Origin of the sequence: Pseudomonas sp. Marseille-Q1929 (assembly GCF_017316265.1) — a bacterium.
Taxonomy (GTDB): domain Bacteria; phylum Pseudomonadota; class Gammaproteobacteria; order Pseudomonadales; family Pseudomonadaceae; genus Aquipseudomonas.
The window spans coordinates 1-226722 of record NZ_JAFLWU010000001.1 but is presented as its reverse complement, the minus strand read 5'-3'; the positions used below and the strand labels follow the sequence as shown (position 1 = coordinate 226722).

General features: G+C 61.1%; 216 protein-coding genes and 1 pseudogene (1 of these 217 only partly in view). 123 read left to right on the top strand and 94 right to left on the bottom strand.

Annotated features, from left to right (window positions below; translation table 11 throughout):
• The 20 genes from J1G37_RS01080 to recX form a co-directional block, all read left to right on the top strand.
• On the top strand, nucleotides 1–52 hold the 3' end of the coding sequence (locus J1G37_RS01080; RefSeq protein WP_207039879.1) for a phage holin family protein. Its footprint begins 278 nt before the window's first position; the window shows 52 of its 330 coding nt (coding positions 279–330); its start codon lies beyond the left edge, outside the window; its stop codon occupies nucleotides 50–52.
• A 21-nt stretch (nucleotides 53–73) separates the two neighbouring features.
• Nucleotides 74–589 (top strand): hypothetical protein, encoded by a 516-nt coding sequence (locus J1G37_RS01075; protein ID WP_207039878.1) that lies wholly within the window; start codon nucleotides 74–76, stop codon nucleotides 587–589.
• A gap of 3 nt (nucleotides 590–592) precedes the next feature.
• Nucleotides 593–1204 carry a phage baseplate assembly protein V gene (locus J1G37_RS01070; RefSeq protein WP_207039877.1) on the top strand — a complete coding sequence of 204 codons (612 nt, stop codon included), beginning with the start codon at nucleotides 593–595 and terminating at the stop codon, nucleotides 1202–1204.
• 9 nt (nucleotides 1205–1213) lie between these two features.
• A complete protein-coding gene (locus tag J1G37_RS01065) occupies nucleotides 1214–1546 on the top strand; it encodes a phage baseplate protein (protein ID WP_017738269.1) in 333 nt (110 codons plus the stop codon).
• Nucleotides 1543–2538: a baseplate J/gp47 family protein gene (locus tag J1G37_RS01060; protein ID WP_207039876.1), complete on the top strand. Its 996-nt coding sequence runs from the start codon at nucleotides 1543–1545 to the stop codon at nucleotides 2536–2538. The genes J1G37_RS01065 and J1G37_RS01060 overlap by 4 nt, the downstream gene beginning before the upstream one ends.
• On the top strand, nucleotides 2535–3164 hold the full coding sequence (locus tag J1G37_RS01055) for a phage tail protein I (RefSeq protein ID WP_207039875.1): 630 nt from the start codon (nucleotides 2535–2537) through the stop codon (nucleotides 3162–3164). Before J1G37_RS01060 ends, J1G37_RS01055 begins: the two co-directional genes overlap by 4 nt.
• Complete coding sequence (locus J1G37_RS01050; RefSeq protein WP_207039874.1) at nucleotides 3165–4607, top strand: phage tail protein; 1443 nt, start codon at nucleotides 3165–3167, stop codon at nucleotides 4605–4607.
• Between the two features lie 9 nt (nucleotides 4608–4616).
• A complete protein-coding gene (locus tag J1G37_RS01045; protein WP_242551371.1) occupies nucleotides 4617–5009 on the top strand; it encodes a phage tail assembly chaperone in 393 nt (130 codons plus the stop codon).
• 81 nt (nucleotides 5010–5090) lie between these two features.
• On the top strand, nucleotides 5091–5282 hold the full coding sequence (locus J1G37_RS01040; protein WP_207039873.1) for a hypothetical protein: 192 nt from the start codon (nucleotides 5091–5093) through the stop codon (nucleotides 5280–5282).
• Between the two features lie 2 nt (nucleotides 5283–5284).
• On the top strand, nucleotides 5285–6451 hold the full coding sequence (locus J1G37_RS01035; RefSeq protein WP_207039872.1) for a phage tail protein: 1167 nt from the start codon (nucleotides 5285–5287) through the stop codon (nucleotides 6449–6451).
• Complete coding sequence (locus J1G37_RS01030) at nucleotides 6451–6957, top strand: phage major tail tube protein (protein WP_207039871.1); 507 nt, start codon at nucleotides 6451–6453, stop codon at nucleotides 6955–6957. The genes J1G37_RS01035 and J1G37_RS01030 overlap by 1 nt, the downstream gene beginning before the upstream one ends.
• 152 nt (nucleotides 6958–7109) lie before the next feature.
• Nucleotides 7110–7682 (top strand): phage tail assembly protein, encoded by a 573-nt coding sequence (locus J1G37_RS01025; RefSeq protein WP_207039870.1) that lies wholly within the window; start codon nucleotides 7110–7112, stop codon nucleotides 7680–7682.
• Between the two features lie 128 nt (nucleotides 7683–7810).
• Nucleotides 7811–8917 carry a hypothetical protein gene (locus J1G37_RS01020; protein WP_207039869.1) on the top strand — a complete coding sequence of 369 codons (1107 nt, stop codon included), beginning with the start codon at nucleotides 7811–7813 and terminating at the stop codon, nucleotides 8915–8917.
• Nucleotides 8917–9300 carry a phage tail protein gene (locus J1G37_RS01015; protein WP_207039868.1) on the top strand — a complete coding sequence of 128 codons (384 nt, stop codon included), beginning with the start codon at nucleotides 8917–8919 and terminating at the stop codon, nucleotides 9298–9300. Before J1G37_RS01020 ends, J1G37_RS01015 begins: the two co-directional genes overlap by 1 nt.
• Nucleotides 9293–9505 (top strand): tail protein X, encoded by a 213-nt coding sequence (locus tag J1G37_RS01010; protein ID WP_207039867.1) that lies wholly within the window; start codon nucleotides 9293–9295, stop codon nucleotides 9503–9505. The genes J1G37_RS01015 and J1G37_RS01010 overlap by 8 nt, the downstream gene beginning before the upstream one ends.
• A gap of 9 nt (nucleotides 9506–9514) precedes the next feature.
• Nucleotides 9515–10525: a contractile injection system protein, VgrG/Pvc8 family gene (locus J1G37_RS01005; RefSeq protein ID WP_207039866.1), complete on the top strand. Its 1011-nt coding sequence runs from the start codon at nucleotides 9515–9517 to the stop codon at nucleotides 10523–10525.
• A gap of 24 nt (nucleotides 10526–10549) precedes the next feature.
• Entirely contained in the window at nucleotides 10550–11107 is a 558-nt protein-coding gene (locus tag J1G37_RS01000; RefSeq protein WP_207039865.1) for a glycoside hydrolase family 19 protein, read from the top strand.
• Between the two features lie 93 nt (nucleotides 11108–11200).
• Entirely contained in the window at nucleotides 11201–11701 is a 501-nt protein-coding gene (locus tag J1G37_RS00995) for a nicotinamide-nucleotide amidohydrolase family protein (protein ID WP_207039864.1), read from the top strand.
• Between the two features lie 84 nt (nucleotides 11702–11785).
• Complete coding sequence (recA, locus tag J1G37_RS00990; protein WP_017738252.1) at nucleotides 11786–12844, top strand: recombinase RecA; 1059 nt, start codon at nucleotides 11786–11788, stop codon at nucleotides 12842–12844.
• Between the two features lie 8 nt (nucleotides 12845–12852).
• Entirely contained in the window at nucleotides 12853–13320 is a 468-nt protein-coding gene (gene recX / locus J1G37_RS00985) for a recombination regulator RecX (protein ID WP_026136987.1), read from the top strand.
• Nucleotides 13321–13381: 61 nt separating this feature from the next.
• Here recX and J1G37_RS00980 read toward each other — a convergent pair whose 3' ends face one another.
• Together J1G37_RS00980 and J1G37_RS00975 are read right to left on the bottom strand one after the other, a co-directional pair.
• On the bottom strand, nucleotides 13382–14494 hold the full coding sequence (locus J1G37_RS00980) for a TIGR00730 family Rossman fold protein (RefSeq protein WP_207039863.1): 1113 nt from the start codon (nucleotides 14492–14494) through the stop codon (nucleotides 13382–13384).
• A gap of 288 nt (nucleotides 14495–14782) precedes the next feature.
• Complete coding sequence (locus J1G37_RS00975; protein ID WP_207039862.1) at nucleotides 14783–15217, bottom strand: PA3611 family quorum-sensing-regulated virulence factor; 435 nt, start codon at nucleotides 15215–15217, stop codon at nucleotides 14783–14785.
• Nucleotides 15218–15397: 180 nt separating this feature from the next.
• On the opposite strand from J1G37_RS00975, the gene J1G37_RS00970 reads away from it, so the two are divergent.
• The 3 genes from J1G37_RS00970 (at nucleotide 15398) to J1G37_RS00960 (ending at nucleotide 17457) form a co-directional block, all read left to right on the top strand.
• On the top strand, nucleotides 15398–16117 hold the full coding sequence (locus J1G37_RS00970; protein ID WP_207039861.1) for a tRNA-uridine aminocarboxypropyltransferase: 720 nt from the start codon (nucleotides 15398–15400) through the stop codon (nucleotides 16115–16117).
• A 251-nt stretch (nucleotides 16118–16368) separates the two neighbouring features.
• Nucleotides 16369–17019, top strand: coding sequence for a response regulator transcription factor ErdR (gene erdR, locus J1G37_RS00965; RefSeq protein WP_017738247.1), 651 nt, complete (start codon nucleotides 16369–16371; stop codon nucleotides 17017–17019).
• 75 nt (nucleotides 17020–17094) lie between these two features.
• Entirely contained in the window at nucleotides 17095–17457 is a 363-nt protein-coding gene (locus J1G37_RS00960; RefSeq protein ID WP_017137081.1) for a diacylglycerol kinase, read from the top strand.
• A 3-nt stretch (nucleotides 17458–17460) separates the two neighbouring features.
• Here J1G37_RS00960 and J1G37_RS00955 read toward each other — a convergent pair whose 3' ends face one another.
• Nucleotides 17461–18387 (bottom strand): LysR family transcriptional regulator, encoded by a 927-nt coding sequence (locus J1G37_RS00955; protein WP_017738246.1) that lies wholly within the window; start codon nucleotides 18385–18387, stop codon nucleotides 17461–17463.
• A 125-nt stretch (nucleotides 18388–18512) separates the two neighbouring features.
• Here J1G37_RS00955 and fpr point away from each other — a divergent pair, with 125 nt between their 5' ends.
• Nucleotides 18513–19292, top strand: a complete 780-nt coding sequence (fpr, locus tag J1G37_RS00950) for a ferredoxin-NADP reductase (RefSeq protein ID WP_124526086.1) — start codon at nucleotides 18513–18515, stop codon at nucleotides 19290–19292.
• 147 nt (nucleotides 19293–19439) lie between these two features.
• Here fpr and tsaA read toward each other — a convergent pair whose 3' ends face one another.
• From tsaA to J1G37_RS00915, 7 genes are all read right to left on the bottom strand, one after another.
• The gene (gene tsaA, locus J1G37_RS00945) at nucleotides 19440–20135 is read right to left on the bottom strand and encodes a tRNA (N6-threonylcarbamoyladenosine(37)-N6)-methyltransferase TrmO (RefSeq protein ID WP_207039860.1); all 696 of its coding nucleotides are present in this window, start codon (nucleotides 20133–20135) and stop codon (nucleotides 19440–19442) included.
• A 3-nt stretch (nucleotides 20136–20138) separates the two neighbouring features.
• Nucleotides 20139–20600, bottom strand: a complete 462-nt coding sequence (locus tag J1G37_RS00940) for a DUF1456 family protein (RefSeq protein ID WP_017529765.1) — start codon at nucleotides 20598–20600, stop codon at nucleotides 20139–20141.
• A 69-nt stretch (nucleotides 20601–20669) separates the two neighbouring features.
• Entirely contained in the window at nucleotides 20670–21380 is a 711-nt protein-coding gene (locus tag J1G37_RS00935) for an rRNA pseudouridine synthase (RefSeq protein WP_017738244.1), read from the bottom strand.
• A gap of 50 nt (nucleotides 21381–21430) precedes the next feature.
• The gene (locus J1G37_RS00930) at nucleotides 21431–21967 is read right to left on the bottom strand and encodes a GNAT family N-acetyltransferase (protein ID WP_242551370.1); all 537 of its coding nucleotides are present in this window, start codon (nucleotides 21965–21967) and stop codon (nucleotides 21431–21433) included.
• A gap of 97 nt (nucleotides 21968–22064) precedes the next feature.
• The gene (gene rimO / locus J1G37_RS00925) at nucleotides 22065–23393 is read right to left on the bottom strand and encodes a 30S ribosomal protein S12 methylthiotransferase RimO (protein WP_169855583.1); all 1329 of its coding nucleotides are present in this window, start codon (nucleotides 23391–23393) and stop codon (nucleotides 22065–22067) included.
• A 191-nt stretch (nucleotides 23394–23584) separates the two neighbouring features.
• The gene (locus J1G37_RS00920) at nucleotides 23585–23920 is read right to left on the bottom strand and encodes an addiction module antidote protein (protein ID WP_207039859.1); all 336 of its coding nucleotides are present in this window, start codon (nucleotides 23918–23920) and stop codon (nucleotides 23585–23587) included.
• Nucleotides 23917–24240: a type II toxin-antitoxin system RelE/ParE family toxin gene (locus tag J1G37_RS00915; protein WP_207039858.1), complete on the bottom strand. Its 324-nt coding sequence runs from the start codon at nucleotides 24238–24240 to the stop codon at nucleotides 23917–23919. The genes J1G37_RS00920 and J1G37_RS00915 overlap by 4 nt, the downstream gene beginning before the upstream one ends.
• Before the next feature lie 390 nt (nucleotides 24241–24630).
• On the opposite strand from J1G37_RS00915, the gene J1G37_RS00910 reads away from it, so the two are divergent.
• Both J1G37_RS00910 and J1G37_RS00905 read left to right on the top strand, forming a co-directional pair.
• Nucleotides 24631–26532: a potassium transporter Kup gene (locus J1G37_RS00910; protein ID WP_124526080.1), complete on the top strand. Its 1902-nt coding sequence runs from the start codon at nucleotides 24631–24633 to the stop codon at nucleotides 26530–26532.
• A 125-nt stretch (nucleotides 26533–26657) separates the two neighbouring features.
• Entirely contained in the window at nucleotides 26658–27764 is a 1107-nt protein-coding gene (locus J1G37_RS00905) for an NADH:flavin oxidoreductase/NADH oxidase (protein WP_207039857.1), read from the top strand.
• Between the two features lie 41 nt (nucleotides 27765–27805).
• Here the strand turns inward: J1G37_RS00905 and J1G37_RS00900 are convergent, their stop codons facing one another.
• Complete coding sequence (locus tag J1G37_RS00900; protein WP_207039856.1) at nucleotides 27806–28975, bottom strand: DUF418 domain-containing protein; 1170 nt, start codon at nucleotides 28973–28975, stop codon at nucleotides 27806–27808.
• A 2-nt stretch (nucleotides 28976–28977) separates the two neighbouring features.
• On the bottom strand, nucleotides 28978–29574 hold the full coding sequence (locus J1G37_RS00895) for a TetR/AcrR family transcriptional regulator (RefSeq protein ID WP_207039855.1): 597 nt from the start codon (nucleotides 29572–29574) through the stop codon (nucleotides 28978–28980).
• 257 nt (nucleotides 29575–29831) lie between these two features.
• On the opposite strand from J1G37_RS00895, the gene J1G37_RS00890 reads away from it, so the two are divergent.
• Nucleotides 29832–30017: a hypothetical protein gene (locus J1G37_RS00890; protein ID WP_017738236.1), complete on the top strand. Its 186-nt coding sequence runs from the start codon at nucleotides 29832–29834 to the stop codon at nucleotides 30015–30017.
• 52 nt (nucleotides 30018–30069) lie between these two features.
• Here J1G37_RS00890 and J1G37_RS00885 read toward each other — a convergent pair whose 3' ends face one another.
• From J1G37_RS00885 to J1G37_RS00845, 9 genes are all read right to left on the bottom strand, one after another.
• Nucleotides 30070–31695, bottom strand: a complete 1626-nt coding sequence (locus J1G37_RS00885; protein WP_207039854.1) for a glucan biosynthesis protein D — start codon at nucleotides 31693–31695, stop codon at nucleotides 30070–30072.
• Between the two features lie 285 nt (nucleotides 31696–31980).
• The gene (locus J1G37_RS00880) at nucleotides 31981–33843 is read right to left on the bottom strand and encodes an FAD/NAD(P)-binding protein (protein WP_207039853.1); all 1863 of its coding nucleotides are present in this window, start codon (nucleotides 33841–33843) and stop codon (nucleotides 31981–31983) included.
• 173 nt (nucleotides 33844–34016) lie between these two features.
• Nucleotides 34017–35441 carry a gamma-aminobutyraldehyde dehydrogenase gene (locus tag J1G37_RS00875; RefSeq protein ID WP_207039852.1) on the bottom strand — a complete coding sequence of 475 codons (1425 nt, stop codon included), beginning with the start codon at nucleotides 35439–35441 and terminating at the stop codon, nucleotides 34017–34019.
• Nucleotides 35442–35556: 115 nt separating this feature from the next.
• Nucleotides 35557–36366, bottom strand: coding sequence for an ABC transporter permease (locus J1G37_RS00870; protein WP_025856826.1), 810 nt, complete (start codon nucleotides 36364–36366; stop codon nucleotides 35557–35559).
• On the bottom strand, nucleotides 36356–37285 hold the full coding sequence (locus J1G37_RS00865; protein WP_207039851.1) for an ABC transporter permease: 930 nt from the start codon (nucleotides 37283–37285) through the stop codon (nucleotides 36356–36358). The genes J1G37_RS00870 and J1G37_RS00865 overlap by 11 nt, the downstream gene beginning before the upstream one ends.
• A 1-nt stretch (nucleotide 37286) precedes the next feature.
• Complete coding sequence (locus J1G37_RS00860; protein ID WP_207039850.1) at nucleotides 37287–38321, bottom strand: ABC transporter ATP-binding protein; 1035 nt, start codon at nucleotides 38319–38321, stop codon at nucleotides 37287–37289.
• A 150-nt stretch (nucleotides 38322–38471) separates the two neighbouring features.
• On the bottom strand, nucleotides 38472–39623 hold the full coding sequence (ydcS, locus tag J1G37_RS00855) for a putative ABC transporter substrate-binding protein YdcS (RefSeq protein WP_207039849.1): 1152 nt from the start codon (nucleotides 39621–39623) through the stop codon (nucleotides 38472–38474).
• 74 nt (nucleotides 39624–39697) lie between these two features.
• Complete coding sequence (locus tag J1G37_RS00850) at nucleotides 39698–41155, bottom strand: gamma-aminobutyraldehyde dehydrogenase (RefSeq protein WP_207039848.1); 1458 nt, start codon at nucleotides 41153–41155, stop codon at nucleotides 39698–39700.
• 132 nt (nucleotides 41156–41287) lie between these two features.
• Complete coding sequence (locus tag J1G37_RS00845; protein WP_071488759.1) at nucleotides 41288–42199, bottom strand: LysR family transcriptional regulator; 912 nt, start codon at nucleotides 42197–42199, stop codon at nucleotides 41288–41290.
• 168 nt (nucleotides 42200–42367) lie between these two features.
• Between J1G37_RS00845 and J1G37_RS00840 the strand changes: the two genes are divergently transcribed.
• The 15 genes from J1G37_RS00840 (at nucleotide 42368) to J1G37_RS00770 (ending at nucleotide 59312) form a co-directional block, all read left to right on the top strand.
• Nucleotides 42368–43075, top strand: a complete 708-nt coding sequence (locus tag J1G37_RS00840) for a tellurite resistance TerB family protein (RefSeq protein ID WP_207039847.1) — start codon at nucleotides 42368–42370, stop codon at nucleotides 43073–43075.
• A gap of 281 nt (nucleotides 43076–43356) precedes the next feature.
• Nucleotides 43357–44979 carry a methyl-accepting chemotaxis protein gene (locus tag J1G37_RS00835; protein WP_207039846.1) on the top strand — a complete coding sequence of 541 codons (1623 nt, stop codon included), beginning with the start codon at nucleotides 43357–43359 and terminating at the stop codon, nucleotides 44977–44979.
• A complete protein-coding gene (locus J1G37_RS00830; RefSeq protein ID WP_207039845.1) occupies nucleotides 44979–45491 on the top strand; it encodes a chemotaxis protein CheW in 513 nt (170 codons plus the stop codon). The genes J1G37_RS00835 and J1G37_RS00830 overlap by 1 nt, the downstream gene beginning before the upstream one ends.
• Complete coding sequence (locus tag J1G37_RS00825) at nucleotides 45488–46747, top strand: CheR family methyltransferase (protein ID WP_207039844.1); 1260 nt, start codon at nucleotides 45488–45490, stop codon at nucleotides 46745–46747. The genes J1G37_RS00830 and J1G37_RS00825 overlap by 4 nt, the downstream gene beginning before the upstream one ends.
• Nucleotides 46744–47445, top strand: coding sequence for a chemotaxis protein CheW (locus J1G37_RS00820; RefSeq protein ID WP_207039843.1), 702 nt, complete (start codon nucleotides 46744–46746; stop codon nucleotides 47443–47445). Before J1G37_RS00825 ends, J1G37_RS00820 begins: the two co-directional genes overlap by 4 nt.
• Nucleotides 47442–49730 carry a hybrid sensor histidine kinase/response regulator gene (locus tag J1G37_RS00815; RefSeq protein WP_207039842.1) on the top strand — a complete coding sequence of 763 codons (2289 nt, stop codon included), beginning with the start codon at nucleotides 47442–47444 and terminating at the stop codon, nucleotides 49728–49730. The genes J1G37_RS00820 and J1G37_RS00815 overlap by 4 nt, the downstream gene beginning before the upstream one ends.
• Complete coding sequence (locus tag J1G37_RS00810) at nucleotides 49727–50737, top strand: chemotaxis response regulator protein-glutamate methylesterase (protein ID WP_207039841.1); 1011 nt, start codon at nucleotides 49727–49729, stop codon at nucleotides 50735–50737. Before J1G37_RS00815 ends, J1G37_RS00810 begins: the two co-directional genes overlap by 4 nt.
• 51 nt (nucleotides 50738–50788) lie before the next feature.
• Nucleotides 50789–51790, top strand: coding sequence for a diguanylate cyclase (locus J1G37_RS00805; protein WP_017738220.1), 1002 nt, complete (start codon nucleotides 50789–50791; stop codon nucleotides 51788–51790).
• Between the two features lie 901 nt (nucleotides 51791–52691).
• A protein-coding gene (prfB, locus tag J1G37_RS00800) for a peptide chain release factor 2 (RefSeq protein WP_102591687.1) occupies nucleotides 52692–53787 on the top strand; the annotation gives its coding sequence in 2 pieces (ribosomal slippage) (nucleotides 52692–52763 and nucleotides 52765–53787; 1095 coding nt in all).
• Between the two features lie 32 nt (nucleotides 53788–53819).
• Nucleotides 53820–55322, top strand: coding sequence for a lysine--tRNA ligase (lysS, locus tag J1G37_RS00795; protein WP_207039840.1), 1503 nt, complete (start codon nucleotides 53820–53822; stop codon nucleotides 55320–55322).
• Between the two features lie 178 nt (nucleotides 55323–55500).
• On the top strand, nucleotides 55501–56217 hold the full coding sequence (locus J1G37_RS00790) for a TetR family transcriptional regulator (protein ID WP_026136994.1): 717 nt from the start codon (nucleotides 55501–55503) through the stop codon (nucleotides 56215–56217).
• Nucleotides 56218–56260: 43 nt separating this feature from the next.
• On the top strand, nucleotides 56261–57538 hold the full coding sequence (locus tag J1G37_RS00785) for a flavohemoglobin expression-modulating QEGLA motif protein (RefSeq protein ID WP_017738326.1): 1278 nt from the start codon (nucleotides 56261–56263) through the stop codon (nucleotides 57536–57538).
• A 170-nt stretch (nucleotides 57539–57708) separates the two neighbouring features.
• Nucleotides 57709–58614, top strand: a complete 906-nt coding sequence (locus J1G37_RS00780; protein WP_207039839.1) for an alpha/beta hydrolase — start codon at nucleotides 57709–57711, stop codon at nucleotides 58612–58614.
• Nucleotides 58611–58937 (top strand): hypothetical protein, encoded by a 327-nt coding sequence (locus J1G37_RS00775; protein WP_017738324.1) that lies wholly within the window; start codon nucleotides 58611–58613, stop codon nucleotides 58935–58937. The genes J1G37_RS00780 and J1G37_RS00775 overlap by 4 nt, the downstream gene beginning before the upstream one ends.
• Nucleotides 58938–59036: 99 nt before the next feature.
• On the top strand, nucleotides 59037–59312 hold the full coding sequence (locus J1G37_RS00770; RefSeq protein WP_207039838.1) for a hypothetical protein: 276 nt from the start codon (nucleotides 59037–59039) through the stop codon (nucleotides 59310–59312).
• A gap of 45 nt (nucleotides 59313–59357) precedes the next feature.
• On the opposite strand, the gene J1G37_RS00765 is transcribed toward J1G37_RS00770, so the two are convergent.
• The 3 genes from J1G37_RS00765 to J1G37_RS00755 all read right to left on the bottom strand — a co-directional run bounded on the left by J1G37_RS00765 (nucleotide 59358) and on the right by J1G37_RS00755 (nucleotide 61240).
• Nucleotides 59358–60143 carry an OmpA family protein gene (locus J1G37_RS00765; RefSeq protein WP_207039837.1) on the bottom strand — a complete coding sequence of 262 codons (786 nt, stop codon included), beginning with the start codon at nucleotides 60141–60143 and terminating at the stop codon, nucleotides 59358–59360.
• A 56-nt stretch (nucleotides 60144–60199) separates the two neighbouring features.
• On the bottom strand, nucleotides 60200–60610 hold the full coding sequence (locus tag J1G37_RS00760) for a DUF4398 domain-containing protein (RefSeq protein ID WP_177343934.1): 411 nt from the start codon (nucleotides 60608–60610) through the stop codon (nucleotides 60200–60202).
• Nucleotides 60611–60895: 285 nt separating this feature from the next.
• Entirely contained in the window at nucleotides 60896–61240 is a 345-nt protein-coding gene (locus J1G37_RS00755; protein WP_207039836.1) for a pilin assembly protein, read from the bottom strand.
• Nucleotides 61241–61423: 183 nt separating this feature from the next.
• Here J1G37_RS00755 and ppc point away from each other — a divergent pair, with 183 nt between their 5' ends.
• The 6 genes from ppc to J1G37_RS00725 all read left to right on the top strand — a co-directional run bounded on the left by ppc (nucleotide 61424) and on the right by J1G37_RS00725 (nucleotide 67921).
• Entirely contained in the window at nucleotides 61424–64051 is a 2628-nt protein-coding gene (gene ppc / locus J1G37_RS00750) for a phosphoenolpyruvate carboxylase (protein ID WP_207039835.1), read from the top strand.
• Between the two features lie 279 nt (nucleotides 64052–64330).
• Nucleotides 64331–64978, top strand: coding sequence for an adenylate kinase (gene adk, locus J1G37_RS00745; RefSeq protein WP_017738318.1), 648 nt, complete (start codon nucleotides 64331–64333; stop codon nucleotides 64976–64978).
• 90 nt (nucleotides 64979–65068) lie between these two features.
• Nucleotides 65069–65755 (top strand): tRNA (adenosine(37)-N6)-threonylcarbamoyltransferase complex dimerization subunit type 1 TsaB, encoded by a 687-nt coding sequence (tsaB, locus tag J1G37_RS00740; protein WP_207039834.1) that lies wholly within the window; start codon nucleotides 65069–65071, stop codon nucleotides 65753–65755.
• Nucleotides 65756–65915: 160 nt separating this feature from the next.
• Nucleotides 65916–66206 (top strand): hypothetical protein, encoded by a 291-nt coding sequence (locus J1G37_RS00735; RefSeq protein WP_017738316.1) that lies wholly within the window; start codon nucleotides 65916–65918, stop codon nucleotides 66204–66206.
• Entirely contained in the window at nucleotides 66206–67066 is an 861-nt protein-coding gene (locus J1G37_RS00730; protein ID WP_207039833.1) for a DUF72 domain-containing protein, read from the top strand. Before J1G37_RS00735 ends, J1G37_RS00730 begins: the two co-directional genes overlap by 1 nt.
• 27 nt (nucleotides 67067–67093) lie before the next feature.
• Complete coding sequence (locus J1G37_RS00725; RefSeq protein WP_207039832.1) at nucleotides 67094–67921, top strand: isocitrate lyase/phosphoenolpyruvate mutase family protein; 828 nt, start codon at nucleotides 67094–67096, stop codon at nucleotides 67919–67921.
• Nucleotide 67922: 1 nt separating this feature from the next.
• Here J1G37_RS00725 and J1G37_RS00720 read toward each other — a convergent pair whose 3' ends face one another.
• Complete coding sequence (locus tag J1G37_RS00720; RefSeq protein WP_207039831.1) at nucleotides 67923–68543, bottom strand: energy transducer TonB; 621 nt, start codon at nucleotides 68541–68543, stop codon at nucleotides 67923–67925.
• A 96-nt stretch (nucleotides 68544–68639) separates the two neighbouring features.
• Here J1G37_RS00720 and J1G37_RS00715 point away from each other — a divergent pair, with 96 nt between their 5' ends.
• Nucleotides 68640–69422 carry a class I SAM-dependent methyltransferase gene (locus J1G37_RS00715; RefSeq protein WP_207039830.1) on the top strand — a complete coding sequence of 261 codons (783 nt, stop codon included), beginning with the start codon at nucleotides 68640–68642 and terminating at the stop codon, nucleotides 69420–69422.
• A 122-nt stretch (nucleotides 69423–69544) separates the two neighbouring features.
• On the opposite strand, the gene J1G37_RS00710 is transcribed toward J1G37_RS00715, so the two are convergent.
• Entirely contained in the window at nucleotides 69545–70180 is a 636-nt protein-coding gene (locus J1G37_RS00710; RefSeq protein WP_207039829.1) for a TetR/AcrR family transcriptional regulator, read from the bottom strand.
• Nucleotides 70181–70273: 93 nt separating this feature from the next.
• On the opposite strand from J1G37_RS00710, the gene J1G37_RS00705 reads away from it, so the two are divergent.
• Together J1G37_RS00705 and J1G37_RS00700 are read left to right on the top strand one after the other, a co-directional pair.
• Nucleotides 70274–71374 (top strand): efflux RND transporter periplasmic adaptor subunit, encoded by a 1101-nt coding sequence (locus tag J1G37_RS00705; RefSeq protein ID WP_207039828.1) that lies wholly within the window; start codon nucleotides 70274–70276, stop codon nucleotides 71372–71374.
• A 6-nt stretch (nucleotides 71375–71380) separates the two neighbouring features.
• Nucleotides 71381–74446, top strand: coding sequence for an efflux RND transporter permease subunit (locus J1G37_RS00700; protein WP_207039827.1), 3066 nt, complete (start codon nucleotides 71381–71383; stop codon nucleotides 74444–74446).
• 117 nt (nucleotides 74447–74563) lie between these two features.
• Here J1G37_RS00700 and J1G37_RS00695 read toward each other — a convergent pair whose 3' ends face one another.
• A complete protein-coding gene (locus J1G37_RS00695) occupies nucleotides 74564–75019 on the bottom strand; it encodes an Lrp/AsnC family transcriptional regulator (protein ID WP_207039826.1) in 456 nt (151 codons plus the stop codon).
• 166 nt (nucleotides 75020–75185) lie between these two features.
• Here J1G37_RS00695 and J1G37_RS00690 point away from each other — a divergent pair, with 166 nt between their 5' ends.
• From J1G37_RS00690 to J1G37_RS00670, 5 genes are all read left to right on the top strand, one after another.
• Nucleotides 75186–75950, top strand: a complete 765-nt coding sequence (locus J1G37_RS00690) for an ArpA protein (protein WP_207039825.1) — start codon at nucleotides 75186–75188, stop codon at nucleotides 75948–75950.
• Between the two features lie 33 nt (nucleotides 75951–75983).
• On the top strand, nucleotides 75984–77300 hold the full coding sequence (locus J1G37_RS00685) for a serine hydroxymethyltransferase (RefSeq protein ID WP_242551369.1): 1317 nt from the start codon (nucleotides 75984–75986) through the stop codon (nucleotides 77298–77300).
• Between the two features lie 33 nt (nucleotides 77301–77333).
• On the top strand, nucleotides 77334–77951 hold the full coding sequence (locus tag J1G37_RS00680) for a LysE family translocator (RefSeq protein ID WP_207039823.1): 618 nt from the start codon (nucleotides 77334–77336) through the stop codon (nucleotides 77949–77951).
• 48 nt (nucleotides 77952–77999) lie between these two features.
• On the top strand, nucleotides 78000–78593 hold the full coding sequence (locus tag J1G37_RS00675) for a threonine transporter RhtB (protein ID WP_207039822.1): 594 nt from the start codon (nucleotides 78000–78002) through the stop codon (nucleotides 78591–78593).
• Nucleotides 78594–78763: 170 nt separating this feature from the next.
• Complete coding sequence (locus J1G37_RS00670) at nucleotides 78764–78967, top strand: hypothetical protein (protein ID WP_207039821.1); 204 nt, start codon at nucleotides 78764–78766, stop codon at nucleotides 78965–78967.
• Between the two features lie 80 nt (nucleotides 78968–79047).
• Here the strand turns inward: J1G37_RS00670 and J1G37_RS00665 are convergent, their stop codons facing one another.
• Genes J1G37_RS00665 through plsB form a run of 3 tightly spaced genes read right to left on the bottom strand, consistent with a single transcriptional unit; the run spans nucleotide 79048 to nucleotide 82723 of the window.
• Nucleotides 79048–79737, bottom strand: coding sequence for a DUF4197 domain-containing protein (locus J1G37_RS00665; protein WP_017738305.1), 690 nt, complete (start codon nucleotides 79735–79737; stop codon nucleotides 79048–79050).
• 22 nt (nucleotides 79738–79759) lie between these two features.
• Nucleotides 79760–80161 (bottom strand): YbaY family lipoprotein, encoded by a 402-nt coding sequence (locus tag J1G37_RS00660; protein ID WP_207039820.1) that lies wholly within the window; start codon nucleotides 80159–80161, stop codon nucleotides 79760–79762.
• Between the two features lie 51 nt (nucleotides 80162–80212).
• Nucleotides 80213–82723 carry a glycerol-3-phosphate 1-O-acyltransferase PlsB gene (gene plsB, locus J1G37_RS00655; protein WP_207039819.1) on the bottom strand — a complete coding sequence of 837 codons (2511 nt, stop codon included), beginning with the start codon at nucleotides 82721–82723 and terminating at the stop codon, nucleotides 80213–80215.
• A 181-nt stretch (nucleotides 82724–82904) separates the two neighbouring features.
• Here plsB and J1G37_RS00650 point away from each other — a divergent pair, with 181 nt between their 5' ends.
• Complete coding sequence (locus tag J1G37_RS00650) at nucleotides 82905–83114, top strand: cold-shock protein (RefSeq protein WP_017738302.1); 210 nt, start codon at nucleotides 82905–82907, stop codon at nucleotides 83112–83114.
• 132 nt (nucleotides 83115–83246) lie between these two features.
• Here J1G37_RS00650 and J1G37_RS00645 read toward each other — a convergent pair whose 3' ends face one another.
• From J1G37_RS00645 to J1G37_RS00630, 4 genes are all read right to left on the bottom strand, one after another.
• On the bottom strand, nucleotides 83247–83624 hold the full coding sequence (locus tag J1G37_RS00645; RefSeq protein WP_124526044.1) for a hypothetical protein: 378 nt from the start codon (nucleotides 83622–83624) through the stop codon (nucleotides 83247–83249).
• A gap of 48 nt (nucleotides 83625–83672) precedes the next feature.
• On the bottom strand, nucleotides 83673–84482 hold the full coding sequence (locus tag J1G37_RS00640; RefSeq protein WP_207039818.1) for a putative RNA methyltransferase: 810 nt from the start codon (nucleotides 84480–84482) through the stop codon (nucleotides 83673–83675).
• Complete coding sequence (gene dapE / locus J1G37_RS00635; RefSeq protein ID WP_207039817.1) at nucleotides 84482–85633, bottom strand: succinyl-diaminopimelate desuccinylase; 1152 nt, start codon at nucleotides 85631–85633, stop codon at nucleotides 84482–84484. Before dapE ends, J1G37_RS00640 begins: the two co-directional genes overlap by 1 nt.
• 254 nt (nucleotides 85634–85887) lie before the next feature.
• Nucleotides 85888–88479 (bottom strand): glycosyltransferase, encoded by a 2592-nt coding sequence (locus J1G37_RS00630; protein ID WP_207039816.1) that lies wholly within the window; start codon nucleotides 88477–88479, stop codon nucleotides 85888–85890.
• A 211-nt stretch (nucleotides 88480–88690) separates the two neighbouring features.
• On the opposite strand from J1G37_RS00630, the gene tcdA reads away from it, so the two are divergent.
• Nucleotides 88691–89506, top strand: coding sequence for a tRNA cyclic N6-threonylcarbamoyladenosine(37) synthase TcdA (tcdA, locus tag J1G37_RS00625; RefSeq protein WP_207039815.1), 816 nt, complete (start codon nucleotides 88691–88693; stop codon nucleotides 89504–89506).
• A 117-nt stretch (nucleotides 89507–89623) separates the two neighbouring features.
• Here tcdA and J1G37_RS00620 read toward each other — a convergent pair whose 3' ends face one another.
• From J1G37_RS00620 to J1G37_RS00605, 4 genes are all read right to left on the bottom strand, one after another.
• On the bottom strand, nucleotides 89624–90037 hold the full coding sequence (locus J1G37_RS00620; protein ID WP_207039814.1) for a SufE family protein: 414 nt from the start codon (nucleotides 90035–90037) through the stop codon (nucleotides 89624–89626).
• Nucleotides 90034–91239, bottom strand: coding sequence for a cysteine desulfurase (locus tag J1G37_RS00615; protein ID WP_207039813.1), 1206 nt, complete (start codon nucleotides 91237–91239; stop codon nucleotides 90034–90036). The genes J1G37_RS00620 and J1G37_RS00615 overlap by 4 nt, the downstream gene beginning before the upstream one ends.
• Nucleotides 91240–91303: 64 nt before the next feature.
• Nucleotides 91304–92338, bottom strand: coding sequence for a 2,3,4,5-tetrahydropyridine-2,6-dicarboxylate N-succinyltransferase (gene dapD / locus J1G37_RS00610; protein ID WP_124526038.1), 1035 nt, complete (start codon nucleotides 92336–92338; stop codon nucleotides 91304–91306).
• 33 nt (nucleotides 92339–92371) lie between these two features.
• Nucleotides 92372–92734: an ArsC family reductase gene (locus tag J1G37_RS00605; protein ID WP_207039812.1), complete on the bottom strand. Its 363-nt coding sequence runs from the start codon at nucleotides 92732–92734 to the stop codon at nucleotides 92372–92374.
• A 214-nt stretch (nucleotides 92735–92948) separates the two neighbouring features.
• Here J1G37_RS00605 and J1G37_RS00600 point away from each other — a divergent pair, with 214 nt between their 5' ends.
• Nucleotides 92949–94592: a Na+/H+ antiporter gene (locus J1G37_RS00600; protein WP_207039811.1), complete on the top strand. Its 1644-nt coding sequence runs from the start codon at nucleotides 92949–92951 to the stop codon at nucleotides 94590–94592.
• A 15-nt stretch (nucleotides 94593–94607) separates the two neighbouring features.
• On the opposite strand, the gene J1G37_RS00595 is transcribed toward J1G37_RS00600, so the two are convergent.
• From J1G37_RS00595 to map, 4 genes are all read right to left on the bottom strand, one after another.
• Nucleotides 94608–95318, bottom strand: a complete 711-nt coding sequence (locus J1G37_RS00595; protein ID WP_157356565.1) for a M12 family metallopeptidase — start codon at nucleotides 95316–95318, stop codon at nucleotides 94608–94610.
• 150 nt (nucleotides 95319–95468) lie between these two features.
• Nucleotides 95469–96668, bottom strand: coding sequence for a succinyldiaminopimelate transaminase (dapC, locus tag J1G37_RS00590; RefSeq protein ID WP_207039810.1), 1200 nt, complete (start codon nucleotides 96666–96668; stop codon nucleotides 95469–95471).
• 143 nt (nucleotides 96669–96811) lie between these two features.
• Nucleotides 96812–99514, bottom strand: a complete 2703-nt coding sequence (locus J1G37_RS00585; protein ID WP_207039809.1) for a [protein-PII] uridylyltransferase — start codon at nucleotides 99512–99514, stop codon at nucleotides 96812–96814.
• 68 nt (nucleotides 99515–99582) lie between these two features.
• Nucleotides 99583–100377 carry a type I methionyl aminopeptidase gene (gene map / locus J1G37_RS00580; RefSeq protein WP_207039808.1) on the bottom strand — a complete coding sequence of 265 codons (795 nt, stop codon included), beginning with the start codon at nucleotides 100375–100377 and terminating at the stop codon, nucleotides 99583–99585.
• A 387-nt stretch (nucleotides 100378–100764) separates the two neighbouring features.
• Here map and rpsB point away from each other — a divergent pair, with 387 nt between their 5' ends.
• From rpsB to ispD, 23 genes are all read left to right on the top strand, one after another.
• Nucleotides 100765–101502: a 30S ribosomal protein S2 gene (gene rpsB, locus J1G37_RS00575; RefSeq protein WP_003189158.1), complete on the top strand. Its 738-nt coding sequence runs from the start codon at nucleotides 100765–100767 to the stop codon at nucleotides 101500–101502.
• 191 nt (nucleotides 101503–101693) lie between these two features.
• Nucleotides 101694–102557 carry a translation elongation factor Ts gene (gene tsf, locus J1G37_RS00570; protein ID WP_017739118.1) on the top strand — a complete coding sequence of 288 codons (864 nt, stop codon included), beginning with the start codon at nucleotides 101694–101696 and terminating at the stop codon, nucleotides 102555–102557.
• A 209-nt stretch (nucleotides 102558–102766) separates the two neighbouring features.
• Nucleotides 102767–103510: a UMP kinase gene (pyrH, locus tag J1G37_RS00565; RefSeq protein ID WP_003189161.1), complete on the top strand. Its 744-nt coding sequence runs from the start codon at nucleotides 102767–102769 to the stop codon at nucleotides 103508–103510.
• The gene (gene frr / locus J1G37_RS00560) at nucleotides 103507–104064 is read left to right on the top strand and encodes a ribosome recycling factor (RefSeq protein ID WP_207039807.1); all 558 of its coding nucleotides are present in this window, start codon (nucleotides 103507–103509) and stop codon (nucleotides 104062–104064) included. The genes pyrH and frr overlap by 4 nt, the downstream gene beginning before the upstream one ends.
• A gap of 17 nt (nucleotides 104065–104081) precedes the next feature.
• Nucleotides 104082–104837 carry a polyprenyl diphosphate synthase gene (gene uppS, locus J1G37_RS00555; protein WP_016974405.1) on the top strand — a complete coding sequence of 252 codons (756 nt, stop codon included), beginning with the start codon at nucleotides 104082–104084 and terminating at the stop codon, nucleotides 104835–104837.
• Nucleotides 104838–105644, top strand: a complete 807-nt coding sequence (locus tag J1G37_RS00550) for a phosphatidate cytidylyltransferase (protein WP_207039806.1) — start codon at nucleotides 104838–104840, stop codon at nucleotides 105642–105644.
• Complete coding sequence (ispC, locus tag J1G37_RS00545; protein WP_207039805.1) at nucleotides 105641–106831, top strand: 1-deoxy-D-xylulose-5-phosphate reductoisomerase; 1191 nt, start codon at nucleotides 105641–105643, stop codon at nucleotides 106829–106831. Before J1G37_RS00550 ends, ispC begins: the two co-directional genes overlap by 4 nt.
• 53 nt (nucleotides 106832–106884) lie before the next feature.
• Nucleotides 106885–108237 (top strand): sigma E protease regulator RseP, encoded by a 1353-nt coding sequence (gene rseP / locus J1G37_RS00540; protein ID WP_017739114.1) that lies wholly within the window; start codon nucleotides 106885–106887, stop codon nucleotides 108235–108237.
• 74 nt (nucleotides 108238–108311) lie between these two features.
• Nucleotides 108312–110699 (top strand): outer membrane protein assembly factor BamA, encoded by a 2388-nt coding sequence (gene bamA / locus J1G37_RS00535; protein ID WP_207039804.1) that lies wholly within the window; start codon nucleotides 108312–108314, stop codon nucleotides 110697–110699.
• Between the two features lie 45 nt (nucleotides 110700–110744).
• Nucleotides 110745–111248: an OmpH family outer membrane protein gene (locus J1G37_RS00530; protein ID WP_003172279.1), complete on the top strand. Its 504-nt coding sequence runs from the start codon at nucleotides 110745–110747 to the stop codon at nucleotides 111246–111248.
• A gap of 3 nt (nucleotides 111249–111251) precedes the next feature.
• Nucleotides 111252–112307 carry a UDP-3-O-(3-hydroxymyristoyl)glucosamine N-acyltransferase gene (gene lpxD, locus J1G37_RS00525; RefSeq protein WP_207039803.1) on the top strand — a complete coding sequence of 352 codons (1056 nt, stop codon included), beginning with the start codon at nucleotides 111252–111254 and terminating at the stop codon, nucleotides 112305–112307.
• Nucleotides 112308–112415: 108 nt separating this feature from the next.
• Nucleotides 112416–112856 (top strand): 3-hydroxyacyl-ACP dehydratase FabZ, encoded by a 441-nt coding sequence (fabZ, locus tag J1G37_RS00520; RefSeq protein WP_003172281.1) that lies wholly within the window; start codon nucleotides 112416–112418, stop codon nucleotides 112854–112856.
• Nucleotides 112853–113629: an acyl-ACP--UDP-N-acetylglucosamine O-acyltransferase gene (gene lpxA, locus J1G37_RS00515; protein ID WP_124526026.1), complete on the top strand. Its 777-nt coding sequence runs from the start codon at nucleotides 112853–112855 to the stop codon at nucleotides 113627–113629. Before fabZ ends, lpxA begins: the two co-directional genes overlap by 4 nt.
• A 2-nt stretch (nucleotides 113630–113631) precedes the next feature.
• Entirely contained in the window at nucleotides 113632–114771 is a 1140-nt protein-coding gene (gene lpxB / locus J1G37_RS00510) for a lipid-A-disaccharide synthase (RefSeq protein ID WP_207039802.1), read from the top strand.
• Nucleotides 114768–115400: a ribonuclease HII gene (gene rnhB, locus J1G37_RS00505; protein WP_207039801.1), complete on the top strand. Its 633-nt coding sequence runs from the start codon at nucleotides 114768–114770 to the stop codon at nucleotides 115398–115400. The genes lpxB and rnhB overlap by 4 nt, the downstream gene beginning before the upstream one ends.
• Nucleotides 115401–115477: 77 nt before the next feature.
• Nucleotides 115478–118999: a DNA polymerase III subunit alpha gene (gene dnaE, locus J1G37_RS00500; RefSeq protein ID WP_207039800.1), complete on the top strand. Its 3522-nt coding sequence runs from the start codon at nucleotides 115478–115480 to the stop codon at nucleotides 118997–118999.
• A 138-nt stretch (nucleotides 119000–119137) separates the two neighbouring features.
• Nucleotides 119138–120085, top strand: a complete 948-nt coding sequence (locus tag J1G37_RS00495) for an acetyl-CoA carboxylase carboxyltransferase subunit alpha (RefSeq protein WP_017137153.1) — start codon at nucleotides 119138–119140, stop codon at nucleotides 120083–120085.
• 175 nt (nucleotides 120086–120260) lie between these two features.
• Nucleotides 120261–121571: a tRNA lysidine(34) synthetase TilS gene (tilS, locus tag J1G37_RS00490; protein WP_207039799.1), complete on the top strand. Its 1311-nt coding sequence runs from the start codon at nucleotides 120261–120263 to the stop codon at nucleotides 121569–121571.
• Nucleotides 121572–121844: 273 nt separating this feature from the next.
• Nucleotides 121845–123476: a CTP synthase gene (locus J1G37_RS00485; RefSeq protein ID WP_010212443.1), complete on the top strand. Its 1632-nt coding sequence runs from the start codon at nucleotides 121845–121847 to the stop codon at nucleotides 123474–123476.
• 5 nt (nucleotides 123477–123481) lie between these two features.
• On the top strand, nucleotides 123482–124327 hold the full coding sequence (gene kdsA / locus J1G37_RS00480) for a 3-deoxy-8-phosphooctulonate synthase (RefSeq protein ID WP_010212442.1): 846 nt from the start codon (nucleotides 123482–123484) through the stop codon (nucleotides 124325–124327).
• Nucleotides 124328–124484: 157 nt separating this feature from the next.
• The gene (eno, locus tag J1G37_RS00475) at nucleotides 124485–125774 is read left to right on the top strand and encodes a phosphopyruvate hydratase (protein ID WP_207039798.1); all 1290 of its coding nucleotides are present in this window, start codon (nucleotides 124485–124487) and stop codon (nucleotides 125772–125774) included.
• Between the two features lie 171 nt (nucleotides 125775–125945).
• A complete protein-coding gene (gene ftsB / locus J1G37_RS00470; RefSeq protein ID WP_003172294.1) occupies nucleotides 125946–126224 on the top strand; it encodes a cell division protein FtsB in 279 nt (92 codons plus the stop codon).
• Nucleotides 126221–126928 (top strand): 2-C-methyl-D-erythritol 4-phosphate cytidylyltransferase, encoded by a 708-nt coding sequence (gene ispD / locus J1G37_RS00465; protein ID WP_207039797.1) that lies wholly within the window; start codon nucleotides 126221–126223, stop codon nucleotides 126926–126928. The genes ftsB and ispD overlap by 4 nt, the downstream gene beginning before the upstream one ends.
• A gap of 129 nt (nucleotides 126929–127057) precedes the next feature.
• Here ispD and J1G37_RS00460 read toward each other — a convergent pair whose 3' ends face one another.
• Nucleotides 127058–127954 (bottom strand): LysR substrate-binding domain-containing protein, encoded by an 897-nt coding sequence (locus J1G37_RS00460; protein ID WP_207039796.1) that lies wholly within the window; start codon nucleotides 127952–127954, stop codon nucleotides 127058–127060.
• Nucleotides 127955–128063: 109 nt separating this feature from the next.
• Here J1G37_RS00460 and J1G37_RS00455 point away from each other — a divergent pair, with 109 nt between their 5' ends.
• The 8 genes from J1G37_RS00455 to rpoS all read left to right on the top strand — a co-directional run bounded on the left by J1G37_RS00455 (nucleotide 128064) and on the right by rpoS (nucleotide 135183).
• Nucleotides 128064–129176 (top strand): S-(hydroxymethyl)glutathione dehydrogenase/class III alcohol dehydrogenase, encoded by a 1113-nt coding sequence (locus J1G37_RS00455; protein ID WP_017137160.1) that lies wholly within the window; start codon nucleotides 128064–128066, stop codon nucleotides 129174–129176.
• A gap of 8 nt (nucleotides 129177–129184) precedes the next feature.
• Nucleotides 129185–130030: an S-formylglutathione hydrolase gene (gene fghA / locus J1G37_RS00450; protein ID WP_124526018.1), complete on the top strand. Its 846-nt coding sequence runs from the start codon at nucleotides 129185–129187 to the stop codon at nucleotides 130028–130030.
• A 54-nt stretch (nucleotides 130031–130084) separates the two neighbouring features.
• A complete protein-coding gene (ispF, locus tag J1G37_RS00445) occupies nucleotides 130085–130558 on the top strand; it encodes a 2-C-methyl-D-erythritol 2,4-cyclodiphosphate synthase (protein WP_012722614.1) in 474 nt (157 codons plus the stop codon).
• Nucleotides 130555–131613, top strand: coding sequence for a tRNA pseudouridine(13) synthase TruD (gene truD / locus J1G37_RS00440; protein ID WP_124526017.1), 1059 nt, complete (start codon nucleotides 130555–130557; stop codon nucleotides 131611–131613). The genes ispF and truD overlap by 4 nt, the downstream gene beginning before the upstream one ends.
• A complete protein-coding gene (gene surE / locus J1G37_RS00435) occupies nucleotides 131601–132350 on the top strand; it encodes a 5'/3'-nucleotidase SurE (RefSeq protein WP_124526016.1) in 750 nt (249 codons plus the stop codon). Before truD ends, surE begins: the two co-directional genes overlap by 13 nt.
• A gap of 41 nt (nucleotides 132351–132391) precedes the next feature.
• Nucleotides 132392–133027 (top strand): protein-L-isoaspartate(D-aspartate) O-methyltransferase, encoded by a 636-nt coding sequence (locus J1G37_RS00430; protein ID WP_177325361.1) that lies wholly within the window; start codon nucleotides 132392–132394, stop codon nucleotides 133025–133027.
• 209 nt (nucleotides 133028–133236) lie between these two features.
• Nucleotides 133237–134073 carry a peptidoglycan DD-metalloendopeptidase family protein gene (locus J1G37_RS00425; RefSeq protein WP_207039795.1) on the top strand — a complete coding sequence of 279 codons (837 nt, stop codon included), beginning with the start codon at nucleotides 133237–133239 and terminating at the stop codon, nucleotides 134071–134073.
• 105 nt (nucleotides 134074–134178) lie between these two features.
• On the top strand, nucleotides 134179–135183 hold the full coding sequence (gene rpoS / locus J1G37_RS00420; RefSeq protein WP_017739096.1) for an RNA polymerase sigma factor RpoS: 1005 nt from the start codon (nucleotides 134179–134181) through the stop codon (nucleotides 135181–135183).
• A 222-nt stretch (nucleotides 135184–135405) separates the two neighbouring features.
• On the opposite strand, the gene J1G37_RS00415 is transcribed toward rpoS, so the two are convergent.
• Nucleotides 135406–135615, bottom strand: coding sequence for a cold-shock protein (locus tag J1G37_RS00415; protein WP_002554837.1), 210 nt, complete (start codon nucleotides 135613–135615; stop codon nucleotides 135406–135408).
• Between the two features lie 389 nt (nucleotides 135616–136004).
• Between J1G37_RS00415 and dcd the strand changes: the two genes are divergently transcribed.
• Both dcd and J1G37_RS00405 read left to right on the top strand, forming a co-directional pair.
• Nucleotides 136005–136571, top strand: coding sequence for a dCTP deaminase (gene dcd / locus J1G37_RS00410; RefSeq protein ID WP_207039794.1), 567 nt, complete (start codon nucleotides 136005–136007; stop codon nucleotides 136569–136571).
• 107 nt (nucleotides 136572–136678) lie between these two features.
• Nucleotides 136679–136876, top strand: coding sequence for a hypothetical protein (locus tag J1G37_RS00405; protein WP_207039793.1), 198 nt, complete (start codon nucleotides 136679–136681; stop codon nucleotides 136874–136876).
• A 3-nt stretch (nucleotides 136877–136879) separates the two neighbouring features.
• Here J1G37_RS00405 and pdeM read toward each other — a convergent pair whose 3' ends face one another.
• The 5 genes from pdeM to J1G37_RS00380 all read right to left on the bottom strand — a co-directional run bounded on the left by pdeM (nucleotide 136880) and on the right by J1G37_RS00380 (nucleotide 142771).
• A complete protein-coding gene (gene pdeM, locus J1G37_RS00400; protein WP_207039792.1) occupies nucleotides 136880–137530 on the bottom strand; it encodes a ligase-associated DNA damage response endonuclease PdeM in 651 nt (216 codons plus the stop codon).
• Nucleotides 137530–140010 (bottom strand): ligase-associated DNA damage response DEXH box helicase, encoded by a 2481-nt coding sequence (locus tag J1G37_RS00395; RefSeq protein ID WP_207039791.1) that lies wholly within the window; start codon nucleotides 140008–140010, stop codon nucleotides 137530–137532. The genes pdeM and J1G37_RS00395 overlap by 1 nt, the downstream gene beginning before the upstream one ends.
• A 61-nt stretch (nucleotides 140011–140071) precedes the next feature.
• Nucleotides 140072–141481, bottom strand: coding sequence for a phospholipid carrier-dependent glycosyltransferase (locus J1G37_RS00390; protein WP_242551367.1), 1410 nt, complete (start codon nucleotides 141479–141481; stop codon nucleotides 140072–140074).
• Complete coding sequence (locus J1G37_RS00385) at nucleotides 141478–142413, bottom strand: glycosyltransferase family 2 protein (protein ID WP_242551366.1); 936 nt, start codon at nucleotides 142411–142413, stop codon at nucleotides 141478–141480. The genes J1G37_RS00390 and J1G37_RS00385 overlap by 4 nt, the downstream gene beginning before the upstream one ends.
• Nucleotides 142385–142771 carry a GtrA family protein gene (locus J1G37_RS00380; protein ID WP_207039789.1) on the bottom strand — a complete coding sequence of 129 codons (387 nt, stop codon included), beginning with the start codon at nucleotides 142769–142771 and terminating at the stop codon, nucleotides 142385–142387. Before J1G37_RS00380 ends, J1G37_RS00385 begins: the two co-directional genes overlap by 29 nt.
• Before the next feature lie 128 nt (nucleotides 142772–142899).
• Between J1G37_RS00380 and J1G37_RS00375 the strand changes: the two genes are divergently transcribed.
• Both J1G37_RS00375 and J1G37_RS00370 read left to right on the top strand, forming a co-directional pair.
• The gene (locus J1G37_RS00375) at nucleotides 142900–143577 is read left to right on the top strand and encodes a response regulator transcription factor (protein ID WP_207039788.1); all 678 of its coding nucleotides are present in this window, start codon (nucleotides 142900–142902) and stop codon (nucleotides 143575–143577) included.
• On the top strand, nucleotides 143561–144766 hold the full coding sequence (locus J1G37_RS00370) for a HAMP domain-containing sensor histidine kinase (protein WP_207039787.1): 1206 nt from the start codon (nucleotides 143561–143563) through the stop codon (nucleotides 144764–144766). The genes J1G37_RS00375 and J1G37_RS00370 overlap by 17 nt, the downstream gene beginning before the upstream one ends.
• Here J1G37_RS00370 and J1G37_RS00365 read toward each other — a convergent pair.
• From J1G37_RS00365 to J1G37_RS00325, 9 genes are all read right to left on the bottom strand, one after another.
• Nucleotides 144759–145523: an ATP-binding cassette domain-containing protein gene (locus tag J1G37_RS00365; RefSeq protein ID WP_207039786.1), complete on the bottom strand. Its 765-nt coding sequence runs from the start codon at nucleotides 145521–145523 to the stop codon at nucleotides 144759–144761. The genes J1G37_RS00370 and J1G37_RS00365 overlap by 8 nt on opposite strands.
• Before the next feature lie 13 nt (nucleotides 145524–145536).
• Nucleotides 145537–146655 (bottom strand): succinylglutamate desuccinylase/aspartoacylase family protein, encoded by a 1119-nt coding sequence (locus J1G37_RS00360; protein ID WP_207039785.1) that lies wholly within the window; start codon nucleotides 146653–146655, stop codon nucleotides 145537–145539.
• Nucleotides 146656–146664: 9 nt separating this feature from the next.
• Nucleotides 146665–147375, bottom strand: a complete 711-nt coding sequence (locus tag J1G37_RS00355) for an ABC transporter permease (RefSeq protein ID WP_207039784.1) — start codon at nucleotides 147373–147375, stop codon at nucleotides 146665–146667.
• A complete protein-coding gene (locus J1G37_RS00350) occupies nucleotides 147372–148100 on the bottom strand; it encodes an ABC transporter permease (RefSeq protein WP_207039783.1) in 729 nt (242 codons plus the stop codon). Before J1G37_RS00350 ends, J1G37_RS00355 begins: the two co-directional genes overlap by 4 nt.
• Before the next feature lie 58 nt (nucleotides 148101–148158).
• Nucleotides 148159–148938 carry a transporter substrate-binding domain-containing protein gene (locus tag J1G37_RS00345; protein ID WP_017739082.1) on the bottom strand — a complete coding sequence of 260 codons (780 nt, stop codon included), beginning with the start codon at nucleotides 148936–148938 and terminating at the stop codon, nucleotides 148159–148161.
• A gap of 325 nt (nucleotides 148939–149263) precedes the next feature.
• Complete coding sequence (locus J1G37_RS00340; protein ID WP_207039782.1) at nucleotides 149264–150898, bottom strand: ATP-dependent DNA ligase; 1635 nt, start codon at nucleotides 150896–150898, stop codon at nucleotides 149264–149266.
• Entirely contained in the window at nucleotides 150895–151899 is a 1005-nt protein-coding gene (locus J1G37_RS00335; RefSeq protein WP_207039781.1) for a ligase-associated DNA damage response exonuclease, read from the bottom strand. The genes J1G37_RS00340 and J1G37_RS00335 overlap by 4 nt, the downstream gene beginning before the upstream one ends.
• Before the next feature lie 208 nt (nucleotides 151900–152107).
• Nucleotides 152108–154549 carry a penicillin acylase family protein gene (locus J1G37_RS00330; protein ID WP_207039780.1) on the bottom strand — a complete coding sequence of 814 codons (2442 nt, stop codon included), beginning with the start codon at nucleotides 154547–154549 and terminating at the stop codon, nucleotides 152108–152110.
• A gap of 184 nt (nucleotides 154550–154733) precedes the next feature.
• Nucleotides 154734–155378 (bottom strand): glutathione S-transferase N-terminal domain-containing protein, encoded by a 645-nt coding sequence (locus J1G37_RS00325; protein ID WP_207039779.1) that lies wholly within the window; start codon nucleotides 155376–155378, stop codon nucleotides 154734–154736.
• Nucleotides 155379–155462: 84 nt separating this feature from the next.
• Between J1G37_RS00325 and J1G37_RS00320 the strand changes: the two genes are divergently transcribed.
• The gene (locus J1G37_RS00320) at nucleotides 155463–156014 is read left to right on the top strand and encodes a cysteine hydrolase family protein (RefSeq protein WP_207039778.1); all 552 of its coding nucleotides are present in this window, start codon (nucleotides 155463–155465) and stop codon (nucleotides 156012–156014) included.
• Here J1G37_RS00320 and J1G37_RS00315 read toward each other — a convergent pair.
• The 4 genes from J1G37_RS00315 to J1G37_RS00300 form a co-directional block, all read right to left on the bottom strand.
• A complete protein-coding gene (locus J1G37_RS00315) occupies nucleotides 156011–156799 on the bottom strand; it encodes an ABC transporter ATP-binding protein (protein WP_207039777.1) in 789 nt (262 codons plus the stop codon). The two genes, J1G37_RS00320 and J1G37_RS00315, sit on opposite strands and share 4 nt — an antisense overlap.
• Nucleotides 156796–157854, bottom strand: a complete 1059-nt coding sequence (locus J1G37_RS00310; RefSeq protein ID WP_207039776.1) for an iron ABC transporter permease — start codon at nucleotides 157852–157854, stop codon at nucleotides 156796–156798. The genes J1G37_RS00315 and J1G37_RS00310 overlap by 4 nt, the downstream gene beginning before the upstream one ends.
• A gap of 132 nt (nucleotides 157855–157986) precedes the next feature.
• On the bottom strand, nucleotides 157987–159114 hold the full coding sequence (locus tag J1G37_RS00305) for an ABC transporter substrate-binding protein (protein ID WP_207039775.1): 1128 nt from the start codon (nucleotides 159112–159114) through the stop codon (nucleotides 157987–157989).
• Between the two features lie 25 nt (nucleotides 159115–159139).
• A complete protein-coding gene (locus J1G37_RS00300) occupies nucleotides 159140–161521 on the bottom strand; it encodes a TonB-dependent receptor (protein WP_207039774.1) in 2382 nt (793 codons plus the stop codon).
• 198 nt (nucleotides 161522–161719) lie between these two features.
• Between J1G37_RS00300 and J1G37_RS00295 the strand changes: the two genes are divergently transcribed.
• Complete coding sequence (locus J1G37_RS00295) at nucleotides 161720–162430, top strand: response regulator (RefSeq protein ID WP_207039773.1); 711 nt, start codon at nucleotides 161720–161722, stop codon at nucleotides 162428–162430.
• Nucleotides 162427–163812 (top strand): ATP-binding protein, encoded by a 1386-nt coding sequence (locus J1G37_RS00290; RefSeq protein WP_207039772.1) that lies wholly within the window; start codon nucleotides 162427–162429, stop codon nucleotides 163810–163812. The genes J1G37_RS00295 and J1G37_RS00290 overlap by 4 nt, the downstream gene beginning before the upstream one ends.
• Nucleotides 163813–163971: 159 nt before the next feature.
• Here the strand turns inward: J1G37_RS00290 and J1G37_RS00285 are convergent, their stop codons facing one another.
• From J1G37_RS00285 to J1G37_RS00270, 4 genes are read right to left on the bottom strand one after another with little or no spacing between them, the layout of a single operon-like run.
• On the bottom strand, nucleotides 163972–164172 hold the full coding sequence (locus J1G37_RS00285; RefSeq protein WP_026136698.1) for an SEC-C metal-binding domain-containing protein: 201 nt from the start codon (nucleotides 164170–164172) through the stop codon (nucleotides 163972–163974).
• Nucleotides 164169–164651, bottom strand: a complete 483-nt coding sequence (locus J1G37_RS00280) for an LEA type 2 family protein (RefSeq protein WP_207039771.1) — start codon at nucleotides 164649–164651, stop codon at nucleotides 164169–164171. The genes J1G37_RS00285 and J1G37_RS00280 overlap by 4 nt, the downstream gene beginning before the upstream one ends.
• A gap of 19 nt (nucleotides 164652–164670) precedes the next feature.
• Nucleotides 164671–165141, bottom strand: a complete 471-nt coding sequence (locus tag J1G37_RS00275) for a YchJ family protein (RefSeq protein ID WP_135310924.1) — start codon at nucleotides 165139–165141, stop codon at nucleotides 164671–164673.
• A 4-nt stretch (nucleotides 165142–165145) separates the two neighbouring features.
• On the bottom strand, nucleotides 165146–165643 hold the full coding sequence (locus J1G37_RS00270) for a DUF6231 family protein (RefSeq protein ID WP_207039770.1): 498 nt from the start codon (nucleotides 165641–165643) through the stop codon (nucleotides 165146–165148).
• Nucleotides 165644–165833: 190 nt separating this feature from the next.
• Between J1G37_RS00270 and J1G37_RS00265 the strand changes: the two genes are divergently transcribed.
• Both J1G37_RS00265 and J1G37_RS00260 read left to right on the top strand, forming a co-directional pair.
• On the top strand, nucleotides 165834–166526 hold the full coding sequence (locus J1G37_RS00265) for an OmpA family protein (RefSeq protein WP_207039769.1): 693 nt from the start codon (nucleotides 165834–165836) through the stop codon (nucleotides 166524–166526).
• A gap of 171 nt (nucleotides 166527–166697) precedes the next feature.
• Complete coding sequence (locus J1G37_RS00260) at nucleotides 166698–167456, top strand: collagen-like protein (protein WP_207039768.1); 759 nt, start codon at nucleotides 166698–166700, stop codon at nucleotides 167454–167456.
• A gap of 118 nt (nucleotides 167457–167574) precedes the next feature.
• Here J1G37_RS00260 and J1G37_RS00255 read toward each other — a convergent pair whose 3' ends face one another.
• Nucleotides 167575–168039, bottom strand: a complete 465-nt coding sequence (locus J1G37_RS00255; protein WP_207039767.1) for a CopD family protein — start codon at nucleotides 168037–168039, stop codon at nucleotides 167575–167577.
• Nucleotides 168040–168138: 99 nt separating this feature from the next.
• Here J1G37_RS00255 and dinG point away from each other — a divergent pair, with 99 nt between their 5' ends.
• The 6 genes from dinG (at nucleotide 168139) to J1G37_RS00225 (ending at nucleotide 176462) form a co-directional block, all read left to right on the top strand.
• The gene (dinG, locus tag J1G37_RS00250) at nucleotides 168139–170283 is read left to right on the top strand and encodes an ATP-dependent DNA helicase DinG (RefSeq protein WP_207039766.1); all 2145 of its coding nucleotides are present in this window, start codon (nucleotides 168139–168141) and stop codon (nucleotides 170281–170283) included.
• An 89-nt stretch (nucleotides 170284–170372) separates the two neighbouring features.
• On the top strand, nucleotides 170373–172658 hold the full coding sequence (locus tag J1G37_RS00245) for a beta-galactosidase (RefSeq protein ID WP_207039765.1): 2286 nt from the start codon (nucleotides 170373–170375) through the stop codon (nucleotides 172656–172658).
• 82 nt (nucleotides 172659–172740) lie between these two features.
• Complete coding sequence (locus J1G37_RS00240; RefSeq protein ID WP_207039764.1) at nucleotides 172741–173886, top strand: serine hydrolase domain-containing protein; 1146 nt, start codon at nucleotides 172741–172743, stop codon at nucleotides 173884–173886.
• A gap of 143 nt (nucleotides 173887–174029) precedes the next feature.
• Nucleotides 174030–175058, top strand: a complete 1029-nt coding sequence (locus J1G37_RS00235; RefSeq protein WP_207039763.1) for an OmpA family protein — start codon at nucleotides 174030–174032, stop codon at nucleotides 175056–175058.
• A 27-nt stretch (nucleotides 175059–175085) separates the two neighbouring features.
• Nucleotides 175086–175733, top strand: coding sequence for a pyridoxamine 5'-phosphate oxidase (pdxH, locus tag J1G37_RS00230; protein ID WP_207039762.1), 648 nt, complete (start codon nucleotides 175086–175088; stop codon nucleotides 175731–175733).
• Between the two features lie 264 nt (nucleotides 175734–175997).
• Nucleotides 175998–176462 carry a glycine zipper 2TM domain-containing protein gene (locus J1G37_RS00225; protein ID WP_026136695.1) on the top strand — a complete coding sequence of 155 codons (465 nt, stop codon included), beginning with the start codon at nucleotides 175998–176000 and terminating at the stop codon, nucleotides 176460–176462.
• A 606-nt stretch (nucleotides 176463–177068) separates the two neighbouring features.
• On the opposite strand, the gene nhaA is transcribed toward J1G37_RS00225, so the two are convergent.
• The gene (gene nhaA / locus J1G37_RS00220) at nucleotides 177069–178250 is read right to left on the bottom strand and encodes a Na+/H+ antiporter NhaA (RefSeq protein WP_207039761.1); all 1182 of its coding nucleotides are present in this window, start codon (nucleotides 178248–178250) and stop codon (nucleotides 177069–177071) included.
• A gap of 216 nt (nucleotides 178251–178466) precedes the next feature.
• Between nhaA and J1G37_RS00215 the strand changes: the two genes are divergently transcribed.
• The gene (locus J1G37_RS00215; RefSeq protein ID WP_207039760.1) at nucleotides 178467–179561 is read left to right on the top strand and encodes a PLP-dependent cysteine synthase family protein; all 1095 of its coding nucleotides are present in this window, start codon (nucleotides 178467–178469) and stop codon (nucleotides 179559–179561) included.
• A 49-nt stretch (nucleotides 179562–179610) separates the two neighbouring features.
• Here the strand turns inward: J1G37_RS00215 and J1G37_RS00210 are convergent, their stop codons facing one another.
• From J1G37_RS00210 to J1G37_RS00200, 3 genes are all read right to left on the bottom strand, one after another.
• Nucleotides 179611–181224 carry an NAD(P)/FAD-dependent oxidoreductase gene (locus J1G37_RS00210; RefSeq protein WP_207039759.1) on the bottom strand — a complete coding sequence of 538 codons (1614 nt, stop codon included), beginning with the start codon at nucleotides 181222–181224 and terminating at the stop codon, nucleotides 179611–179613.
• Between the two features lie 106 nt (nucleotides 181225–181330).
• The gene (locus tag J1G37_RS00205; RefSeq protein ID WP_207039758.1) at nucleotides 181331–182002 is read right to left on the bottom strand and encodes a hypothetical protein; all 672 of its coding nucleotides are present in this window, start codon (nucleotides 182000–182002) and stop codon (nucleotides 181331–181333) included.
• Nucleotides 182003–182097: 95 nt separating this feature from the next.
• Entirely contained in the window at nucleotides 182098–182697 is a 600-nt protein-coding gene (locus tag J1G37_RS00200) for a short chain dehydrogenase (protein ID WP_207039757.1), read from the bottom strand.
• 103 nt (nucleotides 182698–182800) lie between these two features.
• On the opposite strand from J1G37_RS00200, the gene J1G37_RS00195 reads away from it, so the two are divergent.
• A complete protein-coding gene (locus tag J1G37_RS00195; protein ID WP_207039756.1) occupies nucleotides 182801–183709 on the top strand; it encodes a LysR family transcriptional regulator in 909 nt (302 codons plus the stop codon).
• Here the strand turns inward: J1G37_RS00195 and J1G37_RS00190 are convergent.
• From J1G37_RS00190 to J1G37_RS00150, 9 genes are all read right to left on the bottom strand, one after another.
• A complete protein-coding gene (locus J1G37_RS00190; RefSeq protein WP_207039755.1) occupies nucleotides 183706–184191 on the bottom strand; it encodes a DoxX family protein in 486 nt (161 codons plus the stop codon). The two genes, J1G37_RS00195 and J1G37_RS00190, sit on opposite strands and share 4 nt — an antisense overlap.
• Nucleotides 184188–184964, bottom strand: a complete 777-nt coding sequence (locus tag J1G37_RS00185; RefSeq protein WP_207039754.1) for a DNA-binding domain-containing protein — start codon at nucleotides 184962–184964, stop codon at nucleotides 184188–184190. Before J1G37_RS00185 ends, J1G37_RS00190 begins: the two co-directional genes overlap by 4 nt.
• On the bottom strand, nucleotides 184961–185839 hold the full coding sequence (locus J1G37_RS00180) for a DUF692 domain-containing protein (RefSeq protein WP_207039753.1): 879 nt from the start codon (nucleotides 185837–185839) through the stop codon (nucleotides 184961–184963). Before J1G37_RS00180 ends, J1G37_RS00185 begins: the two co-directional genes overlap by 4 nt.
• Before the next feature lie 23 nt (nucleotides 185840–185862).
• Nucleotides 185863–186159, bottom strand: coding sequence for a DUF2282 domain-containing protein (locus tag J1G37_RS00175; RefSeq protein ID WP_207039752.1), 297 nt, complete (start codon nucleotides 186157–186159; stop codon nucleotides 185863–185865).
• 258 nt (nucleotides 186160–186417) lie between these two features.
• Nucleotides 186418–187119 carry an ABC transporter ATP-binding protein gene (locus J1G37_RS00170; RefSeq protein WP_017735935.1) on the bottom strand — a complete coding sequence of 234 codons (702 nt, stop codon included), beginning with the start codon at nucleotides 187117–187119 and terminating at the stop codon, nucleotides 186418–186420.
• Between the two features lies 1 nt (nucleotide 187120).
• On the bottom strand, nucleotides 187121–187888 hold the full coding sequence (gene livG, locus J1G37_RS00165) for a high-affinity branched-chain amino acid ABC transporter ATP-binding protein LivG (RefSeq protein WP_017735934.1): 768 nt from the start codon (nucleotides 187886–187888) through the stop codon (nucleotides 187121–187123).
• On the bottom strand, nucleotides 187885–189138 hold the full coding sequence (locus J1G37_RS00160) for a high-affinity branched-chain amino acid ABC transporter permease LivM (RefSeq protein ID WP_017735933.1): 1254 nt from the start codon (nucleotides 189136–189138) through the stop codon (nucleotides 187885–187887). The genes livG and J1G37_RS00160 overlap by 4 nt, the downstream gene beginning before the upstream one ends.
• Complete coding sequence (livH, locus tag J1G37_RS00155) at nucleotides 189135–190058, bottom strand: high-affinity branched-chain amino acid ABC transporter permease LivH (protein ID WP_017735932.1); 924 nt, start codon at nucleotides 190056–190058, stop codon at nucleotides 189135–189137. Before livH ends, J1G37_RS00160 begins: the two co-directional genes overlap by 4 nt.
• 229 nt (nucleotides 190059–190287) lie before the next feature.
• Nucleotides 190288–191415 carry a branched-chain amino acid ABC transporter substrate-binding protein gene (locus tag J1G37_RS00150; RefSeq protein WP_207039751.1) on the bottom strand — a complete coding sequence of 376 codons (1128 nt, stop codon included), beginning with the start codon at nucleotides 191413–191415 and terminating at the stop codon, nucleotides 190288–190290.
• A gap of 341 nt (nucleotides 191416–191756) precedes the next feature.
• Between J1G37_RS00150 and J1G37_RS00145 the strand changes: the two genes are divergently transcribed.
• Entirely contained in the window at nucleotides 191757–192059 is a 303-nt protein-coding gene (locus J1G37_RS00145; protein ID WP_017735930.1) for a DUF2288 domain-containing protein, read from the top strand.
• Nucleotides 192060–192367: 308 nt separating this feature from the next.
• Here the strand turns inward: J1G37_RS00145 and J1G37_RS00140 are convergent.
• The 3 genes and pseudogenes from J1G37_RS00140 to J1G37_RS00130 all read right to left on the bottom strand — a co-directional run bounded on the left by J1G37_RS00140 (nucleotide 192368) and on the right by J1G37_RS00130 (nucleotide 197512).
• Nucleotides 192368–194538 (bottom strand): annotated as a pseudogene (locus J1G37_RS00140) (hypothetical protein).
• 204 nt (nucleotides 194539–194742) lie between these two features.
• Nucleotides 194743–197007: a bifunctional diguanylate cyclase/phosphodiesterase gene (locus J1G37_RS00135; protein WP_207039750.1), complete on the bottom strand. Its 2265-nt coding sequence runs from the start codon at nucleotides 197005–197007 to the stop codon at nucleotides 194743–194745.
• Nucleotides 197008–197146: 139 nt separating this feature from the next.
• Nucleotides 197147–197512: a YkgJ family cysteine cluster protein gene (locus J1G37_RS00130; RefSeq protein WP_207039749.1), complete on the bottom strand. Its 366-nt coding sequence runs from the start codon at nucleotides 197510–197512 to the stop codon at nucleotides 197147–197149.
• A 251-nt stretch (nucleotides 197513–197763) separates the two neighbouring features.
• On the opposite strand from J1G37_RS00130, the gene J1G37_RS00125 reads away from it, so the two are divergent.
• Complete coding sequence (locus J1G37_RS00125; RefSeq protein ID WP_207039748.1) at nucleotides 197764–199110, top strand: MFS transporter; 1347 nt, start codon at nucleotides 197764–197766, stop codon at nucleotides 199108–199110.
• A 147-nt stretch (nucleotides 199111–199257) separates the two neighbouring features.
• Here J1G37_RS00125 and rapA read toward each other — a convergent pair whose 3' ends face one another.
• On the bottom strand, nucleotides 199258–202104 hold the full coding sequence (gene rapA, locus J1G37_RS00120) for an RNA polymerase-associated protein RapA (protein ID WP_207039747.1): 2847 nt from the start codon (nucleotides 202102–202104) through the stop codon (nucleotides 199258–199260).
• Nucleotides 202105–202324: 220 nt separating this feature from the next.
• On the opposite strand from rapA, the gene J1G37_RS00115 reads away from it, so the two are divergent.
• Nucleotides 202325–202666, top strand: a complete 342-nt coding sequence (locus J1G37_RS00115; protein WP_017735922.1) for a hypothetical protein — start codon at nucleotides 202325–202327, stop codon at nucleotides 202664–202666.
• On the opposite strand, the gene J1G37_RS00110 is transcribed toward J1G37_RS00115, so the two are convergent.
• The 3 genes from J1G37_RS00110 to J1G37_RS00100 all read right to left on the bottom strand — a co-directional run bounded on the left by J1G37_RS00110 (nucleotide 202663) and on the right by J1G37_RS00100 (nucleotide 205269).
• On the bottom strand, nucleotides 202663–203844 hold the full coding sequence (locus tag J1G37_RS00110; protein ID WP_207039746.1) for an aminotransferase class V-fold PLP-dependent enzyme: 1182 nt from the start codon (nucleotides 203842–203844) through the stop codon (nucleotides 202663–202665). The two genes, J1G37_RS00115 and J1G37_RS00110, sit on opposite strands and share 4 nt — an antisense overlap.
• Nucleotides 203841–204311, bottom strand: coding sequence for a RidA family protein (locus J1G37_RS00105; protein ID WP_207039745.1), 471 nt, complete (start codon nucleotides 204309–204311; stop codon nucleotides 203841–203843). The genes J1G37_RS00110 and J1G37_RS00105 overlap by 4 nt, the downstream gene beginning before the upstream one ends.
• A 91-nt stretch (nucleotides 204312–204402) precedes the next feature.
• On the bottom strand, nucleotides 204403–205269 hold the full coding sequence (locus J1G37_RS00100) for a LysR substrate-binding domain-containing protein (protein ID WP_207039744.1): 867 nt from the start codon (nucleotides 205267–205269) through the stop codon (nucleotides 204403–204405).
• A 131-nt stretch (nucleotides 205270–205400) separates the two neighbouring features.
• Between J1G37_RS00100 and J1G37_RS00095 the strand changes: the two genes are divergently transcribed.
• Both J1G37_RS00095 and ccoM read left to right on the top strand, forming a co-directional pair.
• Nucleotides 205401–205562 (top strand): hypothetical protein, encoded by a 162-nt coding sequence (locus J1G37_RS00095; protein ID WP_207039743.1) that lies wholly within the window; start codon nucleotides 205401–205403, stop codon nucleotides 205560–205562.
• A 143-nt stretch (nucleotides 205563–205705) separates the two neighbouring features.
• Nucleotides 205706–205819 carry a cytochrome c oxidase subunit CcoM gene (ccoM, locus tag J1G37_RS29120; protein ID WP_017735918.1) on the top strand — a complete coding sequence of 38 codons (114 nt, stop codon included), beginning with the start codon at nucleotides 205706–205708 and terminating at the stop codon, nucleotides 205817–205819.
• Nucleotides 205820–205979: 160 nt separating this feature from the next.
• Here the strand turns inward: ccoM and J1G37_RS00090 are convergent, their stop codons facing one another.
• Nucleotides 205980–207455, bottom strand: a complete 1476-nt coding sequence (locus J1G37_RS00090; RefSeq protein ID WP_207039742.1) for an inorganic phosphate transporter — start codon at nucleotides 207453–207455, stop codon at nucleotides 205980–205982.
• Between the two features lie 323 nt (nucleotides 207456–207778).
• Nucleotides 207779–207979: a hypothetical protein gene (locus J1G37_RS00085; protein ID WP_003172389.1), complete on the bottom strand. Its 201-nt coding sequence runs from the start codon at nucleotides 207977–207979 to the stop codon at nucleotides 207779–207781.
• A 502-nt stretch (nucleotides 207980–208481) separates the two neighbouring features.
• Here J1G37_RS00085 and pcaR point away from each other — a divergent pair.
• From pcaR to pcaC, 11 genes are all read left to right on the top strand, one after another.
• A complete protein-coding gene (gene pcaR / locus J1G37_RS00080; protein ID WP_017735916.1) occupies nucleotides 208482–209324 on the top strand; it encodes a pca regulon transcriptional regulator PcaR in 843 nt (280 codons plus the stop codon).
• Between the two features lie 152 nt (nucleotides 209325–209476).
• Nucleotides 209477–210817: an MFS transporter gene (locus J1G37_RS00075; RefSeq protein WP_207039741.1), complete on the top strand. Its 1341-nt coding sequence runs from the start codon at nucleotides 209477–209479 to the stop codon at nucleotides 210815–210817.
• Nucleotides 210818–211120: 303 nt separating this feature from the next.
• On the top strand, nucleotides 211121–211978 hold the full coding sequence (locus J1G37_RS00070; protein WP_207039740.1) for a CoA transferase subunit A: 858 nt from the start codon (nucleotides 211121–211123) through the stop codon (nucleotides 211976–211978).
• The gene (locus J1G37_RS00065) at nucleotides 211978–212757 is read left to right on the top strand and encodes a CoA-transferase subunit beta (RefSeq protein WP_207039739.1); all 780 of its coding nucleotides are present in this window, start codon (nucleotides 211978–211980) and stop codon (nucleotides 212755–212757) included. The genes J1G37_RS00070 and J1G37_RS00065 overlap by 1 nt, the downstream gene beginning before the upstream one ends.
• A complete protein-coding gene (gene pcaF / locus J1G37_RS00060; protein WP_277990631.1) occupies nucleotides 212754–213956 on the top strand; it encodes a 3-oxoadipyl-CoA thiolase in 1203 nt (400 codons plus the stop codon). Before J1G37_RS00065 ends, pcaF begins: the two co-directional genes overlap by 4 nt.
• A 17-nt stretch (nucleotides 213957–213973) precedes the next feature.
• Nucleotides 213974–214678, top strand: a complete 705-nt coding sequence (pcaH, locus tag J1G37_RS00055) for a protocatechuate 3,4-dioxygenase subunit beta (RefSeq protein ID WP_124525957.1) — start codon at nucleotides 213974–213976, stop codon at nucleotides 214676–214678.
• Nucleotide 214679: 1 nt separating this feature from the next.
• Complete coding sequence (gene pcaG / locus J1G37_RS00050; RefSeq protein WP_207039737.1) at nucleotides 214680–215246, top strand: protocatechuate 3,4-dioxygenase subunit alpha; 567 nt, start codon at nucleotides 214680–214682, stop codon at nucleotides 215244–215246.
• Nucleotides 215247–215436: 190 nt separating this feature from the next.
• Nucleotides 215437–216732 (top strand): MFS family transporter, encoded by a 1296-nt coding sequence (locus J1G37_RS00045; protein WP_124525955.1) that lies wholly within the window; start codon nucleotides 215437–215439, stop codon nucleotides 216730–216732.
• 10 nt (nucleotides 216733–216742) lie between these two features.
• Nucleotides 216743–218098 carry a 3-carboxy-cis,cis-muconate cycloisomerase gene (locus J1G37_RS00040; protein WP_207039736.1) on the top strand — a complete coding sequence of 452 codons (1356 nt, stop codon included), beginning with the start codon at nucleotides 216743–216745 and terminating at the stop codon, nucleotides 218096–218098.
• 10 nt (nucleotides 218099–218108) lie between these two features.
• The gene (pcaD, locus tag J1G37_RS00035) at nucleotides 218109–218900 is read left to right on the top strand and encodes a 3-oxoadipate enol-lactonase (protein ID WP_207039735.1); all 792 of its coding nucleotides are present in this window, start codon (nucleotides 218109–218111) and stop codon (nucleotides 218898–218900) included.
• An 11-nt stretch (nucleotides 218901–218911) separates the two neighbouring features.
• Complete coding sequence (gene pcaC, locus J1G37_RS00030; RefSeq protein WP_207039734.1) at nucleotides 218912–219304, top strand: 4-carboxymuconolactone decarboxylase; 393 nt, start codon at nucleotides 218912–218914, stop codon at nucleotides 219302–219304.
• A gap of 75 nt (nucleotides 219305–219379) precedes the next feature.
• Here the strand turns inward: pcaC and J1G37_RS00025 are convergent, their stop codons facing one another.
• From J1G37_RS00025 to J1G37_RS00005, 5 genes are all read right to left on the bottom strand, one after another.
• Nucleotides 219380–220978: a M91 family zinc metallopeptidase gene (locus J1G37_RS00025; RefSeq protein ID WP_207039733.1), complete on the bottom strand. Its 1599-nt coding sequence runs from the start codon at nucleotides 220976–220978 to the stop codon at nucleotides 219380–219382.
• A gap of 111 nt (nucleotides 220979–221089) precedes the next feature.
• Nucleotides 221090–221989, bottom strand: coding sequence for a polysaccharide deacetylase family protein (locus J1G37_RS00020; RefSeq protein WP_207039732.1), 900 nt, complete (start codon nucleotides 221987–221989; stop codon nucleotides 221090–221092).
• A 117-nt stretch (nucleotides 221990–222106) separates the two neighbouring features.
• On the bottom strand, nucleotides 222107–223564 hold the full coding sequence (locus J1G37_RS00015) for a M91 family zinc metallopeptidase (RefSeq protein WP_242551363.1): 1458 nt from the start codon (nucleotides 223562–223564) through the stop codon (nucleotides 222107–222109).
• Between the two features lie 171 nt (nucleotides 223565–223735).
• On the bottom strand, nucleotides 223736–224935 hold the full coding sequence (locus tag J1G37_RS00010; RefSeq protein ID WP_242551362.1) for a M91 family zinc metallopeptidase: 1200 nt from the start codon (nucleotides 224933–224935) through the stop codon (nucleotides 223736–223738).
• 454 nt (nucleotides 224936–225389) lie between these two features.
• On the bottom strand, nucleotides 225390–226640 hold the full coding sequence (locus J1G37_RS00005) for an OprD family porin (protein ID WP_207039731.1): 1251 nt from the start codon (nucleotides 226638–226640) through the stop codon (nucleotides 225390–225392).
• Nucleotides 226641–226722 lie beyond the last annotated feature (82 nt).

Below are 226722 nucleotides of genomic sequence, written 5' to 3'. Positions count from 1 at the left end.
CGAACGTTGGGCGGCCAAGCGTATCGGCATCAACCGCCCGGATCAGCAGTAACCGCTGCAAGGACGCAACAAGATGACCTCTATCGAAAAAATCTCCCAACTGCCCATGGCGATTGAGGACGCGCTGAAGAGCGCCTTCCCACAATTGCGTGTAGGTAATTATCAAGACTTCAGCGGTTCCGGCGATAAGACCGGTGTGCTTGTCAGCATGGAGCGTAATGGCCCTGGCGTGCGCTCCCTTGAGGGGCGCAAGGCGCATGTGCTGGCGGTTTCCCTCAAGGTCGCTGTCGCCAGCGGGGCCGCCGCGTTTGATGCGTGCGACCTGGCCAGTCAACTGATGGACCTGGCCCTGGACAACCGCTGGGGCCTGCCGCCGGATCAGTGCGATTTGCCCACGGCCATCGTCGCTGCACCTTCTGCGCTGAACGGCGTGGAAACGGACTACGACACCTGGATCGTTTCCTTCAGCCAAACCCTCTACCTCGGCCCGTTACTGCTCGAAGATCCTACCGGCAAGCCTCTGTTTGCCCGCACCTGGGAAGTCTCCGACATCAACGACCCGGACCAATATCGCCCACTCCAGGAGTAGTCCATGTTCGACGCATTGCTGCGCATGCAACTCGGGCCGATCGTCGAGCGCCTGGTGGACATGGAAGCCCAGCTCGAAGACCTGTACCGACGTGCGGAAAGTTTCTGCCGGATTGGCGTGTGCCAGGAGGTCGACGCCGCCAGCAACACCTGCAAGGTCAGCCATGGGGATTTGCTCAGCCCGGCGATCCGTTTTTTCAACCCCAGCGCTGGTTCGCAGACTGAAACCCGCATTCCCACGGTGGGTGAGCAATGCCTGTTGCTCAACTACGGCGGCGGCGAAGGCGGAGCACAGTCCGTGGCCTTGTTCGGCCTCAACAGTAGTCTGTTTCCGCCGGTTTCCGGCGTGGCCTCGCTGACCCGGCGTCGGTATCAGGACGGCACCCAAAGCGACTACGACGATGCCAGCCATACGTTCAACTGGAGCAACGGACCGACCGCTGTCAGCGGTTCCCGTGAACAGCTGAACGTGACTGTCGGCGCCGCCACACTGGCGCTGACCAAAGACAGCATCACCCTGCAACTCGGCGCCAGCGGCTTGCTGCTGGATGCCGCCGGCGTGCATTTGAGCGGCCCAGTGGTGGACCACAACGGCCGTGTGATCAGCAGCGCATAAGGATTTGCCATGATCGGAATCGATAGGAACAGCGGGGCAGCGGTCGATGACTGGCTGCAATTCGTCCAGCGTGCCACCCGAGCGCTGACCACCCCCGTGGGCACTCGCCAGAAGCGCCCGTTGTACGGCTCGAAGATCCCGCAACTGCTCGGCCAGAACCTCGGCGACGACCTGTTGATCCTCGCCCAGAGCCATGCCGCCGACGCGTTCTACAACGCGCAGAACGGCATCACCGACTTTCAACCCCAGGTCATCGTCGCGACCCGTCAGGGCGCCGGCTTGTTACTGCGTTTTGCCGGCACCTGGAAAAACCGCCAACAATCCTTCGAGGTCGTCACATGAGCATGCTGATCCCTGGCCAGAACCAACTGGCGGAACCGGCGATTATCGCAGTCGACGCCTTCGAGCCGTTGCTGGCGGAATTCAAGGCGTTCGTCGTCGACTATGTGGCCACCCGCGCGCCGCAAAGTGCGGCCAAGCTCAAGCTCAGCCTCGACAATGAAAGCGAGCTGCTGACCCTGGCCCTGGAAGCGTTTTGTGTACGCCTGCAAACCCACGAACGCCAATACAATGCGCGCATCAAGCAGATGCTGGCGTGGTGGGCTACCGGCAGCAACCTGGATGCGCGCCTCGCGGACATGGGCCTGGAGCGCCAGGTGCTCGACCCCGGCGATCCGGCCGCGTTCCCGCCTGTGCCGCCGACGCTGGAAAGCGACGACGATGCTCGCCTGCGCTATTACCTGGCACCCCACGCCCCAGCGGCGGGCTCGCGCATGCAATATCGCCGCGAAGTGTTCACCTTGGGCGAGCGGCCAGCGGTCAAGGTGCAAAGCGCCGCGCCGGGCGTGGTGACGGTCAGCTACACCTTCAACCCGGACGGCTATGCCGCGCGCATCAAGGATGGCAACGGTCGGCGTACGGCGCCTGGCGAGGTGATGGTCACCGTGCTCTCCCGGGACGGCGATGGCAGTGCCTCTGCCGATTTGCTTGACGGTGTGCGGCGACATTTCGCACGGCCCGATGTACGACCGGAAACCGATCTGGTCACGGTCCAGGGCGCGCAGATCCAACGCTACAAGATCCGTGTGGTCGCCAAGATCAACGCGGGCCCCGATTCGGGATTGACCCAGGTTGCCGCGCAACAGTTGCTGCAAACCTACGCCGATTCCTGCCATCGCCTGGAAGGTCGGGTCGATCCGAGCTGGATCGACTACGCCATCCACAGTGCTGGCGCTGCGCAACTGCAGATCCTCGAACCGCTGGCGCCGATCATCAGTTCGGCGTTCCAGGCCCCGTACTGCACGGGTGTCGAGGTGGAGGTGCGCACGCTATGAGTGAGCCCAAGACGAGCCTGTTGCCCGCCAACAGCTCACCCCTGGAAAAGGCCCTGGACCTGGGCTTCGGCTACTTGCTGGAACGGGTCACGCCGCCGTTTCCCCAACTGATGGACCCGGATCGTACACCGGCAGCGTTTTTGCCCTACCTGGCAGCGGACCGCGCGGTGAACGAATGGAGCACCACCGCCCCCGAGGCGGAAAAGCGCCTGACCGTCAAACTCGCCTGGCCCACCGCTCGCCAGGCCGGTACTCGCCAAGCCCTGGAAAACGCCGTCAAAGGCCTGCGACTACGCCCCGAGATGCGCGCCTGGTACGAGCAGAAACCGCGAGGTGTGCCCTACAGCTTTGCCGTCCGAGTCTGGACCGATTTGCCCTACAGCGAAGCCACTGACCTGCGACTTGATCGACGTCTAGCCGATGCCAAAAGCGAGCGCGACATCGTCTCGGTCTCCATCGGCCTGAGTGCGTCGGGCCGCCACAGTATTGGCGCTGCCACGCTGTGCGGCGAACTCACCACGATCTACCCAAACGTGCTGGCCGGCGTTGAGGCCACGGGCCGCGCCTGTTTGGCGGCCGGGCTCTACACCGTTGAAACCACCACGCTTTATCCACAGGAGCACTAAATGGCTGACTATTACACCCTGCTCACCAACGCGGGGATCGCCTACGAAACCGCCTGCAAGGCTGCCGGCGTGCCGATCAAACTGGCGCAGATTTCCGTCGGCGACGGCAACGGCGCTGTCTATAACCCAGACGCCAGCGCAAAAGCGCTGAAACGCGAAGTCTGGCGCGGGCCGCTGAACGCGCTGTTTCAAGATGAAAAAAACGCCAACTGGCTGATGGCCGAAGTCACCATCCCGTCGAATGTCGGCGGCTGGTATGTGCGGGAAGCCGGGCTGTGGACGGATAGCGGGATCTTGTACGCCATCGTGAAATATCCGGAGTCGTATAAGCCGGTGTTGACGACGTCGGGGGCCGGCAAAGAGTTTTACATCCGCTCGATTTTCGAGACGACCAATGCCGCCAATGTGACGTTGTTGATTGACGACACGGTGGTGAAGGCGACTCGGGCGTGGGTAGTGGACTACCTCGCGCAGCAGTTGGCGAAGGGGTCGTATACCAAGGCAGAGGTCGAGGCGTTGATCGCCAAGGCGTCGGCGTTGCCGGTCGGGGCGATGGTGCCGTTTCCGCTTGGAATCGTGCCGTCGGGGTATCTGGAGGTGGATAACAGCCTGTTCAAGGACTCTGTTTATCCAGACTTGGCGGCGTATCTGGCGAAGAAGTTCAACGTTGCGGGCGATGCGGCTGGGTTCACCCGGTTGCCGGAGTCGCGAGGGGAGTTTTTCAGGGGTTGGGATCATGGGCGTGGCGTGGATGCTGGGCGTGCGATTGCCAGTTTCCAGGCGGATGCGTTCAAGAGCCACACCCATACACCGCCCTATCAGACCGGTATCAATTCAGAAATCACTCCCGGTGGTGCTAAAGCGCTCGGCGGCACCACTTTTGATGTCCTCAAGGACGTAGGTTTCACCGGCGGCAATGAAACACGCCCACGCAACGTGGCGGTGATGTGGTGCATCAAGACCTGGAGCGCGCCGATCAATCAGGGAACTATTGATGTTTCGGCGTTGGCGCCTTTGGCGGTTCAGGCGACGGAAATCAATCAAGGCACTGCGAAAGTTGCAACTCAGGCACAAGTGAATGCCGGGGTGGATGATGCAGTTGTTGTGACCCCCAAAAAACTGCGTGCAGGGTTTTCCATTTCACTCGGCATGCCTGGGCATATCGCATTTCCTTCCTGGCTGGGCGGGTTGGTTATCCAGTGGTTTAAAGGGCCCGTCAGCGGTCTTGAATCAGTCGCTTATCCCGCGGTCAGTTTTCCTCTCGCATTTCCCAATGCGTGTCTGATCTCTTCTGTCTCGACCATGGGAAATGACACGGTGTTTTCTGACCAGATGTTCCAAGTAAGTAGCTGGAACAAAGAGACCGTCAAACTATTTCCTCAGTGGTTCGGTACCGCGAACCAAGGGCTTGTCTTTCCGCTGGTCATTGCAATCGGTTATTGAGGAGGTTCCATGTTTTATTCACCGTCCACCCACGGGCTTTACTCGTTGTCGCTGCATGGCAAAAACATGCCGGCCGATGTGATTGAAATGTCGGAAAAGGAGTATGCGGATCTCAGCGAACGGGGTTTCGCAATTTCGGATCCTGGTGTTTCTCCAACCGCTGAAGATGTTGTCGCTCGGGAACAAGCTTGGCGTGGTTATGCGTTGTCGTCAGTGAAGTGGTTGCGCGAACGCCATCGCGATCAGCTTGAAATTGAAGTTGATCCCACGCTCTCCGAGGCGCAGTTCAAAGCGCTGCTGGTTTATATGCAGGCGTTGCGTGACTGGCCTCAGTCATCCGACTTTCCGAATAGTGAACATCGGCCTGTTGCACCGTCGTGGCTCGCCAACCAAACCGAATAAACGCCCCGCACTGACGGGGCGTTTTCTTTCCTGATCCAAAACCCCGCCGCCTTGAGCGGCTTTTTTGTGCATGGAGTGCATATGCCCACCCGCCAAACCTACACCGTCCTCATCCCATTCCCCACCCACGCCGGCCATTGGTCTGTCGTCGGCGAGGAACTCGACCTGCTGGACGTCGAAGCAACCGCTTTGCGCACCGCTGGCCGCCTGGAACTGACCAGCGTCCTCACCACCACCCCGGCCCCAAAGGCCACCTCCCAGAAGGCTGACTAATCATGGCTGAGGTTTTGAACTTCGAGCACAACGGCATCACCGTCAACGCGACCGAATCCCCCGAGGCCATGGGGGGGCTGGGCGATAACGTGATCGGCCTGGTCGGCACCGCACCGAAAGCCCACGCGTCTATCCCGAAAAATTCGCCGTTCCGTATCAACAGTTTCACCGCCCAGGCGCTGCTGGATCCTACCGGCAGCGAGTCGGGCACGTTGTTTCATGCGGTGTACCAGATCCTCAAGGTGGTGAAGGTGCCGGTCTACGTAGTGATCGTGGAGGAGGGCGCCACCCCGGCCGATACCCAGAACAATGTGATCGGCGGCGACGAGCCGGTTACCGGTCGCAAGCTGGGCCTGGCGGCACTGGCCAGCGTGCCGGAAGACCTGACCATCATCGGTGCCCCGGGCTTCACCGGCGCCAAGGCGGTGGCCGGTGAGTTCGCGGCCTTCGGCAAGCGCATCAAGGCCCGTGTGGTGCTGGATGGCAAGGACGTGGCGGTCGCCGGCCAAGTGACCTACAGCGGCGAACTGGGCGGTGCCGACCTTGGCTTCGACCGTTGCCTGCTGGTGCACAACATGCCGTCGGTGTACTCCAAGGCGGCGAAGAAGAACGTGTTCCTGGCGCCGTCGTCCCTGGCTATCGCCGCATTGGCCAAGGTCAAGCAGTGGGAAAGCCCGGGTAATCAGGTGACGTTCGCCGAGGATGTTTCCCGCGTGGTCGAGTACAACATCCTCGACACCTCCACCGAAGGCGACCTGCTCAACCGCTACGGCGTGAGCTACTACGCGCGCACCATCCTCGGCGGTTTTTCGCTGCTGGGTAACCGCTCCATCACCGGCAAGTTCATCAGCTATGTCGGCCTGGAAGATGCCATCAGCCGCAAGCTGGTCAAGGCCGGCCAGAAAGCCATGGCCAAGAACCTCACCAAGTCCTTCATGGACCAGGAGGTCAAGCGCATCAACGACTGGCTGCAAACCCTGGTCGCCGACGAAACCATCCCCGGCGGCAGCGTATACCTGCACCCGGAACTGAACAGTGTCGAGAAATACAAGAACGGCACCTGGTTCATCGTCATCGACTACGGCCGCTACGCGCCGAACGAACACATGATTTATCAACTCAATGCCCGCGATGAAATCATCGAGCAGTTCCTGGAGGACGTTCTCTAATGTTTACCAACCGAGTCAGACAGGCCATTGCGGCCACCCTTCAAGGCCTGCCGTTGTCCGCGACGGTGGAGGAATTCACCCCGCCGACGATCGAGTTCGAGATGGAGCCCATGTCCGGCGGGCGCTTTATCGCCGAGGAAATGGCCAAGAGCGGCAAGGTGCTCAATGCCACATTGATGCTGCAAGGCGCCGGCCCCGAAATCATGCTGGCCCTGGGTGTGCGCCTGGGTGACGACATCCTGCTGAACGTGCGCGAAGCCGGCCAGGACCAGGACGGCAAGACCTATTTCACCTACCACACGGTCGGCGGCAAGCTTAAATCCCTGGCGGAAGCCAAGCTGAAAATGGGCGAAAAGGCCCTCACCACCCTGGAGCTGTCCTGCCGCACCTACAGCCGCCTGGAAAACGGCATCCCGGTGATCGACATCGACGTACGCACCCAGAAGTTCGTGCTCAACGGCGTTGATATCCTCGGCGATGCACGCCGCGCCGTGCTGATGCCCTAAGAATGATCGCGGTCCCTGTGGGAGCTGGCTTGCCTGCGATGCAGGCGACTCGGTCCTTCAGGTCGACCGAGGTGATGCTATCGCGGGCAAGCCCGGCTCCCACAGGAATCGGCGCTCGCCCTTTTTTACAACGTTACCCAAGGAATTGCCCCATGGCCTGGATGCCACCGCTGCACCGCCTGCTCTCGCCGATCACCGCCGACACTGGCGCGACGATCGAGCAGGTCCAACTCAAGCCGCTGTACTACGCCGCGCAAAAAGACGCGCTGGCCCGGGCCGGTGATGATGAGGACGATCAGTTCTTCGAACTGGCGAAACTCGCCACCGGCCTGTCGGAAAAAGAGCTCGACCAACTCAAGCGCCCGGATTACGTGACCATCGCCCAATTCGTGCATGAGATGTCGACCCGTCCTGCGTCGTTCTTCCTCGGCGAACCGGCGCCATCGAGCCACGAACAACCGGTGCAACTGCTGCTGCCGGTGGATGCCGGCGGTCGCACCCATGCCGAACTCGAGCTGGAAATGCCCGCCCTGCGCGCGACCAAGGTGATGAAAAAACTCGCCACCGCCAAGGACCGCGCCGAATTCATTACCGCCCATTGCACCGGGCTGATGATCCCCGATCTCGCCGGCCTGACCGTGCCCGACTGGACGGGGTTGCAGGAGCGCATTGACGATTTTTTAAATCAACCGGCGGCCTTCTTTCGCAACGGGACATTGACGTAATCCTCGACGTGGTGCCGCTGGTTTACTCGGTCAATGAAGCGGAGATCCTGGAATGGGACGCCGCCAAAGCCATGCGCCGCTACGACATCGCGATCACTCGCCTTGGCGTCAAACAGGAGTAGAGCGGGATGCAAGACACTAAATATGGGATGAGGCTCGCCCAGGAGGACTTGCGCTGGATGATCGGCGACGCCGACCTTGGCAATGTGCTGGCGCCGTTTTCCGCCAGTGCTGCGGCACCTGTCAGCCTGGTTGGGGCCGGGCAGCCGCAGTTGGAGCTGCGCTCGACGTTGGTCACGCTGAGTGTGGATATCAACGCCTTGACCCAGGAAAACGTGCGGCTGCGCGAGACGTTGGAGACGCTCAACAGCACGCTGTTCATCAACGGCGATGCACTGCTGCCCAAGTCTGCCGATGTGGCCGCGAGCGCGCCGAAGGACCAGCCCGAGGCTGCCGGCGCTGGCTTGTTGGACACGATCAAAGACAAGGTCATAGAAAAAGCGGTTGATCTGGTCATGGACGCGGCCGTCAATCAAGTCAAAGAGCTCAAAAAAAACGGTGGGCACAGCGCAGGGTGGCGCGCTCTGTACGAGCGAGCCCGCCAGGCCTTGCGGGGCTTGTCAAACGGCTTTCAACCGGGGGCGGGCTCGCAACGTTTTCAGTCCTTTGCCGGGGCCAGCGTTGCAGCTAGCGCACCCAACCTAAGCGCAGGTGCCTTGGCCGATGCTGTCGGCACACTGCAATCCGTCGGCATTCGCCGGCTTGGGCCATTGAGAACCGCCGCAGCTGCCGTGGATGTGATCCAGGGCGTACGCAACGGCGATGCCAACGCCATCGGCTCCGGCCTGAGCACGGCGGGTGGAGCGTGGGCGGGCGCCTCTGCGGGGGCGGCCCTCGGTACTCTGGTTCTTCCCGGTATCGGTACAGCGGTCGGCGGCGCCATCGGTGGTTTGCTGGGCAGCGAAGCGGGCGGCTGGCTGGGCGACAAACTGTTCGGCCCCAGTGATCGCCTGCCGGCGCCCGATGCCGTGAGCAAAGAGCTCAACAGTGCCCGCGCGGATAACGTGCAGGTGTCCATTGCGCCAAGTATCCAGATCACCGGTGTGAACCCTGCCGATGCCCAACAGGTGGTCAGCCAGGTGATCCACGCCCTGCAATTTCAATGCATGCCGATGGTCACGGACGCGCTGGGAGTCCGCCGCAATGCGGCTCTCGCCGATCCAGGAGGTGATTGATGCGACAACAGATGGTTTTGGGCGATTTCATTTTTGGTTTGTCCCGGGGCTTTGCCTATGCCTCGCTGATCCGCAACAGCGACGGCGGCTGGAGCGACCTGGCGATTATTGCCAGCAAGCCGCAGTCGCGACAGAGCGGCCAGAAGCTGGAAAAACTCACCTTCAGCGGCAAGGCCATGTACGGCATCGGCATGCAACGCCTGGATGAGTTGCGTGCCTTGCAAGGCTTGCGCACACCGTTGCCGCTGGTGGATGGCATCGGCCGTAACTGGGGCCTGTGGCGTATCAATTCGATTAAGGAAACCCAGAGCAATGTGATCGATGACGGTACGGCGATGCTGATGATCTGGACCCTTGTGCTGGAGGAATTCGTCAATGCGTAGAGTACGAAGTATCGCCGGTGACTCGGTCAACCTGCTGCTCTACCGCGAGCTGGGGCGTTGCGATGATGCGGCCGAAGAAACCCTGTGGCGCCTGAACCCCACGCTTGCCGAGCACGGCCCTGTTTTGCCGGCGGGTGTGTGGGTGATCGTGCCGGAAATGCAAACGCGGCCGGCGGCGCTGCGCCCCGTTCTGGCGTGGGATTAAGGAGGCTGCATGACACAGGGATTTACACCAATCGTGGAGTTTTACGGCGCCAATGCGGCATTGCTCAACCAACGCGTCATGCGCTGGAGCCATACCGATGGGGTCGGCATCCAGTCTGACCGGCTGGAACTGACCCTCAATATTGAAGGGCTGGAAGGCCTGCCGAGCATGAGTGGCAAGATTGGCTTACGCGTGGGTTACAAAGAGACGGGGCTGGTGGAAAAAGGCCAGTTTCTGATCAGTCAGCGCACCCCCGTGCTGTTTCCCATGCGCTTGCTGATTGTCGCGACAGCGGCGCCCTTCAGCGAACAGGACGCGAGCGGCTATCGCCAGCGTCGATCCGCCAGCTATGGGCCCACCACGCTGGGTGTGCTGTTTCGCCAGTTGGTCAGCCGGCATGGGTTTTCGCCGCGTGTGGCGCCGTCGCTGGAAAGCGTGCCGGTGCCGCATATCGACCAGTCCAATGAAAGCGACATGGCGTTCATTACCCGGCTGGCCAAACGTTATTGCGCGATCACCAAGCCGTTCAACGAACTGTATGTCCTCGCCGAAGCCGGGAAAACCCGCACATTGACCCTGCAGCAGTTGCCGGAGGTGAAGTTGTCCGTGACCCAGGACAATCGCCCTGGTGATCAGGCCTTTATCACCGCCACGCTCAACGACAAGACGCGCGCGAAATACCAGGGCAGCCGTGTCACCTGGTGGGATGCGGCGGGGGGCAAGCAGCATGTGGTTGAAGTGGGCATTGCGCCGTTCAAGGCCGTGCGCCAGCGTTGTCAAAACGCGGCGGAAGCCCGCGCCGTCGCTGAGGCCGAGCTGCGCAGGGCCGGGCGCGAAGGGTTGGAGTTGCTGATCGATTGCCCTGGCAATCCGTTACTGGCCGCCGAAGGGCTGTTGCGGCTCGATGAGACCTGGCCGGCTTACATGCAGGGGCGGTGGTCGATCACCCAGGTGGTGAATGCGAACGATCCGGTGGCGGGGTATCGCAGCTCCATCACCGCGGGCGGTTTGTCGGAATAGTCACTTTTCAGGGGACGATTATTGATGCAGATCACACTGGCGCAACTGATGCAAATCCTGCCGGGAACCCGCCTTGTCGCGGGCGTTTTTTTGCCTGGGTTCAATGCCGCGTTTGCCCTGTATGGGATCGACAGTGCCCGACGCGTCGCTGCGTTTATCGCGCAAATCGGCCATGAGTCCGGTGAATTGCGCTATGTACGCGAACTCGGGAGCGAGCAGTATCTGAGCAAGTACGACACGGGGTTGCTGGCCGCGCGCCTGGGCAATACGCCGGAACAGGACGGCGATGGCCAGCGGTACCGCGGCCGTGGCCTGATCCAGATCACTGGCCGGCGCAACTACCTGGCCTGTAGCCAGGCGTTGTTCGGTGACGATCGTTTGTTGCGGGAACCGGCGCTGCTGGAGCAGCCGCAATGGGCCGTCGCGTCGGCCGCCTGGTTCTGGCAGAGCAACGGCCTGAATGAACTGGCCGACAAGGATCAGTTCACCACGATCACGCGACGTATCAATGGCGGGCTCAATGGGCTGGAAGACCGCTTGCGCTTGTGGGCGCGGGCGAAGACGGTGCTGTGGGTTTCTTAGGTGCGTGCCAGCTTCTTGAGACAGTCCGTCACTTGCGTGTGCGATTGGCTCCTGTAGGGTAGGCGAACCCCCGCCCAAGACTGGAGACAAGCCGTGAAGGAAATCACTCAACTGGCTGCTGAACTGGGTCGCCGTTTACAGGTGCTCAACGCCCACGTCACCACCGCCGAATCCTGCACTGGCGGCGGTATTGCTGAGGCGATCACGCGGATTCCGGGAAGTTCGGCCTGGTTCGAGGCGGGCTATGTCACTTATTCCAATCGCCAGAAGACCCGGCAATTGAATGTGCCGGAAGCCTTGTTCACAAAAGTGGGCGCCGTCAGCCAGGAGGTGGTGGAGGCGATGGTGCGTGGCGCCCAGGAAAAAAGCCTGGCGCGCTTTGCCGTGGCGGTCAGCGGTGTCGCCGGGCCGGATGGCGGTTCGCCGGACAAACCGGTGGGCACTGTATGGCTCGCCTTTGGTGTCGGCGATGACGTCACGGCTGAGCTTGAGCACTTCACCGGCAACCGCGATGAGGTCCGCCGACAAACGGTAAAGGCCGCGCTAGAGGGCTTGTTGCGACGAGCTGCAGCAGAAATAGAAAATCAGGGGTAGGCGATCTCCGATCTTTGTGGAACAATACTGTCTACTTATACAGGTGTTGGCCGCCCCGGCCTTATTGATTACGTGAGGACTTTAATGGACGACAACAAGAAGAAAGCCTTGGCTGCGGCCCTGGGTCAGATCGAACGTCAATTCGGCAAGGGTGCCGTAATGCGTATGGGCGATCACGACCGTCAGGCGATCCCGGCTATTTCCACTGGCTCTCTGGGTCTGGACATCGCGCTCGGCATTGGCGGGTTGCCAAAAGGCCGTATCGTTGAAATCTACGGTCCTGAATCTTCCGGTAAAACCACCCTGACCCTGTCGGTGATTGCCCAGGCACAAAAAATGGGCGCCACCTGCGCGTTCGTCGATGCCGAGCACGCCCTCGACCCTGAATACGCTGGCAAGCTGGGCGTCAATGTTGACGACCTGCTGGTTTCCCAACCGGATACCGGTGAGCAAGCCCTGGAAATCACCGACATGCTGGTGCGTTCCAACGCCATCGACGTGATCGTGGTCGACTCCGTGGCTGCCCTGGTACCCAAGGCTGAAATCGAAGGCGAAATGGGTGACATGCACGTGGGCCTGCAAGCCCGTCTGATGTCCCAGGCGCTGCGTAAAATCACCGGTAACATCAAGAACGCCAACTGCCTGGTGATCTTCATCAACCAGATCCGTATGAAGATCGGCGTGATGTTCGGCAGTCCGGAAACCACCACCGGTGGTAACGCGCTGAAGTTCTACGCTTCGGTCCGTCTGGACATCCGCCGTACTGGCGCGGTGAAAGAAGGCGACGAAGTTGTTGGTAGCGAAACCCGCGTCAAAGTCGTGAAGAACAAAGTGGCCCCGCCTTTCCGCCAGGCTGAGTTCCAGATTCTCTACGGCAAGGGTATCTACCTGAACGGCGAGATGATCGACCTGGGCGTGCTGCACGGTTTTGTTGAGAAGTCCGGCGCCTGGTATGCCTACAACGGCAGCAAGATCGGCCAGGGCAAGGCCAACTCGGCCAAGTTCCTTGCAGAAAACCCGGATATCGCCGCCACGCTTGAGAAGCAGATCCGCGACAAGCTGCTGACCGCCGCGCCGGACGTGAAGGCTGCCGCCAACCGCGAGCCGGTTGCAGAAGTAGAAGAAGCCGACACTGATATCTGAAGCAAACGATGACAGTTGTACTGGATACACTCGTCGCCGTTCGGCGCACTGCAATGGACCTGCTCGCTCGCCGCGAGCATGGTCGAGTCGAGCTGACGCGTAAGCTGCGTCAGCGCGGCGCGGAGCCCGAGATGATCGACACCGCTCTCGACCGTTTGACGGAAGAAGGGCTGCTGTCGGAAGCCCGTTACCTCGAAAGTTTTGTGTCCTACCGGGCCCGCTCCGGCTACGGCCCGGCGCGGATTCGTGAAGAGTTGAGCCAGCGGGGCCTGCAACGTGCTGATATCGACCTTGCCTTGCGTGAGTGTGGAATCAGCTGGCAGTCGCAGCTGGAAGAGACCTGGCGGCGCAAGTTTTCTGGCCATCTGCCCATCGATGCCAGGGAGCGTGCAAAACAAGGCCGCTTCCTGAGTTATCGCGGTTTCTCGATGGAAATGATCAGCCGCCTACTCAGCGGCCGAGACATGGACGACTGAGTTGTTATCTTGCAAAAAGGCCCACTATGAAAATAGTGGGCCTTTTTTTTTGCTCAAAAAATCACGCCGGCTCCGGCGCCACCCGCTGCTGCGTCTTGCCCTGAGCCTGTGCCCAGTTCTCCGGCAAGTTGATGAAATCCACCAGCTCGCGCAAGCGGCCCTGGTCGCGACCATTAAAGTTGAACACCAGTCGCGTCAGATGGCTGAACCTCGGCTCGTCATGTTCCTCGCCGGTATAAGCGAGTTGCTGGAATTCCCCGCTCAACCGCAGGCTGGCAAATTCGCTTTGCAAATGGGCCAGTGCCCGATCGCTGAGAGGGTGATGCATGCGCATCACGAATTCGCGTTTCAACCAGCGCGTGGAGTGGAAGTTGGCGTAGAACTGATTGATCTCCGCCACCGCTTCCTCCGCGCTGTACACCAGGCGTACCAGCTTGAGGTCGGTGGGCAGGATATAGCGATTGGCTTCCAGCTGGCTGCGGATAAAGTCCAGGGCGCCTTGCCAGAAGCCACCACCGGGAGCGTCCAGCAATACGACGGGCACCAATGGGCTTTTGCCGGTCTGGATCAATGTCAGCACTTCCAGCGCTTCATCCAGTGTGCCGAAACCGCCTGGACACAACACCAATGCATCGGCTTCCTTGACGAAGAACAGCTTGCGGGTGAAGAAGAAGTGAAACGACAGCAGGTTTTCGGTGCCGTCGATGGTCGGGTTGGCATGCTGTTCAAACGGCAGGGTGATGTTAAAACCCAGGCTATGTTCCAGGCCGGCGCCTTCATGGGCGGCGGCCATGATGCCGCCGCCGCCGCCGGTGATCACCATGAGGTCCGATTTCGCGAGCATTGCACCGACTTCACGGGCCAAGGCATACAAAGGGCTTTCGACGGGCGTGCGCGCCGAGCCAAACACCGTGACTTTGCGCCGCCCCTTGAACTGTTCCAGCACGCGGAAGGCGTTGTCCAGTTCGCGGATGGCTTGCAAGGTGATTTTCGCGTTCCAGCGGTCGCCGTTGTCCTGGGCCATGCGCAGCACGGTGAGGATCATGTCGCGATAAAGAGGGATGTTCGGGCTATTGGGGGCAATCAGCTGGAGTTGCGCTTCGACCTGCTGCGTGAGGTCGGCTCCGTTTTGTTCAAAATGGCGGAGCAGGCGGTCATTCGGTTCGTAAGGCATTCAACTTCTCCTTCTTGCAGGGCCCGGGTGCCCGACGAGCCATTCGCCGGAGGCGACGACACTGCATGTGTCGCTGCTTGCCGCTGGGGGCAACCTTCTTTTGCCCTGAAAATGTTACAGAACAGCAGGGGAAATGCTGCGAATGAAAGGTTGGGATGGCTTGATCATGGGCCGGAAAACCCTTGGCTGGCAACCACTTATTGGTTGCTTGAGAGAGTCTAGCTGTCCGAAAGGACTTGAAGCGGGGGAGCGCGCACCACCGGACGGCGGTGCGCGAAGGTTATGCCGTTACTTTTTCTTCTTCGCCGGGGCAGGGCAATCGGCTTCGACGAACTTCACCGACGCGACAGGACGGTTGGTCTTGTTCTCGGTAATCTCATAACGCATCACGGCGCCCTTGGCCATCAACTCGCGGTAGCCCTTGTTCAGGCACACGCTCTGGCCGAGCTGGAAATACACCGCCTTGGGGTTGGCGCGCATCTGTTCGGCGCGGTCGGGCAGTACGCTGAGGTGATCGATCAGTTGCATGCCTTCAACGGTGTAGGCCACTTCCAGGGTCTTTTCGTCGATTTCCCGGGGCAGGTCCTTGTTGCTTTCAGCTGCGACGCTTTGCAGCTTGCGGTTCATTTGGGCCTCCAGCAGCGAGGCCGCCTGGGCGCCCACAGGCAATACCAGCGCGAGGGCGATGGATGGGGCGGCAAGGCGCAGCATGGAACGCAACATGAAACTCTCCTGATTCGGGTACTGGTGCATAGACCAGCCACTGCGCTGTGCGTTCAGTGGCGCGCAATTATAGGTGAGCCGTTGCCACTACAGCCAGGCGTATCGCTGGTAAACTGCCGGCACTTAAAGCCTTCCACGAGTTTTCACCGTGTCGATTTACCCGTCCCAACGGCGCATCCGATGAGCCACGCCGTCTCCCGCCTGCGCACCCAGCGTCTGGCTCGCGCCGTGAGGCCGTTCCTCAATCGTGGTTCCCGCGCCGAGCGCTGCCCTGGCTGCCGAGTCATTCCCGAGTACTGCCTGTGCGCCTGGCGGCCAAAAGTCGCGGCCAGGTCCGCGATGTGCCTGCTGATGCATGACGTTGAACCGATGAAACCCAGCAACACCGGCTGGCTGATCGCCGATGTGATCGACGACACCACCGCGTTCGCCTGGTCGCGCACCGAGGTTGACCCCGACTTGCTGACTTTGCTGGCCGACCCGCAATGGCAGCCCTATATCGTATTCCCCGGTGAATTCGTGGTGCCCGAGCGGGTTGTCAGCCAAGTACAGGTGGAAGAGGGCAAGCGCCCATTGTTTATCCTGCTGGACGGCACTTGGAGCGAAGCGCGCAAGATGTTCCGCAAAAGCCCGTACCTGGAGCATTTGCCGGTACTGAGCCTGGCGCCTGAGCAACTGTCGCGCTACAAGTTGCGCCGTTCCAAGCGCGATGATCATTTCTGCACGGCCGAGGTCGCAGCGCTGTGCCTGGAACTGGCCGACGACGGCGCCGCCAGTGAAGTGCTGGACGCCTATCTCGACGTCTTCAGCACCCATTACCTGGCGGCAAAATTCCAGTTACCCCTGGACCCCACCGACATCGTCCATACTCGTCTTGCACCCTATATCCCAGCGGTATAGCCAGACGACGTTTGCATGATGGCACCGTAAACCCGCCGCCGCTAAAATGCCCAAGGGCGTAGTGCTTGACCCTCCAGGCTACGCTGGGCATGCTGAGCGCCGATTGGGGCACAACCGTGAATTTTCGACGTCGTTCCACGTGCTTTTGACGTCGAACTTGCCCTGTGGCGACGGCTGCCTGGCCGTCGCCTAGTGTATTGGCGAACCCTGAACCCATCAGGGCTCCCATAAAAAACAGGATCATTTAATCAATGGCCACATACGAAATCCTGATAGCCGATGACCATCCGCTGTTTCGCAGCGCCCTGCACCAAGCAGTGACCCTGGGCCTTGGCCCGGACGTGCGCCTGGTCGAAGTGGCTAGCATTGCCGAACTGGAAGCCCGCCTCACCGAAAAATCCGACTGGGACCTGGTGCTGCTCGACCTGAACATGCCGGGCGCCTACGGGTTCTCGGGGTTGGTGCTGTTGCGTGGGCAATATCCGCAGATCCCCGTGGTGATGGTCTCGGCGCAAGAAGAAGCCGATGTCGTGGTGCGCTCCAAGGAGTTCGGTGCCAGCGGCTTCATTCCAAAATCCAGCGCCATGGAAGATATTCAGAACGCCGTGCGCAGTGTGCTGGATGGCGACGTGTCCTGGCCGCCGCAAGCGTTTGAAGAAATCAATGTGTCTGACGAAGCCAAGGCCGCGCGGGATGGCTTGGCCAGCCTGACGCCCCAGCAGTTTCGTGTGCTGACCATGGTCTGCGAAGGGTTGCTCAACAAGCAGATCGCCTACGAGCTGAGCGTGTCGGAAGCGACCATCAAGGCCCATGTCACGGCGATTTTCCGCAAGCTGGGGGTGCGTACGCGGACCCAGGCGGCGCTGCTCTTGCAACAACTTGAGTCAATTTCGCAGCATTAAGTTGTTACCGATTCACGCTTTTTTGACTTTGCGTGATCTAGTTTCCCCACTTCTTTGGTTCAGTTGCCTACGTCTATGTCGCCTTTCAAGGGTCAAACCGGTATCAAACGTATCTTCAATGCAGGGGGCTATTCCCTGGATGGCCTGCGTGCAGCTTTCACCGGCGAGGCGGCCTTCCGCCAACTGGTGTTGCTCAACGTGATCCTGATCCCGTTGAGCTTCTTCCTGCATGTCAGCCGGGTCGAGCGTGCCTTGCTCATCGCTGTGTGCCTGCTGGCCCTGATCGTCGAGTTGCTCAACTCGGCGGTGGAAGCGGCGATCGACCGGATCTCCCTGGACCGTCATCCCTTGTCGAAAAACGCCAAGGACATGGGCAGCGCCGCGCAATTCGTCGCGCTGACCATGATCACCCTGGTGTGGGCCGTGATCCTGATCTAACGATCAGGCAATGCTCGGCAGCACGATCTCGTCGCTGCGCTGAACTCCGGCGGTGAAGGCGCGGCACAGCTCCAGGAACTCGCGCATGGCCGAGGTCTGGTACTTCTGTTTATGCCAGATGAAGTAGAACTGCCGGGCCAGGTCCAGGTCCGGGGTTTCCACCGGCACCAGGCTGCCACGGCGGAATGCATCGCGTAGCGCGAGCCGGGATATGCAACCAATACCCAGTCCTGACTCCACGGCGCGCTTGATTGCCTCGGTGTGCTCCAGCTCCAGGCGGATGTTCAGCGCGCTGCGGTGATGGCGCATGGCTTGGTCAAATGTCAGGCGCGTGCCCGAACCTTGCTCCCGCAGGATCCACGCCTCACGGGTCAGCTCATCCATGCTCGCCACGCCACGCTTGGCCAGGTGATGCTGGGGCGCGCAAAACACCACCAGTTCATCCTCGACCCAGGTTTGCACCTCGATATCCGGGTGGCTGCAGTCGCCTTCGATTAGACCCAGGTCAATTTCGTAGTGCGCGACCTGGTGCACGATATGCGCAGTGTTCTGCACATGCAGCTTCACCTGGCTCTCGGGGTGTTGCTGCATAAAGCTGCCAATCAGCAGGGTGGCCAGGTAATTGCCGATGGTCAGCGTGGCGCCGACCGCCAGGGAGCCGAAGCCGGACTTGCCGTTGAGCAGGTCCTCGATCTCCTTGGCCTGGTCCAGCAGCGCCACGGCCTGGGGCAATAGCTGATGACCGAGGGCGTTCAAGCTCAGCCGCTTGCCCGCGCGGTCGAATAATTGGCAGCTGGATTGGCGCTCCAGCTCGGTGATCGAGGTGCTGGCGGCGGATTGAGATAAGGCCAGAAGGCCAGCAGCGCGGGAGACGCTTTCCTGCTGGGCGACGGCGACGAAGACTTGCAGTTGACGGAGAGTAAATCGCATATCGATATAACCGATAACCCTTATCTTAATAATCCAGTTAACAGATATTGTCGCCGCCATTAGAATGCTGTGCAATTGCGCATCTATCTCTTTGGCGCAGACCTATTTCCAGGAGTTCCCCGTACATGAGCAACATGAACCACGAGCGTGTCCTCAGTGTTCATCACTGGAACGACACTCTGTTCAGCTTCAAGTGCACCCGCGACCCGGGCCTGCGCTTCGAGAACGGTCAGTTCGTGATGATCGGCCTGCAACAACCCAACGGCCGCCCGCTCATGCGCGCTTACTCCATTGCCAGCCCGAACTGGGAAGAGCATCTGGAGTTCTTCAGCATCAAGGTGCCGGATGGCCCGCTGACTTCCCAATTGCAGCACTTGAAGGAAGGCGACGAGATCATCATCAGCAAAAAACCGACAGGCACCCTGGTGCTTGACGATTTGAAGCCGGGCAAACACCTGTACCTGCTCAGCACCGGCACTGGCCTCGCTCCATTCATGAGCGTGATCCAGGACCCGGAAACCTACGAGCGTTTCGAAAAAGTGATCCTGTGCCACGGCGTGCGTTACGTCAACGAAGTCGCTTACCGCGAGTTCATCACCGAGCACCTGCCGCAGAACGAATTCTTCGGCGAGGCCCTGCGTGAGAAGTTGATCTACTACCCAACCGTGACCCGCGAGCCGTTCGAAAACGAAGGCCGCCTGACCGACCTGATGCGTAGCGGCAAGCTGTTCACCGACATCGGCCTGCCGCCGATCAATCCCGAGGACGACCGCGCCATGCTGTGCGGCAGCCCAAGCATGTTGGACGAGACCAGCGAAGTGTTGAACAGCTTCGGCCTGAAAGTTTCGCCACGCATGCGTGAGCCGGGTGATTACCTGATTGAGCGTGCGTTCGTCGAGAAGTAAGCACCGCTCAAAAAATGTGGGAGCCGGCTTGTGTGGGAGCTGGCTTGCCTGCGATAGCATCACCTTGGTTCAACTGAATGACCGAGGCGTCTGCATCGCAGGCAAGCCAGCTCCCACATAAGCGGCTCCCACAGTTGTTTCCGGCGTTTATTCAGCGGGCAGCACTTCCAGCACACATATCGTCCCAGCCTCGGGATAGTGCCAGCGCACATCCACATCCCAGAACTGCGCACCATACTCGCGCTCAGGCCCAGGCGTCTGATACGCCGGCCGCGGATCCTGCGCCAAACACTGCTCAATCAACGCCACCAACGGCTCATCCAGCCGCTGGGCGTGGCTTTGTGCTTGGTGCAGCGCGGTCTTCAGCCACTGCACGGGAATCAGCGAGGGTGCGCCGCTGGCCATGTCATTGGTGGCCGTGTCGATGATGTCCGCATAGGGCACATACGGCTTGATATCCAGCACCGGCGTGCCGTCGAGCAGGTCGATCCCGGAAATCCACAGCCGCCCCGGCTCCACCTTGTCCAGCTTGACCACCGACTGGCCGATGCCATTGGGCCGGTGCGTCGCACGGGTCGCAAACACGCCCATGGAGGTGTTGCCACCCAGGCGCGGCGGGCGCACCTTCAGGCGGGGTTTGTCTTCCAGAGCCTGGTGGAACAGAAACAGCAGCCACACATGGCTGACCTGTTCCAGCCCCTGCACCGCCTCGCCGCCGTCGAACGGCGCCACCAGCTCCAGCACGCCACGGGCGGCAGGCGCCAGTTGCGGTTGGCGCGGGATGGCGAACTTCTCCTTGAAACAGGAGCGCACGAAGCCGACGGGCGAGACGTTGTAGCTCATGGCTTACGCACGCACCCGCAGGGTCAGGCCCTTGAGGAAGTTGCGCAGCAACTGGTCGCCGCAGGTGCGGTAGTTGGTGTGGCCGAACTTGCGGAACAACGCGCTCAGCTCAGGCTTGGACACCGGGAACTCGGCGGCCTTGAGGATGGCGTGCATGTCGTCTTCTTTCAGTTCGAAGGCCACGCGCAGCTTCTTGAGGATGATGTTGTTGGTCACCGGGGTTTCAATCGGCTGCGGCGGACGGCTTTCGTCCTTGCCACGCTTGAAGATCACCAGGCCATCAAGGAAATGCGCCATGACGTCGTCCGGGCAGAACACGAAGCCTTCTTCCTCGTCTTTCTTGAGGTAGGTCAGCAGGTCGTCCTTGGTCACGTCCATGCCGCCGAGCTTGATGATCTCGACCATCTTGTTGTCGCTGATGTCGAGCATGTAGCGCACGCTACGCAGTACGTCGTTGTGAATCATGGTGGGTAATCCTGGTATTCAACTGAGGACACCGCGCAAATCCGGCGGTGTCGAGAAAGGGGTAGCGGCTTAGAACTTCTCTTTGGCCGACAGGTAGCGCCACTGGCCGACCGGCACCTTGCCGATGGACACGCCGCCGATGCGGATGCGACGGATGGCGATGACCTTGAGGCCCACCGCTTCGCAAAACAGCGCGATCACGCCCGGCTGCGGGTTTTTCATCGCAAAACGCAGGCGGTTTTCGTTCTGCCAGCTGGCTTTGACCGCCGGCAGCTCCTTGCCTTTGTAGGTCAAGCCGTGGTTCAAGCGGTTGAGACCGTGGGCAACCATGTCGCCTTCGACTTCCACCACGTATTCCTGCTCGATCTTGGCGGCATCGGCGGTCAACTTGCGCAGAATCTTCCAGTCCTGGGTAAACACCAGCAGGCCGCTGGCCTTGGCTTGCAGGTCGGCGCTGGCGGTCAGGCGCAGGAAGTGGCCCTTGAGCGGGCGCTTGCTGAAGCGGTGTTCTTCGGACAGGGTGTCGGCGCTGATCGAGGCCATCGCCGTTTCTGCGTCCACGCCAACCGGCGCGTGCAGCAGGATGGTCACCGGCTCTGGCACGGTGGCCTTGGCGTCCGGGTCGAGCTCGACCTTTTGGGTGGTGACCTTGAACTGCGGCTCGTCGATCACTTCACCGTCCACCGAGACCCAGCCGCCTTCGATAAACAGCTCAGCCTCCCGACGGGAGCAACCGACCAGTTCGATAAGGCGTTTGGAGAGGCGTATGGGGTCAGTCATGACAGGGGCCGTAACAAAAGGGGGCGGCTATTGTACCTGCCTGGCGCCGGTTAATCCCGGCCCCATTTCAGTGCCGGCGTTTTTTGTGGAAGCTCTGGTTTTGCTGGGACCTGGCTTGTGTGGGAGCCAGCTCCCACAGAAGAGCGTAAACGCAGGTGCAGCAACGGATAAGGTTGGCCCAAACCATCATGCTCCGTCCGTCCGATCACCTCAAAGCCCTGTTTTAAGTAAAAACCCAGCGCCTGCGGGTTCTGTTCGTTGACGTCCAGCTCATCGGCGTTCATGTGTTCAATGGCATAACCCAGCAATTGCTGGCCAAGCCCCTGGCCACGGTACTGTGGGTCGATGAACAACATCTCGACCTTGCCCGCGGCGACCCCGGCAAACCCGGTGATGCGTTGATGCGGATCCTTGGTGCAAATCAGCATCACCGTATCCAGGTAATGGGTCAGCACCAGGTTGCGCAGCAGTTCGATGTAGCTGTCCGGCAAAAAATCGTGGGTAGCCCGCACCGAGGACTCCCAGATTTCAGTCAGTTTTTGATAGTCGCTGGTTTTAGGTGTGTGGATAACCGAATGCCGACGCATGCCCGCTGCCCCTGCCGATGATTGGCGATGAGCAAACGATAGACCTAAAAAAGCCCCACATCTTGATCAGATGCAGGGCTTTTTAGTGTGTACTGGATCAGTCGCGCTTTTCAGCCCACAGGTCGTACTCGTCGGCGTCGGTCACGGTGCACCAGACCTTGTCGCCCGGCTTCAAACCGCTGGCATCGTCGATAAACACGTTACCGTCGATCTCCGGCGCGTCGAAGAAGCAGCGGCCTACGGCGCCTTGCTCATCGACTTCGTCGATCAATACTTCGATTTCCTTGCCGATGCGCAGTTGCAGGCGCGCCGAGCTGATGGCCTGCTGGTGCGCCATGAAACGCTCCCAACGGTCTTGCTTGACGTCGTCCGGCACCACGGCCAGGTCCAGCAAGTTCGCCGGTGCGCCTTCCACTGGCGAATACTGGAAGCAACCGACGCGGTCGAGTTGCGCTTCGGTCAGCCAGTCCAGCAGGTACTGGAAGTCTTCTTCGGTTTCGCCGGGGAAGCCGACGATGAAGGTCGAACGGATGATCAGTTCCGGGCAGATCTCGCGCCAGTTCTTGATGCGCGCCAGGGTCTTGTCTTCGAAGGCCGGGCGTTTCATGGCCTTGAGCACTTTCGGGCTGGCGTGCTGGAACGGGATGTCCAGGTACGGCAGGATCTTGCCGGCGGCCATCAGCGGGATCAGCTCGTCGACGTGCGGGTATGGGTAAACGTAGTGCAGGCGCACCCACACACCCAGGCTGCTCAAGGCTTCGCACAGTTCGGTCATGCGGGTTTTCACCGGCGCGCCGTTCCAGAAACCGGTGCGATATTTCACGTCGACACCGTAGGCGCTGGTGTCCTGGGAGATCACCAACAGCTCTTTCACCCCGGATTTGACCAGGCGCTGGGCCTCGTCCAGCACATCACCGACCGGACGGCTGACCAACTTGCCGCGCATCGACGGGATGATGCAGAAACTGCAACTGTGGTTGCAGCCTTCGGAAATCTTCAGGTACGCGTAGTGACGCGGGGTCAGCTTGATGCCTTGCGGCGGCACCAGGTCGATCAGCGGGTTGTGATCCTGGCGCGGCGGCACTACTTCGTGCACGGCGTTGACCACCTGCTCGTACTGCTGCGGGCCGGTCACCGCCAACACGCTCGGGTGCACGTTGCGGATATTGCCTTCTTCCACACCCATGCAGCCGGTCACGATGACCTTGCCGTTTTCCTTGATCGCTTCGCCGATCACTTCCAGGGACTCAGCCTTGGCCGAATCGATGAAACCGCAGGTGTTGACCACCACCACATCGGCGTCCTGGTAAGTGGACACGACGTCATAGCCTTCCATACGCAGTTGCGTAAGGATGCGCTCGGAATCGACAAGCGCCTTCGGGCAACCCAGGGAAACAAAGCCAACCTTGGGGTTGGCTTTTGCGATGGTGGTGGACATGTCTAACCTCGGTATTGAATGACGCCGCCGCCGTGAAGGGCAGGCAGCGGACGGGCACTTGGTGTGCCTCTGATCAAAAAGTGCGCAATTCTATCGATGGGCAACGCGCTTGACCAGCTTTATGCGGGGAAATGCGACGAGTGCGGTGTTGGTCGATTCACCGCTCCCTGACCATGCTCTCAAGCCCGGACGTCTTGCTCTGTGCGGTGCGATACAACTTTAGACATTCCCACACCTAACGCCTGGAGTACTTTCAGGAGCGTGGAGAGCTTAGGGTCGCCGCCGACGGCGATGGATCGGTAAAGATTCGCTCTATTGAGCCCTGTGTTCTGCGACAAACTCAGCATTCCACCGCGAGCTTCCGCCACCCGGCGAACAGCGACAAGGAAGGCGTCTTCACCGCCCGCTTCATCGATCTCCTCAAGGGCGACAGAAAGATAGTCAAGGGCAAATGCTTCGTCGTCACGGAGCATTTCAAGGACGCTATCTTCATGAGAGCGAGTATGAATGGTCATTTTTGCTGCACCTTGTAGGACTTCCAAAGAGCCTTGGCCTGATCGATATCGTTTTGCTGTCTGGCCTTTGAGCCTCCGCCCAACAGAAAAACAATCTGCCGATCCTGAATTGCGTAATACACGCGAAACCCGGGGCCGAAATCGAGTTTCATCTCAAAGACCCCATCTCCCACCGGCTCGGTAACGCCAAAGTGACCAAGGGACGCTCGGTCCACTCTGGTCGTGATTCTTGCTTTTGAACGCGTGTCTTGCACGGTGTCCAGCCAGGCTTGGTAGATATCCACGCCATTGACTGACAATACGTGTTTCACCTCATACATGAGAAATGTACCTTAAAAGAGACAGATCGGTGATTGAGTTTCTATATCGACTGAACCTGCCCTATGGGGGCTCGATTTATTGATGGGGGGCGTCAAGCGAGGACGCGCTATTGAGCCGGGCCAGAAATATACGGTTGGCTGTAAGTGTGTTCAATGCAGGCTAAAAGGCTCCAAAGTGCCGCGTCATTTAGTGGCCACGCTCTAAAAGGGCTCCGAACACACGCGAACCGCGAAATCCCCCAACCGCTGCGCTATGCTTCGCGCCGTTGCCCACAGGTAAAACGCCAAGGTCAATAAAACGTCTGTTACGAGAAGTAAAACAGCGCATGCTACGGTCAGCTGAGACGCGCTGTTTATAAAAGACCTCAGGTCAAAGGGCAGGAGTGGTTGATGGGTCAGGCAAGTAGTCCGGCGGCAGGCGCCGCGCATTCCACCACGAAGCCGATTGGCATGCTGGTGGCCGCGGTCGGGGTGGTTTACGGCGATATCGGGACCAGCCCGCTCTACACCCTTAAAGAGGTGTTCAACGGCGGTTATGGGGTGCAGGTCAACCATGACGGCGTGCTGGGGATCCTGGCGCTGATCTTCTGGTCGCTGATCTGGGTGGTGTCGATCAAGTACATGCTGTTTGTGCTGCGCGCCGATAACCAAGGCGAAGGCGGCATCATGGCCCTGACTGCGCTGGCGCGGCGGGCGGCGGGGGAGCGCAAGAAACTGCGCAGTTTCCTCGTGGTGTGTGGCCTGTGCGGCGCGGCGCTGTTCTATGGCGACAGCATGATCACCCCGGCGATTTCCGTGTTGTCGGCCGTGGAAGGCCTGGAGTTGGCGTTTGACGGCCTGGAGAAATGGGTCGTGCCCATCGCCCTGGTCGTACTCGTGGCGCTGTTCCTGATCCAGAAACACGGCACCGATCATATCGGCAAGCTGTTCGGCCCGGTGATGGTGACCTGGTTCCTGGTGCTGGGCGGCCTTGGTGTGTATGGCATCACCCTGCACCCGGAAGTGCTCAGTGCGATGAACCCGATGTGGGCCGTGCGCTTCTTCGAGGCGCACCCGGGCATTGGCGTGGCGATTCTCGGCGCGGTGGTGCTGGCACTGACCGGCGCCGAAGCGCTGTACGCCGACATGGGCCACTTCGGCCGCAAGCCCATCGCCCGCGCCTGGTTCATCCTGGTGTTGCCGGCGCTGGTGCTCAACTATTTCGGCCAGGGCGCGATGCTGCTGGGCGACCCGGAAGCCGCGCGCAACCCGTTCTACTTGCTGGCGCCGAGCTGGGCGCTGATCCCGCTGGTGGTGTTGTCCACCCTGGCCACGGTGATCGCATCCCAGGCGGTGATCTCTGGCGCGTTCTCCCTGACCCGCCAGGCGATCCAGTTGGGTTACATCCCGCGCATGCACATCCAGCACACCTCCAGTGCCGAGCAAGGCCAGATCTACATCGGCGCGGTGAACTGGTCGCTGATGGTCGGCGTGATCCTGCTGGTGCTGGGTTTCGAGTCCTCCAACGCCCTGGCCTCGGCCTACGGCGTGGCGGTGACCGGCACAATGCTGATGACCACCATCCTGGTGTCGGCGGTGATGCTGCTGCTGTGGAAGTGGCCGCCGATCCTGGCGGTGCCGGTACTGGTCTGCTGCCTGTTGGTGGATGGGCTGTACTTCGCCGCCAACGTGCCGAAGATCATCCAGGGCGGCGCCTTCCCGGTGCTGGCGGGGATCGTGTTGTTTGTTTTGATGACGACATGGAAGCGCGGCAAGCAATTGCTGGTGGAACGCCTCGACGAAGGCGGCCTGCCGCTGCCGATCTTCATCAGCAGCATCCGCGTGCAGCCGCCCCATCGCGTGCAGGGCACGGCGGTGTTCCTCACCGCGCGCCCCGACGCCGTGCCCCACGCTTTGTTGCACAACCTGCTGCATAACCAGGTGTTGCATGAGCAAGTGGTGCTGCTGACGGTGGTCTACGAAGATATTCCACGGGTGCCGGTAGAGCGGCGCTTCGAGGTGGACGCCTTTGGCGACGGCTTCTTCCGTGTGATCCTGCACTTCGGCTTTACCGATGAGCCGGATGTGCCCGAAGCGCTGAAGCTGTGCCATCTGGAGGATCTGGATTTCAGCCCGATGCGCACCACCTACTTCCTCAGTCGTGAGACGGTGATCGCGTCGAAGATCGAAGGCATGGCGCGTTGGCGCGAAAGCCTGTTCGCCTTCATGTTGAAGAACGCCAACGGCAACCTGCGCTTCTTCAAGCTCCCGGTAAACCGGGTGATCGAGCTGGGTACCCAGGTCGAAATGTAAGCTGTTGCAGTACGGGAGCCGGCAATCGGCTCCCGGTTTCCTTCTGAACCCTGTGCAATCCACCGTTGTCGACTAGGCTCTAAGCACTGTTGAACAGTGCCCATAGAACCCAGAAGAGGTGCGCCATGAGCCAGCTGCTCGAACCCTATACCCTCCGTCAATTGACCCTGCTCAACCGCATCGCGGTGTCGCCGATGTGCCAATACTCCGCTGAAGACGGCCTGGCCAATGACTGGCACTTGGTGCACCTCGGCAGCCGCGCCGTGGGGGGCGCCGGCCTGATCTTCACCGAAGCTACCGCTGTGACTGCCGACGGTCGCATCACTGCCCAGGACCTGGGACTGTGGCACGACGCACAGATCGAACCGCTGCAACGCATCACGCGTTTTATCGCCGCCCAAGGCGCGGTGGCCGGGATTCAACTGGCCCACGCCGGGCGCAAGGCCAGCACCCATCGGCCGTGGATCGGCAAGCATGGCAGCGTCAAGCCGGACGACGGTGGCTGGGTGCCGGTAGGCCCATCGCCGATTGCCTTCGACCCGCAGCATACCCAGCCCAAACAGCTCGACGAAGGGCAGATCCAGCAAGTGATCGCAGACTTTGTCGCCGCCGCCAAACGCGCACTCACCGCAGGTTTTGAAGTGGTGGAAATTCACGCCGCCCACGGTTACCTGTTGCATCAGTTTCTCTCGCCGATCAGTAATCAGCGCCAGGACCAGTACGGCGGATCATTTGAAAACCGCATTCGCCTGGTGTTGCAGGTGACAGAGGCCGTGCGCCAAGTCTGGCCCGTGGAGCTGCCGTTGTTTGTGCGGGTATCGGCCACCGACTGGGTAGAAGACGGCTGGAACCCTGATGAAACCGTGGAACTGGCGCTCCGCCTCAAGGCACTCGGCGTGGACCTGATCGATGTGTCATCCGGTGGCACCGCCGCCAATGCCGAGATCCCCATCGGCCCCGGTTACCAGACGCGCTTCGCCGAGCGTGTGCGCAAGGAGGCGGGCATCGCCACCGGCACCGTCGGGATGATTACGGAACCGGCCCAGGCCGAGCACATCCTGCGCACGTGCCAGGCCGATATCATCTTTCTCGCCCGCGAACTGCTGCGCGATCCGTATTGGCCGTTGCATGCCGACGATGACCTGGGCGGGCGCAAGGCCATTTGGCCGGCGCAGTACCAGCGTGCAACCCATCGGGACCAGCCGATCCACGAGTCCGATCTGCGCGACTGACCTGCGCGCCTTGGCAGAACCCACCGATGACGGTGGGTTATTTATAGGGTGCGCCGCCAGCTTGGCCACGCCCATAACGTGGCTGCCCGCAGCAGCCACTCCATCGGTCCATAGGGATGAGTGCGCAGCCAGCGCGCGCTCAGCCACAGTTGCAAGACAAAGATCCCAAGTACCACCGGCAACATCAGCCAGGGTTGCAGCTGGTTGATCAAGCCTGCGCCATAGCCGCTGAACAGCAGCCCCAACAGGGCCGATTGCAACAGGTAGTTACTCAGGGCCATCTTGCCTACGGGCGCCAGCCACTGACACAGCCAAGACCCGACGGCAGAGCCGAACAGTTTCAGCATCAACAGGGCATACGCCGCGCTCAACAACGGTGCCGTGAGTTGCCCGACGCCAAAGGCGACGGTTTCCAGGCCACCGCCGGGCGCGTAGGCAGCGCTCAACGCATAGATCAGCGCGCCCAGCAGGCCCACGGGGAGGGTGAGGCACAGCAAGCGACGCAAGTGGGGTGCCCAGGGATACGGCGCCACCAGCCATTGGCGCCGCCCGGCGGCATAGCCGAAGAAGAACATCGCCAGGGCGCTCGGCCCTTGCAGCAGCCAAAGTGCCTGCACGGTGTTCCACAGGTGGCCGCTGTGAAAGTGCAACGTGTCCAGGGCACTGCCGCTGAAGGCCGCGAGTTTTGTTGCGGGTTCGCTGCTGGCGGCACCGCTGGCATCGCCCTCGAGGATTTGCAGCGCACCGAGCAACATCCACCCCGAGCAGGCAACGACGACAAGGCCGATTCCCCACCTACACGCCTTGGCCGGCGCCAGGCTGCGCGCTGCCAGCAGCACCAGGCCGAGCAAGGCGTAGGTGGACAGGATTTCGCCGTAATACAACAAGGCGCCGTGGACCACTCCTACGATCAGCAAGGCCAATTGCCTACGTACCATGCGTGGTGCAAACGCCGCATCGGCGCGTTCGGCGGCGGCCATCTGCAAGGTAAAGCTGTAGCCGAACAGAAAGGAAAACAGCAGGTAGAACTTGGTTTCGAACAGCAGCGAAATCACCAGGCGCATCAGGTGGTCGCCGGTGCCGGCGTAGTCGGGGTTGCTGAGGGGCGACGCGTAGTAGGGGTCGGCGAATGCACAGATGTTCACCACCAGAATGCCCAGCAAGGCAAAACCGCGCAGCGCGTCCACGTGGACCAGGCGTGTCGGCGTCATGTTCAGTGGCCTTGCAGCAGGTGGGTCACCAGGCCGCGCAGCACATCAATCTGCTGGTTCGGGTGGAAGTCCGCGTCGGCCGCCACTCGCGCGAACATGCCGTCGATCAGGGTGGCCAGCCAATTGGCCGCCTCGGGCACGGTCAAGGTCGTGTGCAATTGCCCGGCCTTGCCGGCAGCCTCGATCAGCGCCTCCAGGCCTTCGCGCAAGTAGCGGTCGTTGGCTTTCATCAGGTAAGCGACGGATTCATCACGGTGGCCCAAGGCGGAAATTTCCAATGCCAGGCCCGCGTAATGGCGGTCACACGCCAATTCACAGGTGTGGTCCACGAACGCCAGCAGCGCGGCCATCGGGTCTTCTGCAGCGGCCAATGGTGCCATGGCTTGTTGGATCTGCTCACCTTCGCGGGCCACCAGCGCCAGTAACACTTCATGTTTGCTGGCGAAGTAGTGGAACAGGTTACCGGCGCTCATCCCGGCAGCGGTGCAGATATCGGCCGTGCGGGTGGCGACGAAACCCGCTTCGGCAAAACACCGGGAAGCGGCGTCGAGCAATGCCATGCGTTTGCTTTCACGTTGTTGCGGATCAACGGTGCGCATCGTCGCCTCATTTATTAATTGAGTGGTCACTTAATTAAATGCCAGGTAAGAAACTTCTGCAAGATTTTTGCTCAATACCAATTATTTAAGTGATTACTCTAAAAAAATCGCACGGTTGGCAAGATCGTTTCTACGCTTAGGGTAAGTCTGGTTTCTGGCCCAGGGAGTCAGTCTGTTTGTCCGCTGAGGCATTGCGCTTCACGGGAGGCGGTTAATGGGCATCAGGAACAGTTGATTGAATTCAGGAGTAGTAGTCCATGGCCAAGTCCTATGGTGTTGTGGGTGCAGTGGCGTTTTTTCTGACCCGCAGAATGTCTTTATGGGGTCGAAGATTGAGTTCGGATGAGGCCGAATTGCTGGCGCAGTACCGCGCCCTGACCGAGAACGATCAGGTGGCGATGCGGTATCTGATTGGGGCGATGAAGAGTGTGTCGCGGTTCTGAATACGCAACTGAACCCATGTGGGAGCTGGCAAGCCAGCTCCCACATTTTGCATCAGGTGTACTTACGCTGGTCCGGCGCCGGCGGGAAGTACTGGTACAGCCAGGTTTCACTCAAAGTGCGGTCCTGGGTACGGATAAACAGGCGCAGTTCTACCGGCTCCACGCTGTCGCTGGTGGGGTACCAGTCGAACAGGATGCGGTAGCCCTTGATGTTATCGAGTACCAGAATGCTGAAATCCTTCACCTCGCCATGGGAGCAGGTCACCACCGGTTCGATCCCGGTGCCGGCCGGCAGGCGATCCAGGCCGCCGCCCTTGAAGTCCACGGCAAAACGACGGGCCCACACCGGTGGGTAGTGCTCGCCCGGGGCCCAGCCTTCGGTAAAGCCGCCCATGCCTGAGCGGGTGGCGTCGACTTGTGCCAACGGCGTGCTCACCGGCGGCAGGGCGCTCCAGTACAGCTTGTAGCCGTAGTTGAGTGAGTCGCCGGCAGCGACCGGTTTTTTCGGCGTCCAGAAGGCCACGATGTTGTCCATGGTCTCGCCGGTGGTAGGGATTTCCAGCAGGTCGATGGAGCCTTCGCCCCACGCCGTGGTCGGTTCGACCCACAGGCTTGGGCGCTTGCTGTACCAGTCCACGGTGTCCTGGTAGCTGGCGAATTCATGGTCGGTCTGCACCAGGCCGAACCCTTTCGGGTCTTTGTCGGCGAACGCGTTGAACTGCAGCTTGGCCGGGTTGTTCAGCGGGCGGCAGATCCACTCGCCGTTGCCGCGCCACATCGCCAGGCGATCCGAGTCGTGGATCTGCGGGTGGATGGTGTCGCACATGCGGCGTTCATGGGTGCCGCAGCTGAACATGCTGGTCATCGGCGCAATGCCCAGTTGGTCGATGGCGGTGCGCGCATTGATATGGGCGTCGATGGCCATCACCACCTGGGTGGCCTGGCAGTCGATGTCGAAACGATAGGCGCCGGTGGCACTCGGCGAGTCGAGCAAGGCGTAGACCACAAAACGCGTGGCGTCCTTGTCTGGGGTTTCGAACCAGAACTGCGTGAAATCCGGGAATTCTTCGCGCTTTTTCGCGTAGGTATCAATCGCCAGGCCGCGTGCGGAAAGTCCGTATTGGCCGGTGTTGTCCACCGCACGGAAGTAGCTGGCGCCGAGGAACGACAACACATCATGGCGATCCAGTTCCGGTGCCTTGAACAGCTTGAAGCCGGAGAAGCCCAGGTCGCCTTTCAGTTGTTTTGTATCGACGGTGGTTTTTTCGTAGTTGAACAGCGAAGGGCGGAAATGCACCTCGCGGGCCTCACGGGTCTTGGGATCGACACTGTGCATGCGCACCGGCGTCTTGAAACCCATGCCGACGTGGAAGAACTGCACGTCCAGTTGGCCGTTCAAGTCCTTCCACAGCGAATGGTTGCCGTCATAGCCGATGGCGTTGAAATTCTGCGGGCTCATGGTCGCCAGGGTCGGCGGCAGCACCTGCTTGGTGTCTTTATACGCAGTGCCGGCGAGTTGCTTGGCCTGGGCCTTGAGTGTTTCAAAATCGAATGTCACAGCCTTGCCGTCGGCGGCACGGTTCCCGGCCCAGGCCTGCGCGGCGAGCAGGCCGCTGGCCGACAACCCGGTGTAGGCCGCGATGGCCATGGACGCTTTGAGCAAATTCCTGCGGTGCATAGAGACAACCTGTCGTGAGCAAATCCCGCGCCGTTCCTGGCACGTGCTGGATCAGAAATTACGGTTCGGACATGCCTTCGGCCAAACGCAACGGACAATAAACAGACGCCGGATAGCTTAAGCGGTTCGATGGTGTAGGAAAAATGATTGATAGCGGGGTGATGGCATTGCAAGTGCGACAAGACATTTCCGGGGGCCGCAGCCGGGCACATTACTCAGGAAAGATGAAGGTTCAATGTGAAAGCCAGCTCCCACACAAGCCAGCTCCCACATTCAGAATGTATTTCAGCCTACTTCACCGACGGCCCTATACGCCTCATCAATCGCCGCATGGGCATACGCACTCCACGCCGCATCCGAATTGGCGATGCTCACATGTCCCACCGGCTTGCGCGCCAGGCTCATCCACGCCTCGCTCTCATCGGCGTCGTCAAACAGGCTGTTGGAGAAGCTCGCATAACCATGTGACCAGCGGTTGACCGTGATCGCCAGGATGTCCGTTTCATGCTGGAAACCACCCGGCCCGAGCATGCGTTGTAACTGGTCACGCAATTGCGCTTCCAGTTGTTCGAACGTCTGCCCATACAACCTGCCGCGCCCGGCGCGGGCCTGGTCGCGGGCGTTCATGCCGCTGTTGGGGCTGGTCGGCACGTAGACCATGTGCAAGCCAATCGGCTGCGTCGGGTCGCGCGGGTGGTCGTAGCCGCCCATGCTCACCGGGTAGTCCAGCTTGATCCGGCTGTAAGGCTGGGTCGCCGCGTAGATTTCATGCACCCCCAGCTTCTGGAACGACTGCCAATTGCGGATCACCACCTTGGTGTACACCAGCGGGTATTTCACGTTCTGGCTCAAGGCGTGGGCCTGGGTTGCCGGCAGGTCTTTCAACAGGTACGGAATCATCATGTTGTAGCAGGCCAGGATGCAGCGCTTGCCACGCACCTGTGCGAGTTGCCCACCACGGCTGTAGCCGATATGCACGCCATCGCCGACGTTACGCACGCTGACCGCCGTGCTGTTCAGGCGCAGCCGCACGGCGGACGTCGGCTGGTCGAGCCGGGCGTAGTCAAACGGCGCCAGCACGATATCGTCCATGGTGTGCCCCGGCGCCACACCCGGGATCAGGCTGCGCACCAGCAAGCGCGCCACCGACGCGTTGCCATCGGGGAAGTGGTAGATGTAAGGCTCTTCCATCTCTGCCGCCGCTTCTTCGCTGATCGGCGCCAGGTTCATTCCGGCAAAGCCTGGGAAACCCACGCTATAGGCGTCAGCTGAAGCCACGGCATCAATGCTCAACGCCATGAAGTCATTGGTGCGGCTCTGGAAGTACTTCACCGCACCTTCCGATAAACCTACGTTCTTCAGGAGGAAATCGCGGTAGCTGGTGGCAGCCAGGTAGTCGGCCTTTTCTTTGGCGGTCTTGCCCGGCAGGTAATCCTTGGGCGCGGTGTGCAATTCGATCAAGGCCAGACGATCCGCCTCGGGCAGCGGAAAGTCATGGATGAAGTCGCTGATGGCGCGCGCATTCAGCTGGTCTGGCGCAATATCGTCGGCCACCATCGGTGTCGGGTCGCCGGTTACCAGTTTGTCTTCGCCGAAGTTTTCCTTGTCGAAAAACACCCCGCGCGACAGGCCCAGACCTGGGTAGAACTGGCGGTCGAAGGCGGTTTCGAAGCGCTTGATATTCACCCCGAGTTTCCTCAACAGCCCGTTGACCTCTTTGCTATAGAGGTGGTTGGGCGACTGAAACGCCTCGCTGCCGCCATACCCGATAATCATGCGGCCACCGGCCTGGAACTCGTTGCGCTTGGCGTGGCCGCCAAAGTCGTCGTGGTTTTCCAGGATCAGGATCTTGGCCTTGGGATGCTTCTCGCGGTAGAACCACGCTGCCGACAAACCGCTCAAGCCGCCGCCGACCACCACCAGGTCATAGGTCTCGTTGATCGGCAGCTTTTCGGTGTTGAACACCTTCTTTTCCCAGCCCATCTGGTGCGCCACTTCGAACGAGCCAACATGGCTGCCGCGCAGGCCGGTGAGGGCGGGCGGGTAGTAGCGACCGTCGGGGGCGGCTTGCAGGATTTGCAGCGGGGTCATGCCAGCAGCCAGGGTGATGGCGACGCCGTTGAGGAAGTCGCGGCGGGTGATGTCCATGGGGAAAACCTACGAATATTTATTGTTATGAGAAGGCCCATGTGGGAGCCGCTTTATGTGGGAGCGGGCTTGCCCGCGATAGCGGTGGTTCAGTTATAGCCTCTTCGACTGACACACCGTCATCGCGGGCAAGCCCGCTCCCACATTTGCCTGCGTTCACAAGGGAAAGCGCGTCAGTGCTTGAACATCACATGCCGCACGGTGGTGTAGTCCTCCAGCCCATACATGGACATGTCCTTGCCATACCCCGACAGTTTCTGACCGCCGTGGGGCATTTCGCTGACCAACATGAAGTGGGTATTCACCCAGGTGCAGCCGTACTGCAAACGCGCGGCCAAACGGTGGGCGCGGCCTACGTCGGCGGTCCACACGGATGACGCCAAGCCGTAGTCCGAATCGTTGGCCCAACCCAATACCTGGGCTTCATCGCTGAACTTGGTCACCGACACTACCGGGCCGAACACCTCGCGGCGCACGATTTCATCGTCCTGTTGTGCGTCGGCCAGTACGGTTGGTTCAAAGAAGAAACCATTGCCTTCCACGGCCTTGCCACCGGTGATCAGGCGGATATGCGACTGCGCCACGGCGCGCTCGACAAACCCTGCCACTCGGTCGCGGTGTTGCGCGGTGATCAGCGGCCCCAACTCGGTGCTGGGGTCATCCTGCAAACCATGCTTGATGCTCGCGACTGCCGCGCCGAGCTTCTCGACAAACGCGTCGTAGATATCCGCCTGGGCGTAGATCCGGCAGGCGGCCGTGCAATCCTGGCCGGCGTTGTAGAAACCGAAGGTACGAATGCCTTCTACGGCGGCATCGATATCCGCGTCATTGAAGATGATCACCGGCGCCTTGCCACCCAGCTCCATGTGCATGCGCTTCACGCTGTCGGCGGTGCTGGAGATGATGTTCGCGCCGGTGGCGATGGAGCCGGTCAGCGACACCATGCGCACTTTCGGATGGTTCACCAGTGGGCTGCCCACCGTTGGCCCACGGCCGAATACCAGGTTGAGTACACCCGCCGGGAAAATTTCCGCCGCCAGTTCGACCATGCGCAGCGCGGTCAGCGGGGTTTGTTCCGACGGCTTGAGCACCACGGTATTACCGGCAGCGAGGGCGGGGGCGATTTTCCACGCGACCATCATCAGCGGGTAGTTCCACGGCGCGATGGAGGCGATTACGCCGACCGGGTCGCGACGGATCATCGACGTGTGCCCCGGCAAGTACTCACCACCGGCCGAACCGCTCATGCAGCGGCTGGCGCCGGCGAAGAAGCGGAACACGTCGGCAATCGCCGGGATCTCGTCGTTCAGCGCGGCGCTGTAGGGTTTGCCGCAGTTGTCCGACTCCAGCTTGGCCAGCTCTTCACCGTGGGCTTCGATGGCGTCCGCGAGTTTCAGCAGCAGCAGGGAACGGTCCTTCGGCGGGGTTTGCGACCAGCTTTCGAAGGCCGCATCGGCGGCGCGCACGGCGGCGTCTACCTGGGCTTCGCTGGCTTCGTTGATTTCCACCAGCACGCGGCCGAGTGCCGGGTTGAAGATGGCTTGTGCCGGGCCTTCGCCTGCGACCAGGTGGCCGTTGATCAGTAATTTGGTTTGCATGATTCAGCTCTCCACAAACTATTGTTATCTCCCTGAAGAAACCCGATTCAACTGTGGGAGCAGGCAAGCCAGCTCCCACATTGATCGTGTTTCCACAGTGGCAATGTGTTGTCAGTTATTTACCGCCACTCCCCGCCACGCTTTCACCGCCGCGCGTCAGGTAATAGGCACCGAGAATCGGGAACATCGTCACCAGCATCACCAGCATCGCGACCACGTTGGTCACCGGCACATCCCGTGGCCGGCTCAACTGGTTGAGCAGCCACAACGGCAAGGTGCGCTCGTGGCCGGCGGTGAAGGTGGTGACGATGATTTCGTCGAACGACAGCGCAAACGCGAGCATTCCGCCAGCCAGCAGCGCCGAGCCGAGGTTGGGCATGATGATGTAGCGGAAGGTCTGCCAGCCGTCGGCGCCGAGGTCCATCGAGGCTTCGATCAGGCTGTGGGAAGTGCGGCGCAAACGGGCGATCACGTTGTTGTAGACGATCACCACGCAGAAGGTCGCGTGGCCGACGATGATGGTGAACATCCCCGGCTCGATGCCCAGGGTCTTGAACGTCGCCAGCAAGGCGATACCGGTGATGATCCCCGGCAGCGCAATCGGCAGGATCAACATCAGCGACACACCCTGCTTGCCGAAGAACTCGCGGCGATACAAGGCCGCCGAGGCCAGCGTGCCGAGCACCATGGCAATCAGCGTGGCGATGGCCGCGATCTGCAATGACAGCTTGATCGCTTCCAGCACGTCCGGCCGGGCGAAGGCCACGCTGAACCACTTCAAGGTAAAACCCTGGGGTGGAAAGCTGAACGCCGCTTCTTCGGTGTTGAAGGCGTAGAGGAAGATGATCAGGATCGGGAAGTGTAAAAACACCAGGCCGCCCCAGGCTGCGATCTTCAAGCCTAATGATGATTTCTCAGAGTGCATCGAAGGCCCCCAGGCGTTTGACGATGGACAGGTAAACCGCGATCAGCACGATCGGCACCAGGGTGAACGCCGCCGCCATGGGCATATTGCCGATGGCGCCTTGCTGGGCGTAGACCATGCCGCCGACGAAGTACCCCGGCGGGCCTACCAGCTGCGGCACGATGAAGTCGCCCAATGTCAGCGAGAAGGTGAAGATCGAACCGGCAGCAATCCCCGGAATCGACAGCGGCAGAATCACCTGCATAAACGTCTGACGCGGCTTGGCGCCCAGGTCGGCCGAGGCTTGCAGCAACGACGGCGGCAAACGCTCCAGCGAGGCCTGGATCGGCAGGATCATGAACGGCAGCCAGATGTAGACAAACACCATGAACCGCCCCAGGTGCGAGGTGCTCAAGGTGCTGCCGCCCACGCCGGGAATGCCCAGCACGAACTGCAACACCGGCTCCAGGCCCAGGTGCTGCACAAACCACTGCGCCACGCCGCCCTTGGCCAGCAGCAGGGTCCAGGCATAGGCCTTGACGATGTAGCTGGCCCACATCGGCATCATCACCGCGATGTAGAAAAACGCCTTGGTCTTGCCGGTGGTGTAGCGCGCCATGTAGTAGGCGATGGGGAAGGCCACCACGGCGCTGGCGATGGACACCACGATCGCCATGCTCAGGGTGCGCAGGATGATGTCGAAGTTCGACGGCTGGAACAGCGCGGCGAAGTTGGCCAGGGTCAGGTCCGGCGTGACCGCCATGGTGAAGTCGTCAAAGGTGTAGAACCCTTGCCAGAGCAAGGTCAGCAGCGAGCCGAGGTAGATCGCGCCGAACCAGATCAGCGGCGGGATCAACAACATCGCCAGGTACAGGTTGGGTTTGCGGTACAGCAGGTTGGAAAACCTGCGCATCGGCGGTTGGGAAAGGGCCAGACTCATGTCACACCTCGCCTGCGATGTCGGTCAATGGCGTCATGGCTTCACGGGCCCAACGGGCGGTGATCGACTGGCCGACCTGATGACCGCTGCTGATGTCCAGCCACTGGTTGTTGGCCTGGCTGATGTTCAAGGCCTGGCCGTTTTCCAGTTTCAGCTCATAGCGCGTGGCGCTGCCCTGGTATTGGATGTCGTGCAACAGGCCGCTGACTTCCACTTCGCCGGCCGCCAGTGGGCCTTCGGCAAAACGCACGTGCTCCGGGCGGATCGAAAACGGCTGAGGGTTGCCGCTGAGGCGCTGGGCCAGCTCGCCGCGAATCACGTTGGAGGTGCCGACGAACTCGGCGACAAAGGTGGTGGCCGGCTTCATGTACAGGTTGCGTGGGGTGTCGACCTGTTCGATGCGGCCTTTGTTGAACACCGCCACCCGGTCGGACATCGACAGCGCTTCGGTCTGGTCGTGGGTCACGAAGATAAAGGTGATGCCGAGCTGGCGTTGCAGCTTTTTCAGCTCGCTTTGCATCTGCTCGCGCAGCTTGAGGTCGAGGGCGCCCAGCGGCTCATCCAGCAGCAATACGCGCGGGCGATTGACCAGGGCGCGGGCCAGGGCCACACGCTGGCGCTGGCCGCCGGACAGTTGCACCGGCTTGCGCTCGCCGTAGCCGCCGAGGGCGACCATCCCCAGGGCTTCCTCGGCACGATTCAGGCGCTCGACCTTGCCGACGCCCTTGACCTTGAGGCCATAGGCCACGTTATCGCGCACATTCATATGGGGGAACAGCGCGTAATCCTGGAACACGGTGTTTACGTCGCGCTGATACGGCGGCAAGCCCGCGGCTTCCTCGCCATGAATCCGGATCGAGCCTGCGCTCGGTTGCTCGAACCCGGCGATCAGGCGCAGGCACGTGGTCTTGCCCGAGCCGGAAGGGCCGAGCATGGAAAAGAACTCGCCGTCCTGGATATCGATGGAAACCCGGTCAACGGCTTTCACTTCGCCGAACTGACGGGAAACGTGGGTGAATTGGACTGCAAGCGTCATGGTGCGGTGCTCCGAAAAGTCTCAGGCAGAGGTGATCGTTCCCACGCTCCGCGTGGGAATGCCTCCTGTGACGCTCTGCGTCACGACGTTAAAAGCGGACGCAAAGCGTCCTGGGCTGCATTCCCACGCAGAGCGTGGGAACGATCAGGTTTAGCGGCCGCCCATGATCGCAATGTAATCCTGGGTCCAGCGGCTATACGGCACGAACTTGCCACCTTCAGCCTGCGGGGTTTTCCAGAAGGCGATCTTGTCGAACTGGTCGAAACCATTGGTCTTGCAACCCTCGGCGCCGAGCAGTTCGCTTTCCTTGCACGCCGCTGGCACCGCCGGCAGCGAGCCGAACCAGGCCGCCACATCGCCCTGCACCTTGGGTTGCAGTGACCAATCCATCCACTTGTAGGCGCAGTTCGGGTGCTTGGCCTCGCTGTGCAACATGGTGGTGTCGGCCCAGCCGGTGGCGCCTTCCTTGGGGATGGTCGACGCAATCGGCTGCTTCTCGTTGACCAGGCCGTTGACCTGGTACGGCCACGCGCTGGAGGCCACCACGCCTTCGTTCTTGAAGTCACTCATTTGCACGGTGGTGTCGTGCCAGTAGCGGTGGATCAACGGTTGCTGGGCGCGCAACAGGTCAAGCACGGCCTTGTACTGGGTTTCGGTCAGTTCATACGGGTTCTGGATGCCCAGTTCCGGTTGGGTCGACTTGAGGTACAGCGCCGCGTCGGCGATGTAGATCGGGCCGTCATAGGCCTGCACGCGGCCCTTGTTCGGCTTGCCGTCCGGCAGGTTCTGCGCCTCGAACAGCACGTTCCAGCTGGTGGGCGCGGTCTTGAACACGTTTGTGTTGTACATCAACACGTTCGGGCCCCACTGGTAGGGGGTGCCGTAGGTTTGCTGGCCGACCACGTACCACGGCGCATCCTTGAGGCGCGGGTCAATGTTCTTCCAGTTCGGGATCAGCGCCGTGTTGATCGGCTGCACGCGCTTGCCGCCGATCAAACGCAGCGAAGCGTCGCCCGAGGCAGTGACCAGGTCATAGCCGCCCTTGGCCATCAGGCTGACCATTTCGTCAGAGGTGGCGGCGGTTTTTACGTTGACCTTGCAGCCGGTTTCCTTCTCGAAACCGGTGACCCAGTCGTAGGCCTTGTCGCTTTCGCCACGTTCGATATAGCCGGGCCAGGCGACGATATCCAGCTGGCCTTCACCAGCGCCAACGGCCTTGAGCGGTTCGGCGGCCTGCAGGCTGGCGCTGGCCAGCAGCGCGGTGGCCAGGGCACTGAGCAGTGCGGTCTTGTGCGCGGACATGGGGGTTCCCTCTTCTTTAATTATGGTCGGGGCAGTTTTTCGCAAACCGGTGACGCATGAGCTTAGTTGTTGTTTTAGAGATGCTGGCCGTGGCGCGCCATGATGTGGCGCACCACGCTGTAGTCCTGTAGCGAATCGCTGGACAGATCTTTGCCATACCCCGAGCGCTTCAAGCCGCCATGGGGCATTTCGCTGACCAGCATGAAGTGGCTGTTGATCCAGGTGCAGCCGTATTGCAGACGGGCGGCGACCTGCATGGCCTTGTCCAGATTCTGGGTCCACACCGAGGAAGCCAGGCCGTATTCGGAGTCGTTGGCCCAGTCCACCGCTTGTTCCAGTTCATCGAAGCGGGTCACGGTGACCACCGGGCCGAACACTTCGCGCTGGACGATTTCATCACTTTGTTTACAGCCGGCCAGCAGGGTCGGCTGGTAATAGAAGCCCGCGCCGGAATGCACGGCGGCGCCGGTCACGCGTTCGATATGTGGCTGGCCGAGGGCGCGTTCGACAAAACTGGCCACGCGGTCGCGCTGGCGCGTGCTGATCAGCGGGCCGAGTTCGTTGTCGGCGTCGCGTTTGCCGGCAAAGCGCAGGCTGCTGACCGCGGCGCCCAGCTCGGCGACCAATTTGTCGTGAATCCCGGCCTGGGCATAGATGCGGCAGGCGGCGGTGCAGTCCTGGCCGGCGTTGTAGTAGCCATAGGCGCGTACGCCCTCGACCACGGCTTGCAGGTCGGCGTCGTTGCACACGATCACCGGCGCTTTGCCGCCGAGTTCCAGGTGCGTGCGTTTCAGGGTTTTCGACGCGGCTTGTAGGATTTTCTGCCCGGTGACGATATCGCCGGTCAGCGAGACCATGCGCACTTTCGCGTGGCTGACCAAATGGCTGCCGACGCCTTCGCCGCCGCCACACAGAATGTTGATCACCCCGCGTGGCAGCAATTGGCTGAGGGCTGGCGCCAGGGCCAGGATCGACAGCGGCGTGTGCTCCGATGGCTTGAACACCAGGGTATTGCCGGCGGCCAGGGCCGGGGCGATTTTCCACGCGGCCATCATCAGCGGGTAGTTCCACGGCGCAATCGAGGCCACCACACCAATCGGGTCGCGGCGCACCATGCTGGTGTAGCCCGGCAGGTATTCGCCGCTGAGCTGGCCGGTCTGGCAGCGCACGGCGCCGGCGAAGAAGCGGAACACATCCACCGTTGCGCTCAAGTCATCCTGGCGCGCCAGGTGCAACGGCTTGCCGCAGTTCAGGGATTCCAGGCGGGCCAGGTAATCGGCTTGCTTTTCGATGGCGTCGGCGATGCCGAGCAAGATGTTCGAGCGTTGTTGCGGCGTGGTCCGCGACCAACCGGCAAAGGCGCGGTGGGCGGCGAGGATCGCGCTTTCGACTTGCTCGGTGCTGGCTTCGGCGATCTGGGTGAGGACTTCACCGGTGGCCGGGTTGAGGATCGGTTCGGCAAAACCCTGGCCCTGGACCAGTTCGCCGTCGATCAGCAACGCAGTGAGCAGCGGGGTGGGCGCGCCGGACATTTTTCGCGATCTCTTTTCTTGTGTGGCCATGGGCGTTCTCTTACGAGGGCCTGACCTTTCTCTTATGGATGCACAGAGACTAGAGGTCAGGCGCGAGGTCAACAAATACTAAATACTGAATGCAGCATTCGATTAAATAGATGGCTTGCGCGGGTGCGGCTGTTCGCGGGCGACCGTCAGGAACGGGTCGACCAAGGCCGGCCGCGCGGTGCCACGGCGCCAGGCCAGGCCGACGTCGAGGGTCTGGCTGAGGTCGGCAATCGGCCGCGCTTCAATAATGTCGCCCTCCAGTGACCAGGGGCGGTAGGTCATGTCGGGCTGGATCGACACGCCCAGGCCTGCCGCCACCAGGCTGCGCACGGCTTCGGTGGACGCGGTGCGTAGGGTCACGCGCGGTTGCAGGCCGGCGCTGGTCCACAGGCGCTGGGCGTTGTGGCCCATTTCATCGACGTTCAACTGGATCAGCGGCTCGCGCGCCACGTCGGCGAGGTTGATGCTGTCGTGCTCCAGCAGCGGGTGTTGCGCCGGCAGCCACAGGCGGTGCGGGGAGTGGGTGAGCACTTCGGTTTGCAGGGCGTGGCGGTCTTCGAGGTTGGAGAGGATCAGCACGCCTACGTCGATTTCGCCGCTGACCAGCAAGTGCTCGATATACGGGCGCTCGTCCTCCATCACGCGGATTTCCACATTTGGATAGGCGCGCTGGAAACGCGTGAGCAGATCCGCCAGGTAATAGCCGGCCACCAGGCTGGTCACGCCGATGATCAACTGCCCGGCCACTTGGTCGGTGCTCTGTTGCAGGCTGCGCTTGGCGTTGTCGACGGTGGCGAGAATCAGGTGGGCTTGGCGTAGGAATTGATGACCCTGGTGGGTCAGGGTCATGCCCTTGGCGTGACGGTTGAACAGGTTGACGCCGATTTCCTGCTCCAGTTGCTGGATCGCCAGGGTCAGGGTCGATTGGGAAATGAAGGCGGTCTGCGCAGCGGCGGAGATCGAACCTGTCTCGGCCACGGCGATAAAGTGCCGGATTTGACGCAAGGTCATCATGCTGGAATTACCAGTGGGGTGTTTTTATAGATTTGTTCGAGTGTATATCGGTTTTAGCGAAGGGTCGCCGCGTTACATCTGGAAGCACTCTAGATCGGGGCTTTTTGGCACTTAGTTTTACGCTGGGGGCCTATTGGTCCTATGAACCTAAGTGTCTGGAGGCTACGAATGAATACCCGTGGATTGCTCGATCAACTGCTCAAATCTGGCCAGGACATGTTGCAAAACAAGGCTGGCGGCCAGCGTAAGCAGGAAGACAAAGGTGCCCTCGGTGGTCTGCTTGGCGGCGGCGGCCTGGGCAGCCTGCTCGGCGGCGCGGGCGGTGGCGCACTCGCGGCGGGGGCCATGGGCCTGCTGCTGGGCAATAAAAAGGCGCGCAAGTTCGGCGGCAAGGCCCTGACCTACGGCGGCCTGGCCGCGTTGGGCGTGATTGCCTACAAAGCCTATGGCAACTGGCAGGCGCAACAGGCCAATGCGCCCAAGGGCGAGCCGCAGACTATCGACCGCCTGCCGCCGGCCCAGGTCGAGCAGCACAGCCAGGCCATCCTCAAGGCGCTGGTCGCCGCCGCCAAGGCTGACGGCCATGTTGATGAGCGTGAACGCACATTGATCGAAGGCGAATTCACCAAGCTGGACAACGATCGCGAGCTGCAAAGCTGGCTGCACGCCGAACTCAACAAACCCCTGGACCCGGCCGATGTGGCCCGCGCGGCAGGCACTCCGGAAATGGCCGCCGAGATGTACATCGCCAGCGTGATGCTGGTGGACGAGGAAAACTTTATGGAAAAGGCCTACCTCGATGAGTTGGCGCGCCAGCTCAAGCTTGAGCCGGGGCTGAAGGCCGAGCTGGAAAAACAGGTGCGCCTGAACCAATAAACACCTGCAATACACCGATCAAACTGTGGGAGCGGGCTTGCCCGCGATGAGGGCGTGTCAGTCGATGCATTTGTTGGCTGGCATACCGCCATCGCGGGCAAGCCCGCTCCCACAGTTTTTTACCGAGTCGGGCTTTGTTCCGGAGGAGGGCGGCTCCCGCCTTTATGGGTTGCCCGGGTTGTTTTTGGATTATGTGAACATTCCATCAAAACCCGTTGATTAATGAGGGCTTCTGCTCAGCTATACTCCCCTCCATTTGAATGGCCCTGCGAGGAATTACTGTGAAGAACTGGACCCTGCGCCAACGGATCTTGGCAAGTTTTGCGGTCATTATCGCCATCATGCTGTTAATGGTTGTGGTCTCTTATTCACGGTTGTTGAAGATCGAAGCCAGCGAAGTTGCCGTGCGCGACGACGCGGTGCCGGGGGTTTACCTCAGTTCGATGATCCGCAGCGCCTGGGTTGACAGCTACCTGCAAACCCTCGAATTGCTGGGCCTGCGCGAAGACAAGAAGCTCAGCGACGCCGACAAGGCCGAGTTCAAGTCCTTCGAAGCGCGCATCCTGCAGCAGATGAGCAACTACGAACAAACCATCGCCGGCAGCGAGGACCGTTCCGAGTTCGACCGATTCGAGGCGCTGCACCAGGTCTACAACAAGAGCCTGTCCACGGTGCTCGACAGCCTGCAACGCGGCGACCTGGTGGCCGCGCGCAAGGAGTTCGACACCCAGCTCACGCCGACCTGGACCGCAGGCCGCATGAAGCTCAATGACATCATTACCGAAAACAAGAACGTCGCCGATCGTGCGACCAACGCCATCGATGATGCCGTCTCTGCCGCCAAACTGAGCATGTTCCTGTCCCTCGCGGTGGCGATCCTGGCCGCCGGCCTGTGCGGCCTGCTGCTGATGCGCGCGATCATGGCGCCGATGCAGCGCATCGTCGAAATCCTCGGCACCATGCGCGACGGCGACCTGAGCAAACGCTTGAACCTGGAGCGCAAGGACGAATTCAACGCGGTCGAGACCGGCTTCAACGACATGATGACCGAGCTTACGGCCCTGGTATCCCAGGCCCAGCGCTCGTCGGTGCAGGTGACCACCTCGGTCACCGAGATTGCCGCCACCTCCAAGCAGCAACAGGCCACCGCCACTGAAACAGCGGCCACCACCACCGAGATCGGCGCAACATCGCGTGAGATCGCCGCCACTTCCAAGGATCTGGTCCGCACCATGACCGAAGTTTCCACCGCTGCCGACCAGGCGTCGGTGGCTGCGGGCTCCGGCCAGCAAGGGCTGGCGCGCATGGAAGAAACCATGCACTCGGTGATGGGCGCCGCCGACCTGGTCAACGCCAAGCTCGCGATCCTCAATGAGAAGGCCGGCAACATCAACCAGGTGGTGGTGACCATCGTCAAGGTCGCCGACCAGACCAACCTGCTGTCCCTCAACGCCGCCATCGAGGCCGAGAAGGCCGGTGAATACGGGCGCGGTTTCGCCGTGGTCGCCACCGAGGTGCGCCGCCTGGCCGACCAGACCGCCGTGGCCACTTACGATATCGAACAGATGGTGCGTGAGATCCAGTCGGCGGTGTCCGCCGGCGTGATGGGCATGGACAAATTCTCCGAAGAAGTACGCCGCGGCATGTTTGAAGTGCAGCAGGTCGGCGAGCAGCTGTCGCAGATCATCCATCAGGTACAGGCCCTGGCGCCGCGGGTGCTGATGGTCAACGAAGGCATGCAGGCCCAGGCCACCGGCGCCGAGCAGATCAACCATGCGTTGGTGCAGTTGGGCGATGCCAGCAGCCAGACCGTCGAGTCCCTGCGCCAGGCCAGCTTTGCGATCGATGAACTGAGCCAGGTTGCGGTGGGTCTGCGCAGCGGCGTGTCGCGTTTCAAAGTCTGATGAGCGACCTCGCGGCTAAACGCGGCGCCGTCCCGGCAGCGAAAAAGGCGTTGTTCCTGGTGTTCCATATCGGCAGCGAACGCTACGCCCTCAAGGCCACGGAAGTGGCCGAGGTGTTGCCGCGCCTGCCACTCAAGCCCATCGCCCATGCGCCGGCGTGGGTCGCCGGGATCTTTGCCCATCGCGGCGCGCTGGTACCGGTGATCGACCTCAGCGCGCTGACCTTTGGCGCCCCGGCCCAGGCGCGCACCAGCACGCGGCTGGTGCTGGTCAATTACCAGCCGAACGACGAGGTTGAACCGCGCTGGCTGGGGCTGATCCTCGAACAGGCCACCGACACCCTGCGCTGCGACCCCGCGGAGTTCCAGCCCTATGGCCTGGACAACCGCCAGGCGCCGTACCTGGGGCCGGTGCGTGAAGATGCACTGGGCCTGATGCAATGGATTGGCGTCAGCGACTTGCTCACCGACGATGTGCGCGCCTTGCTGTTCTCTGCCGAGTTGAGCGTATGAGCAGCGACCCGCGCGTCTTCAACTTCCTCAAGGAACGCATCGGCCTCGACGTCGCCTCCGTCGGCGAGGCGATCATCGAGCGCGCCGTGCGCCAGCGCAGCCAGGCCGTGCAGGCGCAGACGGCCGATGAATACTGGCAGCAACTGCAACGCTCCCATGACGAGCAACAGGCGCTGATCGAGGCGGTGATCGTCCCCGAGACCTGGTTTTTCCGTTATCCCGAATCCTTTGCGACGCTGGCCCGCCTGGCCAAGGCGCGCCTGGCCGAGATCAAGCAGATGCGTGCGCTGCGCATCCTCAGCCTGCCGTGTTCCACCGGTGAAGAACCCTATTCGATTGCCATGGCCTTGCTGGATGCTGGCCTGGCGCCGCACCAGTTCAAGGTGCTGGGCCTGGACGTCAGCCCGTTGTCGGTGGAGCGCGCGCGGCGCGGGGTGTATGGCAAGAACTCGTTTCGCGGTGCCGACATCGAGTTTCGCGACCGCCATTTCAACGAGTCCGCCGACGGCTTCCACATCAGCGAGCGCGTGCGCGAGCAAGTGCGCCTGCAAGTCGGCAACCTGCTCGACCCGACGCTGTTGGCGAACGAGGCGAGCTATGACTTTGTGTTCTGTCGCAACCTGCTGATCTACTTCGACCAGCCGACCCAGAAGCAAGTGTTTGATGTGCTCAAGGGCCTGACCCACGAGGACGGCGTGCTGTTTATCGGCCCGGCCGAGGGTAGCCTGCTGGGGCGCCATGGCATGAAGTCGATTGGTGTGCCGCAGTCGTTTGCGTTCAGCCGGCATGTCGAGCCGGTCAAGCCGGAGCCGGTGTTTGTACCGATTCCCGCGCCGCCGCCCCCGCGCAGTGCGGCGGCGTTGCCGGTCAAGCCGCGCCCGTTCAGCACGTTCAGTGCCCAAGTGGTGCCGATCAAGGCGCCGCCGTCCGATGCGGCGGATCTGCTCAGCCAGATCGCCACCCTGGCCAACGAAGGCAAAAGCGCCGAGGCCCGCGCCGCGTGTGAACGCTATTTGAGCAACCACCCGCCGGCCGCCCAGGTGTTTTACTGGCTGGGGCTGCTTAGCGATGTGGCGGGCAGTGCCCTGGAAGCCCAGGGGTTTTACCGCAAAGCCTTGTACCTGGAACCCCAGCACCCGCAGGCCTTGATGCACCTGGCCGCGTTGCTTGAATCCCAGGGCGACAGTGCGGGGGCGCGCCGTTTGCAGGCGCGTGCCGCGCGTAGCGAGCGAGCTGACAGTGAGTCCAAACGATGAGTAGCACCGAGGCGCTCGACACCGCCGGCCTGGACCTGACCCTGGCCGACACCCAAGCCATCGACGACTGCTGGAACCGCATCGGCATCCATGGCGACAAGTCCTGCCCGTTGCTGGCGGAGCATATCCATTGCCGCAATTGCGCGGTGTACTCCGCCGCCGCCACCCGACTGCTGGACCGCTACGCCTTGCAGCAGGACGACCATCGCCCGCACGCCGCTGTCGAAATCGGCGAAGACGTGGTCACGCGTTCGCTGTTGATGTTCCGTCTCGGCGAGGAATGGCTGGGCATCGCCACCCGTTGCCTGGTGGAAGTGGCGCCGTTGCAACCGATTCACTCCCTGCCGCACCAGCGCTCCCGCGCCTTGCTCGGCGTGGCAAATGTGCGCGGCGCGCTGGTGGCGTGCCTGTCGCTGGTGGAACTGCTGGGGCTGGACGCCACCAGCAATGGCGCCAGCGGCGGGCGGATCATGCCGCGCATGTTGATCATCGCTGCGCAGGACGGCCCGGTGGTGGTGCCGGTGGATGAAGTGGATGGCATCCATGCCATCGACGAGCGCACCTTGAAGGCCGCGTCGGCCTCCGGCACCCAGGCCAGCGCGCGCTTCACCCAGGGCGTGTTGCAGTGGAAAGGCCGCAGCCTGCGTTGGCTGGACGAGGCGCAATTGTTGTCTGCCGTGACCCGGAGCCTCACATGACCCCCGACCAGATGCGCGACGCCTCGCTGCTGGAACTGTTCAGCCTGGAAGCCGACGCCCAGACCCAGGTGCTCAGTGCCGGCCTGCTGGCCCTGGAACGCAACCCGACCCAGGCCGACCAGCTCGAAGCCTGCATGCGCGCGGCCCACTCGCTCAAGGGCGCGGCGCGGATTGTCGGGGTGGATGCCGGGGTCAGCGTGTCCCACGTGATGGAGGATTGCCTGGTCAGCGCCCAGGAAAGCCGGCTGTACCTGCAACCCGAACATATCGACGCGTTGCTGCAAGGCACCGACCTGCTGATGCGCATCGCCACGCCGGGCAACACCGTGGGCCCGGCGGATATCGAAGCCTATGTGGCGTTGATGGAGCGCTTGCTCGATCCGTCCCAGGCGCCGGTCAAAGCCGTGTCGCCGCCAGTGCCGCCTGTGCCCGAACCCGAACCCGCACCCATCGTTGAAGAGCTGCCACCCGAGCCCGAACCCGCGCCGCCGGTCACCGCTGAGCCGCCACGCTTGAATCGACGCATGACCGAAGGCGGCGAGCGCGTATTGCGCGTGACCGCCGAGCGGCTGAACAGCCTGTTGGACCTGTCCAGCAAATCCCTAGTGGAAACCCAGCGGCTCAAGCCTTACCTGTCCAGCATGCAACGCCTCAAGCGTATCCAAAGCCAGAGCGCCCGCGCCCTGGACACGCTGGACGGGCAACTCAAGACCCTGGACCTGAACCTCGAAGCCCAGGAAGCCCTGGCCGATACCCGCCGCCTGCTCAGCGAAGCCCAGGCCCTGTTGGCGGAAAAGACCGCCGAGCTGGACGAGTTCGGCTGGCAGGCCGGGCAGCGCGCCCAAGTGCTCTACGACACCGCACTGGCCTGCCGCATGCGCCCGTTTGCCGACGTACTGGCCGGGCAAGTGCGCATGGTCCGCGACCTTGGCCGCAGCCTGGGCAAACAGGTGCGCCTGGAAATCGAGGGCGAAAAGACCCAGGTCGACCGCGACGTGCTGGAAAAGCTCGAAGCGCCGCTGACCCATTTATTGCGCAATGCCGTCGATCACGGCATCGAAATGCCCGAGCAGCGCTTGCTGGCGGGCAAGCCGGCGGAAGGTTTGATTCGCCTGCGCGCGTCCCACCAGGCCGGTCTGCTGGTACTGGAATTGAGCGATGACGGCAATGGTGTGGACCTGGAACGCCTGCGCGGCACCATCGTCGATCGGCACTTGTCGCCGCTGGAAACCGCGCTGCGCTTGAGCGAAGAGGAGCTGCTGACGTTCCTGTTCCTGCCGGGTTTCAGCCTGCGCGACAAGGTCACCGAGGTGTCCGGGCGCGGCGTTGGCCTGGATGCGGTGCAACACATGGTGCGCCAACTGCGCGGCGCAGTGGTGCTGGAGCAGACCGCGGGGCAGGGCAGCCGTTTCCATCTGGAAGTGCCGCTGACCTTGTCGGTGGTGCGCAGCCTGGTGGTGGAAGTCGGCGAAGAAGCCTATGCGTTCCCGCTGGCGCATATCGAGCGCATGTGCGACCTGGCGCCCGACGACATCGTGCAACTGGAAGGCCGCCAGCATTTCTGGCACGAGGGCCGGCATGTCGGCCTGGTTGCCGCCAGCCAGTTGTTGCAGCGCCCAGCGGGCCAGAACCCGTCGGATACCTTGAAAGTGGTGGTGATCCGCGAGCGCGATGCGGTGTACGGGATTGCCGTGGAACGGTTTATCGGCGAGCGCACCTTGGTGGTATTGCCACTGGATGATCGCCTGGGCAAGGTCCAGGATATTTCCGCTGGCGCCTTGCTCGACGACGGCTCGGTGGTGTTGATCGTCGATGTCGAAGACATGCTGCGTTCGGTGGACAAGCTGCTCAACACCGGCCGCCTGGAACGTATCGCCCGGCGCAGCCAGCAGGCCACCGAAGCGCCGCGCAAACGCGTGCTGGTGGTGGATGACTCGCTCACCGTGCGGGAACTGCAACGCAAATTGCTGCTCAATCGTGGCTATGAAGTCGCGGTGGCAGTGGATGGCATGGATGGTTGGAACGCCTTGCGCTCCGAGGATTTCGACCTGTTGATCACTGATATTGATATGCCTCGCATGGACGGTATTGAATTGGTCACATTGTTGCGTCGTGATAGTCGCCTGCAATCGCTGCCGGTGATGGTGGTGTCGTACAAGGATCGCGAAGAAGACCGGCGTCGTGGCCTCGACGCCGGCGCAGACTATTATTTAGCCAAGGCCAGTTTCCACGACGATGCCCTGCTCGACGCGGTGATGGAGCTGATCGGAGGTGCACGGGGATGAGGATTGCGATCGTCAATGACATGCCCCTGGCCGTGGAGGCTTTGCGTCGTGCCTTGAGTTTTGAGCCTGCCCATCAAGTGGTGTGGGTGGCGAGCAATGGCTTGGAAGCGGTGCAGCGTTGCGCTGAAGTGACCCCGGACCTGATCCTGATGGACCTGATCATGCCGGTGATGGACGGCGTGGAGGCGACTCGCCAGATCATGGCCGAGACGCCGTGCGCTATCGTGATTGTCACCGTAGACCGTCAGGCCAACGTCAGCCGTGTCTTCGAAGCCATGGGCCACGGCGCGCTGGATGTGGTGGACACGCCGGCGCTCGGCGTGGGCAACCCCAAGGACGCGGCGGCGCCGTTGCTGCGCAAGATCCTCAATATTGGCTGGTTGATCGGCCAGCGCGGCAGCCGCGTGCGGGCCGAGACGTCGCCGCAACGCGCGACCGGCAAACGCGAGAGCCTGGTGGCGATCGGTTCGTCGGCGGGCGGCCCGGCCGCCCTGGAAATCCTGCTCAAGGGCTTGCCCCGGGACTTTTCCGCGGCCATCGTACTGGTGCAGCATGTGGACCAGGTGTTTGCCGCCGGCATGGCTGAATGGCTGAGCAGCGCCTCCGGCCTGCCGGTGCGCCTGGCTCGCGAAGGCGAGCCGCCGCAAAGTGGCGTGGTGTTGCTGGCCGGCACCAACCACCATATCCGGCTCCTGAAAAATGGCACCCTGGCCTACACCGCCGAGCCGGTGAACGAGATTTACCGGCCGTCCATCGACGTGTTTTTCGAGAGCGTCGCCAGCCACTGGAATGGCGACGCGGTCGGTGTATTGCTGACCGGCATGGGGCGCGACGGCGCCCAGGGGCTCAAGCTCATGCGTGAACAAGGATATTTGACCATCGCCCAGGATCAGCAGAGCTGCGCGGTGTATGGCATGCCCAAAGCGGCGGCGGCGATTGATGCCGCTGTTGAAATTCGCCCATTGGATAGAATTGCGCCCCGATTGCTGGAGGTCTTTGCAAAATGAACAAGACCCCCGGCGGTGCTGGCTTGCAGGTAGTAATTCAGGTGACTGCACATGAATGATTTACAGATCGACGACATCAAGACCGACGAAAACGCCGCCATGGTGTTGCTGGTCGATGACCAGGCCATGATCGGTGAAGCCGTACGGCGTGGCTTGTCCCATGAAGAAAACATCGACTTCCATTTCTGCGCCGACCCGCACCAGGCGATTGCCCAGGCGATCCGCATCAAGCCGACGGTGATCCTGCAAGACCTGGTCATGCCCGGCCTTGACGGCCTGACCCTGGTGCGCGAATACCGCAACCACCCGGCCACGGCGAATATCCCGATCATCGTGCTCTCCACCAAGGAGGACCCGCTGATCAAGAGCGCGGCGTTCTCTGCGGGGGCCAACGATTACCTGGTCAAGCTGCCGGACAATATCGAGTTGGTGGCGCGTATCCGCTATCACTCGCGCTCCTACATGACCCTGTTGCAGCGGGATGCGGCGTATCGCGCGCTGCGGGTTAGCCAGCAGCAGTTGCTGGACACCAATCTGGTTTTACAGCGCCTGATGAACTCCGATGGGCTGACCGGGCTGTCCAATCGTCGGCACTTCGACGAATACCTGGAGCTGGAATGGCGCCGGGCCATGCGTGATCAGACGCAGTTGTCGTTGTTGATGATTGATGTGGATTTTTTCAAGACCTACAACGATAGCTTTGGTCACGTTGAAGGGGATGAAGCCTTGCGCAAAGTGGCGGCGACTATCCGTGACGCCAGTAGCCGGCCTTCGGATTTGCCAGCGCGTTATGGCGGTGAGGAGTTTGCGCTGGTGTTGCCGAATACGTCGCCGGGTGGAGCGCGGTTGGTGGCGGAGAAGCTGCGTATGGCGGTGGCGGCGTTGAAGATTCCGCATATTGCGCCGGCTGAGGGGGCTAGCCTGACGATCAGTATTGGTTTGTCTACGGTGACGCCGCAGCAGGGGACGGATTGTCGGCAGCTGATATTGGCGGCGGATAAGGGGCTTTACACCGCCAAGCATAATGGGCGGAATCAAGTTGGGATTGAGTAGGGCTGGGTTTCGTTTTGTTGTGTTGTGTTGTGTACATATCCGTTTCTTCGGTAACGGCTACTTATGGTTCCGCTCTTACAGCGGCTCACTTTTGGAAAGGCCCAAAAGTAAGCAAAAGGCCTTCGCCCCAACACTCGGCACCTCGCCTAGGCTCGGTGTGCCCTCACTCCGGCTTGAATCCGTGGGCCGCCGCCACGCGCCATCCATGGCGCGGGGCGGCTAACCCGGCGTCCTGCCGGGTTGCCCACGGATTCAAGCCTGCGTTCGGCCAGCGTGTTTGACGGGGCGACCCCAGATCAAAAGCCAGAGCGCGGCGGCCTTAAAGCCGACCGGTATTTTTCCTGGTGTTCACTCTTCAACTGTGGGAACCGGCACCTGTGGGAGCTGGCTTGCCTGCGATGCAGACACCTCGGTACATCAGGCACACCTAGTTGATGCCATCGCAGGCAAGCCAGCTCCCACAGGGAAACGCGCACGCTTCATCGATCAGGTCGGCTGTCAGGCCGCCTCGCTTTGTTTTTGATTTTGATCTTAGGCGCCCCGTTAAACACGCTGGCCGGAATTCGGCATGGATTTGGGGGGTAAACCGGCAGGGATGCCGGTTTAGCCGCCCCGCGCCATGGATGGCGCGTGGCGGCGGCCCCCCAAATCCATGTCGAATTACGGGCACACCGAGCCTAGGCGAGGTGCCGAGTGTTGGGGCAAGAGCCCTTTTGGTTACTTTTGGGGCTCTTTTCCAAAAGTGACCCGCCGTAAGGGCGGAACCAATAGTGGCCGTTACCTAAATAACGGATATACACACCACCAACCCCGAGCCTTTTCGCCAAGCGGGCTGCCGCTCCCCCCCATTACCCGTTATACTCGCCGGCTTTCAAAAGTTCGCCAACGAGTGCTGCCCGCCATGGAAATCAACCCGATCCTTAACACCATCAAGGACCTGTCCGAGCGCTCCGAAACTATTCGGGGGTATCTTTGACTACGATCAAAAGCATGAGCGTCTGACCGAAGTCAATCGCGAGCTTGAAGATCCTGCTGTCTGGAACAAACCTGAATACGCCCAGGAACTGGGCCGCGAGCGCGCTGCGCTGGCGCAGATCGTCGATACCCTCGACGAGCTGAACACCGGTCTGGCCGATTGCCGTGACCTGCTGGACATGGCCGTCGAAGAAAACGACGAAGGCGCAGTGGGCGATGTCGTCGCCGAGCTGGCCCGTCTCGAGGAAAACCTCGCCAAACTCGAATTCCGCCGCATGTTCAGCCACGAGATGGACCCGAACAACGCCTACCTGGATATCCAGGCCGGTTCCGGTGGCACCGAGGCCCAGGACTGGGCCAACATCCTGCTGCGCATGTACCTGCGCTGGGCCGACAAGCGCGGTTTCGAAGCGACCATCATGGAACTGTCCGCCGGTGAAGTTGCCGGTATCAAGGGCGCGACCGTGCATATCAAGGGTGAATACGCCTTTGGCTGGTTGCGGACCGAGATCGGCGTACACCGTCTGGTGCGCAAGAGCCCGTTCGACTCCGGCAACCGTCGCCACACCTCGTTCTGTGCGGTGTTCGTCTCGCCAGAGATCGACGACAAGGTCGAGATCGAGATCAACCCGGCCGACCTGCGCATCGACACCTACCGCTCCTCCGGTGCCGGTGGCCAGCACGTAAACACCACCGACTCGGCCGTACGTATCACCCACGTACCGACCAACACCGTGGTCAGCTGCCAGAACGAACGTTCCCAGCACGCCAACAAAGACACCGCCATGAAAATGCTGCGGGCCAAGTTGTACGAGCAGGAAATGCAGAAGCGCAACGCCGCTTCCCAGGCGCTGGAAGACACCAAGTCGGACATCGGCTGGGGTCACCAGATCCGTTCCTATGTGCTCGATGCGTCGCGGATCAAGGATCTGCGCACCAACATCGAACGCAGCGACTGCGACAAGGTGCTCGATGGCGACATCGACGAGTATCTGGAAGCGAGCCTGAAATCAGGCCTGTAACACCCTAATTCTGTGATGGAAGATTTAAAGACATGAGCGACCAACAACTCGACCCGCAAGCCCTGCAACAGGAAGAAAACTCCCTGATCGCCCTGCGCAAGGAAAAGCTTGCTGCCGAGCGCGCCAAGGGCAATGCCTTCCCCAACGACTTCCGTCGCGAAAACTACTGCGATGCGTTGCAGAAGCAATACGCCGACAAGACCAAGGAAGAGCTGGCAGAGGCTGCGATCCCGGTCAAGGTGGCAGGTCGCATCATGCTCAACCGTGGCTCGTTCATGGTGATCCAGGACATGACCGGGCGCATCCAGGTCTACGTCAACCGTAAAACCCTGTCGGAAGAAACCCTGGCCGCGGTGAAAACCTGGGACATGGGCGACATCATCGCGGCAGAAGGCACCCTGGCCCGTTCGGGCAAGGGCGACCTGTACGTTGAAATGACCAATGTGCGCCTGCTGACCAAATCCCTGCGCCCGCTGCCGGACAAGCACCACGGCCTGACCGACACCGAGCAGCGCTACCGCCAGCGCTACGTTGACCTTATCGTCAACGAAGACGTGCGCCACACCTTCCGTGTGCGTTCGCAAGTGATCGCGCATATCCGCAGTTTCCTGATGCAGCGTGACTTCCTTGAAGTCGAAACGCCGATGCTGCAAACCATCCCTGGTGGTGCCGCGGCCAAGCCGTTCGAAACCCACCACAATGCGCTGGACATGGAAATGTTCCTGCGTATCGCGCCGGAGCTGTACCTCAAGCGCCTGGTGGTGGGTGGCTTTGAAAAAGTGTTCGAGATCAACCGCAACTTCCGTAACGAAGGCGTCTCGACCCGTCACAACCCAGAATTCACCATGTTGGAGTTCTACCAGGCTTACGCCGACTACGAAGACAACATGGACCTGACCGAAGAGCTGTTCCGCGAGCTGGCGCAGCTGGTCCTGGGCAGCACCGACGTGCCTTATGGCGACAAAGTGTTCCACTTCGGCGAGCCGTTCGTGCGTCTGTCGGTGTTCGATTCGATCCTCAAGTACAACCCTGAGCTGACCGCTGACGACCTGACCGACATCGACAAGGCCCGTGCTATCGCCAAGAAAGCTGGCGCCAAGGTGCTGGGCTTTGAAGGCCTGGGCAAGCTGCAGGTGATGATTTTCGAAGAACTGGTGGAGCACAAGCTGGAACAGCCGCACTTCATTACCCAGTACCCGTTCGAAGTGTCGCCGCTGGCCCGTCGCAACGATGACAACCCGAACGTCACTGACCGTTTCGAACTGTTCATCGGCGGCCGTGAAATCGCCAACGCCTACTCCGAGTTGAACGACGCGGAAGACCAGGCCGAGCGCTTCATGGCCCAGGTGGCCGACAAGGACGCCGGCGACGACGAAGCCATGCACTACGACGCCGACTTCGTCCGCGCCCTGGAATACGGCATGCCGCCGACCGCTGGTGAAGGTATCGGCATCGACCGCCTGGTGATGTTGTTGACAGACTCGCCGTCGATCCGCGACGTGATCTTGTTCCCGCACATGCGGCCACAAGCGTAAGCGAAGCGAAACCCGAAGCCGCCTTTTATAAGGCGGCTTTTTTATGTGGCGTATTTAAGCGTCAAGCAAACAGCGCCAAGGGATCGTTCCCACGCTCTGCATGGGATGATCGTTCCCACGCTCCGCGTGGGAATGCCTCCCCTGACGCTCTGCGTCACCTTTCAAAGGAAGATCTGTGGTGAACCGCGTTATGGCTCAAGAAGGCGCCGCCGGCATTGCTGCTGCCGTGGCTGAAAGTGTCCAGTACCAAGGCCGCAAGGCCAGTCGCCGGGGCAGCGAGCAGCGCCGGCAAGACATTCTCGATGCGGCCATGCGCATCGTCGTGCGCGACGGCGTACGTGGCGTTCGCCATCGCGCCGTGGCGGCGGAGGCCGGCGTGCCGTTGTCGGCCACCACCTACTATTTCAAGGATATCGATGATCTGCTCACCGATACCTTCGCCCAATACGTCGAACGCAGCGCCGCGTTCATGGGCAAGCTGTGGGTGCGCAACGAAGGCTTGCTGCGGGAGATGGTCGCCTACGGTGATGGCAGCCCGCAGTCGCGCTCGCAACTGGCCGATGACATCGCGCGGCTGACGGCCGACTACGTGATGCGCCAACTGACCAACCGTCGTGAACACCTGATGGCCGAGCAGGCGTTTCGCCAAGAAGCCCTGCTGAACCCGCGCCTGGCCGAGTTGGTGCGCTCCCACCAGCAGATCCTGTTGCAGGGCACCGGGCAGTTTTTCCAGGTATTGGGTTCGCGCGAGCCGCAGCAGGATGCCAAGGTGTTGACGGCTATAATCGGTCGGATGGAGTATCAGGGCCTGCTCGGCAGCGCAGACAGCCTGACCGGTGAAGAGATGCTTGAAATCCTCAAGCGCTACATGCATTTGGTGTTGGCGTCGGTCTGACGTAGGCTGCTTGGGCACATAACGTTTAAAGAGGAAGTTCCAGGTGGACGATTACCAGCAGACGATACGCACCTTGTCTGATCGCATTGTGCTGGCGCAAACACCGATTCGCGTCCTCGACGCCGTGAAGTGGGACGACAGCATTCGCCAGGGCTTCCTCAAGGCCAAGGGCAAGGAAATGCCGGCCGTGAGCCGTGACTATTACCTCAACCGGCCGTTGTCGTTCGATTCCAGTGCGGTGAAGCTGGAGTTCCAGAACATCGAGCGCGACATCACCCGTCGCCTCGGCCAGTTCAGCCCGGTGGGGCAGATCATGCGCCGCATGTGCCGCGAATACCGCATGGTAGTGCGCATGCTCGAAGCGCGTGGCACCGAAGACTTCGGCCTGATCTCCCAGGAACTCTACGGCGCCGCCTCCGATGCGTTCCACGCCGGCGACCCGACCCTGGCCGACCTCGGCCTGATGCTCTCCGACTACCTGAACAACATCGACGGCCGTGGCGATTTGAAGGATGAGGCCAAGACCCTCACCGCCAAGGACGCCGTTGCCTTGCTGCAAACCCGCCTGAACAAGGTGTTTGGCGAGGCCGAGGAAACCATCCGCGTGTTCGAGTCCGACGGCATTGTCGCCGACGCGGCGGCGGGCGCCGACTACATCAAGATCCGCGCCGACGCAATGTTCAACGACCGCGACGTGCGCGCCCTGGAAGTGCACGAAGGCCTGGTGCACGTCGGCACCACCCTCAACGGGCAGAACCAGCCGATCTGCACCTTCCTGTCCAAGGGCCCGCCGTCGTCCACCGTGACCCAGGAAGGCCTGGCGATCCTGATGGAGATCATCACCTTCGCCTCCTACCCGAGCCGCCTGCGCAAGCTGACCAACCGCACCCGCGCGATCCATATGGTGGAAGAGGGCGCCGACTTCCTGCAGGTGTTCGAGTTCTTCCGTGAGCAAGGCTTTGAAATGGCCGAAAGCTACGGCAACGCCAGTCGCGTATTCCGTGGCTCGGTGCCGACGGGTCTGCCGTTTACCAAGGATTTGTCCTACCTCAAGGGCTTTATCATGGTCTACAACTACATCCAGTTGGCGGTGCGCAAAGGCAAGTTGGAACAAGTGCCGCTGCTGTTTTGCGGCAAGACCACCCTGGAAGACATGCGCACCCTGCGCCAATTGGTGGACGAAGGCCTGGTGGTGCCGCCCAAATACCTGCCGGAGCAGTTCCGCGACATGAACGCGCTGGCGGCGTGGATGTGCTTCTCCAACTTCCTCAACCACTTGAGCCTGGATCGGATTGAGGCGGATTACTCCAACATCCTATAAAGGATCTGCCTGACAAAAACCGGATCAAAATGTGGGAGCTGGCTTGCCTGCGATAGCGGTCTATCAGTTGAAACAGTGGTGACTGATACACCGCTATCGCAGGCAAGCCAGCTCCCACAATAGAATCCCACTGAGTCTGAAAATTTCGAATATCAGCGAGGCTTCAACGGATGAGAATCCTCGGCATTCTGTGCCTGCTACTCACTTTAAACGGCTGCAGCTCCCTGCTGTTCTACCCCGAACCCGACCTACCGTTCACACCGGAAAAAGCCCACCTGGCCTACCGTGACATCACCCTCACCACCGCCGACGGGGTAAAACTCCACGCCTGGTGGCTGCCCGCCAAACCCGGCGTGCCGCTCAAGGGCACGGTGCTGCACCTGCATGGCAACGGCGGCAACCTGGCCTGGCACCTGGGCGGTAGCTGGTGGTTGCCGGAGCAGGGCTATCAGGTGTTGCTGCTGGACTATCGAGGTTATGGCCTGTCCGAAGGCAAGCCGTCATTGCCGGCGGTTTATCAAGACATCGACGCGGCGTTCAGTTGGATCGACAAGGCCCCCGAAACGCAAAACCAGCCTTTGATCGTCCTCGGCCAAAGCCTGGGCGGTGCGCTGGCGGTGCATTACCTGGCGGCCCATCCGGAGCGTCAGCCGCAACTCAAGGCGCTGGTCTTGGACGGCGTGCCCGCCAGTTACCGTGACGTAGGACAATTCGCCCTGAGCACCTCCTGGTTAACATGGCCGTTGCAAGTGCCCTTGTCCTGGCTGGTGCCGGACGCCGACAGCGCGATCCATGCCATGCCAAAGTTGACCGGCGTGCCGAAACTGCTGTTCCACAGCCTGGATGACCCGATTGTGCCGGTGGCCAACGTTATCCGCCTGTATCAAGCCGCGCCACCGCCGAGAGTGCTGCAATTGACCCGTGGCGGCCATGTGCAGACTTTTGCCGACAAGACCTGGCAAACCGTGATGCTGCGCTATCTGGACGATCCCCAGCACTTCAACGGCCTACGCCGCCTGGGCGAAATTCCGAATTATCCCATTCCCAACATTGATTCATCAGAGAGCCCGCAATGAGCGAAGAACGCAACATGATCCCGCTGATCCTCACCGGCATCGGCACCATTATCGGCACCGTCGGCTGCCTGTGGTTCTACGGCTACCTGCACTTCGCCAAGCCCGAAGATGCGCTGCTGCTCAGTGACTTCACCATGCTCAAGACCGTGCCGGGCGAGGATTACAAGATTTCCCTGACGCCGGCCGCGCAAGTGGCGCAGTGCGTCGATGGCGTGCTGGTGATGTTCGACACCGAGCAGAAAGGTCTCAGCGGCGTGCTGGTAAACAACAAGAAGCAGGCAGTGCGCTGCATGGGTCAGGAGACGCCGCAGTTGCAGCAGTAACCTGACCGGAAGGAACCATATTCCGTACGAGACCACTGATGGGAGTGTCGGCAAAGTTGAGACACAACTTACCCAATTGTGAACGTATGGAGTATGAATATGATTTCAGGTATCGGCGGCATGGGCGGCAATATGGTCGGCAGCATGGACCAGATGGGTCAAGTGGGTGGCCAGCAAGGGCAAATGGACGTCGAGAAGTTGAAGAAGCTTCTGGAAGAGTTGATGGCCAGCGTGGGTGGCGCCCAGGGCGGTAGCGGTGCGGGTGGTGCAGGTGGTGGTTCGGCAGGTGGTAACGGGGGAGACCCTCAGGCCCAGATGCAAGGCCCGCAAATCCAAATGCCTGAGTCAAACACTGGCCCTGTCAACTTCAGCTAAACAAAAAAACCCCGCTAATTAGCGGGGTTTTTTTATGACGTTCGATCAGTTGGCGACGGAAGACCGTGGCTTGACCGGTTGGTTGTCGTTGGAAATGGTCACTTCAACCCGGCGATTCATGGCACGGCCCGACACGCTGCCATTGTCGGCAACCGGGTATTCCTTGCCGTAGCCCTGAGTCACGATGCGCGAAATATCCACGCCTTGCTGTGCCAGTGCACGTTGTACCGAAGCGGCACGGCGCTCGGACAGGCTCTGGTTGTACGCATCGGAACCGGTGCTGTCGGTGTAGCCTTCGACGATCACTTTACGGTCCGGGTTGTCGCGCAGGAACTGCGCCAGCTTGGTGATATTCACCAGGCCGCTGGATTTCAGGTCGGACTTGTTGGTAGCGAACAGCACGTCACCAAAGGTCACCAGCGTACCGCGATCCGTCTGCTTGGCGTTCAAGCTGTCTTGCAACTGCTTGATCTGTGCGTCACGGGCTTCCAGCAGGGCGCGGGCACGGTCGTCGCCGGCGTTTTTCAGCTTGGCTTCGGATTCGCGCAGGACGATGGTGTCCTTGGCCACTTCAACGCGCTGGTTGGTCAGGTAGGCCAGTTGGTCGACCTTCTTCTGGTCTTCCTTGTCGCGATAGGCTTTGTCGGCCTTGTCCAGCCATTCGCTGGCGTCCTTGGTTTCCAGCGCCGCCAGCTTGGTGGCCTGCGGGTTGGTTTGCAGGGCCGAGTAGTTGGTCCGTGCGTTTTCCAGGTTCGCGTTCGGCGGGGTGGAGCAGGCCGCCAGGGCAACGCTCATCGCCAGCAGGGCAGGGATCATCAATTGTTTACGCATAGTCGTGTCGTCCTTTCAATTCGATATCGGGTGCAATGCAATCGGGTGGCGGCGGCTTATTGCTGTTTGATCACAGCCGGGCGCATGCCTTCCTGACGCAGCTCCTGCACAGCTTTCTGGGAGTCCTTCACAGCCTGCTCTGCCTTGGCGGCCTGGGCTTTGCGCTCGGCCACGCGAGCGTCCCATTCGGCTTGCTCGGCCAGGCGACGGGCTTCGTCGTAGTTCTTGTCGTGCATGGCAATTTCGGCTTGCTTGAGCTTGTCCTGGGCCGACTTCATTTCCACGGCGGCGTACTCGGTACCGCCAGCGCTGACTGCGCTGTTCACGGCAGACTGGGTCACCGCGTATTGCTCGGTCGGCGGGTTGCCGGCGCAGCCCGCGAGAACGAAGCTGGTGCCGATTGCCAGCGCGGCCAATTTAAGCCCGCGCAGGTGGTTAAACGAGGATTTGGCAGTGCTGGTCTTCATCGTCTTCAACTCCATTGGATAACTCCTGAAAAACTTCAAATCCATCCTCAGAGGTCGCTTGCGGGTCCGGCGGATAAGGCACATGACGCCAGTTCAAACGGCCGTTCCAAGTGATGGCTTACTGGGTGTGACCGGAGGCTTTTTTGAATAGTTCAGAGAAGATGGCGATTTGCCTAAAAAAATATCTGACTGATCGGTCAGCGAAAAAACTTGGAACTTCTGCGTTGCGCAGGGGTACGCCGGGCCTGCGGGAGGCCCGGAATACAAGGGGTTTACCGCAAGGTGTCAGTGTTTCTGTTCGTCGGCACTCGCTGACAAATCATGCAGATAGCGACGCGACAGCGTAAGGAAGCGTGGGGTAGGGCCGACGTCTTCGTACAGCGGGTCACCCTCTTCATCGGTGGCAATCACCTGCTGGCCCTTGATGTAGGGAAAGCTGGCTTCCAGCTCTTCAAGGGCGGCGCCGATCAGTTCGCCCAGCAATTCTTCAGGGTGGCGCTTGGGGTACATTTCGGCGATGGCCGCCAGCCGTGCAGCGGACTCCATATCCAGATGGATCGCGTACTCGGTTTTGGTCAGGCGACCCTTGGCGTTCTCTTCCCAATGTTGGGCCAGTTCTCGAATTTTCATGGCAACCTCAATAAAGCCCGCGATAGCAGGCGGTGATGAGTGACCAGCCGCGCGCGTGGATAAACGCGGCGACTCAGTGTTGAGACTAGCTGCATCCCACAAGGTTTAAAGTCTTGTCAGAAATGGATGCTGGCGGCACTCTGGCAGACCTGCGCGTCCCGGATTCCTGCTGGAGATTGGCTGATGAGTGATATCGATGCACGCTTGCGTGAGGACGTTCACCTGCTGGGTGAACTGTTGGGCAATACCATTCGAGAGCAGTACGGCGACGGTTTTCTCGACAAGATCGAGCAGATCCGCAAAGGCGCCAAGGCCGACCGGCGTGGCGCCGGCGATGAACTGAGTGCCAGCCTCAACCAACTGCAGGAAGACGAACTGCTGCCGGTAGCCCGGGCGTTTAACCAGTTCCTCAACCTGGCCAATATCGCCGAGCAGTACCAACTGATTCACCGGCGCGATGAGTCGCAGCCGGCGCCGTTCGAAGCCCGCGTGCTGCCCGAGCTGCTGGCGCGCCTGCAAAGCGAAGGCCACAGCAATGAATCCCTGGCCCGCCAGCTGGCGCGGCTGGAGATCGAGCTGGTCCTCACCGCCCACCCCACCGAAGTGGCGCGCCGCACCCTGATCCAGAAATACGATGCGATTGCCGCTCAACTGGCGTTGCAGGATCACCGCGACCTCACCACGGCCGAGCGCCAGCAGATCCGCGAGCGCCTGCAACGGCTGATCGCCGAGGCCTGGCACACCGAAGAAATCCGCCGCGTACGCCCTACGCCGGTGGACGAAGCCAAGTGGGGCTTCGCGGTGATTGAACATTCGCTGTGGCACGCCATCCCCAATTACCTGCGCAAGGCCGACCAGGCCCTGCACGCCGCTACCGGCCTGCGCCTGCCCTTGGAAGCTGCGCCGATTCGCTTCGCGTCCTGGATGGGCGGCGACCGCGACGGCAACCCGAACGTCACCGCGCCGGTGACCCGCGAAGTGCTGTTGCTGGCACGCTGGATGGCGGCGGATCTGTACCTGCGCGACATCGACCACCTGGCTTCGGAGCTGTCGATGCAGCAGGCCAGCCCGGCGTTGCAGGCCAAGGTTGGCGACAGCGTCGAGCCGTATCGCGCGTTGCTTAAACAGTTGCGCGAACGCCTGCGTGCGACGCGGCAATGGGCCCACACGGCGCTGACCGCGCCGACCCCCGCACCGGCCGAGGTCCTGCAAAACAACCGTGACCTGCTCGATCCGCTGGAGCTGTGCTATCAGTCGCTGCACGAATGCGGCATGGGCGTGATTGCCGACGGCCCGCTCCTCGATTGCCTGCGCCGCGCCGTGACCTTTGGCTTGTTCCTGGTGCGCCTGGATGTGCGCCAGGACTCCAGCCGGCATTCGGCGGCCATGACCGAAATCACCGATTACCTCGGCCTGGGCCGTTATGAGGACTGGGACGAAGACGCACGCATCAGCTTCCTGACGAAAGAATTGAGCAACCGTCGGCCGCTGCTGCCGGGTTATTTCAAGCCGTCGGCGGACACTGCCGAAGTCTTGAATACCTGTAAGGAAATTGCCGCCGCACCGGCTGCATCCCTCGGTTCGTATGTCATCTCGATGGCCGGCGCTGCGTCGGACGTGCTCGCCGTGCAACTGCTGCTCAAAGAGTCGGGCGTGCAGCGGCCGATGCGCGTGGTGCCGCTGTTCGAAACCCTGGCCGACCTGGACAACGCCGGCCCGGTGATCGAGCGCCTGTTGCTGCTGCCGGGCTATCGCGCGCGGCTGCAAGGCCCGCAGGAAGTGATGATCGGCTACTCCGACTCGGCCAAGGACGCCGGCACCACCGCCGCCGCCTGGGCGCAATACCGCGCACAGGAGCGTTTGGTGGACATCTGCCGCGAGCAGCAGGTGGAACTGCTGTTGTTCCACGGTCGCGGTGGCACCGTGGGGCGTGGCGGCGGCCCGGCCCACGCGGCGATCCTGTCACAGCCTCCAGGCTCGGTGGCGGGGCGCTTCCGCACCACCGAACAAGGCGAAATGATCCGCTTCAAGTTCGGCCTGCCGGACATCGCCGAGCAAAACCTCAATCTCTATCTGGCAGCGGTGCTGGAAGCGACCTTGCTGCCACCGCCGCCACCGGAGCCGGCCTGGCGCTATTTGATGGACGAATTGGCGGCAGATGGTGTCAGCGCCTACCGCGCCGTGGTGCGGGAAAATCCGCAGTTCGTCGAGTACTTCCGCCAGTCCACCCCGGAGCAGGAACTCGGCCGCTTGCCCCTGGGCAGTCGCCCGGCCAAGCGCCGTGCGGGGGGCATTGAAAGCCTGCGCGCGATCCCGTGGATCTTCGGCTGGACCCAAACCCGCCTGATGCTGCCCGCCTGGCTCGGCTGGGAAGCCGCGTTGAGCAAGGCGCTGGAGCGTGGCGAAGGTGAGCTGCTGGGGCAGATGCGTGAACAGTGGCCGTTCTTCCGCACCCGCATCGACATGCTGGAAATGGTGTTGGCCAAGGCCGATGCGGACATCGCCCGGCTGTATGACGAGCGCCTGGTGCAGCCAGACCTGTTGCCATTGGGTGCGCACTTACGCGACCTATTGTCGCAGGCGTGCAGTGTGGTGCTTGGCCTGACTGGCCAGTCGCAACTGCTGGCCCATAGCCCTGACACCCTGGAGTTTATCCGCCTGCGCAACACCTACCTCGACCCCTTGCACCTGTTGCAGGCCGAGTTGCTGGCCCGCTCGCGCCAACAGGAGGCGGCGCAGGACAGCCCTCTGGAACAGGCGCTGCTGGTGTCCGTGGCCGGTATTGCCGCTGGTTTGCGCAACACCGGCTAAGGTTTTCCAAGTGTTCTCAACGGCTTGCAGATAAACCACGGCGGCCGCCCGCAAATGGGCGGCCGGCGTTTGTGGCGGCGGGTTGCACCCGGGCACACCCTACCTATGACGCATGCCCTGCGCGGGTTCCTGCGACTTTTGGCGGCTTGTATGGTGACGGCCCGCTGTGTATCTTGATCAGCCTTTGGCCGTTTGGGCGGCCCGAATCCTATTTTTACGCGATTGGCCCCACGCGGCGAATCCGAGCATCATCTCTATAAAAAATTGAGGAGCACATCAATGCGCGTCATTCTGCTGGGAGCTCCCGGGGCCGGTAAAGGTACTCAGGCAAAGTTCATCACTGAAAAATTCGGCATTCCACAAATCTCCACCGGCGACATGCTGCGTGCAGCGGTCAAGGCCGGCACCGAGCTGGGCCTGATCGCCAAGAGCGTGATGGACAGCGGTGGCCTGGTGTCCGATGACTTGATCATCAACCTGGTCAAGGAACGCATCAGCCAGGAAGACTGCAAGAACGGCTTCCTGTTCGACGGCTTCCCACGCACCATTCCCCAGGCTGAAGCCCTGGTGAAGGCAGGCGTCGAGCTGGACGCAGTGGTCGAAATCGCGGTTGAAGACGAAGAAATCGTCCAGCGTATTGCCGGTCGTCGCGTTCACGAAGCCTCGGGCCGCGTGTACCACACCATCTACAACCCGCCAAAGGTTGAAGGCAAGGACGATGTGACCGGCGAAGAGCTGGTGCAGCGCAAAGACGACACCGAAGAAACCGTGCGTCATCGCCTGTCGGTCTACCACTCCCAGACCAAGCCGCTGGTGGATTTCTACCAGAAGCTGTCGGCTGCCCAAGGCAAGCCGAAGTACAGCCACATCCCAGGTGTTGGCTCGGTCGAGGCGATCACTGCCAAAGTGCTGCAAGCACTGAGCTGATCACTCGATTTGCTTCACCTATAACGGCCCGCTTGCGGGCCGTTGTTGTTTATACTGGCGCACTTTTTTTCGACTTGGACACCCACACCAATGAGCACCCTGCTGGCCCTGGACACCGCGACTGAAGCTTGCTCCGTTGCCCTGCTGCACGATGGCAAGGTTACGAGCCACTACGAGGTGATCCCGCGCCTGCATGCGCAGAAGCTGTTGCCGATGATCAAGCAACTGCTTGAAGACGCCGGCACCACCTTGGCGGCCGTCGATGCCATCGCCTTCGGCCGTGGCCCCGGCGCGTTTACCGGTGTGCGTATTGCCATTGGCGTGGTGCAGGGCCTGGCGTTTGCGCTGGAGCGTCCGGTGCTGCCGGTGTCCAACCTCGCCGTGCTGGCCCAGCGTGCCTTGCGCGAGCACGGCGCCCAGCAGGTGGCAGCGGCCATCGATGCACGCATGGATGAAGTCTATTGGGGCTGCTACCGCGAGACGGCGGGGGAGATGCGCCTGGTGGGCGTCGAAGCCGTGCAGCCGCCAGAGGCGTCGGTATTGCCGCAGGGTGCCAGCGGTGACTGGTTCGGTGCTGGCACCGGCTGGGGTTATGGCGAGCGCATCGGTGTGCAGTTGGTGGGCCAGGACGCCGCGATGTTGCCACACGCCGAAGACCTGCTGACCTTGGCACGCTTCGCTTTCGAGCGTGGCGAAGGGATTCCCGCCGACCAGGCGGCGCCGGTTTACCTGCGCGATAAAGTTGCGCAGACCAAGGCCGAGCGCGGGATTATTTGACGTCAAAAGTGTGGGCATTTTCCGGCGAAAATCGCCAATCGTCAGAATTTGCCCCAGCTTTTAAACCTTTTGCAAATTATGTGTTCTAGTTATCACCAGAGCATTTGCGCGCTACGGATTGCGCCACTAAAATGCCATTACTGATAGCGAGTTCGCGCCCATGCGTATTGATGGCTTTTCCTCACAGTCCTACCCAATCAAGCGCAAGCCGCGTAAGGCAAATGCGACGGTGGATGACGCTGTCGAGGATTCGCCGGACTTCATCGAAGTCCAAGCCGATGCGCAGGCCAATGCCCAAGCCCGTATCAGCGGTCTTCCCGCCCGTCAGCAAGACATGGTCTTCCCCCGCTCCATGAGCAAAAGCGTTGCCACCGCCCTGGCCAGCTACCTGACCACCGCCGGCTTTGTCGAATGGGATATGGAAGTGCTGGGTCTCGACATCCACATCTGATGCGCCTGCCTTATTTCATCGGTTGCCCGTCCTGGAGTGAAAACGCCTGGCGCGAGTACCTGTACCCGGCCGATGCGCGTTCCAGCGATTACCTTGCCCTCTATTCCCAGGTCTTCAACGCCGTTGAAGGCAACACCACGTTTTATGCGCGACCTTCAGCGGCTACGGTGCAGCGCTGGGCCGAGATCATGCCCGAGGATTTTCGCTTCACCGCGAAATTCCCGGGTGATATCAGCCATGGCGGCGACTTGCGCGAGCAGTTGCCGGCCGCGGAAAGTTTTGTCGGCTTGATGAGCCCGCTGGGCGAGCGTGTGTCGCCGATGTGGCTGCAATTGTCGGCGACTTTCTCACCGCAGCGGCTCGCCGAGTTGGCTGGGTTTATCGACGGCCTGGAGCGCCCGCTGGCGGTGGAAGTGCGCCACCCCGAGTTCTTCGCCAAGGGCGATGCCGAGCGCATGCTCAACCGGCTATTGCGGGATCGGGGTGTTGAGCGCATCTGCCTGGACCCGCGTGCGCTGTTCAGTTGCACGTCCACTTCGGCGGCGGTGCTGCATGCCCAATCAAAAAAGCCCAAGGTGCCGCCGCGTCCGGCCGCGCTGACGCTGTTCCCCCAAGTGCGGTTTATCGGCCATCCCGAGCTGGAGGCCAACGATCCGTTCCTGGTCCCGTGGGTCGCCAAAGTCGCCGACTGGATCGAAGAGGGCCGCACGCCCTACGTGTTCCTGCACACCTCGGACAACCGCCTGGCGGCGCAACTAGCGCTGCGTTTTCATGAGCAGTTGATGGCGCGCCTGCCCGGCCTGCCGCCGCTGCCGACCCTGAATCGAACGCCTGCTGTGGAGCAACTGGGGTTACTCTAAGGCTCCTTTTTTCGCCAGGAGCCAGACATGGATGCCCAAACCCTTCGCGCCGAAACCTTCAAGGCCTTGCATGAGCGTGATCGTGCCTTTGTGATGCCCAACCCGTGGGATGCCGGCTCCGCGATCATGCTCGCCAGCCTCGGCTTTGAAGCCCTGGCCACCACCAGTGCCGGCTATGCATTCAGCCTCGGACGGCCGGATGCGGAAGGCGCGTTGTCCCTGGACGACACCTTGAGCAATGCCAGCGCCATCGTGCAGGCGACGCCGTTGCCGGTGGCGGCGGACCTGGAAAACGGCTTCAGCGACACCCCCGAAGGCTGCGCCCAGACCATCCTGCGCGCGGCGGCCAGCGGTATCGTCGGTGGCTCCATTGAAGATGCCACGGGCATCGCGGTTGACCCGATCTATCCCTTTGACCTGTCCGTGGGGCGCGTGGAAGCCGCCGTTGCCGCTGCCCGCAGCCTGCCATTCCCCTTTACCCTGACCGCCCGCGCAGAAAACCTCCTGCATGGCCGCCTGGATTTGCCTGACACCATCCGCCGCCTGCAAGCCTACGCCGAAGCCGGCGCCGACGTGCTCTACGCGCCGGCCCTGCGCAGTGCCGAGGAAGTGCTGGCGGTGGTCAAGGCCGTCGCGCCCAAGCCGGTGAATGTGTTGATGTCCGGCGGTCTGAACTTGAGCGTCGCGCAGTTGAACGAGATGGGCGTGCGGCGTATCAGCGTCGGCTCGGCCCTGGCCTTGGCGGCGTATGGCGAGTTCTATCGGGCGGCGCAGGAGGTGTATGAGTTGGGCACATTTACCTTCACCGAACGCAAGATGCCGTTCAGCCAGGCCAACGCGTTCTTCAAGGGCTGAGTCAGGCGGCCAGGCGCAGGTTCTGCGTGACCAGCGGGCGGGCCCAGTAGTAGTCGAAGTCCAGGGCCTTCTGTTGCTCCACCAGCTCTTCGTCCGGGTACGGCGTGGCGGCCGGTGGCAGCAGGTCCAGTTCGAACTCGGCGATGGGCAGGTGCAGCGGGCGCGGTTCGGGGGCCGGGCCGGGCTCCGGCAATGGTTGGCCGGCAGTGAGTACGATGGGGCGGACCCAGCCGCTGTCGAAATTCTGCTGGCGCTGTTGGGCGACGATTTCGTCGTCCGGGAAAGGGGTGGCCGCCGGTGGCAGCAGTTCGGTCTCGAACTCGGCGATCGGCAGGAACAGCGGCTCAGGCGGGGCGATCTCGGTGTCTTTCACGTCGCACTCACGCTGGGTGAGGATCTGTGATAGCAGGTCGGCGCCAGCGCGCGGTTCAACTTCCGGGTCCAGCGGTGCCGGCGCCTGGGCGGCGAGCGCGTCCGGCGTGCCGCCGAGCTGCTCGGCCAACGCCCGGGCGAAGAAGTCCTGCCACACATGACTCACCCCGGCCAGCGCTTGGGTATTGCGCAGGCCGTAGTGGTTGTGGGTCGGCAGTACACCGATGGTTTGGGGAAGAATGTCTGACATTTTTCTCGGTCGACGCTCAGCTCTGGCAAAATACCTGACTGTTGGTTTTATCGGCCGTTGTTTGCCGATCCTTAATATTTTTGAGCGTAGCGATTGATGAGCGAACAACCAGCGGCCAGCCGCATCCGGGTCGAGGCCTTGGCCGAGGGTTTCCAGGCCCTGGCCGAACAATGGGCGGCCCGGCTTGACCTGCCTTTGCAACTGGCGGATGCGGATTTTTCCCTGCAAGTCGGCGAGCAAGGCCTACAGCTGCAACAGCTCGGGCCTGACGCGCCAGGGGCCGTGCGGGTGGACTTCGTCGAGGGCGGCGCCGCGCACCGACGTTTATACGGCGGCGGCAGCGGGCAGATGATTGCCAAGGCCGTGGGCATCGCCCAAGGCGTGCGGCCACGGGTGCTGGACGCGACGGCGGGGCTGGGCAAGGATGCGTTCGTGTTGGCCAGCCTGGGCTGCGACATGAGCCTGATCGAGCGCCAGCCGCTGATCGGCGCCTTGCTCGAAGACGGCCTGGCACGCGGTGCGGATGATTTTGAAGTGGCGCCGATTGTGGCGCGCATGAAGCTGCTCAAGGGCAATTCCATCGAGGTGATGCGCAACTGGGAAGGCGAGCCGCCGCAGGTGATCTACCTCGATCCGATGTTCCCGCACCGTGAGAAAACCGCCCTGGTGAAGAAGGAAATGCGCCTGTTCCGGCCGTTGGTGGGCGATGACCCGGATGCCCCAGCCTTGCTCGCCGCGGCGTTGGCCCTGGCCAGCCACCGGGTGGTGGTGAAGCGGCCGCGCAAGGCGCCGTGCATTGAGGGGCCAAAGCCCAGCCATGCGTTGGATGGCAAGTCCAGCCGGTATGATATTTATCCGAAGAAGGCGCTCAAGGGCTGAATCTTTATTGGCCTTTAGGGCCTCATCGCAGGCAAGCCAGCTCCCACATTTTGATGTGTGAATACGTTCAAGTGTGGGAGCTGGCTTGCCTGCGATAGCGCCAGCCCAGACAACACAAGGCCTCAGGCCCGATAAGCGCGCATAAACAACCCCACCACATCCCGCACATGCGCCTCGGCGGCTTCCTCGCTCAACTGCCCGCCACAGCCATACAGCAAGCAAAAATTCGCCGTGCCCTTGAGCAGGCAAAAGAAGTGCTCGGCCGCCGTAAACGGCTTGTCGATGCTCAGCGCACCGCTCTGGTCGATCTTGCTCAACAGGCGTTCCATGCCCAGCAACATGCGCATCGGCCCGGCTTCGAAGAAGATCTGGGAGAGTTTCACGTCCTGATTGCCCGTGGTCATCATCAGGCGATGCAGGTTTACCGATTCCTCGCTGTTGATCAGCCGATGGAACCCCCGCGCGATATTCAGCAACACCGTCTCCACAGGCATGCCTGCGGGCAGCTCGAAGTACATCACCGGCAGTTGTTCCTCGCACGTGGCCACCACGGCGGCGGTGAACAAGGTCTCTTTGTCGGTGAAGTGGCTGTAGACGGTCAGCTTCGACACGCCGGCTTCCAGTGCCACCGCGTCCATGCTGGTACTGGCGTAACCATTGCTCAAAAACAGGATTTTCGCCGCTTCGAGGATAGCCTGGCGTTTTGCCATGTCCTTGGGACGCCCGGGGCTATTGGTGTTGATAGGATTGTCGGACATTTCCACCTTTAATACTGGACTGGCGAGTTTGGTATTAATAACATACCGGCCAGTATAATTATTCCTAGCTCCATTTGCGAAAGGTCCTTCAGCATGCGCAGCACTTTCCTGCCCCTTGCGTTGCCTGTCAGTTTGGCTTTCCTGCTGGCCGCCTGCGGTCACGAGGAAGCGCCCCAGAGCGTTATCCGCCCGGCCATGGTGGTGCAACCGCAGCCGTCGGCGCAGGCGAGTGACAGCTACCCCGGCGAAGTGCGTGCGCGCTATGAGCCGGACCTGGCCTTTCGCATTGGCGGCAAAGTCAGCAAGCGCCTGGTGGAGGAGGGCGAGCGGGTCAAGGCCAACCAGCCGCTGGCCGAGCTGGACCCGCAAGACGTGCGCCTGCAACTGGAAGCCACCCGCGCCCAAGTGGCCGCCGCCGAGGCCAACCTGAGCCTGGTGCGTGCCGAGCGTGACCGCTACAAGACCCTGATGGACCGTCAGATGGTCAGCCGTTCGCAGTACGACAATTCGGAAAACCTCTACCGATCCGGTGAAGCACGCCTCAAGCAGATCAAGGCCGAGTTCGACGTGTCGAGCAACCAGGCCGGTTATGCCACGTTGCGCGCACCGCAGGACGGCGTCGTCGCCAAGCGTGCGGTGGAAGTCGGGCAAGTGGTGTCTGCCGGCCAGACGGTGTTCACCCTGGCCACCGATGGCGAGCGCGAAGTGTTGATCAGCCTGCCGGAGCAAGGTTTCGGTCGGTTCAAGATCGGCCAGCCGGTGTCCGTTGAGTTGTGGAGCCAGCCCGACCAGCGTTTTGCCGGGCGTATTCGTGAGCTGTCGCCAGCCGCTGATCCAAAATCACGCACCTTTGCCGCTCGTGTAGCATTCTCCGGTGGCAAGGTTCCCGCTGAATTGGGGCAAAGTGCCCGTGTTTTCATACAAGCCGATGGCGTGATTCCCTTGTCGGTGCCGCTGTCTGCCCTCAGTGCAGAAAATGGCGATTCCTACGTATGGCGTGTACAGGCGGACAACACCCTTAAACGCACGCCGGTACGCATCGGCGCCTTCGGCGAGAAAAGCGTGCCGGTGCTCGAAGGTTTGAGCCCCACGGACTGGGTGGTCGCAGCGGGTGTGCATGTGCTCCATGAGGGCCAGCAAGTGCGCCCGGTGGATCGCTCCAATCGGGTGGTGAATCTGGCGGCCAAGGAGTAGTCCCCGATGGGTTTCAATCTTTCCGAATGGGCGCTGCGTAATCGCCAGATCGTACTGTTCCTGATGATCCTACTGGCGGTGGTCGGCACCCTGTCCTACACCAAGCTGGGACAAAGCGAAGACCCGCCGTTCACCTTCAAGGCCATGGTGATCAAGACCAACTGGCCAGGCGCCACGGCCCAGGAAGTCTCGCGCCAGGTCACCGAGCGCATCGAGAAAAAGCTGATGGAGACCGGCGAGTACGAGCGCATCGTGTCCTTCTCGCGCCCTGGCGAATCCCAGGTCACCTTCATGGCCCGCGACTCCATGCACTCGGCGCAGATCCCCGAGCTGTGGTACCAGGTGCGCAAGAAGATCAGCGACATCCGCCAGACCTTGCCACCGGATATCCAGGGGCCGTTTTTCAACGATGAATTCGGCACCACCTTTGGCAATATCTACGCCCTGACCGGCGACGGTTTCGACTACGCCGTGCTCAAGGACTACGCCGACCGCATCCAGATTCAACTGCAGCGGGTGCCGGATGTGGGCAAGGTCGAGTTGCTTGGCCTACAGGACGAGAAGATCTGGATCGAACTGTCCAACCTCAAGCTGGCCACCCTCGGCTTGCCATTGGCCGCCGTACAACAGGCCTTGCAGGAGCAGAACGCGGTCTCCACTGCCGGCTTCTTCGAAACCCCGAGCGAGCGCGTGCAGCTGCGGGTGTCGGGCAACTTCAAGACGGTGGACGAGATTCGCAACTTCCCGATCCGCGTCGGTGACCGCACCTTCCGCATCGGCGACGTGGCGGACATCCACCGAGGCTTCAACGACCCACCGGCACCGCGCATGCGCTACATGGGCGCGGACGCCATCGGCCTGGCCGTGGCCATGCGCGACGGTGGCGACATCCTGGTGCTGGGCAAGGCCCTGGAAGGCGAGTTCGCACGCCTGCAGAAGAATCTTCCGGCAGGTATGGAACTGCGCAAGGTGTCGGACCAACCGGCTGCGGTGAAAACCAGCGTCGGCGAATTCGTCCAGGTCCTGGCCGAAGCCTTGGCCATCGTGTTGCTGGTGAGCTTTTTCTCCCTTGGTGTGCGCACCGGCATGGTGGTGGCCCTGGCGATTCCGCTGGTGCTGGCAATGACCTTTGCCAGCATGTATTACCTCGGCATTGGCCTGCACAAGATCTCCCTGGGCGCGCTGGTACTGGCCCTGGGCTTGCTGGTGGACGACGCGATTATCGCTGTGGAAATGATGGCGATCAAAATGGAACAGGGCTACGACCGGCTGAAGGCCGCGAGTTTCGCCTGGACCAGCACCGCGTTCCCGATGCTCACCGGCACGCTGATCACCGCCGCCGGCTTCCTGCCGATTGCCACCGCGCAATCGAGTACCGGCGAATACACCCGCTCGATCTTCCAGGTGGTGACCATCGCCCTGCTGGCCTCGTGGGTCGCCGCGGTGGTGTTCGTGCCGTACCTGGGGGAAAAACTCCTGCCGGACCTGGCGAAGATTCACGCGGCCAAGCACGGTACTGACGGGCCTGATCCCTACGGCACACCCTTCTACCAGCGTGTCAGGCGTTTGGTGGAATGGTGCGTGCGCCGGCGCAAAACCGTGATCGTCCTGACCTTGCTGCTGTTTATCGGCTCGGTGGCGCTGTTTCGTTTTGTGCCGCAACAGTTCTTCCCTGCCTCCGGTCGCCTGGAGCTGATGGTCGACCTGAAACTGGCCGAAGGTACTTCCCTGAGCAACACCGCCGATCAGGTCAAACGCCTGGAAGCGCTGCTCAAGGAACACGCTGGCATCGATAACTACGTGGCGTATGTTGGCACCGGCTCGCCGCGCTTCTATCTGCCGTTGGACCAGCAATTACCCGCTGCGAGTTTTGCGCAGTTCGTGGTGTTGGCCAAAACCATCGAAGAGCGCGAAAGCCTGCGCACGTGGCTGATCGAAACCCTCAACGAACAGTTCCCGGCGCTGCGCTCGCGGGTCACGCGCCTGGAAAACGGCCCGCCCGTGGGGTATCCGGTGCAGTTCCGTGTAACGGGCGAGCACATCGAAGAAGTCCGCGCCCTGGCGCGGAAAGTGGCGGCCAAGGTTCGCGAAAACACCCACGTGGTCAACGTGCATCTGGACTGGGAAGAACCGAGCAAGATCGTCTACCTCAATATCGACCAGGACCGTGCGCGTGCCCTTGGCGTCAGCACCGCCAACCTGTCGAAGTTCCTGCAAAGCTCGCTCACCGGTTCCAGCGTCAGCCAGTACCGGGAGGACAACGAGTTGATCGAAATCCTCCTGCGCGGCACCGTGCATGAACGCACCGAGCTGTCGTTGCTGCCAAGCCTGGCGGTGCCTACCGACAACGGCAAAAGCGTGGCGTTGTCGCAGATCGCCACTCTGGAGTACGGCTTCGAAGAAGGCATCATCTGGCACCGCAACCGCCTGCCAACGGTGACCGTGCGCGCCGATATCTACGGCAAGGAACAACCGGCGACCCTCGTCCAGCAAATCCTGCCGACCCTGGAAGGCGTGCGCGCCGAGTTGCCGGATGGCTACCTGCTGGACGTCGGCGGCACGGTCGAAGACTCCGCCCGTGGGCAGAACTCGGTGAAAGCCGGCGTGCCGTTGTTCATCGTGGTGGTGCTGACCTTGCTGATGCTGCAACTGCGCAGCTTCTCACGCACGGCGATGGTGTTTCTGACGGCGCCGCTGGGCCTGATCGGCGTGACGTTGTTCCTGCTGGTATTCCGCCAGCCCTTCGGCTTTGTGGCCATGCTCGGCACCATCGCCTTGTCGGGGATGATCATGCGCAACTCGGTGATCCTGGTGGACCAGATCGAACAGGACATCAAGGCGGGCCTGGCGCCGTGGCAGGCGATTATCGAAGCCACCGTCCGACGCTTTCGTCCGATTGTGCTCACGGCTCTCGCTGCCGTGTTGGCGATGATCCCGCTGTCGCGCAGCGTGTTCTTCGGGCCGATGGCCGTGGCGATCATGGGCGGGTTGATTGTGGCGACGGCGTTGACCCTATTGTTCCTGCCGGCACTTTATGCGGCATGGTTTCGCGTCAAGCAAAACGCTCAATAGTATTTAATAGGGAAGGGCGTGTGTAACTGTGCAGGCGCCCGGTAACTAAGAGAGCAGTGGGAAATACCCGACACCTAATGACTGTTGCGACAGTCAGTGTGTCTCCCACAGGTTTAATTAGAGTGTGGGAAGTTTCTTTTCTACAGTTTTTATAATTGAAGTGTTGGTGTCAGCCAAGGGGGTAATGCGTTGCAGTGTGTGGTCCAGATGAGGGACGGAGTTTGTATACAGGTGGCACACAAAGCTGTCCTCTCCGGTGATTTTGTAACACACAATACACTCCGTCATTTGTGCGAGTAATTGTTCCACCGCTTGAAAGTTCCCCGCCAACGGTTTAACCCTCACCAGCGCCTGCAGTGCAAAGCCAAGCGCCTGGGCATCCAGCTCGACGCTGAAGCCGCTTATGACTCCCGCAACCTCCAAACGCTTGAGACGCTCGCTGCAGCCTGGCGCTGACAGCCCGACCTGACGGCTCAGTGCGCGAATGGATGCGCGGGCGTTTTGGTGCAGGGCAGTAATCAGGGCGCGATCAATCGGGTCTAATTTGTGATCGCTCTTTGTAAGCTTTTTCATTAGATGGACCTTACGAACATTGATGAAACAGCATGAAAATCTTACATACCACGAATCCATAAAAAAACAATGGCTTTTTTGAAAGCCGCTGCCTATTGTTTTTGCCAGCAGTCGTAGGCAGTACTGTGTCGCTCTTTCAACTTGATCTATTTATCGAGGGATTGAAATGAACTACGTACTTGATGAGGCTCGCCTGCAATACCATCACGATACTAACTTTCCTGAGAAAGGCGTATTTGCACAGCGTCATGAGTTTGCCCGCAACGGGTTTATAAAAGTGCGAAATATTGTCGACGACGACCTGCGCGAAAAGATAACGCGTGAGGTCAACAGCCTGATCGACCGCCAGCTTGAACGTCGCGACTTGCACCTGGCAACCACCGACAATACGCCACGCTACATGAGTGTAGTGCGCAGCGAGTTCATTGCTGAAAACAGCCCGCTGATCAACACGCTGTCCAAGTCCAAAGGACTGCTGGATACCTTGTCCCAGATCGCGGGAACTCAACTTATCGCGTCTGTTTCCAAGGATGAGGAATACTTGATCACCAAGCAGGAGCGCAAAGGCGATACCCACGGTTGGCACTGGGGGGATTACAGCTTTGCACTGATCTGGATTATTGAAACACCCCCGATCGCCAAGGGCGGGATGTTGCAATGCGTACCCCATACCTCATGGGATAAGTCCAACCCGAGAATTCATGAGCTGCTGTGCAGCAACCCGATTGCGACATACGGCTTCGTGACGGGGGATATTTACTTCCTGCGCACCGACACCACCCTGCACCGCACCATCCCGCTAAACGAAGATGCAACGCGGATCATCCTCAACATGACGTATGCCGCTAAAAAAGACGACGAACAGAAGCTGCACGGCAATGATCGCTGGTGGGAAGACCAGCACGTCGAAGCAGCCAAGAGCGTGACCTGAAGCGCATCTGTCGAAACCCACGGGATGATGATCATGCATGACATTCAATGTCTCCAGCGCGCCAGTGCCTTGCTGAAACAAGCGCAATCACACGCCGCCATGGCCGACTTGGTCAGGGCGGCTGTCGCTCGCAATGAACAATGGCGCGGGCAGCAGTGCATCAATCTCGTGGCCGCCGAGTCACCCACCAGCCCATCGGTGCGCGCGTTGCTGTCCAGTGAGGTCGGCACGCGTGCATCGGGTGGGCATATCGGGCGGGACAACCGTTTTTTCTCGGGGATGAAAAATATCGACGAACTGGAATCGCTCTGCGTGGAACTGTTGAAAACCACTCTGCGCGCCCGGCACGCCGATCACCGTCTGATGGGCGGAATGGCGGCAGTGCTCGCCGCGTACACGGCGCTGGCCCGGCCCGAAGACAATGTCATGACGGTGCCGGTGATCCGGGGGGGCGATACCAGTAACCGCACCAATGGGCCTCCCGGTGTCCGTGGGCTTAAGGTGTGGGACATTCCCTTCGTGCACAAGACCGCAGACATTGACCTCACGCGTTTCAGCGAAATTGCGCGTGACTTGAAGCCTGCGGTGATTGGGCTGGGCATGACCTTGACCCTCTTCCCTTTGCCGGTGGCCGATATCAAGGGCATCGTTGCGCCATGGGGTGGGAAGGTGTATTTCGACGCCGCTCACCAACTGGGATTGATCAGCGCCGGGATGTTTCAGGACCCGCTAGCGGAAGGGGCGGATTTGATGACGGGCTCTTCCGGCAAGACCTTCAGTGGCCCCCAGGGCGGTGTGATCGTGTGGAACGACGAGGCGTTGACCCCCGCAGTGCACGAGGCCATTTTCCCCACCCTGACCGGTAGCCATCAGATCAACCGGGTCGCGGCACTCGCCGTGGCGGCCACCGAGATGCTGGAGTACGGGCAGGCTTATATGCAGCAGGTGGTGAGCAATGCCCAGACGCTGGCCACCCACCTGGACCGCAGAGGCGTCACCGCGTTTTATCGGGACCAGGGTTACACAAGGACGCACCAGATCGTAATCGACTCGAAACCCTTCGCCAGCGGGCGCGATGCGGTGCAGCGCCTGGAGGCCGCCAATCTCATCGCCAATGAAATGCCATTGCCTTGGGACACAGATCCCTACAAGGAAACGGGCATTCGACTGGGGACCGTCGAGGTCACCCGGCTGGGCATGAAAGAGTCAGAGATGGCGTGGATTGCCGAGCAGATTGCCAAGGTATTGCTACACAAGGCGGACCCGATGGCCGTTGCCAATGGTGTGATCGACTTTATGAAGAACCATCGAACGGTCTATTACTGCCACGAAAATGGACTGCCCCGCTAAGTCGTCACGCGCGCTGACGCGAAGGAGCGTTGTATGCCCGATACCCTGCTGCCCATTTACCAAGCCGTACTGGCTTTCGCTCTCGCCGCCATCGCTTTGCTCGCCAGCCCAGGCCCCGCCACGCTGGCATTGGCGGCAAGCGGGGCGGCCTATGGCATGCGGCGTTCGACGCGTTTTTTTGTCGGGATCACGCTAGGACTGGTGATCGCCATGACCTTGGTCGCTACGGGCCTGTATGTGGTACTGCAGCGTTTTCCGATGCTGGCGACAGCGCTGACGGTCATCTCCATCGCTTATATCTTTTGGCTGGCCTACCGCATTGGCACTGCGCCGCCGATCGAGGAGGTGCCGTCCGCCGTCACACCGGGTTGGGGCGCCGGGTTTGTGCTGGGTGTTGCGAATATCAAGGCGTATGCGGCATTTGCGGCCTTGTTGGGCAGTTTCACCTTAGGGACGGCGCCTGCGTGGGAGCAGGGTACAAAGGCGTTGATCTGCCTGTTGGTGTGTGTGGTGTTCGACTTTCTGTGGTTGTTTGCCGGCAGCCGGATGCGCACGTTGTTCATCCATCCGACCTGGAGCCGGCGACTTAACGTAAGCTTCGCGATTTTGATGGTAGCGACGGTTGCCTGGTCGTTGACGCTGGCGCAATAGCGCTATCGGTGCAAAGGCGTTTGATCATTTCGCCCGAGGATAATCTTCATGTTTGGGACCGTTTCTGCACTGGTATTGTTACTGGTCGTGCCTGGGCCGACCAACACCTTGTTAATGCGTGCAGGGGTGCTTTTTGGCTTCTGGGCTTCATGGCGCATGGCTTTTATCGAATGCCTGGCTTATTTGCTTCAGGTGTCTGTCTGGGGCGTGGCGTTGTTCTATCTGTCGGCCTGGTCACCGTGGACGGTGAAGGTCGCGCAGTTGGCTGCAGTCTGCTATCTGCTGCGACTTGCCTACAATTTGTGGCAGCACAAGAACAGCACGGACGGCCCGACCCGCGATCGTTTCTCCGGGCTGTATTTTTTCTGGCTGACGGTCATGAACCCCAAGGGCTTGTTGATCGCGTCGTTCATTGCACCGGCCAGCGCATTTGCCACGTTGCCCGGTTATGCCGGATTCATGACCACGCTGGCACTGGTGGTGGTTCCGGTGGGGGCGGCGTGGATTGTGCTGGGCAGTCGTTTCGAAGGGGTTCAGAAAGCCTGGCTGACACCGCTCAGAATCAATCGCGCAACGTCCGTAGCCATCTGTTTTTTTGCCACGATCATGATGGGGCGACTGGCTGATTCGGTCATCCATTGACGCTGGTTTACATTTCCATACAAACGGAATTCGGGCCGCTGGAACGTTTGTTTTGGCTGACGGGGAACTGCTGCGCCGCAAGTGCCACATAGAGTTACCTGTTAAGCAGGTAACTATTCTTGCGGTCAAACGCGCAGGAACGTTTCTACGGTGATGCTTAAGGAGTGCGTATGTTGCTACCGTTATTAGTTCTACCGCTGCAAATAATGGGCGCGGCGATGGGGATGGGGAATGGCTTCGGTCAGTTCAACGGCAATCGTCAACCCGATGTGAATATCCATATTCACAACGATAACAACAACCAAAACAGCAGTACCAGTAGCAGCAGTGCGGCCGCGTCGGCATCCGCACGCAGCAGTTCCATTACCTGGTAGCTAAAACCAAAACGCCCTGAGTCGATCAGGGCGTTTTCACCGGCAAGGATTTTCCCGGCTCGGTGACATGCAGTGTGCTGTTACAGCGCGCCAAACACCTTCTTCGCCAAACTGGTGGCCGCCGCCGCCGGGTTCTTGCGAATGGTCTCTTCCTGCTGCGCAATCATCTTGAACAACCCATCCAGCGCCTGTTCGGTCACATAGTTCTCGACGTTGGCGCTCTTGGCATCCACCGCGCCAAAGGCTGCGGCCTTGCCGGCCAGGGCGTTGTACTGCTGGGCCACGCCAACCTTGTCGGTGGCGGCCTTGACGATCGGCAGGAACTTGGCGCGAATCTGTTCGCGACTGCTTTTGTTCAGGTACTGGGTGGCCGAGTCCTGGCCGCCACTGAGGATGCCCTTGGCATCGGTCACGCTCATGTTTTTCACGGCATTCACCAGGATCGGCTGGGCCTGGGTCACGGCGGATTCAGCGGCCTTGTTCATGCTGGTTTCCAGTTGCGTGACCTGGTCACCCATGCCGAACATCTTCAGCTTGTCGGCCACTTTGCCCAACTTGCCCGGCAGGCCGATCTTCACTTCGGGGTTGTTGCTGAAACCACCCGGCACCCCAAGCTGTTTCACAGCGATCTGCGCGCCTTGGGTCAGGGCGTCCTTGAGGCCGCCGGAAGCGTCGCCTTGGGACAGGCTGGAGAGGTCCAGCGCCATGGCGTTGGCCCCCAGCAGCAGGCCGGCACACAGGGCAGTAAAGCGAAGGGAGTTACGGAGCATGGGCGCTTCCTTTTGATCGAGTTCAGTGGGCCACAGCATCGACGCGCAGGCGCAACGGTTGTGGATCCTGGCCGTTGAGTTGCACAGCGTGCCGTTCGGTGGTGATAAACATTAGCTTGCCATCCACTTCGATGCGAGCGCTGACCGAGTAGCTGTGACCGGGCTTGACCTGGGCCGGGTCGTAGTTCAGGTGAAACGGCAGCGGCACCTGGCCTTTGACCGGGCCTTTCTGTTCGGCGAGGGTCACCGCCGGTGCGTCGGCCAGGGACACGTCTTGCAGGCTGACGCTCAAGGTGGCGGTCGGCGGCAGGGCGATGCGTTGCAGGTAGAACACTTCGCCATCGAGGCTGGCCTCTGGTGCGGGCGTCATGGATTGGCAGGCTCCGAGCAGGGCGGTGAGGCCCAGGAGGATGATCTTTTTCATGGTGCAGCTCCTTGTCAGCGGCGCCGGAAACAGCCCGGCGCCTTATTCAATTTAGCGGTTTTCTTCGGAATTGAGAGGCTCGGATTCGACCGGAGTGTCATCCACGCGGTGCAGCGCCACCTGGCGGATCGACAGGCGAATCTCCGCCGGCAACACGCGCTTGGCTGCGCCTTCGGCCAGTTCGCCGAGCAGGTCGTGGTAGCTCAACTTACCGGCTTCATCGCGGCGCAGCACATCTTGCTCCAGCAACGTCTGGATAAAATGTCGGAAAAGGCTCTTGTCGAAGAACTCCGGGGCGTTGAGGCCGTGCAGGATCGACAGGCGCTGAGCCATCACTGTGCACAGATCTTCCAGTTCTTCGGCGCTGATGCTGTTCTGGCCGCTGTTGAGCAGCAGCGAGATCGCCATGTAGAAGCGTTGCAGGGTTTGGGCGATGCTCTTGGACAGCAGCGTCAGCAACACAAAGTGCCGCGAGCTGGGCGCCGGGCGCAGGAACACATTGTTTTCGAAGCGCAGCAGGCCCTGTTCGACAAAGGCGTCCAGCCATTGATCGACCACGGTGTCCAGCTCCTCCAACGACCAGCGGATAAACAGCTCTGATTGCAGGTACGGGTACAGCGCGTGGGTGTAGCGCAGGATCTGTTCGCGGCTCATGCGCGAGCTGCTCTGGAAGAAACTCGCCAGCAACGCCGGCAACGCGAAGATGTGCAATACGTTGTTGCGGTAGTAGGTCATCAGGACAGCGTTCTGCTCGTCCAGGTACAGAATCTTGCCGAGGGCGTCGCTCTGTTCCGACAGCAGGTCCATGTCCTTGACGTGTTTTATCAGTGCCAGCCCATCACCTTCGGGCACGGTGGTGTGGGGCGAGTAGGGCACGCGGCGCAACAGCGCCAGGTACAGGTCCAGTTGGCGTGCCATGGCCTGTTCGTCCAGGGCCAGGCGCGTCGTGGACAGCAGCGCCAGGGCCACCAGGTTCACCGGGTTCACCGCGGCGGCTTCGTTCAAGTGGCGGGCCACCTGTTCGCCAAGACGGTTCGTGGTTTCGTTGAGCCAGGCCGGCTTGTAGTTCGGGCCCAGTTCCTGGCTGCGCCAGTCCGGTTGTTCACTGTCGAGGAACTCGGCCAGCTTGATCGGCTCGCCGAAGTTGACCGCGACTTGGCCAAAACGCTGCTTGAGCGCGCCGACCACTTTGAAAATATCGAAGATCGATTCTTTCTTCTTGCTCGCGCCGCGCAGTTCGCCGAGGTAGGTACGGCCTTCGAGCACGCGCTCGTAGCCGATGTACACGGGTACGAACACGATGGGCATGCGCGAGGAACGCAGGAAGCTGCGCAGGGTAATCGCCAGCATGCCGGTCTTCGGTTGCAGCATGCGCCCGGTGCGCGAGCGCCCGCCCTCGACGAAGTACTCCACCGGGAAGCCTTTGGTGAACAAGGTGTGCAGGTATTCGTTGAACACCGAGGTGTACAGCGGGTTGCCCTTGAACGTGCGGCGCATGAAAAACGCACCGCCTCGGCGCAGCAGGCTGCCGATCACCGGCATGTTCAGGTTGATGCCCGCAGCGATGTGCGGCGGGGTCAGGCCGTTCTTGAACAGCAGGTAGGAGAGCAACAGGTAATCGATATGGCTGCGGTGGCACGGAACGTAGATCACCTCGTAGCCCTGGGCAACCTTTTGCACACCTTCGATGTTATTGACCTTGATGCCGTCGTAGATCTTGTTCCAGAACCAGCTCAGCACCACTTCGAGGAAGCGGATCGCGGTGTAGGTGTAGTCCGAGGCGATCTCGTTGCCATAGCGCAGGGCCTGGGCCTTGGCTTTTTCCGGGCTGATTTTTTCGCGTTCGGCCTCGTCCAGGATGGCCTGGCGTACCAGCGGCATGTTGACCAGGCCTTTGACCAGGTTGCGCCGGTGGGACAGGTCGGGGCCGATCACGGCGGTCTTCAGGTTGCGAAAGTGCACCCGCAGGATCCGTTGGGCCATGCGCACCGTGCGTTCGTGACCTTTATTGTGCTCGATCAATTCACGCAAGTTGATAGGCGCGGAGAATTGCACACGGGTCTTGCGACCGAGGATCAGGATGCTCAGCAAACGCCGCAGGCGCCCGGTGACCGCCCAACTGTCGGCAAACAGCAGCTTCCACGGGCTGGACTCGCTCTCGGGCGACTGCCCCCAGAACACGCTGACCGGAATGATTTGTGCATTCTCTTCGGCGTGTTCGGTGAGGGTGTTGACCAGGCGGGTCAGGGTTGGCGGCGCGCCGCGCTTGTCCTGGCGGCCAAGCCAGTCCGGCTCGGGCGTGAGGTAGAAGAACGCCGCAGGCTCCATCAGCGGTCCCACCGCTACCGGCAGTACCGGGCGCGGCAGGCCCGCCTTGGTGCACTCGGCATCGACCACGGCCAATTCGGTGAGGGAGGGCGATTGCAGGACGTAGAACACCGGCCGGCTGCGGTCCAGGTTGAGGGTAAGGGACGACTGGTTGATCGTCTCCGAGCGAACCCAGAGGTACAACAGCCGGCGCAAGGTGCCAAACACCAGACGGCGGAACGGGGAGCGGGTCATAGGCGTGCTGCTTCAAGTGGGAAAAACCGAGCAGGCGCTCGGGCGGGTAGTGTGCCGTATTCGCCGAAAATCGGCAAAAAAGCAGCGATGTAAACTTGAGTTGATCGTTTTGGAGCCTGTCTTATACTCGGCAGTTCAATGCGAGCGACCCAACAATAAAAAGCATGTGGGAGTTAAACAGATGGCAACGCGCGAAACCGGCAATGTGAAGTGGTTCAACGATGCAAAGGGTTATGGGTTTATTCAGCGCGATGATGGCAAGGATGTGTTTGTGCACTACCGCGCCATTCGCGGTGACGGCCACCGCTCATTGGCCGAAGGCCAGCAGGTGGAATACGCCGTGGTGACCGGCGAGAAGGGGTTGCAGGCGGAGGATGTGGTGGGTCTCTAAGACCACCGCTGAACCCATGTGGGAGCGGGCTTGCTCGCGAAGACGGTGTGTCAGTCACACTAGATGTTGACTGATCCACCGTCTTCGCGAGCAAGCCCGCTCCCACAGTTGATTGGGTTCACAATTCAGGGGTTATGCAGTTTTCCAGGTGATTTCTTCTTCACCATCCGCGCTGATGCGCATCCAGCGATCGGCGCTTTCTTCACCTTCCTCTTCCACCCAAGTCCCCGGCGCGCAGCGCACTTCGACGTTCAGCGCAGCAAACGCGGCGCGGGCGCAGGCGATGTCGTCGTCCCACGGGGTCTGGTCGCTTTCCAGGTACAGGCTGTTCCATTTGCCTACAGCCTTGGGCAGCCAGGTGACGGGCACGTTGCCGGCCTTGCACTTGTAGGTCTGGCCTTTCTGGACCCAGTCGGTGCACGGGCCCAGGGCGGCGCCCAGCCAAGCGGCGACGGCTTTGTAGTCGACGTCGGCGTCCTTCAGGTAAATCTCGATATCGGGTTGGCGCATGGATGTTCCTCGTTGCGGGATTCGAAAATCCATTCGCGGAAAAGTCGGTTATTGAAGCACGAAATAGTCGTAGCGCATCGACACGGTGACAGACAGCGGCTCGGCCGCCTCGATCACTTCGCTGCGCCGCTCGGCGCTGGCGCGCCAGCCGTGGGGGGTCATGGCCAGCAGGTTGGCGCGGTCTTTGGGCTCGGCCAGGCTCAGGGTGAACGCCAGGGTTTCACTGTGCGCCAAACTCATGCCGTCCGGCACCAGGGCCAGGTGCTTGTCGTCGGTGTACTCGCGCACTTCGTCGTACAGGCGTTCGCGCAGTTCCATCAGGTGGCCGCTGGTCGGGCCGACTTTCATCAAGCCGCCGCCAGGGCTGAGCAGGCGCTTGGCCTCTTCCCAATCCAAGGGGCTGAACACGCTGGCGAGAAACTGGCAGCTGCCTGAGGCCAACGGCACGCGGGCCATGCTGGCGATCAACCAGGTCAGCGCCGGGTTGCGCTTGCACGCACGCTTGACGGCTTCCTTGGAGATGTCCAGCGCGTAGCCGTCCGCCTCGGGCAGGGCGTCGGCGATTTGCGCGGTGTAGTAACCCTCGCCACAACCGATGTCCACCCAACGCGCCGGGGCACGTTCGGCGGCCAGTTCGGCCAGGCGCTTGGCCACCGGGGCGTAGTGCCCGGCGTTGAGAAAGTCGCGGCGCGCCTCGACCATCGCCAGGTTGTCGCCCGGGTCGCGGCTGTTTTTGTGCTGCACCGGCAACAGGTTCAGGTAACCCTGGCGCGCGCGGTCGAAACGGTGCCCGGCGGGGCACGCGACGCCATTGTCCACCGCGTTGAGCGGGGCGCTGCAAATGGGGCAAGCGAGCATCAGGCGAGCAACTTGATCAGGGTCTGGTAGTAGATTTCGGTCAGCACATCGAGGTCGCTGGCCAGAATGCGTTCGTTGACCTGGTGGATCGTCGCATTGACCGGGCCCAGCTCAACCACCTGGGTGCCGAGGGTGGCGATGAAACGCCCATCCGAGGTACCGCCGCTGGTGGACGCCTTGGTTTCACGCCCGGTGATCGCCTTGATGCTGGCCGAGACCGCATCCAGCAACGCGCCCGGTTCGGTGAGAAACGGCAGGCCCGACAGTGCCCACTCCACGTGCCAGTCCAGGCCGTGCTTGTCGAGGATCGCCGCGACGCGCTGTTGCAGGCCTTCGACGGTGGACTCGGTGGAGAAGCGGAAGTTGAACACCGCCGTCAGGTCACCGGGAATCACGTTGGTGGCGCCGGTGCCGGAGTTCAGGTTGGAGATCTGGAAGCTGGTCGGCGGGAAAAAGGTGTTGCCGTCGTCCCAATGCTCGGCAGCCAGTTCGGCCAGGGCCGGTGCGGCCAGGTGGATTGGGTTCTTCGCCAGGTGCGGGTAGGCCACGTGGCCTTGCACGCCGCGCACGGTCAGGGTGGCGCCGAGGGAGCCACGACGGCCGTTCTTGACCACATCGCCCACCAGCGTGGTGCTCGACGGTTCGCCGACGATGCACCAGTCCAGGCGCTCCTTGCGCGCGGCCAGGCGTTCGATCACGGCCTTGGTGCCGTGGTGCGCCGGGCCTTCTTCATCGCTGGTGATCAGGAAGGCCACCGAGCCCTTGTGGTCGGGGTAGTCGGCGACGAAACGCTCGGCCGCCACCAGCATGGCGGCCAGGCTGCCTTTCATGTCCGCCGCGCCACGCCCGCAAAGCATGCCGTTGTCGTCGATCAACGCGTCGAACGGGTCGTTCTGCCAGGCCTGCACCGGGCCGGTGGGGACCACGTCGGTGTGGCCGGCGAAGCACAGCACCGGACCTTCGTGCTTGCCGTGGGTGGCCCAGAAATTGTCCACGTCCTCGATGCGCATCGGCTCAAGCGCAAAACCGGCGTCGCCCAGGCGCTGCATCATCAGCTTCTGGCAATCGGCGTCGATCGGCGTCACCGAGGGGCGACGGATCAGGTCGATGGCAAGTTGAAGGGTCGGCGAAAGGTCGGCATGGGCCGTCATGGGAAAACTCCGGGAAGCGTGTAATGGGCGCAGGACGTATGTGGAATACAGAGCTCGGGGCGACGCAGAGCCCCTGTGGGAGCTGGCTTGCCTGCGATAGCATCGCCGCGGTGTGCCAGCCAGACCACGGCGTCTGCATCGCAGGCAAGCCAGCTCCCACAGAGAGCAAAGGCAGGGCCAAGTCTTGCAAAACGGCCGTTATCTTATAGCAAAACGGCGGCCAGAGGCCGCCGTTTAGTGCATTGCGCAAGTTTTTACGCAGCAGGTGCGGGCTCCGCGGCTACCGAAGGTTTCGGCAGCGAAGACAGGAACGCCATGATCAGCGCCGCCACATACGGCAGCGATTGCACGAGCAGCATCACCACCCAGAAGCGAATGTCATTGCTCGGCAGGCCCTGCACCAGGTAGATCCCCAGCGCGGCGCCCCACAACAGCAACATGATGAACATTTCTTCGCGAGCTTCGGAAATCGCGACCCAGAAGCCGTGGTTATCCGCGTTTTTCGGTGTGCGAAAGAACGGAATACTGCTGGTGAAGAAGCCATACAACACCGCCTTGGCGATGGTGTGGGACAACGCCAGGCCCGCCAGGGCCGCGCAGAACGCGTCCTTGAGGTTCACGCCCACGGCGCGACGGTACAGGAAGACGATCTTGCCCACTTTGAACACGAACAACGCCAATGGCGGGATCGCGAAAATCAGCAGCGGCGGGTCGACCCGTGTCGGCACGATGATCATCGCCGCCGACCACAACAGCGCGCCGACGGTGAAGAAGATGTTCATGCCGTCCGCCACCCACGGCAACCAGCCCGCGAGGAAGTGGTAGCGCTGGCCACGGGTCAGCTCGGTGTCCTTGCCGCGCAACAGGCTGGCGGTGTGACGCTTGATGATCTGGATCGCACCGTAGGCCCAGCGGAAACGCTGTTTCTTGAAGTCGATAAAGGTGTCCGGCATCAGGCCCTTGCCGTAACTGTCGTGGTAATACGCCGCCGACAGACCTTTCTCGAACACGCGTAGGCCCAGTTCGGCGTCTTCACAGATGCACCAGTCGGCCCAGCCGAGTTCTTCGAGCACCGAACGACGGGTCATGGTCATGGTGCCGTGCTGGATGATCGCGTCACGGTCGTTGCGGGTGACCATGCCGATATGGAAGAAACCTTTGTATTCCGCGTAGCAGAGCTTCTTGAAGGTGCTTTCGTTCTGGTCGCGGTAGTCCTGCGGCGACTGCACCACGGCGATTTTCGGGTCGGCGAAGTGCGGCACCATGTGCTTGAGCCAGTTAGGCGACACGCAGTAGTCCGAGTCGATCACCGCGATCACTTCGGCATCCTTGGCGGTGTGCGGGAGCAGGTAGTTCAGCGCGCCACCCTTGAAACCGGCCAGGGGCGCGACGTGGAAGAACTTGAAGCGCGGGCCGAGGGTTTCGCAGTAGTCGCGCACCGGTTCCCAGACCGCGGGGTCTTTGGTGTTGTTGTCGATGATCAGGACTTCGTAGTCCGGGTAATCGAGGGCGGCCAGGGCGTCGAGGGTCTGTTTGACCATCTCCGGTGGCTCGTTGTAGCACGGCACGTGGATCGACACCTTCGGACGGTAGTCCGAGTCCCCTTCAACCGGCAGGAATTCACGCCGACGCTTGTGAGTCCACACCGCTTCGGCCAGTTCGTGGGCTTCGGTCAGCAACACGATAAACACGCCGAGGGCGCCGAGCGCCAACAGAATGCCCACGGTGACACTGAACCAGGTGCTGTATTGCTGGCTGTAGTCGTAACCGATCCACACCAGCACCGAACCGCAAAGGAACGCAATAAAGGTCAGGAAGGTGCGGCCACGCTGGCGCAGGGCCGAGCCGTCGATCATCAGCAGGGTCAGCGACAGCAGGGCGAGCACCACCGAACCGATGGCGAGTACGCGCCATTGCGGGATCGCGACCACGGGCCCTTCAAAGTTGAATTTCTGCTGGCGTGCGCCGTTGAATACGCCCCAGTAGGCACCGGCCGAGCCTTCATCGCTGACTTTCCACGGCTGATCGAAGGCCTCGATCACGAAGTAGTTGTAGCCCTGACGATTGAGTTTATTCACCAGTGTGCGTAGGTAAATCGCCTGGTCGGCCGGAGACGTTTCATTGCCACCGCGCATGCGGCCGTTGCTCGGCCAGCCAACCTCCGACAGCAGCAGCGGCTTTTTCGGGAACAGTTTCTTCAGATCCTTGGCGCGGTCGAGTACGTACTGGCCGGCCTTGTCCATCGGAATGTATTCCCAGAACGGCAGGATGTGCGCGGCGATCAGGTCGACGTGCTTGGCCAGTTGCGGGTTCTTTTCCCAGATGTCCCATTGCTCGGATGTGGTGACCGGCACTTTGACGGCGGCGCGCACTCGATCCAGCAGTACGATCAGCGCTTCCGGGGTGATGTCCTTACGGAATACCGCTTCGTTACCCACCACAACCCGCACCACACTGCGCGAATTGTTGGCGATTTCGATGGCGCGCTGGATTTCCCGCTCGTTGCGTTCCAGGTCCGGGCTGATCCAGATCCCCAGGGTCACGCGCAGGCCGAACTCTTCGGCCAGCTTGGGGATGTCGCCCAGGGTGCCGTCGACCGAGTAGGTACGGATGTTGTCCGTCAGCTTGCTCATGATCGCCAGGTCCTGGCGCATCTGGTCGTCGGTCGGGAACTGGTTCTTCTGCGGGTACTGGCCTTGCTGGAACGGCGAGTAGGAGAAACCGGAGATCTGTTCAGGCCAGTTGGGGGTGGTGACCGGGCGGTTGATCAGCGCCCAGAAGCCGGTGAACAGTGCGGCGATTGCCAGCACGATCACCAGGTTGAGTCCAAATTTACGCGATGCCATGGCTATTTCGGGTTCCAAAGGGTGTGGAACGAAAAGAGGTGTCGGCCTGCGCCGAACGGCGCGCATCCTACACCGGCGCTTCCCTGAGCGTACAGCAAGCAGAGAAAAGCCGGACGTTAGTCAGCGAAAGCCCATCTAAGTTCTTAACTTGTAACTTGTAGCTTAAAACTTGCCGCTGCGTAGCCCATAATGCGCGCCGGTTTTTGGGGTAATGGTCATGAGCACAGAAGATCCACGGTTTGCAGGCGTCGCCCGCTTGTATGGCATTGAAGGCCTGGAACGCTTGAAAGCGGCCCATGTGGCGATCGTCGGCGTCGGCGGCGTGGGCTCCTGGGCGGCGGAAGCCATCGCCCGTTGCGGTGTGGGCGAGATTTCGCTGTTTGACCTGGATGACGTGTGCGTCAGCAACAGCAACCGCCAGTTGCATGCGCTGGACAGCACTGTGGGCAAACCCAAGGTCGAGGTCATGGCCGAGCGCCTGCGTGGCATCAACCCGGCTTGCACGGTGCATGCGGTGGCGGACTTCGTCACCCGCGACACCATGGCCGAATACATCACGCCAGATATTGATTGCGTGATCGACTGCATCGACGCCGTCAACGCCAAGGCCGCGCTGATCGCCTGGTGCAAGCGCCGCAAGATCCAGATCATCACCACGGGCGGCGCCGGTGGGCAGATCGACCCGACGTTGATCCAGGTGTGCGACCTGAACCGTACGTTCAACGATCCGCTGGCGTCGAAAGTGCGTTCCACCCTGCGCCGCGATTATGGTTTCTCGCGCACCGTGACCCGTCACTACAGCGTGCCGTGTGTGTTTTCCACCGAGCAGCTGCGCTATCCCAAGCCGGATGGCAGCATTTGCTTGCAGAAGAGTTTTGTCGGCGATGGGGTGAAGCTGGACTGTGCGGGTGGGTTTGGCGCGGTGATGATGGTCACGGCCAGCTTTGGCATGGTGGCGGCGACCAAGGCGGTGGACAAGATTGTGGCTGGGGTGCGCAGGCCGTCGGAGCGGGTTAAACCTGCCTAGGTTGCAGAACTTTGCACCATTCAAAGTGTGGGAGCTGGCTTGCCTGCGATTACAGTGTGTCAGTCGCTGAAGATGTTGACTGATCCACCGCTATCGCAGGCAAGCCAGCTCCCACATTTAGTTTTGTGTAAGGCTCAATGTCCGCATGCGCAGTAATACTGCATTCAAACCGTTGCTGCGAGAGGGTGACAGTTGACGGGAAAGCCCCAATTGATTGAACCAGTCGGGCAAGTCCACCGCCTGTAGCTCGGTGGCAGAGAGGCCATTCACCCGCACCAGCAACAACGCCACCAACCCCCGAATCAACCGCGCATCACTGGCCGCAGCAAACTGCCAATGCCCATCCCGTAAATCCCCCACCAACCACACCAGGCTTTCACAGCCCTGTACCAGGTTGGCCTCGACCTTGTCTTCAGCGGGCAGGGCAGGCATGCGCTCGCCCCATTGCATCAGCATCCGCGCGCGCTGCTCCCAGCTGCCAACAGCCTGGAACGCTTCAAGCGCTGTCACCGCATCAACGGGCAAGCTCATCGCAACATATCCAGCGCCTGGTCCAGCGCTTCAAAGAAACGCTCCAGGTCATCGGAGTCGTTATACAGCGCCAGGGACACACGGATCGCCCCCGACAAATGCATGGCCTTGAGCAGCGGCATTGCACAATGATGACCGGCGCGTACGGCAATGCCTTGTTCGGTCAACAGGTGCGCAAGGTCGGCGTTGTGCACACCCTCGACCACAAAACTGACCAACGCGACTTGAGGCGAGCCCAACACGCGCACGCCATTGCGCGCGTTAAGCCCACGCAACAGGTAGTCGTGCAGGGCCGCTTCATGGGCAATGACCGCCTGCTGATCCAGCGAACTCAGGTAATCCAGGCTGGCGCCCAGCCCGATCACGCCTGCAATTGGCGGCGTGCCAGCTTCAAACCCCAGTGGCGCCGGGCGAAAGCTGGCGCTGTGGTAATCGGCCTGTTGCACCATCTCGCCGCCAAACTGCCAGTGGCGTAGGTGATGCAGAGCCTCGTTGCGACCAAACAGCACACCGACGCCGTCCGGCCCGTAGAGTTTGTGGCTGGAAAATACGTAGAAGTCGCAGCCCAGGGCCTGTACGTCGTGGCGACCATGGACGATGCCTTGGGCGCCGTCGATGACCGTCAAGGCGCCGTGGGGTTGGGCCAGGGCGAGCAACGCCTGCAGCGGCTGCCACGCACCGAGCACGTTGGACAACTGGCTCACGGCCAGCAGGCGCGTGCGTGGGCCGATCAGCTCGGCGGCGGCCGTGAGGTCAATCACGCCGTCATTGCCAAGGGGCAATACCACCAGTTCCAGGGCGCGGCGTTTGGCCAGTTGCTGCCAGGGCAGCAGGTTGGCGTGGTGTTCCAGGGCGCTGATGACAATCTCATCGCCCGCATTGAATAGATGCTCCAGGCCGTAGGCCAAGAGGTTCAGCGCAGAGGTCGCGCCGTGGGTGAACACGATCTGCCCGCTGTCACCTGCGTTCAACCACTGCGCGACCTTGCTGCGGCTGTCTTCGAAAGCCTGGGTCGCATGGGCGCCCGGCAAATGCTGGGCACGGTGCACATTGGCTGCGCCATTGGCGTAGTAATGGCTGATGGCATCCAACAGGGCCTGGGGTTTTTGCGTGGTGGCGGCGTTGTCCAGGTAGGTCTGGTCTTGCCGTTGCAGGGTGGCGATGGCCGGGAAATCGGCGCGCCAGGGAGAGGGCACTAGCATGGTGTTCAAGACTCGTATAAGCGAGCCCCAGGATCGGGGCCCGCTAGTGGCATCGAGTGGCTGCTTAGTTGTGAGCGTGCAGCGCTTCGTTCAGTTCGATGGCCGATTTGTGGGTTTTGCACTCCACGGCACCGGTCTCGGAGTTGCGACGGAACAGCAGGTCCGGCTGGCCGGCCAACTCGCGCGCCTTGACCACCTTGACCAGTTGGTTCTGCTCGTCCAGCAGCGCGACCTTGGTCCCGGCGGTGACGTACAGGCCCGATTCCACGGTGTTGCGGTCGCCCAGCGGGATACCGATACCGGCGTTGGCGCCGATCAGGCAGCCTTCGCCGACCTTGATCACGATGTTGCCGCCGCCCGACAGGGTGCCCATGGTGGAGCAGCCGCCGCCCAGGTCCGAGCCCTTGCCGACGAACACGCCAGCCGACACACGACCTTCGATCATGCCCGGGCCTTCGGTGCCGGCGTTGAAGTTGACGAAACCTTCGTGCATCACGGTGGTGCCTTCGCCCACATAGGCGCCCAGGCGCAGACGCGCGGCGTCAGCGATGCGCACGCCGGCCGGGACCACGTAGTCGGTCATTTTCGGGAACTTGTCCACCGAGAACACTTCCAGCAGCTCGCCACGCAGGCGTGCTTCCAGCTGGCGTTCGGCCAGTTCGCTGATGTCGATGGCGCCCTGGCTGGTCCACGCCACGTTTGGCAGCTGCGGGAACACACCGGCCAGGCTCAGGCCGTGGGGCTTGACCAGGCGGTGGGACAGCAGGTGCAGCTTGAGGTAGGCCTCAGGCGTGGAGGTCAGTGCAGCGTCTTCGGCCAGCAGGGTTGCGACCAGTGGGGTGTGGCTTTCAGCCAGGCGGCTCAGCAGGGCGGCTTGGGTGGCATCGACGCCCTTGAGCGCGTCGGCCAGTTGCAAGGCCTGGGTGACGGTGAAGGTGATCGCCTGGTTGCCTTCGGTATAGCCGAGGATCGGCGCGATAGCCGCGACGATGTCAGCCGAAGGGTTGAGCAGCGGTTGCGCGTAAAACACTTCCAGCCAAGCACCTTGGCGGTTCTGAGTGCCGACGCCGAAGCCCAGGCTGAACAGGGAATTGGACATGCTGTTACCTCTACAAAAATGGAAAGGGCTGGCCTACTTGAGGGCCGCCGAATAACTATCTGGCTTGAAGCCAATCAGGGTTCTGTCACCGAGATCCAGCACCGGGCGCTTGATCATCGAGGGTTGTGCGAGCATCAATTCAATGGCTTTCGACTGATCGAGATCGGCTTTGCGTTCGTCTTCGAGTTTGCGAAAGGTGGTGCCCGCACGGTTCAAAACCACCTGCCAACCGTGCTCGTTGCACCATTGGGTCAAGTGTTCGCGGTCGATACCGGCCGTTTTGTAGTCGTGGAACTCGTAGCTCAGGCCGTGCTCATCGAGCCAGGTGCGAGCCTTTTTCATGGTGTCGCAGGCTTTGATGCCGAAAAGGTGCAAGGTTTTGCTTGAAGCGGTCAAGGAATTGCCCCCCTTTGGACCAACGGAAACGAAAGGTCACGGATTATGCCACGACCGGCGGCCTGTGGTGCCGCTCGTCATGCTGGCGTGCGACTTATGTGCAAATGCCAGGCGCCAGCCAGGTCGGTAATATAGCCGGGTAATATGGCACTTCAACGGCCGGTCGTTGCCTCAAGTGTGTCTTCGCAAGTCGATTGTCCGGGAACCCCGCGTTATGCAAACCGCCTACACCGTTCTTATCCTGCTGATGTTGGTCAGTGTTTCGCGTCTGGTCGGGCGTGTCATACCGTTGCCGTTGCCCCTGGTGCAGATCGGCGCAGGTGCCTTGTTGGCCTGGCCCACGCTGGGGCTGCATGTGGCGCTGGACCCTGAGTTGTTCCTGTTTCTGTTCCTGCCGCCGCTGTTGTTTTCCGATGGCTGGCGCATGCCCAAGCGCGAATTGTGGCGGCTGCGCGGGCCGATCCTGACATTGGCGGTGGGGTTGGTGCTGTTCACCGTGGTCGGCGCCGGCTACTTCATTCATTGGATATTGCCTACGATTCCGCTGCCGGTGGCCTTCGCCCTGGCGGCGGTTTTATCGCCGACGGATGCCGTGGCGGTATCGGCCATCTCCCAGAACCGTTTGCCCACGCCGCTGATGCATATGCTGCAAGGCGAGGCCTTGATGAACGACGCATCGGGCCTGGTGACCTTCAAATTCGCCCTGGCGGCGGCGTTGACCGGGGTGTTTTCCCTGGCGGACGCCAGCCTCACGTTTGTGCTGGTGGCGCTCGGTGGCCTGGCCGTTGGCGTGGCGCTGAGCTGGCTGGTGGGGCGCTTGCGTACCTGGATGATCGCCCGTGGTTGGGACGACCCGGCGACCCATGTGGTGTTCATGTTGCTGCTGCCGTTTGCCGCGTATGTGCTGGCCGAGCGTTTGGGCGCATCGGGGATTTTGTCGGCGGTGGCGGCGGGGATGATGCAAAGCTGGCTCGACTTGCTGCCGCGCCAGACCAGCACGCGTTTGCTAAACCGTAGCGTTTGGTCGTTGCTGGAGTTTGCCTTCAACGGCTTGATCTTCCTGCTGTTGGGCCTGCAACTGCCGGACATCATTAAGGCGGTAGTGAGCCATGAGCCGGCATTGTGGCCGACGCTGTTGTATCGCTGCCTGGACGTGGTGGCGATCTTCCTGGTGTTGCTCGTGCTGCGCTTTGTCTGGGTGCAGAGCATTTGGCGGCTGTCGGGTTTGTTGCGCAGGTTGCGTGGGAAAGGTGAGCTGACGCTGGTGCCGACGGCACGCTCTTGCTGGCTGCTCACCGTCGGAGGCGTGCGCGGTGCGGTGACGTTGGCCGGTGTGATGTCGGTGCCGCTGCTGCTGGCGCCGGGGCAGGACTTTCCCGAGCGCGACCTGCTGATCTTTATCGCCGCCGGCGTGATCCTGTTGTCGCTGATCGCGGCGTGCATCGCCTTGCCGCTGCTGTTGCGTGGTATCGAAAAGAGCCCAGATGAAAAGCGCCACAACGAGGTTCGCGAGGCCTGGAAGAAAACCGCCGTGGCCGCGATTCATGCCTTGGAAACCGAGGAACCCGCTGACACCGAAACCCAGGACGCCGCCCAGGCAGCCTTGGCGGCCGAGTTAAAGGCGCGCTTGATGTCGGAATATCGCCATCAGTTGGAAGTGTTCAACGATTCCGCCGAAGCCCAGGCGCTGGCGCAGCAGATGGACCTGCTTGAGCGCAAATTGCGCCTCAAGGCCCTGCGGGCGCAGCGGCTGGAGTTGTATAGCTTGAGCCGTCATCACCAGATTGGGGATGACGTGTTGCGCGAGGTGTTGGCGGAACTGGATATGAGTGAGGCGAATCTGGGTCCGTTGAAATAGGGCGTCAGCGCGGCGCTATCGGTTTTTAGGGTAGAGGTCACTGATGAACTGTTTGTCGGTTTCGGACAGTTCATAGTTGTCGGATGTGGGCGTGTTGTTAGTGAAGTACGTCCCCGGCATGCCGTAGTGCATGATCGAGCGCGGGTCATACTGAGAAAAATAAACCTGCCGAGGATCAAATTTTTTCAGTATTTGCTCGTCAGCCTGTTGCCTGGGTTGGTTGTAGCGATCGTGATCTTCATAGACGTTTTCTGCATTGAACTCCAGCGTCCGGTAGGGATGTTGGTGCTCATGCTTCAAGCCCAGGGCATGGCCGAACTCATGCGCCACCGTCTGGCTGGTTTTTGTACCCAAGCCGTGTGCAAAACCGATAAACATCGTGGGCTTGTGGGCGGGAACCTTCTTCGCATTTACGCCGACTGTCGATGAGCCTCCATAGGAATTATTGTCCGCTGCAATCCTGATATCGGCGTCGGGTGATTGGGTGAACTCAAACGTCAGATTGACATGAGGCGCCCACTTATTGATGTTGTTTTTGGTGAATTGCTCCTGCTCCGGCGTCATGCCAGTCAACGAGATCTTGAGAGTCGAGTGTTGTGGCCAAAGGTCCGCAGGGAATGCCACGCCACGTTTTTTTCTACTGAGTGCGGATGTGTTCGGTGCCTGGTTGTTGTAGGCATGCTCAGGGGCGGCGGCTGTTGGATAGGCAGTAGGGTTGATGCTCAAAATGCATGGCCTCGCTGACGAAAGGAGTTTGGAGCCCATGTAGTGGTGCTGTTTGAGGGAAACGTTCCAGCGAAGGGGGAGCTGAATACCTGTGGCGCCGTAGGAAACGCCCTGTACCCGCACTGCATTGCGCAGTGCGGGCGTGTTTCATTAGTGACGACGTTGAATAAACGCGCGAATCCGCTCCGCCGCTTCGACACACTCCGCCAACGGCGCAACCAGTGCCAGGCGCACACGCCCGGCACCCGGGTTGAAACCGTCCACTTCCCGCGACAGGTAAGAGCCCGGCACCACGGTCACGTGCTCTTCCACGAACAGATCACGGCAGAACGCCGCATCATCACCCTTCACATTCGGCCACAGGTAGAAACCACCGTCGGGGCTTTGCACGTCCAGCACTGGCTTGAGGATGGCCAGCACGGCGTCGAACTTCTCGCGGTACAGGTCACGGTTGGCCAATACGTGGGCTTCGTCCTGCCAGGCAGCGATGCTGGCCAGTTGGGTTTGCACCGGCATCGCACACCCGTGGTAGGTGCGGTACAGCAGGAAGGCCTTGAGGATGTCGGCGTCGCCGGCCACAAAACCGGAACGCAGGCCTGGGAGGTTGGAGCGCTTGGACAGGCTGTGGAACACCACGCAACGCTTGAAGTCCTCGCGGCCCAGTTCGACGCAGGCGCTCAGCAGGCCAGGTGGCGGGGTTTGTTCGTCGAAGTACAGTTCGCTGTAGCACTCGTCGGCGGCGATGACGAAGTCGTATTCGTCGGCCAGGGCAATGAGTTTTTTCAGGGTTTCGACCGGGATCAGCGCGCCGGTCGGGTTGCCGGGGGAGCACAGGAACAGGATCTGGCAGCGTTTCCAGATGTCCGGCGTCACGGCGTCGAAGTCCGGGTTGAAGCCGTTGGTGTCCAGGCACGGCAGGTAATGCGGCTTGGCCCCGGCGAGGAACGCGGCGCCTTCGTAGATCTGGTAGAACGGGTTCGGGCTCACCACCAGCGCGTCGTCGCCACGGTTGACCACGGTCTGGGTGAAGGCGAACAGCGCCTCACGGGTACCGTTGACCGGCAGGATGTTACGCGCCGGGTCGAGCCAGCCCTTGGGCACGCTGAAACGGCGTTCGCACCAGGCGCCGATGGCTTCGCGCAGCGCTGGGATGCCCAGGGTGGTCGGGTACACGGCCATCTGGTCGAGGTTGTCGGCCAGGGCCTTGGCCACGAACTCCGGGGATTTGTGCTTGGGTTCGCCGATGGACAGCGCGATCGGGCGCTTGTCCGGGTTCGGGGTGACGCTGCCGAGCAGGGCGCGCAGTTTTTCGAACGGGTAGGGCTGCAGCTGGTTCAGGGCGTTGTTCATGTAAGCCTCAGTCACGGTGTACACAGACCCTGTGGGAGCTGGCTTGCCTGCGATGGCATCGCCGCGGTGTACCTGCCGGACCGTGGTGCCCGCATCGCAGGCAAGCCAGCTCCCACAGGGGTTGTGTTTACACAGTTAAATAATCAAATGGTCAGGCGTGTCAGTTCGACGCCGGGTTCCTGGGTCACGCTCAACTGCTGGACGATGGCTGCCTGCAAGCGCAGGCACAGCTCAGGGTCGGACAGCGGCTGGTTGTCGGCGTCGGTGATGAAGAACACGTCTTCTACCCGTTCGCCGAGGGTCGCAATCTTGGCGTTCTGCAACGACAGGTCGAATTCCAGGAAGATCCCGCCGATGCGCGCCAGCAGGCCGGGGCGATCCGGCGCGCTGAGTTCCAGCACGGTGACCGGGCGCTGGGCATCGTTGGAGATGGTCACCTGGGGCGCAAACGCAAAGTGTTTGAGCTGGCGCGGAACCCGGCGCTGGATGATGGTCGGGTAGTCGTCGGGGTTGCGCAGGGCCTCGGTCAGGCCCTCGCGGATCTTCTTCACGCGCGCGGGGTTGTCGCCGATCGACTCGCCCTCGGTGTCGAGCACGATATAGGTGTCGAGGGTGAACTGGCTGCTGGAAGTGATGACCCGGGCGTCGTGGATGTTCAGGTTGAGCTGGTCCATGGCCGCCACGGTCACGGCGAAGAAATCGTGCTGGTCGGGCGCGTAGATGAAGATCTGCGTGCCGCCCTCGAATTCGCGCTGGGTGGTCTCTTTGATCAATACCAGCGGGCCGCCGTCAGCCGGCTGTTGCAGGATCGCATCACTGTGCCAGGCGACATCGCCGGCAGTGTGGCGCAGGAAATAATCGTCACCCAGTTGCGACCACAGTTGCTCGACGTCGTCCGGGTCGTTGCCGCCGCGCACGAGGATATCCAGGGCGGCGCTTTGGGTGCGGCGGATCTGTTCTTCGCGGTCCACCGGGTTTTCCAGGCCACGGCGCAGGGCGCGTTTGGTCTCGGTGTAGAGCTGGCGCAACAGGCTCGCACGCCATGAGTTCCACAGCGTCGGGTTGGTGGCGTTGATGTCGGAGACGGTCAGCACGTACAGGTAGTCGAGTCGGGTTTCGTCGCCGACTATGCCTGCGAAGTCGTGGATCACCTGCGGGTCGGACAAGTCCTTGCGCTGGGCGGTGGTGGACATCACCAGATGGTTCTGCACCAGCCAGACGATCAGGCGGCTGTCCCACAGCGGCAACTGGTGGCGCTGGCAGAACGCCTCGGCATCGACGGCGCCGACTTCCGAGTGATCGCCATGGCGGCCCTTGCCGATGTCGTGGTACAGGCCGGCCAGGTAGATCAGCTCGGGCTTGGGCAGCTTGGCCATAAGCTTGCTGGCCAGCGGGAATTTCTCTGACACCTGGGTGTACTGCAGTTTACGCAGGTGCTTGATCAGGTTCAGGGTGTGGGCGTCCACGGTGTAGATGTGGAACAGGTCGTGCTGCATCTGCCCGACGATAAAGCCGAATTCCGGCAGGTAGCGCCCGAGGATGCCGTAGCGGTTCATCCGGCGCAGGTTGCGGTGGATGCCGATCTTGCACTTGAACAGCTCGATAAACAGGCTGGTGTTGCGGATGTCGTTGCGAAATTCGTCGTCGATCAGGTGGCGATGCTCGCGCAGCAGGCGGATGGTGTCGGCGCGCACGCCTTTGATTTCCGGCTGTTGGGCCATCAGCACGAAGATTTCCAGCATGGCGAACGGCGTGCGGCGGAACACGTTGTCATTGCGCGCCTCGATATAGCCGTCGTGCAGTTGGAAGCGCGCGTTGATCGGCTGCGGCGGCGCTTCGTCTTCGGGGGCCAGGATCACTTCTTCGAAGTGCTGGATGATCAGGTCGCTGAGTTGGGCAATGCTCATGACCACCCGGTAGTACTGCTGCATGAAGCTTTCGATGCTGGTTTTCGCATCTTCGCCTTCAAAGCCCAGGAGGGTGGCGATGGAACGTTGATGGTCGAACAACAGGCGGTCTTCGGCGCGCCCGGCGAGCATGTGCAGGGCGTAACGTACTTTCCAGATGAACTCCTGGGAGGAGGCCAGCAGGGCGTTTTCGCTCTCCACCAAAAAGCCTTCGCCGGCCAGGGCCCGCAGGTTCAGGGTGCCGTACTGGCGACGGGCAACCCACAAGATCGTCTGGATATCCCGCAGCCCGCCCGGTGAGCCTTTGACGTTGGGTTCCAGGTTGTATTCGGTGTCGTTGTACTTGTGATGGCGGGCCTTCTGCTCGGCACGCTTGGCCAGGAAGAAGTCCTTGCTCGGCCACATGTGCGCGGTGCTGGTGACTTCGAGCATGCGCTGGCGCAGGCGTTCGGGGCCAGCAATGGTGCGGCTTTCCATGAGGTTCGTGATGACGGTGAGGTCGGCGCGGGCTTCTTCGGCGCATTCGTCCACGGAGCGAACGCTTTGGCCGACTTCCAGGCCGATGTCCCACAGCAAGGTGAGAAAGCGCTCGATGGAATCGCGAAAGATCTCATGATCGGCGCTGTCCAGCAGGATCAGCAGGTCGATGTCGGAGTAGGGGTGCAGTTCACCACGGCCGTAGCCGCCGACGGCCACCAGGGCGATATCGGCGTCTTCACTCCAGCTGAACTGTTCCCAGGCCTTTTGCAGGATGTTGTCGACGAACCAGGCGCGGTCCTCGATCAGCCGGCGGATGTCGCGGCCGCTGCGAAAGCGCTCATCGAGCACCTCGCGGGCCTGGCGGATCGCCTTCTTGAAGGCGGCGATGGGGCTCGCCTTCAGGGCCAGTTCGGCCTGGAACTGGCCACGGTCGAAGAGTTCGGGATCCACCTGGGGCATCGATCGGTTTTCCTTTCTATCTATTCAGTTTGTCACTACACGCTGTGGGAAAACCTGAGCAGCCCTGCCTACACCTCAACAGCAGCTGAGACGCGTGGAATCGTGTCGTCGGCGCGCAGGGTGAAGATCTCGTAGCCGGTTTCGGTGACCAGCAGGGTGTGTTCCCACTGCGCCGAAAGCTTGCGGTCCTTGGTGATGGCGGTCCAGCCGTCGCCCAGCACCTTGGTGTCGGCCTTGCCCTGGTTGATCATCGGCTCGATGGTGAAGGTCATGCCCGCTTTCAATTCCATGCCGGTGCCGGCGCGGCCGTAATGCAGGATCTGCGGTTCTTCGTGGAACACGGTACCGATACCGTGACCGCAGAATTCGCGGACGACGGAGAAGCCGTTCTTTTCCGCATGCTTCTGAATCACTTCACCGATGTCGCCGAGGCGGCAGCCAGGCTTGACGATCTCGATGGCCTTGTACATGCATTCCTGGGTCACCTGGGACAGGCGCTCGGCCCAGACCGGCACGGTGCCGACGTGGAACATGCGGCTGGTGTCGCCGAAGTAGCGGTCCTTGATCACGGTGACGTCGATGTTCAGGGTGTCGCCGTCCTTCAACGGCTTGTCGCCCGGAATGCCGTGGCAGACCACGTGGTTGACCGACGTGCAGATCGACTTGGGGAAGCCCTTGTAGTTCAGCGGCGCAGGGATGGCGCCCTGCACGTTGACTATATAGTCGTGGCAGATCTGGTTGAGGGTTTCGGTGGTGACGCCGGGCTTGACGTGCTCGGCAATCATTTCCAGCACGTCGGCAGCCAGTTTGCCGGCGATGCGCATGCCAGCGATGTCTTCGGCGGTTTTCAAACTAACGGTCATACAGGCTCTCTCTAGCGCGACGCGCTGAAATCAATACGGTTCACGGGCGTGCGACAAAAGGTTACAGAATTCGCACAAGCCCCAAAAAACGCGATTCTAGCAGACGTGGGCGGCAAATCATGAGCCCCTGACGATCGCTTCTCTCTATAAGGTAGGGTGATGTTGGCTCTATTCAAGGGGTTGCGTAAACGTGGTGGGCGGCAAATGCGATTGCGGGTTTCGTTTTTGCGGATGCTGTGGTATAAAATGCGCCGCTTTCCGGGGATACCCCGTGAAGCTTAAATCCACACACGTGTCGACACGATGACCTGGGTGCCGGAGGCCTTGATGCCGCTGGTTGGTCATTGGGATACGTGGAGGCCAAACCCGACTTATTAAGGAACTATCATGTCCCAAGTCAACATGCGCGATATGCTGAAGGCCGGTGTGCACTTCGGTCACCAGACCCGTTACTGGAACCCGAAAATGGGTAAATACATTTTCGGCGCACGTAACAAGATCCACATCATCAACCTTGAAAAAACCCTGCCAATGTTCAACGAAGCTCTGACTTTCGTAGAGCGCCTGGCCCAGGGCAAAAACAAGATTCTGTTCGTCGGCACCAAGCGTTCCGCTGGCAAGATCGTTGCTGAAGAAGCAGCACGTTGCGGTTCGCCGTACGTCGATCACCGCTGGTTGGGCGGCATGCTGACCAACTTCAAAACCATCCGTGCTTCCATCAAGCGTCTGCGTGACCTTGAAGTGCAAGCCGAAGACGGTACTTTCGCCAAGCTGACCAAGAAAGAAGCGCTGATGCGCTCCCGTGACCTGGAAAAGCTCGATCGTTCCCTGGGTGGTATCAAGGACATGGGCGGTCTGCCTGACGCACTGTTCGTTATCGACGTTGATCACGAGCGCATCGCGATCACCGAAGCCAACAAGCTGGGCATCCCTGTTATCGGCGTAGTCGATACCAACAGCAGCCCGGAAGGCGTTGACTACATCATCCCAGGCAACGATGACGCAATCCGCGCTATCCAGCTGTACATGGGTTCGATGGCTGACGCTGTAATCCGTGGTCGTAACCACGTTGCTGGCGGTACCGAGCAGTTCGTTGAAGAAGCTCCGGTAGCTGCCGCTGAGTAATAGCGCCCTGGCGTTGACTCAGTAAGCAAAAAGGGGGCTTGGCCCCCTTTTTGCCACCTCGAAAACCGTTTGTCGGCAGCGCAGCTACAACATCTGTAACGTGCAGCGGCCTACAAGGGTGATTCGGGAAGAATTGATCCCCCGTTCGATCGGGTGGAATGGTTGAAAACCTATCCAAGAGGAATTTGAAAATGGCAGCAATTACTGCAGCGTTGGTTAAAGAACTGCGTGAGCGTACCGGCGAAGGCATGATGGATTGCAAGAAAGCCCTGGAAAAGGCTGACGGCGACATCGAAAAAGCCATTGATGACATGCGTGCTTCCGGCGCCATCAAGGCTGCCAAGAAAGCAGGCAACGTAGCTGCTGAAGGCGCGATCGCTCTGAAAGAAGACGGCAAATCCGCTGTTCTGCTGGAAGTGAACTCGCAGACCGACTTCCTGGCTCTGCAGGACGACTTCAAGGCGTTCGTGGCTGCCAGCGTTGAAAAAGCATTCGCTGACAAGCTGACTACCGTTGAGCCTCTGATCGAAGCTCAAGAAGCTGCTCGCCTGGTACTGGTCGGCAAGGTTGGCGAAAACGTCAACATCCGTCGCCTGGTTCGCGTTGAAGGTGATGTTGTTGGTGGTTACCTGCACGGCAACAAGATCGGTGTTGCAGTTGTCCTGAAAGGCGGCAACGTTGAACTGGCCAAAGACATCGCTATGCACGTAGCGGCCAGCAACCCTGAGTTCCTGCTGCCTTCGGAAGTTTCTGCCGAAGCGATCGAGCGTGAAAAAGCTGTGTTCCTGCAGCTGAACGAAGAAAAAATCAAAGGCAAGCCAGAAAACATTGTTGAGAACATGGTCAAAGGCCGTATCAGCAAGTTCCTGGCTGAAGCAAGCCTGGTTGAGCAGGCGTTCGTCAAGAACCCTGAAATCAAGGTTGGCGAACTGGCTAAGAAAGCCGGTGCTGAAATCGTTTCCTTCACTTACTTCAAAGTAGGCGAAGGCATCGAGAAGCCGGTCGACAACTTCGCTGAAGAAGTTGCTGCCCAGCTGGCTGCCGCCAAGCAATAAGACAGTTTTCAACTGTCGCCCGAAAGAGGCTGCCCGCTCACGCGCGCAGCCTCTTTTCAAATGGGAAGGCCAATTTTATTTGGTTTCCCTTCGGAACTGGCTTACAAAGCCGTGTTCCGATGGCGCTGTGAGAGCGTCCAGCTAGAGTGAACGCAAGCCGTAAACGGCTCGCCAAGAATTTTTAAAATACGCCGCAGGAGAGATTCGCAATGGCTCAGCAGGGCAGTGGTTATCAGGCTCGCTATAAACGCATTCTACTCAAGCTTAGCGGCGAGGCCCTGATGGGCTCGGAAGAGTTCGGGATCGATCCCAAGGTACTCGACCGCATGGCGCTGGAAGTCGGCCAATTGGTCGGCATCGGCGTGCAGGTTGGCCTGGTGATTGGTGGCGGTAACCTGTTCCGCGGCGCGGCACTGAGTGCGGCCGGTATGGATCGGGTGACTGGCGACCATATGGGCATGCTGGCCACTGTGATGAACGCCCTGGCCATGCGTGACGCCCTGGAGCGTGCCAATATCTCGGCTATCGTGATGTCGGCTATTTCCATGGTGGGCGTGACCGATCACTATGATCGCCGCAAAGCCATGCGCCACCTGAATTCGAAAGAAGTGGTGATCTTCGCTGCCGGCACGGGTAACCCGTTCTTCACTACCGATTCGGCTGCGTGCCTGCGCGCTATCGAAATCGATGCTGATGTGGTGCTCAAGGCAACCAAGGTTGATGGTGTATACACTGCTGACCCATTCAAAGACCCGCATGCCGAGAAGTTCGATCATCTGACCTACGATGAAGTGCTGGATCGCAAGCTGGGTGTGATGGATCTGACGGCAATCTGCCTGTGCCGCGACCACAAGATGCCGCTGCGCGTATTTAACATGAACAAGCCCGGCGCCCTGCTGAATATCGTACACGGCGGCGCTGAAGGGACTCTGATCGAGGAAGGCCAACAATGATCAACGAAATCAAGAAAGACGCTCAAGAGCGTATGCAGAAATCCCTGGACTCCCTGAACCATGCATTTGGTCAGATCCGTACAGGCAAGGCCCACCCAAGCATCCTGGGTAGCGTGATGGTGCCGTACTACGGCACAGATACTTCCATCACCCAAGTTGCCAACATCACCGTGAAAGACTCGCGCACCCTGCAAGTCGTAGCCTTTGAGCGCAACATGCTCGGCGCGGTCGACAAGGCCATCCAGAGTGCCGGCCTGAACCTCAACCCGACCAACCTGGGCGAGTTGTTGCTGATCTCCATGCCTGCCCTGACTGAAGAAACCCGCAAGGGCTTCACCAAGCAGGCGCGCAGTGCCGCTGAAGACGCACGTGTTGCTGTACGCAACATCCGTCGCGATGCACTGGGTGATCTGAAGAAACTGGTCAAGGACAAGGAAATCAGCGAAGACGAAGAGCGCCGTGCCGTCGCCGATATCGACAAGCTGACCAAAGATGCCGAGGCCCAGATCACCAAGGCCACCGAAGAAAAAGAAAAGGACCTGATGGCCGTATAAGGGGTCAGGACGCCTTCATGGAAAAGACCAAGCAGACTGTACCCTCTGTGGTGCCGCGCCATGTCGCGATCATCATGGATGGGAATAATCGCTGGGCGAAGAAACGCTTTATGCCGGGTGTTGCCGGGCATAAAGCGGGTGTCGATGCGGTGCGGGCCGTGATTGAGGTGTGCGCCGAGGCCAAGGTCGAGGTTCTGACCCTCTTTGCCTTCTCCAGTGAAAACTGGCAGCGCCCTGCCGAAGAAGTCAGTGCCTTGATGGATCTGTTCTTCAAGGCCCTGCGTCGTGAGGCCAAGCGCCTCAACGACAACAATATCAGCCTGCGTATCATCGGTGACCGTTCACGCTTCCATCCAGAGCTGCAGGCGGCCATGCGCGAGGCTGAGGCCATTACCGCAGGTGCCAACCGTTTTGTGTTGCAGATTGCAGCCAACTACGGCGGCCAGTGGGACATCGCCCAGGCGGCACAGCGGCTCGCCCGCGAAGTGCAGGCCGGCCACCTGCGCCCGGACGACATCACGCCCGAATTGTTGCAAACCTGCCTGGTGACCGGCGATCTGCCGTTGCCGGACTTGTGCATCCGCACCGGGGGCGAGCACCGCATCAGCAACTTCCTGTTGTGGCAGTTGGCCTATACCGAGCTGTACTTCTCCGACCTGTTCTGGCCGGACTTCAAACACGATGCCATGCGCAATGCGCTGGCCGATTTCGCTTCCCGTCAGCGTCGCTTTGGTAAAACAAGTGAGCAGATCGAAGCTGGAGCCCGGGTTTAAATGCTTAAACAACGAATCATCACAGCACTGATCCTGCTGCCGATTGCCCTGTGTGGGTTTTTCCTCCTCGACGGTTCCAGCTTTGCGCTGTTTATCGGCCTGGTCGTGACCCTCGGGGCCTGGGAGTGGGCGCGCCTGGCCGGGTTCACCAGCCAGTTGCCGCGCGTGGCGTATGCCGCTGTCGTGGCGCTGTTGTTGTTCCTGATGTACATCCTGCCGGACATTGCGCCCTGGGTGCTGGGGGCGGCGGTCTTGTGGTGGGCGTTGGCAACCTTCCTGGTACTGACCTTTCCACGTACCAGTAGCCAGTGGTCCAGCGTCGCCTGCAAGCTGGTGATTGGTTTGTTGATCCTGTTGCCGGCTTGGCAAGGGCTGGTGGAGATCAAGCGCTACCCCATCGGTAACGAGTTGATCCTGGCCGTGATGGTGCTGGTGTGGGGCGCTGATATCGGTGCCTACTTCTCCGGCCGGGCGTTCGGCAAGCGCAAGCTGGCGCCGGCGGTCAGCCCGGGCAAGAGCTGGGAAGGGGTGTATGGCGGCCTGGCGTTGACGTTGGCGATCACGCTGGCTGTCGGTGTGGTGCGTGACTGGTCGGTGAAGGAGATCTTCCTCGGCTTGCTGGGCACGGCCATCGTCGTATTTATCTCGGTGGTGGGTGACCTCACTGAAAGCATGTTCAAGCGCCAGGCCGGGATCAAGGACAGCAGCAACCTGCTGCCGGGTCACGGCGGTGTGCTGGACCGCATCGACAGCCTGACGGCCGCGATTCCGATCTTTGCCGTGCTGCTGTGGATGATCGCCTCGTGAGCCGCTTGCAACAAGTGACCGTGCTGGGCGCTACCGGCTCGGTCGGCCTGAGCACCCTGGATGTGATTGCCCGCCATCCTGAGCGCTATCAAGTGTTTGCCCTGACCGGCTACTCGCGCCTGAGTGAGTTGCTGGCCCTGTGTGTGCGCCATGCGCCACGCTTTGCCGTGGTGCCTGAGACAGCCGCCGCGCGAGGCTTGCAGGATGACCTGCGGGCTGCGGGCCTGGCGACCCAGGTGCTGGTGGGTGAGGAGGGCTTGTGCCAGGTCTCGGCGGATGCCGAGGTGGACACCGTCGTGGCGGCCATTGTCGGGGCTGCGGGCCTGCGCCCGACCCTGGCGGCTGTCGATGCGGGCAAGAAGATTTTGCTGGCCAATAAAGAAGCGCTGGTGATGTCCGGCACGCTCTTTATGCAGGCGGTGCGCAAGAGCGGCGCCGTGTTGCTGCCGCTCGACAGCGAGCACAACGCGATCTTCCAGTGCATGCCCGGTGATTTTGCCCGAGGCTTGAGCCAGGTCGGCGTGCGCCGGATTCTTCTGACGGCGTCAGGTGGCCCGTTTCGGCAGACTCCATTGGCCGAGTTGGAGCACGTATCGCCTGACCAGGCGTGTGCCCATCCAAACTGGTCCATGGGGCGCAAGATTTCCGTGGATTCGGCGAGCATGATGAATAAAGGCCTGGAGCTGATCGAAGCGTGCTGGCTGTTTGATGCGCGGCCTGATCAAGTCGAGGTGGTGATTCACCCCCAAAGTGTGATTCATTCCCTCGTCGACTACGTGGACGGTTCGGTTTTGGCGCAGTTGGGCAACCCCGATATGCGCACGCCGATCGCCAACGCCCTGGCCTGGCCTGAGCGGATCGATTCTGGCGTGGCACCGTTGGACCTGTTTGCCATTGCCCGCCTGGACTTCGAAGCGCCGGACGAGCAGCGGTTTCCTTGCCTGCGTCTGGCGCGGCAAGCGGCAGAGGCGGGCAACAGTGCGCCGGCGATGCTCAATGCGGCGAATGAAGTGGCGGTGGCGGCGTTTCTCGAAGGGCGCATCCGCTTTCCGCAGATCGCGAGTATCATCGAGGACGTCCTGGGCCTTGAGCCTGTGGTCGCGGTAAATGATTTGGCGGCAGTGTTCGAGGCAGATGCAAAGGCCCGGGCCCTGGCCGAGCAATGGTTGAACCGCAACGCGCGTTAGCCTGTGGGCGGGTTTGAGCCTTCAGGCACTGGATTGGAATGCGGAGAAATTAGATGAGTGCGCTCTACATGATTGTCGGCACCCTGGTTGCTCTGGGTGTGCTGGTTACCTTCCACGAATTCGGCCATTTCTGGGTCGCGCGTCGTTGCGGCGTCAAGGTACTGCGCTTTTCCGTCGGTTTCGGCATGCCGTTGTTGCGCTGGCACGACCGCCAGGGCACCGAATTCGTGATCGCGGCGATCCCGTTGGGTGGCTACGTCAAGATGCTCGATGAGCGCGAAGGCGAAGTGCCGGCTGATCAGTTGGACCAATCCTTCAATCGCAAGACCGTTCGTCAGCGAATTGCCATCGTTGCTGCCGGGCCGATCGCCAACTTCCTGCTGGCGATGTTTTTTTTCTGGGTCTTGGCCATGCTGGGCAGCGAGCAGGTGCGCCCAGTCATCGGCGCGGTCGAAGCCGATAGCATTGCCGCCAAGGCTGGGTTGGCCGCTGGCCAGGAAATTGTTGCAATTGATGGCGAACCGACCACCGGTTGGGGCGCGGTCAACTTGCAGCTGGTGCGACGTCTTGGCGAGAGCGGTACCGTCAAGGTAGTAGTGCGTGAGCAGGATTCGACGGCCGAGACCCCGCGTGAACTGGTGTTGGATCGCTGGTTGCAGGGCGCTGACGAGCCCGATCCGATCAAGTCGCTGGGCATTCGTATCTGGCGTCCAAGCTTGCCGCCCGTGCTCGCCGAGCTGGATCCGAAAGGTCCGGCCCAGGCTGCCGGCCTGAAGACCGGTGATCGCCTGTTGGCCCTGGATGGTCAGGCGCTGGGCGACTGGCAGCAAGTGGTTGACCTGGTGCGTGTACGTCCTGATACCAAAATTGTGCTGAAAGTCGAACGCGAAGGTGCTCAAATCGACGTCCCCGTAACCCTGTCGTTGCGTGGGGAGGCCAAGGCGGCCGGGGGTTATCTCGGTGCCGGGGTGAAGAGTCCGGAGTGGCCGCCCTCCATGCTGCGCGAGGTCAGCTTCGGGCCTTTGGAGGCGATTGGCGAGGGTGCGAAACGTACCTGGACCATGAGTGTACTGACCCTCGAATCCCTGAAGAAAATGTTGTTCGGCGAGCTCTCGGTAAAAAACTTGAGTGGACCGATAACCATTGCTAAAGTGGCGGGCGCTTCTGCCCAGTCGGGTGTCGCAGATTTCCTGAATTTCCTGGCTTATCTGAGTATTAGCCTGGGTGTTCTGAATTTGCTGCCCATCCCAGTATTGGATGGGGGGCATCTGTTGTTTTATCTGGTCGAGTGGGTGCGTGGTCGCCCCTTGTCGGATCGGGTGCAGGGTTGGGGGATACAGATCGGTATCAGTTTGGTGGTCGGGGTGATGTTGTTAGCTCTGGTCAACGATCTGGGACGTCTGTAACGCTTCGCTGAATTGCGAATCTGCCGCATTTTGCGGCAGTTTGTTTATTGCCAGTTGGAATAAGAAAGGACTTCATGAAACGTCTGCTGCTAACTGCGGTTCTCACCGTATTGATGATCGCCGAAGTTCACGCCGAGTCCTTCACCATCTCCGATATTCGCGTCAACGGCCTCCAGCGGGTTTCCGCGGGTAGCGTCTTTGGTGCGCTGCCGTTGAACGTCGGGGAACAGGCTGATGATCGTCGCCTGGTGGAATCCACTCGTGCGCTGTTCAAAACCGGTTTCTTTCAAGATATCCAACTGGGTCGCGAAGGCAACGTCCTGGTCATCACCGTGGTTGAGCGACCTTCCGTCGCCAGTATCGAGATCGAAGGCAACAAGGCGATCTCTACTGAAGACCTGATGAAGGGTCTCAAGCAATCCGGCCTGGCCGAGGGTGAGATCTTCCAGCGCGCCACCCTTGAAGGTGTGCGTAACGAACTGCAACGCCAGTACGTTGCCCAGGGTCGCTACTCGGCGTCCGTGGAAACCGAAGTGGTCCCACAGCCTCGTAACCGTGTCGGCCTCAAGGTCAACATCAACGAAGGCACCGTGGCGGCCATTCAGCACATCAACGTGGTGGGCAACACCAAGTTCGCTGATGACGACCTGATCGATCTGTTCGAGCTGAAGACCACCAACTGGTTGTCGTTCTTCAAGAACGACGACAAGTACGCCCGTGAAAAGCTCTCCGGTGACCTGGAGCGCCTGCGTTCCTTCTACCTGGACCGTGGCTATATCAACATGGATATTGCCTCCACCCAGGTGTCCATTACCCCGGACAAGAAACACGTCTACATCACCGTCAACGTCAACGAAGGCGAGAAGTACAAGGTTCGTGACGTGAAACTCAGCGGTGACCTCAAGGTTCCTGAGGATCAGGTCAAGGCCCTGCTGCTGGTGCAGAAGGACCAGGTGTTCTCGCGCAAGCTGATGACCACCACCTCCGAACTGATCACCCGTCGCCTGGGTAACGAAGGCTATACCTTCGCCAACGTCAACGGCGTGCCGACTCCGCACGATGATGACCACACCGTGGACATCACCTTTGTCGTCGACCCAGGCAAGCGTGCCTACGTGAACCGCATCAACTTCCGTGGCAACACCAAGTCTGCGGACGAAGTGCTGCGTCGTGAAATGCGTCAGATGGAAGGTGGCTGGGCTTCGACCTACCTGATCGACCAGTCCAAGACCCGTCTTGAGCGCCTGGGCTTCTTTAAGGAAGTGAACGTCGAAACCCCGGCCGTACCGGGTGTAGATGACCAGGTTGACGTGAACTATGCCGTAGAAGAACAAGCGTCGGGTTCGATCACCGCCAGCGTCGGCTTCGCACAAAGTGCCGGCCTGATCCTCGGTGGTTCGATTACCCAGAACAACTTCCTCGGCACCGGTAACAAGGTTTCCATCGGCCTGACCCGCAGCGAATACCAGAGCCGCTATAACTTCGGTTATGTCGACCCCTACTGGACTGCCGATGGCGTGAGCCTGGGCTACAACGCCTTCTACCGCACCACCGACTACAAAGACCTCGACGTTGACGTTGCAAGCTATGCGATCGACAGCCTGGGTGCTGGCGTGAACATTGGTTACCCGATCAGTGAGACCTCGCGTCTGACCTTCGGCCTGACCGCGCAACAGGATGAGATCAAGACCGGTGTGTACACCGTGGACGAAATCTTCAACTTCGTGCGTACCGAAGGTGACAAGTTCCTGAACTTCAAGGCGTCGGCCGGCTGGTCCGAGTCCACCTTGAACAAAGGCGTGCTGGCAACCCGTGGCCATTCCCAGAGCCTGACCCTGGAAGCCACTACGCCGGGCAGCGACCTGTCGTTCTTCAAGCTTGATTACCGCGGCCAGCTGTTCCAGCCGTTGAGCGACAACTACACCATGCGCCTGCACACTGAGCTGGGGTATGGCGACGGTTATGGTTCGACCAATGGTCTGCCGTTCTACGAGAACTACTACGCGGGTGGCTTCAACTCCGTACGTGGCTTCAAGGACAGCACTTTGGGGCCTCGCGGTACTCCGAGCCGTGGCGTTGGTATCACCGGTAACCAGGGCACCGTAGCTGACTCCGACAACGACCCGCTGCCATTCGGTGGTAACGTGTTGATCCAGGGTGGTGCCGAGATCTTGTTCCCGCTGCCATTCGTCAAGGATCAGCGCTCCCTGCGTACTTCGGTATTCTGGGACGTGGGTAACGTGTTCGATTCCAAGTGCGAGCAGGTCAGGAACCCGAGTGGCATCAAGTCCAACACTCAGTGCAACGACGTGAGCCTCAGCAACCTGGCCAGCTCCGTCGGTGTAGGTGTGACCTGGGTGACTGCGCTTGGCCCGTTGAGCTTTGCCCTGGCCATGCCGATCAAGAAACCGGATAACGCTGAAACCCAGATTTTCCAATTCTCCCTCGGCCAGACGTTCTAAGCGTCTGACCCAAGATAACGACAACGGATTCTGTAGGAGTACATCGTGCGTAAGTTGACTCAATTGGTTCTGCTGGCCACCGTGCTGGTAACCACCCCGGCCTTCGCCGAAATGAAAATCGCCGTCCTGAACTATCAGATGGCTCTGTTGGAATCCGATGCGGCGAAGAAGTATGCCGTGGATGCCGAGAAGAAATTCGGCCCGCAACTGACCAAACTCAAGACCCTGGAAAGCAGCGCCAAGGGCATCCAGGATCGTCTGGTTGCGGGTGGCGACAAGATGCAGCAAGGCGAGCGCGAGCGTCTGGAGCTTGAATTCAAGCAAAAGGCTCGTGACTACCAGTTCCAATCCAAGGAGCTGAACGAAGCCAAAGCTGTTGCCGACCGTGAAATGCTCAAGCAGCTGAAGCCGAAACTCGACAGCGCCGTGGAAGAAGTCATCAAGAAAGGTGCCTTTGACCTGGTGTTCGAGCGTGGCGCCGTGATCGACGTCAAGCCTCAATACGACATCACCCGTCAGGTGATCGAGCGCATGAACCAGCTGAAGTAAACCATGACCGCGACTATCAAGCTCGGCGAGTTGGCCGAGTTCCTGGGGGCCGACTTGCGCGGCTCCCCGGAGAAAGAAATCACTGGGCTAGCCACCTTGCAGGAGGCTGGCCCAGCTCAGTTGAGCTTCCTCGCAAATCCTCAATACCGTAAATACCTCGTCGACAGCCAAGCCGCAGCCGTGTTGCTGAAAGCCGCTGACGCCGAAGGGTTTACCGGGGATGCGCTGGTGGTGGCCGACCCGTACCTGGCCTACGCGCGTGCTTCGCACCTGTTTGATCCAAAGCCCAAGGCCGCCGCCGGTATCCATCCGTCTGCGGTCATCGCCGATGATGCCCAGGTTGATCCTGCGGCCAGCATTGGCGCCTTTGCGGTGATCGAGAGCGGTGCACGCATTGCGGCGGGTGTCACGATCGGTGCGCATTGCTTTATCGGTGCGCGCTGCGAAATCGGCGCCGGCGGTTGGCTGGCTCCCCGGGTGACCCTGTACCACGATGTGCGTATTGGCGAGCGTGTGGTGATTCAATCGGGCGCCGTGATCGGTGGGGAAGGCTTTGGCTTTGCCAACTCGAAAGGCATCTGGAACAAGATCGCCCAAGTCGGCGGTGTGTTGATCGGCGACGATGTGGAAATTGGCGTGAACACCGCTGTTGATCGCGGGGCTTTGGCCGATACCGTGATCGGTAATGGCGTGAAGCTCGACAACCAGATCCAGATCGCTCACAACGTACAGATTGGTGATCACACTGCCATGGCTGCCTGTGTCGGTATTTCCGGCAGCACCAAGATCGGCAAGCATTGCATGCTGGCCGGTGGCGTTGGGCTGGTAGGCCACATCGACATTTGCGACAACGTCTTCATCACCGGCATGACCATGGTGACCCACTCGATTACCGAGCCAGGCGCCTATTCTTCCGGTACGGCCATGCAGCCCGCAGCTGAATGGCGCAAGAGTGCAGCACGCTTGAGGCACCTGGATGACATGGCTCGACGTCTCAAACAGCTGGAAAAGCGTGTGGGTGACGTGACCCCTGGCGGTAATGCTTCATCAGAAGGCTGATACCATTTCCATATCAAGTGTGCACAGCCGCTAGACTTGCCTCCTTGATTTGCTAGCGGGGCGTGCTTTTAGTCCGCCCCCAATCTTTATTACAGGCTTCCCCCCGAAATGATGGACATCAACGAGATTCGCGAATACCTGCCTCACCGTTACCCGTTCCTGCTGGTGGACCGTGTAGTGGACCTCAATGTCGAGGAAAAGCGCATTCGTGCCTACAAGAATGTCAGCATCAACGAACCGTTCTTCAACGGTCACTTTCCCGCGCATCCAATCATGCCGGGCGTGTTGATCATTGAAGCGATGGCCCAGGCTGCCGGTATCCTTGGTTTCAAAATGCTTGACCTCAAGCCTGCCGACGGCACGCTTTACTATTTCGTGGGTTCCGACAAGTTGCGTTTCCGCAATCCGGTCACCCCGGGTGACCAGTTGATCCTGGAAGCCAAGTTCATCAGTTGCAAACGCCAGATCTGGAAGTTTGAATGCCAGGCCTCGGTGGATGGCAAGCCGGTGTGCTCTGCCGAGATCATCTGTGCGGAACGCAAACTATGAGTTTGATTGACCCTCGCGCAATCATCGATCCGTCGGCCGTGCTGGCCGCCGACGTTGAGGTCGGCCCTTGGTCGATCATCGGCGCAGGTGTTGAAATCGGCGAGGGGACTGTCATCGGGCCACACGTGATCCTCAAAGGTCCGACCCGTATTGGCAAACACAATCGCATCTACCAGTTTTCCTCGGTAGGCGAAGACACCCCGGACATGAAGTACAAGGGTGAAGAAACACGCCTGGTAATCGGTGACCACAACATCATCCGAGAAGGTGTGACCATTCACCGTGGTACGGTCCAGGACCGTGCCGAGACCACGCTGGGCGACCACAACCTGGTCATGGCCTATGCCCACATCGGCCACGACAGCGTGATCGGCAACCACTGCATCCTGGTCAACAACACCGCGTTGGCCGGCCATGTACACGTTGATGACTGGGCGATTTTGTCCGGTTTCACCCTGGTGCATCAGTACTGCCATATCGGCGCCCACAGCTTTTCCGGTATGGGCACCGCCATCGGCAAGGATGTCCCGGCGTTCGTCACCGTGTTCGGCAACCCGGCCGAAGCCCGCAGCATGAACTTCGAAGGCATGCGCCGTCGCGGTTTCAGCGAAGAAGCCATTCACGCCCTGCGCCGTGCCTACAAGGTGGTTTACCGCCAGGGCTTGACGGTTGACCAGGCGCTGACCGAACTGGCCGAGCCGTCGGCGTTGTTCCCGGAAGTCGCGATATTCCGTGACTCGATCCAGGCATCGACTCGCGGCATCACCCGCTGATCATGGCCAATCTGCGTATTGCGCTGGTGGCCGGTGAAGCTTCCGGCGACATTCTGGGCGCAGGCCTGATGCGGGCTCTCAAGGCCCAGCATCCTGCGGTTGAATTTATCGGTGTGGGTGGCCCGCTGATGCAGGCCGAAGGCCTCGCCTCCTACTTTCCCATGGAACGCTTGTCGGTCATGGGGTTGGTGGAAGTGCTGGGCCGTCTGCGCGAGCTGCTGGCTCGGCGCAAGTTGCTGATTCAGACTCTGATCGCAGAAAAGCCCGACGTCTTTATCGGTATTGACGCGCCGGACTTCACCCTCAATATCGAACTCAAGTTGCGTCAGGCCGGGATCAAGACCGTGCACTACGTCAGCCCGTCCGTGTGGGCGTGGCGGCAGAAGCGCGTGCTGAAGATCCGCGAAGGCTGCGACTTGATGCTGACCCTGCTGCCGTTCGAGGCCAGGTTCTACGAAGAGAAGGGCGTGCCGGTGCGTTTTGTCGGCCACACCCTGGCCGACGCCATTCCGCTGCAAGCAGACCGCGCGGCGGCCCGTGCCGAATTGGGCTTGCCCGACGGCCCACTGGTGGCGTTGATGCCGGGTAGCCGCGGTGGCGAAGTCGGTCGTTTGGGCGCGTTGTTTTTCGATGCCGCCGAACGGCTGATGGCCTTGAAACCGGGCATCCGTTTCGTGCTGCCATGTGCCAGCCCGCAACGTCGAGCACAAATCGAAACCTTGCTTGAAGGGCGCAACTTGCCGTTGACCCTGCTCGACGGCCAATCGCACCTGGCCCTGGCGGCCTGCGATGCCGTGCTGATCGCCTCGGGCACCGCGACTCTGGAAGCGCTGCTGTACAAGCGCCCGATGGTCGTGGCCTATCGCCTGGCGCCGCTGACGTTCTGGATTCTCAAGCGCATGGTCAAAAGCCCCTACATCTCCTTGCCCAACCTGCTGGCCCAGCGCCTGTTGGTGCCGGAGTTGCTACAGGACGACGCAACGCCCGAAGCCCTGGCGCAAACCGTATTACCCCTGATCGATGACGGCGAAGAGCAGACCCGTGGTTTTGACGCCATTCATCGCGTGTTGCGCCGTGATGCGTCGAACCAGGCGGCGGATGCCGTGCTGACCTTGATCGGGCAAAAACAGGAAACAGTATGACGACGCAAATGGGCCTGGACTTCAGCCTGGTTGCCGAAGCCCACGAACTGGTGGCCGGTGTGGACGAAGTGGGTCGCGGCCCACTGTGCGGCGCGGTGGTCACGGCGGCGGTGATCCTTGATCCGAATCGCCCGATCCTCGGCCTCAATGACTCGAAAAAACTCACCGAAGCCCGCCGCGAAAAGCTCTTCGATGAGATCTGTGAGAAGGCCTTGAGCTGGCACATCGCCCGGGCCGAAGTCGAAGAAATCGACGAGTTGAACATCCTCCACGCCACCATGCTCGCCATGCAGCGCGCGGTCGAAGGCCTGCACATCACCCCGAAAATGGCGATGATCGACGGTAACCGCTGCCCCAAACTGGCGATGCCGTCTGAAGCGGTGGTCAAGGGTGATAGCAAGGTGCCGGCGATTGCCGCCGCGTCGATTCTGGCCAAAGTCAGCCGCGACCGTGAAATGGCTGCCTTCGAACGGATCTATCCCGGCTACGGCATTGGTGGCCATAAGGGCTACCCGACGCCCGTTCATCTGGAAGCCCTCGCGCGCCTCGGTCCAACGCCCATCCATCGTCGTTCGTTCGCCCCGGTTCGCCTGGCTTACGAGGCGCGGGAAGGTCTCGGCGAGCTGTAGTCGCGAGGCTGATGTTTTGCTCAAGGCCCGGTACAATCCCGGGCCTTGTTGTTTCTAAGTTTCTAGACAGGATCACTATGCCGGCTTCATTCGTTCACCTGCGCCTGCACACTGAATACTCCCTGGTCGACGGCCTGGTACGGATCAAACCGCTGGTCAAAACCCTGGTGGGCATGAACATGCCTGCGGTAGCGGTTACCGATCAGAACAACATGTGTTCCCTGGTCAAGTTCTACAAAAACGCCATGGGCGCCGGCATCAAGCCGATCTGCGGCGCCGACCTGTGGCTGTCCAACAAAGACCCGGACAACGCCCTGAGCCGCATCAGCCTGCTGGCGATGAACGGTGTCGGTTACCGCAACCTTACCGAACTGATTTCCCGTGGTTTCATCGACGGCCAGCGCAATGGCTCGATCATCATCGAGCGCGAGTGGGTGGCCGAGGCCAGCGAAGGCCTGATCATGCTGTCGGCCGCCAAAGAGGGCGAGGTCGGTCTCGCGCTGCTGGGCGGCAACCCGCAGGAAGCCGAAGTGCTGGCTCGCGAGTGGATGCAGGTCTTCCCCGGCCGTTTCTACCTGGAAGTGCAGCGTACCAACCGCCCCAACGACGAAGAGCACCTGCACGCCGCCGTGGCCCTGGCTGACACGCTGGGCGCGCCGCTGGTGGCGACCAACGATGTGCGTTTCATCAAGAAAGAAGATTTCGAGGCCCACGAAACCCGCGTGTGCATCGGCGAAGGCCGTGCCCTGGATGACCCGCGCCGTTCGAAGAACTACAGCGAAGAGCAATACCTCAAAAGCGCCGACGAGATGGCCGAGTTGTTCAGCGACCTGCCCGAGGCCCTGGAAAACTCCGTCGAAATCGCCAAGCGCTGCAATATCGAAGTGAAGCTGGGCAAGCACTTCCTGCCCAACTTCCCGATTCCCGATGGCATGACCATCGACGAGTATTTCCGCAAGGTGTCGTTCGACGGGCTGGAAGAGCGGCTCACCGTCCTGCTGCCCAGGGACACCACCGAAGACTACGAGGCCAAGCGCCAGGTCTACGTCGATCGGCTGAATTTCGAGCTGGATATCATCATCCAGATGGGGTTCCCCGGTTACTTCCTGATCGTAATGGACTTTATCCAGTGGGCCAAAAGCAACGGCGTACCGGTGGGTCCGGGCCGGGGGTCGGGTGCTGGCTCGCTGGTGGCCTACGTACAGAAGATTACCGACCTCGACCCGCTGGAATATGACCTGCTGTTCGAACGGTTCCTGAACCCGGAACGGGTTTCCATGCCCGACTTCGACGTCGACTTCTGCATGGACGGCCGTGACCGCGTGATCGAATACGTGGCCGAGAAATACGGCCGCAACGCGGTAAGCCAGATCATCACTTTCGGTTCGATGGCGGCCAAGGCTGTAATCCGTGACGTGGCGCGGGTGCAGGGCAAGTCCTACGGCTTGGCGGATCGTCTGTCGAAGATGATCCCGTTCGAAGTCGGCATGACCCTGGAAAAGGCCTACGAGCAGGAAGAGATCCTGCGCGACTTCATCAAGATCGATGAAGAGGCCGCCGAAATCTGGGACATGGCGCGCAAGCTTGAAGGCGTGGTGCGTAACGTCGGTAAGCACGCCGGTGGTGTGGTAATTGCTCCTACCAAACTCACCGACTTTTCGCCGATCTATTGCGACGAAGCCGGCGACGGCCTGGTAACCCAGTTCGACAAGGATGACGTGGAGGCGGCCGGCCTGGTGAAGTTCGACTTCCTCGGCCTGCGTACCCTGACCATCATCGACTGGGCGCTCAAGACCATCAACCGCGAGCGCGCCAAGGTTGACGAAGCGCCGCTGGATATCGCGTTTATCCCGCTGGACGACAAACCGACCTACCAATTGCTGCAAAAAGCCGAAACCACGGCGGTGTTCCAGCTTGAGTCGCGGGGCATGAAAGAGCTGATCAAAAAGCTCAAGCCCGACTGCCTGGAAGATTTGATCGCACTGGTGGCCCTGTTCCGTCCGGGCCCGCTGCAATCGGGCATGGTGGATGACTTTATCAACCGTAAGCACGGTCGCGCCGAGCTGGCGTATCCGCACTCCGACTATCAGTACGAAGGCCTCAAGCCTGTCCTGGCGCCGACCTACGGCATCATCCTGTATCAGGAACAGGTGATGCAGATCGCCCAGGTCATGGCCGGCTACACCCTTGGCGGTGCGGACATGCTGCGGCGGGCCATGGGTAAGAAAAAACCCGAGGAAATGGCCAAGCAGCGCGGCGGTTTCATTGAAGGTTGCGCCACCAACAATATCGACGCCGACCTGGCCGGTAACATCTTCGACCTGGTGGAAAAGTTCGCCGGTTACGGCTTCAACAAATCCCACTCCGCCGCCTATGGCCTGGTGTCATACCAGACCGCCTGGCTGAAAGCCCACTACCCGGCGCCGTTCATGGCCGCGGTACTCTCGGCGGATATGCACAACACCGACAAGGTCGTGACCTTGATCGAGGAAGTGCGCACCATGAAGCTGCGCCTCGACGCGCCGGACGTGAACGCCTCGGAGTTCAAGTTCACGGTGAACGACGAAGGCCGCATCATTTATGGCTTGGGCGCGATCAAGGGCGTGGGCGAAAGCCCGGTGGAGGCCATTGTTGAAGCGCGCCACAGCGGGCCGTTCGCGGATCTGTTCGACTTCTGCGCACGGGTTGACCTCAAGCGCATCAATAAACGTACCCTCGATGGCCTGATCCGCAGCGGCGCACTCGACCGCCTCGGCCCGTATTTCCACGATGAGCCCAAGGCCTACCAGGCCAATATCGACCGTAACCGTGCGGTGCTGCTGACCGCCATGGAAGAGGCGATCAAGGCCGCCGAACAGACCGCCCGCACCCACGACAGCGGCCACGCCGACCTGTTTGGCGGCTTGTTTGTCGAAGAAGACGCGGACGTCTACGGTAACCATCGCAAGGCCAAGGAGCTGACCCTCAAGGAACGTCTCAAGGGTGAGAAAGACACCTTGGGCCTGTACCTGACCGGCCACCCGATTGACGAATACGAAGGCGAAATCCGTCGTTTTGCCCGCCAGCGCATCATCGACCTGAAGCCGGCCCGCGACACCCAGACCGTTGCCGGCATGATCATCGCCCTGCGGGTGATGAAGAACAAAAAGGGCGACAAGATGGGTTTCATCACCCTCGACGACCGCTCGGGCCGCATCGAAGCGTCGCTGTTTGCCGACGCGTTCCATTCGGCGCAGTCGTTGTTGCAGACCGATGCCATGGTGGTGGTGGAAGGGGAGGTCAGCAACGACGACTTCTCCGGTGGCCTGCGCCTGCGGATCAAGCGGGTCATGAGCATGGAAGACGCGCGCACCAACCTGGCCGAAAGCCTGCGCCTGAAGGTGAAAACCGAGGCGCTCAAGGGCGATCAGCTACGCTGGTTGGGTGACTTGCTCAAACGCCACCGTGGCGCCTGCCCGGTAACCATGGAGTACACCGGCAGCGACGCCAAGGCGATGCTGCAGTTCGGCGAGACCTGGCGAATTGATCCCGCAGATGGCTTGATTCAAGCTTTGCGTGACCAGTTCGGGCGAGACAACGTCTTCCTCCAATACCGTTGATGGCCAGGTGGCAGTAGAAAGCCTGATCTCGACTGAACATTTAATCTCGACCTAAACGCGCCTCTCCCTTAAGGTAGGGCGCGAATAGACCACCGGCTGGCCAGGCACTCCTTGGCCGTCGACCCAAGACGGACGCTTATGAACCCGAATTTTCTTGATTTCGAACAGCCGATCGCTGACCTGCAAGCCAAGATTGAAGAACTGCGCCTGGTCGGCAATGACAATTCGCTGAATATCGGCGATGAGATCGCTCGCCTGCAGGACAAGAGCAGCACCCTGACCGAAGACATCTTCGGCAAGCTGACCAGCTGGCAGATCGCGCGCCTGGCTCGCCACCCGCGCCGCCCGTACACCCTGGACTACATTCAGCACATCTTCACCGAATTCGACGAGCTGCATGGCGACCGCCACTTCTCCGACGACGCGGCCATCGTGGGCGGTATCGCTCGCCTGGACGACCAGCCGGTAATGGTCATCGGTCACCAGAAAGGCCGTGAAGTGCGCGAAAAAGTTCGCCGCAACTTCGGCATGCCGCGCCCGGAAGGCTACCGCAAGGCCTGCCGCCTGATGGAAATGGCCGAACGCTTCAAGATGCCGATCCTGACTTTCATCGACACCCCGGGTGCCTACCCGGGTATCGACGCCGAAGAGCGCAACCAGAGCGAAGCCATCGCCTGGAACCTGCGCGTCATGTCCCGCCTGAAAACCCCGATCATCGCCACCGTGATTGGCGAAGGTGGTTCCGGCGGCGCACTGGCCATTGGCGTGTGCGACCAATTGAACATGCTGCAATACTCGACCTACGCGGTGATCTCGCCGGAAGGTTGCGCCTCGATCCTGTGGAAAACCGCCGAAAAAGCGCCGGATGCTGCCGAAGCCATGGGCATCACCGCCGATCGCCTCAAGGGCCTGGGTATCGTGGATAAAGTGATCGCTGAGCCATTGGGCGGCGCTCACCGCGACCCGGCTGCTGCTGCTGCGACCATCCGTGCGGAACTCGGCTCGCAACTGGCGATGCTCAAGAAGCTGGATAACGAAGCGCTGTTGAAGCGCCGTTACGAGCGCCTGATGAGCTACGGTCTCTAAGACCAACGCAGCCCCCAATGTGTGAGCTGGCTTTTGTGGGAGCTGGCTTGCCTGCGATAGCATCACCTCGGTACAGCTGATGTACCGAGGTGACTGCATCGCAGGCAAGCCAGCTCCCACATTTGCTTTGTGTATGCTTGGTCAATGTATTCCAGCTTTGCGGCGACGATGTGTGATGAAAACAACTTTGCACGCCAAACTCCTGCAAGCCCTGACCCCCTGGCGCAACGCCCCCGCCTGGCATGTCGCTTTCTCCGGCGGTCTTGATTCCACTGTCTTGCTGCACCTCCTGGCCAGCACCGAACACCTGCCGCAGCTCAACGCCATCCATGTCCACCACGGTCTGCAAGCCGCCGCCGATGCCTGGCCAAGCCATTGCCAATCGATCTGCGACCGCCTGGGCGTGCCCCTGCGGGTTATGCACGTACAGGTCCAGCCTGGCGCCAGCCTTGAACGTGCCGCCCGTGAGGCGCGCTATCAGGCGTTTGCCGAGGTGGCAGGGGCGGGTGAGGTGTTGCTGACCGGCCAGCATCGCGATGATCAGGCTGAGACCCTGCTGTTTCGCCTGCTGCGCGGGGCAGGGGTGCGTGGGTTGGCGGCGATGCCTTTACATCGCGACTTGGCGGCTGGGCATTTGGTGCGACCGCTGCTGGATGTCTCGCGTGCAGAGTTGGAAGCCTATGCCGATGAACACCAACTCACGTGGATTGAAGATCCGTCCAACGCCGACCCTCGGTTTTCGCGCAACTACTTGCGCCACCGAGTATTCCCGCTGCTGACGGAGCGCTGGCCGCAAGCTGTCAGCAGTCTTGCACGCACCGCCGAACACCTGAGCGAAGCCCAAAGCCTGCTCGATGAACTGGCTCAGATGGACCTGCATACCGTCGATCAGCCGTCGTCGTTTCCTTGGCTTCCATTGCCGTCGTTGGCGCTTACGCCATTGCGCGAGCTTTCCGATGCCCGCCAGCGCAACGTATTACGTCACTGGCTGACCCCGCTGACCCGTCTACCCGACAGCGACCACTGGGCCGGTTGGTATTCCCTGCGGGATGCCAAGCGTGACGCGCAGCCGCTGTGGCGCCTTGCCGACGGCGAATTGCACCGTTGCGCCGAGCGCATCTGGTGGGTGCCTGCCGCTTGGTCGGATTTTTCCGACGCATCGGTGAGCTGGCCCCAACCGCAAAACCCACTAGAGTTACCCGGCAATGGTCGTTTGGAATTGGTCGGCAAGCCACCCGAAGGTCCGCTGGAGATCCGCTATCGTCAAGGTGGCGAAATCGTCGAAGTGCCCGGCCGAGGCCGGCGTGACTTGAAGCGCCTGCTGAACGAAGGTGGCTTGCCAGGCTTCATGCGTGGCAGATTGCCGCTGCTGTATCAGGGCGAGCAATTGCTGGCGGTCCCCACCCTCGCTGGGCTATGGCCCGACTCGTCGGGCGGCTGGCAATTACATTGGATGCCACAGACGTGCGATCAAGGTTTGAGCTGATAGAGCCTTTCCGGTAGACTACGCTCCCTTCTTGATACAACTTCTGTGGATTCGCCTGAATCGCAGCAGTTGCCGATTACCAAGCAGTCTTTGCTGGGCGATTCCAAAAAATGTGTAGCGATCAACGTACCGGTGTTTCATTGCTGGTCTGTCACAACGCGGCGGTTTTTTTGAAAGGTGCACTGTGATTAATGCAGGTGATCGGGGGCTTCGGCCTCTCTTCGCTTTCCCCGGCGGCTCGGACCGCTTTAACGCAGACTTCTAGGGTTTTTCATGACGCGCTACATATTCGTCACGGGCGGTGTTGTTTCTTCATTGGGGAAAGGCATCGCATCGGCTTCATTGGCGGCCATCCTGGAGGCGCGGGGACTTAAGGTCACCATGCTCAAGCTGGACCCGTACATCAACGTTGACCCGGGCACCATGAGCCCGTTCCAGCACGGTGAAGTGTTCGTCACCCACGACGGCGCCGAGACCGACCTGGACCTGGGCCACTACGAGCGGTTCATCCGCACGACCATGACCCAGAACAACAACTTCACCACCGGCCGTGTCTACGAGCACGTGCTGCGCAAGGAGCGACGTGGTGACTACCTGGGTGCAACCATCCAGGTGATCCCGCACATCACCGACGAAATCAAGCGCCGCATCATCAAGGGTGCAGGCGATGCCGACGTGGCGATGGTCGAGATCGGTGGCACCGTGGGTGACATCGAGTCCCAACCGTTCCTCGAAGCCATCCGCCAGTTGCGTTTCGAAGTCGGCGCCAAGCGCGCGATGCTGATGCACCTGACCCTGGTCCCGTACATCGCCACCGCCGGCGAAACCAAAACCAAGCCTACCCAGCACTCGGTCAAGGAACTGCGTTCCATCGGCCTGCAGCCGGACGTGCTGGTGTGCCGCTCCGATCACCCGATCGACATTTCCTCGCGTCGCAAGATCGCGCAATTCACCAACGTTGAAGAACGTGCGGTGATCGCGCTGGAAGACGCCGACACCATCTACAAGATCCCGGGCATCCTGCATTCGCAAGGCCTGGACGATTTTGTGGTCGAGCGTTTCGGCCTGCAATGCAACGGCGCGGACCTGTCCGAGTGGGAAGCCGTGGTCGACGCCAAGCTCAACCCTGAGCACGAAGTCACCATCGCCATGGTCGGCAAGTACATGGAACTGCTGGACGCGTACAAGTCGCTGATCGAAGCGATGAGCCACGCCGGTATCAGCAACCGTACCAAGGTCAACCTGCGCTATATCGACTCCGAAGACATCGAGAACCAAGGCACTGCCTTGCTCGAAGGTGTGGACGCGATCCTCGTGCCAGGCGGTTTCGGCCTGCGTGGCGTGGAAGGCAAGATCACTGCGGTGCAGTACGCTCGTGAAAACAAGGTGCCGTACCTGGGTATCTGCCTGGGCATGCAAGTGGCCGTTATCGAGTTCGCCCGTAACGTGCTGGGCTGGAAAGACGCCAACTCCACCGAGTTCGACAGCAAGAGCGGCCACCCGGTCGTGGGCCTGATCACCGAGTGGGAAGATGCCACCGGCGCGGTCGAGACCCGTACCGAAGCCTCCGACCTGGGCGGCACCATGCGCCTTGGCGCGCAAGATTGCCTGCTGGAGCCGGGCTCGCTGGTTCACGATTGCTACGGCAAGGACGTGATCGTCGAGCGTCACCGTCACCGCTACGAAGTGAACAACAACCTGCTGCCGCAGATCAAAGAGGCTGGCCTGAAAATCTCCGGTCGCTCCGGTGATGGCGCGTTGGTTGAAGTGGTTGAAGCACCGGATCATCCATGGTTCGTCGCTTGCCAGTTCCACCCGGAGTTCACCTCGACGCCGCGCGACGGTCACCCGTTGTTCAGCGGTTTCGTCAAGGCCGCACTGACGCAACACCAGAAGAAGGCGTAACCCTGATGGCCCAGAAGATCATTCGCGTCGGCGACATCGAGATTGCCAACGACAAGCCCATGGTGCTGTTCGGCGGCATGAACGTGCTGGAAAGCCGCGACATGGCGATGCAGGTCTGTGAAGAGTACGTCAAGGTGACCGAGAAACTCGGTATCCCTTACGTGTTCAAGGCCAGCTTCGACAAGGCCAACCGTTCGTCCGTGACCTCCTATCGCGGCCCGGGCCTTGAAGAAGGCATGCGGATCTTCCAGGACATCAAGCAAGCCTTCGGCGTGCCGATCATCACCGACGTCCACGAGCCTGAACAGGCTGCCGTGGTCGCCGAGGTGTGCGACATCATCCAGTTGCCGGCCTTCCTGTCGCGCCAGACCGACCTGGTCGTCGCGATGGCCAAGACCGGCGCTGTGATCAATATCAAGAAAGCCCAGTTCCTCGCACCCCAGGAGATGAAACACATCCTGAACAAGTGCGTGGAAGCGGGTAACGACCAGTTGATCCTCTGCGAGCGTGGTTCGAGCTTCGGCTACAACAACCTCGTGGTGGACATGCTCGGTTTCGGCATCATGAAACAGTTCGAATACCCGGTGTTCTTCGACGTGACCCACGCGCTGCAAATGCCCGGTGGTCGCGCCGATTCTGCTGGCGGGCGCCGTGCCCAGGTGCTGGACCTGGCCAAGGCCGGCATCAGCCAGTCCCTGGCGGGCCTGTTCCTCGAAGCCCACCCGGACCCGGACAACGCCAAGTGCGACGGCCCATGCGCCCTGCGCCTGGACAAGCTGGAGCCGTTCCTGGCCCAGCTCAAGCAGTTGGACGAACTGGTCAAGAGTTTTCCGACGGTAGAGACCGCGTAAGCCGCGTTTCTCCGGTAAAGTATCCCACGCTAAATGCTCAGGCCCCCGGGCCTGAGCCTTGTCGCCTGCAAGCCTGCCCCGTTGTTCCACCCTTGCGGTCGGTCAAAAGTTTTCCTTCAGCTGCGTCGTTTTCGTCAACTTTGGAGTGTTTACAACAATGGCAAAAATCGTCGACATCAAAGGTCGTGAAGTTCTCGACTCCCGTGGCAACCCCACCGTCGAAGCCGACGTGCTTCTCGATAATGGCATCACTGGCAGCGCCTGCGCGCCGTCCGGTGCGTCTACCGGTTCGCGCGAAGCGCTGGAACTGCGTGATGGCGACAAGAGCCGTTACCTGGGCAAAGGTGTACTCAAGGCCGTAGCCAACATCAATGGCCCGATCCGCGACCTGCTGCTGGGTAAAGACCCGGTTGACCAGAAAGCCCTCGACCTGGCAATGATCAAGCTCGACGGCACCGAAAACAAAGGCAGCCTGGGCGCCAACGCCATCCTCGCCGTATCCCTGGCTGCGGCCAAGGCTGCTGCCCAGGACCAGGACCTGCCGCTGTACGCCCACATCGCCAACCTGAACGGCACCCCGGGTGTCTACTCGATGCCGGTTCCGATGATGAACATCATCAACGGTGGCGAGCACGCCGATAACAACGTTGATATCCAGGAATTCATGGTGCAGCCAGTTGGCGCCAAGTCCTTCTCCGAAGGCCTGCGCATGGGCACCGAGATTTTCCATCATCTCAAGGCTGTACTGAAGGCCCGTGGCCTCAGCACTGCCGTGGGTGACGAAGGTGGTTTCGCACCAAACCTGGCGTCCAACGAAGATGCACTGAAAGTGATCTCCGAAGCCGTGGCCAATGCGGGCTACAAGCTGGGCACCGACGTGACCCTGGCCCTGGACTGCGCGGCCAGCGAGTTCTACGAAGATGGCAAGTACAACCTGTCCGGCGAAGGCCAGGTGTTCAACTCCGAAGGTTTCGCTGACTACCTGAAGGGCCTGACCGAACGCTACCCGATCATCTCGATCGAAGACGGCCTGGACGAGTCCGACTGGGACGGCTGGAAAATCCTCACCGACAAGATCGGCGAGAAAATCCAACTGGTGGGCGACGACTTGTTCGTGACCAACACCAAGATACTGAAAGAAGGCATCGACAAGAAGATCGCCAACTCGATCCTGATCAAGTTCAACCAGATCGGCACCCTGACCGAAACCCTGGAAGCCATCCAGATGGCCAAGGCTGCGGGCTACACCGCCGTGATCTCCCACCGCTCCGGCGAAACCGAAGATTCGACCATTGCCGACCTGGCTGTGGGCACTTCGGCGGGCCAGATCAAGACCGGTTCCCTGTGCCGTTCCGATCGCGTGTCCAAGTACAACCAATTGCTGCGTATCGAAGAGCAACTGGCTGGCAAAGCCAAGTACAACGGTCGTGATGAGTTTCGCGGCTGAGCTGTAAATGGTAAAAAGTCGGCGGATTGCGTCGGAAAAAACACGACAGTGTAGATTTCGACGCTAATCTCATGGCTATCTAGCACAAGCCTGGTTCTTCCAGGCTTCGTGCTATCAGTTGCTGCAAAAGTTTTGCATGGCTGTCTTTTTTCACTGGATACCCGGATTTCGATGCGCAGTCCCAATTGGTTGTTCCTCGTCTTGCTCTTGTTGCTGGCTGGCCTGCAGTACCGCCTATGGGTGGGTAATGGCAGCTTTGCGCAGGTAAAAGACCTGACCCAGCAAATTGCCGACCAGCACGCCGAAAACGAACGCCTGCTGGAGCGCAACCGCGTCCTCGATGCCGAAGTGCTTGAGCTGAAAAAAGGCACGGAGACCGTTGAAGAGCGGGCTCGTCATGAGTTGGGCATGGTCAAGGAGGGCGAGACCCTCTACCAGTTGGCCCAATGAGTACTGGTTTGCCGGCCTTCTGGGCCGTGATACCTGCCGCGGGCGTCGGTGCCCGTATGGCCGCGGACCGTCCCAAGCAATATCTGCAACTGGGCGGGCGCACCATTCTCGAACACAGCCTTGGCTGTTTTCTCGACCACCCAGCGCTCAAGGGCCTGGTGGTCAGTCTTGCTGCTGATGATCCCTACTGGCCCAACCTGGCCTGTGCTGCCGACCCGCGTATCCAGCGTGCCGACGGTGGCGCCGAGCGCTCGGGTTCGGTGCTTAATGCGTTGTTGCAATTGAATGCCCTGGGCGCCAGTGATGATGATTGGGTGTTGGTACACGATGCAGCGCGACCTAACCTGAGTCGCGATGATCTCGACAAGTTGCTGATGGAACTGGCGGATGACCCCGTCGGCGGCCTGTTGGCCGTGCCGGCCCGCGATACGCTCAAGCGCGTCGACAAGCACGGGCGGGTGGTGGAAACCGTGGATCGCAGCTTGATCTGGCAAGCCTACACGCCACAGATGTTTCGCCTCGGTGCCTTGCACCGCGCGTTGGCTGACAGTTTGGTGGCGGATGCAGTGATTACCGATGAGGCTTCGGCCATGGAATGGTCCGGCCAGGCGCCGCGCCTGATTGAGGGGCGTTCGGACAATATCAAGGTGACTCGACCGGAGGATTTGGAGTGGTTGCGGTTGCGGTGGGCTAACCGTAGGTAGTCAGTCGCACCGAGTCGACTTCATCGCAGGCAAGCCAGCTCCCACATTTGACCGTGTTCCTACAGGATAAACGCGGTCAAAGGTGGGAGCTGGCTTGCCTGCGATGAGGCCGGCACAAACGACCCATAATCACTGGCTGTACTCCGGCCTTTCAGCCAACCCCGCCTTCAAAAAGTCCACCAACTTCCTGACCTTCGGCGACAAATGCCGCTGCTGCGGATACAGCGCCCACACCGCCGTATTCGGCGGCTGATGCGCCTCCAGCAACGACACCAGCGCCCCACTGTGCAGATGCTCCAGCACGTAATAATCCGGCAACTGGCACAACCCGACGCCTTGCAACGCCGCATCCAGCACCGCTTGCCCACTGTTACAGCGCCAGTTTCCCTGCACCCGCTGGGAAAATTCCCGCCCATCCTGGGCCAGTTGCCAGATATCCGAGCTACCAATCAGGCAGTTATGCCGAGTCAATTCCGACAAACTATGTGGCCGCCCATACCGCGCCAAGTAGGACGGCGACGCACACACATACATGCGTCGCGGTGCCAGGCGGCTGGCGACCATGCGCGAATCCTGCAGGCGCCCCAGGCGAATCGCCAGGTCGAGGCCTTCATGCACTAAATCAAGCTGGCGATTGCTCAGCTCGATATCCACGCGCAATTGCGGGTACAGCGCCATGAACCGCGTCACCAACGGCACGATAAAGCGCTCGCCGTAGGCCACGGCGCAGGTCATGCGCAACATGCCCTTGGGCTCGCTGGCGAGGTCGCCGACCGCGCGCAGGGCCTCTTCGCGGCCGTCCTGCAAGCGTTGGCAATGTTGCAGAAAGGTTTGGCCGGCTTCAGTCAGGGTGACCTTGCGCGTGCTGCGATACAGCAAGCGCGTTTGCAGCCGCTCTTCCAGGCGCGCCACTTGCCGGCTGATATGGGACGACGACACGCCCAAGCGCTCTGCCGCTGCGGTGAATTGGCTGCATTCGGCGACTGCGACAAACTCATCGATGCCTTCCCAGCGGTTTTCCAGCATGGCGATTATCCCTGTACAGCAATAAAGTTTTGCTTTCAGCTGGATTATTCATCAGTCAGCCATGTTTTACACTCTGCGCCTCAGTTTTTAACTCCATGGAGAAACCCGGATGATCAAGTCCCGCGCCGCCGTAGCCTTCGAAGCCAAGAAGCCCCTTGAAATCGTTGAAGTGGATGTCGCCATGCCCAAGGCTGGCGAAGTGCTGTTGCGCGTGGTCGCGTCCGGCGTGTGCCATACCGACGCCTACACCCTGTCGGGCGCGGACCCGGAAGGCATCTTCCCGTCGATCCTCGGCCACGAAGGCGGTGCGGTGGTTGAAGCCATCGGCGAGGGCGTGACTTCGGTAGCGGTCGGCGACCACGTGATCCCGCTGTACACCCCGGAATGCGGCAAGTGCAAATTCTGCCTCTCGGGCAAGACCAACCTGTGCCAGGCCATCCGTTCCACACAGGGCAAAGGCCTGATGCCGGACGGCACCACGCGTTTTTCCTACAAAGGTCAGCCGATTTTCCACTACATGGGCACCTCGACCTTCTCCGAATACACCGTGCTGCCGGAAATTTCCGTGGCCAAGATTCCTAAAGAAGCGCCGCTGGAAAAAGTCTGCCTGCTGGGGTGTGGCGTCACCACCGGTATCGGTGCAGTGATCAACACGGCCAAGGTCAAGCCGGGCGACACCGTGGCCATCTTCGGCCTCGGCGGTATCGGCCTGTCGGCGGTGATCGGTGCGGTCAAGGCCAAGGCGGGGCGCATCATCGCCATCGACATCAACCCGGCCAAGTTCGAAATCGCCAAGCAACTGGGCGCCACCGACTGCATCAACCCGAAAGACTACGATCGTCCAATTCAAGATGTGATTGTCGATTTGACTGACGGCGGCGTGGACTTTTCCTTCGAGTGCATCGGCAACGTGCAACTGATGCGCGCCGCCCTTGAGTGCTGCCACAAAGGCTGGGGCGAGTCGGTGATCATCGGCGTGGCCGGCGCTGGCCAGGAAATTTCCACGCGCCCATTCCAGCTGGTGACCGGTCGCGTCTGGCGCGGTTCGGCCTTCGGCGGCGTGCGCGGGCGTACCGAATTGCCAAGCTACGTGGAAATGGCCCAGACCGGCGAGATCCCGCTGGACACTTTCATCACCCACACCATGGGCCTGGAAGACATCAACAAAGCGTTTGATCTGATGCACGAAGGCAAGAGCATCCGTACCGTCATCCACTTCTGAGGTCGGCCATGAGTCTGGAAAACCTGTCATGCCAGAAAAGCTTTGGCGGCTGGCATAAACGCTACAAGCACCACTCCGATGTGCTCGGTTGCGATATGACCTTTGCCGTCTACCTGCCGCCGCAAGCGGAGCAGGGCGGCAAGTTGCCAGTGCTGTACTGGCTGTCGGGCCTGACCTGCACCGATGAGAACTTCATGCAGAAGGCCGGCGCCCAGCGCATGGCCGCCGAGCTGGGGCTGATCATCGTCGCGCCGGACACCAGCCCACGCGGCCCCGGCGTGCCGGGCGACCCGGACAACGCCTGGGACTTTGGCCTGGGCGCGGGCTTCTACCTGAATGCCACCCAGGAACCCTGGGCCAAGCACTATCGGATGCATGACTACGTGGTGCAGGAATTGCCGGCGTTGGTCGAGGCGCATTTCCCGGCGTCGGACAAACGCGGCATCAGCGGCCATTCCATGGGCGGCCATGGCGCGTTGGTTTGTGCGCTGCGCAACCCTGGGCGTTACCTGTCGGTGTCGGCGTTTTCGCCGATCAACAACCCGATGGATTGCCCGTGGGGCCAGAAAGCCTTCTCCCGTTACCTGGGGGAAGAGCGTTCGAAGTGGCGTGAGTGGGACGCTTGCGTGCTGATCAGCGAAGCCTCGGAGAAGTTGCCATTGCTGGTGGATCAGGGCGACCGCGACGACTTCCTCGCCGTGCAGCTCAAGCCTGAAGCCTTGCAGCAAGCGGCGAAGGCGGCCGGTCATCCGCTGGAACTGCGCCTGCAACCCGGCTACGACCACAGCTACTTCTTTATCGCCAGCTTCATCGAAGAGCATTTGCGACATCATGGCCGTGCTTTGCTCGGTTAATGTGTGGCAAAAGTAGGTAGAATCACGCCCTGAATTAAATCGGGGCGTTTTTTTATGCGTATTGGCCACGGCTACGATGTGCACCGTTTCGCTGAGGGCGATTTCATCACCTTGGGCGGCGTGCGCATTGCACACCATCATGGGTTGCTGGCTCATTCCGACGGCGACGTTGTGTTGCATGCCTTGAGCGATGCCTTGCTCGGCGCAGCGGCGTTGGGTGATATCGGCAAACATTTTCCAGACACCGACCCCACCTTCAAGGGGGCGGACAGTCGCGTCCTGTTGCGCCACGTGGTAGGCCTGATCCACGCCAAGGGCTGGAAGGTCGGCAACGTCGATAACACCATCGTGGCCCAGGCACCGAAAATGGCCCCCCATATCGAATCGATGCGCGCGCTGATTGCCGCGGATCTGCAAATAGAATTGGATCAAGTGAACGTGAAAGCCACCACCACCGAAAAGCTCGGGTTTACCGGTCGTGAAGAGGGCATTGCGGTGCACTCCGTCGCCTTGTTGCTGCGCGCATGAACGACCTGCAACTGCTGGGCCCACGGGCCTATGGCGAGGCGTTGGGCAGTGCCGTCCTGAAGGCCACTGCTGAAGACTTCCAGGTCGATGAAGTGCTGGACATCCCGTTGACCGGCGATGGCGAGCACCTGTGGTTGTGGGTCGAGAAACGTGGCCTCAATACCGAAGAAGCCGCGCGGCGTATCGCCAAGGCCGCTGGCGTGCCGTTGCGTACCGTCAGTTATGCCGGGCTCAAGGATCGCCAGGCGCTGACGCGCCAGTGGTTCAGCGTGCAGTTGCCGGGCAAGGCTGATCCAGACATGAGCGGTGCAGAAAACGACACCCTCAAGATCCTCAAGATGGCCCGCCACAAGCGCAAGTTGCAACGTGGCGCGCATTCGGCGAACGGCTTCACCTTGCGCCTGACCCAGTTGGCCGGCGATACCGCAGCCATCGACGCGCGCTTGCAACTGATCGCCCAGCACGGCATTCCCAACTACTTCGGCGCCCAGCGTTTTGGCCACAACGGCGGCAACGTGGTTGACGCCCGTGAGTGGGCGGCGCGCAAGGCCTTGCCGGAGCAGCGCAATGTGCGTTCGCGGCTGTTGTCCACTGCGCGCAGTTTCCTCTTCAACAAGGTGTTGGCGGCGCGTGTTGCCGATGGTTCCTGGCAGCGCGCCCAAGTCGGTGACTTGCTGGCGTTTACCGACAGCCGCAGCTTTTTCCCGGCCGGCGAGGCTGAATGCAGCGACCCGCGCCTGGCGATCCTCGACCTGCACCCGACGGGGCCGCAGTGGGGCGAGGGCGATTCGCCCGCCAGCGGTGCGACCCATGCGCTGGAACAGGCCGTCGCCGCCAGTGAAGCCGAGCTGCGCGATTGGCTGGTGAATGCGGGCATGAGCCAGGAGCGGCGCATTCTGCGACTGCCCATTGGCGGGTTGACGTGGCATTATCCCGGGCCTGACATTCTGCAATTGGAATTCGTCCTGCCGGCCGGATGCTTCGCCACTGTCTTGGTGCGCGAGCTTGTTGATCTGGTGCCGGTGGGGCAGACGGACAGCCCATGCGTATTCTGATATCAAACGATGACGGTGCCACCGCACCCGGTCTTGCCGCGCTCTATGCTGCGCTGGAAGATTACGCCGAGTGCGTGGTGGTTGCCCCCGACCAGGACAAGAGCGGCGCCAGCAGTTCGCTGACGCTCGACCGTCCGCTGCACCCGCAGGTTCTGGCCAACGGCTTTATCAGCGTGAACGGCACCCCCACCGACTGCGTCCACCTGGCGATCAACAGCCTGTTGGACCGCGAGCCGGACCTGGTGGTGTCGGGCATCAACCTCGGCGCCAACCTGGGTGACGACGTGCTGTATTCCGGTACCGTGGCGGCGGCTCTTGAGGGACGCTTCCTCGGCCGTACGTCGTTCGCCTTCTCATTGGCTTCGCGCCAATTGGACAACCTGCCGACCGCCGCCTATTTCGCGCGCAAGCTGGTCGAGGCCCACGGCTCCCTGGACCTGCCGCCGCGTACGGTGCTCAACGTCAATATTCCCAATTTGCCCCTCGACCACATCCGTGGCATCCAGCTGACGCGCCTGGGCCACCGTGCCCGTGCGGCAGCTCCGTTGAAGGTGGTCGACCCGCGTGGCAAGGAAGGTTATTGGATCGCCGCCGCCGGCGATGCCGAAGACGGCGGTCCGGGCACTGACTTTCATGCGGTGATGCAAGGTTATGTGTCGATTACGCCGTTGCAACTTGATCGCACCTTCAGTGATGCCTTCAGTAGCCTCGATGGCTGGCTGGAGGCGCTGAACTGATGGGCCGCGAACAAGACGACCTGCTACGCCGGGGCATCGGGATGACTTCCCAGCGTACCCGTGAGCGTTTGATCCAGCGCCTGTACGAAGAGGGGCTGTCCAATGCCCAGGTACTGGAAGTGATCCGGCGTACGCCTCGGCACTTGTTTGTCGATGAGGCCTTGGCGCACCGCGCCTATGAAGACACCGCACTACCCATCGGCCACAACCAGACCATCTCCCAGCCGTACATGGTCGCGCGCATGAGCGAGTTGCTGTTGGCGGCGGGGCCACTGGACAAGGTGCTGGAGATCGGCACCGGCTCGGGCTACCAGACAGCGGTGCTGTCGCAGTTGGTGGAGCGGGTGTTTTCGGTGGAGCGCATCAAGGTCTTGCAGGACCGCGCCAAGGAGCGCCTGGCCGAGTTGAACCTGCGCAACGTGGTGTTCCGCTGGGGCGATGGCTGGGAAGGGTGGCCGGCCCTGGCGCCTTACAACGGTATTATCGTCACCGCCGTGGCCACTGATGTGCCCCAGGCGTTGCTCGATCAATTGGCCCCGGGTGGGCGGTTGGTCATCCCGGTGGGCTCCGGCGAAGTGCAACAATTGATGCTCATTATCCGCGAAGACGAAGGTTTTTCACGGCATGTACTGGGCGCTGTGCGCTTCGTCCCGCTGCTCAATGGCCCGCTGGCCTGATCATTTGTGCGCCGGCAGTGAATTCTGCTGGCGAGGATGTGTCTTACGCCGGGGTCTGTAGAGTCAACATGACGGGTAATCGGGATTAAACATGATGAATTTTTCGTTTCAGTCGTGTGCCGGTAAAAACCTAATGCCCAGTTATACTTGCGTCATATTTCAAGCCTGATACAGGCATTCATGTTCAGCCACCATAAAGGGAGCGGCGGGTGAGTCTCACAGGTCTTGCGCAGCGTATGAGTAAAACAAGCTTTCAGCGACTGGTGCTTGGCCTTGTCTTGAGTTCCTTGTTGGTAGGGTGTTCCAGCTCGCCAAGCAGCGGCGCGCGGGTGGTTGACCGCAACAATGCAGCACCGCAAAAGCCGACGGTGACCACCGGGCAATATGTGGTGCGCAAGGGCGACACGATGTTCTCGATCGCCTTCCGTTATGGCTGGGATTACAAGGCACTCGCAGCTCGTAACAATATTCCTGTGCCATACACGATACATCCGGGTCAGACGATTCGCTTTGACGGGCGCACCGGTTCAACGCCTGCGGCCGTGGTAACAAACAGTACGTCTTCGCCGTCGTCTTCGAGCAAAACCACCATCATCACCCGGCCTGCAGGCACTGCCGCGCCTACGGTTGCGAGCAAGCCGGCACCTGCGCCACTGCCGCCTGCCGGACCCGCACCGACGGGTTGGGGATGGCCCTCAAACGGAGTGCTGATTGGAAAATTCTCTTCAAACGGTAGTTTGAATAAAGGCATTGATATCGCCGGGGATTTGGGACAGCCTGTTTTAGCTGCGTCTGATGGGACAGTGGTGTACGCCGGGAGTGGTTTACGGGGCTACGGCGAGCTGGTCATCATCAAGCACAGCGATACCTACGTCAGTGCCTACGGACATAACCGCAGGCTGTTGGTTCGGGAGGGGCAGCAGGTCAAAGTCGGACAGACAATTGCCGAAATGGGGTCAACTGGTACAGACCGGGTGAAACTGCACTTTGAGATTCGCCGCCAAGGGAAACCTGTAGATCCGCTGCAATTCCTACCCCGTCGTTGATTTGTTGTCAGCCTGTTCCCTCACGTAGAAGGAACAGGCTCCAGTGTTGCCAAGGATAAAGGCGACGCTTGAGCTTGAGGTCGAACTCACCAAAGGACTATAACAATGGCTCTCAGTAAAGAAGCGCCGGAGTTTGACATCGACGATGAGCTTCTCCTTATGGGAGAGCACACCGATACGGAATCGATGTCGAATGAGGGACCTGCTGTACCTTCAGTTCGCACCAAATCCAAGAACTCCACCGCGTTAAAGCAACACAAATACATTGATTACACGCGGGCGCTCGATGCGACCCAGCTGTACCTCAATGAAATCGGCTTTTCCCCTCTGCTCACTCCCGAAGAAGAAGTCCATTTTGCGCGCTTGTCGCAAAAGGGCGATCCGGCCGGGCGCAAGCGCATGATTGAAAGCAACCTGCGCCTGGTGGTGAAAATCGCCCGGCGGTATGTCAATCGTGGGTTGTCCCTGTTGGACCTGATCGAGGAGGGCAACCTCGGCTTGATCCGGGCAGTGGAGAAGTTCGACCCGGAGCGGGGCTTCCGCTTTTCGACCTACGCCACCTGGTGGATTCGTCAGACCATCGAACGGGCGATCATGAATCAGACCCGCACGATCCGGTTGCCGATCCATGTGGTCAAGGAGCTCAACGTCTACCTGCGGGCGGCGCGTGAGCTTACCCAGAAACTCGATCATGAACCTTCGCCCGAAGAAATCGCCAACCTGCTGGAGAAACCGGTAGGGGAGGTCAAGCGCATGCTCGGCTTGAATGAGCGCGTGTCTTCGGTCGATGTCTCGCTGGGTCCGGATTCGGATAAAACCCTGCTGGACACGCTGACAGATGATCGGCCTACAGATCCTTGCGAGCTGCTGCAGGACGATGATCTGTCCCAAAGCATTGACCAGTGGCTATCTGAACTCACAGACAAGCAGCGTGAGGTGGTGATTCGCCGCTTCGGCCTGCGCGGCCATGAGAGCAGCACCCTGGAGGATGTCGGCCTGGAGATTGGCCTGACCCGTGAGCGGGTGCGGCAGATCCAGGTGGAAGGGCTCAAGCGCTTGCGTGAGATCCTGGAGAAGAATGGCTTGTCGAGTGAGTCGTTGTTTCAATAACGGCGCACGCTGAAAGTGTGGGAGCTGGGCTTGTGTGGGAGCTGGCTTGCCTGCGATAGCATCACCTTGGTGTCACTGACAAACCGAGGTGCTGCTATCGCAGGCAAGCCAGCTCCCACATAGGTTTGGCTCTCACATTTTTTATGCCCGGAATAACCAAATCCCAGGCATAAAAAAACCCCGCTTTTAAGGGCGGGGTTTTTTCGACTAAGTCAGTACAAGTTAGATAACTTGAACTTCTTCAGCTTGCATGCCTTTCTGACCGCGGGTAGCGATGAAAGAAACCTGTTGGCCTTCTTTCAGGCTTTTGAAGCCGTCGGATTGGATAGCTTTGAAGTGAACGAACAGGTCGTCACCGGATTGTGGAGTGATGAAGCCGAAGCCTTTTTCATCGTTGAACCACTTAACGGTACCAGTTTGGCGATTAGACATGGTGTATCTCCTTGGACAAAGTTAACTGCGACTCAGGAAAAGCCCTGGCCGAGACTGAGTGCAAAGAGCAGGAAAAATTCTTGGAGATGGTTGGATCGAAATTCAACATATCGTGTAGAGATTCTCAGTGACACAAGCAGCACAGTGGCGCCACCTTAACCCTTTTTCCGGAACGTGCCAATGATATTTCCGAAGGTTTCTCTATTTTCATGACTGGCGGTGGTATTTACGGCCGCTGGTCGTCATAAGCAGGGCCCCGGCCCCGCTGGCTGCGGCTTATAGCCGGCAGGCCCGTCGTCAAGAAAACCCCCACGCCCTTTGAACCCCAACGCTGGCCCCGGTAAGATGCCCAACAGAATTTTTCCACCTCGCTATTCAGGACACCCGCCATGAGCATCAAATCGGACAAGTGGATTCGCCGCATGGCGCAAGAGCACGGCATGATCGAACCCTTCGTTGAGCGCCAGATCCGTGGCGAAGGCGACAGCCCTGTGATTTCGTACGGTGTTTCCAGCTACGGCTACGATGTGCGCTGCGCCGATGAGTTCAAGGTGTTCACCAACATCAACTCGGCGACCGTCGATCCGAAAAACTTCGATGAAAAAAGCTTCGTCGACGTCAAGAGCGACGTGTGCATCATCCCACCGAACTCCTTCGCCCTGGCACGTACCGTCGAATTCTTCCGCATCCCTCGTGACGTGCTGACCATCTGCCTGGGCAAAAGCACCTACGCGCGCTGCGGCATTATCGTCAACGTGACGCCGCTTGAGCCCGAGTGGGAAGGCCACGTGACCCTGGAGTTCTCCAACACCACCACCTTGCCAGCGAAGATCTACGCCAACGAAGGCGTGGCACAGATGCTGTTCCTGCAGTCCGACGAGGCCTGTGAAGTGTCCTACAAGGACCGTGGCGGTAAGTACCAGGGCCAGCGTGGTGTGACCTTGCCACGGGCTTGATCGAAAGCTCCTACGTATAAAGGGAATTTGTCTGCGGTAAGCGACTCTATTGGGTGTACTGCCTCGGCGCGTGCAAAACGCGTCGAGCCACGCTTGAGGAGTCCCTTATGAAGATCGATCCGCGTATCAGCGCCGAACTTGCCCGGCTTGAACCCAACCAGATTGGTGTTCTGGCCTGGTCCCTGATGGCCAATCCTGCTTACTCGGGCGGCATTCCCGGCCAGCCCGAGCCGGATTACCCGCAGCCCACCGAACCTGGCGAGCCCACATTGCCAGACGAGCCGCCACCGGCACCTGTCGCCTGATAGCTAGCCCACCGGCCAGACGGCATGATCGCCAATCACGAAGATTTGGCGGTCATTGTCCTGCTCCACTCCATGCCCCCCGGTAAACGCGCCAAACGCGGGCAGCAGGCTGACCCGCGTGCCGATCTGGAAGCACGGCAGGCGCAAGCTCTGCCGGCCCTTGCCGCGCAAGCGATACACCGGATGCACATGCCCCGCTAGTACATGGTGGCTGGCATGGGCTTGCGGTTCGTGTTGCAGGGCAAAGGGGCCCATCAGCAGCGGCTCGGGGACCACTTCAATGCTCAAGTCCGGCGGCGGGTCGCCCGCGCGTTTGTCGTGATTGCCGCGAATCAACGTAAGGAGCAGGCCAGCATGCCGTTCACGCCAGGCGCGCAGGGCGGCCAAGGTGCCACTGGCATGCGATCCGGGGCCGTGCAGAAAATCCCCGAGAAATACCACCTGGGCGCACTTATACGCCGCCAGCAATCGATCCAGTCGCTCAAGGTTCGCCGTGGTGGTGCCTTGTGGCACGGGCTGGCCCAAGCTGCGATAGGCAGAGGCCTTGCCAAAATGGGCATCGGCAATCAAAAGGCAGCGGCGCGCAGGCCAGTACATCGCCTTTTCCGCCAGCAACCACAGCTCTTCGCCCTCAAGTGTCAGTGAACAATGCATCAGCGCTTCCCGTTATCCGCGACTTTTTCCAGATCCTTGACCATCCGTGCAATGCGCTCCGACAGTTTTTCCGAGCTGAGGCTTTCGCGCATACGCTCTACCAGCAGGGGGAAGGCCAGGGGGGTAGGGCGGTCGATGACATGCAGGTCCAATTCGAGGGTCGAAAGGTGGCGCAACGTTTCTTCCAGGCGACGAATATCCAACTCATTGCGCAGGACTTCTTCCGCTGCTTGGGTCAACAAGAGGTTCTGTGGGTCATACTGCTTGAACACCTCGAAGAACAAACCACTGGAGGCCTGCACCTGCCGCGTGCTTTTGGGCGCGCCCGGATAGCCGGCGAACACCAGCCCGGCAATGCGGGCAATCTCACGAAAGCGCCGCAGGGCCAGCTCGCCGGCGTTCAGGCTGGCGGCAACGTCCGTCAGCAACTGCTGCGGGCTCAGCAGGGCGTTGTTCAATAGCCCCGGCCAATCCACAGGCGTGGCGCTCAATAGCTCCAACCCGTAGTCGTTGACGGCAATCGAGAAGGTCACGGGCTGCAACTGGCTGACCCGCCACGCCAGCAGGCTCGCCAACCCCTGGTGTACCTGGCGCCCGGCGAACGGGTAGACAAACAGGTGCCAGCCTTCCCGCGACTTCAGCACCTCGGCGAGCAAGTGCTTGCGGGTCGGTAGACCGGACCAGCGCAACTGGGTGTGCAGCAGCGGTTGCACCGCTGCCATCTCCGGGCCGTCAAAATGCCCGTGCGCTGCGGCGTCAAAACGCTCAACCAGCGCTTGGGCCAGTTCATTGGAAAGTGGCATGCGCCCGCCATTCCAGCGTGGCACGGCGGCTTTTTTCGCGGTACTGCGGCGCACATAGGCGGTCATGTTTTCCACGCGTACCAACTCCAACACGCGCCCGGCAAACAGAAAACCATCTCCCGGCTTGAGCCGGGCAATAAAACCTTCTTCGACACTGCCCAGGTGTTTGCCGCCGCCGCACTTGCTCCAGAATTTCAGTTGGATACTGGCATCGCTGACGATAGTGCCCACGCTCATGCGATGGCGACGTGCCAGGCGCGCATCCGGGACGCGCCAAATGCCGTACTCATCGGGTTCGACGCGACGGTAATCCGGGTAGGCCGTCAGCGACAGGCCGCCATGGCGCACAAACCCCAACGCCCAGGCCCAATCTGCCTCGGTGAGGTCGTGATAAGCCCACGCGCTGCGCACTTCAGCGAGCAGCGCATCGGGCGTAAACCCGCCGCCCAATGCCATGCTCACCAAATGCTGTACGAGCACATCCAAAGGCTTGCGGGGCGATTCGCGGGCTTCGATACGGCGCTGGGCGATCGCGTCCTGGGCTGCGGCTGCTTCCATCAGTTCCAGGCTATGGGTCGGCACCAGTGTCACCCGCGACGGCCGTCCGGGCGCATGGCCGGAGCGCCCGGCGCGTTGCATCAACCGCGCCACGCCTTTGGCCGAACCGATCTGCAGCACCCGCTCCACCGGCAGAAAGTCCACCCCCAGGTCCAGGCTTGAGGTGCATACCACCGCCTTGAGCTGGCCGTCTTTCAGTGCCCGCTCCACCCAGTCACGGGTTTCCCTGGACAGCGAGCCATGGTGCAGGGCAATCAACCCGGCCCAATCAGGGCGCGCTTCGAGCAAGGCCTGATACCAGATTTCCGCTTGCGCCCGGGTATTGGTGAACACAAGGCAACTGCGGCTGGACGCCACCTCAGCCACCACTTGCGGCAGCATCTTCAAGCCCAGATGTCCGGCCCACGGAAAACGGTCGGTAACGGGGGGCAGCAAGGTGTCGACGATGAGCTGTTTAGCGGTTCGCCCCTGTACATTGATGCCGTTGCAGTGTGGGACCAACACCTCCAAGGCGTGATCCTGATTACCCAATGTCGCCGAAATCCCCCACACCACCAACTCAGGATGCCAGCGCCGCAACCTCGCCAACGCCAGTTGCAGTTGCACGCCACGTTTATTGCCGATCAGTTCGTGCCATTCATCCACGATGACCATGCGCAGGTGGCCCAGGCTTGCCTCGCTGTCGGCCCGCGCCAGCATCAGCGTCAGGCTTTCCGGGGTGGTGACCAGCGCGCTGGGTTGGCGTCGGGTTTGCCGGGCGCGTTCGCTGCTGCCGGTGTCGCCGGTGCGCAGGCCAACGCTCCAGGGAATCTGCAAGGCTGCCAGCGGCGCCTCAAGCGCCCGCGCGGTGTCGGCGGCCAGGGCGCGCATGGGGGTGATCCACAGTACAGTCAGTGGTTCGGCAGGCGGTTTGCGTTTGCCCGTAACGGGTGGGCGGGTGATGGCGAAGCAGTTCAGCGCGGCAAACCACAGGGCGTAGGTTTTACCGGCCCCGGTGCTGGCGTGCAGCAAGCCCGAGCGGCCTTGCTTGACCGCGCGCCATACGTCTTTTTGGAAGGCGAACGGTGTCCAGCCTTGGGCGGCAAACCATTGCCTGGCGAAGTCGAAGTGACGGGGCATGCGACAGCTGACGCTCTGAAGGGCTTATTCCACAGACCCACCTGCGGCACCAAAGGTTTAACTAAAGCGCCATGGCGCAGTAGTGCAGTTGCGAGCCGTTGGCCTGGCCGACGGCGCGGCAGGCCGGCGGCAATGGTTGCGGCTTGTCCAGGCGTTGCACCAAGTAGAAGTTCTCGGCCTTCGGCAGTTGTTGCAGGTTCTTGCGGTGACGCGCCCAGCCAGCGCTATAAAACTCGGCCGAGTATGAGCGCGAGCCCAAGTAGATCAAGTCACCCGGGGCCTGTGCCTGTTGCTCTTTCCAGAGTGCCACGATGGCTTTCTGGTTCTGGGGGCGGTCGCCTGCCTTGCCGCTGATGATCAAGGCGCAGCCTGTCACCGGCAACGCCAACGCCACGGCCGCGATAACGGCTGCGCGCATGTGCCGGCAGATGACGTCGGCGAGCAATAGCGCCCAGGCCGGCAGCGCGGGCAGCACATAGGTCCAGAGAATGTTGGTGGACATGGTGAAGAACAGCGGCGCCGAAGCCGCCCAGGCCAGCACAAAGATGAAGTACTCGGGTTGACGCCCAAGGTGCCCGCGCAGCTTCACCAGTAGCGGCAAAAAAAGCGCCCAAGGCATGAGCCCGCCCAACAGGTGCAGCCAGATCATTCCCAACGGCTGGGCATGTGCGCTGCCATATAGATCGCCCTGCCATTGGCTGATGACGTAGCGGCTGAAATGTTCGCCGACGATGAAGTATTCCAGGAACCCGGGGGTTTTCTGTTCTGCCAGCCAATACCAGGGCAGGGCCACGCCGAGCGTCAATACGCTGCCGGACAACCAGGGCAGACCCAGCAGGCGCCGCCAATGCGCGGTAACCGCCAGCCATATGGCGGCCGGCAGCGCTATCAGCACCAGGGCCAGCGGGCCTTTGGCGAGCAGGCCCAGGCCTAGCCCGAAAAAGCCGGCCAAGGCCCACCCGCGCTCACCGTGCATCAGCCCGCGCCACAGGCCCAAATGCGCGAGCAATAGGGCAAACGCCAAGGCCCCGTCGGTCAACACGGCGCCGCTGGAGAGGAACCCGAGCGAACCTGTCGAATAGATGATCGCGGCCGTCAATCCGACCTGCGGGCTACGCTCCTGGCTGGCGAAGCGCACGATTAACAGGCAACTGGCAACATGCAGCAGCCAGCTTGAAAAACGGCTGGAAAATTCGCCAATGCCGAGCACTTTCATGCTCAGGGCCTGCGCCCAGAAAGACAGTGGCGGTTTACCCCAGAAGGGTACGCCGTGGTCGAACATCGGCGTGATCCAATCATTGGTCGCCAGCATCTTGCGGGCGATTTCCGCATAGCGGGCTTCCGATGTATCCATGAGCGGATAGAGCCCGAGCGTGCCCAGGCGCACCAGCAGCACAGCCAACAAAATGCCCCAAAGCCAACGTAGGGAAACACAAGGGTTCATGGCGACAGCCTGGATGGATGGGTTCATGGTTGGTTGCGCCTGCGCAGGGAGTCGGGTCTGGGGCTGACCACCGTCAGCACCCGGCCGACGTATTCACCGACCACGGCGGTGCCCAGGCACAACAGCAAAATCGAGAGCACCAGCAGGTGCACATGGGTCAATTCACCGAGTGTCGCCGCGCCTGCGACCCACAGCGTGCCCGCCACAAAACTGATCGCGCTGACGTAGCTGTACATTCTCAGCGGGCGAATCGAGAAGGCGAGAATCGAGTCTGCGCACAGGTCCAGCAGGGACAGTGGGGTCCATTTCGTAGTGCCCGCCTGGCGCGCCTTGCGGTCGTAATTCACTTCGGTACTCGGGTAACCGAGCCAACTCACCAGTAGCTTCAACACGCCGGCGTTGTCGTCCATGGCCCGAATGGCCGCGAGTGCATTGGGCCCGATCAGTCGGAAATCGCTGACTTGCTTGGGCACGTCGAAGTCGTCGATCAACTGATCCATCAACGCGTAATAGAGCCTGGCGGCCGTGCGCTTTGCCCAGGAGTCGCAGTGCCGGGAGCGCCGCTGCATGTTCACGATCTCGTAGCCCTTGTGCCACTCTTGCACCATCAGCGGGATCAGCTCGGGCGGGTCCTGCAAGTCGCAGTCGATGATGATCACGGCCCGGTCCTGTACGGCATTGATGCCTGCGCGCATGGCCGCTTCCTTGCCGAAGTTGCGACTCAAATGCAGGCTGCGCACCCGTGGGTCTTGCGAAAAACGATCAAGTATTTCGGCAGTTCTGTCTTGACTTCCGTCGTTGATATAAAGAACTTCGGTGGTCACGTTCAAATGGTCAATAGTCGCCATCAGGCGTGTATGGAATTCAATTAACACGTGCTGTTCGTTAAAGCACGGCACCAGTATCGTAAGTTCATCAGTAGGCCGGCATTCACTGGAAAGGCTCGCGCTTGATGTCATGTTGGAATACCCAGAAGTGGTTGAACATAAAGCCTTGAAAGGTCACGGCGGCCATTGCTGTCAGTTGTGCAAGATGCGGCGGTACACCCCATTGAGTCAGTAACGCGACCACCAGCGTGTTGGCTATGACTTGGCTGGCGGCGGTGATGGCAAATCGCCGTGTTTTGCAGGTTCGCTGGGTAAATACCCAATGCCTGGACAGCCAATAAGCCACCAATGCCCCGGTAAAACCGCCACAAAATGTCGAGCGCGCCGGCCCCAAGTAGCCCAGTAAGCAGGCAAACACCAGCCAGTGCACCGACGTAGCAATTAAACCGACGCCCAAGTAACGGATGAATAAGCGCAGTGTTTTTTGCATGGTTGAAATGTATAAGATCAAATGTGAACCAAATGTTGCTCGGTGTATGTTCCTGTACTTAATGCTTAAGTTTGTTGGTTGCTGAAGGAATTATCTTTATTGCTTGTATGAATTTGGAGTTTGGCTTGATGGAAATCTTATTGGTTGAAGATGATCATGCGTTGGCGGGCTCTTTGGGGGACTATCTCAGCGAGTTTGGTTATGACGTGGACTACGCACGTGATGGACGAAGTTGCCTGGAACGTGCCCGGCAGCAGGCGTACGACCTGATTGTGATGGACGTCGCCATGCCCCGGATGAGTGGTTTTGACACCTGTCGTCAACTGCGGCGCGAGTGCAATGAAACGCCCATCCTGTTCTTGACCGCGCGCGATGCGTTGCCCGACAAGGAAGAGGGCTATGCCGCCGGTGGTGACGATTACCTGGTCAAGCCCTTCGAGCCCCAGGAGCTGATCTGGCGTATCCGCGCGTTGATGCGCCGGATGGCGCCGCGACAACCGCGCAGCCCAAGGCAAGTGGGCGACTTGATCATCGACCCGGCATCGCAGTCCTTGAGCCACCACGGTGTGGTGAGCGTGCTGCCCGCGTTGCAGTTCACCCTGCTGAACCTGCTGGCCGACGAGGCCCCGGAACCCGTCAGCCGACGCAAGCTTGAAGCAGCGCTGTGGCCCGAGGGCGACCCGCCCGACAGCGATGCATTGCGCACCTACATCTACCGGCTTCGGCAAACCCTGGGCAAGCCCTACGGTACCGATTTGATCAGGACCGTCCACGGCAAAGGGTATCGCCTTGCTATTCCCCACTGATTCATTTTTTCTGCGCATCCTCTACGCCCTGTTGCCATTCATGGCGCTGATCACGCTGTTCTACAGCTTGCTGATCTGGGCTGCGGTGGTGTTGACCGAGGATTACATCGTCTCCAGCTACCTGGACCTGGAGTCGCAGGCTTTCCAGGATAAACACGGCCAGTTGGGCCGCGCTGCAGCGATGCCGAACGCGATCTACCTCAAAGGCTACTGGTCGTCGGACGCCGATCTACCTGGGGCTTTTCGCGACCTGCCCGTCGGCCATCACGAACTCGATAAAGAGGACACGCATGTACTGGTCAGCGCCGTGGCCGGCGAGTCGGCGTTGCTGGTCCTGGTGTTGGAAGAGTCCAAGCTCAGTCAAACCGAAGGCTATCGTGCGCAGGTGTTCGCACTGCTGTGTGCCGTTGCCGGGCTGATCCTGATCCTGGGGGCAATCCTGGCCATCGCGATTGCCCGGGCCATCGCCCAGCCTGTCAGCCAGTTGGCCGCCGAAGTGGCGGGCACACGGCATGGCGCAGCGCGCTTCAGTGGGTTTGCGCGACAGGATGAAATCGGCACCTTGAGCCGCACGCTGTCATCATTGGTCGCCCAGCAAAACGCTGCGCTGAGGCGCGAGCAAGCGTTTACCCGGCATGTCAGCCATGAGCTGCGAACGCCCCTGAGTATCCTGAACAACTGCCTGGCGATCCTGCGCTTGCCAGGTTGCAGCGCGGAAAAAAATGCCCGCGGCCTGCTCCGCATGGAAGGCGCGCTGGCGGGGATGAAAATGACGATCGAGCTGTTTTTATCCCTGGCCCGGGAACCCCGTCAATTGCGCCGTGAGGCGATTGACTTGACGGCTGTCGTCGTCGAGCAGATCGAAAAGTACCTGTTGCTGTATCCCCGCGTGGCGGGTGCGCTGCGGTTTGCCGGCGCACCCCCGATCATCTTGCAGGCCAACCAGGCAATCGCCTGCAGCGTGGTGCAGAACCTGCTGGGCAACGCCGTTCAGCACGGCGCCGGGAAGGTTCGGGTGGCCCTCTGCGAGCAGCAGTTAGTCATCATCAATAATCATGTGGAGCAGCTCTCGTCGCCAGGCTTCGGGTTTGGCCTGGAAATTGTTTCTCGCGCTTGCACCTATGTGGGCTGGCGCCTGGAAACGCGACGCACGCTGCATACCTTCCGCGCGTGCGTACGCTTCACTTGAGGTTGCCGCTGAGGAACTGCTGCAAGCGCTCGCTCTGCGGATTACCCAGCACATCCTCCGGCGCGCCTTGCTCTTCCACCAGGCCCTGGTGCAGGAACAACACCTGGCTCGACACCTTGCGCGCAAAACTCATTTCGTGGGTGACCATGATCATGGTGCGGCCTTCCTCGGCCAGGCCCTGGATCACTTTCAACACTTCGCCCACCAACTCCGGGTCGAGGGCCGAGGTCGGTTCGTCGAACAGCATCACCTCGGGCTCCATCGCCAGGGCGCGGGCGATGGCCACCCGTTGCTGCTGGCCGCCAGAGAGAAACGCCGGATACTGATCGGCCACGCGTGCGGGCAGGCCGACCTTTTCCAGGTAATGCCGGGCACGGTCCTCGGCGTCTTTCTTGCTGCAACCCAGCACCCGGCGCGGGGCCATGGTGATGTTTTCGAGCACGCTCATGTGGCTCCACAGGTTGAAGTGCTGGAACACCATCGCCAGCCGCGTGCGTAGGCGCTGCAACTCGGCATCGTCGGCCACGCGCATGCCGTCGCGGTCGCTGACCATGCGGATCGGCTGGCCATCGAGGGTCATGGCGCCGTCGTTGGGGGTTTCCAGGAAGTTGATGCAACGCAAGAAAGTGCTCTTGCCCGAGCCGCTGGCGCCGATCAGGCTGATCACGTCACCGGTCTTGGCCTTGAGCGAGACACCCTTGAGCACCTCATTGTCGCCATAGCGTTTATGCAGGCCTTCAACGGTCAATTTGTACATGGGGCGTGCATCCTCAAGGCGAAAGTAGATAGCCGCTACGGTAGGCCTCTAAGCCTGCGACATGGCCAATGACCATCCCGGCAGTGGCCATGCGGCGTAGCGAACGGGCGTAAAGCAGGCCGGCCTTCTGGCAGTGCACGGGCGTTACGCGGTCGGTAATGGGGTCGATGATGTCGGCGATCAATTGTCCGGCTTCCAGGTATTCGCCGGGCAGGGCGCTGAACACCAGCAGGCCGCCGACGGGCGTGGCGACCGGCTCGACGCCGGCCAGCGGAGTGGCCGGGTAGGGCAGGTCGGGCAGCGGCGCGACGTCACCGGCGATGGCGCCGAAGTGGATCAAGTAATCGATGATCGCCTGGCAATCTAGGCTGGCCAGGCCGTGGTTCACATCGCCCTGGCCGCGCAGTTCGACGGTCACCGAAAAACTGCCCAGGGGAATCGGGAAGCGCTCGCCGAAGCGTTGCTGCAACTGCCACCAGACCAAGGTGAAACACTCATCGAAGGATTGCCCACCCGAATCGGTGGCGAGCAAGTTGGCTTCCGAGCCGATGTAACGCGCCAATGGCTCCACCTGCGGCCAGGCTTCGGGCGTGGTGTACAGGTGCGCCACGGCTTCGAAGTCGCAATGCAGGTCCAGCACCATATCGGCATCGCAGGCCAGGCGTTGCAGCACCAGGCGCAGGGACTGCAATTGCGTCTGCGCGGTTTGCTCCGCGAGGGCTGCGGACAGGGCAGCACGGATCAGCCGCGCATTGTGCTGCGGGTCATCGCCGAGCAATTCCTCGACCTGGTTACTCACCGCTTCACTGAGGTCGATAAACAGGCGATTGAAATTCTGCCCGCTCTCCAGCTCGTAACGGCCCAGCGGGATGTCCATCAGCACCTGTTCCAGGCCCACCGGATTGGCCACGGGCACCAGCACGATTTCACTGCGCAGGCGCCCGGCGGCGGCCAGTTCAGCCAGGCGCATCTTCAAGTGCCAGGCCACCAGCATGCCCGGCAGCTCATCGGCATGCAGCGACGACTGGATATAGATCTTGCCCTCGGCCCGTTCGGGGCCGAAGTGGAAACTGTGAACCTGCCGCGCCGTACCAGGCACCGGCGCAATCAGTTCATGGACCTGATGACGCATGCGAACTCCTTAGTGGCTCGGCCCGAGAAAGGCCAGCCAGCGGCGCTCCGCCAGACGAAACAGACCGACCAGGGCAAAGGTCACGGTCAGGTAGATCAGCGCAGCGATGCCGAATGATTGAAAGGTCATGTAGGTGGCCGAGTTGGCGTCCCGGGCCACCTTGAGAATATCCGGCACTGTTGCGGTAAACGCCACCGTGGTCGAGTGCAGCATCAGGATCACTTCGTTGCTGTAGTAGGGCAACGAACGGCGTAGGGCCGAGGGCATGATCACGTAGGCATACAGCTTCCAGCCGCTCAGACCATAGGCCTTGGCCGCTTCCACTTCGCCATGGGCCATGCTGCGAATCGCCCCGGCAAAAATCTCCGTGGTGTAGGCGCAGGTGTTGAGGGCGAAGGCGAGGATGGTGCAGTTCATCGCGTTGCGAAAGAACGCATCCAGCAACGGCTGCTCGCGCACTGCCGCGATGCTGTAGATGCCGGTGTAGCAGATCAGCAACTGGATATAGAGCGGCGTGCCACGAAACAGGTAGGTATAGAACTGCACCGGCCAACGCACCCAACGCTTGCGCGACACGCGGGCGATGGACAGCGGGATCGACACCAGAAAGCCAATCACCAGCGAGGCGCTGAGCAGCCACATGGTCATGGCCAACCCGGTAATGTGCTGGCCGTCGCTGTACAGGAACGGGCGCCAGTATTGCTGCAAGAGTTCGATCATCGCACCGCCTCCCGGGACCCGGCGGAGTAGCGCCGCTCAAGCCTGCGCAACACAAAGTTGGAGGCGCTGGTAATCAACAGGTAGATCAACGCGGCGACCACCAGGAAGTAGAACAGTTGATAGGTGCTCTTGCCGGCGTCCTGGGCGGCCTTGACCAGATCGGCCAGGCCGATGATCGACACCAGCGCCGTGGCCTTGAGCATCACCATCCAGTTGTTGCCGATGCCCGGCAAGGCAAAGCGCATCATCTGCGGGAAGGTCACGTAGCGAAACCGTTGCCCGCGCTTGAGCCCGTAGGCGGTCGCCGCCTCCAGTTGGCCACGGGGCACGGCGAGGATCGCGCCGCGAAAGGTCTCGGTGAAGTAGGCACCGTAGATAAAGCCCAGGGTGATGACCCCGGCGCTGAATGGGTCGATCTCGATGTAGTCCCATTCCATAAAGTCGGTAAAACCGGTCAGCCACATTTGCAGGCTGTAGAAAATCAGCAGCATCAGCACCAGGTCGGGCACGCCGCGAATCAAGGTGGTGTAGAGCTGGGCGGGGATGCGCAGCAGGCGCAGGCTGGAAAGCTTGGCGCTGGCGCCGAGCAGGCCGAGCAGGACACTGACAGCCAGGGAAGCGACCGACAACTTCACGGTCATCCACGTCCCTTGCAGTAACAACGGGCCGAACCCCTTCAAGCTGAAGGCACCCAGCCCCAGGGTTTGCAAAAGATCTTCAAACATGAATTCAGGACCTATAGCGATAAAAAAGCGCCCACCCGAACCGGTGGGCGCCAGGGTGTTATTTACCGCTGTACAGGTTCAGGTCGCCGAAGTGTTTCTTCTGGATGGTGGCGTAGGTGCCATCATCGTGTAACGCTTTGATACCTTTATCGAGCAAGGCCTTAAGGTCTTTGTTACCTTTTTTGATACCGATCGCCGTTTTCGACGGCAGCAATGGGTCATCAATCGCCGCGCTGACTTCATAGCCGGCACCGGCTGGCGACTTCAAAAAGCCCAGTTCGGCTTGCAGCATGTCTTGCACCGAAGCGTCGAGACGCCCGGAGGTCAGGTCCGCGTAGACCTGGTCCTGGTTGGCGTAGGCCTTGGTGGTCACCCCGGCTTTATCCAGTACGGCCTTGGCGTAGGCTTCCTGGATGGTGCCTTGCTCATAGCCCACGGATTTGCCCTTGAGGGACTCGGGCGTGGAGAAGCCTGCACCTTTCTTGAACACCAGGGACGTCGGGCCGGAGAACAGCTCGGAGGAGAAATCGATGGCCTTTTCACGGGCCGTGGTCACGGTCATCGAAGAAATCACGCCGTCGAACTTGTTGGCGTTGAGGCCTGGAATCATGCCGTCAAAATCACTTTCGACCCACTTGCACTTCACTTTCAGCTCGGCGCAGATCGCATTGCCCAAGTCGATATCGAAGCCCACCAGGCTGCCGTCGGCGGCTTTGGATTCGAATGGCGCGTAGGACGGATCGACACCAAAACGCAGTTCCTTGTATTCCTTGGCCAACGCGGAACCTGCGGCCATGCACAGAGCCAGTGCAGAAAGGGTCAGCAATGCTTTTTTCATTATGTAATCCCTTGAAACCAAGATAAGCGCTTGTGGCGCGATTAGGACTGTTACTGAACGGTGTCAGACGCAACATCGGTAGCAATTTCTGAACCATAGTTCCGAATAAGCGTTTTAAAAGGTGGGAATAAGGAAAGCCGAGTGTAGGAGATGCCCGAAACTGGGCACTGAAAATTCAGCGCACCATTTCAGATCATACGAAGATCAACTGTGGGAGCTGGCTTGCCTGCGATAGCGGTGGGTCAGTCAGCCCATGTGTCACTGAGCGACCGCTATCGCAGGCAAGCCAGCTCCCACAGAACTCGTGGTGTTTTCGGGGGAAGGGTCAGGCCAGCAAATCCTGCAATGTGGCCAGGCTATCCGCCTCATCCACCGCCTTATCCTGCCGCCACCGCAACATCCTCGGAAACCGCACCGCAATTCCGCTCTTATGCCGCTTGGACAAGGCAATCCCCTCAAACCCCAGCTCAAACACCATGCTCGGCGTCACGCTGCTGACCGGGCCGAATTTTTCCACGGTGGTCTTGCGCACAATGGCGTCGACCTTGCGCATTTCTTCATCGGTGAGACCGGAGTAGGCCTTGGCGAATGGCACCAACGTCCGCTCGCTGCCAGGGGGGCCGTCCCACACGGCAAAGGTGTAGTCGCTGTAGAGGCTGGCGCGCCGGCCATGGCCGCGCTGGGCGTAGATCAACACCGCATCGACGCTGAACGGGTCGACCTTCCACTTCCACCACAGCCCCATGTCCTTGGTGCGGCCCACGCCATACAGGCCTTGGCGATCCTTGAGCATCATGCCTTCCACGCCGAGGCTACGGGAGGCTTTGCGTTGTTCGGCCAGGTCGTCCCAGGTTGCGCCGCTCAACAGCGGCGAGGGTTGCAGCACCGGTTGGTTGCACTGGGCAATCACCCGCTCAAGTTGGGTTCGGCGTTCGGCCTGGGGATGGCTGCGCCAGTCGTCGCCTTGATGCTCCAACAGGTCATAGGCCAGGACGATCACCGGGGCGTCTTCCAGGACTTTCTTGCTCAGCGTCTTGCGTCCGATGCGCTGTTGCAGCAGGGCAAAGGGTTGCACCGCGTGTTTCCACACCACGATTTCACCGTCGATCACCGTACCATCGGGCAAGCCACTGACCAGGCTGTGCAGTTCTGGGAAGCGTTCGGTGACCAGTTCTTCGCCGCGGGACCATATCCATAGGCGGCCCTCGCGCTTGACCAACTGCGCACGGATGCCATCCCACTTCCATTCCACCTGCCAGTCGCCGGGAGCGCCGAGCACGGTGTCGAACTGCTCCACAGGTTGCGCCAGCCCATGTGCGAGAAAAAACGGATAAGGCTGCCCGCCACGTTGCGCATGCTCGTCGGACGATTCGGCGGCGATCAGCTTGAGGTAGCCCTCAGGTGTAGGGCGGTTGGCCAAATCCGTATAGCCCACTAGCCGCTGCGCCACGCGTTTACTGTCGAGGTTGGCCAAGGCGGCAAGGGCGCGGGTCACCAGCAGTTTGGACACGCCTACGCGAAAGCTGCCGGTGATCAACTTGATGCACACCATCAGGGTCGGTTGATCCAGCTGGGCCCACAGTGCAGGCAGTTGCTCGGCCAATTCCAGGGGGGGCAGGCCGCGCAGGGGCAGCAGTTTTTCTTCCAGCCATGCGGCCAGGCCGTCCTCTGAGGTGTAGGGCGACTCCGGCAGGAGCAGGGAAATAGTCTCTGCCAGGTCGCCGACCGATTGGTAGCTTTCTTCGAACAACCACGGCTCGATACCCGACGCCTCGGTGGCCATGTCCCTCAGCAGGCGCGTCGGCACCAACTGCCGAGGCCGCCCGCCGGAGAGGAAATACACCGCCCACGCCGCATCTGCCGGCGGCGCCTGGCGGAAATAGGCCTGCAACGCGGCAAGCTTGGCATTGCTGGAGGTGGTGGCGTCGAGGTTGGCGTACAGCTCGGCGAACGCTTTCATACGCCAGCCTCTTCTTCGTCATCGCCGTACTCGGTAGTAAAACCTTGGGCGTTGAGGCCTTTTTCTCGCAGGTGACGGACCAATACGCCCACAGAACCGTGGGTGACCATGACCCGCTCGGCGCCGGTTTGCTCAATGGCCCACAACAGGCCGGGCCAATCGGCGTGGTCCGACAGCACAAAGCCGCGGTCGACCCCACGCCGCCGCCGGGTGCCGCGCAGGCGCATCCAGCCACTGGCGAAGGCATCGCTGTAGTCGCCGAACCGCTTGATCCAACTGCTGCCGCCAGCGGAGGGCGGCGCAATGATGAGGGCTTGGCGCAGCAGTGGGTCGGTCTTTTGAAAGTCCCCGGCGTAGAGCGTTGGCGGGATGTAGATACCGGCTTCGCGGTAGACGCGGTTCAAGGGTTCGACCGCGCCATGGATGAGGATCGGGCCGAGGCTGGCGTCGATCCCATGCAGGATGCGCTGGGCCTTGCCGAAGGAATAACAGAACAACACGCTGGCCTTGCCGGCGGCGATATTGGCCTGCCACCAATCGTTTATCTCGGCGAAGATCTGCGCCTGTGGCTGCCAGCGGTAGATCGGCAGGCCGAAGGTGGATTCGGTGATAAAGGTGTGGCAGCGCACCGGCTCGAACGGCGCACAGGTGCCGTCGGGTTCGACTTTGTAGTCGCCGGAGGCCACCCAGACCTCGCCCCGGTATTCCAGGCGCACCTGGGCCGAGCCGAGCACATGCCCGGCGGGGTGAAAACTCAAGGTCACGCCGTGATGGTCCAGCTGTTCGCCGTAGGCCAGGGTTTGCAGGTTGATGTCCTGCCCCAGGCGCGCGCGCAGGATACCTTCGCCGGGGGCGGCGGCCAGGTAGTGGCTGTTGCCGGTGCGGGCGTGATCGCCATGGGCGTGGGTGATGACCGCACGTTCCACCGGGCGCCAGGGGTCGATGTAGAAATCGCCGGCGGGGCAGTAGAGGCCTTCGGGGCGGGCGGTGACAAGGTCCATGGGCGTGCCTGGGGCGATGGGCTTATCAGTTAGGAGGGAAGTAAGACTTGAGAAGTTCTATCTGAATGCAGGCAGAACAGATGTGTGTGGGAGCTGGCTTGCCTGCGATGCGGGCAACTCGGTCATTCAGTTAAACCGAGGTGATGCCATCGCAGGCAAGCCAGCTCCCACACAAGCCAGCTCCCACAGGTAGAGCCGGTTTCTTCAGCTACTTACCGGGTGTGAGGGTCAACCTGGCTTTTCCATACACCTTCTCGAAGTTCTGCGGCTGCATCGGGAAGCTCAGGTATTGCGCCTTGAGCGACGGGTCGATGCCGTTGGCATAGTTCGGGCTGGCCGGGTTGCCGGACTGGCCGATGCCACCCTGGCCCGTCATCGGCTCCACTTGGCCGAAATCGACGATCATGCGCAACGCCGGCACCTGCGTGGTATTGAAGTCCTGCCCCCAGCTGTACGGCGCCGGGTTCAAGGTGTTGTGGTCGCCACCGGACGCCAGCGGCCCGCGAATCACCTGGCCCTGGCTGTTTTTCCAGGTGGTGCTGTGCAACTTGCCCCACTGCCAGGCCTTGTGATCGGCGCCCAGCTGGCTGTCGCCGGCGCTGATCGCGGCGGCGAGGGTGCGCGCCAGGATCGCCGGTTTGTCTTCTTTCTGCGGGGTGCGTGTGTCATCCCAGAACGGGCTGTCTTCGCGGCCCAGCAGGTGGTCGGCCGTGGCGGCGTAGGACAGGCTGGCGGTGCTGACAAACGCTTTCCAGCTGGCGCTGGTTTCCGGGCCGAGCTTGTCGAGGAAGATCTGCTTGGCGCTTTCCTGCAGGAACAGCTCGTAAATCGCCGCATCGGCGGAGGTAGACACCAGGCGCCCGTCGAACGCCATCAAGCGGCTCAGCGCTTCACGGGCCTTGGCCTGTTCGGCCGCGGGCAAGGCATCGATCGCCTGTTTCAGCGGCTGGGCCATGCCCGGGGCCTGGAACATGGTCTTGAGCTTGGCGGCGAAGGTGGTGGTCTGGTCGTACTGCATGGCGATCATGCTGCGGTTGTCATGCTTGCCCGCGTTGGCCAGTTGCGCCAGGCGTTCGCTGCGTTCCGGCGCGTCCCAGGAGTTGGACAGTTGCATGCCATAACCGCGCGGCGCGGTGCGCTGGTTGGCGGTGCCGATCCAGCCTTGGGCCGGGTCCTGGTCATAGGGGTGCAGCATCGCGTCGGCGTAACCGTCCCAGTCAAAGCGCGTGTCCCAGCCTGGCGAGGGCAGCAGGCCTTCACCTTCGCGGCGGTTGGGGAAACGCCCGGTGACTTGCCAGCCAATGTTGCTGGCGTCGGCGAACACCATGTTCAAGGCAATGGCGCGGATTTCGCGAGTCGCGTCCGAGGCCTTGCCGGCGTTTTGCGCGCGAGACAGGTCGAAGAACGCATCCAGGCTCTTGTCGTCCTTGAAGTCGGCGGTTTGCAGGGCCAGGCCGAAACCGGTGGTGAGGGCTTGGCTGCTATTGAGCAGGGCGCCGTGGCGGGTTTCGTACACCACTTCGCGAATCGAGCGTTGGCCTTTGACGAAGAAGGTTTCGTTTCGCACACCGGCCGGTAGCCATTTGCCGTTGTTCTCGTAGTACAACGCGCTGCCTTGGCGTTTGACCTTCTCCAGGAACAGGTCCTGGGTATCGCCCTTGACCGTGCTCATGCTCCACGCGACTTTGCCGTTGAAGCCCGACAACAGGGTCGGCAAGCCGGCAATCGAGGCGCCGACCGCCTGGTATTTCGGCGCACGGATCTGCACGTAGCTCCACGGCGACGGCGCTTGCGGCTGGGCGGCCAGATCACTGGCCAGCAGGCTTTTGCCGCTGCGGCTGCGTTGCGGGCCAATCGCCCAGTTGCTCGACGTGGTCACGGCCAGGGCGTTGAGGCGGCTCAGCTGCTGGCTGACGCTGTCCAGCCCGGCGAGGCCGGTGATCTGGCTCAGGTTCACGCCTTTGAGTTTTTCCGTCTCGGCCAGCGGGATCGCTTCGTCCGGCGCGCTCGGGGTGAGCCAGGCGAGTTTGTCGACGCCGACCTTTTGCGCCAGCACCAGGGAGGCGATTTCTTCTTGCAGGTTGGCCGACTCGCTGAAGTTCAGCAGGCAGAACAACAGCGCCGAATCTTCCGGCTTCCAGTATTCCGGTTTGTAGCCGGTCTGGGCGAGGTCCGGCGGCAGCTTGTCGCGGTAGCGGAACAGGTAGGCGTTGACGCCACGGGCATACACCTCAAAGAAACGCTTGAGGCGCGGCGACGAAGCGTTATACAGCTCGCCGGCACTTTTTTTCAGGTTGACCGCACGCATGAAACGGTCGGCATCCAGTACATCAGGGCCGGACATTTCCGCCAGACGGCCCTGGGCCAGCAGGCGCAGGGTGACCATCTGGGTGATGCGGTCACTGGCGTGTACATAACCGAGGCTGAACAGCGCGTCGTGGAAGGTGTTGCTTTCGATCAGTGGCATGCCTTGGGCATTGCGACGCACCGACACATTCTGTGCCAGGCCTTTGATCGGTTGCACACCGGCGACCGGCGGCAGGGTGTCCTGGGTGCTCTGGAGCTGGCAACCGGCCAGGCTTAACGCACTGGCCACTGCCGCGGCAACGCCGAACCGGGGAAGAAAATGTGAGAGGGCTGGCGAGGCCATGGCAAAGCTCCTGCGGGGGGTAGCGTCAGTAAAGGCGCTACGTTAGTGAGCGCGGTGAAACGACGCAAGCGGGAGTTTGGGGTTAAGCATTACTTCTTGAATCAGGTGATGGTTAATGTGGGAGCGAGCAAGCCCGCTCCCACACAAGCCTGTCCCACACTTTTGGATCTCGGTTCCCTTTGGATCAAGCCTTAGGCGGATTCACCTTCTGCACCAGTTCATACGCCCGCACGGTCGCCGGCCGTTCCTTGATGCTGTTGAACCAACGCTGCACATGTGGGAAATCTTCCAACCGCTGGCTCTGCCACTTGTGGGAAACGATCCATGGGTAGATGGCCATATCGGCAATGCTGTAGTCCTCGCCGGCAACAAACGCCCGATCCGCCAGACGCCGGTCCAGCACGCCATACAGCCGCGCGGTTTCGTCTATATAGCGCTTGATCGCATAGGGGATTTTCTCGGTCGCGAACTGGCTGAAGTGATGATTCTGCCCGGCCATCGGCCCCAACCCGCCCATCTGCCAGAACAGCCATTGCAGGGTTTCCTGGCGGCCGCGCAGGTCCTGGGCAATGAACTGGCCGGTTTTTTCCGCGAGGTACAGCAGGATTGCGCCGGATTCAAACAGGGAGATCGGCGCGCCACCGTCGCCAGGGTTGTGATCGACGATGGCCGGAATGCGGTTGTTGGGCGCGATCTTCAGGAAGTCGGGCTTGAACTGATCGCCCTGGCCAATATTGATCGGATGCACCTCGTAAGGCAGGCCGGCTTCTTCCAGGAACAGTGATACTTTGTGACCGTTGGGGGTCGTCCAGTAGTACAAATCGATCATGAAGCTCTCCAAAGGCGCGAATGCCTGTAGGTAGAGGTGATGTTCGGAGTGCGAAAATTCAATGAAACATTTAGGTCTATCGATATGGAATTTCGGCAGGACGCGGCACTGATCGTGATCGATCAGCAGAAAGGCATTCATCACCCCAAGCTCGGGCGGCGCAATAACCTACAAGCCGAGGCGCGCATTCAGGCGCTGTTGCAGCATTGGCGCCACACGGGCCGGCCGGTGATCCATGTACAGCATCTATCGCACTTGCCGGATTCGGTGTTCTGGCCAGGGCAGTCCGGTGTCGAGTTCCAGGACGCCTGCGTGCCGGCGCCCGGTGAGCAAGTGATTCAAAAGCGCGTGCCGGATGCGTTCAGCGGCACGCCGCTGGAAGCGCAGTTGCGTGCGGCCGGCATTGCGCAATTGGTGCTGGTGGGCGTGGCCACCCACAACTCGGTGGAAGCCACCGCCCGCACTGGCGGCAACCTTGGGTTTGATACCTGGGTGATCGAAGACGCGTGTTACACCTTCGACAAGCCGGACTTCTTCGGTCAACTGCACCCCGCCGAGTTGGTGCACGCCATGTCGCTGGGCAATTTGCACGGCGAGTACGCCACAGTGATCCACTCCCGCGACGTGCTGCTTTAAGCCACGGCGCAATCCACCAACACCTGCAACGACTGTTGCGAACACCGCTCGATGCGCACCTGCACGCCATACACCTCGGCGAACAGCGCCGGGTCGAGCACCTCATCCGCCGCGCCGCAGGCGTACAAGCGGCCTTGGCGCAGCACGGCGATATGGTCGGCGAAGCGGGCCGCGAGGTTGATGTCGTGCAGCACCACCACCGCGATCAGTTGGTGTTCGCGTACCAGGCCGCGCACGCAGTCCATGACTTTCAATTGGTAATTGAGGTCGAGGGCGCTGGTGGGTTCGTCCAGCAGCATCACCTGGGGGCGGCGGGCGATGAGTTGGGCGAGGCTGACCAGTTGGCGTTGGCCGCCCGACAGCGTGCTTAACAGTTGGTCGGCCAGGTGGGCGATGCCGATGCGTTGCAGCGCCGCGAAGGCTTCACGCAGGCAGGCATCGCGGGACAAGGGCATGCCGTCCACATTGGCCACGCGCAAGGCGGCGATCACGCTTTCCATTACGCTGAGGCTCAACCCCGGTGGCAGGTTCTGCGGCATATAGGTGATGCGCCGCGCACGTTCGGCCACGGACATGGCCGACAAGTCGAGGTCACCCAATCGCACAACGCCGTGCATCTTTTCCAGCCCGGCCACGGCACGCAGTAACGTGGATTTGCCCGCGCCGTTGGGGCCGATCAGCGCGGTCAGGCTGCCGTGGGGCAGGGTGGGCAGGCTCAGATCGTGGACAATCTGCCGACGGCCATAGCTGACATTCGCGTGCTCGATGCGCAACCCTTCACTCATAACTGCCTCCCACGCTTGAACACCAACAGCACGAAGATCGGCACGCCCACCAACGCGGTGACGATGCCCACCGGCACGATCACGCCGGGCATGATCAACTTGCTGGCAATCGATGACAGCGCCAGCAACAACGCGCCGGTCAGGGCGCTGGCGGGCAGCAGGAAGCGTTGGTCTTCGCCCACCAGAATCCGCGCGATATGCGGACCTACCAGGCCGATAAATCCGATGGTGCCTACAAAGGCCACGGCGGTGGCCGACAACAGGCTGATGCGTAGCAACGAGAAAAACCGCAGGCGCTTCACGTCCACGCCAAAGCTCTGCGCGCGGTCTTCACCCATGCGCAGCAAAGTCAGGCGCGGCGCGGCGGCAAACGAGAACGGCAACACCACCGCGACCACCAGGGCCAGGATGCCGAGCTTGTCCCAGTTGGCGCGGGTCACGCTGCCCAGAGTCCAGAACACCAGTTGTTGCAGCACATCTTCGGTGGCGACCAATTGCAGCAAGGCCACCACCGCGTTGCAACTGAACACCAGCGCAATGCCAAACAACACCAGGCTTTCCACCCCCGCGCCACGCAGGCGCGACATGGCTTGCAGCAAAAACACCGAGGCGGCGGCGAAGATAAACGCCGAGAGGGAAATCGCGGTGTTGGCGGATACCCACAGCGTGGTCACCGGAAAAACAATCACCAGGGACGCGCCCAACGCCGCCGCCGACGACACGCCCAAGGTGAACGGGCTGGCCAGCGGGTTGTTCAAAATCGCCTGCATCTCGGCCCCGGCCAGCGACAGCGCGCAGCCCACCAGCACCGCCATCAGGGCGTAGGGCAGGCGTACGTTCCAGATGATCACCTGGTCGGTGGCGCTGAGACGGGCGGGGTGCGCGATCCCGTCGAGCAAGGCCAGCAGGCCCATGCCGGACGGGCCGCTGGCCAGGTCCACCAGAATGGCGCCGACCAGCGCGGTGCCCAGCGCGGCCAGCAGCCACGCGCGCCGTGCGAGCAGGCGGCGATAGCCGTGGGTGGCGCTGGCCAGGTCGAGGGTTTGAGTGGTCATGGGTGCTCACACACTTTCAAAAACAATGGAGATCTGAATGTGGGAGCTGGCTTGCCTGCGATAGGGGAGTGTCAGTCACCTCATTCAGTGACTGACAGGCCGCTATCGCAGGCAAGCCAGCTCCCACAGTTTTTACTGCGTTTTTGCAGGGGTTTTTGTGTCGATCCAGTAGGCGCCCTGCAACGGCATGCCGAGGAACTGTTGGTTGATCTGCTCCATCGTCACCTGCGGATCCAGCTTGGCGAACAACTCCGGGTGCACCCACTTGGCCAATGCCTCAATCGCCAGCACGTTGTACGGCGAGTTGTAGAAGTCATGCCACAGGCCGTGGGAATTGCCCTCGCGGATCGCACGAAGGTTGGCGAACTCTGGCCGCGCCAATACGCGATCAAACGCCTCGCGCGCTTCGTCGGCGCTCACGCCTGCGCCGAGGATCAGCCCCGGTTTGTGATTGCCGGTGGCAACATACACATCCGGGTCGGCCTTCAGCGCGAACTCCACGCTGATATCCCCCAACGCCCCCGGCACCACATCGGCAGCAATATTGCGCCCGCCCACCAGCTTGATCACTTCACCCATGCCGCTTTTGCCGGTGGTGTGCCCCGGCGCTTGCCAGGCGCCGGCCAGCAGTTCGAGGAACACGCTGGGGCGTGGCCCGGCCGGCAGGGTGGCGACGGCGTCAGTGATGACTTTGATGTGCGCGTCATAGAAGTCGAGGAACGCCTTGGCCTGGGCTTCGCGGCCCAGGGCCTGGCCCAGCGCGGTCATGCTGGTGTGGGTGCCTTGTACCGGGTTGACGCGAAAATCGACAAACACCACCGGGATGCCGGCCTTGGCCAGCACGTCTGCCACCGCGCTGTGCTCGGTCGGGCCGTGGCCGGAAATGCTGAACACCGCGAGGTCCGGTTTGAGCGAGAGGATTTCTTCAGCGCTGACACTTTGTTCCGACGCCTGGCCGATCAGCGGGATGTCTTTCACCGTCGGAAATTTCGCCACGTAGGCGTTGTAAGTGTGCTGGTCCAGCAGCTTCAAATCGTTCTGCCAGCCGACGATGCGCTGGAACGGCGCGTCCTTGTCGAGCAGGGCAAACGCCGAAATCAGCCGGCCTTCACCCAGCACCACGCGCTTGACGTGATCGCTGACCTCGACCGTGCGCCCCAGCACATCAGTGACTTGTTGGGCGGCGGCGGTTTCGGCGTGGCCGAGGACCAGCGCGGCGCACAGCACGCCGAGCTTGAGCAGTTGACGGGGTTTGCGCATGGCAAGGGCTCCTGAAAAGGGGGGGTTAGAACTCATAATCAACACTGGCGGTGAGGGTGCGCCCGGCGCCCGGGATGCCGTAGAGCTGGAAGCCATCGAGGGACGCGCCGACCTGGCTGTAATAAAACTTGTTAAACACGTTGTTGAGGTTGAGGTTGACCGTGGTGTCCTTGTTCACCTTGTATTGCGCCGCCACGTTGCTCAGCCAGTAGCCGGGGGCTTTTTCGTGGTCGCGCGTATAGATCGCGTACACCCCGGAGGCGCCGCTGGCGTAGCTGCTGTTGTTGTTCAAACCGCCGACGTATTTGTTGTCGGTGTAGCGGCGCCGGCCCACGTATTGCTCGCCGTAGCTCAGGCTCAGCGCGTCGGTGACGGCGTAGGTGGTCCACAGGTTGGCGGTCAGGTCGGGCACGTTCTTGGCTTCGGCGCCTTTGTTGATGCCTTTGGTCTGCACGCTTTTGAGCGCCGAGAAACCGCTGTAGGCGGTCCAGCGCGGGGTGATATTGCCTTGCAGGCCCAACTCGATGCCGTCCACGCGCTTGGCGGGCAGGGCGCGTACCGGGGCGGATTCGCCGTCCTGGTATTCCCAGGAGTTTTCCAGCTCGGTGCGGAAGATCGCCGCCGTGACGTTGAGCCTGTCGTGGGCAATGTCCCACTTGGTGCCCAGTTCATAGGTCTTGGATTTGGCCGGGCTGTAATTGCTGGTGCTGGCCGCGCCGTAGATCTGGTTGTTGGTGGACGCACCCAGTGCCGACGGTTGTGCCGCCTCGCTGTAGGAAACGTAGATGCTGCCGTTGGGCAACGGCTTGAATACCGCGCCAACACGGCCGCTGACTGCACCGTCACTGCTACTGGTGGTGGCTTGGCCGCGCTGGCGGGTTTCGGCTTGCCACTTGTCGTAGCGCAGCGAGCCCAGCACTTGCCATTGCTCGTTGAGGGTGACGGTGTCACCCAGGTAGAGGCCGGCGTTGTCGATCACCGAGCGCGGCTCGCCGACGCCTTTGGTCACGTAGGTGCTGGCGAAGCTATGGCTGGGGTCGGCCATATCGAAAAGCATGTTGCCATCGGGCACTTCGGCGTTGCGTTTCAGGCCGCCGTAGGTCTCGTGGTAGAACTCCAGGCCCGAGACCACCGCGTGTTGCAGGCTGCCGGTGTTGAACGTGAAGCTGAAGTCGGTCTGGTTATCGAGGATGGTGTAGCGCTTGGACAAACCGAAGTCGCTGCCGCGCAGGATGCCGTAGGACGTGTTGCTGTTGTTTACGTAGTCGCTGTAGGCATTGACCGTGCTGCCCGGCACTTGGCTAATCGGGCCTACACCGGTGTAGCCCAAGGTCGCACAGCGGGTGCCGGTGCAGGTTTTTCCGCCTGAGGCGTTGGCGGCGAAGAAGCGCGCCGGGGACAGCACCGCGAAGTTGTCGCTGCGCTCCCAGCGCGTCTGGTTGCGCAGGTTGGCGTCGTTCCAGGCGAAGTCGTGTTCGAAGCGGGCGGTCAGCGAGGTGGTTTTGTTCTCTTGGGTGTAGAGGCTGGAATCGCCGTACCAGTTGGAGCGTTTTACCCCGGGCATGCGGTCGCCGTTTGTACCACGCTGGATGGGGACGCCGCCGTCCGGGGTATTGGTGTCTTTCTGGTAGAAGGTGTCGATGAAAAAGCGTGTGTCGGTGCCCAGGCCGAAGCCGAACGAGGTGGCGATGCCCCAGCGGTCGTAGTCCACGTCGTCGCGTTCGGACACTTGGTTGTAGTGCTTCATCAGGTTGACGCGTACGGCGGTGGTGTCGTTCAGCTGCTTGTTCAGGTCGGCGGTCAGGCGACGGTAGGCATCGGTACCGATCCCGGCGGACACGCGGTTGGCGTCGCCCAGGTGCGCTTCCTTGCTCACCAGGTTGACGCTGCCGCCCACGGCGGACACCCCGGACTCGATGGAGCCCGTGCCCTTGAACACTTCGGCTTGTTGCAGGTTGAAGGTGTCGGTGCGCGTGGACATGCCGGCGTCACGCACGCCGTCAACGGTCAGGCTTTGTTCGGAGGAAAAGCCACGGATCGAAAACAGATCGCCCCAGCCCAGGTTGCCTTCGCCGGACATAAAGGTAATGCCCGGTACGTTGCGCAACACTTCCTGCAAGGTTTGTGCATTCTGTTCCTTGAGCACCTGCTGCGGCACGATGGTCACGCTTTGCGGCGCGTCCAGCAGTGGCTGGCTGATTTTCGCCGAGGTCACCCGGTCGACCTTGAAGGTGGACGTGGCTTCGCCGTCGACCTGGATTTCCGGCAGGCTCAGCACTGAATCCTGGGTGCTGGCGGTGGGTGCATCCGCCCAGGCCGTCGGGGCCACGCTGCCGGCAGCGAGAAAGCCGAACATCGGTGCCAGGGTGGTGTGCAGCGGGTTGCGGAGCGGTGTGGGCGATGACATGGGCTACTTCCGAGTCTAAATTACAATTACTCTCATTTAGGTTCGGTAGTCTAAAGAGCGATTCCGACTGCATTGCCCCGGGTTTGTATCGCTGATGCTTGATTATCGTTTCCCACAACATTCCATTACATTTGCGTACGCCGTTGCCTGAACTTTCGGCTATTTGCTGCGTTTTATAGTTTTTCGGATCGACTGCCCATGGCCAAGCAAGACCACCTCCTGATCGTTGATGACGACCCGCAAATCCGCCAGTTGCTTTGCGACTACCTGAGCGACGCGGGCTTTCAGGTGTCCACCGCCGCGGACGGCAAGGAGATGCGCCGGCGTCTGGAGTTGAACGTCATTGACCTGATCGTCCTCGACCTGATGCTGCCCGGCGAAGACGGCCTCAGCCTGTGCCGCGAGCTGCGCGTGAGTTCCAACACGCCGGTGGTGATGCTCACCGCCAAGGGGTCGTTGATCGACCGGATCGTCGGCCTGGAAATCGGCGCCGATGACTACCTGCCCAAGCCGTTCGACCCGCGTGAGCTGCTGGTGCGGATCAAAGTGGTGTTGCGCCGGGTGCAGAGTTTCCCCGACCGTGCGCGGCTGGATGAAGCGCCGAGCATCCGTTTCGCCGGCTGGCAACTCGACACGCGGGCGCGGCAATTGCTCTCGCCGGACGGTGTGGTGGTCAGCCTGGGCAATTCGGATTACCGCGTGTTGCGCCTGCTCTTGCAGCACCCCAATCGACCCCTGAGCCGCGACTTTCTGCTCAACCATGTGTTCGACAAGGACAGCACCCCGTTCGACCGCTCCATCGACGTGTGCGTCAGCCGCCTGCGCTCGCAACTGCCGGCCGGGCTGATCAAGACCGTACGCAACGAGGGCTATATGCTCACCGCCGATGACGTGGTGCTGGCCTCGTGAGACTGCTGCCGCGTTCGCTGTTTGGGCGTCTGGTGCTGATTCTGGTCAGCGGCATGCTCGCGGCCCAGGCCCTGACCAGCAGCATCTGGTACGACCGGCGCCATGGCCAGGTGCTGGAGATCCCCGCGCGGTTGATCGCCACCCGTCTGGCCGATGTGGTGCGCCTGGTACACAGCGATCCGCAACAGGCTGACTTGCTGATCAAACTGCTCGATGCGCCGAATTTCCGCCTGACCTTGAGCGACCAGGCCAGCAATACGCCCAGCAGCCTCACCGACAGCGACCGGCCGACTGAGCGGCTGATCAAGAAAGTCCTCTCGGAAAAAACCGGCTATGCGCAAACCCTGATCCTGCTGCACCTGTCGCTGGTGGACGGCGCGGGGCAAAACGCTGGGCTCTGGACCTTGCTGGAGTCTAAGCCGGTGGTGGGGCAGTTCCTGATCGACCTGCGCCTGCCCGACGGGCGCTGGTTGCAGGTGGACGCCCGCGAAGAACAGGGCTGGACCAGCACCTCGCCACTGGACCTGCTGTTCGATTACGTCATGCGCATCTACCTGCTGCGTGTGCTGGTGCTGGTGGTGATCGCCCTGGTGGCCGTGCGCCTGGCCATCCGCCCGCTCAACGCCTTGGCCAAGGCCGCCGAAGCCCTCGGCCGGGACATCCAGCGCCCGCCACTGTCGGAGAGTGGCCCCACCGAAGTGCGCCGCGCCGCCCAGGCGTTTAATGCGATGCAGCAACGACTGATCGCCAACATCGCCGAGCGCACGCGTTTTCTCGCGGCGATTTCCCACGACCTGCGTTCACCTATCACACGCTTGCGCCTGCGCACCGAGATGCTTGACGACAACCGCACCAAGGAGCGTTTTCGCAGCGACCTCGAGGAAATGGAGCACATGGTGGCCAGCACCCTGGATTTTGTCAGCAGCGGCGAAATCAACGAGGCGCGGCAAAACATCGACATCAATGCGTTGCTGCAAAGCTTGCAGGCGGATCTGGAGGATGTAGGGCAAAGCGTGCGCATCGATGGCCGGGCGAAGCAGCCGTTGCCGGGGTATGCGCGCAGCCTCAAGCGGTGCGTGCAGAACCTGCTGGAAAACGCGGTGCGTTATGGCCGTGAAGTGGTGGTGCGGGTCGACGACCAGGCAGACGGCTTGAGGATTGTCATCAGCGACCGCGGGCCGGGGATTCCCCAGGAACAACTGGAGCAGGTGATGGAGCCGTTTTATCGGGTGGAAGGGTCGCGCAATGCTGAAACGGGTGGGTATGGCTTGGGGCTGAGCATTGCTCACACCATTGCCAGGGCGCATGAAGGGCGGTTGAGTTTGAGGAACCGGGAGGGTGGTGGCCTGGAAGTTGAGTTGCAGTTCCAGCGTAAATCCTGATTTTGAATGCGATCCAGTGTGGGAGCTGGCTTGCCTGCGATTGCATCACCTCGGTACTACTGAAAGACCGAGTCGCCTGCATCGCAGGCAAGCCAGCTCCCACAGAAGCCAGCCCATACATACACACAAGCCAGCTTCTACATCGGCTGGATCAGGGCATCAGGCCCCGTGGCACTTCTTGAACTTCTTCGCACTGCCGCACGGGCAAGGATCGTTGCGACCCACGTCCTTCAAGGCATTGCGCACCGGCTCCTGGTGAGCGTGGCCGCAGTTCGGGCCGTGGACATGGCCGTGGTCGTGATCATGGTGATCGTGATCGTGGTTGCAGTCAGGACCATGGACATGGGGTTGCTGAGTCATTGATGTCGCTCCGGAATAAAATCGCCGGGGATTATCTCGCCATTGTGGGCCACCTGCACGTCATAACCGATGAATAATCCGGTTTTCAGCTCGCCGTCGAGGCGATAGGGCACCGGCTTGTCCGGGTTTTTCAACATCTGCACCACATCGCGGATCTGCGGCCACAGGTTGGTACGCACCGTGACCCTGAAGAAGGCATGCCCGCGCGGCGGTACGGTGAGCCACTCGTTGGACTCGCCCTCGGTCAGCACAAAGTCATCCAGCGTCACTTTGTAGATCAGGCCGCGCACGGTCAGGTCGGCGTCGTCGCGGTTGTCGACGCGAAAGTACAGCTTGAATTTCTGCTGCAGCAACTTGGCCCGCACCACTTCGACCTTGACCAGAGAGACGTGGGGCGGTGGCGAGTCGTTTTCGAACCACGACGCGCAGCCGGTCAAACCGAGGGTCAACGCCAGCATCAAGCTGCAGATCCGAAGCATGGCGTTTGTCCTGTGTGGGTTAGAGATAGCTGGAACAACACTTCTTGAATTTTTGCCCGCTGCCACACAGGCAGGCATCGTTGCGTCCGGCCTTCACCTCCACGGTGGGGTCGATGAAGTACCAGCGCCCGTCATTCTGTACGAAAGAAGACTGTTCGCGGTGGCTATGTTCGCCAGTGCTGTCATGCCAGCGTGCGGTAAAGGTCACAAACGCGTGTTCCGGCTGGCCGCCAAACACTTCGGAGCTTTCCACTTCCAGGCCCAGCCAAGTGCTTTGGGCGCTCCAGGCGCCGATGGCGTCGCGGTCCAGGCCGGCCTGTTGCGCGGGCAGAGTGGTGGCCACCAGATAGTCCACCAGGCCCAGCACGTAGGCGCTGTAGCGCGAGCGCATCAACGCGCTGGCGCAAGGTGCCGGGTGGCCGGCGTGATAGTGGCCGCAGCAGGCATCCAGCAGGTTGCCACTGCCGCAGGGGCAAATGGATGTACTCATTGGGTTACCACCAATACTTTCCGAAATTTTGCGGGTTGGCCCAGAACCGTGCGTTGAGCCAGTCCGGCACCTGTTTATAGTCAAGCAGATCGTAGGTAAACAGCGTCATAACCTGCTCGTCGCGCTGGAACCGCTCGCCGGCCTGCAAGGCCAGGGAGAAGAAGTCAGTGTCCTTCCATTCGCATGCGCCCAGGTCCACCAGCACCGCGATGCGGCTGGCATTGAGGTTGCGGATGCCGCCGAGCAAGGTCAGGCCTTGCGCTTTTGACAGGTGTTCCAGGCAATCGACCACCAGCGCCAGGTCAAAACGCTGCGCGGCCAACTCGGCCGGCAAGGGGCCGGGCGGGGCGATGGACACTTGGGTGTCTGGGTGTTCGGCCGCAAACGCCTCCAGCGCCGGGAACTGGCTGGCTCCCAACAGCAACAGGCGTTTGGGCTGGTGCAGGTCGAGCAAGGCGGCCAAGGCTTGCTGGGGTGTACGGGCAGAAATACCAGCGGTCATCAGAGATCCTCACATCAGGACCATAGAGACTAGCGCGGCTGAGCGTGCGGGCCTAGAGCGGGCGATTGCGAAAAGCCAGCCCTTGGTGGCGATCCTCAATGAATCCGGGGGTGTGGCCAACTGGCGCAGATGAAAAGAGCGGTCTTTACTCCACCCATCGGCCCCCGCCGATCCCCTCAGGAGAAATCAGATGAGCATCATGCGGACAGCTCTACCCTTGATTCTGCTAACCGGAGTACTGACAGGTTGCGCAGGTTTGCAAAAAACCGATTGGCCCACCTGCGCTGCCCTCGGCGGTGTGACCGGTGCGGCGATCGGCGCCACCGAAAGCTCGGCCTATGCAGGCGCCGGTGCGTTGTTGATCGGCGGCATGGCAGGCGCCTATTGCTGGGTGCATGGTGATGGCGACGAAGACGGCGATGGCGTGCCGGACAGCCGCGACAAGTGCCCAGGCACACCTAAAGGCGTGCCGGTCGATGCCAACGGCTGCCCACCGGTGCCGGTCGCGGTGGTCGAGGAAGTGGTGGTGGTCAAGGAAGAAACCATCGTGATTCGTGATGTGCACTTTGAGTTCGACTCGGCCAAGTTGACGGCGGCGGATAAAACCAAGCTCGACACCATCGTCACTCGCCTGAAACAAGAAGCGCCAACCGCCCAACTGCGGGTCAGCGGCCACACCGACAGCGTCGGCAAAGACGCCTACAACCAGAAACTCTCGGAAAAACGTGCGCATTCGGTCACCGAGTACCTCATCGGTTCCGGTATCCCACGCAGCAGCTTTGTCTCGGTCACGGGCGCTGGCGAAAGCCATCCGGTCGCCGACAACAAAACCGCTGAAGGCCGTGCCTTGAACCGCCGCGTGGAAATCCAGATCAACCGCTGACAGCCCTTGCCCCTGTGGGATCCACAGGGGCATTGCTGGCGACTTTTACCGAAACCGCCCCGTTCCCAACTTTTTTGAACCTTCACTGGCAAATCGCCGGTAGAAGTCGTTACTGTGCGTCCAAAGAAAAACTAGAAACAACTTTGAAACACACTCAAGGGGAGCTCCAAGATGCGTAAGGTTTTACTGTTGGCCCTGCTGGTCAGCCCCATTGCCCTGGCCCAGAACGTCAGTGTTGAAACCAACTCGCTGATGCGCCTGCCCAGCAGCACCAGCGTGTTGCAACTGGAGCGCCTGGACGTGGCGGACTACGGCACCTTGCTGATTCCGGCCAGCATCAGCCAGGTCACGGTGGATGAGCTGCACCTGGGCCGCGAAGCGCGCATCACCATCGTCCCCGGCAATACCGCGCTGCAATTGCAGGTGCGCCATGCGCAATTGGACCATGGCAGCCAGATCACCTCCCGCGGCGCTCCCGGCACCCATGAAAAACCGGCCAAGGCCGGGCGTGACCTGACCTTGCGCATCAATTCGCTGGTGGCCGACGAGCTCTCGGTGGACGCCCGTGGCGGCGCCGGGGCCAAAGGGTATGCCGGCCTGGACGGCGCCAACGGCGTAGACCCGGGTTGCACCTGGGGTTCGGCGGGGCGTGGCGCCAATGGCGATAACGGTGGCGACGGCTTGCCCGGCGGCGCGGGTGCGCTGGTGCGGGTCGAGTTGCCGAAGGACTACCCGGCGGCGCAGATCAAGGTCTGGGTGGAGGGTGGTGCGGGTGGCCTGGCGGGTACTGCGGGCAAACCGGGCAAGGGTGGCCAGTCCAAGGGTTGCCTGGTGTATCAGGCCGATGGCGGCGAGAAGGGCCGCCCGGGATTGGAAGGGCAGCCGGGGCCGGTGGGGCCTGCGGGTTCGGTGACCATTCAGCGGCTTTGAGTCGCCTGGGCTGACGCTATCGCGGGCAAGCCCGCTCCCACACTTGACCGAGTTCCAACATGAGAATGCGGTCGAATGTGGGAGCGGGCTTGCCCGCGATAGCGGTGTAACAGTCGCCTCAGAACATCGGCCGAGCCGAAGCCACCGCCACCACCACCAACCCAACAATTAGATTAATCCCCACCAACCGCCGAATCTGCCCCAACACCGCCGCACCCGTAGGCCAATCCTGCGCCGCCACCGCCGCACGCAACTCCGGGAGTTTCAGGGCCTGGATCCGGATAAACAACGCCGTCATCACCAGATACAACCCCATCATCACCTGCACATAACGCGGCGCGGTCTCAAACCCGCTGAAGCGCAATTGCAGCAGGCCAACACCGCTGATCGGCAAAATCGCCACCGCGACCCACACCCACACGAAAAAACGTTGAAACACATTCGCCCACAGCGTCAGCCGGGCAGGGCCCTCAAGCGCCGCCACAGCGGCGGGGCGCAGGATCATCCAAGCGAAAAACATACCGCCGACCCAGATCAGGGCGGCCAATACATGCAGGGTGTAAGCGAGGCTAAACGCGGTCATTGAGGTACTCCGTTCTGCGCGGGATTAATTAGCGGGGTATGATAGCGGCCGATCCGAACCACTGAAAATTTATCCAGCGTTTTTTGCGCCCGACTATCCATGATCAGCACTGAACTCAAAACCACGATCCAGGGCGCCTATTCGCGTTTTCTCGAAGCCAAGAGCTTGAAACCGCGCTACGGCCAACGCCTGATGATCGCCGAAGTGGCGAAGGTCCTCGGCGATATCGATACCGACGACGAAGGTCGGCGCAGTGGCGACCCTGCGGTCGTGGCCGTCGAAGCCGGCACCGGTACCGGTAAGACCGTGGCCTACAGCCTGGCGGCGATCCCTACGGCCAAGGCCGCCGGCAAGCGCCTGGTGATCGCCACCGCAACTGTCGCCCTGCAAGAGCAGATCGTCTACAAAGACCTGCCCGACCTGATGCGCAACAGCGGCCTGAATTTCACCTTCGCCCTGGCCAAGGGCCGTGGCCGCTATCTGTGCCTGTCCAAGCTCGACGTGCTGTTGCAGGAAGGCCACGCGCAAACCGCCACCGCATCGCTGTTCGAAGAAGAAGGCTTCAAGATCGAGGTGGATGAAGTCAGCCAGAAGCTCTTCACCAGCATGATCGAGAAACTGGCCGGCAATAAATGGGACGGCGACCGCGACAGTTGGCCCAATGCCCTGGAAGATGCCGACTGGGCGCGCCTGACCACCGATCACAGCCAGTGCACCAACCGGCACTGCCCCAACTTCGGCCAGTGCGCCTTCTACAAGGCCCGCGAAGGTATGGGCAAGGTCGATGTGATCGTCACCAACCACGACATGGTGCTGGCCGACCTCGCCCTGGGCGGCGGTGCCGTACTGCCGGACCCGCGTGACACGCTGTATGTGTTCGACGAAGGTCACCACCTGCCCGACAAGGCCATCGGCCACTTCGCCCACTACACGCGCCTGCGTTCCACCGCCGACTGGCTGGAAACCACTGCGAAGAACCTCACCAAGTTGCTGGCCCAGCACCCGTTGCCTGGCGATCTGGGCAAGCTGATCGAGCAAGTGCCGGAGCTGGCGCGGGAGATCAAGACCCAGCAGCAGTTCATGTTCAGCGCCTGCGAGCAGGTCGCCGACTTCAAACCGGGCGAAGACGTGGAAGGCCGTGAGCGGCCGCGTCACCGTTTTGTTGGCGGCATGATCCCCGAGCACATGCGTGAAATGGGCATCGAGTTGAAGAAGGGCTTTTCCCGCCTGACCGACCTGTTTACCCGTCTCACCGATCTGCTCAAGGAAGGCATGGACGGCGAGGTCAACATCGGCATCGCCAGCAACCAGGCCGAAGAATGGTACCCGCTGTTCGGCAGCCTGCTGTCCCGCGCCCAGGGCAACTGGGAGCTGTGGACCGCCTTCACCGTCGAAGACCCGGAAGACAACCCGCCGATGGCCCGTTGGCTGACCTTGTCGGAAAGCGGTGCGCTGTTTGATATCGAGGTCAACGCCAGCCCGATCCTGGCCGCCGAAATGCTGCGACGCAACCTGTGGAACGTGGCCTACGGCTGCCTGGTGACCTCCGCCACGCTGACCGCCCTGGGCACATTCGACCGTTTCCGCATGCGCGCCGGCCTGCCAAAAAAGGCCGTCACTGCTGTGGTGCCAAGCCCGTTCCATCACGCCGACGCAGGCGTGCTGCGGGTGCCGGACCTCAAGGCCGATCCACGGGACGCGGCCGCGCACACCGCCGCGATCATCCGCGACCTGCCGGAGCTGGTCGAAGGTTCGCGTGGCACCCTGGTGTTGTTCTCGTCACGCAAACAGATGCAGGACGTGTTCGACGGCCTCGACCGCGACTGGCGCAAGCAGGTGTTTATCCAGGGCAACCTGTCCAAGCAGGAAACCCTGAACAAGCACAAGGCGCGGGTCGATGGCGGTGATTCCAGCGTGCTCTTCGGCCTCGCGAGTTTTGCCGAAGGCGTGGACTTGCCCGGCGCCTACTGCGAACACGTGGTGATCGCGAAGATCCCGTTCTCGGTGCCGGACGACCCGGTCGAGGCGGCACTGGCCGAGTGGATCGAAGCGCGCGGCGGCAATCCGTTTATGGAAATCTCGGTGCCGGACGCTTCGTTGAAGCTGGTTCAGGCTTGCGGTCGCTTGCTGCGCACCGAAGAAGATCGGGGCACCATCACCTTGCTCGACCGCCGCCTGGTCACCCAGCGCTATGGCAAAGCTATTCTTAATGCTCTGCCGCCGTTCCGGCGCGAAATTTCTTAAGCCACCGTGGGCGGTTTCGCCCACTTCGTGGTCTATCTCACTGTATTTCATCAGGCCATTCATCGGCCGTCTGGGAGAACCTTGTCTGTATGATTCGCACGCTGCCCGCTCTATTTGCCCTACTGTTTGCCGCGCCCTTGATGGCCGCGCCTGCCGGGCAACAGACCCTGTTCAACTTCGTCCGGCCGGCCGACGTGGTCAAGGTGGCGACCCAGGACGCCAGCCTGCCGCAATACAACGCCGAACAAACCCCGGAAGGCGAAGTGCTGCGCCGCATCACCTTCAACCCGGCCGCCGAGCCGAGCCTGGTGCTCAGCCCGCAGACCGGCACTTGGGACTGGTCGCAATCCAGCGCCATGAGCCTGCGCATCCAAAGTGCCATGGACTGGGCGCTGACCCTCTACGTCACGGTGCAGAGCGCCGACGGCAAGACCTTGCGCAGCCGCATCGACCTGCCGGCCGGCCCGGCCCAGACCTTGCTGGTGCCGCTGCAAGCCAACTCGCCGCTGAGCCAGGGCATGAAGGCCGGCCCGCCGATGCCGATCACCGTGGACGGCCAACGTGTGTTGCTGACCGGCAGCTTTGGCGAGATCGACCGTAGCCAGGTGGTGTCGGTGACCTTGTCGATGGTCAAGCCCAACGCCGCACAAAGCATCCTGTTGGAGCGCTTTGGCGTGCAGGACAGCGAGCCGGTGATCAAGGCCGCGTACAGCGAGCTGGTGGACGCCTACGGCCAATCCACCCGCGCGCGTTGGCCGGAAAAGGTCAGCAGCGACGAACAGCTCAAGGTCGCGGCGGCCAAGGAACAGCAACAGCTGCAAGGCTGGCTGGCCACGCGGGATAAATCCGCCCTGGACAAGTTTGGTGGCTGGAACAAGGGCCCGGCGTTCGACGCCAGCGGGTTTTTCCGCACTGAGAAGCGTGACGGTCGCTGGTACCTGGTGACGCCGGAAGGCCATCCGTTTTACTCCTTGGGCGTCAACACCGTGGCACCGGATAACAGCCAGACCTACGTTTCCGGCCGTGAATGGATGTTCGCGGCGCTGCCCAAGGCTGGCGAGCCGTTTGATAACTACTACGGCAGCGGCGATAACCGCACCGGCAACGGGGCCGGCGAGGGGCGCAGCTTTGGCGCCGGGCGTTGGTACGACTTCTACGGCGCCAACCTGCAACGTACCTACGGTGGCGAAGGCTTTGACCAGAAACGTTGGGCCAGCCATACCCTCGACCGCCTGCAGGCCTGGGGTTTCAACACCTTGGGCAACTGGAGCGACGAAAACCTGGCCCGCGCCGACCGCGTGCCCTACACCTTGCCGCTGTCGATTGTCGGCGACTACGCCAGCATCAGCACCGGCACCGACTGGTGGGGCGGCATGCCCGATCCGTTTGACCCGCGTTTCGCCATGGCCACCGAACGTGCCGTGGCCATCGCCGCCCGAGATCATCGGGATGATCCGTGGTTGATCGGCTTCTTTGCCGACAACGAACTGGCCTGGGCCGGCCCCGGCGATGATGCGAAGTCCCGTTACGCCCTGGCCTACGGCACCTTGCGCATGACCACCGACGTGCCGGCCAAGCGCGCGTTCCTCAAGCAATTGCGCGATAAGTACCGCAACGAGGAAGGCCTGTCGAAAGCCTGGGGCATCCAGTTGGCGGGCTGGGAGCTGATGGAAGACCCGGGCTTCGAGCCGCCGATGCCGAATGCCGAGCACCCGGAAATCGAGGCCGACTTCAAGTACTTCCAGAAGACCTTTGCCGACGCCTACTTCAAGACCATCTCTGACTCGCTGAAGTGGCACGCACCCAACCAGTTGCTGCTGGGCGGCCGATACGCGGTGAGCAGCCCGGAAGCGGTGGCATCCTGCGCGCAGTATTGCGATGTGCTGAGTTTCAACATGTACACGCTCAAACCCCAGGACGGTTACGACTTCGCGGCCTTGCGTGCGCTGGACAAGCCGGTGCTGATCACCGAATTCAACTTTGGCTCCGCGGATCGTGGCCCGTTCTGGGGCGGTGTGACGCAAGTGGCGAGGGAAGAAGAGCGCGGCACGGCGTACGCCAACTTCCTCAAGCAGGCCATGGCTGAACCGTCGATTGTCGGCGTGCATTGGTTCCAGTACTTGGACCAGCCAGTGACCGGCCGCCTGCTGGACGCTGAAAATGGCCATTTCGGCTTGGTCGGCATCACCGATGTGCCGTTCCAGGGCTTTGTCGAGAATGTGCGCAAGAGCAACCTGGCGGCCGTCGACCAACTGGGCAAGGAGGCGGAAAAAGCCAAGGCGGCCAGTGCGGTTCGTGAACATCAAAGTGGCAATGGCGCAAGCGCCGGCAAAGGCGCCGGGCATGCGGGCGGGCACGCGGGAAATGGTCACTGATTCAGCGTTGACGGGTTCACAAAACCTACAATGACTGGAACAATGTCGGCCACTTTTTACGGCGTTTTCCGAGGGGGCTTAGGTGCAGATTCAGGGTCATTACGAGCTCCAGTTCGAAGCGGTACGTGAAGCCTTCGCCGCCTTGTTCGATGACCCCCAGGAGCGTGGCGCCGGGCTCTGTATCCAGGTCGGCGGCGAAACCGTGGTTGACCTGTGGGCCGGCACCGCCGACAAGGACGGTGCCGAGGCCTGGCACAGCGATACCATCGTCAACCTGTTCTCCTGCACCAAGACCTTTACCGCTGTCACCGCCCTGCAATTGGTGGCCGAGGGCAAGCTGAAACTGGACGCCCCCGTGGCCGATTACTGGCCGGAGTTTGCGGCGGCGGGCAAAGAAACCATCACCCTGCGCCAGTTGCTCTGCCATCAGGCGGGCTTGCCGGCGATTCGCCAGATGCTGCCCACCGAAGCCCTGTACGACTGGCAATTGATGGTCGACACCCTGGCGGCCGAGGCCCCGTGGTGGACGCCAGGCCAGGGCCATGGCTACGAGGCGATCACCTACGGCTGGCTGGTCGGTGAACTGCTGCGGCGTGCCGACGGGCGCGGCCCGGGGGAGTCCATCGTGGCGCGGGTGGCACGGCCATTGGGGTTGGACTTCCATGTCGGCCTGGCGGATGCCGAGTTTTATCGTGTTGCCCATATAGCGCGCAGCAAAGGCAACATGGGCGATGAAGCGGCGCAACGTTTATTGCAAGTAATGATGCGCGAGCCGAACGCGATGACGACGCGGGCATTTGCCAATCCACCGTCTATTCTGACCAGCACTAATAAACCCGAATGGCGACGCATGCAGCAACCCGCCGCCAATGGCCACGGTAATGCACGCAGCCTGGCGGGTTTTTATAGTGGTTTGCTGGACGGTAGTTTGCTGGAAAGCGACATGCTTGAAGAGTTGACCCGCGAACACAGTATCGGGCTGGATAAAACATTGCTGACACAAACCCGTTTCGGCTTGGGTTGCATGTTGGATCAGCCACAACTGCCCAATGCTACCTTCGGCCTTGGCCCGCGTGCTTTCGGGCATCCCGGTGCGGGTGGTTCGGTAGGGTTTGCCGACCCTGAGCATGATGTAGCGTTTGGTTTCGTGACTAATACATTGGGGCCTTATGTACTTATGGACCCACGTGCACAGAAGTTGGTCAGAATATTGGCCGGTTGTCTGTAAACCCCTTGCTGTTTCACGTTTTTTTGTTACAAAGGCAACTATAAGAAGAGGCTGACGGAAAAGTTGTAACTTTATTCTTGTCCTGGCGTCTGTTTAACGGGTCATCCAGACCCCTGGCATTTTTCTCATTTTGTGGATATCTCATGTTATCGAACAAGTCCTTGGCACTGGCGCTTTGCCTCACTATTACTGGCTGCGCACAAACTCCACAAAATGATGCCGATGGCGGACATTGGTGGTCATTTGGGTCATTTGGGTCTGATAAAACCGCCGCCAAGGACGCCGCGACTAAGCCGGATGCCAAAGTCGCCGCCGATGCCAAGGCTGCCGACCTGAAAGCCGACCTCAAGGCTGCCACTCCAGCCCCGGCCGCCGCGCCGGCCGTCGCCAAGACCGACAGCGAAACCCACTGGTGGTGGCCGTTCGAGAGCAAGCCAAAGCCATTGGCCAAGGTCGATGTGACCAACATCCCGATGCCGGATCCAAAAATCACCCAAGCCTGGCTGGACGACTATGAGCCGCGCCTGCGCGCTGCCATCAAGGACAGCAACCTGCAACTGGAGCGTCGTGACAACGTACTCGTCGTGATCGCCCCGGTAGACGGCTCCTACAACCCGAAACGCCCGGCGATGCTGCTGCCAGTTACCCTGGGCCCGTTCACTCGGGTTGCCAAGGCCGTTGAAGCCGACCCGAAAACCGCCGTCCTGGTCCTGGGCCACGTCGATGCCACCGGTACCGCGCCAGCCAGCCAGGCGTTGAGCAAGGAGCGTGCGCAGTCGATCGCCTCGATCTTCAGCCTCAGCGGCTTGAAGCAGGATCGCCTGATGCTGCGCGGCATGGGCGACCTTATGCCACGTGCCGCCAACGACAGCACGCAGGGCCGTGCGCTGAACCGTCGCATGGAAATTATGTTCACTCAGCGTACAACTATGTTGGCCTTGCTGAGCAAGTACAACTCGGGCAAGACCCCGCCGGTAGCTGAAATGGTGGCCGTGCAGGACGTTCCTGCACCCGCACCTGCTGTAAAAGCCCCGGCGAAAAAAGCGCCTGCCGCCAAAAAAGCCGCTGCCAAGCCAGCTGCCAAAAAGGCCCCGGCCAAGCCGGCTGCGAAGAAAGCGGCTCCGGCCAAGGCCAAGGCTGCTGCACCGGCTAACGATCAGGCAAAAAACTGACCTGTTGAAGTAGAAGGATAAAGCCGCATGACCCAGGCACTGGCCGATATGCGCCGTGACTACACCCGGGACGGTTTGAGCGAGGCCCAGGCCCCGGCCGAGCCGTTTGCGTTGTTCCACCAGTGGTTTGCCGACGCGGTGAAAACCGAGCAGCCACCGGTGGAAGCCAATGCCATGACCCTGGCCACGGTTGACCAGGAGGGGCGCCCACACTGTCGCATCCTGCTGCTCAAGGGCCTGGATGCACAGGGCTTTACCTTCTTCACCAACTATCAGAGCGCCAAGGGTGAACAGCTCGCGGCGCGGCCGTTTGCGGCCATGACGTTCTTCTGGCCGACCCTGGAGCGCCAGGTGCGGATCGAGGGACGGGTGGTCAAGGTGTCGCCTGAGGAGTCGGATGCTTATTACCAGGTCCGCCCGTTGGGCAGTCGTCTGGGCGCTTGGGCTTCACCGCAGAGCAAGGTCATTCGTGACCGTGAAGAACTGCACGATTTGCTCAAGGCTACCGAGCAGCGTTTCAGCGATATCCAGCCCGACTGCCCCGAGCACTGGGGAGGGTATCGCTTGCTGCCTGAGCGCATCGAGTTCTGGCAAGGCCGCGCCAGCCGCCTGCATGATCGCTTGAACTACCGCCTGCAAGGGGCCGACTGGACCCGTGAACGCCTGGCACCCTGAGCAGCGCCTTTCGTCATCCCACCTGAATGTTTCCCGCTGCGCCGACGTCTCTATGGCAGAGACTTCGGCCGCGTGCGGCTGTGCGACTACAATGATGAAACAGTCGTGACATCACTTGGCACAAAAGCTGGGCTACCGTTGGTCGAGTTTTGTGGTGCTGGCAGTCTGTACTCAGGCTGAATGAAAGCTATTTTCTGCGGTGCTTGCCGTGACAGGCGCCAAGCCGCAGCGTCTAATGACCACCTGTCCTTTGGAGTTGATGCTATGCGTAAGTCCGTTTTACTAGTTGCCTGCTTCACCACTCTGTCACTTCTGCTGGGTGGCTGTGCTTCGAGTCTGACCGGCGACTCGTACTCCCGTGACGAAGCGCGTCGTGTACAGAGCGTTCGCATGGGCACCATCGAATCCCTGCGCCCGGTGAAAATCGAAGGCACCAAGACCCCAATCGGCGGCGCCGCTGGCGCAGTCATCGGCGGCGTTGGCGGCAGCGCCATCGGCGGCGGCCGTGGCAGCATCGTGACCGCAGTGATCGGCGCAGTCGCCGGTGGCCTGCTGGGCTCGGCCACCGAAGAAGGCCTGACCCGCACCCAAGGCGTGGAAATCACCGTGCGCGAAGACGACGGCAGCATGCGTGCCTACGTGCAGGCTGTGCAGGAGAATGAAATCTTCCGCATTGGTGACCGTGTGCGCATCATGACTGTTGATGGAACTAGCCGGGTTACTCGCTAAGCGCTAAACAGTCGGCAAATAAAAACCCCAGCCGGGTGACCGGTTGGGGTTTTTTGTTGCAAGTCCAGTTTGCGGCTGGAGTTGCCTGTTCACAGGAAACAATGACCTGACGTGGATACTACTGTCGCTCCAGGCGCGGAGCAAGAAAAGACGATGAGCGGCGGTCGATATTCCTAGCTTTTATTTGGTGTTGTTTTGCAAATACTGGCAACAGAATTTAACGGAACCAGCTGGCCATTTTAGTGCCGCTCGACACACCTTTGCTCGAAGGCCGAGTTAGTATCGCCCTCGTTCTGCGTTCGTTGTTGTGTGAGCTGGTTGGGTACGCGGGCGAATTTGGACCGGTCGCCACGGGCTTGCAATCCGTGCCGGATTAATGCGGTTGGACCATCAACCCGGCCGCCTCACAGGAAACAATGACCTGTATCCGAAGGCCCACATGTTCCGGTAAGTGCGCTGGAGGTAAGGCCCAACTCACGGAGGGCCGAGTATGTCTAAGTTTGCCTGTGGCGAGGGAGCTTGCTCCCGCTGGAGTGCGAAGCGCTCCCAAGGCTTTTGGGGCCGCTTCGCGGCCCAGCGGGAGCAAGCTCCCTCGCCACATTGACCTTAGTGGGGCACTTTCTTGCGACTCGCCATCGCCGTCACTGCATACCCAATACACGCCGCCAGAATCGACCCGGTCAGAATCCCCATCCGATCCTCCCCGGCAAACTCACTGGCGCCTGGCACAAACGCCAGCGAACCGACAAACAGGCTCATGGTAAAGCCGATCCCGCACAGGATCGCCACGCCGAACACCTGGCCCCAGTTGGCGCCCTCGGGCAGTGCGGCCAGGCCGGTCTTGATCGCCAGCCAGGTGAGGCCGAACACGCCGACGGTCTTGCCGATCAACAGGCCGGCGGCAATGCCCATCGGCACGTGGTGGGTGAAGCTTTCCAGGCTGACGCCAGTCAGGGAGACGCCGGCGTTGGCGAACGCAAACAGCGGCAGGATGCCGTAGGCGACCCACGGGTGCAGCGCGTGCTCCAGGGTCATCAGTGGCGAAGGTTCGGCGTTCTTGGTGCGCATCGGGATGCAGAACGCCAAGGTCACGCCGGCCAGAGTGGCATGCACGCCGCTTTTCAGCACGCAGACCCACAGGATCAGCCCGATGATCAGGTACGGCCCGAGCTTGATCACGCCCAGGCGATTCATCGCGATCAAGGCGATCAAGCAAGCGCCCGCACCCGCCAGGGCGGCGCCCGAGAGGTCGGCGGAATAGAACACGGCAATCACGATGATTGCGCCCAGGTCGTCAATGATCGCCAGGGTCATCAGGAACAGCTTCAGCGACACCGGCACGCGCTTGCCCAACAGGGCCAACACGCCGAGGGCGAAGGCAATGTCGGTAGCCATGGGGATCGCCCAGCCGGAGAGTGCGGCGGGGTAGTCCTTGTTGATTGCCCAGTAGATCAGCGCGGGGACGACCATGCCGCCAATCGCCGCGGCACCGGGCAGCACCACTTGCGAAGGCTTGGACAGGTGCCCATCGATCAGCTCGCGCTTGACCTCCAGGCCGATCAGCAGGAAGAACAGTGCCATCAGGCCGTCGTTGATCCACAGCAGCGCGGGCTTGGCGATTTTCAGGGCACCGATCTGTGCCACCACCGGCACGTCGAGAAAGGCGCTGTAGAGGTGCGACAACGGCGAATTGTTGATGATCAGCGCCAGTGCGGCAGCGGCGATCAACAACAGGCCGCTGGCGGCTTCCAGCTGGAAGAAACGGGTGAAAGTGCTACGCAGAGGCAAGGTATGCTCTCCAATCCAGGTTCAATAGGGGGTTACCCTAACCCGTACCGTTAGTTGTTAAAACAAAAGTTATATTCTTATTTGTTATAAGCGATGGTCCGGTACGACGGTGCGCCAAAGCCTAGCAATTGTGTGTCCAATTGAGTCGGTACTGTATCTGTGTGGAGTGTAGGAAACCTCCTAAGATTGGGGGTGAAATCCTTAGAGAAACTCCTCATGAGCGACCATCGTCCCTGGGCTCGCGAAGCCATTCGCATCATCGAAGCGGACTTCCAGCGCAGCGCTGACACGCACCTGATCCCGTTGCCGTTACCGGGCTTGCCGGGTATCGAGCTGTACTTCAAGGATGAATCCAGCCATCCCACCGGCAGCCTGAAGCATCGGCTGGCACGTTCGTTGTTCCTCTACGCGTTGTGCAATGGCTGGTTGAAGCCGGGTGCGCCGGTGATCGAAGCCTCCAGTGGTTCGACGGCAATTTCCGAGGCCTACTTCGCCCGCCTGCTCGGCTTGCCGTTTATCGCGGTGATGCCGGCCACCACTTCCCAGGAAAAGATCGCACAGATCGCTTTTTACGGTGGCAAGAGCCACCTGGTGAACGATCCGACGCAGATCTACGCCGAATCCGAGCGTTTGGCGCAGGAAAGTGGTGGTCACTTTATGGACCAGTTCACCTACGCGGAGCGGGCCACCGACTGGCGAGCGAATAACAACATTGCTGAGTCGATCTTCCAACAGATGCGCTTTGAGCATTATCCCGAGCCGAGCTGGCTGATTTCCAGCCCAGGCACCGGCGGTACCACCGCGACCCTGGGGCGTTATGTGCGTTATCGCCAGCATTGCACCCGCGTGCTGTGCGCCGATGCCGAGCGTTCGGTGTTTTTTGATTACTATTTGAGTGGCGATGCCAGCTTGCGCCTGGACTGCGGCTCACGCATTGAAGGCATTGGCCGGCCACGGGTAGAGGCGTCGTTTCTGCCCAAGGTGATTGATGCCATGGTCAAAGTGCCGGACGCGTTGTCGTTGGCGGCCATGCACTACTTGGCTGAACGGTTGGGGCGGCGGGTCGGCGGGTCCAGCGGGACCAACTTGATTGGCGCGTTGATGGCTGCGCAGCAGATGAAAGCGGCGGGGGAGTCGGGGTCGATCGTGGCGATCTTGTGTGATGGGGGTGAGCGCTATGCCACCACTTATTATGATCAGGCGTGGCTTGAAGCGCAGGGCTATGCGTTGGAGGGGCTGATTGCGGCTGTTGCTGCGAGTGTGGAACGAGGCGAGCCGTTGCCGGCCAGCATCTTGCGCGCCAAAATCTGACCTGCCACAAAAAAATGTGGGAGCTGGCAAGCCAGCTCCCACAGTTGAGTCAGGCCTCGATGCCCAACATATCCCGCGCCAACGCCTCGGCAATCCGAATCCCGTCCACACCCGCCGACAGAATCCCGCCGGCGTAACCCGCGCCTTCACCGGCCGGGAACAGGCCCTTCACGTTCAAGCTCTGCATCGATTCATTGCGGGTAATCCGCAGTGGCGAGGACGTGCGTGTTTCGATACCGGTCAACACGGCATCGTGCAGCGAGTAGCCCTTGATCTGCTTCTCGAACGCCGGCAGCGCTTCGCGGATCGCCTCAATGGCGAACGCCGGCAGCGCGAGGGCCAGATCGCCCCAGGCCACACCTGGCTTGTAGGAAGGTTCCACACTGCCAGTGCCGGTGGACGGCTTGCCAGCGATGAAATCGCCTACCAACTGCGCCGGTGCCTCGTAGTTGCTGCCGCCGAGGATGTAGGCGTGGGACTCCAGGCGTTCCTGCAATTCGATACCCGCCAGCGGGCCACCCGGATAATCCACCTCTGGCGTGATGCCGACTACGATGCCGGAGTTGGCATTGCGCTCGTTACGCGAGTATTGGCTCATGCCGTTGGTGACTACGCGGCCCGGTTCGGAGGTGGCAGCGACTACCGTACCGCCTGGGCACATGCAGAAGCTGTAGACCGAGCGACCGTTCTTGGCGTGGTGCACCAGTTTGTAGTCCGCAGCGCCGAGTTTTGGATGGCCAGCGTATTTACCCAAGCGTGCCGCGTCGATCAGCGACTGCGGGTGTTCGATACGGAAACCCACCGAGAACGGCTTGGCTTCCATGTACACACCACGGCCATGGAGCATGCGGAAGGTGTCGCGGGCGCTATGGCCGAGGGCCAGGATCACGTGCTTGGAGAGGATCTGCTCGCCGCCGTCGACCACTACGCCATGCAACTGGCCGTCTTCAATCAGCACGTCAGTGACCCGCTGCTCGAAACGCACTTCACCGCCGAGGGCGATGATCTGTTCGCGCATGTTTTCCACTACGCCGGTCAGGCGGAAGGTACCGATGTGTGGCTTGCTGACGTAAAGAATCTCTTCCGGTGCGCCGGCCTTGACGAACTCGTGCAGGACTTTGCGCCCGTGGAATTTCGGGTCCTTGATCTGGCTGTACAGCTTGCCGTCGGAAAACGTCCCGGCGCCGCCTTCACCGAACTGCACGTTGGACTCGGGGTTGAGCACGTTTTTACGCCACAGGCCCCAGGTGTCCTTGGTGCGCTGGCGCACTTCGCGACCGCGCTCAAGAATGATCGGCTTGAAGCCCATCTGAGCCAGCAACAGCCCGGCGAAGATGCCGCACGGGCCAAAGCCGACGACGATCGGGCGTTCGCTCAGGTCTTGTGGCGCTTGGCCGACCACTTTGTAGCTGACGTCCGGCGCCGGATTGATATTGCGGTCATCGGCGAACTTGAGCAGCAGGGCGGCTTCGCCCTTCACGTTCAAGTCGATGGTGTAGATGAAGCACAGCTCCGACGATTTCTTGCGCGCATCGTAGCTGCGTTTGAACAGGGTGAAATCGAGCAGGTCATCACTGGCGACGCCCAGGCGCTGCACGATGGCAGGCCGCAGGTCTTCTTCGGGATGGTCGATGGGCAGCTTGAGTTCGGTGATTCGTAGCATGACGGGATCCGGTAGGCGGCAGACAAAGAGGCCGGCTGTTTTGCAAACCGGTGATTATAAGCCCCAATGGACATTTCCCGTCATGTTAAAACAACCTAGGGCCGCGTCAGTCGTCGCGCGAGCCGCCAAACGCCGCGCAACCGCGCTGTACCTGGCCGTTGATGCGCAATTCGGCGGTCATGTGCTGCAGGCTGCCGCTGGCGCTGTCCACACAGCGTTGAGGGGCCACCCACAGCTCGACGTGCTGGTTGTTGGCCTCGGTCATCAGGTTGAAGCGACCGTCACCGATTTGCTCTTCCACATATGGCACCGCCAATGGCGGCTGGCCTTCACGCTCCAGGACCATGCCCTTGGCCGTGACATTCATCGCCCAGGCCGGTTTGTGGCCGTTGGCGCGCAGGGTCATGCGCTTGAAGTCCGGGTCGTTGCAGGCCGAGGTCGAGCGCTCCACACGATAGAGCTGCTGCAAGTCCACGTTGCCCTGGGTGCCGCTGGCTACACCGGAGAACTTGCCGCGCAGGTCGGCGAACAGCGCGCCTTGCTGGCCGGCCAGGGAGGCGGCTTCCTGCAGGATGCTGGTGCCGCCGCTATCGTTGACCACGTAGTTGCGTTTGTCGTTGCACGGCTGGAACAGCAGCTTGCCATTGACCGCCGTGAGCTCGCCCTGCATGCGGGTCAGGCCGGCCGTTGACGGCTTGGCCGGCTCGCTTTCGAACATCTGGCAGGCGGCGAACAGGGGGAGCAGGGCAAACAGGGCAAGGGTACGTGCGGCACGCATAGAGGGTCTCCAGACAAGTGCCGCCACGTTACGCAGGCTGGCGCCGCATCACAAGCCCGCCTGCCAGCTTCAGGCGATTCTGTCGGACGTGAAGGTCAGCCGACGATAAAGGTCTGACCGGTCTGCAAGCCCTCGACGCTTTTCGCGTAGGCCAATGCAACATCAGCCCCCGAAGCGGGTTTGAAGCCGCGGAAATACGGCGCATAACTGCCCATGGCTTCCACCAGCACCGTAGGACTTACGGAGTTGACGCGCAGGCCTCGTGGCAACTCAATCGCCGCCGCTTTCACGAACGCATCCAGTGCGCCATTGACCAGCGCCGCCGAAGCACCGGTGCGAATCGGGTCACGGTTGAGAATGCCGCTGGTGAAGGTGAACGAGGCGCCGTCGTTGGCGTACTCGCGGCCGATCAGCAGCAGGTTGACCTGGCCCATCAACTTGTCGCGCAGGCCCAGCTCAAAATCGGCTTCGCTCATGTCACCCAACGCTACGAAGTTCACGCTACCCGCCGCGCACACCAGGGCGTCAAACGTGCCGGTCTGTTCAAACAGCGCGCGGATCGAGGCGCTGTCGCTGATGTCGACGTGGAAGTCACCGCTGCTGCGGCCGATGCTGATGACCTCGTGACGCTGTGCCAGTTCTGCCTTGATCGCCGAGCCGACGGTGCCGCTGGCACCAATCAATAGGATTTTCATGGGGCTGTTCCTCCAGGGGTAAGTGAGGTTTCAGTCTAGAGTGGCTTTTTTCATGGATAAACGTGCTAATAGGCAACCTTTGGTTTTCTATTGGAAACAATCCATGAGCGAAATGGATGACCTGGCGGCCTTTGCCGTGCTGATTGAAGCGGGCAGTTTCACCGTGGCGGCTGAGCAATTGGGTTGCAGCAAGGGGCAGTTGTCCAAGCGCATCAGCCAGTTGGAAGCGCAGTTTTCCGTGGTCTTGCTGCATCGCACCACGCGCAAGCTGAGCCTCACCGCTGCCGGTGCGGCGTTGTTGCCCCAGGCGCAGGCGCTGGTGGTGCAGGTTGATCGCGCCCGTCAGGCATTGGCTCGGCTGAAAGACGATTTGGCCGGGCCTGTACGTATGACGGTTCCGGTGTCGCTGGGCGAAACCTTCTTTGATGGCTTGTTGCTGGAGTTTTCCAAACAATACCCGCAGGTGCAGATCGAGTTGGAGCTGAACAACAGCTACCGTGACCTGGCACGGGATGGCTTTGATCTGGGGGTGCGCTCGGGCGCGATTGAAAACGAGCGTCTGGTCGTCAAGCCGCTGCTGGCCTGGCATGAAATGACCTGCGCCAGCCCGGCCTACCTGGAACAGCACGGCGAACCGCAGGTGCCGGCGGACTTGGCTGCCCACACCTGCCTGCTCAACAGCCACTACAGCGGCCGCGAAGAGTGGCTGTACCACCAGCAACATGAGTTGTTGCGGGTGCGGGTCAGCGGCACCTTCGCGTCCAACCACTACAACCTGCTGAAGAAGGCCGCCTTGGTGGGGGCCGGTATTGCGCGCCTGCCTTCCTACGTATTGCCGGCGGAATTGGCTGACGGACGCTTGCGCTGGCTCCTGCGGGATTATCAGACGCGGAGCATGCCGATGTACCTGGTCCATCCTTATCAAGGCGGCCTGCCTCGCCGCACTCAGGTACTGGCCGATTACCTGGTGGACTGGTTCAAGCGCAGCGGCGAGGCCCTGGACCGTCTTTAGCCGTAGCGTCGGGCGATCAGGTGGTCGATGGACAGGCGCCCCGGGCCTTTGGCCGCCAGCAGCAACAGCACGGCAAGCCAGGTGCCATGGGTCGGGTAGGCATCCGGGTAGACGAACACCTGAATGACTAACGTCATGCCAATCAGCGCCAGGGCCGAAAAGCGTGTGGCAAAGCCCACCAGGATCAGCACCGGGAAGAAGTGCTCGGCAAACGCCGCCATGTGCGCGGCCACTTCCGGCGACAGCAATGGCACGTGATATTCACTGCGAAACAACGGCAGTGTCGAGGCCGCGAGGCGCGGCTCGCCCAGTTGGAAGGTGCCGCTGATCAGGTCAACGACAAAACCTTCGACCTTGGTTTGCCCCGACTTCCAGAACACCGCTGCGATGGAGAAGCGTGCGAGAAAGGCGATCAGGCTGTAGGGGATTTTCTCTAAAAGCGCGATTGCCTGTTTTATCAGGCAGGTGGGTGCAGTGTTCATGGCGATACCTTTTGTTCCAGGTGCAGATGGGTGATGGCCTCGTGACTGACCAGCAGTGACAGGCATTTGTGCAGGTCGAACTCGGTGGACGCCTCAAGGGCATGAGCGACTGCCAGTTGCAGCGTTGAGCCGTGGTTCAGGCGGTTGATAAACGCCACGGCGCCGCTGTCGATGGCGAACACCTTGACGCCCAGGCCCTGGCGCAACACCAGCGCACTCTGTGGGTGCCAGGGGTTCAAAGTGGCCATGGCGCCTTCGGTCTGGTGTGCGGCCCACACGGCAACCACGGCATACGCGCTGTTCAGTGTGGCGAGGGACGGGTGCAGTTGCAGGCGCAACGTCCCCAGGTCTGCCCCGTTTTGCAGGTGCTGGAGGACGGCGTGCTGATCCAGGCCGGGCGTATCCGCGGCGTGATAAGCCTGCACGCGCAGACGTTCAAGCTGGGCGACATCGGCCAGGTACGGCACGCTGGCAGCGGGTTCGAAGCCGCGGATGAACGCGGCAAATGAGTCGCCGTACTCACTGATCATCGGGCTGGTTGGCGGACTGGCCTGTACGTAGAGGCCGGCCATGGCGCGAAAGAAATCGTCGCCCACCAATTGCAAGGTCACCGGGTGTGCCGCGGCCAACGCATTGATCAACGCGCTGTGTACGTTGTTGCGGTACACCGCAAAGCGGCTGGCCGGGTCGGCACCGTTGCTGCTGAACAGCCCCTCGGGGCAGGGCAGGTCAGGCGCCAGCAGGGCGCGGGAAAACGTGTCGTGGAGGCTCATGAGAGTACCTGCGACAAGTGCCAATCGGCCTGTTGAGCCTCAGTGTGAAGGACGCTGAAAGCCGGCACCTGGTTATCCCGTTCGATCAGCGTGGCCACCGGGCCGATGCGTGCCAGCACGGTTTCGTACAGGCGCCACACGGCGTTGTCGATGGGCGCGCCGTGATCGTCGATCAGCAACCGGTCGCCGAGGCTGTCGGTGTCTTCGGCAAACCCTGCCAGATGAATCTCACCCACGGCGTGCAACGGCAGTGCGTCGATGTAGGCCAGTGGTTCGCGTTGATGATTGATACACGACACATAGACGTTGTTGACGTCCAGCAGCAAGCCACAGCCCGTGCGGCGGATGACTTCGCTGATGAAGTCCGTCTCGTCCAGGGTCGAGCGCTGGAATTGCAGGTAGGTTGACGGGTTTTCCAGCAGCATTGGCCGCTTGAGCGTGCTTTGCACCTGATCCACGTGTTCGCAAACACGCTTGAGGGTGGCGGCATCGTAGGCGAGAGGCAGCAAGTCATTGAGAAACACCGGGCCGTGGCTTGACCAGGCCAGGTGTTCGGAAAAGGAGTGAGGTTGATAACGCTCGATCAGCGTGGCCAGCCGTGCCAGGTGCGCACGGTCCAGCGGGCCTTCGCCGCCGATGGACAGGCCCACACCGTGCAATGACAGCGGGTACTGCTCGCGGATCAATCCCAGGTAGTGGTGAAATGGCCCGCCGGCGACCATGTAGTTTTCGGCGTGCACTTCAAAAAAGCCGATGTCGGGGGCAGTCTCGAGCACTTCGGCGAAGTGCTCGTGCTTGAGCCCCAGCCCAGCCCGGCGCGGCAGGCCGGGCGCCTGAGCCTGGGAGACGGCTGGCAAGGATGAAAGGGTCATCATCAGTACTCAGGCTGGGCCGGCAATCAGGATTTTGCGCTGAAGGCTGCTTCCTGGCCGAAACCGGTCGGCGAGGTGGAGCTTGGGGTTTGGGTGCAGGTGCCGGCCGGGACCAGTTTCCAGGCGTTGGCCTGGTCTTTGGTTTTCGACGTGCCTGCGCAGGAGGTGCCGGCGCCCGCAGCGCAATCGTTCTTGCCGGCTTCAGCGACGCCGAAGCATTTCTGCATGTCGTCGGCCGTGTGGGCGGTGGAGGTCAGGGCGGACAGGCTCAGGGCGGAACCGAGGGCCAGGACGAGGGTGGCGGCGGACAGTTTGGTGGTCATGGTGGATCTCCAGCAGTGGGTTGAGTTGGCGGGCTTGAGTGCCTGCTTGTACCACTAGAGACAGGAGGGTTGGATCCGTTACAAACCCACTAAAAATAATTTCAGGTTTCATGAAATTTAAGGATCACACAAAGCAAATGTGGGAGCGGGCTTGCTCGCGAATGCGGAGTGTCAGCCAACAGATATTTGGCTGATCCACCGTATTCGCGAGCAAGCCCGCTCCCACATTTTAGAGCCGGTTCCTACAGCAACCTTCTCTTAGCCGCCCAGGTACGCCTCACGCACCTTCGGATCCGTCAACAATTGCTCGCCCGAGCCTTCCATCACCACCCGGCCGTTTTCCAGGACATAGGCGCGGTCGGCGATTTTCAGCGCCTGGTTGGCGTTCTGCTCCACCAGGAACACCGTCACACCGTCCTTGCGCAGCTGTTCGATGATGTCGAAGATCTGCTGGATGATGATCGGCGCCAGCCCCAGGGACGGTTCGTCCAGCAGCAGCAGCTTGGGTTTGCTCATCAGCGCGCGGCCGATGGCGAGCATTTGCTGCTCGCCGCCAGACATGGTGCCGCCGCGCTGGCTGAAGCGCTCCTTGAGCCGTGGGAACAGGTGCAGCACCTTGTCCATCTGCTCCTGGAAGTCGCCCTTGTCGGTAAAGAACCCGCCCATGGCGAGGTTCTCTTCCACCGTCAGGCGGGAAAACACCCGACGACCTTCCGGCACCACGGCAATGCTCTTGCGCATGATCTGCGACGATTGCAGGCCCACCAGTTCCTCACCCATGTAGCGGATGCTGCCGCTGTGGGCCTGGGGCGAACCGCACAGGGTCATCAGCAAGGTGGATTTGCCCGCGCCGTTGGCGCCGATCAGCGTGACGATCTCGCCTTGGCGCACTTCCACGTTGACGCTGTGCAGGGCCTGGATCTTGCCGTAGAAAGTGGAAACGTTTTCGAATTGCAGCATTTTACGCTTCCCCCAAATAGGCTTTGATCACTTCAGGATTGTCGCGGATCTGCTCCGGCGTTCCGTCGGCCAGCGGCGTGCCCTGGTTGATCACGACGATGTGGTCGGAAATGCTCATGACCAGTTTCATGTCGTGTTCGATCAACAGCACGGTGACGTTGTGTTCCTCACGCAGCACGCTGATCAGCGCCTTGAGGTCTTCGGTTTCCTTGGGGTTCAGGCCGGCGGCCGGTTCGTCGAGCATGAGGATCCGCGGGCGGGTCATCATGCAGCGGGCGATTTCCAGGCGACGTTGCTGGCCGTAGGCCAGGGTGCCGGCAGGGCGGTTGGCAAACTCGGTGAGGTTGACCTTGTCCAGCCAGTACGCGGCAAATTCCATGGCCTCGCGCTCGCTCTTGCGGAACGCCGGGGTCTTGAACAGGCCCGCCAGGAAGTTGGTGTTCAAGTGACGGTGCTGGGCGATCAGCAGGTTCTCGACCGCCGTCATGTCCTTGAACAACCGCACGTTCTGGAAGGTGCGCACCACGCCCTTGCGGGCGATCTCGTGGCCGGCCAGGCCCTGGATCGGCTGGCCGTCCAGCAGGATGCTGCCGCCGCTCGGCTTGTAGAAGCCGGTGAGGCAGTTGAACACCGTGGTCTTGCCGGCGCCGTTAGGGCCGATCAAGGCAACCACTTGTTTCTCTTTCACGGTCAGGGCCACGCCGTTGACCGCCAGCAAACCGCCGAAGCGCATGCTCAGATTTTCGACTTTCAGGATCTCGCGGCTCATTTGCGCAGCTCCATGTGTGGACGTTGCATGGGCAGCAGGCCTTGAGGACGCCAGATCATCATCAGCACCATCATGGCGCCGAACATCAACATGCGGTATTCGCTGAACTCACGCATCATTTCCGGCAGCAGGATCATCACGATCGCCGCGAGGATCACGCCCAGCTGCGAGCCCATGCCCCCCAGTACCACGATGGCGAGGATGATCGCCGATTCGATAAAGGTGAACGACTCCGGGGTCACCAAGCCTTGGCGAGCGGCGAAGAAGCTGCCGGCAAAACCGGCGAACGCAGCACCCAGGGTGAATGCGGAGAGCTTGATGATGGTCGGGTTCAGGCCCAGGGCCCGGCAAGCGATCTCATCTTCGCGCAGCGCTTCCCACGCACGGCCGATCGGCATGCGCAGCAGGCGGTTGATCACGAACAAGGCGGCCAGTGCCAGCAACAGCGCCACGAGGTACAGGAACACCACTTTGCTCACCGGGTTGTAGTCGATCCCGAAGTACTCGTGGAAGGTCTGCATGCCTTCGGCGGCGCTGCGGTCGAACGACAGCCCGAAGAAGGTGGGCTTGGGAATGCTGCTGATGCCGTTGGGGCCACCGGTGATATCGGTGAGGTTACGCAGGAACAGCCGGATGATTTCACCGAAGCCCAGGGTCACGATGGCCAGGTAGTCACCGCGCAAGCGCAGTACCGGGAAGCCCAGCAGGAAGCCGAACGTGGCTGCCGCCATGCCCGCCAGTGGCAGGCAGATCCAGAAGCTCCAGCCCAGGTAGTGCGAGAGCAGCGCGTAGGTGTAGGCACCCACGGCGTAGAAACCCACATAACCCAGGTCGAGCAGGCCGGCAAGGCCCACCACGATGTTCAGGCCCAGGCCCAGCAACACGTAGATCAGGATCAGGGTGGCGATATCGACCGCGCCGCGCGAGCCGAAGAACGGCCAGATCAGGGCGGCCACGATCAGGCCGATGATGATGTAGCGCTGGGTGCGCGGCAGGGTCAGGAATTGGCTGACCTTGGGCGACACCAACGGACCACGGTTGCCCTTGAACAAGGCACCGACCTGCTGGGTGAACAGCACGCGCAGGAACATCAGCACCGAGCACAGGGCAATGATGGTCAGGGTCACGGGACCGGTGCCATGCACTTCCAGGTTGATGCCGACAATGCTCAGCTTGAGGCCGAGTACCGGGAACGCAACGGCCCACACCAACAGCGCGCTGAAAAACGCCGATTTAAGATATCTGCTCATACTTTCTCAACCTCCGGGCGGCCCAAAATGCCGGTCGGACGGAACAACAGCACCAGAACCAACAGGCCGAACGCCACGACGTCCTTGTATTGGTCGCCGAAGATATCGGCACCGAACGCTTCGGCCACACCCAGCACCAGGCCACCGAGCATCGCGCCCGGGATACTGCCGATGCCGCCCAGGACCGCTGCGGTAAAGGCCTTGAGGCCCACCAGGAAACCGGCGTTGGGGTTGATCACGCCGTACTGCATGCTCAGCAGCACCGCCGCGACGGCGGCCAGTGCGGCACCGATCACGAAGGTCAGGGCGATGATGTTATTGGTGTTGATGCCCAGCAGGTTGGCCATCTTGATGTCTTCGGCGCAAGCCCGGCAGGCGCGCCCCAGACGGGAGCGGGAGATGAACAGGGTCAGGCCCAGCATCGCCACCAGGGTGACGACGAAGACCAGGATTTGCATGTAGGAAATCAGCACTTCTTCCGCGCCGCCCGGGCCGAAGGAGATGCTCCCAGGGATCAGGTTAGGGATGGATTTATCCTTGGAATCCTGGGACAGCAATACGGTGTTCTGTAGGAAAATCGACATACCGATGGCGGAAATCAGCGGGATCAAACGGTTGCTGCCACGCAAGGGACGGTAGGCAACACGCTCGATACTGTAGCCATAGGCACTGGTTACAACGATTGACGCGATAAACGCGGCGGTCATCAACAGCGGCAGGGAGTGGATACCCATCATGGCCAGCCCGGCAAGGGCGATAAAGGCCACGTAGGAACCAATCATGTACACCTCGCCATGGGCGAAGTTGATCATTCCAATGATGCCGTAAACCATTGTGTAGCCAATGGCTATCAAGGCATAGGTGCTGCCAATGGTCAGGCCATTAACCAGCTGTTGGAAAAAATGATAGATCTCAGGCATTACAGCGCTCCTAAAAACCCGATACGCATTTCACTGGTGGAGTCATGTTCCGGCCCTGCGCTGTGTTCTATGAGCACATTTGCACAAAGCGTTTGCCAGCGAACCGCTGGTGACGGTTTTAAGATTTTCAGGTGAGCCAGCGCCCGGATCGCGGGTGACAGGCCCATAAACCTCGTAAAACAAAGCCCACTGCTCTCACAGTGGGCTTGTTGGACCAGTAATGCCTGGCTTACTGAGGGGAAACTTCGGTTTTTGGTTTGCCGAAGTGCCATTCGTAGACCACGAACTTGAAGTCCTTCAGGTCGCCCTTGGCGTCGAAGCTCAGGTCGCCGGTCGGGGTCTTGAAGGTGCCCGCGTGGATGGCGGCTGCCACTTTGGCGGTGTCTTCGCTCTTCGCGGCAGCGATACCGCCTGCGATCAGTTCAACGGCGGAGTAGGCCGGGAACACGAACGGGCCGCTTGGGTCCTTGCCGTCAGCCTTGATGGCGTCAACGATGGCCTTGTTTTCAGGCTCGGAGTCGAACGACTTCGGCAGGGTCACCAGCAGGCCTTCGGAAGCACCCTGGGCGATTTGCGAGATGGAGTCGTTGCCGACGCCTTCTGGGCCCATGAACTTGGCTTTCAGGCCTTTTTCCTGGGCTTGGCGCAGGATCAGGCCCAGCTCTGGGTGGTAGCCGCCGTAGTAGACGAAGTCGACGTTGGCTTGCTTGAGCTTCTGGATGATCGAGGAGAAGTCTTTGTCGCCGGCGTTCAGGCCTTCGAAGACGGCAACCTTGGTGCCTTTCTTCTCCAGGGTCTGTTTGACGGCAGTGGCGATGCCTTCACCGTATTGCTGCTTGTCGTGCAGGACGGCAACGACTTTCGGCTTGACGTGGTCGGCAATGTAGTTGCCGGCCGCTGGGCCCTGGGCGCTGTCCAGGCCGATGGTGCGGAAGACCAGCTTGTAGCCACGGGCAGTGATGTCCGGGCTGGTGGCGGCTGGGGTGATCATGATCACGCCTTCATCTTCATAGATGTCGGACGCTGGCTGAGTGGAGCTGGAGCAGAGGTGACCGATTACAAACTTGACGCCGTCGTTGACCACTTTGTTGGCTACGGCAACCGCTTGTTTAGGATCGCAAGCGTCATCGTATTCCTTGGCTTCAAGCATCTTGCCGTCTACGCCGCCCTTGGCGTTGATATCTTTGATGGCTTGCTTGGCGCCGGTGAACTGCATGTCACCGTATTGCGTCACAGGACCGGTCTTAGGCCCGGCGATACCGATCTTGATGGTATCAGCTGCGAACGAATGGCCGGCAACCCCAGCCAGGACCATAGCGGCAAACAGTTTGGAAATCTGCTTAGTAGCCTTATTCATAGTGCTCCACTCTTACTGTTGTATTTTTTATAGTTCTAGCGGCCTTGTGAGCTGCAGAACCGGATCGGATATCTCGGATATCCCCCCGGCAGCGGCCTGGCAACTGTACCGGTACAGTGTAGAGCGCCGGTTGATCGCTTGAAAAGCTGGCTGCTGGGGGCAAAACCCGGGCGTGTCGCTTAAATGAAAGAAAAAGACAGAATTGCGGCGGGTTGATGCCAGAGTCTCGGGCAATCCTTGGCTTTTCTGACACTTTCTATCGATGCCTCATTTGCAACTGGGTTTTTCTACTTGGGGCGTGACGTTATGATTGCGCCGTTTTTTCCCCAAGGTGAACTCCCATGACGCAAGAACCTAGCACCCTCTATGCCAAGCTGCTCGGTGAAACCGCCGAAATTTCCTGGAAGGAGCTTGAACCGTTCTTTGCCAAGGGTGCCCTATTGTGGGTCGATGCCGGCCTGGATTTGATCGAGGCCGCCGAAGGAATGGCCGAGGACAACCGTGACAAAGTCGCTGCCTGGCTGGCCTCGGGCAGCCTTGGCGAAGTGTCTGCGACGCGGGCATTGGACCTGGTCGAGCGTGATCCGAGCCTATGGGCCGTGGTGGTTTCGCCGTGGATTCTGATCCAGGAAAGGGCAGCGTAAGAAAACCGCGCACAAAAAAGGTGCGTGTTTTTCCCAGGCAGAAGTGTGTAGCGGAGTAACTGCTGACGCCGTGATGGCATCTTGCCGTAGAGAAAGGTCACAGCCGAGGGTGACGTGCACGTCACGGGAACAGTTAAGGCGCTGGCGGGAACGCCGGGGAATTGTTTCCAGGTGTTCCAAGATCGAAAGGTTTGTTGTCTGGGCTACCGCTTTCGCGGGCAAGCCCGCTCCCACACTCGACTGCATTCCTACAGGATGCACACCGTCAAATGTGGGAGCGGGCTTGCTCGCGAAGGGAACAACTCGGTCTAAGCCGTTTTTCCAGTATGGTTATTCAACGAAATAACCTTGGTCTTGCCGATGCGATGACGGTAGATCTCGCGCAGGTACTTGATCGCCTTCTTCACGCAATCTCGTGACAGGCGAATATCATTGATCGAGACAAACTTCTCCTTGTCGTTGATCAGCTCGCGGTACTTCTTCTCATACATCGGCTTGATCGCGTACCAGTTGGTATCGAGGATCTTCGCCGGGTTTTCAAACTCGTTGAGCAACTCGTCGATGCGGTCTTCGTCGAAGTCCTCGTGGATGATGAAGTCCAGGATCGAGTTGTCCAGCGTCTCATCGAAGCGGTACGGGTTGCGCGCAAAGCAGCGTTTGATAAACGCCACGATCAGCGTGAGGAAATCATCCGACAGGCACGGGCTCTTGGCGATCAGGGTGGTCAGCGACAGGTTGGCCGAAGCGCCGATCACCAAGGCATAGCGCTTGAGCGTGGTGTTGGGGAACAGGCTGTTGAGGTGGGTCTTGAGCCGGTTCAGGTCCATGTAGGACAGTTTGTAGTCCTTGGGCAACGAGACGATGGACACCACCGACGAGCAGTTCTTGAAGAAGTGCAGGTCGTGCAGTGCCGCCGCGTCGTAGCCGGAATTCTTGTACTGCTCCAGGGACGCCTTGTAGCGCTTGGACTCGATTGGCAAATGCCTTCGATGGCCTGGGTGACCTTGTTGAAGTGTGGCAGGTCGATGGAGCGGAAGAACAGGTCGTCGATGTTCAGGCGCTGCGGTTCTTTATCGAACACCTTGAACTTGTCATTGGACGGCGCCGGGGTTTCCGGGACGACGGATTCGGCGTAGGCAATCGCCACCGGGCCGGCCAGGCTCATGAACAGGTCGTTGGCATCCAGACGGATGGTCTCGCCAATGTCGATACCGGCGCGACGGAAGTAGTTCTGGTCGTAGTCGGTGGTTACCGCCTGGGCGGTGAGGATGTTGAAGATCTGCTGGGAGATGTATTGGTTGGCGTGTTTTTCCATGGCATTGACGTCAATGTTCTGGATATTGCCGTCATCGCTTTCTTCGGCGTAACGCATGATGTCGTTGGAGATCAGCATCATCGCGTTCCACGGCCGGATGCGTCCCTTCACGCTGGCTTCGCTGCTGTCTTCGTTGGCGAAGTTGTACGAGAAATCCCATTCTTCCGACAGATACTTGCAGAGCAAACGCCCGGCGTTGATGTGCAGCGCCTCGGACATTTCGCTGCGGTGGTCGGAGATATTCGGCAGCACGCAGATGCCGCTGGTGAAGATCGGCTCGAACACAAACGCATGGCCGCTCTTGCTGTCGTGCTCGTCGGCGGGCTTGGTGTCGAACGTCTTGTTCATGTACGAATGTTGCTGGGCCAGGCCGAATTCCGAGGCCATGCCCGAGCCGGTACCGCCGCCGGCGCTGAAGATCGAGAAGTACAGGCGCGACTGGTTGGCCTTGATACCGCAGGAGTCGATCAGGTACGAGTGGATCATCTTCCAGTCAGGGCTGGAGAAACGCTGGGTGTCTTTGTTGAGGATGATCTTGGCCAGGTACTGGCCGAGGATCGGCGCGTTACCGGCGCCTCCGGCATGGACTTCCGAGAGGTCCATGATTTTCATCTTGCTGTAGTCGCGTAAAAAGCCGCTTTTTTCGCCCTTGCGCGAGAAGCGGATGCGCCCGGCGATGTCCTTGTCCAAGTCGCCCAGCATCACCAGCGGCTCCACCAGGAACACGGGTTTGCTGGCCTTGCCGCCGCCCAGGCGCAGGTTGTTGCGGATCCACTGGGCCGGGCTGTAACCCTTGTCCACCGACTTGTCTTCGTTACTGAATTCGTTCAGGTAGAACTTACGCGCGTTGTACACCAGTTCGGCGACGTCCAGCGCGATGTTCGAACCGCAGCGGCCCAGGCCGATCAGGCACACCGAGGGAAACTCCTGCTCGTTGCGCGGGTCGCCGTCGCCTTCCTGCTGGGGCAGGCGCGGGAACACCATGTCGCGCAGGCCGTCGAGGTTGTCGAGGATGCGGTCGGTATTGGTTTCGGTGAAGTACAAGTATTGCTGGGTGGCCAGCGGGCGGGCGCTGCTCAATGACTTTGAGCCTGGGGATTTTTCCGCAGGTGCTGTCGGCAACACGTCGGGGACCACGGTGGCAGAGTTATTTTTGGAAGTCATTGGGCGCCATGTACTTGGACGGATGGCTGGAAGAATTCAAGGAGCCATCACTGAATGGGAGTTCGCGACTTTACAGTGCGTTTTCGTCCGGGACGCTCGGGTTTAACCCTGCTTTTTCAAGGGAAATCGTGACCGGACTCTGATGAATCGGCCGTCTGTCGGGTTTCTTTAAGCAAATGATGGCGAAATGCCAAAGTTTCGGCGTCAGCGAATTGGCCGAATCACCGAAGTGGGGCCGATACGGACCGGGGAGGAGGCTCTGGGGGCTAGCGCATCCTTGGTGCCCGCCACGCTGAACGGGTACAACGGATTACGCATCTGAATGCCCTGGATGACACCGATAACGTCGGCGGCACACACTGCCGGGCTCAATAGGTAACCCTGGACGTAATCGCAGCCATGCTTGAGCAGCAGCTCGAATTGCGCCTGGGTTTCCACGCCTTCGGTCACCACTTGCAGGTGCAGGGTGTGGGCCATGCCGATAATCGCCTGGACGATCTCGATGTCGGCGGTGGACTTGGGGATGTCCTGGATAAATGAGCGATCGATCTTCAAGGTGTTCAGCGGCAAACGCTTGAGGTAGGCGAGGGATGAATACCCGGTGCCGAAGTCATCGATGGCCAGCGAGACGCCCAGCGCACGGATCTGCCGCAACAGGGCGAGGGTGCTGCTGATATTGCCCATCAGTGCGTTTTCGGTGACTTCCAGTTCCAGGCGGTGCGCAGCGATGCCACTGAAACGCAGGGCATCTTCGATCTCATCGGCCAGTTCGTCGCGGGCCAGGTTGAGCGCCGAGCAGTTCACGGCCATGGTCAATTCGGTGTAGCCGCGGTCAGACAACAGGCTCAGGTCATGACAGGCCTGGCGCAATACCCAGTGGTCCAGATCGGCAATCAGCCCATTGTTTTCGGCGATGCCGATAAAACGGTCCGGGGCGAGCAGGCCATGCACGGGGTGCTGCCAGCGCACCAGAGCCTCCAGGCGCGTGACCTTGCCCAGCTTCATGTCGAAGATCGGCTGGTAGAACAGCACCAGTTGGTTGCGCGCGCGCAGGGCGCCGCGCAGTTCTTCTTCCAGTTGCAGTTCGAGGAAGGCGCGGGTTTTCAGGTTGGAGCTGAAGAAGGTCAGGCTGTTACGCCCGGCGTCCTTGGATTGGTACAGCGCCAGGTCGGCGGTTTTCAGCAATTCTTCACCGGTGAGGCCATCATCGGGAAACAGGCTGATACCAATGCTGGTGGTCATCACCATGCGCCGCCCGGCCAGTTCGATGGGCTCTTTCATTTTTTGCATGATGCGCTGCGCCATGTGCCGGGCTTCGTCACGGTGATGGACGCTGATCAGAATGCAGAACTCATCGCCGCCAAACCGTGCGACCACGTCTTCATGGCTGCGCACCGAACCCTTGATATGCGCGGCGAGCACGGTGAGCAACTGGTCGCCCGCATCGTGGCCGAGGCTGTCGTTGATGCGTTTGAAGTGGTCGATATCGAGGAAGATCACCGCCATCATGCCGTGTGACGCGGTTTTTTCCGCCAGTTTCTCGGCAAAGATCTGGTTGAAGCCACGCCGATTGAGCAGGCTGGTCAAGGCGTCAAAATGCGCCACCTGTTGCAGGGAGGCGCGCGCCTGATCCAGTTCGGTGAGCAAGGCGTTGACCCGGCGCAGATCGCGTTCCTTATGTTGCAGCTTTTTATCCGCGAGGGCCGCGCTGACGCTGCTGCCGATCACCAGCAGGGTGATTACCGCCACGGACAGGCCGAGCTGGATGGGGTTGTTGTCCAGTGGCAGCGACAGGTCCGCGCCGGCGGGCACCAGCATGCGCATCGCGGCCATGCCGGTGAAGTGCATGCTCAGGATGCCGGCGCCCAGCACCAGGCTGGCGGCGTACTTGAGCAATTGGTGGAACACCCCGGCACCGTTGCGCAGGTAGCTCGACAGCAGCAGCGCCGCCAAACTGGCACCGATGGCAATACCCACCGAGGCCATGAACAGCCCCGATTCGAAGTACACCTGGGCCTGGGAACGCATGGCCGACATGCCCACGTAGTGCATCAAGGCGATGCCCAGGCCCATCCATACCGATGCCAACAGGTACTGATGGAACCGCAAATGGGTATGGCTGAGGGTTTTCATGGCGAATAGCGATGCGATCATGGCGATCAGCAGCGAGGCGAACGTCATGATCAATTCGTAATGAATGGCGATGGGGGCCTGGAAGGCCAGCATGCTGATGAAGTGGGTGGACCAGATGCCGCCGGCCAGGCAACCGGCGCCGAGCCAGCGCCAGCGGCGACGGGCGGTTGGGTCTTCGACGTGGCCAACCCGTTCAGCCATATCAAGGGTGCCAAAACCCGCCGCACAGGCGACCAGGTAGGCCAGCAGAACCAGGAAGGGGTTATGACTGCAATTGAGTAATAAATGCCCGTTCTCTGGAAGCTCGGTAAAGAAATGCAGACCAAGCCATTCCATAGCATGTCCCGTAAAAGTCGTTGCGCCATTGCCTACAGCAATGGCCTACGACCTCGAGTATAGAAGCCCCGCGGAATTCGCCACGGATAATGGCACTTTGCTCTCAACGATTTTGGCATGCCGGCCATAGCGTTTGATGCTAAGCGCTGATGGGCAGGTCCAACTCGAACGGCATCTCCAGCGGCGCCAGGCCAAAGGCGGCGCGGGCGGCATCGCAATCGACGTTCTGCACGCCCTCGTGCCAGGACGCCTCAAACTCGCGGCAGGTGCTCGACCGTTGCGCGTAGATCGAGCAAGTGGTGCCTTTGCCCACTTCCCCTTCAAGGCTGCAGCAACGCACGGGTTTCTGGTCGGTGCCGATCATCGCCACGCGTGTCGGGTTGATCTGCACCACCAACTCGTCCGGTACCGTCCCGCCGGATGAGGCGCACTCGCCCCAGAAAAAAGACACACGAAAGTGTGAACAGCAGGCACCACAATTCAGGCACGGACTGGCTTCGGACATGGACGTCATCGATAAGAAAAGTAAGAGGGGGGACTACCGGAAGGCTCGCCATTCTATCTGCGCCATGGCCGTTGGGAAGGGGGGCGCACACATATATTTTCGTAGGGAAAGTCCCAGGATCGTGGGTGAAATCATGCCCTATCAGCTTTACGAATCATTACAGACAAGCGCCGCCAGCCTGACTATGTTGCTGATACCGGGCAGGATGCATCGGGCATCGCAGCTCTCATAACAATAAAAGAGACGGACCCATGCAGAACTCGACCCAAGCGGCGAATGCCTGGCGCATTCTGTTCCTGCTGTTCCTCGCCAACCTGTTCAATTTCTTCGATCGCACCATTCCCGCGATCATCATCGAGCCAATCCGCATGGAATGGCACCTGAGCGACTTCCAGCTCGGCATCATCGGCACCGCCTTTACCATCGTCTACGCCATTGCCGGCCTGCCCCTCGGGCGCATGGCCGACACTGGTTCGCGCAGCAAACTGATGGGCTGGGGCCTGTTTGCCTGGAGCGGGCTGACGGCGGTCAATGGCCTGGTCGGCAGTTTCTGGACCTTCTTGCTGGTGCGCATGGGCATCGGTATCGGCGAGGCCAGCTACGCACCGGCCGCCAACTCGCTGATCGGCGACCTGTTTCCCGCCCACCGCCGCGCCCGGGCCATGGGCATCTTTATGCTTGGCTTGCCCCTGGGCCTGTTGCTGGCGTTTTTTACCATCGGCTGGATGGTCAAGGCATTCGACAGCTGGCGCGCGCCGTTCTTTATCGCCGCCGTGCCGGGGATGATCCTCGCGGTGTTCATGTTCTATATCAAGGAACCCAAGCGCGGCGCGGCGGAGACCGTGCAAGTGTCCCAGGAGCGTGTGGACCGCCCGATCCGCCGCGTCCTGGCGGTGCCGACCTTCCTGTGGCTGGTGCTGGCGGGGCTGTGCTTCAACTTTGCCACCTATGCCTGCAACTCGTTCCTGGTGCCGATGCTGCAGCGTTATTTCCTGATGCCGTTGCAGGACGCGGCGGTGGCCACCGGGGTCATCGTCGGCCTGACCGGTTTGGTGGGCCTGACCCTGGGCGGTTGGATTGCCGACAAGATCCATCAACGCGTCGCCAATGGCCGTCTGTTGTTTGCGGCATTCAGCTTGATTGTCTCTACGGTGTGCACTGCCTGGGCTTTGCATGCGGGGCGCATTGAGATTGGCGTGTTTGTCGCGGTATTCAGTGTGGGCTGGCTGTTTGCCTATAACTTCTACACCTGCGTGTACACGGCGATCCAGGACGTGGTCGAACCGCGTCTGCGGGCCACGGCGATGGCGCTGTTTTTTGCCGGGCTGTACTTGCTGGGCGGTGGCATGGGGCCGATCGTGGTGGGGGGCTTGTCGGACCATTTTGCCCATTCGGCGATGTATGCGGCAGGGGCGGAGCAGATGACCGAGGCTTATAAGGCGGTGGGGTTGCATGACGCCATGTACCTGATTCCGGTGGCGCTGTTCTTGACCATGCTGTTTCTGTTCCAGGCGTCGCGGTGTTTTGTGCGGGATGCCAAGAAGATGAAAGAGGGGTTGAGTGCGGTGGAGGTGCCGGGTTCGGCGGTGGCAGCTTGAGACCGAGGTGACTTCATCGCAGGCAAGCCAGCTCCCACAGTTGACTGCATTCCAACGTTGGAACTCGGTCAACTGTGGGAGCTGGCTTGCCTGCGATGAGGCCCGAAAGGCAAATAAAAAAGGCCCGCATTGCGCGGGCCTTCTTGTTTAGCCGGCGACCAGCACTCGAATCGCTTCCAACCGCAGCGCGGCCTTGTCCAGCATCGCCAACCCTTGCTCACGCTGGTTACGCAACGCCACCAACTCACTGTCACGCACAGTCGGGTTGACCGCCTGCAACGCGGTCAACCGCGCCAGTTCTTCGTCGGTGTCCGCCGCCAGGCGACGTTTGGCCTCGGCCACGCGCTCGGCATGTTGCGGGGTGATCTTCTCTTCACCGGCGTTGATCCGTGGCGTCAGTTGGTCGCGCTGAGCCTGGATGAACTTGTTGGCGCTGGCCCGTGGCACGCTTTCCAGTTGGTCGTTGAGGGTCACGAACGACACACGGCCCGACAGGTCATTACCATTGGCATCCAGCAAGCAGCGCAGGGCCGCCGGCGGCAGGTAACGCCCCAGTTGCAGGGCGCGCGGTGCCACCACTTCGCTGACGTAGAGCAGTTCCAGCAACACGGTGCCCGGCTTGAGCGCCTTGTTCTTGATCAGCGCCACGGCGGTGTTGCCCATCGAACCGGACAGCACCAGGTCCATGCCGCCTTGCACCATCGGGTGTTCCCAGGTGATGAACTGCATGTCTTCGCGCGACAGCGCCTGGTTGCGGTCGTAGGTGATGGTCACGCCTTCGTCGTCGCCCAGGGGGAAGCTGGCGTCGAGCATTTTTTCGCTCGGCTTGAGGATCAGCGCGTTTTCCGAATGGTCTTCGCTGTCGATGCCAAACGCATCGAACAGGGTTTCCATGTAGATCGGCAGGGCGAACTGATCGTCTTGCTCGAGGATGTCCTCGACCAGCGCATCGCCTTCGCCGGCGCCGCCGGAGTTGAGTTCCAGCAGGCGGTCGCGGCCGGTGTGCAGCTCTTGCTCCAGGCGCTCGCGCTCGGTGCGGGCCTCATCGATCAGGGCTTGCCACTCGCCGTCGTCGGCGGCTTCCAGCAGCGGCAGCAGGCGTGGGCCGAACTGATGCTGCAAGGCGTTGCCGGTCGGGCAGGTGTTGAGGAAGGCATTCAGCGCTTCGTTGTACCACTGGAACAGGCGCTCTTGCGGGCTGGTTTCCAGATACGGCACGTGCAGTTCGATCACGTGTTTCTGGCCGATCCGGTCCAGACGACCGATGCGCTGTTCCAGCAGATCGGGGTGGGACGGCAGGTCGAACAGCACCAGGTGGTGGGAGAACTGGAAGTTGCGGCCTTCGCTGCCGATCTCGGAGCAGATCAGCACCTGGGCGCCGAACTCTTCATCGGCGAAGTAGGCGGCGGCGCGGTCACGTTCGAGGATGTTCATGCCCTCGTGGAACACCGTGGCCGGAATACCGGAACGCACGCGCAGGGCGTCTTCCAGGTCCATGGCGGTTTCGGCGTGGGCGCAGATCACCAGGACCTTGGTGCGCTTGAGCATTTTCAGCTGGTCGATCAGCCACTCGACCCGAGGGTCGAAGCGCCACCAGCGGTGTTCTTCTTCGATGTCCGGTTGTGCCTGGAAGCTGACTTCCGGGTACAGCTCGGCGTGCTCGCCCAGCGGCAGTTCGAGGTATTCGTCCGGGTTTGCCAGCGGGTAGGCGTGCAGCTTGCGTTCCGGGAAACCCTGCACGGCGGCGCGGGTGTTGCGGAACAGCACGCGGCCGGTGCCGTGGCGGTCGAGCAGCTCACGCACCAGGCGTGCGCTGGCTTCGGTGTCGCCATCGTTGACGGCGGTAAGCAGGGCTTCGCCTTCGTCACCGAGGAAACCCTGGATGGTTTTATGCGCTTTGGGCGACAGGCGACCCTTGTCCATCAGCTCCTGCACGGCCTCGGCCACCGGGCGATAGTTCTCGCTCTCGGCGCGGAAGGCGGCCAGGTCGTGGAAGCGGTTCGGGTCCAGCAGGCGCAGGCGCGCGAAGTGGCTGTCCTGGCCCAGTTGTTCCGGGGTGGCGGTGAGCAGCAGTACGCCAGGGATCACTTCGGCCAGTTGTTCGACCAGTGCGTATTCCGGGCTGGCTTTCTCTTCGTGCCAGACCAGGTGGTGGGCTTCGTCGACCACCAGCAAGTCCCAACCGGCTGCGAACAGCGCGTCCTGGGCCTTCTCGTCGTCCACCAGCCACTCCAGCGCAACCAGGGCAAGCTGGGTGTCTTCGAATGGGTTGGCGGCATCGCTTTCGATAAAGCGTTCTTCGTCGAACAGCGCAACCTGCAGGTTGAAGCGGCGGCGCATTTCCACCAGCCACTGGTGCTGCAGGTTTTCCGGGACCAGGATCAGCACGCGGTTGGCGCGGCCCGACAGCAGCTGGCGATGGATCACCAGGCCGGCTTCGATGGTCTTGCCCAGGCCTACTTCGTCGGCCAGCAATACCCGCGGCGCGATACGGTCAGCGACTTCACGGGCGATGTGCAATTGGTGGGCGATCGGTTGTGCACGCACGCCACCCAGGCCCCACAGCGCGGATTGCAACTGGCGGCTGGTGTGTTCCAGGGTGTGGTAGCGCAGCGAGAACCAGGCCAGCGGGTCGATCTGCCCGGCGAACAGACGGTCGCTGGCCAGACGGAACTGGATGAAGTTGGACAGTTGGGTTTCCGGCAGGGTGACCTGCTCGTTCTGCCCATTGAGGCCGTGGTAGACCAGCAGGCCGTCAACGTCGTCGACTTCCTGTACGGTCATTTTCCAGCCTTCGAAATGGGTGATGCTGTCACCCGGCGAGAACCGCACGCGGGTGAGGGGCGCATTCCGTAGCGCATACTGGCGGGTGTCGCCAGTGGCCGGATAGAGCACGGTCAACAAGCGGCCGTCCTGTGCCAGAACGGTGCCTAACCCCAGCTCTGCTTCGCTGTCACTAATCCAGCGTTGCCCCGGTTGATACTGCTGCGCCATGCTGCCTGACTCCCGCCGTGAAAAAGCCGGCTATCTTAACGGAACACGGCCCTCAGCCAAAGGACTCCTGACAAAAACTACTCCGTTTGCGTGGCTGCGCGGAAGTCGGATCGACGGGTGGCGGGCACTTGGGAGTGTCGACTGGGTCACAGCTTGGCGAGTGCGCGCTCAAGTCGCACTGCGGCGCGCCGACAGCCTGTTGACCAGGAGAGTAAACCTTATGCTGCCACCCATGCTGCCCGTGAGCGTTGTGCCGGTCACGTCACAACTCGATCCGGTGCGCCAGAAGCCGGATATCCCGCCCGTGGTGCCAGTACAACCGGGCTCCAATGAAAGCACCATCGACCTGAAAAACCGTGACGCCGAGCAATCGACCCTGCTGCTGCGCGAAGAACAGCGGCGCCAGCAAGAGCAGCAGAAACGCCGGCGTGAAGCCGACGAAGACCCGGAGCAGCACCTGGCGATTCCGGGGGATGTGCTCAACGCCGACAATACCGTGCCGGTGATCCCGCTGATTGAAGATGCACCGCGCCAGGGCTTATGGGTGGACGTCGAAGTCTAGCCGCGCAATGCCCGCAGGGCGGCCAGCAGCCGCTCGATGTCATCCGCGTTATTGAGTGGGCTGACGGAAATCCGCGCCACGCTGGCCAGGCCGCGTGCCTGCATGTCCAGCGGGGTGTAGGCGACGCCATTGGCGCCGATGTTGATGCCCTGCAAACCCAGCCGCCGTTTCAGTTCAAAGGCGTCCCAACCGGCCAGGTTGAAGGCGATCAGGCCCGATTGGCTGGCGCCCAGATCATGCAAGGCAATGCGAGGGATCTGCCGCAGCGCTTCGCGAATCTGCTGGCTGGTCTGTCCGACGGTTTCCCACACCTGCTCCATACCCACTCGATTTATCTCCTGCAACGCATTGCCCAATCCCGCCAATAAGGCGTAGGACACTTCGCTGGTTTCAAAACGGCGGGCGTCGTTGCGCAGCTCGAAGCCGTCGACCGTCCAGGGCGCGGAAAACACATCGCGTTGGGCCGGGTTCAACTGCGCGAGGAACGCCGGCCGCACATATAGCAGCGCTGTGCCGCGCGGCCCGCGCAGGTGCTTGCGGCCCGCCGATTTGAGCACATCGCAGTGCAGCGCCTGCACATCCACCGGCACCTGGCCGACGGCTTGGCCGGCGTCGATGAAATAAGGGATCGCATGTTTTTTGGCGACCTCGCCAATGGCCTGCGCCGGGTTGATCAGGCCGCCGTTGGCCGGCAGCCAGGTGAGGTCGATCAGCTTCACGTGGGCGTCGATCATGGCTTCCAGCGCCAGCGGGCATACCGCGCCGCTTGCATCGCAGGGGATAACGTCTATGCGGGCGCCGGCTTGCACCGCGAGCTGCATGCTCGCCAGGTTGCCGCCCCATTCATGGCGGCCCACCAGGATTCGGTCGCCCGGCTGCCACGGGGCCAACGCCTGGAACGCCATGTTCCAGGCCGCCGAGCCGCTGCTGGCGAAGGCAATGCACGAAGCCGGCGCATTGAGCAATTGCGCAGCGGCGCGGCGGGCGTTTTCCAATAGCTGGGCGCCATGCTCGCCGGCTTCCATCGGGCCGTCGCGGGCTTCACGGTGCAGTTGCGCGATGATTGCAGCGAGGGTGGCCTGGCTCGGCAGCGAGGCACCGGCATGATTGAAATGCACGATGCCGGATTGGCAGCCTGGCGTGGCGTCGCGCAGCGCTTGGGTGTCGAGCAGGCTCATGGTTGCAGCTCGAAAATCCCGTCCACCTCCACCGCGACACCGGCGGGCAGGCTGGCCACCCCGACGGCGGTGCGCACATGCCGACCCTTGTCGCCGAGGGCATTCACCAGCAGGTTCGATGCACCGTTGGCGACTGCGCTCTGGTGCGTGAATTCGGCGCTGCTGGCGATAAACACCCCCAGGCGTACCGTGTGCACCAGACGTGACAGGTCATCCCCCAGTGCATGGCTCAATTGCCCCAGCAGGCCCAGCGCTGCCAGTTCGGCGGCCTGGGTGCCTTCCTCATCGCTGAGGGATTCGCCCAGTCGCCCGACGTAGGCCGGTTGGCCTTCCACCAGCGGAATTTGCCCGGAGACGAACAGCTGGTTCGCGCTGATCACATAGTTGATGTACTTGGCAGCTGGCTGGCTGGGTGTCGGCAGCGTGAGGCCGAGGGCTTGCACGCGTTCGCGCAGGGAGTCGCTCATGATCAATCCTCGTCGGTAAAAGAGGCTTGAGCATGTCGGCCGGGATCATTGGCGACAAACGGATAGATCTCACTCGACGAATCGAAAAAACTCATGCATCGCGGCAGGCGGCCTTCAGCCATTGGCTGAAACATTCGGCCGCCGCGCCGGCAGGGCCTTGGGGGGCGATCAGCCAGTAGCCGATGTCACTGTGATAGGGCGGCCAGTCGAAGGCTTGCACCAGGCTGCCATCCTTGAGCCGGCGCTCGATCAAGCGGTGGCGGCCCATGGCGATGCCCTGGCCGGCCACGGCGGCTTCGACCACGATGTTGTAGTCGTGCAGCATCACGCGTGGGTGGCTGGCGAGATCGACGTGGTAGTGCGCGGACCAATCGGTCCATTCGAACGGCCGGTGGGAGGTGGCCATCAACAGCGGGCTGTCATGCCGTGCCTTGAACGCCGGGCTGCACACCGGCGAGATCACTTCTGCCATCAGGGGGGTGGCCTGCACATCGGGCCAATCGCCCTTGCCATAACGTATCGCCAGGTCTACTTCGGCGGCGGCGACGTCAGCCAGTTGAATCGCCGGTAACAATTCCACTTGGATATGTGGATACCGATTCAGGAAGTCGGCCAGGCGCGGCGCCAGCCACAAGGTGGCGAAGGAGGCGAGCAGGCCGATGCGCAACACCGTGGTGCTGGGCGCGGCGCGCTGGAAGCGGGTGGCGGCAGCGATGGCATCGAGGGCTGGGCGGATTTCGTCGTAGTAGCGTTGGCCGTCGCCAGTCAGATCAATCGCACGGGTGCGTCGGATAAACAGCGGTTTGCCCAAGTGCTGCTCAAGTTTTTGCACGTGATGGCTCAGTGCGCTCTGGGTCACCGACAACTCATGCGCCGCCTTGATAAAGCTCAAGTGCCGCGCCACGGCCTCAAAGGCGCGTAGGGCCAGCAAGGGCGGAAGGTCCTTGTGCAGTGCCACTTGGGTGCGCTCCGTTGCCTGAGAGAAGTGCCGATTTTGGGCGATGGCCTGCATTTTGTCGCCCGCTGATTTGCCGTCGGGCGGGGCAGGCCGCATTATTGAGGCATTCCCGCCACAACGTAAGCCAAGCCATGAGTGATGACGACAAGCTGATCGACCTGAACGCCGAACGTGCCAAGCGCGTGCACGACCTCAACGACAAGCGCCTGAATGAAGTACGCCAGGCCTTCGAGCACGCCATGCCGTTGGGCAAGGCCAAGAAGAAACCCAAGAACAAACCGAAAAAGCGTTGAAACAGCCTGCATCTGTTGATGCAGGTCAGTTATTCCCCTTCTTTACGCCCCGTTGTGGGCGGCATTGATCCCCGTCAATTTTCCAATCCGCCTTCTCGATTAACTTAGCCCTATCGCAACAGGGCAAGTGCAGGAGGCCGGTCATGTTTTTCGATAATGTGGTGTTTGCCGGGGTGCTGACTGTCAGCCTCATGGTGCTGTTTTTTGTAGGGTTTGGTTTTTTTATCTGGAAAGACGCCAATAAGCGGAAAAAATAGATCTTTCTGGATTACATGAGCACGCAAGGCATTTTGGGCGACTTCGGTCGCCCTTTTTTTTGCCCGTTAGTTCGTGATCGTTCCCACGCTCTGCGTGGGAACGATCATAAAAAAAGGTGCGACCCTCGCGGATCGCACCTTTTTTATTGCAGGCGGCTTATCAGCTACCCAGCGCCTTGGACGCCAGCCAGAACAACCCGGCCGACAGGCCAACGGTGGCTGGCAAGGTCAGTACCCACGCCATCAGGATGGTCTTGACCGTACCGCCTTGCAGGCCGCTTTTGTTCGCGACCATGGTGCCGGCCACACCCGACGACAGTACGTGGGTGGTGGACACCGGCAGTGCAAAGATGTTGGCGAAGCCAATCATGGTGGCCGTGGTGATCTGCGCCGACATGCCCTGGGCATAGGTCATGCCTTGCTTGCCGATCTTCTCGCCAATGGTCAGTACTACACGCTTCCAGCCCACCATGGTGCCCAGGCCCAAGGCCAGTGCAACGGCGAGGATCACCCAGAACGGTGCGTACTCGGTGGTGGCGGTCAGGTCTTTGCGCAGTTTGTCCAGATCGGACTTCTCACGCGCATCCAGGCCCGGCAGCTTGCCGACTTTCTTCGCGGTGTCGTCGAGGCAGAGCAGGTAGCGACGCACTTCAATGCGGTGGTCGGCGGTCAGCGAGTGGTAGTCAGACACACCTTTCAACGTCTCCATCAGCGCGCTGATGGTTGGCTCGGTCTGCTGCGGGTTGCACTGGAACTTGCCCGGCAGGTCGTTCTTCACGCTTTTACCCAGGGCCAGGAACTCGCCGAGGGTGGCATTGTTGCGCTGGTAGAACTGGCTCAAATGCACAGTCGCGTCGCGGGTACGCTCGATCTGGTAGGTGGTGCTGCCCAGGTCGAGGACGAACTGCGCCGGCACGATACCGATGAGCACCAGCATGATCAGGCCGATGCCTTTCTGGCCATCGTTGGAACCGTGCACGAAGCTCACGGCCATGGCGGAGATCACCAGGACCAGGCGGTTCCAGAAGGGCGGGTGCTTCTTGTCGTCAAGCTTGCGGCGCTGGTCCGGCGTCTTGTGCATCTTCGACAGTGGGCGCCACCATTTCAGGCCGATCAGCACCAGGGCTGCGACCAGGAAGCCGGCCATTGGCGAGAACACCAGGGACGCACCGATATCGATCGCTTTCTGCCAGTTCACACCGTCAGCCAGGGGGATATCGTTGATCAGGGCGTTGGCCAGGCCGACACCGAGGATCGAGCCGATCAGGGTGTGGGAGCTGGAGGCCGGGATACCGAAGTACCAGGTGCCCAGGTTCCAGGTGATCGCCGCTGCCAATAGAGAGAAGACCATGGCCAGGCCGTGGCCGGTGTTCACATTGATCAGCAACTCCACGGGCAGCAAGTGCACGATGGCGTAGGCGACACCGACACCACCGAGCAACACGCCGAGGAAGTTGAACACCCCGGAGAAGAACACGGCCAGGTGCGGCGGCATGGCTTTGGTATAGATGACTGTGGCCACCGCGTTAGCGGTGTCATGAAAGCCATTGATGAACTCGAAGGCGAGGACAAAGGCCAGGGCGAGCAGCAGGCTCACTAGAACCCAAGCATCCAGTCCGCTGAATAAATCGATCATGAAGGTTTTCTGACCCGGTCGTAAGGGGGCGCGATTATGCCAGAAAACCTCGGTAATCGATGCACTAGCTGCTCATCGGTAGCAATCTTCATTGAAATGCCAGGGGCGAAAGGCGTCCATCCCAGGGTTTTCGGGGCTTTGGCAAGTCTTTGATTTATAAAGCGAGGGCGCGTTTCTGGGGGGAAATGCCACGAAATCGTCATATCTGAAACATTTGTATGAAATTTCGTTTGCGACGATAGGACGCGCGCCAAATCTATCGCAGCCCTCGGCTGGCAATGCGCCAGCGGAGGTGGCAAGTGCCGCAGCTCAGGTCGAAGGGCTTATGGCTCTTCGGCCTTGAGTTCCTGTTCAATCTTTTGGATTTCCTGGGCAAACGCCTGATCGAGCAAGCTGGCGCGTTTACGCCAAGGTTTACGCTCGGGTTCAGGTTGCGCGGCGTAGGTGGTGACTTCCCCGCCGTAAACGTCCTTGTAACGTTGTTCCTGGCGCTCAAGTTCCGCGCGCAGTTCATCTTTCGTCACTGTATTACCTAATCTGAGTTGAGTTTGATTGTTGTGCAGTGGCATACCGGAAAGTCGCCTTCAGACTGTTCAAAGTTGAACGGTTTAACGTTCAAGTTCGAGTAATTGCCTGAGGTCGATACTTTAAGCGCTTACTTGTGACCGACGATGCACACTGAATGTGTCGCCTGGCGAGTTCTGGCCCCGATAGTGAAACCGGGTTGACCTCTGCACAGCTTGCAGTATAGCGGCGCATTTTAAGAACACTATCACCATAAAGTTAAAATTTGCCAACTTCGTGTGAGCGTTTTGTTACTTAGGCGCGTCAGTCGATTGCGGAAAATCTGGCGCCAGAAAGTTTTCAGTGCTTGAGCAATAGCTGGATGCCGCAAATTGCGATAATCGGAGGAGTGTCCGATAATCGCCCAGTGTCACTGGCCTGGCGTTGTGCATTGCGCCCCGTGCGGCTTGTAATAGCGGCCAAGCCCGTTGACGGTTGAAAACAAGAAAAAGGACTCATGAAATGAACGATCAATTGCGCAACTCCTTCGCGTCAGTGGCGCCACCGATCGTGGCGTCACCGGCCAAGCGCATCCAGGCGTTTACCGGCGATCCCGATTTCATGACTTCCCTGGCCCGCGGCCTGGCCGTGGTGCAGGCGTTCCAGGAGCGCAAGCGCCACCTGACCATCGCCCAGATCAGCCATCGCACGGAAATCCCCCGCGCCGCCGTGCGCCGTTGCCTCTACACCCTGATCAAGCTCGGCTACGCCACCACCGATGGGCGCACCTATTCGCTGCTGCCCAAGGTGTTGACCCTGGGCCATGCGTACCTGTCGTCCACGCCGTTGGCGGTGTCGGCGCAGCCTTACCTGGACCGCATGAGCGAGCAACTCCACGAAGCCTGCAACATGGCCACCCTCGAAGGCGATGACATCCTCTACATCGCCCGCTCCGCCACGACCCAGCGCCTGATCTCGGTGGACCTGTCGGTGGGCGGGCGCCTGCCGGCGTACTGCACGTCCATGGGGCGCATCCTGCTCGCGGCGCTGGATGACGCATCGCTACAGGACTACCTCGACCACGCCGACCTGCAAACCAAGACCAGCCGCACCCTGACCACACCGGCCGCCTTGCTCGAATGCCTGCAACAAGTGCGTCAGCAGGGCTGGTGCATTGTCGATCAGGAACTGGAGCAGGGCCTGCGCTCCATCGCGGTGCCGGTGTATGACGCCTCCGGCCAGGTGCTGGCGGCGCTCAATGTCAGCACCCACGCCGGCCGCGTCAGCCGCAGCGAGCTGGAGCAGCGTTTCCTGCCGAGCATGCTCAGCGCCAGCCGCGAGCTGAGCGCGCAGTTGTTTACCTAAGCTGTTCGCTGATCGCACAGATCCCGGTTTGATCAATTGACGATGTTTCCCCCGGCTTATTACTGTGCGGCAGCGCTCTAGGGCGCCGCCTCACTCAATAATAATGACGGCCCCAGGTCGTCAACCCGCCCATCGGTGTGGAAATAACAATAATGAATCAACCGTCTGTTGGTACGACCCTGGACGTCCAGTCCTTCATCAATGCCCAGCCACTCTCGCGCTATCAGTGGCGCGTGGTGATCCTGTGTTTCCTGATTGTCTTCCTTGATGGCCTCGACACCGCGGCCATGGGCTTTATTGCGCCTGCGCTGTCCCAGGATTGGGGCATCGACCGTGCCAGCCTCGGCCCGGTGATGAGCGCCGCCCTGATCGGCATGGTGTTCGGCGCCCTCGGCTCCGGCCCGTTGGCCGACCGGTTCGGGCGCAAAATGGTGTTGGTGGGCGCGGTGCTGGTGTTTGGTGCGTTCAGCCTGGCCTCGGCCTACGCCGCCAACGTCGACCAGTTGCTGGTACTGCGCTTTCTCACCGGGCTTGGCCTGGGGGCGGGCATGCCGAACGCCACCACGCTGCTCTCCGAATACACCCCCGAGCGCCACAAATCACTGCTGGTGACCAGCATGTTCTGCGGTTTCAACCTGGGCATGGCCGGCGGCGGGTTTATCTCGGCCAAGCTGATCCCGGCGTTCGGCTGGCACAGCCTGCTGCTGATCGGCGGCATTCTGCCGTTGATCCTCGCGGTGGTGCTGCTGGTGTGGCTGCCGGAGTCGGCGCGTTACCTGGTGGTGCGCAATCGCGGCACCGACAAGGTGCGCAAGACCCTGGCGCCCATCGAGCCGAACATTGTCGCCCAAGCCAGCGACTTCAGCGTGCCCGAGCAAAAAACCGTGAAGGCCCGCAACGTGTTCGCGGTGATCTTTTCCGGTACCTACAGCGCCGGCACCTTGCTGCTGTGGCTGACCTACTTTATGGGCCTGGTGATCGTCTACCTGCTGACCAGTTGGCTGCCGACCCTGATGCGCGACAGTGGCGCGAGCATGGAGCAAGCCGCGTTTATTGGCGCGTTGTTCCAGTTTGGCGGGGTGCTGAGTGCCGTCGGCGTGGGTTGGGCGATGGACCGCTTCAATCCGCACAAGGTCATCGGCACTTTCTATCTGCTGGCTGGGGTGTTTGCCTACGCGGTCGGGCAGAGCCTGGGCAATATCACGCTACTGGCGACCTTGGTGTTGATCGCCGGGATGTGTGTCAACGGTGCGCAATCGGCGATGCCATCGCTGGCGGCGCGGTTTTACCCGACCCAGGGGCGTGCCACGGGGGTGTCGTGGATGCTGGGGATTGGGCGGTTCGGCGCCATCCTCGGGGCGTGGATGGGCGCGACGTTGCTGGGGTTGGGCTGGAATTTCGAGCAGGTGCTGACGGCGCTGGTGATTCCGGCGGCGTTGGCCACGGCGGCGGTGGTGATCAAGGGCATGGTCAGCCATGCGGATGCGACCTGAGGCTTAGCGCCGATCTTATGGCGGCCGGGTTTGTGTGGGAGCTGGCTTGCCTGCGATAGCGGTGGATCAGCACCTGATTCATCAACTGGCACACCGCTATCGCGGGCAAGCCCGCTCCCACAGTGGGGGGGGCTTGCCCGCTCTAGTCTGTGCATTGAGGAAAGTTAGTCAGGCAACAATCGGTTCGATTATCGAACACTTAGTCGATTATCGGATTGTTTGAGCCATATCCCCGACTTAATCTTCAAGGCACTTCGGCGCCACCTCTGCGCCTTTTTCGATCCACACCGGGAGCCCAACCCCATGGCTGAAATGCTCACCCTGACCGACGCGGTAAAGCGTTTCGTGAACGACGGCGATACCGTTGCGCTCGAAGGCTTCACCCACCTGATCCCCACGGCGGCGGGTCATGAAATCATTCGTCAGGGCAAGAAAGACCTGACGCTGGTGCGTATGACCCCTGACTTGGTCTACGACCAATTGATCGGTGCCGGCTGCGCCCGCAAGCTGATTTTCTCCTGGGGCGGCAACCCGGGCGTGGGTTCCCTGCATCGCCTGCGCGACGCGGTCGAGAAGCAATGGCCGCAACCGCTGGAGATCGAAGAACACAGCCACGCCGACCTGGCCAACGCCTACGTCGCCGGCGCTTCCGGCCTGCCGTTTGCGGTGCTGCGTGCCTACGCCGGTTCCGACCTGCCCAAGGTCAACCCACTGATCAAGACCGTGACGTGCCCGTTCACCGGTGAAGTACTGGCGGCCGTGCCGTCGGTGCGTCCGGATGTGACGGTGATCCACGCGCAAAAGGCCGACCGCAAGGGCAACGTGCTGCTCTGGGGCATTCTGGGTGTGCAGAAGGAAGCGGCCCTGGCGGCCAAGCGTTGCATCGTTACCGTCGAAGAAATCGTCGATGACTTGAACGCACCGATGAACAGCTGCGTATTGCCGACCTGGGCCCTGACTGCGGTGTGCCACGTACCCGGTGGTGCGCATCCGTCCTACGCCCACGGCTACAACGAGCGCGACAACCGCTTCTATCAGGCGTGGGATCCCATCGCCCGCGACCGTGAGACCTTTACCGCCTGGATCGATGAATACATCCACGGCACCGCCGACTTCAGTGAATTCCAGGCCAAGCTGGCCACTGCACAGGAGGCCAAGTAATGGCTTACTCCACCAACGAAATGATGACCGTCGCCGCCGCGCGTCGCCTCAAGAATGGCTCCGTGTGCTTTGTCGGCATCGGCCTGCCCTCCAAGGCCGCCAACCTGGCGCGCCTGACCTCGTCGCCGGACGTGGTGCTGATCTACGAGTCCGGCCCGATCGGCGCCAAGCCGAGCGTGTTGCCGCTGTCCATCGGTGATGGCGAACTGGCGGAAACCGCCGACACCGTCGTCCCTACCGGTGAGATCTTTCGCTACTGGCTGCAAGGCGGGCGCATCGACGTCGGTTTTCTCGGCGCGGCGCAGGTCGATCGCTTCGGCAACATCAACACCACCGTGGTCGGTGATTACCACCAACCCAAAGTGCGCCTGCCGGGTGCCGGTGGTGCGCCGGAGATTGCTGGCTCCGCGAAGAGCGTGCTGATCATCCTCAAGCAGTCGGCGCGTTCGTTTGTCGATAAGCTGGATTTCATCACCTCGGTTGGCCACGGCGAGGGCGGCGACTCACGCAAGCGTCTGGGCCTGCCGGGCGCCGGGCCTGTAGGGATCATTACCGACCTGTGCATCATGGAGCCGGAAGCCGGCACCCATGAATTTGTCGTCACCGCGTTGCACCCTGGGGTGACCCGCGAGCAAGTGGTCGCCGCCACCGGCTGGGCGATTCGTTTTGCCGAACAGGTCAGCACCACCGCCGAACCGACAGACCTGGAACTGACTGCCCTGCGTGACCTTGAAGCGCGCACTGCGGCGGCCCACGGCCAAGCGCCTGGAGAAGCCTGATGCGCGACGTATTTATCTGTGACGCGATCCGCACGCCCATCGGCCGTTTCGGCGGTGGCTTGGCCACCGTGCGTGCCGATGACCTGGCGGCCCTGCCGATCAAGGCGCTGATCGAGCGCAACCCCACGGTGGATTGGACCGCAGTGGATGAGGTGTTCCTCGGCTGCGCCAACCAGGCGGGCGAAGACAACCGCAACGTCGCGCGCATGGCGCTGTTGCTGGCGGGCCTGCCGGAAAGCATTCCGGGCGTGACCCTCAACCGCCTGTGCGCCTCGGGCATGGACGCCATCGGCACGGCCTTTCGCGCCATCGCCAGCGGCGAAATGGAACTGGCGATTGCCGGCGGCGTGGAGTCGATGTCCCGCGCACCATTCGTGATGGGCAAGGCCGGCACGGCGTTTTCGCGCGACATGAAGCTGGAAGACACCACCATCGGCTGGCGCTTCATCAACCCGTTGATGAAGGCCCAATACGGCGTGGACGCGATGCCGCAGACCGCCGATAACGTTGCCGATGACTACAACGTATCCCGCGCCGACCAGGACGCCTTCGCCCTGCGCAGCCAGCAACGTACCGCTGCCGCGCAAGCCGCTGGGTTCTTCGCCGAGGAAATCGTGCCGGTGCGGGTCGTCCATAAAAAAGGCGAGACCCTGGTGGAACACGATGAGCATCCACGGGACACCACCCTGGATGCCCTGGCCAAGCTCAAACCGGTGAACGGCGCGGACAAGACCGTGACGGCCGGCAATGCGTCCGGCGTGAACGACGGCGCTGCGGCCTTGATCCTCGCGTCCGCCGAAGCGGTGAAAAAACACGGCCTGACCGCCCGCGCGCGCGTATTGGGCATGGCCAGCGCCGGCGTTGCGCCGCGAGTGATGGGCATCGGCCCGGTGCCAGCAGTACGCAAGCTGGTGGAACGCCTCGGTCTGGCGGTCACCGACTTTGACGTCATCGAACTCAACGAAGCCTTCGCCAGCCAAGGCTTGGCGGTGCTGCGTGAACTGGGCATCGCCGACGACGCGCCGCAGGTCAACCCGAACGGCGGCGCCATCGCCCTCGGCCACCCGCTGGGCATGAGCGGCGCACGGCTGGTATTGACGGCCCTGCACCAATTGGAAAAAACCGGCGGCCGCAAAGGCCTGGCGACCATGTGTGTGGGCGTCGGCCAAGGGTTGGCCCTGGCGATTGAACGCATCTAATAAGAGAGGATTGCTCCATGAGTGACAAGCCCGGTTACCGGCGCCCGCAAGCGGGCACCCAACCTGATTACCTGCACCCGGCCTACCAATCGACGAACGTGCGTTCGCCGTCGCAGCCGTTGGTGTTTCTGCCCCATTCCTTGTCGGAGATCACCGGCCCGACCATCGGCGCCGAGCGCATCAACGCGAAGGACAACGACCTGACCGCCCAGCATGACGGCGAGCCCCAGGGCGAGCGCATCATCATTCACGGGCGTGTACTCGATGAAAACGGCCTGCCCGTGCCGGGCATCCTGGTGGAGATCTGGCAGGCCAACGCCGCCGGTCGCTACAACCACAAGCGTGACCTGCACGACGCGCCGCTGGACCCGAACTTCACCGGCACCGGCCGCACCGTCACCGACGCCGACGGCTGGTATCAGTTCCAGACCATCAAGCCCGGCGCCTACCCGTGGGGCAACCACCACAACGCATGGCGCCCGGCGCATATCCACTTTTCGCTGTTCGGCCCTAGCGTGCTGACGCGTCTGGTCACGCAGATGTACTTCCCCGGCGACCCGTTGCTGGAATACGACCCGATCTACAACTGCGTGCCGGACACCAGCGCCAAGGAACGCTTGATCGCCCGTTTCGACCTGGAAAAAACCATTCCTTCCTATGCCCTCGGCTACCGCTGGGACATCGTCCTGCGCGGCCGCGACGCCACGCCGATGGAGAAATGAGATGACACTCAACGCGACCACGTCCCACACCGTCGGGCCGTATTACCACATCGGCCTGACCTGGCTGAACCGCGAAGACCTGACCACCGCTGCCACCCTGGGTGAGCGCGTGGCGATCAGCGGGCAAGTGCTGGACGGCAACGGTGATGTCGTCAATGACGCCATGCTGGAAGTCTGGCAGGCCAACGCCGCCGGCAAATATGACCACCCGGAAGATGAGCAGGACAAAGCGCTCGACCCGAACTTCGAAGGCTTTGGCCGGGTGCCGGTAGATGGGGAAGGGCGCTTTCGCTTTACCACCATCAAGCCGGGTGCGGTGCCGGGGTTGAAGGGCACGACCCAGGCGCCGCACCTGGTGGTGCTGGTGTTTGCCCGTGGCCTGGTGAAGCACTTGCTCACGCGGATTTATTTTGACGGCGAGCCGATGAATGGGGATGACCCGTTGTTGGCGTGTGTGCCGGCTGCGCGGCGTGAGACTTTGATTGCCCAGCAGGATGCAGCGGGGGTGCATCAGTGGAATGTGGTGTTGCAGGGGACCGATAAGGAGACGGTGTTCTTCGATTATTGAGTGGGCCTTGAGGGCCTCATCGCAGGCAAGCCAGCTCCCACCTTTGACTGTGTTCACAACTCAAAATGTGGGAGCGGGCTTGCCCGCGATAGGGCCCTCCCAAGCAACACACCTCCAAAGGTCTTGTTGCGGAACGAGCTTGTTGCAAAGTATGTCTAGGCTATAACCGTTCCCACTGAGTGAAAAAATCATGACAACAACCACCAGTCACTACACCGGAGAAGAACGCCGCAAACGGATTTTTGCGATTGTCGGGGCTTCCTCCGGCAACCTCGTCGAATGGTTCGACTTCTACGTCTACGCCTTTTGCGCCATCTACTTCGCCCCCGCCTTCTTTCCGTCGGACAACCCCACCGTACAGCTGGTGAATACGGCCGGTGTATTCGCCGCCGGTTTCCTGATGCGGCCCATCGGCGGCTGGCTGTTCGGGCGAGTGGCCGACAAGCACGGCCGTAAAAACTCGATGATGATCTCGGTGCTGATGATGTGCGCCGGCTCCCTGGTCATCGCCTTTTTGCCGACCTATAACGACATCGGTGTCTGGGCGCCGATCCTGCTGCTGATCGCGCGCCTCTTCCAGGGCCTGTCGGTGGGCGGCGAATACGGCACCACCGCGACCTACATGAGTGAAGTGGCCCTCAAGGGCCAGCGTGGCTTCTTTGCCTCCTTCCAATACGTGACCCTGATCGGCGGCCAACTGCTAGCGGTGCTGGTGGTGGTGATCCTGCAACAGATCCTCACTGAGGAAGAACTGCGTGCCTGGGGCTGGCGGATTCCGTTTGTGATCGGTGCCATAGCGGCGGTGATCTCCCTGTTGCTGCGCCGCACCTTGAAAGAAACCACCAGCAAGGAAATGCGCGAAGACAAGGACGCCGGCAGCATTGCCGCACTGTTTCGCGACCACAAGGCGGCGTTTATCACGGTGCTGGGCTACACCGCTGGCGGTTCGCTGATTTTCTACACCTTCACCACTTACATGCAGAAGTACCTGGTGAACACCGTCGGCATGCACGCCAAGACGTCGAGCTACATCATGACCGGCGCGCTGTTCCTGTATATGTGCATGCAACCGGTGTTCGGCATGCTCGCGGACAAGATCGGCCGGCGTAACTCGATGCTCTGGTTTGCCGGCCTTGGCACCTTGTTCACCGTGCCGATCCTGCTCACCTTGAAAACCGTCAGCAGCCCGTTCCTGGCCTTTGTGTTGATCACCCTGGCCTTGGCGATTGTCAGCTTCTACACCTCCATCAGCGGTCTGGTGAAAGCGGAAATGTTCCCGCCCCAGGTGCGCGCCTTGGGGGTTGGCCTGGCGTATGCGGTGGCCAATGCGATCTTTGGCGGTTCGGCGGAATTCGTCGCGCTGAGCCTCAAGTCCATCGGCATGGAAAACAGCTTTTATTGGTACGTCACGGCGATGATGGCGATCGCTTTCCTGTTCAGCTTGCGCTTGCCGAAACAGGCGGCGTATTTGCATCACGACTTGTAAGGGACGGGTTATGACACTGCGCACGAGCAATCAACTGTTCGACGCTTACTTCACGGCGGGCAGCATGGCCGAGGTGTTCTGCGATCAGGGACGCTTGCAGGGCATGCTGGATTTTGAAGCGGCGCTGGCTCGGGCCGAGGCGAAGGTCGGGTTGATCCCGCAAACAGCCGTCGCGCCGATTGCCCAGGCTTGCCTGGCCTCGCTGTACGACGTCGATGCCCTCGGCGTGGCGATTGCCACGGCGGGCAATTCGGCGATTCCGCTGGTGAAGGCGCTGGGCAAGTTGATCGCCAGTGAAGACGCTGGCGCTGAACGTTATGTGCATCTGGGTGCCACCAGCCAGGATGTGATGGACACCGGCCTGGTGCTGCAACTGCGTCAGGCGCTGGCGCTGATCGAAACGGACCTGGCGCGCCTGGGCGATATCCTCGCCGCCCAGGCCCAGCGGTATGCCGACGTACCGCTGGCCGGACGTACCTGGTTGCAGCATGCGACGCCAGTCACGCTGGGGATGAAAATCGCCGGTTGGCTGGGGGCGGTGACCCGCAGCCGTCAACGCCTGGCCGAGCTGAAACCGCGTTTGCTGGTGCTGCAGTTTGGCGGCGCCTCCGGCACGCTGGCCGCCCTTGGCGAACACGCACTGCCGGTGGCGCAAGCCTTGGCCGACGAGTTGCAACTGAGCCTGCCGGAACAACCCTGGCACACCCAGCGCGATCGCCTGGTGGAGTTCGCCAGCGTGCTCGGCCTGATCGCCGGTAGCCTGGGCAAACTGGGGCGCGACATCAGCTTGTTGATGCAGACCGAAGCGGCTGAGGTATTTGAACCTACTGCGCCGGGCAAAGGCGGCTCGTCCACCATGCCGCACAAACGCAACCCGGTGGGCGCCGCCGTGCTGATCAGCGCCGCCACCCGCGTGCCCGGCCTGGTGGCGACGATGTTCAGCGCCATGCCTCAAGAGCACGAACGCAGCCTGGGCCTGTGGCATGCCGAATGGGAAACCCTGCCGGAGATCTGCCGGCTGGTGTCCGGCGCGCTGCAACAGGCGTTGCTGGTGAGCGAAGGCTTGGAAGTGGACGCGCAGCGCATGGCCCACAACCTCGACCTGACCCAAGGCTTGGTGTTGGCCGAAGCCGTGAGCATCGTGCTCGCCCAACGCCTGGGCCGTGAGACCGCACACCATCTGCTGGAACACTGCTGCAAACGCGCCGTCGCCGAAGGGCGGCACTTGCGTGCGGTGCTGGCGGACGAACCCCAGGTCACCGCCGAACTGTCGGCGGCCGAACTCGACCGCCTGCTCGACCCCGCCCATTACCTGGGGCTGGCCCGCACTTGGGTCAGCCGCGCCGTAACCGAACACTTCTCTTGAGGAGACCACCGTGGCCTTTGTAAAACTCGCCGACGGCGAACTGCATTACCAACTGGACGGCCCCGTGGACGCGCCGGTCTTGGTGCTGTCCAACTCCCTGGGCACCGACCTGCACATGTGGGACATCCAGATCCCGGCATTCACCGAGCACTTTCGCGTGCTGCGTTTTGATACCCGTGGCCATGGCAAATCCCTGGTCACCGAGGGGCCGTACTGCATCGAGCAGTTGGGGCGTGACGTAATCGCACTGCTCGATGCGCTGGATATCCAACGCGCGCATTTCTGTGGCTTGTCCATGGGCGGCTTGATCGGCCAGTGGCTGGGCATCAACGCGGGCGAACGTCTGAATCGCCTGGTGGTGTGCAACACCGCTGCCAAGATCGGCACGCCAGAGATCTGGAACCCGCGTATCGAGATGGTCCTGCGCGACGGCGCGGCGGCAATGACCGCCCTGCGTGATGCGTCGATTGCGCGCTGGTTCACCGCCGACTTTGCGGCGGCCAACCCGCACCAGGCCAAGCAGATTACCGACATGCTGGCCGCCACATCCCCCGAGGGTTATGCCGCCAACTGCGCCGCCGTGCGCGATGCGGATTTTCGCGAGCAACTGGCGTCGATCAAGGCCCCGACCCTGGTGATTGCCGGTACCGACGACGCGGTTACGCCACCGGAGGGCAGCCACTTTATCCAGAACCATGTGCAGGGCGCCGAATACGCCGAGTTCTATGCGGCGCACCTGTCCAATGTCCAGGCCGGTACTGCGTTCAGTGATCGGGTTATCGAATTTTTGCTGGCCCACTGAGGAGTTTTTTTGTGGACGAGAAACAACGTTACGCCGACGGCCTGCAAGTGCGCCGCGAAGTGCTGGGCGATGCCCACGTCGACCGCAGCCTCAACGCCCTGACCGAGTTCAACAGCGAGTTCCAGGACATGATCACCCGCCACGCCTGGGGTGATATCTGGACCCGTCCCGGCCTGCCTCGGCACACCCGCAGCCTGATCACCATCGCAATGCTGATCGGCATGAACCGCAATGAAGAACTCAAGCTGCACCTGCGCGCCGCCGCCAGCAATGGCGTGACCCGCGCCGAAATCAAGGAAGTGCTGATGCAGAGCGCGATCTACTGTGGGATCCCGGCGGCAAATGCCACTTTTCATTTGGCGGAGTCGGTGTGGGATGAGTTGGGGGTTGAATCGAGGGGTTAGCACATTGGCCAAGCCGTGCCGGAATGCCTTTGGATATTCCGGCGCAGCGTTTATCTAAAAGGCGATCGTGTCTTATCAATAGTCCCCTAAGTAAGATTCCCGTAATGGCACGCCCATTTCCCGGCGAAGTGCATTTTCATTAAAAGGATCCGGGTTGGTATTGGTAGGCGGTGTTGTCGGGTCATCGTCGAAGTCAAAGGGGGCAGCGCTCGTCGGTAAGCCAATGGCTTGCAGCTCAACGTTGCGCTCCATGCCCACGTTCCCAGAAAAAACCGTGCCGGTTTTAAAGTTGTAGGCGTGCGCCAGTTCGTGGAAGAGGTAGGTGATTGGCAGGGTGTTTTCATTAAAGTAACGGGGGTTGTAAATCAGGGTGCCCATGGGGATCGGCTCACCACGCTTGCCCGCGACGATCATTCCAATGTTTGGATCGTCCTTGAGGTCTTGCGTGTTTCCCTGTGCCCTGAGTTGGTTTATGTATTCGCTATTTGGCAGGTAATAACTGTTCTCTTCGGATTCCCCCTCAATTACTTTGATAGGGGCGCCGCTGCGCTGCGCCAATGCATCCAGTTCGCTCAACATCTTTTGACCGGCGGGGGAGCTGCGTAGCATTTCAAGGTCGTCTTCGAAGCGTTGTTTGAACTCCGTCGAACCTTCGATCGAAAATGCGGCAGAACCGGCTGAACTGGGCGTGATCCGATGGCGTTCTGTGCTGGGGGTTCGTAACACCGCATCGGTATCTTTAGTAAAAATCCGGTTTTCCTCACCTGTTGCCCTGATCCTGTTTTGGCCACTGCCGGAATAGAAGGTCGTGTGGCCATTTCCTAGCAGAACATTATTGCCTCGGCCACTGTTGATGACGGTCTGACTCGATCCGGCGCGTATATAGTCATCATCGTTGCCCCCGTCCAGGTAAGCTTTGCCAGCCCCTGCTCCCATGTGACCATAGAGGCGGTCTCGACCATTGTTGCCGTAGATCACGCTTTTGCCCGTGCCTGCGTGGATCACATCGTCATCATCATTGCCTTCTGCATAGCCAAGGCCGCTGCCAAGACTGATGAAGTCCTTTCCTTTACCTCCAAAGGCCCTGATGGCGCCGCTCCCCAGCGCGTTGATTTCGTCATCACCGTCGCCGCCGTCGATTGTCACGTCCCAGTCAACCGCGGGGTCGATGGTGACTTTGTCATCGGCGCCCAAGGTTTTGATTACCAAGACTTGATCCGCTTCGAGTTTCAAGTCGTAGTGTTTTCCGTTGACTATAAGATTGCCGTTTGCAGCGTTTTTTACATGGACGGTGTCTGCGGCATTGCTGGTTGTAATAACCAGTTGGTCGATAAGCTGTTCCGATCCATAGGCGCTGTCGTTGTCATAACTGACGGTGCAGGTTCGAGTCACTTCGATCGTGTCATCCTTGAACAGCGGGTGATATTCGACTTGCCTGACTTGTCCAGGTAGCTGATCGGTAGTGAGTCTGGATTTTCCAGCCAGGTTCAACGGGGCTGGGGCTTCGCCCCTCTCAACCCGTAACTTGTTGTATCTCGTCAGGCCGAGTAGCGACATGCTAGTGAAGCGGCTTCCATCTATTTCTAAGGGGGGGTCCTGTTGTTTCTGGGCGTGCGCCGAGGAGGGATGAGGGCGCGGGTCCGTAGATAACGGTAGGTGCGTATCAAGCTTCATGACTTGTCTCCGTTGCGTGGGTTTACGCATTCACATGCGTATAGGCAACTGAGTGGAGAAGTGCATGAGCGCGTTCCCAGATACAAGCGCAATAGATTGGGTAATTTTTACCTAGTGTGAGTCGGCATCCCACACCCAATTCCACACGCCCGGCAGATGCACCTCGTCACTCACCGCCTTGACCGTGCGCGCCAGCGCCGCCCGTTGAAGCTGGGCCGTGTCGGTATAGAACGGCTCGGCCGCCGTCTTCATGCCGTTGATCCGGGCGCTGTCCAACAGGATCTGCAGGTACTCCTGCATATGGCGCGCGGTGTAGCGGTTGATGTCGTGGAAGGTCACCACCACCGGTATCACGCCGTCCACCGTCGGCAATTCCCCCAACGCAATGCGCTCGCGCACCACCGACAGTTGCCGGTACAGGTTGGCTCGGCGGCGCGGGCTGCCGTTGAAACCCCAGATCTTGCCGTCATTGGCGCTCAGGTCCGTCAGCAGCACGTGCATGCCATGACGCTGATAGGCGGCGAAGGTGCGGCGGTCGTAGTTCCAGAACGGCGGGCGCACCAGCACGGGCGGGCTGCCGGTGATCGTGGCAATGTCCGAGGCGCCTTGGGTGAGGGTGCTTTCCAGTTCGGCGTCGCTCAGCCAGCGATGGTTGGTGTGAAACCCCGTGGCCGTGTGGAAGGCCAGGATGTGCCCGCTGGCGTACTCGCGTTCCATGGTCTTGCGCCCACGTGAGCTGCCACCGGCGCGTGACGATTCGGTCTGTAGGAAGAATACCGCCTTGATCCCCGGCAACACGGGGTTGTGTGCCAGGTCGGCGATCACCGAGCGGCTCGGGTTGTTGTAGCCGGAAGCACTGGGGCCGTCATCGAAGGTCAGCAGGAAACGGATCGGCGCCTGGGCTTGCAGGCGTTGCTCGGTGTGCGGCGTGAGGGCGATGGGTGCGCCGATGCAGCCGCTGAGGCTCAAGGCCAGGGCAAGCAGGGCGGATGCGATGGCGAAGGATTTCATGGTGTGCACGGGCTCGGATAAAGGCCGCTACGGGGTGGATCAGCAGCGGCAGGCGCGCACCATACAGCAAGATCGGCTGTGTAAGGTTACAGGCTGACAAACGAGCGTTGCTAAGGGTCAGCCGACGTATCGGGTGCGCAATGGCCGACCCATTTCTGCGTGCAACGCATTTTCGTTGAAGGGCTCGGGGTTGGTCGTGGTTGCCGGGGTGGCGGGGTCGTTATCGAAATCGAACGGTTGGGCGTCTGCGGGAAGGCCGATGGCCTGACGTTCGTCGTTGGCCACGTAGGTGGGGTAATCGCCTTGCCCACCTTCCTGGGTAATACCCGGCAAGAAGGTGCCATTAGCTCCGTTATAGGCATGGGCCAGTTCGTGGTAGAGCGAGGTGATGGGGGGCGCAACATCGCCAGGCGTGAGATGCAGGGATGAGCGGTTGTAGGCGATTTTGGCCTGGGTGGCGCGCGAGCCCGGAAGTCCGTTGCGGATCACGCCGTTGATGGTGTCGTCTTGATCGACCGGGCCAAGCCGCTGGCGCGCGGTCAGTTCCTCGCTGCCGAAGACATACTGGCTATCGTCTACAGCGGTTTCCTCGCTGATCGTCACTGGCGCGCCGTTTCTGGCGGCGGCAGCGTCCATCTCCCTCAGCATCGCCTGGCCGTTGGGTGAGCCGCGCAACATTTCGATGTCATCTGCCACGCGTTGCCTGAACGCGTCTGACCCTTCGGCTTTCAGGCCCTGGGCGCCGGCCCTGTTGGGTGTCAGCAGGGTGACGGGCGAAAGGCGAGTGCCGTAGAAACGGTCGGTGGGTTTGCCGAAAATCCGCTGCCTGCCATCATGGGCGAAGACCGTATCGCGACCCAGGCCGGTATAAAAAGTGGTGCGGTCATGGCCCACCATCACATCGTTGCCCTGGCCGCCGTTGATGACGGTGTGGCCATTTCCGGCGTACAGGCGGTCGTCGCCCCGGCCACCGTCCAGGTAGCTTTGCTTGCCGGAGGTGCCCGGCCCGGCATACAAGCGATCATTGCCATTGTTGCCGTACATCACGTGGCTGCCGGTGCCGCCGATGATCAGATCGTCGCCCTCATTGCCTTCGGCGTAGCCTGTACCGTCGGCCAGGTGCAGGGTGTCGTTGCCGGAGCCGCCGTACAGCCATGTCGCGCCGCCGCCGGCCTGGGCGTCGTCGTGACCGTCACCCGCCTCAATCTTTACGTCAAGCCTGACATCGTGGTCGATTTTCACCGAGTCGTTGCCCCCTTGCGTCTTGATGTGGAGCAGGGGCGCCGGCCCATCCTTTTGCGCTGACGATTTGAAGGTGTATGACCGGCCATTGACACAAATGGCCACCTGGCCATCCGCTCGCTTGCTGACGTGCACCACGTCCGGGCGATCGCCGGTTTCAATCAGCAGGGTATCGCGCAGTATCGCGGGTTGGCCGGGCTGCGCCAGGTCCCAGGTGATAACGCGGCTGGCGTGCAGGTTGGCATCCTTGAGCAACGTCGTGGCTTGGGTCTGGACAGGGTCTTGCAGAGGCTGGAGTGAAGGAGGTGGGGCAAGCAAATCGGCGATGTTCAAGGGGCAGCCCTCAGCGTGAGCACATAGAGCCTGCCGTCACTGACGGCAGGTGGACACCTCTACATTCGCGATTGAGCGGGATTGGTTCCGCTTGCCATGCACACCCATTGTGCCGCGAGTTTGCAATCGGCTGATGCTGCGCATCCTGTTGCCCTGGCTGTTGTTCAGGTGTCAGCTGTAGCGGGTTCGCAAGGGCTTGCCCATTTCTTTGTTCAAGGTGTTTTCGGTAAAGGGCGCCTGGTTGGTTGAGGTGGGTGGGGTGGAAGGGTCATTATCGAAGTCGAAGGGTGACGCGCTGGTCGCCAGGCCGACGGCTTGCAGTTCGTCGTTGGGTACGGGCCTGCGATCAGAGGGATCGCTCATGCCGGGCAGGAATGTCCCGTTGGCGCCATTCCAGGCGTGCGCCATCTCATGGTAGAGCTGGACCAGCGGCATGGACGGGGTATCGTTGCCGTAGATGTGCGCCGGGTTGTAGAAGATCGTCGCTTTGTCTGCGCGGGAGCCGGCGACGCCCTCCTTGATGTAACCCAGCCTCGGATCGTCCCGCCCATCGGGATGCTGGTGGGCTTCTTCCAGTTTTTGTAATTCGGTGCTCCAGAAGTCGTAGGTATTATTGGGCTCACTGGTTTGCACAATATCGACAGGGCTGCCATTTCGCAGCGCCGCCTGATCCAGTGCCTCCAGCATTTTCTGCCCCTGGGGCGACGCGCGCAGCAACGCGAGATCATCGTCGACCCGTTGTTTGAATTCAGGAGACCCTTGGATGTTGAAGGCTTGTCGGCCTGCTTGGCTCGGGGTGAGCGGCGTGATGATTGACGCCTCGGCGCCGAACAGTCGGTCTGTCGTTTTTGCATGAATACGCGCCTTGCGGCCCTCGGCCCGCACGGTATCGTGCCCCTCGCCGGTATAAAAGGTGGTGTCGTCGTGGCCGACCATCCTGTCGTTACCCAGGCCGCCATTGAGTACTGTATGACCACTGCCTGCGTATAACTGGTCTTCACCCGCGCCGCCATCCAGATGGCTGTATTTACCGGCTGGCCCGCTGCCTGCGTACAGGCGATCGTTGCCGTTGTTGCCGTACATGACTGCGTGGCCCGAGCCCCCGGCAATCGTGTCATCACCTTCATTGCCTTCTGCATAGCCCACACCGTCGCCAAGGCGAATATGGTCGTTGCCGCGCCCCCCATAAACGCTGGTATAGCCGCCCCCCGCCTGGACAGTATCGTCTCCGTCGCCGGCATCGATTCTCACGGCAATGCTGACATTGGGGTCGATGGTAATCCGATCGTCACCCCCCCCCGGCCTTGATGTGCAGGAGGGGCCGGACCGGTGAATGGGCATCGCCAGTTGGAAACGCGTAGTACCGCTCATTTACGTGTGCATACACCTGCCCGTTGGCGTGTTGGCCGATATGAATCCGGTCAGCGTTCCCACCCGTTTCGAGCAGAAAAATCTCCTCCAGGGTGTCAGGGCGTGCCGGGTCTCTGTACCCCTCGATCAGGACTCGGCTGGTACGCACATTACCGTCGTCCACCCATACCTGGGTTTTGGTCCGAATCAGGGGCGCTTCAGCAGGCGGGGGAAGCGGGGCGTTGCCGGCTTGGGGAAGTGCTGGCGCGATAAAATGGCTGTGGGGTGAAGTGATAGAGCGCATTTGACGGCTACCTTTTAGGGTTTCTGTTATTTGCAGCTGCGTTGTGTGTGGCGCAGATACCCGTCAGTCGAGCAATGGGCGCGAGACGTTCCCCCTTCAGTTGAACCAAATTGCTACCCAAACAGCCGCGCCACATTGATGCGCGGCTTTAGTTTGGGGTTATGGGGCGGCTTACAGCAGACTGATCGGGTAACTGACGATCAACCGGTTTTCATCAAACTCATTGTTGCTGTAGTCGCGGCGCATGCTGGAGTTGCGCAGGCGCACCGTGAGATTTTTTGCCACGCCGCTCTGCACGGTGTAGCCCACTTCGCTTTCGCGGCCCCATTCCTTGCCGTCGGTGATTAAGCCTGTGTGCACGTTGCTGCCGCTGATGTAGCGATTCATCAGGGTCAAGCCCGGCACGCCGAGGGCGGCGAAGTTGTAGTCGTGGCGCAGTTGCCAGGATTTTTCCTGGGCGTTGTCGTAGCTGGAGTTATAGCTGTCGTTGGCCAGTGTGCCGCCGCTGGTGCCGTTGACGCGCATCCAGGCGTTGTTGCCGGTGAGTTTTTGCAGGCCGACGTAGAAGGTGTTGCCGCCGTATTTGGCCGAGAACAGGCCGGACCAGGTCTTATTGTCCAGGCTGCCGGCGCGGGCGCTGCCGTCGTCCTTGCCGTAGAAGAAGCCAAGGTTGGCGCCCAGGGTCCAGGCGCCCAAGGGCTGGCTGTGGATCAGGTTGACGAACTGCTGGCGGTAGATGTCCTTGAGCTGGGCGTTCCACAGGCCGACCTGGGTGCGTTTGTCGTTGAACGCGTATTCACCGCCCTGGAAGTTGAAGCGGTCGGAGATGAAGGCGGTTTTACCGACCATCGACATGTCGTTCATGCTGCTGTCGTCACGCGGGCTGTTGGCGCGGAACTGGCCGCCGTAGAGGGTCAGGCCGTCGATTTCCTTGGAGGTGATCTGCCCGCCGCGAAGGGTTTGCGGCAGGGAGCGGCCGTCGTCTGCGCGCAGGATCGGCAGCACCGGCATCCATTCGCCGACCTTCAATTCGGTCTTCGAGATCTTCGCCTTGAACGCCACGCCCAGGCGCCCGAACTCATCCGCCGGGCGGCCATCGTGGTCCAGCGGCAGCAACTGGGTGCCGCCGGTGCCGCGTCCGCCATCGAGCTTCAGCGAGTACATGCCCAGCACATCCACGCCAAAACCCACCGTGCCCTGGGTGAAGCCGGACTTGGCGTCGAGGATGAAACTCTGCGTCCACTCCTGCGCGCCGCCCTGGGCCTTGGTCGGGTTGGTGAAATTGCGATTGAAGAAGAAATTGCGCAGGTTGAGGTTGGCGCTGGCGTCTTCCAGGAAGCCGTGTTCTTCGGCGACGACGGGCAAGGCAAGGCTGGTGACTGCGGCAGCCAGCAACAGCTGGCGAGGGCGGAACGTGCTCATGGCGTTGAACCTATTGTTATTGGGGGTTGTGCAGGTGCGGGCCATGGTGCGGGGCGGGGTGCAAGCGGTTCAATCGGGGGAG

Coding starts and splice junctions, on each gene's coding strand:
- J1G37_RS00975 (WP_207039862.1), bottom strand. CDS start 15,217: ATGTTGCGTTCCATGCTGCGCCTTGCCGCCCCATCCATCGCCCTCGCG.
- J1G37_RS00225 (WP_026136695.1), top strand. CDS start 175,998: ATGCGTAAGTCCGTTTTACTAGTTGCCTGCTTCACCACTCTGTCACTT.
- J1G37_RS00780 (WP_207039839.1), top strand. CDS start 57,709: ATGAGAATCCTCGGCATTCTGTGCCTGCTACTCACTTTAAACGGCTGC.
- J1G37_RS00235 (WP_207039763.1), top strand. CDS start 174,030: ATGTTATCGAACAAGTCCTTGGCACTGGCGCTTTGCCTCACTATTACT.
- J1G37_RS00875 (WP_207039852.1), bottom strand. CDS start 35,441: ATGCAAACCAAATTACTGATCAACGGCCACCTGGTCGCAGGCGAAGGC.
- J1G37_RS00040 (WP_207039736.1), top strand. CDS start 216,743: ATGACACTGCGCACGAGCAATCAACTGTTCGACGCTTACTTCACGGCG.
- J1G37_RS00355 (WP_207039784.1), bottom strand. CDS start 147,375: ATGATCGAACTCTTGCAGCAATACTGGCGCCCGTTCCTGTACAGCGAC.
- J1G37_RS01035 (WP_207039872.1), top strand. CDS start 5,285: ATGGCTGAGGTTTTGAACTTCGAGCACAACGGCATCACCGTCAACGCG.
- J1G37_RS00115 (WP_017735922.1), top strand. CDS start 202,325: ATGCTGCCACCCATGCTGCCCGTGAGCGTTGTGCCGGTCACGTCACAA.
- J1G37_RS00110 (WP_207039746.1), bottom strand. CDS start 203,844: ATGAGCCTGCTCGACACCCAAGCGCTGCGCGACGCCACGCCAGGCTGC.
- J1G37_RS00305 (WP_207039775.1), bottom strand. CDS start 159,114: ATGCGCAAACCCCGTCAACTGCTCAAGCTCGGCGTGCTGTGCGCCGCG.
- plsB (WP_207039819.1), bottom strand. CDS start 82,723: ATGACCCGCTCCCCGTTCCGCCGTCTGGTGTTTGGCACCTTGCGCCGG.
- tsaA (WP_207039860.1), bottom strand. CDS start 20,135: ATGAGCTACAACGTCTCGCCCGTCGGCTTCGTGCGCTCCTGTTTCAAG.
- J1G37_RS00720 (WP_207039831.1), bottom strand. CDS start 68,543: ATGTCAGACATTCTTCCCCAAACCATCGGTGTACTGCCGACCCACAAC.
- J1G37_RS00860 (WP_207039850.1), bottom strand. CDS start 38,321: ATGACGCTTGCAGTCCAATTCACCCACGTTTCCCGTCAGTTCGGCGAA.
- J1G37_RS00550 (WP_207039806.1), top strand. CDS start 104,838: ATGCTTAAACAACGAATCATCACAGCACTGATCCTGCTGCCGATTGCC.
- rnhB (WP_207039801.1), top strand. CDS start 114,768: ATGACGACGCAAATGGGCCTGGACTTCAGCCTGGTTGCCGAAGCCCAC.
- dnaE (WP_207039800.1), top strand. CDS start 115,478: ATGCCGGCTTCATTCGTTCACCTGCGCCTGCACACTGAATACTCCCTG.
- fpr (WP_124526086.1), top strand. CDS start 18,513: ATGAGCAACATGAACCACGAGCGTGTCCTCAGTGTTCATCACTGGAAC.
- J1G37_RS00090 (WP_207039742.1), bottom strand. CDS start 207,455: ATGATCGATTTATTCAGCGGACTGGATGCTTGGGTTCTAGTGAGCCTG.
- J1G37_RS00920 (WP_207039859.1), bottom strand. CDS start 23,920: ATGACCATTCATACTCGCTCTCATGAAGATAGCGTCCTTGAAATGCTC.
- J1G37_RS00495 (WP_017137153.1), top strand. CDS start 119,138: ATGAACCCGAATTTTCTTGATTTCGAACAGCCGATCGCTGACCTGCAA.
- J1G37_RS00865 (WP_207039851.1), bottom strand. CDS start 37,285: ATGAGTCTGGCCCTTTCCCAACCGCCGATGCGCAGGTTTTCCAACCTG.
- J1G37_RS00405 (WP_207039793.1), top strand. CDS start 136,679: ATGAAGATCGATCCGCGTATCAGCGCCGAACTTGCCCGGCTTGAACCC.
- J1G37_RS01030 (WP_207039871.1), top strand. CDS start 6,451: ATGTTTACCAACCGAGTCAGACAGGCCATTGCGGCCACCCTTCAAGGC.
- J1G37_RS00255 (WP_207039767.1), bottom strand. CDS start 168,039: ATGACCGCGTTTAGCCTCGCTTACACCCTGCATGTATTGGCCGCCCTG.
- J1G37_RS00260 (WP_207039768.1), top strand. CDS start 166,698: ATGCGTAAGGTTTTACTGTTGGCCCTGCTGGTCAGCCCCATTGCCCTG.
- J1G37_RS00210 (WP_207039759.1), bottom strand. CDS start 181,224: ATGCTACGAATCACCGAACTCAAGCTGCCCATCGACCATCCCGAAGAA.
- J1G37_RS00185 (WP_207039754.1), bottom strand. CDS start 184,964: ATGAGCCTCCACGACACGTTTTCCCGCGCCCTGCTGGCGCCTGACCTG.
- adk (WP_017738318.1), top strand. CDS start 64,331: ATGCGCGTCATTCTGCTGGGAGCTCCCGGGGCCGGTAAAGGTACTCAG.
- J1G37_RS00695 (WP_207039826.1), bottom strand. CDS start 75,019: ATGAAAAAGCTTACAAAGAGCGATCACAAATTAGACCCGATTGATCGC.
- J1G37_RS00725 (WP_207039832.1), top strand. CDS start 67,094: ATGGATGCCCAAACCCTTCGCGCCGAAACCTTCAAGGCCTTGCATGAG.
- J1G37_RS00630 (WP_207039816.1), bottom strand. CDS start 88,479: ATGGCATCGCGTAAATTTGGACTCAACCTGGTGATCGTGCTGGCAATC.
- J1G37_RS00970 (WP_207039861.1), top strand. CDS start 15,398: ATGAGCCACGCCGTCTCCCGCCTGCGCACCCAGCGTCTGGCTCGCGCC.
- J1G37_RS00760 (WP_177343934.1), bottom strand. CDS start 60,610: ATGAAGACCAGCACTGCCAAATCCTCGTTTAACCACCTGCGCGGGCTT.
- ispF (WP_012722614.1), top strand. CDS start 130,085: ATGCGTATTGGCCACGGCTACGATGTGCACCGTTTCGCTGAGGGCGAT.
- J1G37_RS00270 (WP_207039770.1), bottom strand. CDS start 165,643: ATGACCGCTGGTATTTCTGCCCGTACACCCCAGCAAGCCTTGGCCGCC.
- J1G37_RS00205 (WP_207039758.1), bottom strand. CDS start 182,002: ATGCGTGCCGCACGTACCCTTGCCCTGTTTGCCCTGCTCCCCCTGTTC.
- J1G37_RS00930 (WP_242551370.1), bottom strand. CDS start 21,967: ATGCGTCGGCATTCGGTTATCCACACACCTAAAACCAGCGACTATCAA.
- J1G37_RS01075 (WP_207039878.1), top strand. CDS start 74: ATGACCTCTATCGAAAAAATCTCCCAACTGCCCATGGCGATTGAGGAC.
- J1G37_RS00600 (WP_207039811.1), top strand. CDS start 92,949: ATGCAAACCGCCTACACCGTTCTTATCCTGCTGATGTTGGTCAGTGTT.
- J1G37_RS00960 (WP_017137081.1), top strand. CDS start 17,095: ATGTCGCCTTTCAAGGGTCAAACCGGTATCAAACGTATCTTCAATGCA.
- J1G37_RS00870 (WP_025856826.1), bottom strand. CDS start 36,366: ATGCACTCTGAGAAATCATCATTAGGCTTGAAGATCGCAGCCTGGGGC.
- J1G37_RS00200 (WP_207039757.1), bottom strand. CDS start 182,697: ATGAAAATCCTATTGATTGGTGCCAGCGGCACCGTCGGCTCGGCGATC.
- fghA (WP_124526018.1), top strand. CDS start 129,185: ATGAGTCTGGAAAACCTGTCATGCCAGAAAAGCTTTGGCGGCTGGCAT.
- J1G37_RS00125 (WP_207039748.1), top strand. CDS start 197,764: ATGCAGAACTCGACCCAAGCGGCGAATGCCTGGCGCATTCTGTTCCTG.
- J1G37_RS01040 (WP_207039873.1), top strand. CDS start 5,091: ATGCCCACCCGCCAAACCTACACCGTCCTCATCCCATTCCCCACCCAC.
- J1G37_RS00005 (WP_207039731.1), bottom strand. CDS start 226,640: ATGAGCACGTTCCGCCCTCGCCAGCTGTTGCTGGCTGCCGCAGTCACC.
- rseP (WP_017739114.1), top strand. CDS start 106,885: ATGAGTGCGCTCTACATGATTGTCGGCACCCTGGTTGCTCTGGGTGTG.
- J1G37_RS00170 (WP_017735935.1), bottom strand. CDS start 187,119: ATGCTGCAATTCGAAAACGTTTCCACTTTCTACGGCAAGATCCAGGCC.
- tsf (WP_017739118.1), top strand. CDS start 101,694: ATGGCAGCAATTACTGCAGCGTTGGTTAAAGAACTGCGTGAGCGTACC.
- J1G37_RS00150 (WP_207039751.1), bottom strand. CDS start 191,415: ATGAATAAGGCTACTAAGCAGATTTCCAAACTGTTTGCCGCTATGGTC.
- J1G37_RS00915 (WP_207039858.1), bottom strand. CDS start 24,240: ATGTATGAGGTGAAACACGTATTGTCAGTCAATGGCGTGGATATCTAC.
- J1G37_RS00485 (WP_010212443.1), top strand. CDS start 121,845: ATGACGCGCTACATATTCGTCACGGGCGGTGTTGTTTCTTCATTGGGG.
- J1G37_RS00890 (WP_017738236.1), top strand. CDS start 29,832: ATGGCCAAGTCCTATGGTGTTGTGGGTGCAGTGGCGTTTTTTCTGACC.
- J1G37_RS00660 (WP_207039820.1), bottom strand. CDS start 80,161: ATGAAAAAGATCATCCTCCTGGGCCTCACCGCCCTGCTCGGAGCCTGC.
- J1G37_RS00880 (WP_207039853.1), bottom strand. CDS start 33,843: ATGGACATCACCCGCCGCGACTTCCTCAACGGCGTCGCCATCACCCTG.
- J1G37_RS00810 (WP_207039841.1), top strand. CDS start 49,727: ATGAGGATTGCGATCGTCAATGACATGCCCCTGGCCGTGGAGGCTTTG.
- J1G37_RS00395 (WP_207039791.1), bottom strand. CDS start 140,010: ATGCCCCGTCACTTCGACTTCGCCAGGCAATGGTTTGCCGCCCAAGGC.
- J1G37_RS00905 (WP_207039857.1), top strand. CDS start 26,658: ATGAGCCAGCTGCTCGAACCCTATACCCTCCGTCAATTGACCCTGCTC.
- J1G37_RS00175 (WP_207039752.1), bottom strand. CDS start 186,159: ATGACCACCAAACTGTCCGCCGCCACCCTCGTCCTGGCCCTCGGTTCC.
- kdsA (WP_010212442.1), top strand. CDS start 123,482: ATGGCCCAGAAGATCATTCGCGTCGGCGACATCGAGATTGCCAACGAC.
- J1G37_RS00345 (WP_017739082.1), bottom strand. CDS start 148,938: ATGAAAAAAGCATTGCTGACCCTTTCTGCACTGGCTCTGTGCATGGCC.
- J1G37_RS00700 (WP_207039827.1), top strand. CDS start 71,381: ATGGGTTTCAATCTTTCCGAATGGGCGCTGCGTAATCGCCAGATCGTA.
- J1G37_RS00675 (WP_207039822.1), top strand. CDS start 78,000: ATGTTTGGGACCGTTTCTGCACTGGTATTGTTACTGGTCGTGCCTGGG.
- J1G37_RS00045 (WP_124525955.1), top strand. CDS start 215,437: ATGACAACAACCACCAGTCACTACACCGGAGAAGAACGCCGCAAACGG.
- J1G37_RS00020 (WP_207039732.1), bottom strand. CDS start 221,989: ATGAAATCCTTCGCCATCGCATCCGCCCTGCTTGCCCTGGCCTTGAGC.
- J1G37_RS00180 (WP_207039753.1), bottom strand. CDS start 185,839: ATGATGACCCTTTCATCCTTGCCAGCCGTCTCCCAGGCTCAGGCGCCC.
- ispD (WP_207039797.1), top strand. CDS start 126,221: ATGAGTACTGGTTTGCCGGCCTTCTGGGCCGTGATACCTGCCGCGGGC.
- J1G37_RS00160 (WP_017735933.1), bottom strand. CDS start 189,138: ATGAGCAGATATCTTAAATCGGCGTTTTTCAGCGCGCTGTTGGTGTGG.
- J1G37_RS00285 (WP_026136698.1), bottom strand. CDS start 164,172: ATGACTCAGCAACCCCATGTCCATGGTCCTGACTGCAACCACGATCAC.
- rpoS (WP_017739096.1), top strand. CDS start 134,179: ATGGCTCTCAGTAAAGAAGCGCCGGAGTTTGACATCGACGATGAGCTT.
- J1G37_RS00135 (WP_207039750.1), bottom strand. CDS start 197,007: ATGGAATGGCTTGGTCTGCATTTCTTTACCGAGCTTCCAGAGAACGGG.
- J1G37_RS00735 (WP_017738316.1), top strand. CDS start 65,916: ATGCGTATTGATGGCTTTTCCTCACAGTCCTACCCAATCAAGCGCAAG.
- dapC (WP_207039810.1), bottom strand. CDS start 96,668: ATGAACAACGCCCTGAACCAGCTGCAGCCCTACCCGTTCGAAAAACTG.
- J1G37_RS00335 (WP_207039781.1), bottom strand. CDS start 151,899: ATGGACCTTGTCACCGCCCGCCCCGAAGGCCTCTACTGCCCCGCCGGC.
- J1G37_RS00685 (WP_242551369.1), top strand. CDS start 75,984: ATGCATGACATTCAATGTCTCCAGCGCGCCAGTGCCTTGCTGAAACAA.
- J1G37_RS00375 (WP_207039788.1), top strand. CDS start 142,900: ATGGAAATCTTATTGGTTGAAGATGATCATGCGTTGGCGGGCTCTTTG.
- J1G37_RS00325 (WP_207039779.1), bottom strand. CDS start 155,378: ATGATCGATTTGTACTACTGGACGACCCCCAACGGTCACAAAGTATCA.
- J1G37_RS00095 (WP_207039743.1), top strand. CDS start 205,401: ATGAGTGATGACGACAAGCTGATCGACCTGAACGCCGAACGTGCCAAG.
- J1G37_RS00360 (WP_207039785.1), bottom strand. CDS start 146,655: ATGCGTCATCAGGTCCATGAACTGATTGCGCCGGTGCCTGGTACGGCG.
- frr (WP_207039807.1), top strand. CDS start 103,507: ATGATCAACGAAATCAAGAAAGACGCTCAAGAGCGTATGCAGAAATCC.
- J1G37_RS00215 (WP_207039760.1), top strand. CDS start 178,467: ATGAGCGACCATCGTCCCTGGGCTCGCGAAGCCATTCGCATCATCGAA.
- J1G37_RS00690 (WP_207039825.1), top strand. CDS start 75,186: ATGAACTACGTACTTGATGAGGCTCGCCTGCAATACCATCACGATACT.
- J1G37_RS00715 (WP_207039830.1), top strand. CDS start 68,640: ATGAGCGAACAACCAGCGGCCAGCCGCATCCGGGTCGAGGCCTTGGCC.
- pdeM (WP_207039792.1), bottom strand. CDS start 137,530: ATGCATTGTTCACTGACACTTGAGGGCGAAGAGCTGTGGTTGCTGGCG.
- J1G37_RS01025 (WP_207039870.1), top strand. CDS start 7,110: ATGGCCTGGATGCCACCGCTGCACCGCCTGCTCTCGCCGATCACCGCC.
- J1G37_RS00145 (WP_017735930.1), top strand. CDS start 191,757: ATGACGCAAGAACCTAGCACCCTCTATGCCAAGCTGCTCGGTGAAACC.
- dcd (WP_207039794.1), top strand. CDS start 136,005: ATGAGCATCAAATCGGACAAGTGGATTCGCCGCATGGCGCAAGAGCAC.
- J1G37_RS00900 (WP_207039856.1), bottom strand. CDS start 28,975: ATGACGCCGACACGCCTGGTCCACGTGGACGCGCTGCGCGGTTTTGCC.
- ppc (WP_207039835.1), top strand. CDS start 61,424: ATGAGTGATATCGATGCACGCTTGCGTGAGGACGTTCACCTGCTGGGT.
- J1G37_RS01055 (WP_207039875.1), top strand. CDS start 2,535: ATGAGTGAGCCCAAGACGAGCCTGTTGCCCGCCAACAGCTCACCCCTG.
- J1G37_RS00645 (WP_124526044.1), bottom strand. CDS start 83,624: ATGCGCCAACCCGATATCGAGATTTACCTGAAGGACGCCGACGTCGAC.
- J1G37_RS00385 (WP_242551366.1), bottom strand. CDS start 142,413: ATGACATCAAGCGCGAGCCTTTCCAGTGAATGCCGGCCTACTGATGAA.
- J1G37_RS00805 (WP_017738220.1), top strand. CDS start 50,789: ATGAATGATTTACAGATCGACGACATCAAGACCGACGAAAACGCCGCC.
- recA (WP_017738252.1), top strand. CDS start 11,786: ATGGACGACAACAAGAAGAAAGCCTTGGCTGCGGCCCTGGGTCAGATC.
- J1G37_RS01045 (WP_242551371.1), top strand. CDS start 4,617: ATGTTTTATTCACCGTCCACCCACGGGCTTTACTCGTTGTCGCTGCAT.
- pdxH (WP_207039762.1), top strand. CDS start 175,086: ATGACCCAGGCACTGGCCGATATGCGCCGTGACTACACCCGGGACGGT.
- surE (WP_124526016.1), top strand. CDS start 131,601: ATGCGTATTCTGATATCAAACGATGACGGTGCCACCGCACCCGGTCTT.
- dapD (WP_124526038.1), bottom strand. CDS start 92,338: ATGTCCAATTCCCTGTTCAGCCTGGGCTTCGGCGTCGGCACTCAGAAC.
- J1G37_RS00840 (WP_207039847.1), top strand. CDS start 42,368: ATGAATACCCGTGGATTGCTCGATCAACTGCTCAAATCTGGCCAGGAC.
- J1G37_RS00825 (WP_207039844.1), top strand. CDS start 45,488: ATGAGCAGCGACCCGCGCGTCTTCAACTTCCTCAAGGAACGCATCGGC.
- J1G37_RS00195 (WP_207039756.1), top strand. CDS start 182,801: ATGAGCGAAATGGATGACCTGGCGGCCTTTGCCGTGCTGATTGAAGCG.
- J1G37_RS00895 (WP_207039855.1), bottom strand. CDS start 29,574: ATGCGCACCGTTGATCCGCAACAACGTGAAAGCAAACGCATGGCATTG.
- J1G37_RS00850 (WP_207039848.1), bottom strand. CDS start 41,155: ATGTCCGGCGCGCCCACCCCGCTGCTCACTGCGTTGCTGATCGACGGC.
- J1G37_RS00065 (WP_207039739.1), top strand. CDS start 211,978: ATGGCTTACTCCACCAACGAAATGATGACCGTCGCCGCCGCGCGTCGC.
- ftsB (WP_003172294.1), top strand. CDS start 125,946: ATGCGCAGTCCCAATTGGTTGTTCCTCGTCTTGCTCTTGTTGCTGGCT.
- J1G37_RS01005 (WP_207039866.1), top strand. CDS start 9,515: ATGACACAGGGATTTACACCAATCGTGGAGTTTTACGGCGCCAATGCG.
- J1G37_RS00340 (WP_207039782.1), bottom strand. CDS start 150,898: ATGAAAGCGTTCGCCGAGCTGTACGCCAACCTCGACGCCACCACCTCC.
- truD (WP_124526017.1), top strand. CDS start 130,555: ATGAACGACCTGCAACTGCTGGGCCCACGGGCCTATGGCGAGGCGTTG.
- J1G37_RS00430 (WP_177325361.1), top strand. CDS start 132,392: ATGACTTCCCAGCGTACCCGTGAGCGTTTGATCCAGCGCCTGTACGAA.
- J1G37_RS00025 (WP_207039733.1), bottom strand. CDS start 220,978: ATGAAGCTTGATACGCACCTACCGTTATCTACGGACCCGCGCCCTCAT.
- J1G37_RS00615 (WP_207039813.1), bottom strand. CDS start 91,239: ATGCTAGTGCCCTCTCCCTGGCGCGCCGATTTCCCGGCCATCGCCACC.
- J1G37_RS00310 (WP_207039776.1), bottom strand. CDS start 157,854: ATGACCACTCAAACCCTCGACCTGGCCAGCGCCACCCACGGCTATCGC.
- J1G37_RS00075 (WP_207039741.1), top strand. CDS start 209,477: ATGAATCAACCGTCTGTTGGTACGACCCTGGACGTCCAGTCCTTCATC.
- J1G37_RS00105 (WP_207039745.1), bottom strand. CDS start 204,311: ATGAGCGACTCCCTGCGCGAACGCGTGCAAGCCCTCGGCCTCACGCTG.
- J1G37_RS00620 (WP_207039814.1), bottom strand. CDS start 90,037: ATGAGCTTGCCCGTTGATGCGGTGACAGCGCTTGAAGCGTTCCAGGCT.
- J1G37_RS01070 (WP_207039877.1), top strand. CDS start 593: ATGTTCGACGCATTGCTGCGCATGCAACTCGGGCCGATCGTCGAGCGC.
- J1G37_RS00315 (WP_207039777.1), bottom strand. CDS start 156,799: ATGAGTGAAGGGTTGCGCATCGAGCACGCGAATGTCAGCTATGGCCGT.
- J1G37_RS00940 (WP_017529765.1), bottom strand. CDS start 20,600: ATGATTCACAACGACGTACTGCGTAGCGTGCGCTACATGCTCGACATC.
- J1G37_RS00755 (WP_207039836.1), bottom strand. CDS start 61,240: ATGAAAATTCGAGAACTGGCCCAACATTGGGAAGAGAACGCCAAGGGT.
- tsaB (WP_207039834.1), top strand. CDS start 65,069: ATGAGCACCCTGCTGGCCCTGGACACCGCGACTGAAGCTTGCTCCGTT.
- J1G37_RS00300 (WP_207039774.1), bottom strand. CDS start 161,521: ATGTCATCGCCCACACCGCTCCGCAACCCGCTGCACACCACCCTGGCA.
- rpsB (WP_003189158.1), top strand. CDS start 100,765: ATGTCCCAAGTCAACATGCGCGATATGCTGAAGGCCGGTGTGCACTTC.
- J1G37_RS00820 (WP_207039843.1), top strand. CDS start 46,744: ATGAGTAGCACCGAGGCGCTCGACACCGCCGGCCTGGACCTGACCCTG.
- J1G37_RS00350 (WP_207039783.1), bottom strand. CDS start 148,100: ATGTTTGAAGATCTTTTGCAAACCCTGGGGCTGGGTGCCTTCAGCTTG.
- J1G37_RS00830 (WP_207039845.1), top strand. CDS start 44,979: ATGAGCGACCTCGCGGCTAAACGCGGCGCCGTCCCGGCAGCGAAAAAG.
- J1G37_RS00910 (WP_124526080.1), top strand. CDS start 24,631: ATGGGTCAGGCAAGTAGTCCGGCGGCAGGCGCCGCGCATTCCACCACG.
- J1G37_RS00980 (WP_207039863.1), bottom strand. CDS start 14,494: ATGCCTTACGAACCGAATGACCGCCTGCTCCGCCATTTTGAACAAAAC.
- J1G37_RS00845 (WP_071488759.1), bottom strand. CDS start 42,199: ATGATGACCTTGCGTCAAATCCGGCACTTTATCGCCGTGGCCGAGACA.
- J1G37_RS00765 (WP_207039837.1), bottom strand. CDS start 60,143: ATGCGTAAACAATTGATGATCCCTGCCCTGCTGGCGATGAGCGTTGCC.
- livH (WP_017735932.1), bottom strand. CDS start 190,058: ATGCCTGAGATCTATCATTTTTTCCAACAGCTGGTTAATGGCCTGACC.
- J1G37_RS01015 (WP_207039868.1), top strand. CDS start 8,917: ATGCGACAACAGATGGTTTTGGGCGATTTCATTTTTGGTTTGTCCCGG.
- J1G37_RS01050 (WP_207039874.1), top strand. CDS start 3,165: ATGGCTGACTATTACACCCTGCTCACCAACGCGGGGATCGCCTACGAA.
- J1G37_RS00670 (WP_207039821.1), top strand. CDS start 78,764: ATGTTGCTACCGTTATTAGTTCTACCGCTGCAAATAATGGGCGCGGCG.
- map (WP_207039808.1), bottom strand. CDS start 100,377: ATGACCGTTAGTTTGAAAACCGCCGAAGACATCGCTGGCATGCGCATC.
- ccoM (WP_017735918.1), top strand. CDS start 205,706: ATGTTTTTCGATAATGTGGTGTTTGCCGGGGTGCTGACTGTCAGCCTC.
- J1G37_RS00295 (WP_207039773.1), top strand. CDS start 161,720: ATGGCCAAGCAAGACCACCTCCTGATCGTTGATGACGACCCGCAAATC.
- J1G37_RS00320 (WP_207039778.1), top strand. CDS start 155,463: ATGGAATTTCGGCAGGACGCGGCACTGATCGTGATCGATCAGCAGAAA.
- J1G37_RS00585 (WP_207039809.1), bottom strand. CDS start 99,514: ATGCCCCAGGTGGATCCCGAACTCTTCGACCGTGGCCAGTTCCAGGCC.
- uppS (WP_016974405.1), top strand. CDS start 104,082: ATGGAAAAGACCAAGCAGACTGTACCCTCTGTGGTGCCGCGCCATGTC.
- J1G37_RS00460 (WP_207039796.1), bottom strand. CDS start 127,954: ATGCTGGAAAACCGCTGGGAAGGCATCGATGAGTTTGTCGCAGTCGCC.
- lpxB (WP_207039802.1), top strand. CDS start 113,632: ATGGCCAATCTGCGTATTGCGCTGGTGGCCGGTGAAGCTTCCGGCGAC.
- pcaH (WP_124525957.1), top strand. CDS start 213,974: ATGAGTGACAAGCCCGGTTACCGGCGCCCGCAAGCGGGCACCCAACCT.
- J1G37_RS00665 (WP_017738305.1), bottom strand. CDS start 79,737: ATGCTCCGTAACTCCCTTCGCTTTACTGCCCTGTGTGCCGGCCTGCTG.
- J1G37_RS00245 (WP_207039765.1), top strand. CDS start 170,373: ATGATTCGCACGCTGCCCGCTCTATTTGCCCTACTGTTTGCCGCGCCC.
- J1G37_RS00705 (WP_207039828.1), top strand. CDS start 70,274: ATGCGCAGCACTTTCCTGCCCCTTGCGTTGCCTGTCAGTTTGGCTTTC.
- J1G37_RS00415 (WP_002554837.1), bottom strand. CDS start 135,615: ATGTCTAATCGCCAAACTGGTACCGTTAAGTGGTTCAACGATGAAAAA.
- J1G37_RS00650 (WP_017738302.1), top strand. CDS start 82,905: ATGGCAACGCGCGAAACCGGCAATGTGAAGTGGTTCAACGATGCAAAG.
- J1G37_RS00935 (WP_017738244.1), bottom strand. CDS start 21,380: ATGACTGACCCCATACGCCTCTCCAAACGCCTTATCGAACTGGTCGGT.
- J1G37_RS00130 (WP_207039749.1), bottom strand. CDS start 197,512: ATGTCCGAAGCCAGTCCGTGCCTGAATTGTGGTGCCTGCTGTTCACAC.
- J1G37_RS01065 (WP_017738269.1), top strand. CDS start 1,214: ATGATCGGAATCGATAGGAACAGCGGGGCAGCGGTCGATGACTGGCTG.
- erdR (WP_017738247.1), top strand. CDS start 16,369: ATGGCCACATACGAAATCCTGATAGCCGATGACCATCCGCTGTTTCGC.
- J1G37_RS00775 (WP_017738324.1), top strand. CDS start 58,611: ATGAGCGAAGAACGCAACATGATCCCGCTGATCCTCACCGGCATCGGC.
- fabZ (WP_003172281.1), top strand. CDS start 112,416: ATGATGGACATCAACGAGATTCGCGAATACCTGCCTCACCGTTACCCG.
- J1G37_RS01010 (WP_207039867.1), top strand. CDS start 9,293: ATGCGTAGAGTACGAAGTATCGCCGGTGACTCGGTCAACCTGCTGCTC.
- J1G37_RS00955 (WP_017738246.1), bottom strand. CDS start 18,387: ATGCGATTTACTCTCCGTCAACTGCAAGTCTTCGTCGCCGTCGCCCAG.
- J1G37_RS00265 (WP_207039769.1), top strand. CDS start 165,834: ATGAGCATCATGCGGACAGCTCTACCCTTGATTCTGCTAACCGGAGTA.
- J1G37_RS01060 (WP_207039876.1), top strand. CDS start 1,543: ATGAGCATGCTGATCCCTGGCCAGAACCAACTGGCGGAACCGGCGATT.
- ydcS (WP_207039849.1), bottom strand. CDS start 39,623: ATGTCCGCGCACAAGACCGCACTGCTCAGTGCCCTGGCCACCGCGCTG.
- recX (WP_026136987.1), top strand. CDS start 12,853: ATGACAGTTGTACTGGATACACTCGTCGCCGTTCGGCGCACTGCAATG.
- tilS (WP_207039799.1), top strand. CDS start 120,261: ATGAAAACAACTTTGCACGCCAAACTCCTGCAAGCCCTGACCCCCTGG.
- lysS (WP_207039840.1), top strand. CDS start 53,820: ATGAGCGACCAACAACTCGACCCGCAAGCCCTGCAACAGGAAGAAAAC.
- pcaR (WP_017735916.1), top strand. CDS start 208,482: ATGAACGATCAATTGCGCAACTCCTTCGCGTCAGTGGCGCCACCGATC.
- eno (WP_207039798.1), top strand. CDS start 124,485: ATGGCAAAAATCGTCGACATCAAAGGTCGTGAAGTTCTCGACTCCCGT.
- J1G37_RS00010 (WP_242551362.1), bottom strand. CDS start 224,935: ATGAGCGGTACTACGCGTTTCCAACTGGCGATGCCCATTCACCGGTCC.
- J1G37_RS00365 (WP_207039786.1), bottom strand. CDS start 145,523: ATGTACAAATTGACCGTTGAAGGCCTGCATAAACGCTATGGCGACAAT.
- J1G37_RS00680 (WP_207039823.1), top strand. CDS start 77,334: ATGCCCGATACCCTGCTGCCCATTTACCAAGCCGTACTGGCTTTCGCT.
- J1G37_RS00280 (WP_207039771.1), bottom strand. CDS start 164,651: ATGCTTCGGATCTGCAGCTTGATGCTGGCGTTGACCCTCGGTTTGACC.
- dapE (WP_207039817.1), bottom strand. CDS start 85,633: ATGACGGCCCATGCCGACCTTTCGCCGACCCTTCAACTTGCCATCGAC.
- J1G37_RS00455 (WP_017137160.1), top strand. CDS start 128,064: ATGATCAAGTCCCGCGCCGCCGTAGCCTTCGAAGCCAAGAAGCCCCTT.
- J1G37_RS01000 (WP_207039865.1), top strand. CDS start 10,550: ATGCAGATCACACTGGCGCAACTGATGCAAATCCTGCCGGGAACCCGC.
- lpxD (WP_207039803.1), top strand. CDS start 111,252: ATGACCGCGACTATCAAGCTCGGCGAGTTGGCCGAGTTCCTGGGGGCC.
- rapA (WP_207039747.1), bottom strand. CDS start 202,104: ATGGCGCAGCAGTATCAACCGGGGCAACGCTGGATTAGTGACAGCGAA.
- J1G37_RS00390 (WP_242551367.1), bottom strand. CDS start 141,481: ATGAACCCATCCATCCAGGCTGTCGCCATGAACCCTTGTGTTTCCCTA.
- J1G37_RS00815 (WP_207039842.1), top strand. CDS start 47,442: ATGACCCCCGACCAGATGCGCGACGCCTCGCTGCTGGAACTGTTCAGC.
- pcaG (WP_207039737.1), top strand. CDS start 214,680: ATGACACTCAACGCGACCACGTCCCACACCGTCGGGCCGTATTACCAC.
- J1G37_RS00275 (WP_135310924.1), bottom strand. CDS start 165,141: ATGAGTACATCCATTTGCCCCTGCGGCAGTGGCAACCTGCTGGATGCC.
- J1G37_RS00730 (WP_207039833.1), top strand. CDS start 66,206: ATGCGCCTGCCTTATTTCATCGGTTGCCCGTCCTGGAGTGAAAACGCC.
- J1G37_RS00770 (WP_207039838.1), top strand. CDS start 59,037: ATGATTTCAGGTATCGGCGGCATGGGCGGCAATATGGTCGGCAGCATG.
- dinG (WP_207039766.1), top strand. CDS start 168,139: ATGATCAGCACTGAACTCAAAACCACGATCCAGGGCGCCTATTCGCGT.
- J1G37_RS00885 (WP_207039854.1), bottom strand. CDS start 31,695: ATGCACCGCAGGAATTTGCTCAAAGCGTCCATGGCCATCGCGGCCTAC.
- tcdA (WP_207039815.1), top strand. CDS start 88,691: ATGGTCATGAGCACAGAAGATCCACGGTTTGCAGGCGTCGCCCGCTTG.
- J1G37_RS00070 (WP_207039740.1), top strand. CDS start 211,121: ATGGCTGAAATGCTCACCCTGACCGACGCGGTAAAGCGTTTCGTGAAC.
- J1G37_RS01020 (WP_207039869.1), top strand. CDS start 7,811: ATGCAAGACACTAAATATGGGATGAGGCTCGCCCAGGAGGACTTGCGC.
- J1G37_RS00330 (WP_207039780.1), bottom strand. CDS start 154,549: ATGGCCTCGCCAGCCCTCTCACATTTTCTTCCCCGGTTCGGCGTTGCC.
- bamA (WP_207039804.1), top strand. CDS start 108,312: ATGAAACGTCTGCTGCTAACTGCGGTTCTCACCGTATTGATGATCGCC.
- livG (WP_017735934.1), bottom strand. CDS start 187,888: ATGAGCCGCGAGATCCTGAAAGTCGAAAATCTGAGCATGCGCTTCGGC.
- J1G37_RS00190 (WP_207039755.1), bottom strand. CDS start 184,191: ATGAACACTGCACCCACCTGCCTGATAAAACAGGCAATCGCGCTTTTA.
- pyrH (WP_003189161.1), top strand. CDS start 102,767: ATGGCTCAGCAGGGCAGTGGTTATCAGGCTCGCTATAAACGCATTCTA.
- lpxA (WP_124526026.1), top strand. CDS start 112,853: ATGAGTTTGATTGACCCTCGCGCAATCATCGATCCGTCGGCCGTGCTG.
- J1G37_RS00640 (WP_207039818.1), bottom strand. CDS start 84,482: ATGCTCGCTTGCCCCATTTGCAGCGCCCCGCTCAACGCGGTGGACAAT.
- J1G37_RS00380 (WP_207039789.1), bottom strand. CDS start 142,771: ATGCAAAAAACACTGCGCTTATTCATCCGTTACTTGGGCGTCGGTTTA.
- J1G37_RS00710 (WP_207039829.1), bottom strand. CDS start 70,180: ATGTCCGACAATCCTATCAACACCAATAGCCCCGGGCGTCCCAAGGAC.